This window comes from Thermococcus sp. 21S7 (genome assembly GCF_012027615.1).
In the GTDB taxonomy this organism is placed as follows: domain Archaea; phylum Methanobacteriota_B; class Thermococci; order Thermococcales; family Thermococcaceae; genus Thermococcus.
On record NZ_SNUT01000002.1, the window covers coordinates 217,928 to 425,530 of the forward strand.

General features: G+C 54.9%; 242 protein-coding genes, 2 pseudogenes and 1 riboswitch (1 of these 245 running past the window's edge). Of the genes and pseudogenes, 127 read left to right on the forward strand and 117 right to left on the reverse strand.

Features of this window, described 5'->3' with window-relative positions:
• The 4 genes in view from hydA to hydB are tightly spaced (at most 10 nt apart) and all read right to left on the reverse strand, a layout consistent with a single transcriptional unit that may run on beyond the window.
• Positions 1–408, reverse strand: the 5' portion of a protein-coding gene (gene hydA, locus E3E51_RS04465) for an NADPH-dependent hydrogenase/sulfhydrogenase 1 subunit alpha (protein ID WP_167911905.1). The gene continues 882 nt to the left of window position 1, outside the view; only the first 408 of its 1,290 coding nucleotides appear in the window; it begins with the start codon at positions 406–408; its stop codon lies off the left edge, out of view.
• Positions 405–1,196, reverse strand: a complete 792-nt coding sequence (gene hydD / locus E3E51_RS04470; RefSeq protein WP_167912143.1) for an NADPH-dependent hydrogenase/sulfhydrogenase 1 subunit delta — start codon at positions 1,194–1,196, stop codon at positions 405–407. The genes hydA and hydD overlap by 4 nt, the downstream gene beginning before the upstream one ends.
• A 10-nt stretch (positions 1,197–1,206) precedes the next feature.
• Positions 1,207–2,091: an NADPH-dependent hydrogenase/sulfhydrogenase 1 subunit gamma gene (gene hydG, locus E3E51_RS04475; protein ID WP_088180257.1), complete on the reverse strand. Its 885-nt coding sequence runs from the start codon at positions 2,089–2,091 to the stop codon at positions 1,207–1,209.
• The gene (gene hydB / locus E3E51_RS04480) at positions 2,088–3,194 is read right to left on the reverse strand and encodes an NADPH-dependent hydrogenase/sulfhydrogenase 1 subunit beta (protein WP_167911906.1); all 1,107 of its coding nucleotides are present in this window, start codon (positions 3,192–3,194) and stop codon (positions 2,088–2,090) included. Before hydB ends, hydG begins: the two co-directional genes overlap by 4 nt.
• Positions 3,195–3,676: 482 nt before the next feature.
• On the opposite strand from hydB, the gene E3E51_RS04485 reads away from it, so the two are divergent.
• From E3E51_RS04485 to E3E51_RS04600, 24 genes are all read left to right on the forward strand, one after another.
• Positions 3,677–5,401, forward strand: coding sequence for a molybdopterin-dependent oxidoreductase (locus E3E51_RS04485; RefSeq protein ID WP_277346758.1), 1,725 nt, complete (start codon positions 3,677–3,679; stop codon positions 5,399–5,401).
• Positions 5,398–5,892 (forward strand): 4Fe-4S dicluster domain-containing protein, encoded by a 495-nt coding sequence (locus E3E51_RS04490; RefSeq protein WP_167911908.1) that lies wholly within the window; start codon positions 5,398–5,400, stop codon positions 5,890–5,892. The genes E3E51_RS04485 and E3E51_RS04490 overlap by 4 nt, the downstream gene beginning before the upstream one ends.
• Positions 5,889–7,313, forward strand: a complete 1,425-nt coding sequence (locus tag E3E51_RS04495; RefSeq protein WP_167911909.1) for a hydrogenase 4 subunit D — start codon at positions 5,889–5,891, stop codon at positions 7,311–7,313. The genes E3E51_RS04490 and E3E51_RS04495 overlap by 4 nt, the downstream gene beginning before the upstream one ends.
• Positions 7,310–9,094 (forward strand): proton-conducting transporter membrane subunit, encoded by a 1,785-nt coding sequence (locus E3E51_RS04500; protein ID WP_167911910.1) that lies wholly within the window; start codon positions 7,310–7,312, stop codon positions 9,092–9,094. The genes E3E51_RS04495 and E3E51_RS04500 overlap by 4 nt, the downstream gene beginning before the upstream one ends.
• A complete protein-coding gene (locus tag E3E51_RS04505) occupies positions 9,091–9,969 on the forward strand; it encodes an NADH-quinone oxidoreductase subunit H (protein WP_167911911.1) in 879 nt (292 codons plus the stop codon). The genes E3E51_RS04500 and E3E51_RS04505 overlap by 4 nt, the downstream gene beginning before the upstream one ends.
• A gap of 1 nt (position 9,970) precedes the next feature.
• Entirely contained in the window at positions 9,971–11,605 is a 1,635-nt protein-coding gene (locus tag E3E51_RS04510) for an NADH-quinone oxidoreductase subunit C (protein ID WP_167911912.1), read from the forward strand.
• The gene (locus E3E51_RS04515) at positions 11,596–12,093 is read left to right on the forward strand and encodes a 4Fe-4S dicluster domain-containing protein (protein WP_167911913.1); all 498 of its coding nucleotides are present in this window, start codon (positions 11,596–11,598) and stop codon (positions 12,091–12,093) included. Before E3E51_RS04510 ends, E3E51_RS04515 begins: the two co-directional genes overlap by 10 nt.
• Positions 12,090–12,851 carry an NADH-quinone oxidoreductase subunit B family protein gene (locus tag E3E51_RS04520; protein WP_167911914.1) on the forward strand — a complete coding sequence of 254 codons (762 nt, stop codon included), beginning with the start codon at positions 12,090–12,092 and terminating at the stop codon, positions 12,849–12,851. The genes E3E51_RS04515 and E3E51_RS04520 overlap by 4 nt, the downstream gene beginning before the upstream one ends.
• A 1-nt stretch (position 12,852) precedes the next feature.
• Positions 12,853–13,056 carry a hypothetical protein gene (locus tag E3E51_RS04525; RefSeq protein WP_346765940.1) on the forward strand — a complete coding sequence of 68 codons (204 nt, stop codon included), beginning with the start codon at positions 12,853–12,855 and terminating at the stop codon, positions 13,054–13,056.
• Positions 13,049–13,318, forward strand: a complete 270-nt coding sequence (locus tag E3E51_RS04530; RefSeq protein ID WP_167911916.1) for a monovalent cation/H+ antiporter complex subunit F — start codon at positions 13,049–13,051, stop codon at positions 13,316–13,318. Before E3E51_RS04525 ends, E3E51_RS04530 begins: the two co-directional genes overlap by 8 nt.
• Positions 13,315–13,647 carry a monovalent cation/H(+) antiporter subunit G gene (gene mnhG / locus E3E51_RS04535; protein WP_167911917.1) on the forward strand — a complete coding sequence of 111 codons (333 nt, stop codon included), beginning with the start codon at positions 13,315–13,317 and terminating at the stop codon, positions 13,645–13,647. Before E3E51_RS04530 ends, mnhG begins: the two co-directional genes overlap by 4 nt.
• The gene (locus tag E3E51_RS04540) at positions 13,610–13,882 is read left to right on the forward strand and encodes a hydrogenase subunit MbhD domain-containing protein (protein ID WP_240924247.1); all 273 of its coding nucleotides are present in this window, start codon (positions 13,610–13,612) and stop codon (positions 13,880–13,882) included. The genes mnhG and E3E51_RS04540 overlap by 38 nt, the downstream gene beginning before the upstream one ends.
• Positions 13,883–14,599, forward strand: coding sequence for an MnhB domain-containing protein (locus tag E3E51_RS04545; protein WP_167911918.1), 717 nt, complete (start codon positions 13,883–13,885; stop codon positions 14,597–14,599).
• On the forward strand, positions 14,590–14,973 hold the full coding sequence (locus E3E51_RS04550) for a sodium:proton antiporter (protein ID WP_240924248.1): 384 nt from the start codon (positions 14,590–14,592) through the stop codon (positions 14,971–14,973). Before E3E51_RS04545 ends, E3E51_RS04550 begins: the two co-directional genes overlap by 10 nt.
• Entirely contained in the window at positions 14,970–15,464 is a 495-nt protein-coding gene (locus tag E3E51_RS04555; protein ID WP_167911919.1) for a Na+/H+ antiporter subunit E, read from the forward strand. Before E3E51_RS04550 ends, E3E51_RS04555 begins: the two co-directional genes overlap by 4 nt.
• The gene (locus tag E3E51_RS04560) at positions 15,461–16,993 is read left to right on the forward strand and encodes a proton-conducting transporter membrane subunit (protein ID WP_167911920.1); all 1,533 of its coding nucleotides are present in this window, start codon (positions 15,461–15,463) and stop codon (positions 16,991–16,993) included. The genes E3E51_RS04555 and E3E51_RS04560 overlap by 4 nt, the downstream gene beginning before the upstream one ends.
• Positions 16,994–17,317 carry a hypothetical protein gene (locus E3E51_RS04565; protein ID WP_167911921.1) on the forward strand — a complete coding sequence of 108 codons (324 nt, stop codon included), beginning with the start codon at positions 16,994–16,996 and terminating at the stop codon, positions 17,315–17,317.
• Positions 17,314–18,372 (forward strand): FAD-dependent oxidoreductase, encoded by a 1,059-nt coding sequence (locus E3E51_RS04570; RefSeq protein WP_167911922.1) that lies wholly within the window; start codon positions 17,314–17,316, stop codon positions 18,370–18,372. The genes E3E51_RS04565 and E3E51_RS04570 overlap by 4 nt, the downstream gene beginning before the upstream one ends.
• Before the next feature lies 1 nt (position 18,373).
• Positions 18,374–18,880, forward strand: coding sequence for a 4Fe-4S dicluster domain-containing protein (locus E3E51_RS04575; RefSeq protein ID WP_048056508.1), 507 nt, complete (start codon positions 18,374–18,376; stop codon positions 18,878–18,880).
• Between the two features lie 227 nt (positions 18,881–19,107).
• The gene (locus E3E51_RS04580) at positions 19,108–20,352 is read left to right on the forward strand and encodes an iron-containing alcohol dehydrogenase (protein ID WP_240924249.1); all 1,245 of its coding nucleotides are present in this window, start codon (positions 19,108–19,110) and stop codon (positions 20,350–20,352) included.
• A 204-nt stretch (positions 20,353–20,556) separates the two neighbouring features.
• Positions 20,557–21,678: a nickel-dependent hydrogenase large subunit gene (locus E3E51_RS04585; protein ID WP_240924250.1), complete on the forward strand. Its 1,122-nt coding sequence runs from the start codon at positions 20,557–20,559 to the stop codon at positions 21,676–21,678.
• Between the two features lie 4 nt (positions 21,679–21,682).
• Complete coding sequence (locus E3E51_RS04590) at positions 21,683–22,375, forward strand: 4Fe-4S binding protein (RefSeq protein ID WP_167911923.1); 693 nt, start codon at positions 21,683–21,685, stop codon at positions 22,373–22,375.
• Entirely contained in the window at positions 22,359–23,189 is an 831-nt protein-coding gene (locus tag E3E51_RS04595; RefSeq protein WP_167911924.1) for a Coenzyme F420 hydrogenase/dehydrogenase, beta subunit C-terminal domain, read from the forward strand. The genes E3E51_RS04590 and E3E51_RS04595 overlap by 17 nt, the downstream gene beginning before the upstream one ends.
• 126 nt (positions 23,190–23,315) lie before the next feature.
• The gene (locus E3E51_RS04600; protein WP_167911925.1) at positions 23,316–23,489 is read left to right on the forward strand and encodes a hypothetical protein; all 174 of its coding nucleotides are present in this window, start codon (positions 23,316–23,318) and stop codon (positions 23,487–23,489) included.
• Between the two features lie 107 nt (positions 23,490–23,596).
• Here E3E51_RS04600 and E3E51_RS04605 read toward each other — a convergent pair whose 3' ends face one another.
• From E3E51_RS04605 to E3E51_RS04625, 5 genes are all read right to left on the reverse strand, one after another.
• Positions 23,597–24,622, reverse strand: a complete 1,026-nt coding sequence (locus E3E51_RS04605) for a hypothetical protein (protein ID WP_167911926.1) — start codon at positions 24,620–24,622, stop codon at positions 23,597–23,599.
• A 93-nt stretch (positions 24,623–24,715) separates the two neighbouring features.
• Positions 24,716–26,578 carry a helical backbone metal receptor gene (locus E3E51_RS04610; protein WP_346765941.1) on the reverse strand — a complete coding sequence of 621 codons (1,863 nt, stop codon included), beginning with the start codon at positions 26,576–26,578 and terminating at the stop codon, positions 24,716–24,718.
• Positions 26,579–26,692: 114 nt separating this feature from the next.
• The gene (locus tag E3E51_RS04615) at positions 26,693–27,265 is read right to left on the reverse strand and encodes a CBS domain-containing protein (protein ID WP_167911927.1); all 573 of its coding nucleotides are present in this window, start codon (positions 27,263–27,265) and stop codon (positions 26,693–26,695) included.
• A gap of 263 nt (positions 27,266–27,528) precedes the next feature.
• Positions 27,529–28,398 (reverse strand): DMT family transporter, encoded by an 870-nt coding sequence (locus E3E51_RS04620; RefSeq protein WP_167911928.1) that lies wholly within the window; start codon positions 28,396–28,398, stop codon positions 27,529–27,531.
• A 160-nt stretch (positions 28,399–28,558) separates the two neighbouring features.
• Complete coding sequence (locus E3E51_RS04625) at positions 28,559–30,328, reverse strand: hypothetical protein (protein WP_346765942.1); 1,770 nt, start codon at positions 30,326–30,328, stop codon at positions 28,559–28,561.
• 102 nt (positions 30,329–30,430) lie between these two features.
• On the opposite strand from E3E51_RS04625, the gene E3E51_RS04630 reads away from it, so the two are divergent.
• The gene (locus E3E51_RS04630) at positions 30,431–31,894 is read left to right on the forward strand and encodes a DHH family phosphoesterase (protein ID WP_167911929.1); all 1,464 of its coding nucleotides are present in this window, start codon (positions 30,431–30,433) and stop codon (positions 31,892–31,894) included.
• Here the strand turns inward: E3E51_RS04630 and E3E51_RS04635 are convergent, their stop codons facing one another.
• Genes E3E51_RS04635 through E3E51_RS04655 form a run of 5 tightly spaced genes read right to left on the reverse strand, consistent with a single transcriptional unit; the run spans position 31,895 to position 34,520 of the window.
• Positions 31,895–32,104 (reverse strand): PRC-barrel domain-containing protein, encoded by a 210-nt coding sequence (locus E3E51_RS04635; RefSeq protein WP_167912150.1) that lies wholly within the window; start codon positions 32,102–32,104, stop codon positions 31,895–31,897.
• 41 nt (positions 32,105–32,145) lie between these two features.
• Positions 32,146–32,664, reverse strand: a complete 519-nt coding sequence (locus E3E51_RS04640; RefSeq protein WP_167911930.1) for a hypothetical protein — start codon at positions 32,662–32,664, stop codon at positions 32,146–32,148.
• Positions 32,661–33,299 carry a DUF120 domain-containing protein gene (locus tag E3E51_RS04645; RefSeq protein ID WP_167911931.1) on the reverse strand — a complete coding sequence of 213 codons (639 nt, stop codon included), beginning with the start codon at positions 33,297–33,299 and terminating at the stop codon, positions 32,661–32,663. The genes E3E51_RS04640 and E3E51_RS04645 overlap by 4 nt, the downstream gene beginning before the upstream one ends.
• Complete coding sequence (locus E3E51_RS04650) at positions 33,296–33,871, reverse strand: endonuclease V (protein ID WP_167911932.1); 576 nt, start codon at positions 33,869–33,871, stop codon at positions 33,296–33,298. The genes E3E51_RS04645 and E3E51_RS04650 overlap by 4 nt, the downstream gene beginning before the upstream one ends.
• 28 nt (positions 33,872–33,899) lie before the next feature.
• Positions 33,900–34,520 carry a haloacid dehalogenase gene (locus tag E3E51_RS04655; protein ID WP_167911933.1) on the reverse strand — a complete coding sequence of 207 codons (621 nt, stop codon included), beginning with the start codon at positions 34,518–34,520 and terminating at the stop codon, positions 33,900–33,902.
• Between the two features lie 325 nt (positions 34,521–34,845).
• Here E3E51_RS04655 and E3E51_RS04660 point away from each other — a divergent pair, with 325 nt between their 5' ends.
• On the forward strand, positions 34,846–36,063 hold the full coding sequence (locus tag E3E51_RS04660; RefSeq protein WP_167911934.1) for a methionine adenosyltransferase: 1,218 nt from the start codon (positions 34,846–34,848) through the stop codon (positions 36,061–36,063).
• 33 nt (positions 36,064–36,096) lie between these two features.
• On the opposite strand, the gene E3E51_RS04665 is transcribed toward E3E51_RS04660, so the two are convergent.
• Positions 36,097–36,312 (reverse strand): hypothetical protein, encoded by a 216-nt coding sequence (locus E3E51_RS04665; RefSeq protein WP_167911935.1) that lies wholly within the window; start codon positions 36,310–36,312, stop codon positions 36,097–36,099.
• A gap of 129 nt (positions 36,313–36,441) precedes the next feature.
• On the opposite strand from E3E51_RS04665, the gene E3E51_RS04670 reads away from it, so the two are divergent.
• Both E3E51_RS04670 and E3E51_RS04675 read left to right on the forward strand, forming a co-directional pair.
• Positions 36,442–37,005 carry an adenylate kinase family protein gene (locus tag E3E51_RS04670; RefSeq protein ID WP_167912151.1) on the forward strand — a complete coding sequence of 188 codons (564 nt, stop codon included), beginning with the start codon at positions 36,442–36,444 and terminating at the stop codon, positions 37,003–37,005.
• Positions 36,987–37,643, forward strand: coding sequence for a metallophosphoesterase (locus E3E51_RS04675; protein WP_167911936.1), 657 nt, complete (start codon positions 36,987–36,989; stop codon positions 37,641–37,643). Before E3E51_RS04670 ends, E3E51_RS04675 begins: the two co-directional genes overlap by 19 nt.
• On the opposite strand, the gene E3E51_RS04680 is transcribed toward E3E51_RS04675, so the two are convergent.
• Together E3E51_RS04680 and E3E51_RS04685 are read right to left on the reverse strand one after the other, a co-directional pair.
• Positions 37,640–38,809, reverse strand: coding sequence for a pyridoxal phosphate-dependent aminotransferase (locus E3E51_RS04680; RefSeq protein WP_167912152.1), 1,170 nt, complete (start codon positions 38,807–38,809; stop codon positions 37,640–37,642). The two genes, E3E51_RS04675 and E3E51_RS04680, sit on opposite strands and share 4 nt — an antisense overlap.
• 79 nt (positions 38,810–38,888) lie before the next feature.
• On the reverse strand, positions 38,889–40,499 hold the full coding sequence (locus tag E3E51_RS04685) for a carbamoyltransferase (RefSeq protein WP_206204478.1): 1,611 nt from the start codon (positions 40,497–40,499) through the stop codon (positions 38,889–38,891).
• An 87-nt stretch (positions 40,500–40,586) separates the two neighbouring features.
• Between E3E51_RS04685 and E3E51_RS04690 the strand changes: the two genes are divergently transcribed.
• On the forward strand, positions 40,587–40,976 hold the full coding sequence (locus E3E51_RS04690) for a pyrolysin (RefSeq protein WP_167911937.1): 390 nt from the start codon (positions 40,587–40,589) through the stop codon (positions 40,974–40,976).
• A 50-nt stretch (positions 40,977–41,026) separates the two neighbouring features.
• Here E3E51_RS04690 and proS read toward each other — a convergent pair whose 3' ends face one another.
• The gene (gene proS, locus E3E51_RS04695; RefSeq protein WP_167911938.1) at positions 41,027–42,475 is read right to left on the reverse strand and encodes a proline--tRNA ligase; all 1,449 of its coding nucleotides are present in this window, start codon (positions 42,473–42,475) and stop codon (positions 41,027–41,029) included.
• A gap of 125 nt (positions 42,476–42,600) precedes the next feature.
• On the opposite strand from proS, the gene E3E51_RS04700 reads away from it, so the two are divergent.
• From E3E51_RS04700 to E3E51_RS04710, 3 genes are read left to right on the forward strand one after another with little or no spacing between them, the layout of a single operon-like run.
• Positions 42,601–43,602 carry a 2-hydroxyacid dehydrogenase gene (locus E3E51_RS04700; RefSeq protein ID WP_167911939.1) on the forward strand — a complete coding sequence of 334 codons (1,002 nt, stop codon included), beginning with the start codon at positions 42,601–42,603 and terminating at the stop codon, positions 43,600–43,602.
• Positions 43,603–43,612: 10 nt separating this feature from the next.
• Positions 43,613–44,608, forward strand: coding sequence for a M42 family metallopeptidase (locus tag E3E51_RS04705; protein ID WP_167911940.1), 996 nt, complete (start codon positions 43,613–43,615; stop codon positions 44,606–44,608).
• A gap of 28 nt (positions 44,609–44,636) precedes the next feature.
• A complete protein-coding gene (locus E3E51_RS04710; protein WP_167911941.1) occupies positions 44,637–45,401 on the forward strand; it encodes a sulfite exporter TauE/SafE family protein in 765 nt (254 codons plus the stop codon).
• Here E3E51_RS04710 and E3E51_RS04715 read toward each other — a convergent pair.
• A complete protein-coding gene (locus E3E51_RS04715) occupies positions 45,343–45,897 on the reverse strand; it encodes a hypothetical protein (protein WP_167912154.1) in 555 nt (184 codons plus the stop codon). The genes E3E51_RS04710 and E3E51_RS04715 overlap by 59 nt on opposite strands.
• Before the next feature lie 107 nt (positions 45,898–46,004).
• Here E3E51_RS04715 and E3E51_RS04720 point away from each other — a divergent pair, with 107 nt between their 5' ends.
• The 4 genes from E3E51_RS04720 (at position 46,005) to E3E51_RS04735 (ending at position 49,217) form a co-directional block, all read left to right on the forward strand.
• The gene (locus tag E3E51_RS04720) at positions 46,005–46,757 is read left to right on the forward strand and encodes a sulfite exporter TauE/SafE family protein (protein ID WP_167911942.1); all 753 of its coding nucleotides are present in this window, start codon (positions 46,005–46,007) and stop codon (positions 46,755–46,757) included.
• Positions 46,758–46,787: 30 nt separating this feature from the next.
• Positions 46,788–47,069, forward strand: a complete 282-nt coding sequence (locus E3E51_RS04725) for a hypothetical protein (RefSeq protein WP_167911943.1) — start codon at positions 46,788–46,790, stop codon at positions 47,067–47,069.
• A 61-nt stretch (positions 47,070–47,130) separates the two neighbouring features.
• Positions 47,131–48,339, forward strand: a complete 1,209-nt coding sequence (locus E3E51_RS04730) for a hypothetical protein (protein WP_167911944.1) — start codon at positions 47,131–47,133, stop codon at positions 48,337–48,339.
• 32 nt (positions 48,340–48,371) lie between these two features.
• Positions 48,372–49,217, forward strand: a complete 846-nt coding sequence (locus tag E3E51_RS04735) for a helix-turn-helix domain-containing protein (protein ID WP_167911945.1) — start codon at positions 48,372–48,374, stop codon at positions 49,215–49,217.
• 11 nt (positions 49,218–49,228) lie between these two features.
• On the opposite strand, the gene metG is transcribed toward E3E51_RS04735, so the two are convergent.
• Positions 49,229–51,463, reverse strand: coding sequence for a methionine--tRNA ligase (gene metG, locus E3E51_RS04740; RefSeq protein WP_167912155.1), 2,235 nt, complete (start codon positions 51,461–51,463; stop codon positions 49,229–49,231).
• A 160-nt stretch (positions 51,464–51,623) separates the two neighbouring features.
• On the opposite strand from metG, the gene E3E51_RS04745 reads away from it, so the two are divergent.
• Positions 51,624–51,971, forward strand: coding sequence for a 6-carboxytetrahydropterin synthase (locus E3E51_RS04745; RefSeq protein WP_167911946.1), 348 nt, complete (start codon positions 51,624–51,626; stop codon positions 51,969–51,971).
• Positions 51,972–52,007: 36 nt separating this feature from the next.
• On the forward strand, positions 52,008–52,199 hold the full coding sequence (locus E3E51_RS04750) for a hypothetical protein (RefSeq protein WP_167911947.1): 192 nt from the start codon (positions 52,008–52,010) through the stop codon (positions 52,197–52,199).
• Between the two features lie 84 nt (positions 52,200–52,283).
• Here the strand turns inward: E3E51_RS04750 and E3E51_RS04755 are convergent, their stop codons facing one another.
• From E3E51_RS04755 to E3E51_RS04805, 11 genes are all read right to left on the reverse strand, one after another.
• Positions 52,284–52,757: a DUF192 domain-containing protein gene (locus E3E51_RS04755; RefSeq protein ID WP_167911948.1), complete on the reverse strand. Its 474-nt coding sequence runs from the start codon at positions 52,755–52,757 to the stop codon at positions 52,284–52,286.
• Positions 52,758–52,808: 51 nt separating this feature from the next.
• Complete coding sequence (locus tag E3E51_RS04760; protein WP_167911949.1) at positions 52,809–53,369, reverse strand: 2-oxoacid:ferredoxin oxidoreductase subunit gamma; 561 nt, start codon at positions 53,367–53,369, stop codon at positions 52,809–52,811.
• A complete protein-coding gene (locus tag E3E51_RS04765; RefSeq protein ID WP_167911950.1) occupies positions 53,366–54,211 on the reverse strand; it encodes a 2-oxoacid:ferredoxin oxidoreductase subunit beta in 846 nt (281 codons plus the stop codon). The genes E3E51_RS04760 and E3E51_RS04765 overlap by 4 nt, the downstream gene beginning before the upstream one ends.
• A complete protein-coding gene (locus E3E51_RS04770; RefSeq protein ID WP_167911951.1) occupies positions 54,212–55,360 on the reverse strand; it encodes a 2-oxoacid:acceptor oxidoreductase subunit alpha in 1,149 nt (382 codons plus the stop codon).
• Positions 55,357–55,869 (reverse strand): 2-oxoacid:ferredoxin oxidoreductase subunit gamma, encoded by a 513-nt coding sequence (locus E3E51_RS04775; RefSeq protein ID WP_058939779.1) that lies wholly within the window; start codon positions 55,867–55,869, stop codon positions 55,357–55,359. The genes E3E51_RS04770 and E3E51_RS04775 overlap by 4 nt, the downstream gene beginning before the upstream one ends.
• Positions 55,859–56,251 carry a HEPN domain-containing protein gene (locus tag E3E51_RS04780; RefSeq protein ID WP_167911952.1) on the reverse strand — a complete coding sequence of 131 codons (393 nt, stop codon included), beginning with the start codon at positions 56,249–56,251 and terminating at the stop codon, positions 55,859–55,861. Before E3E51_RS04780 ends, E3E51_RS04775 begins: the two co-directional genes overlap by 11 nt.
• On the reverse strand, positions 56,248–56,523 hold the full coding sequence (locus tag E3E51_RS04785) for a nucleotidyltransferase domain-containing protein (protein ID WP_167911953.1): 276 nt from the start codon (positions 56,521–56,523) through the stop codon (positions 56,248–56,250). Before E3E51_RS04785 ends, E3E51_RS04780 begins: the two co-directional genes overlap by 4 nt.
• Positions 56,516–57,379: a 2-oxoacid:ferredoxin oxidoreductase subunit beta gene (locus tag E3E51_RS04790; RefSeq protein WP_167911954.1), complete on the reverse strand. Its 864-nt coding sequence runs from the start codon at positions 57,377–57,379 to the stop codon at positions 56,516–56,518. The genes E3E51_RS04785 and E3E51_RS04790 overlap by 8 nt, the downstream gene beginning before the upstream one ends.
• A complete protein-coding gene (locus E3E51_RS04795; protein WP_167911955.1) occupies positions 57,379–58,569 on the reverse strand; it encodes a 2-oxoacid:acceptor oxidoreductase subunit alpha in 1,191 nt (396 codons plus the stop codon). Before E3E51_RS04795 ends, E3E51_RS04790 begins: the two co-directional genes overlap by 1 nt.
• Before the next feature lie 2 nt (positions 58,570–58,571).
• Positions 58,572–58,844: a 2-oxoglutarate ferredoxin oxidoreductase subunit delta gene (locus E3E51_RS04800; protein ID WP_167911956.1), complete on the reverse strand. Its 273-nt coding sequence runs from the start codon at positions 58,842–58,844 to the stop codon at positions 58,572–58,574.
• Positions 58,845–58,994: 150 nt separating this feature from the next.
• A complete protein-coding gene (locus E3E51_RS04805) occupies positions 58,995–59,969 on the reverse strand; it encodes an archaeosine biosynthesis radical SAM protein RaSEA (RefSeq protein WP_167911957.1) in 975 nt (324 codons plus the stop codon).
• 62 nt (positions 59,970–60,031) lie between these two features.
• Here E3E51_RS04805 and E3E51_RS04810 point away from each other — a divergent pair, with 62 nt between their 5' ends.
• From E3E51_RS04810 to E3E51_RS04855, 10 genes are all read left to right on the forward strand, one after another.
• On the forward strand, positions 60,032–60,253 hold the full coding sequence (locus tag E3E51_RS04810; RefSeq protein WP_240924251.1) for a hypothetical protein: 222 nt from the start codon (positions 60,032–60,034) through the stop codon (positions 60,251–60,253).
• On the forward strand, positions 60,237–60,704 hold the full coding sequence (locus E3E51_RS04815) for a type II toxin-antitoxin system VapC family toxin (RefSeq protein ID WP_240924252.1): 468 nt from the start codon (positions 60,237–60,239) through the stop codon (positions 60,702–60,704). The genes E3E51_RS04810 and E3E51_RS04815 overlap by 17 nt, the downstream gene beginning before the upstream one ends.
• A complete protein-coding gene (gene surE / locus E3E51_RS04820) occupies positions 60,701–61,480 on the forward strand; it encodes a 5'/3'-nucleotidase SurE (RefSeq protein ID WP_167911960.1) in 780 nt (259 codons plus the stop codon). The genes E3E51_RS04815 and surE overlap by 4 nt, the downstream gene beginning before the upstream one ends.
• Before the next feature lie 105 nt (positions 61,481–61,585).
• Positions 61,586–61,948 (forward strand): hypothetical protein, encoded by a 363-nt coding sequence (locus tag E3E51_RS04825; RefSeq protein WP_167911961.1) that lies wholly within the window; start codon positions 61,586–61,588, stop codon positions 61,946–61,948.
• 266 nt (positions 61,949–62,214) lie between these two features.
• Positions 62,215–63,543 (forward strand): hypothetical protein, encoded by a 1,329-nt coding sequence (locus tag E3E51_RS04830; RefSeq protein WP_167911962.1) that lies wholly within the window; start codon positions 62,215–62,217, stop codon positions 63,541–63,543.
• A 4-nt stretch (positions 63,544–63,547) separates the two neighbouring features.
• On the forward strand, positions 63,548–64,009 hold the full coding sequence (locus E3E51_RS04835) for a hypothetical protein (RefSeq protein WP_167911963.1): 462 nt from the start codon (positions 63,548–63,550) through the stop codon (positions 64,007–64,009).
• A gap of 20 nt (positions 64,010–64,029) precedes the next feature.
• Positions 64,030–64,521: a hypothetical protein gene (locus tag E3E51_RS04840; RefSeq protein WP_167911964.1), complete on the forward strand. Its 492-nt coding sequence runs from the start codon at positions 64,030–64,032 to the stop codon at positions 64,519–64,521.
• Between the two features lie 18 nt (positions 64,522–64,539).
• The gene (locus E3E51_RS04845; RefSeq protein ID WP_167911965.1) at positions 64,540–65,010 is read left to right on the forward strand and encodes a hypothetical protein; all 471 of its coding nucleotides are present in this window, start codon (positions 64,540–64,542) and stop codon (positions 65,008–65,010) included.
• Positions 65,011–65,060: 50 nt separating this feature from the next.
• On the forward strand, positions 65,061–65,792 hold the full coding sequence (locus E3E51_RS04850) for a hypothetical protein (RefSeq protein ID WP_167911966.1): 732 nt from the start codon (positions 65,061–65,063) through the stop codon (positions 65,790–65,792).
• Positions 65,789–66,256 (forward strand): hypothetical protein, encoded by a 468-nt coding sequence (locus E3E51_RS04855; RefSeq protein ID WP_167911967.1) that lies wholly within the window; start codon positions 65,789–65,791, stop codon positions 66,254–66,256. The genes E3E51_RS04850 and E3E51_RS04855 overlap by 4 nt, the downstream gene beginning before the upstream one ends.
• Before the next feature lie 98 nt (positions 66,257–66,354).
• Here the strand turns inward: E3E51_RS04855 and ftsY are convergent, their stop codons facing one another.
• Together ftsY and E3E51_RS04865 are read right to left on the reverse strand one after the other, a co-directional pair.
• The gene (gene ftsY / locus E3E51_RS04860) at positions 66,355–67,260 is read right to left on the reverse strand and encodes a signal recognition particle-docking protein FtsY (protein ID WP_167911968.1); all 906 of its coding nucleotides are present in this window, start codon (positions 67,258–67,260) and stop codon (positions 66,355–66,357) included.
• A gap of 139 nt (positions 67,261–67,399) precedes the next feature.
• A complete protein-coding gene (locus E3E51_RS04865; RefSeq protein WP_167912156.1) occupies positions 67,400–67,849 on the reverse strand; it encodes a hypothetical protein in 450 nt (149 codons plus the stop codon).
• A gap of 123 nt (positions 67,850–67,972) precedes the next feature.
• Here E3E51_RS04865 and E3E51_RS13300 point away from each other — a divergent pair, with 123 nt between their 5' ends.
• Genes E3E51_RS13300 through E3E51_RS04885 form a run of 4 tightly spaced genes read left to right on the forward strand, consistent with a single transcriptional unit; the run spans position 67,973 to position 72,779 of the window.
• Positions 67,973–69,259, forward strand: a complete 1,287-nt coding sequence (locus E3E51_RS13300; RefSeq protein ID WP_167911969.1) for a BMP family ABC transporter substrate-binding protein — start codon at positions 67,973–67,975, stop codon at positions 69,257–69,259.
• Between the two features lie 46 nt (positions 69,260–69,305).
• Positions 69,306–70,841, forward strand: coding sequence for an ABC transporter ATP-binding protein (locus tag E3E51_RS04875; protein WP_167911970.1), 1,536 nt, complete (start codon positions 69,306–69,308; stop codon positions 70,839–70,841).
• Complete coding sequence (locus E3E51_RS04880) at positions 70,825–71,871, forward strand: ABC transporter permease (RefSeq protein WP_167911971.1); 1,047 nt, start codon at positions 70,825–70,827, stop codon at positions 71,869–71,871. Before E3E51_RS04875 ends, E3E51_RS04880 begins: the two co-directional genes overlap by 17 nt.
• On the forward strand, positions 71,868–72,779 hold the full coding sequence (locus tag E3E51_RS04885) for an ABC transporter permease (protein WP_167911972.1): 912 nt from the start codon (positions 71,868–71,870) through the stop codon (positions 72,777–72,779). The genes E3E51_RS04880 and E3E51_RS04885 overlap by 4 nt, the downstream gene beginning before the upstream one ends.
• Positions 72,780–72,822: 43 nt before the next feature.
• Here the strand turns inward: E3E51_RS04885 and E3E51_RS04890 are convergent, their stop codons facing one another.
• The gene (locus E3E51_RS04890; protein WP_167911973.1) at positions 72,823–73,803 is read right to left on the reverse strand and encodes a zinc ABC transporter substrate-binding protein; all 981 of its coding nucleotides are present in this window, start codon (positions 73,801–73,803) and stop codon (positions 72,823–72,825) included.
• Positions 73,804–73,894: 91 nt separating this feature from the next.
• Between E3E51_RS04890 and E3E51_RS04895 the strand changes: the two genes are divergently transcribed.
• Positions 73,895–75,673 carry a DUF4932 domain-containing protein gene (locus tag E3E51_RS04895; RefSeq protein WP_167911974.1) on the forward strand — a complete coding sequence of 593 codons (1,779 nt, stop codon included), beginning with the start codon at positions 73,895–73,897 and terminating at the stop codon, positions 75,671–75,673.
• Here the strand turns inward: E3E51_RS04895 and E3E51_RS04900 are convergent.
• The 3 genes from E3E51_RS04900 to cysS all read right to left on the reverse strand — a co-directional run bounded on the left by E3E51_RS04900 (position 75,670) and on the right by cysS (position 78,177).
• Positions 75,670–75,987: a hypothetical protein gene (locus E3E51_RS04900; protein WP_167911975.1), complete on the reverse strand. Its 318-nt coding sequence runs from the start codon at positions 75,985–75,987 to the stop codon at positions 75,670–75,672. The two genes, E3E51_RS04895 and E3E51_RS04900, sit on opposite strands and share 4 nt — an antisense overlap.
• Positions 75,988–76,008: 21 nt before the next feature.
• Entirely contained in the window at positions 76,009–76,656 is a 648-nt protein-coding gene (locus E3E51_RS04905) for a phosphoribosyltransferase (RefSeq protein WP_167911976.1), read from the reverse strand.
• A gap of 90 nt (positions 76,657–76,746) precedes the next feature.
• Positions 76,747–78,177: a cysteine--tRNA ligase gene (cysS, locus tag E3E51_RS04910; RefSeq protein ID WP_167911977.1), complete on the reverse strand. Its 1,431-nt coding sequence runs from the start codon at positions 78,175–78,177 to the stop codon at positions 76,747–76,749.
• A 174-nt stretch (positions 78,178–78,351) separates the two neighbouring features.
• Between cysS and E3E51_RS04915 the strand changes: the two genes are divergently transcribed.
• From E3E51_RS04915 to E3E51_RS04930, 4 genes are read left to right on the forward strand one after another with little or no spacing between them, the layout of a single operon-like run.
• Positions 78,352–79,380, forward strand: a complete 1,029-nt coding sequence (locus tag E3E51_RS04915; protein ID WP_167911978.1) for a peptidylprolyl isomerase — start codon at positions 78,352–78,354, stop codon at positions 79,378–79,380.
• 42 nt (positions 79,381–79,422) lie between these two features.
• Positions 79,423–80,331, forward strand: a complete 909-nt coding sequence (locus E3E51_RS04920) for a hypothetical protein (protein WP_167912157.1) — start codon at positions 79,423–79,425, stop codon at positions 80,329–80,331.
• 6 nt (positions 80,332–80,337) lie between these two features.
• A complete protein-coding gene (mrtA, locus tag E3E51_RS04925; RefSeq protein ID WP_167911979.1) occupies positions 80,338–80,940 on the forward strand; it encodes a CPBP family archaeomyxosortase MrtA in 603 nt (200 codons plus the stop codon).
• Positions 80,941–80,977: 37 nt separating this feature from the next.
• Positions 80,978–81,724, forward strand: coding sequence for a heparan-alpha-glucosaminide N-acetyltransferase (locus tag E3E51_RS04930; protein ID WP_167911980.1), 747 nt, complete (start codon positions 80,978–80,980; stop codon positions 81,722–81,724).
• Here E3E51_RS04930 and E3E51_RS04935 read toward each other — a convergent pair.
• The gene (locus tag E3E51_RS04935) at positions 81,690–83,612 is read right to left on the reverse strand and encodes a GNAT family N-acetyltransferase (protein ID WP_167911981.1); all 1,923 of its coding nucleotides are present in this window, start codon (positions 83,610–83,612) and stop codon (positions 81,690–81,692) included. The genes E3E51_RS04930 and E3E51_RS04935 overlap by 35 nt on opposite strands.
• A 61-nt stretch (positions 83,613–83,673) precedes the next feature.
• On the opposite strand from E3E51_RS04935, the gene E3E51_RS04940 reads away from it, so the two are divergent.
• Both E3E51_RS04940 and E3E51_RS04945 read left to right on the forward strand, forming a co-directional pair.
• The gene (locus E3E51_RS04940) at positions 83,674–84,297 is read left to right on the forward strand and encodes a hypothetical protein (protein ID WP_167911982.1); all 624 of its coding nucleotides are present in this window, start codon (positions 83,674–83,676) and stop codon (positions 84,295–84,297) included.
• Positions 84,266–85,399 (forward strand): hypothetical protein, encoded by a 1,134-nt coding sequence (locus tag E3E51_RS04945; protein ID WP_167911983.1) that lies wholly within the window; start codon positions 84,266–84,268, stop codon positions 85,397–85,399. The genes E3E51_RS04940 and E3E51_RS04945 overlap by 32 nt, the downstream gene beginning before the upstream one ends.
• On the opposite strand, the gene thiD is transcribed toward E3E51_RS04945, so the two are convergent.
• Together thiD and E3E51_RS04955 are read right to left on the reverse strand one after the other, a co-directional pair.
• A complete protein-coding gene (gene thiD / locus E3E51_RS04950) occupies positions 85,368–86,663 on the reverse strand; it encodes a bifunctional hydroxymethylpyrimidine kinase/phosphomethylpyrimidine kinase (protein ID WP_167911984.1) in 1,296 nt (431 codons plus the stop codon). The genes E3E51_RS04945 and thiD overlap by 32 nt on opposite strands.
• A gap of 4 nt (positions 86,664–86,667) precedes the next feature.
• On the reverse strand, positions 86,668–87,420 hold the full coding sequence (locus E3E51_RS04955; protein ID WP_167911985.1) for a sulfide-dependent adenosine diphosphate thiazole synthase: 753 nt from the start codon (positions 87,418–87,420) through the stop codon (positions 86,668–86,670).
• A gap of 94 nt (positions 87,421–87,514) precedes the next feature.
• Between E3E51_RS04955 and thiC the strand changes: the two genes are divergently transcribed.
• The 4 genes from thiC to E3E51_RS04975 are packed head-to-tail and all read left to right on the forward strand — an operon-like array spanning position 87,515 to position 90,976.
• On the forward strand, positions 87,515–88,804 hold the full coding sequence (gene thiC / locus E3E51_RS04960; RefSeq protein ID WP_167912158.1) for a phosphomethylpyrimidine synthase ThiC: 1,290 nt from the start codon (positions 87,515–87,517) through the stop codon (positions 88,802–88,804).
• Positions 88,801–89,460 (forward strand): phosphoribosylaminoimidazolesuccinocarboxamide synthase, encoded by a 660-nt coding sequence (locus tag E3E51_RS04965; RefSeq protein WP_167911986.1) that lies wholly within the window; start codon positions 88,801–88,803, stop codon positions 89,458–89,460. Before thiC ends, E3E51_RS04965 begins: the two co-directional genes overlap by 4 nt.
• On the forward strand, positions 89,457–90,389 hold the full coding sequence (locus E3E51_RS04970) for a formate--phosphoribosylaminoimidazolecarboxamide ligase (RefSeq protein WP_167911987.1): 933 nt from the start codon (positions 89,457–89,459) through the stop codon (positions 90,387–90,389). The genes E3E51_RS04965 and E3E51_RS04970 overlap by 4 nt, the downstream gene beginning before the upstream one ends.
• Complete coding sequence (locus E3E51_RS04975) at positions 90,386–90,976, forward strand: IMP cyclohydrolase (protein ID WP_167911988.1); 591 nt, start codon at positions 90,386–90,388, stop codon at positions 90,974–90,976. The genes E3E51_RS04970 and E3E51_RS04975 overlap by 4 nt, the downstream gene beginning before the upstream one ends.
• Here E3E51_RS04975 and ribH read toward each other — a convergent pair.
• From ribH to ribD, 4 genes are read right to left on the reverse strand one after another with little or no spacing between them, the layout of a single operon-like run.
• The gene (ribH, locus tag E3E51_RS04980) at positions 90,966–91,430 is read right to left on the reverse strand and encodes a 6,7-dimethyl-8-ribityllumazine synthase (protein WP_167911989.1); all 465 of its coding nucleotides are present in this window, start codon (positions 91,428–91,430) and stop codon (positions 90,966–90,968) included. The genes E3E51_RS04975 and ribH overlap by 11 nt on opposite strands.
• A 59-nt stretch (positions 91,431–91,489) precedes the next feature.
• Complete coding sequence (locus E3E51_RS04985) at positions 91,490–92,650, reverse strand: bifunctional 3,4-dihydroxy-2-butanone-4-phosphate synthase/GTP cyclohydrolase II (RefSeq protein ID WP_167911990.1); 1,161 nt, start codon at positions 92,648–92,650, stop codon at positions 91,490–91,492.
• Positions 92,647–93,204, reverse strand: coding sequence for a riboflavin synthase (locus tag E3E51_RS04990; protein WP_167911991.1), 558 nt, complete (start codon positions 93,202–93,204; stop codon positions 92,647–92,649). Before E3E51_RS04990 ends, E3E51_RS04985 begins: the two co-directional genes overlap by 4 nt.
• The gene (gene ribD / locus E3E51_RS04995; protein ID WP_167911992.1) at positions 93,185–94,267 is read right to left on the reverse strand and encodes a bifunctional diaminohydroxyphosphoribosylaminopyrimidine deaminase/5-amino-6-(5-phosphoribosylamino)uracil reductase RibD; all 1,083 of its coding nucleotides are present in this window, start codon (positions 94,265–94,267) and stop codon (positions 93,185–93,187) included. The genes E3E51_RS04990 and ribD overlap by 20 nt, the downstream gene beginning before the upstream one ends.
• 98 nt (positions 94,268–94,365) lie before the next feature.
• Between ribD and E3E51_RS05000 the strand changes: the two genes are divergently transcribed.
• Positions 94,366–96,213 carry a prolyl oligopeptidase family serine peptidase gene (locus E3E51_RS05000; RefSeq protein ID WP_167912159.1) on the forward strand — a complete coding sequence of 616 codons (1,848 nt, stop codon included), beginning with the start codon at positions 94,366–94,368 and terminating at the stop codon, positions 96,211–96,213.
• A gap of 121 nt (positions 96,214–96,334) precedes the next feature.
• Positions 96,335–97,354 (forward strand): adenylosuccinate synthetase, encoded by a 1,020-nt coding sequence (locus E3E51_RS05005; RefSeq protein WP_167911993.1) that lies wholly within the window; start codon positions 96,335–96,337, stop codon positions 97,352–97,354.
• Here E3E51_RS05005 and E3E51_RS05010 read toward each other — a convergent pair.
• The 9 genes from E3E51_RS05010 to fba form a co-directional block, all read right to left on the reverse strand.
• Positions 97,351–98,145: a hypothetical protein gene (locus tag E3E51_RS05010; RefSeq protein WP_167911994.1), complete on the reverse strand. Its 795-nt coding sequence runs from the start codon at positions 98,143–98,145 to the stop codon at positions 97,351–97,353. The two genes, E3E51_RS05005 and E3E51_RS05010, sit on opposite strands and share 4 nt — an antisense overlap.
• 12 nt (positions 98,146–98,157) lie before the next feature.
• Complete coding sequence (locus tag E3E51_RS05015) at positions 98,158–98,937, reverse strand: alpha/beta hydrolase (protein WP_167911995.1); 780 nt, start codon at positions 98,935–98,937, stop codon at positions 98,158–98,160.
• 66 nt (positions 98,938–99,003) lie between these two features.
• On the reverse strand, positions 99,004–99,660 hold the full coding sequence (locus tag E3E51_RS05020; protein ID WP_167911996.1) for a hypothetical protein: 657 nt from the start codon (positions 99,658–99,660) through the stop codon (positions 99,004–99,006).
• Positions 99,661–99,662: 2 nt separating this feature from the next.
• Complete coding sequence (locus E3E51_RS05025; protein WP_167911997.1) at positions 99,663–99,956, reverse strand: iron-sulfur cluster assembly protein; 294 nt, start codon at positions 99,954–99,956, stop codon at positions 99,663–99,665.
• Entirely contained in the window at positions 99,946–100,938 is a 993-nt protein-coding gene (locus tag E3E51_RS05030) for an ArsA family ATPase (protein ID WP_167911998.1), read from the reverse strand. The genes E3E51_RS05025 and E3E51_RS05030 overlap by 11 nt, the downstream gene beginning before the upstream one ends.
• A 9-nt stretch (positions 100,939–100,947) precedes the next feature.
• Entirely contained in the window at positions 100,948–101,181 is a 234-nt protein-coding gene (locus E3E51_RS05035) for a hypothetical protein (RefSeq protein WP_167912160.1), read from the reverse strand.
• Between the two features lie 73 nt (positions 101,182–101,254).
• Positions 101,255–102,955, reverse strand: a complete 1,701-nt coding sequence (locus E3E51_RS05040; RefSeq protein WP_167911999.1) for a carbon starvation protein A — start codon at positions 102,953–102,955, stop codon at positions 101,255–101,257.
• Positions 102,956–103,131: 176 nt separating this feature from the next.
• The gene (locus tag E3E51_RS05045) at positions 103,132–104,916 is read right to left on the reverse strand and encodes a pyruvate/oxaloacetate carboxyltransferase (protein ID WP_167912000.1); all 1,785 of its coding nucleotides are present in this window, start codon (positions 104,914–104,916) and stop codon (positions 103,132–103,134) included.
• Positions 104,917–105,032: 116 nt separating this feature from the next.
• Positions 105,033–105,878: a class I fructose-bisphosphate aldolase gene (gene fba / locus E3E51_RS05050; protein ID WP_167912161.1), complete on the reverse strand. Its 846-nt coding sequence runs from the start codon at positions 105,876–105,878 to the stop codon at positions 105,033–105,035.
• Between the two features lie 96 nt (positions 105,879–105,974).
• On the opposite strand from fba, the gene E3E51_RS05055 reads away from it, so the two are divergent.
• The 4 genes from E3E51_RS05055 to E3E51_RS05070 all read left to right on the forward strand — a co-directional run bounded on the left by E3E51_RS05055 (position 105,975) and on the right by E3E51_RS05070 (position 110,386).
• Positions 105,975–106,697, forward strand: coding sequence for a biotin--[acetyl-CoA-carboxylase] ligase (locus E3E51_RS05055; RefSeq protein ID WP_167912001.1), 723 nt, complete (start codon positions 105,975–105,977; stop codon positions 106,695–106,697).
• Between the two features lie 103 nt (positions 106,698–106,800).
• A complete protein-coding gene (locus tag E3E51_RS05060; RefSeq protein WP_167912002.1) occupies positions 106,801–108,075 on the forward strand; it encodes a dicarboxylate/amino acid:cation symporter in 1,275 nt (424 codons plus the stop codon).
• A 124-nt stretch (positions 108,076–108,199) separates the two neighbouring features.
• Positions 108,200–109,672 carry an exodeoxyribonuclease VII small subunit gene (locus E3E51_RS05065; protein ID WP_167912003.1) on the forward strand — a complete coding sequence of 491 codons (1,473 nt, stop codon included), beginning with the start codon at positions 108,200–108,202 and terminating at the stop codon, positions 109,670–109,672.
• A gap of 72 nt (positions 109,673–109,744) precedes the next feature.
• A complete protein-coding gene (locus E3E51_RS05070; protein WP_167912162.1) occupies positions 109,745–110,386 on the forward strand; it encodes an alanyl-tRNA editing protein in 642 nt (213 codons plus the stop codon).
• 3 nt (positions 110,387–110,389) lie between these two features.
• Here E3E51_RS05070 and E3E51_RS05075 read toward each other — a convergent pair whose 3' ends face one another.
• From E3E51_RS05075 to E3E51_RS05130, 12 genes are all read right to left on the reverse strand, one after another.
• Positions 110,390–111,061, reverse strand: coding sequence for a DUF257 family protein (locus E3E51_RS05075; RefSeq protein ID WP_240924253.1), 672 nt, complete (start codon positions 111,059–111,061; stop codon positions 110,390–110,392).
• Between the two features lie 78 nt (positions 111,062–111,139).
• Positions 111,140–112,132 (reverse strand): TIGR01177 family methyltransferase, encoded by a 993-nt coding sequence (locus E3E51_RS05080; RefSeq protein ID WP_167912004.1) that lies wholly within the window; start codon positions 112,130–112,132, stop codon positions 111,140–111,142.
• A gap of 24 nt (positions 112,133–112,156) precedes the next feature.
• On the reverse strand, positions 112,157–112,888 hold the full coding sequence (locus tag E3E51_RS05085) for an HAD family hydrolase (RefSeq protein ID WP_167912005.1): 732 nt from the start codon (positions 112,886–112,888) through the stop codon (positions 112,157–112,159).
• Entirely contained in the window at positions 112,879–113,898 is a 1,020-nt protein-coding gene (gene hisC / locus E3E51_RS05090; RefSeq protein WP_167912006.1) for a histidinol-phosphate transaminase, read from the reverse strand. Before hisC ends, E3E51_RS05085 begins: the two co-directional genes overlap by 10 nt.
• On the reverse strand, positions 113,895–114,518 hold the full coding sequence (gene hisIE, locus E3E51_RS05095; RefSeq protein ID WP_167912007.1) for a bifunctional phosphoribosyl-AMP cyclohydrolase/phosphoribosyl-ATP diphosphatase HisIE: 624 nt from the start codon (positions 114,516–114,518) through the stop codon (positions 113,895–113,897). Before hisIE ends, hisC begins: the two co-directional genes overlap by 4 nt.
• A 9-nt stretch (positions 114,519–114,527) precedes the next feature.
• Positions 114,528–115,286: an imidazole glycerol phosphate synthase subunit HisF gene (hisF, locus tag E3E51_RS05100; protein ID WP_167912008.1), complete on the reverse strand. Its 759-nt coding sequence runs from the start codon at positions 115,284–115,286 to the stop codon at positions 114,528–114,530.
• Positions 115,268–115,966, reverse strand: coding sequence for a 1-(5-phosphoribosyl)-5-((5-phosphoribosylamino)methylideneamino)imidazole-4-carboxamide isomerase (gene hisA, locus E3E51_RS05105; protein WP_167912009.1), 699 nt, complete (start codon positions 115,964–115,966; stop codon positions 115,268–115,270). The genes hisF and hisA overlap by 19 nt, the downstream gene beginning before the upstream one ends.
• A 1-nt stretch (position 115,967) precedes the next feature.
• Positions 115,968–116,564: an imidazole glycerol phosphate synthase subunit HisH gene (gene hisH / locus E3E51_RS05110; protein WP_167912010.1), complete on the reverse strand. Its 597-nt coding sequence runs from the start codon at positions 116,562–116,564 to the stop codon at positions 115,968–115,970.
• Entirely contained in the window at positions 116,561–117,097 is a 537-nt protein-coding gene (gene hisB, locus E3E51_RS05115) for an imidazoleglycerol-phosphate dehydratase HisB (RefSeq protein ID WP_167912011.1), read from the reverse strand. The genes hisH and hisB overlap by 4 nt, the downstream gene beginning before the upstream one ends.
• Complete coding sequence (hisD, locus tag E3E51_RS05120; protein ID WP_167912012.1) at positions 117,094–118,227, reverse strand: histidinol dehydrogenase; 1,134 nt, start codon at positions 118,225–118,227, stop codon at positions 117,094–117,096. The genes hisB and hisD overlap by 4 nt, the downstream gene beginning before the upstream one ends.
• Positions 118,217–118,834, reverse strand: coding sequence for an ATP phosphoribosyltransferase (hisG, locus tag E3E51_RS05125; protein ID WP_167912164.1), 618 nt, complete (start codon positions 118,832–118,834; stop codon positions 118,217–118,219). The genes hisD and hisG overlap by 11 nt, the downstream gene beginning before the upstream one ends.
• 24 nt (positions 118,835–118,858) lie before the next feature.
• Complete coding sequence (locus tag E3E51_RS05130; RefSeq protein WP_167912013.1) at positions 118,859–119,749, reverse strand: ATP phosphoribosyltransferase regulatory subunit; 891 nt, start codon at positions 119,747–119,749, stop codon at positions 118,859–118,861.
• A gap of 378 nt (positions 119,750–120,127) precedes the next feature.
• Here E3E51_RS05130 and E3E51_RS05135 point away from each other — a divergent pair, with 378 nt between their 5' ends.
• From E3E51_RS05135 to E3E51_RS05160, 6 genes are all read left to right on the forward strand, one after another.
• Positions 120,128–120,652: a ferritin family protein gene (locus tag E3E51_RS05135; protein WP_167912014.1), complete on the forward strand. Its 525-nt coding sequence runs from the start codon at positions 120,128–120,130 to the stop codon at positions 120,650–120,652.
• Positions 120,653–120,806: 154 nt separating this feature from the next.
• Positions 120,807–121,220 (forward strand): hypothetical protein, encoded by a 414-nt coding sequence (locus tag E3E51_RS05140; protein ID WP_167912015.1) that lies wholly within the window; start codon positions 120,807–120,809, stop codon positions 121,218–121,220.
• Between the two features lie 25 nt (positions 121,221–121,245).
• Positions 121,246–122,298 carry a hypothetical protein gene (locus E3E51_RS05145; protein ID WP_167912016.1) on the forward strand — a complete coding sequence of 351 codons (1,053 nt, stop codon included), beginning with the start codon at positions 121,246–121,248 and terminating at the stop codon, positions 122,296–122,298.
• The gene (locus tag E3E51_RS05150) at positions 122,295–123,038 is read left to right on the forward strand and encodes an ABC transporter permease (RefSeq protein ID WP_167912017.1); all 744 of its coding nucleotides are present in this window, start codon (positions 122,295–122,297) and stop codon (positions 123,036–123,038) included. The genes E3E51_RS05145 and E3E51_RS05150 overlap by 4 nt, the downstream gene beginning before the upstream one ends.
• Positions 123,035–123,472: a hypothetical protein gene (locus E3E51_RS05155; RefSeq protein WP_167912018.1), complete on the forward strand. Its 438-nt coding sequence runs from the start codon at positions 123,035–123,037 to the stop codon at positions 123,470–123,472. Before E3E51_RS05150 ends, E3E51_RS05155 begins: the two co-directional genes overlap by 4 nt.
• On the forward strand, positions 123,469–124,164 hold the full coding sequence (locus E3E51_RS05160; protein ID WP_167912019.1) for an ABC transporter ATP-binding protein: 696 nt from the start codon (positions 123,469–123,471) through the stop codon (positions 124,162–124,164). The genes E3E51_RS05155 and E3E51_RS05160 overlap by 4 nt, the downstream gene beginning before the upstream one ends.
• A 23-nt stretch (positions 124,165–124,187) precedes the next feature.
• Here the strand turns inward: E3E51_RS05160 and E3E51_RS05165 are convergent, their stop codons facing one another.
• Positions 124,188–124,715 carry a GNAT family N-acetyltransferase gene (locus tag E3E51_RS05165; protein ID WP_167912020.1) on the reverse strand — a complete coding sequence of 176 codons (528 nt, stop codon included), beginning with the start codon at positions 124,713–124,715 and terminating at the stop codon, positions 124,188–124,190.
• A 54-nt stretch (positions 124,716–124,769) separates the two neighbouring features.
• On the opposite strand from E3E51_RS05165, the gene E3E51_RS05170 reads away from it, so the two are divergent.
• Positions 124,770–125,249: a ferritin family protein gene (locus E3E51_RS05170; protein WP_167912021.1), complete on the forward strand. Its 480-nt coding sequence runs from the start codon at positions 124,770–124,772 to the stop codon at positions 125,247–125,249.
• Here E3E51_RS05170 and E3E51_RS05175 read toward each other — a convergent pair.
• The 3 genes from E3E51_RS05175 to E3E51_RS05185 form a co-directional block, all read right to left on the reverse strand.
• Positions 125,230–125,670 (reverse strand): hypothetical protein, encoded by a 441-nt coding sequence (locus E3E51_RS05175; RefSeq protein WP_167912022.1) that lies wholly within the window; start codon positions 125,668–125,670, stop codon positions 125,230–125,232. The two genes, E3E51_RS05170 and E3E51_RS05175, sit on opposite strands and share 20 nt — an antisense overlap.
• Positions 125,671–125,675: 5 nt before the next feature.
• Positions 125,676–125,930, reverse strand: coding sequence for a hypothetical protein (locus E3E51_RS05180; RefSeq protein WP_167912023.1), 255 nt, complete (start codon positions 125,928–125,930; stop codon positions 125,676–125,678).
• 111 nt (positions 125,931–126,041) lie between these two features.
• On the reverse strand, positions 126,042–126,419 hold the full coding sequence (locus tag E3E51_RS05185; RefSeq protein WP_167912024.1) for a Fur family transcriptional regulator: 378 nt from the start codon (positions 126,417–126,419) through the stop codon (positions 126,042–126,044).
• Positions 126,420–126,522: 103 nt separating this feature from the next.
• Between E3E51_RS05185 and dps the strand changes: the two genes are divergently transcribed.
• From dps to E3E51_RS05200, 3 genes are all read left to right on the forward strand, one after another.
• On the forward strand, positions 126,523–127,074 hold the full coding sequence (gene dps, locus E3E51_RS05190) for a DNA protection during starvation protein (RefSeq protein ID WP_167912165.1): 552 nt from the start codon (positions 126,523–126,525) through the stop codon (positions 127,072–127,074).
• Positions 127,075–127,116: 42 nt separating this feature from the next.
• Positions 127,117–127,419, forward strand: a complete 303-nt coding sequence (locus tag E3E51_RS05195) for a ferritin family protein (RefSeq protein WP_013466634.1) — start codon at positions 127,117–127,119, stop codon at positions 127,417–127,419.
• Positions 127,420–127,539: 120 nt separating this feature from the next.
• A complete protein-coding gene (locus E3E51_RS05200) occupies positions 127,540–127,989 on the forward strand; it encodes a ferritin family protein (protein ID WP_240924265.1) in 450 nt (149 codons plus the stop codon).
• Between the two features lie 73 nt (positions 127,990–128,062).
• Here the strand turns inward: E3E51_RS05200 and E3E51_RS05205 are convergent, their stop codons facing one another.
• From E3E51_RS05205 to E3E51_RS05265, 13 genes are all read right to left on the reverse strand, one after another.
• On the reverse strand, positions 128,063–128,587 hold the full coding sequence (locus E3E51_RS05205) for a ferritin family protein (RefSeq protein ID WP_167912025.1): 525 nt from the start codon (positions 128,585–128,587) through the stop codon (positions 128,063–128,065).
• A gap of 3 nt (positions 128,588–128,590) precedes the next feature.
• Positions 128,591–128,941: an iron-sulfur cluster assembly protein gene (locus E3E51_RS05210; protein WP_167912026.1), complete on the reverse strand. Its 351-nt coding sequence runs from the start codon at positions 128,939–128,941 to the stop codon at positions 128,591–128,593.
• Between the two features lie 3 nt (positions 128,942–128,944).
• Positions 128,945–129,304, reverse strand: a complete 360-nt coding sequence (locus E3E51_RS05215; protein WP_167912167.1) for an iron-sulfur cluster assembly protein — start codon at positions 129,302–129,304, stop codon at positions 128,945–128,947.
• A 32-nt stretch (positions 129,305–129,336) separates the two neighbouring features.
• A complete protein-coding gene (locus E3E51_RS05220) occupies positions 129,337–129,984 on the reverse strand; it encodes a hypothetical protein (RefSeq protein WP_167912027.1) in 648 nt (215 codons plus the stop codon).
• A gap of 108 nt (positions 129,985–130,092) precedes the next feature.
• On the reverse strand, positions 130,093–130,440 hold the full coding sequence (locus E3E51_RS05225; protein WP_167912028.1) for a desulfoferrodoxin family protein: 348 nt from the start codon (positions 130,438–130,440) through the stop codon (positions 130,093–130,095).
• A gap of 10 nt (positions 130,441–130,450) precedes the next feature.
• The gene (gene rd, locus E3E51_RS05230) at positions 130,451–130,612 is read right to left on the reverse strand and encodes a rubredoxin (protein WP_167912168.1); all 162 of its coding nucleotides are present in this window, start codon (positions 130,610–130,612) and stop codon (positions 130,451–130,453) included.
• Between the two features lie 81 nt (positions 130,613–130,693).
• On the reverse strand, positions 130,694–131,209 hold the full coding sequence (locus E3E51_RS05235) for a rubrerythrin family protein (protein WP_167912029.1): 516 nt from the start codon (positions 131,207–131,209) through the stop codon (positions 130,694–130,696).
• A 92-nt stretch (positions 131,210–131,301) separates the two neighbouring features.
• Positions 131,302–132,387, reverse strand: coding sequence for an FAD-dependent oxidoreductase (locus tag E3E51_RS05240; RefSeq protein WP_167912030.1), 1,086 nt, complete (start codon positions 132,385–132,387; stop codon positions 131,302–131,304).
• Between the two features lie 10 nt (positions 132,388–132,397).
• Positions 132,398–132,943 (reverse strand): ferritin family protein, encoded by a 546-nt coding sequence (locus E3E51_RS05245; RefSeq protein ID WP_167912169.1) that lies wholly within the window; start codon positions 132,941–132,943, stop codon positions 132,398–132,400.
• A gap of 62 nt (positions 132,944–133,005) precedes the next feature.
• Positions 133,006–134,235: an FprA family A-type flavoprotein gene (locus E3E51_RS05250; RefSeq protein ID WP_167912170.1), complete on the reverse strand. Its 1,230-nt coding sequence runs from the start codon at positions 134,233–134,235 to the stop codon at positions 133,006–133,008.
• A gap of 99 nt (positions 134,236–134,334) precedes the next feature.
• On the reverse strand, positions 134,335–134,787 hold the full coding sequence (locus E3E51_RS05255; protein ID WP_167912031.1) for a peroxiredoxin: 453 nt from the start codon (positions 134,785–134,787) through the stop codon (positions 134,335–134,337).
• Between the two features lie 46 nt (positions 134,788–134,833).
• Positions 134,834–135,709 carry a thiamine pyrophosphate-dependent enzyme gene (locus E3E51_RS05260; RefSeq protein ID WP_167912032.1) on the reverse strand — a complete coding sequence of 292 codons (876 nt, stop codon included), beginning with the start codon at positions 135,707–135,709 and terminating at the stop codon, positions 134,834–134,836.
• The gene (locus tag E3E51_RS05265; RefSeq protein ID WP_167912033.1) at positions 135,706–137,418 is read right to left on the reverse strand and encodes a 2-oxoacid:acceptor oxidoreductase subunit alpha; all 1,713 of its coding nucleotides are present in this window, start codon (positions 137,416–137,418) and stop codon (positions 135,706–135,708) included. The genes E3E51_RS05260 and E3E51_RS05265 overlap by 4 nt, the downstream gene beginning before the upstream one ends.
• 188 nt (positions 137,419–137,606) lie before the next feature.
• Here E3E51_RS05265 and msrA point away from each other — a divergent pair, with 188 nt between their 5' ends.
• The gene (gene msrA / locus E3E51_RS05270) at positions 137,607–138,623 is read left to right on the forward strand and encodes a peptide-methionine (S)-S-oxide reductase MsrA (protein ID WP_167912034.1); all 1,017 of its coding nucleotides are present in this window, start codon (positions 137,607–137,609) and stop codon (positions 138,621–138,623) included.
• Between the two features lie 12 nt (positions 138,624–138,635).
• On the opposite strand, the gene E3E51_RS05275 is transcribed toward msrA, so the two are convergent.
• The 5 genes from E3E51_RS05275 to E3E51_RS05295 form a co-directional block, all read right to left on the reverse strand.
• Positions 138,636–138,989 (reverse strand): DUF302 domain-containing protein, encoded by a 354-nt coding sequence (locus E3E51_RS05275; RefSeq protein ID WP_167912035.1) that lies wholly within the window; start codon positions 138,987–138,989, stop codon positions 138,636–138,638.
• A 12-nt stretch (positions 138,990–139,001) separates the two neighbouring features.
• On the reverse strand, positions 139,002–140,306 hold the full coding sequence (locus E3E51_RS05280; RefSeq protein WP_346765943.1) for a cytochrome c biogenesis protein: 1,305 nt from the start codon (positions 140,304–140,306) through the stop codon (positions 139,002–139,004).
• Positions 140,307–140,359: 53 nt separating this feature from the next.
• Complete coding sequence (locus tag E3E51_RS05285) at positions 140,360–140,686, reverse strand: hypothetical protein (RefSeq protein ID WP_167912036.1); 327 nt, start codon at positions 140,684–140,686, stop codon at positions 140,360–140,362.
• On the reverse strand, positions 140,683–140,904 hold the full coding sequence (locus tag E3E51_RS05290; protein WP_167912037.1) for a hypothetical protein: 222 nt from the start codon (positions 140,902–140,904) through the stop codon (positions 140,683–140,685). Before E3E51_RS05290 ends, E3E51_RS05285 begins: the two co-directional genes overlap by 4 nt.
• Positions 140,905–140,997: 93 nt before the next feature.
• Positions 140,998–141,534 (reverse strand): nitroreductase family protein, encoded by a 537-nt coding sequence (locus E3E51_RS05295; protein ID WP_167912038.1) that lies wholly within the window; start codon positions 141,532–141,534, stop codon positions 140,998–141,000.
• A 130-nt stretch (positions 141,535–141,664) separates the two neighbouring features.
• Here E3E51_RS05295 and E3E51_RS05300 point away from each other — a divergent pair, with 130 nt between their 5' ends.
• From E3E51_RS05300 to E3E51_RS05325, 6 genes are all read left to right on the forward strand, one after another.
• A complete protein-coding gene (locus tag E3E51_RS05300; RefSeq protein ID WP_240924254.1) occupies positions 141,665–142,636 on the forward strand; it encodes a ThiF family adenylyltransferase in 972 nt (323 codons plus the stop codon).
• A gap of 1 nt (position 142,637) precedes the next feature.
• Positions 142,638–143,729, forward strand: a complete 1,092-nt coding sequence (gene thiI, locus E3E51_RS05305) for a tRNA uracil 4-sulfurtransferase ThiI (RefSeq protein ID WP_167912039.1) — start codon at positions 142,638–142,640, stop codon at positions 143,727–143,729.
• A gap of 49 nt (positions 143,730–143,778) precedes the next feature.
• Positions 143,779–144,303: a ferritin gene (locus E3E51_RS05310; RefSeq protein ID WP_167912173.1), complete on the forward strand. Its 525-nt coding sequence runs from the start codon at positions 143,779–143,781 to the stop codon at positions 144,301–144,303.
• Between the two features lie 113 nt (positions 144,304–144,416).
• Positions 144,417–145,160, forward strand: a complete 744-nt coding sequence (sufC, locus tag E3E51_RS05315) for a Fe-S cluster assembly ATPase SufC (RefSeq protein WP_167912174.1) — start codon at positions 144,417–144,419, stop codon at positions 145,158–145,160.
• A complete protein-coding gene (gene sufB, locus E3E51_RS05320) occupies positions 145,138–146,565 on the forward strand; it encodes a Fe-S cluster assembly protein SufB (protein ID WP_167912040.1) in 1,428 nt (475 codons plus the stop codon). Before sufC ends, sufB begins: the two co-directional genes overlap by 23 nt.
• Entirely contained in the window at positions 146,565–147,674 is a 1,110-nt protein-coding gene (locus E3E51_RS05325; protein ID WP_167912041.1) for a SufD family Fe-S cluster assembly protein, read from the forward strand. Before sufB ends, E3E51_RS05325 begins: the two co-directional genes overlap by 1 nt.
• Positions 147,675–147,777: 103 nt before the next feature.
• Here the strand turns inward: E3E51_RS05325 and arsB are convergent, their stop codons facing one another.
• On the reverse strand, positions 147,778–148,875 hold the full coding sequence (gene arsB, locus E3E51_RS05330; protein ID WP_167912042.1) for an ACR3 family arsenite efflux transporter: 1,098 nt from the start codon (positions 148,873–148,875) through the stop codon (positions 147,778–147,780).
• Between the two features lie 242 nt (positions 148,876–149,117).
• Between arsB and E3E51_RS05335 the strand changes: the two genes are divergently transcribed.
• The 12 genes from E3E51_RS05335 (at position 149,118) to E3E51_RS05390 (ending at position 159,800) form a co-directional block, all read left to right on the forward strand.
• Positions 149,118–149,687, forward strand: coding sequence for a peroxiredoxin (locus E3E51_RS05335; RefSeq protein ID WP_167890876.1), 570 nt, complete (start codon positions 149,118–149,120; stop codon positions 149,685–149,687).
• A 265-nt stretch (positions 149,688–149,952) separates the two neighbouring features.
• Entirely contained in the window at positions 149,953–150,810 is an 858-nt protein-coding gene (locus tag E3E51_RS05340; protein WP_167912043.1) for an FTR1 family protein, read from the forward strand.
• 54 nt (positions 150,811–150,864) lie between these two features.
• On the forward strand, positions 150,865–151,257 hold the full coding sequence (locus E3E51_RS05345) for a DUF302 domain-containing protein (RefSeq protein ID WP_346765944.1): 393 nt from the start codon (positions 150,865–150,867) through the stop codon (positions 151,255–151,257).
• A 94-nt stretch (positions 151,258–151,351) separates the two neighbouring features.
• Entirely contained in the window at positions 151,352–151,558 is a 207-nt protein-coding gene (locus E3E51_RS05350) for a heavy-metal-associated domain-containing protein (RefSeq protein WP_167912176.1), read from the forward strand.
• 150 nt (positions 151,559–151,708) lie between these two features.
• The gene (locus E3E51_RS05355; protein WP_167912044.1) at positions 151,709–152,185 is read left to right on the forward strand and encodes a hypothetical protein; all 477 of its coding nucleotides are present in this window, start codon (positions 151,709–151,711) and stop codon (positions 152,183–152,185) included.
• Positions 152,124–153,263, forward strand: a complete 1,140-nt coding sequence (locus E3E51_RS05360; RefSeq protein ID WP_167912045.1) for an SLC13 family permease — start codon at positions 152,124–152,126, stop codon at positions 153,261–153,263. Before E3E51_RS05355 ends, E3E51_RS05360 begins: the two co-directional genes overlap by 62 nt.
• A gap of 74 nt (positions 153,264–153,337) precedes the next feature.
• Positions 153,338–153,694, forward strand: coding sequence for a metalloregulator ArsR/SmtB family transcription factor (locus E3E51_RS05365; RefSeq protein WP_167912046.1), 357 nt, complete (start codon positions 153,338–153,340; stop codon positions 153,692–153,694).
• Positions 153,694–155,775, forward strand: coding sequence for a heavy metal translocating P-type ATPase (locus E3E51_RS05370; RefSeq protein WP_167912177.1), 2,082 nt, complete (start codon positions 153,694–153,696; stop codon positions 155,773–155,775). The genes E3E51_RS05365 and E3E51_RS05370 overlap by 1 nt, the downstream gene beginning before the upstream one ends.
• Before the next feature lie 258 nt (positions 155,776–156,033).
• Entirely contained in the window at positions 156,034–156,744 is a 711-nt protein-coding gene (locus tag E3E51_RS05375; protein WP_167912047.1) for a methyltransferase domain-containing protein, read from the forward strand.
• Positions 156,745–156,885: 141 nt separating this feature from the next.
• Positions 156,886–158,934 carry a heavy metal translocating P-type ATPase gene (locus tag E3E51_RS05380; RefSeq protein WP_346765945.1) on the forward strand — a complete coding sequence of 683 codons (2,049 nt, stop codon included), beginning with the start codon at positions 156,886–156,888 and terminating at the stop codon, positions 158,932–158,934.
• A gap of 107 nt (positions 158,935–159,041) precedes the next feature.
• On the forward strand, positions 159,042–159,335 hold the full coding sequence (locus tag E3E51_RS05385) for an SHOCT domain-containing protein (protein ID WP_167912048.1): 294 nt from the start codon (positions 159,042–159,044) through the stop codon (positions 159,333–159,335).
• Positions 159,336–159,479: 144 nt separating this feature from the next.
• Positions 159,480–159,800, forward strand: coding sequence for a hypothetical protein (locus E3E51_RS05390; protein ID WP_167912049.1), 321 nt, complete (start codon positions 159,480–159,482; stop codon positions 159,798–159,800).
• A 4-nt stretch (positions 159,801–159,804) separates the two neighbouring features.
• On the opposite strand, the gene E3E51_RS05395 is transcribed toward E3E51_RS05390, so the two are convergent.
• Positions 159,805–160,401 carry a TRASH domain-containing protein gene (locus E3E51_RS05395; protein ID WP_167912179.1) on the reverse strand — a complete coding sequence of 199 codons (597 nt, stop codon included), beginning with the start codon at positions 160,399–160,401 and terminating at the stop codon, positions 159,805–159,807.
• A 117-nt stretch (positions 160,402–160,518) separates the two neighbouring features.
• Here E3E51_RS05395 and E3E51_RS05400 point away from each other — a divergent pair, with 117 nt between their 5' ends.
• Positions 160,519–162,918 (forward strand): heavy metal translocating P-type ATPase, encoded by a 2,400-nt coding sequence (locus tag E3E51_RS05400; RefSeq protein ID WP_167912050.1) that lies wholly within the window; start codon positions 160,519–160,521, stop codon positions 162,916–162,918.
• Positions 162,919–162,948: 30 nt separating this feature from the next.
• A complete protein-coding gene (locus E3E51_RS05405) occupies positions 162,949–163,254 on the forward strand; it encodes a thioredoxin family protein (protein WP_167912051.1) in 306 nt (101 codons plus the stop codon).
• Here E3E51_RS05405 and E3E51_RS05410 read toward each other — a convergent pair whose 3' ends face one another.
• Positions 163,255–163,845 carry a SagB/ThcOx family dehydrogenase gene (locus E3E51_RS05410; protein WP_167912180.1) on the reverse strand — a complete coding sequence of 197 codons (591 nt, stop codon included), beginning with the start codon at positions 163,843–163,845 and terminating at the stop codon, positions 163,255–163,257. It lies immediately after the preceding gene.
• A 137-nt stretch (positions 163,846–163,982) separates the two neighbouring features.
• Between E3E51_RS05410 and E3E51_RS05415 the strand changes: the two genes are divergently transcribed.
• From E3E51_RS05415 to E3E51_RS05435, 5 genes are read left to right on the forward strand one after another with little or no spacing between them, the layout of a single operon-like run.
• Entirely contained in the window at positions 163,983–165,641 is a 1,659-nt protein-coding gene (locus E3E51_RS05415) for a DUF4932 domain-containing protein (protein ID WP_240924266.1), read from the forward strand.
• Positions 165,642–165,693: 52 nt separating this feature from the next.
• On the forward strand, positions 165,694–166,344 hold the full coding sequence (locus E3E51_RS05420) for a helix-turn-helix domain-containing protein (RefSeq protein ID WP_167912053.1): 651 nt from the start codon (positions 165,694–165,696) through the stop codon (positions 166,342–166,344).
• A gap of 60 nt (positions 166,345–166,404) precedes the next feature.
• Positions 166,405–167,256 (forward strand): ABC transporter ATP-binding protein, encoded by an 852-nt coding sequence (locus E3E51_RS05425; protein WP_167912054.1) that lies wholly within the window; start codon positions 166,405–166,407, stop codon positions 167,254–167,256.
• Positions 167,253–167,951 (forward strand): ABC transporter permease, encoded by a 699-nt coding sequence (locus E3E51_RS05430; protein ID WP_167912055.1) that lies wholly within the window; start codon positions 167,253–167,255, stop codon positions 167,949–167,951. Before E3E51_RS05425 ends, E3E51_RS05430 begins: the two co-directional genes overlap by 4 nt.
• Positions 167,948–168,652: an ABC transporter permease gene (locus E3E51_RS05435; protein WP_167912056.1), complete on the forward strand. Its 705-nt coding sequence runs from the start codon at positions 167,948–167,950 to the stop codon at positions 168,650–168,652. The genes E3E51_RS05430 and E3E51_RS05435 overlap by 4 nt, the downstream gene beginning before the upstream one ends.
• A gap of 43 nt (positions 168,653–168,695) precedes the next feature.
• Here E3E51_RS05435 and E3E51_RS05440 read toward each other — a convergent pair whose 3' ends face one another.
• The 3 genes from E3E51_RS05440 to E3E51_RS05450 form a co-directional block, all read right to left on the reverse strand.
• Entirely contained in the window at positions 168,696–170,270 is a 1,575-nt protein-coding gene (locus E3E51_RS05440; protein ID WP_167912057.1) for a hypothetical protein, read from the reverse strand.
• Between the two features lie 194 nt (positions 170,271–170,464).
• Positions 170,465–171,115, reverse strand: a complete 651-nt coding sequence (locus E3E51_RS05445) for a peroxiredoxin (protein ID WP_167912058.1) — start codon at positions 171,113–171,115, stop codon at positions 170,465–170,467.
• A gap of 222 nt (positions 171,116–171,337) precedes the next feature.
• Positions 171,338–173,248, reverse strand: a complete 1,911-nt coding sequence (locus tag E3E51_RS05450) for a molybdopterin-dependent oxidoreductase (protein WP_167912059.1) — start codon at positions 173,246–173,248, stop codon at positions 171,338–171,340.
• A gap of 212 nt (positions 173,249–173,460) precedes the next feature.
• On the opposite strand from E3E51_RS05450, the gene E3E51_RS05455 reads away from it, so the two are divergent.
• The 8 genes from E3E51_RS05455 (at position 173,461) to E3E51_RS05485 (ending at position 177,980) form a co-directional block, all read left to right on the forward strand.
• Positions 173,461–174,855 carry a hypothetical protein gene (locus tag E3E51_RS05455; RefSeq protein ID WP_167912060.1) on the forward strand — a complete coding sequence of 465 codons (1,395 nt, stop codon included), beginning with the start codon at positions 173,461–173,463 and terminating at the stop codon, positions 174,853–174,855.
• A 5-nt stretch (positions 174,856–174,860) separates the two neighbouring features.
• Positions 174,861–175,493, forward strand: a complete 633-nt coding sequence (locus tag E3E51_RS05460; RefSeq protein ID WP_167912061.1) for a hypothetical protein — start codon at positions 174,861–174,863, stop codon at positions 175,491–175,493.
• Positions 175,494–175,690: 197 nt separating this feature from the next.
• Complete coding sequence (locus E3E51_RS13260) at positions 175,691–175,822, forward strand: hypothetical protein (protein ID WP_277346760.1); 132 nt, start codon at positions 175,691–175,693, stop codon at positions 175,820–175,822.
• 17 nt (positions 175,823–175,839) lie between these two features.
• Positions 175,840–176,358, forward strand: a complete 519-nt coding sequence (locus E3E51_RS05465; RefSeq protein ID WP_167912062.1) for a hypothetical protein — start codon at positions 175,840–175,842, stop codon at positions 176,356–176,358.
• On the forward strand, positions 176,355–176,777 hold the full coding sequence (locus E3E51_RS05470) for a hypothetical protein (RefSeq protein ID WP_240924255.1): 423 nt from the start codon (positions 176,355–176,357) through the stop codon (positions 176,775–176,777). Before E3E51_RS05465 ends, E3E51_RS05470 begins: the two co-directional genes overlap by 4 nt.
• A gap of 2 nt (positions 176,778–176,779) precedes the next feature.
• A complete protein-coding gene (locus E3E51_RS05475; RefSeq protein ID WP_240924256.1) occupies positions 176,780–177,367 on the forward strand; it encodes a hypothetical protein in 588 nt (195 codons plus the stop codon).
• Positions 177,342–177,695: a hypothetical protein gene (locus E3E51_RS05480; RefSeq protein WP_167912063.1), complete on the forward strand. Its 354-nt coding sequence runs from the start codon at positions 177,342–177,344 to the stop codon at positions 177,693–177,695. The genes E3E51_RS05475 and E3E51_RS05480 overlap by 26 nt, the downstream gene beginning before the upstream one ends.
• A 3-nt stretch (positions 177,696–177,698) precedes the next feature.
• A complete protein-coding gene (locus tag E3E51_RS05485; protein WP_167912064.1) occupies positions 177,699–177,980 on the forward strand; it encodes a hypothetical protein in 282 nt (93 codons plus the stop codon).
• A 79-nt stretch (positions 177,981–178,059) separates the two neighbouring features.
• Here E3E51_RS05485 and E3E51_RS05490 read toward each other — a convergent pair whose 3' ends face one another.
• The 6 genes from E3E51_RS05490 to E3E51_RS05515 all read right to left on the reverse strand — a co-directional run bounded on the left by E3E51_RS05490 (position 178,060) and on the right by E3E51_RS05515 (position 182,849).
• Positions 178,060–178,626 carry a hypothetical protein gene (locus E3E51_RS05490; protein WP_167912065.1) on the reverse strand — a complete coding sequence of 189 codons (567 nt, stop codon included), beginning with the start codon at positions 178,624–178,626 and terminating at the stop codon, positions 178,060–178,062.
• 34 nt (positions 178,627–178,660) lie between these two features.
• Positions 178,661–179,410 (reverse strand): DNA polymerase sliding clamp, encoded by a 750-nt coding sequence (locus E3E51_RS05495; protein WP_167912066.1) that lies wholly within the window; start codon positions 179,408–179,410, stop codon positions 178,661–178,663.
• Between the two features lie 2 nt (positions 179,411–179,412).
• A complete protein-coding gene (locus tag E3E51_RS05500; protein ID WP_167892235.1) occupies positions 179,413–179,577 on the reverse strand; it encodes a hypothetical protein in 165 nt (54 codons plus the stop codon).
• Positions 179,574–179,906 carry a transcription factor S gene (locus tag E3E51_RS05505; RefSeq protein WP_167912067.1) on the reverse strand — a complete coding sequence of 111 codons (333 nt, stop codon included), beginning with the start codon at positions 179,904–179,906 and terminating at the stop codon, positions 179,574–179,576. The genes E3E51_RS05500 and E3E51_RS05505 overlap by 4 nt, the downstream gene beginning before the upstream one ends.
• Positions 179,907–180,293: 387 nt before the next feature.
• On the reverse strand, positions 180,294–181,583 hold the full coding sequence (gene glyA / locus E3E51_RS05510; protein ID WP_167912068.1) for a serine hydroxymethyltransferase: 1,290 nt from the start codon (positions 181,581–181,583) through the stop codon (positions 180,294–180,296).
• Between the two features lie 69 nt (positions 181,584–181,652).
• Complete coding sequence (locus E3E51_RS05515) at positions 181,653–182,849, reverse strand: aromatic amino acid transport family protein (protein ID WP_167912069.1); 1,197 nt, start codon at positions 182,847–182,849, stop codon at positions 181,653–181,655.
• Between the two features lie 151 nt (positions 182,850–183,000).
• Here E3E51_RS05515 and cobB point away from each other — a divergent pair, with 151 nt between their 5' ends.
• Genes cobB through E3E51_RS05535 form a run of 4 tightly spaced genes read left to right on the forward strand, consistent with a single transcriptional unit; the run spans position 183,001 to position 185,485 of the window.
• Positions 183,001–183,756 carry an NAD-dependent protein deacetylase gene (gene cobB / locus E3E51_RS05520; protein ID WP_167912070.1) on the forward strand — a complete coding sequence of 252 codons (756 nt, stop codon included), beginning with the start codon at positions 183,001–183,003 and terminating at the stop codon, positions 183,754–183,756.
• Positions 183,753–184,163: a DUF3783 domain-containing protein gene (locus E3E51_RS05525; protein WP_167912071.1), complete on the forward strand. Its 411-nt coding sequence runs from the start codon at positions 183,753–183,755 to the stop codon at positions 184,161–184,163. The genes cobB and E3E51_RS05525 overlap by 4 nt, the downstream gene beginning before the upstream one ends.
• A 55-nt stretch (positions 184,164–184,218) precedes the next feature.
• Positions 184,219–184,947 carry a TIGR02253 family HAD-type hydrolase gene (locus E3E51_RS05530; protein WP_167912072.1) on the forward strand — a complete coding sequence of 243 codons (729 nt, stop codon included), beginning with the start codon at positions 184,219–184,221 and terminating at the stop codon, positions 184,945–184,947.
• On the forward strand, positions 184,904–185,485 hold the full coding sequence (locus tag E3E51_RS05535) for an ASCH domain-containing protein (RefSeq protein ID WP_167912073.1): 582 nt from the start codon (positions 184,904–184,906) through the stop codon (positions 185,483–185,485). Before E3E51_RS05530 ends, E3E51_RS05535 begins: the two co-directional genes overlap by 44 nt.
• Positions 185,486–185,496: 11 nt before the next feature.
• On the opposite strand, the gene E3E51_RS05540 is transcribed toward E3E51_RS05535, so the two are convergent.
• Together E3E51_RS05540 and E3E51_RS05545 are read right to left on the reverse strand one after the other, a co-directional pair.
• Positions 185,497–186,696, reverse strand: a complete 1,200-nt coding sequence (locus E3E51_RS05540) for a glycosyltransferase family 4 protein (RefSeq protein WP_167912074.1) — start codon at positions 186,694–186,696, stop codon at positions 185,497–185,499.
• A complete protein-coding gene (locus E3E51_RS05545) occupies positions 186,672–187,541 on the reverse strand; it encodes a lysylphosphatidylglycerol synthase transmembrane domain-containing protein (protein WP_167912075.1) in 870 nt (289 codons plus the stop codon). The genes E3E51_RS05540 and E3E51_RS05545 overlap by 25 nt, the downstream gene beginning before the upstream one ends.
• A gap of 302 nt (positions 187,542–187,843) precedes the next feature.
• Between E3E51_RS05545 and E3E51_RS05550 the strand changes: the two genes are divergently transcribed.
• From E3E51_RS05550 to E3E51_RS05565, 4 genes are read left to right on the forward strand one after another with little or no spacing between them, the layout of a single operon-like run.
• Entirely contained in the window at positions 187,844–188,374 is a 531-nt protein-coding gene (locus E3E51_RS05550; RefSeq protein WP_167912076.1) for a winged helix-turn-helix transcriptional regulator, read from the forward strand.
• On the forward strand, positions 188,375–188,677 hold the full coding sequence (locus tag E3E51_RS05555) for a hypothetical protein (protein ID WP_167912077.1): 303 nt from the start codon (positions 188,375–188,377) through the stop codon (positions 188,675–188,677). It abuts the gene before it with no gap.
• Positions 188,658–189,221 carry a phosphatase PAP2 family protein gene (locus tag E3E51_RS05560; RefSeq protein ID WP_167912078.1) on the forward strand — a complete coding sequence of 188 codons (564 nt, stop codon included), beginning with the start codon at positions 188,658–188,660 and terminating at the stop codon, positions 189,219–189,221. Before E3E51_RS05555 ends, E3E51_RS05560 begins: the two co-directional genes overlap by 20 nt.
• Positions 189,218–189,679: a COG2426 family protein gene (locus E3E51_RS05565; protein ID WP_167912079.1), complete on the forward strand. Its 462-nt coding sequence runs from the start codon at positions 189,218–189,220 to the stop codon at positions 189,677–189,679. The genes E3E51_RS05560 and E3E51_RS05565 overlap by 4 nt, the downstream gene beginning before the upstream one ends.
• Positions 189,680–189,690: 11 nt before the next feature.
• Here E3E51_RS05565 and E3E51_RS05570 read toward each other — a convergent pair whose 3' ends face one another.
• On the reverse strand, positions 189,691–190,971 hold the full coding sequence (locus E3E51_RS05570; RefSeq protein WP_167912183.1) for an MFS transporter: 1,281 nt from the start codon (positions 190,969–190,971) through the stop codon (positions 189,691–189,693).
• A 243-nt stretch (positions 190,972–191,214) separates the two neighbouring features.
• Between E3E51_RS05570 and E3E51_RS13305 the strand changes: the two are divergent.
• A pseudogene (locus tag E3E51_RS13305) lies at positions 191,215–191,460 on the forward strand (MFS transporter); the annotation flags it as partial.
• Positions 191,461–191,563: 103 nt separating this feature from the next.
• Complete coding sequence (locus E3E51_RS05575) at positions 191,564–192,376, forward strand: hypothetical protein (RefSeq protein ID WP_346765946.1); 813 nt, start codon at positions 191,564–191,566, stop codon at positions 192,374–192,376.
• A 12-nt stretch (positions 192,377–192,388) separates the two neighbouring features.
• Here the strand turns inward: E3E51_RS05575 and E3E51_RS05580 are convergent, their stop codons facing one another.
• The gene (locus E3E51_RS05580; RefSeq protein WP_167912080.1) at positions 192,389–193,468 is read right to left on the reverse strand and encodes an ATP-binding protein; all 1,080 of its coding nucleotides are present in this window, start codon (positions 193,466–193,468) and stop codon (positions 192,389–192,391) included.
• 330 nt (positions 193,469–193,798) lie between these two features.
• Between E3E51_RS05580 and E3E51_RS05585 the strand changes: the two genes are divergently transcribed.
• From E3E51_RS05585 to E3E51_RS05595, 3 genes are all read left to right on the forward strand, one after another.
• Positions 193,799–195,136, forward strand: a complete 1,338-nt coding sequence (locus tag E3E51_RS05585; protein WP_167912184.1) for a TldD/PmbA family protein — start codon at positions 193,799–193,801, stop codon at positions 195,134–195,136.
• Positions 195,137–195,350: 214 nt separating this feature from the next.
• A complete protein-coding gene (locus tag E3E51_RS05590) occupies positions 195,351–196,637 on the forward strand; it encodes a radical SAM protein (protein ID WP_167912081.1) in 1,287 nt (428 codons plus the stop codon).
• Between the two features lie 19 nt (positions 196,638–196,656).
• Positions 196,657–197,790 carry an MFS transporter gene (locus E3E51_RS05595; RefSeq protein WP_167912082.1) on the forward strand — a complete coding sequence of 378 codons (1,134 nt, stop codon included), beginning with the start codon at positions 196,657–196,659 and terminating at the stop codon, positions 197,788–197,790.
• Positions 197,791–197,818: 28 nt separating this feature from the next.
• On the opposite strand, the pseudogene E3E51_RS05600 reads toward E3E51_RS05595, so the two are convergent.
• Positions 197,819–198,751: pseudogene (locus E3E51_RS05600) on the reverse strand (TldD/PmbA family protein); the annotation flags it as partial.
• Between the two features lie 127 nt (positions 198,752–198,878).
• Here E3E51_RS05600 and E3E51_RS05605 point away from each other — a divergent pair.
• On the forward strand, positions 198,879–199,031 hold the full coding sequence (locus tag E3E51_RS05605) for a hypothetical protein (protein ID WP_167912083.1): 153 nt from the start codon (positions 198,879–198,881) through the stop codon (positions 199,029–199,031).
• Here the strand turns inward: E3E51_RS05605 and E3E51_RS05610 are convergent.
• From E3E51_RS05610 to E3E51_RS05670, 13 genes are all read right to left on the reverse strand, one after another.
• Positions 199,028–199,321 carry a MazG nucleotide pyrophosphohydrolase domain-containing protein gene (locus E3E51_RS05610; protein ID WP_167912084.1) on the reverse strand — a complete coding sequence of 98 codons (294 nt, stop codon included), beginning with the start codon at positions 199,319–199,321 and terminating at the stop codon, positions 199,028–199,030. The two genes, E3E51_RS05605 and E3E51_RS05610, sit on opposite strands and share 4 nt — an antisense overlap.
• Positions 199,322–199,360: 39 nt before the next feature.
• A complete protein-coding gene (locus E3E51_RS05615) occupies positions 199,361–200,041 on the reverse strand; it encodes an aspartate/glutamate racemase family protein (RefSeq protein ID WP_167912185.1) in 681 nt (226 codons plus the stop codon).
• Positions 200,042–200,155: 114 nt separating this feature from the next.
• The gene (locus tag E3E51_RS05620) at positions 200,156–200,962 is read right to left on the reverse strand and encodes a mechanosensitive ion channel family protein (RefSeq protein WP_167912085.1); all 807 of its coding nucleotides are present in this window, start codon (positions 200,960–200,962) and stop codon (positions 200,156–200,158) included.
• Positions 200,963–201,020: 58 nt separating this feature from the next.
• Complete coding sequence (coaBC, locus tag E3E51_RS05625; protein WP_167912086.1) at positions 201,021–202,238, reverse strand: bifunctional phosphopantothenoylcysteine decarboxylase/phosphopantothenate--cysteine ligase CoaBC; 1,218 nt, start codon at positions 202,236–202,238, stop codon at positions 201,021–201,023.
• Between the two features lie 36 nt (positions 202,239–202,274).
• Positions 202,275–202,826, reverse strand: a complete 552-nt coding sequence (locus E3E51_RS05630) for a hypothetical protein (RefSeq protein ID WP_167912087.1) — start codon at positions 202,824–202,826, stop codon at positions 202,275–202,277.
• 83 nt (positions 202,827–202,909) lie between these two features.
• A complete protein-coding gene (locus tag E3E51_RS05635; RefSeq protein WP_167912088.1) occupies positions 202,910–203,293 on the reverse strand; it encodes a DUF190 domain-containing protein in 384 nt (127 codons plus the stop codon).
• Positions 203,294–203,297: 4 nt separating this feature from the next.
• Positions 203,298–203,669: a fluoride efflux transporter CrcB gene (gene crcB / locus E3E51_RS05640; protein ID WP_167912089.1), complete on the reverse strand. Its 372-nt coding sequence runs from the start codon at positions 203,667–203,669 to the stop codon at positions 203,298–203,300.
• Positions 203,670–203,801: 132 nt separating this feature from the next.
• Positions 203,802–204,221: a hypothetical protein gene (locus E3E51_RS05645; RefSeq protein ID WP_167912090.1), complete on the reverse strand. Its 420-nt coding sequence runs from the start codon at positions 204,219–204,221 to the stop codon at positions 203,802–203,804.
• Positions 204,218–204,520: a hypothetical protein gene (locus tag E3E51_RS05650; protein WP_167912091.1), complete on the reverse strand. Its 303-nt coding sequence runs from the start codon at positions 204,518–204,520 to the stop codon at positions 204,218–204,220. The genes E3E51_RS05645 and E3E51_RS05650 overlap by 4 nt, the downstream gene beginning before the upstream one ends.
• Positions 204,511–205,200 (reverse strand): DUF6062 family protein, encoded by a 690-nt coding sequence (locus E3E51_RS05655; protein WP_167912186.1) that lies wholly within the window; start codon positions 205,198–205,200, stop codon positions 204,511–204,513. Before E3E51_RS05655 ends, E3E51_RS05650 begins: the two co-directional genes overlap by 10 nt.
• A gap of 9 nt (positions 205,201–205,209) precedes the next feature.
• On the reverse strand, positions 205,210–206,076 hold the full coding sequence (locus E3E51_RS05660; protein WP_167912092.1) for a hypothetical protein: 867 nt from the start codon (positions 206,074–206,076) through the stop codon (positions 205,210–205,212).
• 24 nt (positions 206,077–206,100) lie between these two features.
• Positions 206,101–206,175: riboswitch (Fluoride riboswitch) on the reverse strand.
• A 63-nt stretch (positions 206,176–206,238) separates the two neighbouring features.
• Positions 206,239–207,420 carry an RNA-guided endonuclease TnpB family protein gene (locus E3E51_RS05665; RefSeq protein WP_167912093.1) on the reverse strand — a complete coding sequence of 394 codons (1,182 nt, stop codon included), beginning with the start codon at positions 207,418–207,420 and terminating at the stop codon, positions 206,239–206,241.
• Positions 207,410–207,574: a hypothetical protein gene (locus tag E3E51_RS05670; protein WP_014011681.1), complete on the reverse strand. Its 165-nt coding sequence runs from the start codon at positions 207,572–207,574 to the stop codon at positions 207,410–207,412. The genes E3E51_RS05665 and E3E51_RS05670 overlap by 11 nt, the downstream gene beginning before the upstream one ends.
• Positions 207,575–207,603 lie beyond the last annotated feature (29 nt).

The window sequence follows — 207,603 nt, forward strand, 5'->3', positions numbered from 1 at the left end:
CTCCTTCTTGTACTCGTCCACCATCTTGAGCGGGTTGGAGTAGCCGAGGTAGTCCGGGAGGACGAGGAGGTACAGGTGGAGTGCGTGGCTCTCTATCATGTCGCCGATGTAGAGGACCTCTCTGAGTGCCTGGATTTCCTCGCGCGGGGTGAAGCCTATCGCCTTTTCGGCGGCCTCCACCGCGGTGAGCTTGTGGGCAGCCGAACAGAATGAGCATATCCTCGGGTAGACGGCTAACGCCTCGTCGAGCTTCTTGCCCACCGTTATGGCCTCGAAGAACCTCGGGCCCTCTATGATGTTGAGCCTGACCTCCTTGACGCCATCGTCGCCGACGACTATCTCAACGCCGCCCTTGCCCTCAACGCGCGCTATGTGATCAACGGTGATGGGAAGGTAGAGGTTCTTCATTCTTCCACCCCCTGGAATATCTTCTCAACCATCTCTTCGAGCTTCGGGTTGTGGGCGTTGAACATCTTCATGCGCTGGAGTATATCCTCCTTGCTGATTCCCTTCTCCTTGAACGTCCTGGCGAGTGAGTCGAACCAGGCAACGTCGTAGCCTATCGCTCCCCTGCAGCCGATGCACGCCACTCCAAAGCCTGGGCACCTCGCGTCGCAGCCGGCCCTCGTTATCGGGCCGAGGCACGGCTCTCCTTTCTCTATGAGTACGCACGGGTGTCCCTTCAGCCTGCACTCGACGCAGACCGGGTAATCTATGTCCTCCGGCCACGATCCGACGAGGAAGGTACCGAGGGCGTAGAGGAAGTCCTTCTTCTCCGGCGGGCAGCCGTAGATGCGGTAGTCAACCTTGATGTAGTTCTCGACCGGCTCGGCCAGCTTCGGCTCGAACTTAACTTTTCCATCGCCGTAGACGGTCTTCCAGAGCTCCTCAAGGCTCTTGTCCTTCTCCCAGCTCTGCACACCGCCGTGGACTGCACAGGAGCCGACGGCAACCACTATCTTCGCGTTCTCGCGTATCTTCTTGACGAGCTCGACCTCCTCCCCGGTGGAGACGCTTCCCTCGATGAAGGCTATGTCCACCGGCTCGTCCTCGTAGCTGTCGCGCTCAAGCATGAACCAGCAGACGATTTCCGCGTGCGGGAGCAGCTGGAGTATCTCGTCCATCATGGCAAGCTGGAGCTGACAGCCGTAGCATGAGGTGAGAGCGTAAAATCCAATTCTGACCTTTCCTTCCATCTCCACCACCTCAGTCCAGTAAGCCAGGCGTTGATACTATGTCGAAGTACGTGAAGACCGGGCCGTCCTTACAGATGTACTTCCAGCTCGTGCTCGTTCCGACGTTACAGTGGCCGCACTTTCCTATTCCGCACTTCATCTTTCTCTCCAGCGTGACGAATATGTTCTCCGGGCGATAGCCATAGTTGATGAGGGACTCGAAGACGGCCTTGTACATCCTCGGCGGACCGCAGATGGCCACTGCCGTGTTCTTCGGGTTGGTGTTGGCCTCGATGATGAAGTTCTGCGGCCTTCCGTGGAGTCCGGGCCACTCGGGGTCGCGCGTAACGCTCTGGATTATCTTGACGTTCTCGGCCTCGGCGAGGTCCTTCATGGCCTCCAGCTCCTTGTAGAACAGGAGGTCCTTTCCGTAGCGGGCCGTGTTGATGAAGGTTATGTTGCCGTACTTCCAGCGGTTGTCCATGGCGTAGAGGAAGACACTCCTGAGCGGGGCGGTTCCAAGACCCGCAGCTATAAGGAGCAGGTCCATGCCCTCCCACTCGTCAACGGGGAATCCGTTTCCATAGGGGCCACGAACGAGGACAGTGTCACCGGGCTGGAGCTTGTGGATGACCGTGGTGACCCTTCCAGCTTTCCTGATGCACAGCTCGAAGAATCCCTTCCTCATCGCGGAGGAGCATATGCTTATCGGAACCTCTCCAACTCCCGGAATCGTCAGCTGAACGAACTGGCCGGGCTTGAACGTCCACTTCTCGGCCAGCTCGGGGTCTTCGAACCTGAAGAGGAACAGCTTCTCCTTTTCGGTGAGTTGATAGACCTTGAGAACCTTAACCTTGTGGAGTGCGTATGGGTTCTCGTCCGGCATCATAATCTCCTTGGGAACTACCTCGCTCATATGTCCTCACCCCTTATCTCCGAAGCGTAGGCGAACCCCCTCTTCGGGATCTCCTCACTTATCTCTGATGGGCAGCTCTTTTCGCCCTCAAGTCCCATGATGGTGCGCAGGTTCTTCACAAAGCTTATACCCGCCGGGCAGAAGTAGGTGCACCTTCCGCAGCCGACGCAGTAGCTTATGCCGAGCTTCTCGTTGTAGGAGTTCTTACAGAGGTACCTGTTGCGGAAGCGGTCCTTCTTGGTGGGCCTGAAGTTGTGGTTTCCTGCAACGAGACCGTGGCTCCTGAGCTGGCAGGAGTCCCAGCGCCTCTCGCGGTAGCCGGTTTCACCGTCGAGGTTGACTATGTCCTGAACCTCGTAGCAGCGGCACGTCGGGCAGGTGGTGTTGCAGTTGCCGCAGGCGAGACAGATGTCGGCCTGCTCGTCCCACATCGGGTGCTCCATCTCAAGCTCAAGGAGGTACCTGAGGTTGCTCCAGTCCTCATGGTACCTGAACGACCTGGAGCGCCTGTTTTCGAACTCGCGGAAGTTGCAGATGTCCTCAGTGGTGACCTCCTCGAAGAGCTTGATGTTCTTGTCGACTATCCTGTGACCGGTTGGCGTTCCAACGCGGACGAGCCATCCGTCGGGCAACTCGTGCAGGAACAGGTCGAAGCCGTCGTCGGCAAAATCCGTCTCGCGCAGGTTGCAGAAGCAGTATTCGTCCGGCATACAGCTGATGCCTATGATGATGCCCTTCTCCCTGCGTACCTTGTAGTACTTGTCTGGAAGTTCGTCGAGGTATATGGTGTCAAGCACCTTGAGGCCGAAGATGTCGCAGGCGTGGAGACCGAAGAGCACGAAGGGCTCGACGTCCTCTATGACCTCCCTGTACTCGGCTTTGGTGAGGTTGAACTCGAAGAGCTTCTCCCTTGGAAGGAAGAAGAACTTCTTCGGCGGCATTATCGTCCTGTTGTAGCTGAACTCTACCTTTTTGACGTCGTCTATTTCCCTGAAGTCGTAGAACTTCTCGGATATCTTAACCGGGGCGTAAAGCTTGCCCCACTCCTTCAACCTTTCAAGGAACGCGTAGGTGTTCTCCTTCGGGAGTTTAACGTATCTCAACCCAACCACCTCCAATGAACATAACTATGCATGTGCTCATCTTTGTCCCCTCAATTGAGGCTTCTCCGCAGATTAAAAAAGCGTTTTTAAACCCGAAAATTCTAAACCAAAGGTTGAAACGGTTTTGTTTTCGTACGACGCATGATATAAAACAAAAGAGTTTATTCTTTTTTCTGGTCACGCCGGAATTTAAGTGTGCATTTCTGATTTTAAGGCTCCAGAACCTTTAGTTTTGGAAATACGGTTTTGGAAAGCCCTTTAAGAGGATGCTCCACACCTCAGGATGAACATAGATGGCAACATGCACTCCTGTGTTCATCATCGGGGGGAGTTGGATGCGTACTATCGTCACGTGCTTTCACTGTGGCATCGGTTGCCGGATGGGGGTGAAGAAAAAACATTCACGCCCTCATGAGATACATTATCTTCGAGATTTGGGCGCCCCGAATGGCTCCGGCAAGCTCTGCTCACGGGGGAATCTGATGTTCGAACCGAGCGCTGGGAGTAACCGAATAAAACGCCCTATGAGGGCTTTGGAGGAAGGAAAGTTTGTGGAGATTAGCTGGGCGGACGCCCTTCGCGAAGTTGGTTTTCAGCTATCCAAATACGCCCGCGATGATCCCGAGATGCTTGGTTTCATAGGTGGGGAGATGGTATCAAACGAATCGGCGTATCTATTTCAGAAGCTTGCCAGGTTGCTCGGCACCAACAACGTCGATACAACCGCCTCCCTTTCCCAGGGGATTTCCACTGGGGCTGTTCTTGAAATGGACGCGTGGGGCCACTGGGCAGCCTTTACGGATATCGACGAGGCAGACCTGATCATAGTCTGGGGGGCAGACCTGGCGGGAAATTACCCGGTACTGCTCGGAAGGATTGCCAGGGCAAGAGAGCGTGGGGCAAGGGTAATCCTCGTGGATCCTGTAACCGGGAGAACATCGAAATTTGCCGATTTCCACCTTCGGCCCCTGCCGGGTACGGACGTCTTCCTCGCGCTCTCCATTATGAACCGGCTGATAAAAACCGACGAACGCTTCGGGGCAGTCCTTCCGGAGGACGTCCTAGGACTCGTATCGAGGTTCCCCCCGTCGTATGGGGAGGAGCTGACTGGAGTTCAGGAGAGGGTTATAGACGCCGTTGCAGGGGAAATCCTCAGATCCTCCCATGGAATCATTCTCTGGGGTTCGGGGGTCACAATGAATGAAAACGGTGCCTCCTGCGTGAGGACTCTGATTACGCTCACCTTCATTTCAGGGATGAAGTTTCTTCCCCTCTCAAGGTACGGGAACTCCCAGGGTGTCCTCGACATGGGGCTCATCCCCAACCTGCTCCCGGGTTATACTCCCCTCTGTGAAAGCGGAGACTTTCAGAAGGCATGGCTTGTTGAGGGCCTGAACCCCCACCCTGGGAAATCGCTCCCTGAAATGCTGGATGGGGGTACTGGTGTGTTCTACATCCTCGGGGCGGATTTAACCCGCCATATCCCGGGTGCCATCGATGCCCTGAGGAACGCGGAATTCGTTGTTCTGCAGGATTCGTTTATGACCGAGACTGCCAAGTTCGCCGATATAATCCTCCCAAGTGCCCTTATCTACGAGGAAGGCGGATCGACGACGAACTTCGAACGGAGGGTTCTGTGGTGCGGAAAAGCCAAAAGGCCTCCCGGTGAAGCACGGGGTGCGGTTTCGATTCTTGGGGAGATTGGAAAGGCCATGGACCTCCCGAGCTTCGGTTATACCTTCCCCGAAGAGGTGCTTAGGGAGATAAGCCTCCTTGTTCCGGGATACCCTGGGCCGAGGAAGCTGGTGGGGATTCCAGGGGGGACTTTACTCGAAAGACCCTCAAGGGCAAAGCGAAAGTTTGCCCCCATAACTCCATCCAGGCCCCCTCAAGGGGAGATGCTTCTCATTCGGGGCCATTCAGGTCGATTTATGCCCGGTTTACTGGCCGGGAGAATGGAGGAGACTGATGCCGCCCTCATAAGCCCCGAGGATGCATCGCGCCTTGGCGTTTCAAGCGGCGACAGGATTGCGATTGAAGTCGGGGACGGCAGGATAGTTGCGAGGGCTAAAATCTCAAACCGCACGCTCACTGGAGTCGTTGTGGTGCACTGGGACCTTGTGAGGGAAGCATTACCGTTAGAGCCCCGGAGGAACTTTTTGGTATCCAAGGCCTGCCCCTGCAGGATTCGGAGGGATGAACCGTGAAAAAGGTGTTCATTGACTTCAGGAGGTGCATAGGTTGCGGCTCCTGCGAGGCGGCCTGCGCGAGGGAGCACAGCGGGAAGCCGAACATATCCATCGTGCAGACGTCCGAACTAATGATGATGTCCTTCAACTGCCGTCACTGTGAGAACGCCCCCTGCATGCTCATCTGTCCTGCGAGGGCGCTTTACAGAGACGAAGACGGGGCCGTTCGCGTTAAATACCATGAATGTATTGGCTGCATGCTGTGTTCTATCGCCTGTCCCTTTGGAACACCGCGTTTTGACGAACGCCTCAAGGTCATGGTGAAGTGCGACCTCTGCGCCCACAGGAGGGCTGAGGGCAAGCTTCCAGCCTGTGTCGAGACCTGCCCGATGGATGCGCTGATTCTGGCCACCGAGGAGGAGATAGTGGGGATGAAGCTGAAGGAGGCCGCCGTCAGGAGGGAGGAGTTCATCAGGAAAGTTGAAGACATGATGGGGTGTGGGCCATGATTGCGCTCGTACTCTCTTCAATAGCGCTCGCCTATCTCGGGGTTGTATGCTTCGTGCTCGATGACAGGAGGGCAGACACGGTAATGCTCCCCCTGCTCTGGCTGTCTTCCCTGATTCAGGTTCTTGTTGCGGCGGTGTTTTACCGCTCCCCAGACCCGATTCACGCTGTGTTCCTTGACATGAATGGATTTGGAGAGGTTTACGGACTCAGGGTAGACGGCACGAGCGTTTTCACGGCGTTCGTCGTTTCCACTGCGGGGGCGGTGTTTCTGACCTATGCCGTCCGCTATATGGATGAAAAGAACGTCGGCCATCCGCACAGGGGGCAGAAGGGCCGGTTCTACGGCTGGATGATGCTGTTCCTTGGTTCAACGCTGGCTTTCATATACTCCTCCACGGTGCTCCAGATGCTGATATTCTTTGAGCTTATGAGCCTCGCGTGCTGGGGCGTTGTGGGGTTCTATGGCAGTAAAAGGGCGGAACGGGCGGCGCTCAAGGCCCTGCTGATTCCCAACTTCGGGGCCATAATCGGCTTCTACACAGCGGTGGCGTATGGAATCAAATACGGGAACCTCGGGCTTGACTTCCTGGGAGCACTCCCCGAGAGGGAGAAGATGATACTGTTCCTGTGCTTTATGGTGGCAGCGTTTACCAAGAGCGCCCAGTTTCCGCTCTACTCGTGGATCCCGGACGCGATGGAGGCCCCGACCCCGGCAAGTGCCTTTCTCCACGGCGCAGCTATGGTAGAGATGGGGGTCTACCTTCTGATAAGGGTCGTCCAGTTCATGGAGCCCCCGGCCACCGTTTTCTACCCCATGGCGCTGATTCTCGTGGCAACCCTCACCGTTGCAATGCTCCAGTATCCGAGGCAGAGGGATGCCAAGAAACTGCTGGCGTATTCCACGATAGCGGAGTGTGCCATAATGTACACCGGTGTCGCCATTGCCGTCCTCGGAAACCCCCTCGGAATTAAAGCCGCGCTCTTTCAGCTGATGAACCACGCTTACCTCAAGGGACTGGCCTTCCTGACGGCTGGATCGTTTACCTACTACTACGGGACGCTGGACATGGGGAGGATAAAGGGCCTGAAGGAAACCCCCCTCCTGGCGTACTCATGGAGCTTTTCCCTACTTGGACTCGCGGGTCTGCCCCCGTTTGGGGTGTTCTTTAGCAAGCTCTACATATACCTCAACGCCGGGAAGATGTACGATGTCCCGCTCGGAATCCTGCTCCTCCTCGTGGTTCTCGCGGATTCGGTAGTTCTTCTGTACTCAGCACTGAGGAATATCAACTCCATGATATTCAGTGAAGGGGAGCCGAGAAGGGTGGACGGAATCGTAAGTGTGGCACTGTGTTCGCTTATCCTCCTTTCCCTCACGTCCGCCTTTATTGGCTACGCCCTTCTGGGGGTGGTAGGATGATATTTGCGCTGATGTTTCTCCTGGCTATCATCGTAGGACTGGTGTTCAGAAACTCGAAGGTAGTGAGCGTTCTTTCGGCGCTCGCGTCCATTTCCCTGGTGGTTGAGGCTACCGGAGGAATCGTCTTCCACACCGCCATCTCAGGAATCACCGTTGCCTTTGCCACCGATGACCTGTCCAGGTTCTTCGCCATACTCGTGGGGGTGGCGGGCTTTGCCGTCTCCGTGTACTCGCTCTCCTATATGGGCAGGAGGCACCTCGTGACCGCGGCGTACCCCCTATTTGTGCTTTCTATGGCCTTGATAGTCCTCGCCAGGGACTTCCTCACTCTCCTGATTTTCTGGGAGCTGATGACGGCCGCTTCCTACGTCCTCATCATGTATAACCACGAGAGGAGGGAAACCCTGAGGGCCAGCGTCGTGTACCTTGTTGCAATGCACGCCCTGAACACTGCACCTCTGATTATGGGGCTGGGCTACATCTACAGTCATGCGGGAACCCTTGACTATTCGGCGCTAAGCGGTGCTGTAGTTCCCTCATGGGTGATCTGGGCATTGACCGTGGGGTTCCTAGCAAAGGCGGGCATTTTCCCCCTGCATTTCTGGCTCCCCGAGGCCCATCCCGTTGCACCGAGTAACGTTTCGGCACTCCTCAGTGGGGTTATGCTCAAAATGGCGGTCTATGGGATGTTAAGAACCTTGGAAACGTTCGGTAGGGCGGGTTCAATAGCAGTCCCGCTTGTGGTGCTCTCAATCGTCACAATCGCCCTCGGTTCGTTGCTGGCACTCAACCAGAAGGACATCAAGAGGATGATGGCCTACTCAAGCATCGACAACATGGGATACATATTCCTAGGAATTGGGGCGTACCTGCTCCTTTCGGGGGAGCTTAGGGAAGTGGCCATAACAGCCGTCCTGCTGCACTCCTTCAACCACATGCTGTTCAAGAACCTCCTTTTCATGCTCTCCGGCAACATCCTCCACGCAACGGGAAGGAAGGACACGGGCATCAGGGGGCTCTCAAGAGAGATGCCCATCACTTTCGGACTGTCAATCGTTGGAATCCTTGCGGTGTCGGGTGTACCCCCTCTGAATGGCTTTGCGAGCAAGTGGCTGATTTACAGGGCGACATTCCTATCGAAGAACCCTCTCCTGGTGGCGGGCGGTGCAGTTGCACTCCTCGGGAGCGCGCTCACCCTGGCGGCCTACCTCAAGCTTTACCGTGTGTTTACCGGTGAGCCAAACGTCGAGGCCGAGGAGGCTCCCTTACCAATGCTCCTTGGCGAGGGGATTCTTGCGTTCCTCTGCGTTGTGGGCGGTGTTGTTCCCGGTGTGCTACTGCGTCCGGTGGGCCTTCCATACCCGACAACGCTTGACCTCCCGCTCTTTACCCTGATAATAGCTGTGCTCATTGCGTCCCTGCTCGTGGCACTGCCTCCCAGGGCAAGGGAGAGCGGAGTCTGGACCAACGGGGAACCCGTAGAGGAGTTTGACATAAAGCCGGAGCACATGTACACCGGCGTTTCGGGGGCAGTGCAGAGGATCTCGGCGGCGGGGGAGGGAATCCAGTCCCTGGCACTATCCGGGAGCAGGTTCTACCGTTCGACTGGAGGGGGCTACATTGACGAGGCGCTGTTCATGCCGCTGATCAGGCTCTCCTGCGGGTTCGGGGCATGCTTCAAGGAGCTGTCGAAGGAGCTGAACGGGATGCTCGCGACAACTTTCCTCGTGCTCGTGGCGATGGTAATCGCGTTCCTGGCCTTCGTGGGGGTGATAGGATGAACGCTCAGGACGCCGCTCCAATCATCGTGCCCCTAATGGTACCTTTCATTGATGGGGTTGCAAGAAAGGTCCGAGCAGTGATTCAGAAGCGTGTCGGCCCATCGATTGTCCAGAGCTGGTACGACCTGCTGAGCTTTTTGAGGGTAGAGTGTAACTCTCCCGTGGATTCCCTGACATTCAGACTGGCCCCCTACATCGCCTTTGCGAGCGCCATAGGGATGCTCCTGTTCCTGCCCTTTGGAGAAAAGGCACCCTTTGGGTTCGAGGGAGACGTCATAGCCTTTATCTACGTCTTCACGATGTTCTCGGCCGCCGTTGTGATGGGAGCCCTGAGCGTTCCCAGCTCCTACACATCTGCCGGTGCCGGCAGGGAGGTCACGATGTCCATAGCTTTCAAACCGCTTTTCGCGGTTGTTATTGGAATATTTGCGATGAAAACCGGTGCTTTAACCATAGAGGACATAGCGCCAGCATTAAAACCCTCAATATCAGTACTCGGCGCATACCTTCTGCTGATTTATCTGACGTACGTTGAGGCCGGTTTCGTGCCGTATGACATAGCCGAAGCGGAAACGGAGCTCCTCGGTGGTCCCCTTGCCGAGTACAGCGGAAGACTGTTTGCAATTATGTTGTGGGCGTTCCAGATAAAGAGGTTCGCCATGATATGGCTGCTGGCGTCAATGCTCGTCCTTCCATTCGTGAGCGGGGGTGCTGTGTTACTGTTCCAGTGCGGTGCGTTTGCACTCCTTTTCCTTGGGATGGTCGTGTATGAGGCGATGAGCGCCCGCTACCGCATTGATCAGGCTGTCAGAAATGGGACCCTGGCATTGACCCTCGGAATTTTCCTCCTGCTCGTTGGATGGATGGGGTGGTAATATGATAGCGGAGTTTGAGACCAGGTTTGGACCGATCCTTGAAAAGAGAGCCCTCGGCGAGAAGAAAGTGCTGTACACGATAATGGCGAGGCCAGAGGACTTTCAGGATATGGTTAGGTTCCTTTTCGCTGGCCAGAATGTAAGGCTCTTTACAATGGTTGGGACTGACGAAAGGACTGTCGAAGATGCGTTCAGCATAACGTACTGGTTCGCGGATACCTCTAAGGGAGAAATCCTGGGCGTGAGGTTATACGTCCCCGAGGACAGGCCGGTGTTTCCGAGCGTGGCTCAGTTCCATAGGGGCGCCCTATGGTTCGAGAGGGAAGTTCAGGACCTCCTCGGCGTTGAGGCGGAGGGTCTGCCTGATCAGAGGAGGCTGATACTGCCCGACGACTGGCCGGAGGGTGTTTATCCCCTCAGGGAGGACTTCAAGTACTCGGAAAGCCCGCCGGGTGAGAAGAGGTATCCCTACGTCCGACCCCCCGAAGGCACGAGTGTTCATGCGATAGGGCCGTACCACATCGCCCTCGACGAGCCGGCGCACTTCAGACTCTTTGTCAGGGGGGAGGAAATCGTAGGCGTCGATTACAGGGGCTTCTACTCCCACAGGGGAATTGAAAAGCTCGCGAGGGGCAGGCTGAACTACAATCAGGTGTGCTTCATAGCCGAGAGAATCTGCGGGATATGTGGTTTCTGTCACTCAACGGCCTACGCCCAGGCAATAGAGGAGGCCGCCGGAATAGAAGTTCCTGAGAGGGCAGAGTACATCAGAACACTGCTTCTTGAACTTGAGCGGCTCCACTCCCACCTCCTGTGGATTGGTGTTGCGGCACATCTTGTGGGCTTTGACACCGCGTTCATGGAGGTCTGGCGTATAAGGGAGAGGATCATGTGGCTGGCTGAGAGGCTAACCGGGAACAGAAAGACCTACGGACTCGTCGTCGTTGGAGGCGTGAGGAGAGACCTCCTTGATTACCGGAGGGAGCTTGTGGAGAGGGAACTCGATGCGATGAAGAGGGAATTCAACGATGTTGTGGAGTTCCTCCTGTCCTCCAGCGGGTTCATCAAAAGATGTGAAGGGGTTGGAGTGCTGTCAAAAGAAAAGGCGCGGGCCTGGGACGCGTGTGGGCCGGTTGCAAGGGCGTCTGGTGTGGACTACGACGTCAGGAGGGACTTTCCCTACGCTGCATATGGGGATTTGAGCTTTGAAGTTCCGGTTGAGAAGGAGGGGGACGTTCTGGCGAGGGCCACTGTTAGGATAGAGGAGGTACGGCAGAGCATCTCATTAATTGAGCAGGTTCTCGACGCGATGCCTGGCGGGGGCATCTTAGCGGACTTTGGGGATATCCCGGAGGGAGCGGAAGGCATCTCAGCCGTGGAGGCCCCCAGGGGTGAGAACGTACACTACATCCTGGCGGGGGACAGAAATACCATCTACCGCTGGCGCGTGAAGGCCGCCACGTACAACAACCTGCAAACTGTGCCGGACATGCTCGTCGGTTACACGATAGCGGACGCACCTTTGATTATAGCCAGCATCGACCCGTGTTACTCCTGCACCGAGAGGGTTCAGGTGGTTGATATCGAGAGTGGAAAGTCGAGGGTGGTGCGGCTGGGGGTGGGAATTTGCCGGTAACCAAGGCGTACCCGTTCGAGCCTGAAGAGGCTCCTCCGGAATACAGGGGCATCCCCCGGATCGACCCCGTGCTCTGTATAGGCTGCGGTGCCTGCGCCAACGCTTGCCCGCCGAACGCGATACTGAGGATAGACGACCCCCAAAACGGGACGAGAAGGATAGTGCTCGACGTGGGCAGGTGCATAAGGTGCGCCCGCTGCGAGGAAGTCTGCCCGACGGGTGCGGTCAGGCTCACCACTGAGTTTGAGGCCGCCACCGATGATAGGGGTGATCACGTGGAGGTCGTTGAGCTGGGACTCGCCAGGTGCAGGGGCTGCGGGAAGTATACCCACTACACTGAACGGCAGGTGGAGAAGGTACTGTCCCTGATTCCGAGGGGAATCCTTGACTTTGACAGGGTGAGGGAAAAACTCCCCCTCTGTTCCGAGTGCAAGCTGAAGCTGACGGTACTCAACGCCACCAAATTCGGGGAGGTGGATGGACTGTGAAATCCCTTTGGGTCTTCCACGTGAATACTGGGGCCTGCAACGGCTGCGACATAGAGATACTGGACGTGCTCACCCCGTACTATGACATAGAGAGGCTCGGAGTAAAGCTCGTCCCAACGCCGAGGCACGCCCACGCCCTCCTGGTCACCGGGCCCTTGACGAGGCAGGCATACCATGCGGCCAAGATGGCCTACGAAGCCATGCCGCCGAAGCCGAGGATTGTCATAGCCGTAGGAACCTGTGCGTGTTCCGGGGGGATATTTCACGACAGCTACGCCCTGAGGCGCGAGTACAGGGAGTCCCTCGAATACCCTCTGAAGGGTGGAACCTCAGAGTTCCTGCCCGTGCACCTCTACATCCCGGGATGCCCTCCGAGACCGGAGGAAATCCTCTACGGCGTTGCGCTCCTCAAAAACATCGTGGAGAAAAAAATTAGGGGAGAACTGTTCCGTGAGGGCACCTTCGTTCTCCCGAGGGAGAGCTTCAACGCGTGGGTGGAGGTCCTTCTCCGCGCAAGGATAAGGAAGGAGCTGGGCTATTTTGATGGTTACTCTCTGCTCAAGCGTTTTATGGAACTCGTTGAAAGCTCAGAAAGCAAAGAAGAGCTGGAAAAACTCGTTGAGAAGGCCATAAATGATGAGGGCGATTCTAGGCTCAGATACGGCCTTGAGAAGCTTTATTCCTACTATCTTGAGGTGGTGAGAACCTATGAGGGCATACTTGCTGCGAAGAGGGCGATCATTGGGCTTCCAAAATGAGGTGGCGAGGGTACTCGACCATTTTGAATCCAGTGCATTGGTTGAGGAGGTAATCTGCGAGATAAGCCCCGAAACCGCGAGTCTGCTGGAGAAAGGTGTCCTTGACATCGAAGCGTTCCCCAGGGAGGACAGGGAGATTATAGAAAAACATCTGGAGGCCCTCAGGAAAGGAGAAATCACGGTGGGGTGGATTCCCAATGTTTGAGCACACAATTCCCGTCCTGATTGCGCTCTACGGGATTGCAGGGGTAGTCTATTTCATAAGGGTGCTACTGGGCCCCACGGTTCTCGATTCAATACTCGCAGGGGATTGTGTAAGCCTTGACGTCGCCTTGATTGCACTCCTCGTAGCGGTGTACTACGAAAACAACCTGCTCGCGGGGGGAGCCTTCTTCCTCGTCCTCTGGGCGTTCGTGCTCGACGTGTTCGCGTCAAAGTACCTCGTTAAGGGGGAGGTGGGGGTATGATACTCTCGTTCATCGGGGTTGTACTGCTCATCGTAGGGGCAGTCTGTGACATATTCGGGGCCATCGGGATGCACCGCTTTGGAAACTTCTACCTGAGGCTCCATGCTGCAACCGTTGGTACGGTGGGGGGGAAGTTCTACCCCTTCCTCGGGGCGGGCCTCATTGCCCTCGACAGGGGACTGCTCCCCGTGGCGGGGGTGGCTTTCCTGAGTGCATTCACCCTGTTGATAACGACATCCGTTGGGAGCCATGCGCTTGCCTACGCCGCTGAGAGGGCAGGGGTGGTGAAGATTGAGCACAACGAGCTTGGAGGGGATTGGGATGATTGAGCTTGCGGCCCTTGCCCTGCTCGGCTGCCTTGGGCTCGCATACCTTGTGGTCACGGAGAGGGATCTGCTGAGGGCCGTCATCTACACCGGGATCTTTGGTGGTCTCGTAATCCTCGTAGCGTACACCCTCATGGCACCTGACATAGTACTCGCCTACGTTGCCATTTCCGTCGCTCTATCCACGGGCCTGATGGTGTTTCTCGTTAGCAAAACAACTCGGGAAGAGGTGGTGTGATTGAGGATTGCTGGAATGCTGGTGATCATGCTGATTACACTCTCCGCCGCATACCTGCTCCAGCCCCACGTCGAAGGCATCGTCGGTGTCGGGGCGCTTGGTGAGTTCTACCTGGGGAACAGCTACCTCGGCGAACGTTCGGCCGGCTCGCCTGAAGTTGTCACGTCAATCCTGTGGGACTACCGCGGCGTTGACACGTACTTCGAGACGGCAGTACTCTTTCTTGCCATAATAAGTGCGGTTTCGGTGTTCCGGGGCTTTAACGGGCCGAAATTCCGGGGAGACGGGTTCACAGAGGTAGTCAAAACTGGGGTCAAGCTCGTGGCCTTCATCACGTTCGTGGCGTCTGCTTCGGTGGCGTTCCACGGGCACCTCACCCCGGGTGGCGGCTTCCAGGGGGGTTCAATGCTCGCCGCTGGTTCCCTGCTCATCATAGTCGGCTTCTCCAAGAAGGCCCTTGAGAGGAACGGGATAACGAAGGTGAGGGCGCTCGCGATAAGAACCGCGGGACTCGTGACCATAGCCTGCGTCGCGGCGTACCCCCTGCTGAGGGGACTCCATTTTATGCAGAACCTGCCCGTTTATCCAGTCAAGGTGGGGGGACTCCTCGTGAGCGGAAGCCTGCTTCTCTATAATCTGGCCGAGTTCTTGGCCGTTGGGGCAGGGTTTACGATAATCTTTCTTCTCCTTGCGAATCCGGAGGAGGGATGGCAATGAGCCTCGCAGCGTCTCTGGTGATAACGGCAACGGTAGCCACCATGCTGGTGGCGCTCTACGGAGTGGCGGTTAGGCCAAACCTCGTTAAGAAGGTGCTCTGCCTGTCCCTGTTTTCAGATATGGTAAACGTCCTTGTCATATTCCTGGGCTACAGGGACGTCAAAAACCCCCTTCCTCCGGTTTTAACTGAGTACTCGGGTGAAGGCGTGACGAAGCTCGTGGAGAGAAGCGTTGACCCGTTCCCTCAGGCGCTGACGATAACTGCCATAGTTATCGGCCTTGCGGTTACCGTCCTCATGGCCTACGGTGTGATACACATCCAGAGAAAATACGGGACGGTGGATGTCCGGAAGCTCGCGGGGTGGGATGAATGAGGTCTGTCCCTGTGATGATTGCGGCGTTCGTAACTTACATCATCATAACGGGCTCGATAACGGCTTACGATATAATCACCGGTGCGATAACCGCCTTTGCGGCAGGACTGCTCTTCGGGAAGCACCTCGTTAGTAACCCAGGCAAGGCCCTGAACCCGGCGAGATGGGTGCGCTTTGCGCTCTACTTTCTCAAGTACATCACGGTAATCGAGGCGAAGGCCCACGCCGACGTCATCAGGAGGATACTCAGTGGGGATGTCAGGCCGGGCATCGTTAAAGTGCCCCTGAACCTGGGAGACGAATACGCCCGTTTCCTCGTTGCCGCTTCAATAACCAATACCCCCGGAACCGTGACAGTCCACATGGACGATGGCTGTGTGTACGTGAACTGGATAAGCGTCTCCACTTCGGACCCTGAAAAACGCAGGGAGGAAATCCTCGGAGAGTTTGAGGAAAACGCAAAGAAAATCTTTGAGGGGGGAGGAGCATGAATCCATTGATACTGCCCGCGATTCCAATGGCCTTCGCTTTCGTACTCCCCATACTCTCCACCATAATTAAGAGCAGGCGCTTTATCTTTGGCTACGCCCTGTTCGTTACCGGAACAGCGCTCGTGATGGGGGCTGAGCTCTTCAGGGAGGTCTATTCCTCTGAGCTCCCGTTAACCTATTCCTTCGGCGGCTGGAAGGCGCCGGTCGGCATAATCTATGAGGTGGACAGGTTCGGGGCGGTTATGGTGCTCGTAACGGCCTCACTGATGTTCCTCACGGCGGTCTACTCGGTCCGCTACCTGGGTCGTGAGGACGGTGTGGAGTGGTTCTACACCCTTTACCTTGGCCTTGAGGCGGGTCTCCTCGGCATATTCATGACGGGGGACGCGTTCAATCTGTTCGTGATGCTCGAAGTGACGGCGATAGCATCATACGGCCTAGTGATGTTCTACACGGAGGACGGCTATCCCGCTTACTCTGGCCTCAGGTACGCGATAATAAGCTCCATAGGAACGACTCTCTACTTCCTTGCCCTAGTGCTGATCTACCGGGGGCTCGGCACGGTGAACTTTGCAGACATCTCCGCGAAGTTGCACGGAATTGGATTCCCAATATCAACACCCCTGAACGGCACTGTTCCCATCCTAGCCATTTCAATGGCGCTGATAACGTGGGCCTTCACGATAAAGGCCGCGATAATGCCGAACCATTTCTGGCTTCCAGGGGCTCATTCCGCGGCTCCAAGTCCGGTCTCAGCCATACTGTCTGGCCTGGTGGTTAACGCTGGAATTTACGGATTCATGAGGTTCCTCAGCCTGACTTATGTCCCGGAAGTCTCTCACATTGGCGACATCATGTGCATGCTACTCCTCATTCTCGGGGCGGTCTCTGCCCTTTTATCATCCATCGCAATGACCGTTCAGGACGATGTCAAGAGAATAGTGGCCTACTCAACAATACTCAACATGGGCTACCTGGCGATGGCCGTGGGAGTGAACAGCGAGGCCGGAACCGCCGGCGCGGTGTTCCACATGGTAAACCACGCGGTAGCGAAAGCCCTCCTCTTCCTCGCGGTGGGAGTCTTCATCCATGCTGCGGGAAGCAGGAAGCTGAACGAGCTAAAGGGGCTTGGAAAAAGTATGCCCTTCACTACGGTGAGCCTGGCGATAGCCACGATGAGCCTTGTGGGACTGCCCCCTACAAACGTTTTCTTCAGCAAACTCCTGCTTTACAGGGCCTACGTGGAGAAAAGCCCAGCTCTCGTTGCAGTACTGCTGATATCGAGCCTATTTGCTCTTGTGAGCTATATGAGGATGCTCTACTGGCTGTGGATTAAAAAGCCGGATGGAGAGAGTGAGGTCCGTGAATCACGTTCGATGGTGGCGGTACTCCTGATGCTTGCCCTTGCGTGCCTGGTTCTCGGGGTACTCTCCCCGATTCTGGTGGATAGACTTGTGAACCCTGCCGTGGTTCAGCTGAATGACGTGGAGGGTTACATACGGGCCGCACTCACCGCGGGGGTGAAGTAGATGATTGGAGAGTTCAGAAAGCACTACGGTGAAAACCTGCTCGGGGTTGCACTCCTGGGCGAGACATGGCTTGTGGTTTTGAAAGAGGGAGACAAGGCGGAGCTACTCGCCGATGCCGCAGAAAAGTGGGAGGGACTGGACGTGATTGTGGTGCCGGCAGACTCTATCCACAACCTCCATCCCGAGCTCTTCGGAGAGGTCAAGATTGTTCATGACCCCACGGGAGTTGTTTCAGAGGTCATGGGGATGGCTCTGGAGATGAAAGGCGCCTACCCGACGGTGTGGAACCTACGGCTTATTGACGTTACGGAGGTGGAAAGATGAGCGGAATGCGGTTTGCATTTCTGTGCAAGTCCCGGCCGGAGCCCACTGGAAAGAAGGTGGCCATAGTGGGGGCCGGTCCTGCCGGCTTAAGCGCTGCAGGTTACCTCGTCTGCCAGGGACACGAGGTGCACGTCTACGACAAGCTCCCCGAGCCCGGGGGTTTGATGCTCTTTGGAATCCCCGAGTTCAGGATTCCGATATACCGCGTTAGGGAGGGCTGCGGTGAGCTCAAGGATCTCTTTGAGGTCAAGTTTTTCCCCAGGACCAAGGTGGTCTGTGGGGAGTGTGGACAGGAGGCAGGAGACGAGTTCGTTGAGAGGACTGTGCACATAGCGGAGCTTAAGGAGAATTACGACGCGGTGCTGATAGCCACGGGGGCATGGGAGCCATGGACGCCCGAACTTGAGGGCGCCGAACTTCAGGGAGTGTATCCCGCGCTGGAATACCTGTTCAGAATAAAGAGCGCTAAGCTCGGACACATGGAGTGGACGGACATAATACATCCTGAGAGCAAGAAAATCCTCGTCGTTGGTGCGGGACACACGGCGGTGGACGCGGCCCTTGAGAGCGTTCTCCTTGGGGCTGATGAAGTATACCTCAGCTATCGGAGAAGCATAAAGGAAGCCCCCGCCGGCCCGTATGAGATAAATCAGCTCATCCAGAGGGGGGTTAAGTGGCTCGAAAAAACCATGCCCGTCAGAATCATAGGAGATGGAAAAGTAAGGGCCGTCGAGATGGTCAGGATGGAGCTTGGTGAGCCCGATGCGAGCGGAAGAAGGAGGCCAGTACCTGTTGAAGGCTCGGAGTTCAGGTTGGAGGTTGACTACGTCATATTTGCCGTGGGGCAGACCCCCACACCACCTGCCGGAGAGGGCGTGGAGATAGCCAGGGACAAAAAGGGCAGAGTGGTCGTGGATGGGAGACACATGACGAGCGTTGAGGGCATATTTGCTGCGGGAGACGTCGTCACGGGCCCGTCGAAAGTAGGACAGGCTGTTAAAGATGGTCTCTACGCCGCGAGAAGCATGCACATGTGGATGATGGGGGGTGAGTGATGTGGCAAAGAAGATACTCCACGTTGATTATAGCCTCTGCATTGGCTGTGAAACCTGCCAGGGTGTGTGTGATTTTATCCACGATGGGAAGCCCAACATAAGGATATACTACACTGTTTCGGGCCTTCCGGTGCCCATAAACTGCCGCCACTGTGAGAGGGCCCCTTGCCTTGAGATATGTCCCGTTGGAGCGATATATAAGGACCACGAGGGGGCGGTGATAATAGACCCCGGGAAGTGCATAGGCTGTCTGATGTGCCTTGCCGTCTGCCCGTTTGGAGTTCCGAGCTTCAACGTCAGAATCCGTGTGGTGACCAAGTGCGACATGTGCGCCGCGAGGAGGGCCGAGGGCATGGAGCCAGCGTGCGGGGAAATGTGCCCCGCCGAGGCAATATTCTTCGGCGAATCTGAGGAGATTGAGGACAGAATAATGAGAAGAACCGCGGAGAAGATAGCAAGAGAAAGGATATCCTCCATGAATCTGGAGGGGGTGGGGAGAATGCTCTAGCGGTCTGTTTTTTAATCTGTTTGATTAAACAATGCAATTTACCAGTCACGGGCCGGGAAAACAAAATATCTTTCTGACAATATTGTCGTAACATTTATAAGTGTTTGTTCCGATTAAACGTTCGAATATTGCGATTATATGTCCAAATATCACACCTTAAGTTACAAACTCATGGTTGTATACATTTGGTCCAAAAAAACCTTTTATTGGGCGTCTACTACATACGAATGAGCACATTTGGAGGGTCCGCGATGGTGTGGGAATCCCACGTTTCGATAAACCAAGTCTTCGAGATGAGGTGCAAAACAACCAACTACTTCGGTCTGTGCGCCATACACAAATTTAACGATATTGTCCGGGAGCTTAAGGGAAAGGGCGTGGACAAGGTTATCCTCGTCACCGGAAGGAGTTCCTACAAGAAGTGCGGCGCATGGGACGTTGTCAGGCCTGCCCTCGAAGAAAATGGCGTTGAGTACGTTCATTACGACAAGGTGGGAGCCAACCCAACGGTCGACATGATCGATGAGGCGGCTGAGATGGGAAGGGAGTTTGGGGCTCAGGCCGTCATAGGCATAGGTGGCGGCAGCCCTATCGATAGCGCCAAGAGCGTTGCGATTCTGCTGGAGTACCCGGACAAGACTGCCAGAGACCTCTACGAGTTCAGGTTTACCCCTGTAAAGGCCAAGCCGATAATAGCGATAAACACGACCCATGGAACCGGAACCGAGGTTGACAGGTTCGCGGTGGCTTCGATTCCTGAGAAGGAGTACAAGCCGGCCATAGCTTACGACTGCATCTACCCCCTTTACGCAATCGATGACCCCGCACTAACGACAAAGCTTCCTCCGGAACAGACCCTGTACGTGACCATCGATGCACTCAATCACATCACCGAAGCCGCCACAACCAAGGTAGCTAATCCATATTCAATACTTCTCGCCAAGGAGGCTGCGAGGCTGATATTTACCTATCTCCCGGAGGCCCTCAATCATCCGGACAACCTTCAGGCCAGGTACGCACTGCTCTACGCCTCCGCCATAGCTGGAATAAGCTTCGACAATGGTCTGCTTCACTTTACGCACGCCCTTGAGCACCCACTGAGCGCAGTCAAACCGGATCTGCCCCACGGCCTTGGTCTTGCAATGCTTCTTCCGGCGGTAATCAGGCAAATCTACCCCGCCACCGCGAAGATACTGGCCGAGGTGTACAGGCCGCTCGTCCCAGAGGCCAAAGGTGTCCCGGGAGAGGTGGAACTCGTCGCCAGGAGAGTGGAGGAGTGGCTCTTCAGCATCGGCATCACTGAAAAGCTCGCGGATGTTGGGTTTACCGAGGGAGATGTTGACAAGCTAACACAGCTGGCCATGACGACCCCGAGCCTTGACCTGCTCCTTTCTATGGCCCCGGTGGAGGCTACCAAGGAGAGAATAGCGGCCATCTACCGTGATTCGCTTTACCCTATCGGCAGAGGCTGAGGAGACGCTTTCTTTTATCCTTTTTGATTTAATCATTTTTAGGTTCTATATGCATCTTGAGTATTTTATTTTTAACCTTTGGTTCAAAAAATCTTTTTATTGGCTTGTTTGCAGGTCGAATTGAGAAGGAAATCGGGGGAGATCATTTTGGGGGAAATTGAACTCGGCAAAGTCTGTCGAGTATCCGGGGATGCAAAACTTATAATGTACGAGGAGGGGGGAGAAGTCCAGGACGCCCTTTTCATATCCACCGCCCCAGTCAGGGGATTTGAAAAAATGGTCGTCGGGAAGAGCCCGTTCTTCGTTGTGGAGGCCGTCATGAGAATATGTGGCCTGTGCCATGCCTCCCATGGCATAGCCGCGGCGGAGGCCATAGAGGATGCAATTGGTGTGAAGCCCCCTAAAAATGGAGTGCTCCTGAGGGAGGCACTTGGGCTTATCAACAGGATTCAGAGTCATCTACTCGAATTCCTCATGGTGGTTCCTGACTTGGTAGTGCCTGAAGAGCGGGAGAATTTGATCCTCAGGCTGATTGATTTCCACGCAAAAATCGGCGATTTTCTGCTAAAACTCGGAGGGGCCATGACCCATCCACCCAATCTCACGGTTGGGGGCATAAATCCCGTCCCCAAGTGGAGCGTGTTCAATAACCTCAAGGCCAGACTACCCAGGATGCTCCGCTCGTGGGATGAGCTGGCACACCTGCTGGTTGACGAGGACATCCAAACCGATGTCGCGATGGAGTTGAGGGAAAGGAAACTCGATAACCGGTATCTATCCAGCGGACTCTTCTACGGCGATAGATTCAACATCGATGTTCGTAAGATAAAGCTGATTCCATACTACGAATTTCGGAAAGATAATCCCGGCTCCAAGGAATCGACTACCATGATAGCGATGTACAAGGGAAAACCCGTTGAAGTTGGCCCCAGGGCCAGGTTGAGTACCTACAGGGAAAAGAGCTATTCAACGCTCTACGGCCTCCACACTGCGAGGGTTGATGACGTCAGCATTGCACTCCATAGATTGAGCAGCATCCTGGATTCCCTTGATATGAAGGAGCCGTTCAGGAACCAGAACATTGTTTTTGGACCGGGTAAGGGTGTCGGTGTCTACGAGGCCCCGAGGGGAACTTTGGTGCATATTGTTGAACTGGGAGATGAGGGAAGAACACTCTATTCGAGGATAGTTGTCCCCACGATGTTCAATATCCCCGTCATGGAAGAATCCGTAAAGGGGTTAAGTGTTGAAGCTGCTGAGACCGTTGTGAGGCTTTATGACCCCTGCATTCCGTGTACAACACACGTTGCCAGGCTGAGGCGGTGAGACCATGGAAAAGATTAATGTTCTCCACAGGGATTTTGGTGGATGTGCCGGATGCAGCGTGAGCATCGTGCGCGCATACCCTGAAATCAGGGATATCGTTGAACTGGACACTCCGTATATGGTGGACAGGTACCCCCAATCGGACGGCTACAACGTTGCTGTCATCACAGGAGGAGTGTGCGTGAACGAAAGGGGAATACTGGATAAACTCAAATATATCAGGGAAATCTCCGATGTTGTCGTTGCCTACGGTTCGTGTGCCGCATTCGGCGGAATCCTGCGCTTCTGTCGCGGTGGCCAAGACCCCCGGCCGGACCACAGGAGCTTTCAGCCAATAAACAGCATTATAAAGGTTGATTACTCCATTCCGGGCTGTCCTCCAGCGCCGCTGATGCTCCAGTCATTTTTCAGATTTTATCTCAACGAGGACGAACGAAGACTGGAGCTTTTCAGAATCTGCGGAAGTATAAAGAAACTAAGCGGTTTTGACCTTTTGGATGATGTGGTACTTACCGGCCTCTGCATCGGCTGCGGGGCATGCGAACTATCCTGTCCCACCCATGCCCTCAAGCTGGTAGATAAACGGCCAAATCTTGTCCAGGAGAGGTGCATACGTTGCGGGACGTGCTATATTCGATGTCCCCGGGCCACTCAGATTTTAACACTTGGGGGTGGTTCTGATGATCAACGTTACTGACTCCTTCGTGGGGCACGTACTCAACATTTACCTCGCCAGGGCCACTGATAGGGAAGTCCTCAACACAAAAGTGGCAAGCGGCGGTGCCGTGACCGCCATTCTGAACTACGCCCTTGACGAGGGCATTATAGACGGTGTTGTTACTGCAAAGAGAACCAACGGACTTGAGGGTAAAGCCGTGGTTGCAAGAAGCCGGAAAGAACTCCTGGCAACGGTGGGCAATAAATGGAGCATTGTACCCTTTGCATCCCGGATAAAGACAAAAATAGAGGAGAATAACCTCAACCAAGTTGCCGTGGTCTGTTTACCCTGCCAGGCACAGTTCTTTGGCCAGATGAGGGACTTTCCAATGCTGGAGACGGACTTCGGCGAGAGGATCAAATACATCATAAGCCTGTTCTGCATGGGCACCTTCGCCTTTGAGACCTTCATAAACTATCTGTACCTGAATCACGGCATAAAGGGACGAGACGTGAGGGATATAGTCCTCAGAGGAGACGTTATAGAGGTCTACCACCCTGAGGGGATTCTGAAGCTCTCGATTGGGGAAATCTACAGGTATCTCCAAGTTGGCTGTTTGGTATGTACTGACTATACAGGCAGCTGGAGCGATATCTCCGCCGGGGTCATTGAGACGAAACCGGGTTGGACGATACTCCTTGCCAGAAATAAAAAGGCGGATGAGCTTATAAAAAATGCCAAAAAACGCGGCTATATCGAAGTTAGGGATGGGTCCCCGTTTATTGGGGAGGTGATCAATGGAGCCAGAGAAAAGCTCGCTCGATCTCAGAAGAATATGATGTGCATGTTCTAACCCCTGTTCTTGGGTTACTTTCCTTTTTTGGGTAAATCTGTACACCGGTCCATGCATTCAATGGGTAGCTTCAGGAAAAAGATAACGTTAAAAGTCTCCCCTTTCGTATCCTCTTCAGGTGGGAGCATGGAGCGAAAGACGTTCTACAGAATCCTGCTCGTCGTGGTTCTTATCCTCACGGTCATCTACACCCTCGGGATAATGGGCCTCATACCCTTCCGGTGGAGCTACTACATCACCATCTTTATGATAGCCCTCTTTTTGGCCCTCAGGATAGAGAGGAGAGCCTCCGGCCATTAGGGATTTAAGCGGATCAGGATGATAAAAAAGAAACCCTAAACCTCTTCGCTGCTGGAGGCGGTTAACTCGCTGGAGCTTAACCATCAAGCGCAGGGAAGAGGTAAGCGCTAGTAAATGTCATCCTCCAGCACTAAGAACGCTGAGGAAACCTTAAACGCCAGTCCCTTGACCCTACCTTCCCTTTCAGCTGCCGCTATGCTTCTTCCAATCATCTCGGCTATTTCGGTGTCGCTCCACGACCTAGACTTCCTGGAGGCCCCGATGATGACCTTAAATTTACCTCCTTCCCCCGTAGGAACCCGGATCCAATTTACTTTGACTTTCTCGACCTCTGAAATCCTTTCCAGGAGGAACGCCTCCAGCATCCTTGCTGAAATCTCCTTTCCACCGCCTTCCTTGAGTTTTTCGGCAAGTCCCCCGATATCTGCCTCGCGGAGTATTTTCTCAACCTCCGCTTCCACCTTCTCCCTGTTTATTGCCGAGGTTTCCTTCCCACCAAGAGGCACCTTGAGAACCCTTCCTCCCCTAACGTGAGCGTGAGTCCATGGTGCCGAAACTTTCAGCACAGGTTTTCTTGAGGTCCTGGTCAGGTTGAACTCTCTGATCACAACCCTTGTGTCAAAGCCTGTCTCCCGGGATATGGCTTCAGACAGAAACCGTGCCAGCTCGGTTTTTTCTGCCTTGTCGGTTGAAAACGCCTCTATGTTGGCCTTAACTAAGAGAATGTACCTGCCGGTTGCGCCGTACCTTCTGGAGGCCTCCAGCTCGGCCTTTCCAACGGCGACACCAAGGGCTCGGTATGCCTTTGACACGGCCCTCGGAAGGGCTTCTTCAAGGCGCAGGTAGATGTCGCTCGGGGCGTCGAGGGAGTATGAAAACTCCACCGCCGTTGGAGCGTCCTTGGGTTCCTCCCCCTGGAGGTAGTCGAGAAACTCAAACTTACCTAGTTCCACTATCTCGACGTTTCTCAGCTCCTCGGGGGGCTCGGTGTATCTCTTCACAACCCTGCCGCCCCCGTGGAGGAGGATGTTCTCACCGGACGCTCTAACGAGAAGAAGCCTGTTCCCCATACCCTTGAGCCTCTCAAGCAGTTCGTCGAATTTAATCGAGTCGAGCGATTCGATCGCCCGCATGGTATCACCGTCAGTGTTATAGAACTGGAATATAAAACGGTTACCTCGGGAATGTGTTGTGCGTTTCCGGGATAAATAATAAAAGTGGGCGATTCAGCCCCCTGCCTCGGCCGTAGCGTTGCAGGCGAGCGGCTGGGGCTGGTAGTTGAAGACGTCCGGATGCAGGTATTCGGCTATCTCCTCAAGGCCGTGGACTATCCTCGGGCCGGGCCTGACCACGAGGTTCTCATCGCTTAGGACGTAAACGTGTCCGTTCTTGACCGCATCAACCTCGGAGAGCGGGCCGGAGCATAGGTCCTCGGGCTTTATTCCTGCGTTCGGTGAGATTATAATGACCTCGGGGTTTCTGGCGATTATCTGCTCCTCACTCGCCGCTCCCCAGCCGCTTACATCGCCGAAGATGTTCTCTCCGCCGGCGAGGTTTATGAGGTCGTCAACGAAGGTTCCCGCCCCAGCCGTCCAGTAGCCGTTGTAGTAGCTGAGGATGAAGAAGGTCTCGACTTTCGGCTTTCCGGCGACCATCGCGGAGACATAGCTTACCTTGGCCTTCATCCCGGCCACGACCGACTTCGCACCCTCCTCGCGGTTGGTTACCCTGCCGAGCAACTCGATGGCGTTGTAGATATCCGTGATGTTCTTGGGGTCGACTATGATAACCGGGGCTATCTTCTCCAGGCTGTCGAGGATGTCCTTGGAAAAGCCGTCCGCCAGTATAAGGTCTGGCTGGAGCGATGCTATGGCTTCCAGGTTGGCGTATTTGCCGTAACCGCCGATTCTAGTGATGTTCTCCACCGCGGGCGGGAAGTCCTCGTAGTCGGTCACGCCAACGACTTTGTCGCCAGCGCCTATGTAGAACAGGCTCTCCGTTATGCTGGGTGCTAGTGAGACTATCCTCTCGGGCTCGCCCTCGATGGTGACCTCCCTTCCGGCGAAGTCCGTGACGGTTAGGGGATAGCTCACCTGGAACGCATCGGGATGAAGGAGTTTTGCGACGGCCTCAAGTCCCTTAACAACGCGGGGGCTGGGATGTATCAGGTCGTTTTCGTTCTCAATCATGTAAACCCTGCCCTCCTTGGCGGCCTTCGTGTTCGCCAGCGGGCCCTTGTAAACGTCCTGAACGCTCATGCCGCAGTGGGGGGTGAGCAGTATTACGTCGGGGTCGCGCTCCAGAACCTGTTCGGGGCTTACCGTCGGCCATCCGGTGGTGTCGTTGAAGATGTTCTCTCCGCCGGCCAGCTCGATGACGTCGCCGATGAAGGTTCCGCCTCCGGCGGTCATGAGCGGGTTGTTCCAGACAACGTAGAAGACTCCAACCCTAGGCTCTCCCGCGACCATCGAGCTTATCGCCTTTACCTCCTCCTGAAACTCGGCAGTGACTCTCTTGGCGCTTTCTTCTGCGTTGAAGACCCTCCCGAGGAGCTCAAGCGCCTTCGGGATGTCGTTCATGCCGTGGGGGTCAACGACCACGACCGGGGCTATCTTTTCAAGGTCGCCAAGAATGGCCGTCGAAAAGCTGTCAACGAGTATCAGGTCGGGGTTCAGCGACGCTATGACCTCAAGGTTCGCGTACTTTCCGTAGCCGCCTATTCTCGTAACGTTCGCAACCTCCGGAGGAAAATCGTCGAAGTCGGTGACTCCGGCAACCCTGTCGAAGAGACCCAGGTAGTAAAGGTCTTCGGTTATGCTTGGGGCTATGGTGACGACGCGCTTGGGTTCTGATTCTATCGTGACGGTTCTATTGGCAAAATCGGTGATGGTGATGGGGTAGTGGCTCTCTACGGAGGATGTCGTCGTTTCCGGCGAAGCGCTTGAAGTCGTCGTGGTAAGCGGCGAGGGGCTCTTGCTGGGAGTTCCGCTGCTCGTGGTTGTGGTTGCATTTCCGCCGATACAGCCAGCGGCCACAACGGCTCCCAGCATGAGAATCATGAGCAAAACGGCGGTCTTCTTCATGCGCATCACCTGGATTATTTGTCCATCACTGATTTGGCCGAGGGTATATAAAGTTGTTGGATATTTTTTCCATCTGGCCCCTCCCAGCCCCTAAGGGCGGAGCCTGTGGGAAGAAAAAAGTCATCCAGCCCCTTTTCCAATTCGGAATATGTCCACACGGGTTATGATGCCCGCTATCTTCCCCTCCTTGTTTTGAACGAGAACCGCAGGGTGCTCCTCAAGCAGGTACTTAACGACCTCAAGGTCTTCGTCCTCGTTGACTATTGGGAAAGGCTCCTCCATTACCTCCATGACCTTCCGGTCGTAGATGTCCTCGTACTCAAGGCTCTGCCTGACCAGTGTCCGCTCCGTCACCGAACCAACGACCTTGTTACCCGTGATAACCGGAATCTGGGAGATGTTGTGCTCGTTCATTATCTTTATGACGTTCTCGACGAGCTCGTAGGGCTTGACCGAAATAACCGGGGAGGACATGACGTCTCTCGCCTTTAGTTGGGCGTTCTTGCATTCCAGCAGAGCCTGAAGAATTCGATTGAAGGTTGAGAGCCTCGGGTCAACCTTCCCCGCCTCAAGTTTGGCGATGTAAGCCTGGGTCACACCGGCTTTCTTCGCGAGTTCCTCCTGGGTTATGTCGAGTTCCTTCCTGATTCGTCTTATCTCCCTCGGGTCTATCGGGCGGGGGATTATCACCATACATAACCACCAGTTATTTACTTCAGTCTTGAAGGTTATAAGCCTTCCTCAGAAGTGCATCGAATTGTGGGCCGGGTACAGAGGCCCGCGTTCATTCGCTCGCGCGGGTGGATGCTCCCGGCCCTGTGGGCTCGGCGTGAGCACGCTCCGCTCACGGAACCCGATACCTCGCGGAGGCGGGTTGACCGAGCCCATGAGGAGACGCATTGTCCCCTCACTGTCGGCGGTTTGTTCTATGGCCGACCACCTTAAAAACCTGAGCCTCATGCCGTCGAGATGAGTATCACTCCGAGAACCGCCAGGACGAGGCCCTCCAGTATCTTCTTGTTCGGCGGCTCCCTCAGGAGGGCTATGGCTAGGGCGGAGGCTATTATCGGGTTCACCGCGGATACAGGGGCGGCTATCTGGGAGCCCACCTGGTTTATTGAGTATACGAAGAGGTACTGGCCGAGCATTAGACCAGTAACTGCCGCGCCGATGAGAAGAAGGGCCTCCTTCAGGGTTATCCTCCTCACCTCTGCCCCGTACTTGGGCAGGAAGAGGGAGACTCCAACCGCCGCGAACATCATCCTTATCCCTGCTAGGGGAAGGACGTCTATGCTACTCGTCAGCCAGTCCATAGTCAGGATTGCAAAGCTCCATGAGAGCGGGGCGAGGAGCGCGAATACGAATCCCTTGGGATCAATCCTCTCTTCCTCCTCCGCCCGTCGGACAACCACTATGGCTGTGACGACGAGAACTGCCCCGATTATCACCTGGGGGCTTATCCTCCTGCCTAGGAAAAGGAACGCCCATAGTATGGCCCAGAGGGGGTACGTGGAGGTTATTGGGACCGTCCTTGAGACGCCCATCATCTTGAGAGCGTTGAGGTAGAAGTAATCACCGATAACGAAGCCAAAGAGACCCGAAACGAAGGCGACCGCCAGGAGGGTCGGGGAGAGCTGGGCTATCTGGGAGAAAGTGCCGTTTATCCAGAACACAACGGCGAACATCACCGCAACGGCATAGAGCCGAAATATGTTGGCAGCGACGGGGCTTTTTTCCCTCATGCCGACTTTTATCAGTATGGTGGAGGCCGCCCATGAAACGGCAGAGCCCAGCGCAGCCAGAACACCGAGGATTACGCCGTCCATGTGAGAACGGGTGGCGTTTAGCTTAAAAACTTAACGTTTCTATAAATGTCGACATGACAATATTTTTATACATCCGCGACTCTAGTTTGGGCAAATGATGACCTCGGCAGAACTGACGTCAGGATGATGACGATCTTGAGTGCTGATTAATAAAAAGAAATCAGCGGATGATAATGTTGAGCCTCCTCAGCTCTATCCTTATGCTGTACTCCTTTGAGACTTCCCGTAGAATGCGCCTTATGGTACTCTCGATGTCCCTCTTAATCTTGCTGTCCGAGACCCCCGAGAACGAACCGAAGAGTCCCCCCGTCTCCTCCCTCAGGAAGCTGGCTTCGATATCGAGCTGAATCGTCGAATCCTTGACCTCGTGGTTCATCTTGAGCCACTTAAAGGTGACTCTCGGAATCAGCTTCATCTCCGCGTGTATCCTGTTCTTCAAGGTCTCAATGGCAGGCTGGATGCGGCCCCTCAGCATGGCTTCCTCGGCTTCCTTCTTCTTTTCCTCAGTGAACGGGGCGAGTTCATCTATTCCTGCCTGCTTTAGAAGTTGCTCGACCTCCTTTTCGAGGAGCTCCTTCTTTGCTAAGACCTCCGCGGCTTTGCTGGACGTCACTACCGCCGTTTCCTTGGCAGTCTTGGAAGTGACGGCTGGCGTGAGAACCTCAACGTCAATGTTGTGCACGGTTATATATCTCTTGAGGGACCTTCCGAGCTCCCTGGCGTGTCTGGTGAGGATATCCCGGAGTATCCTTTCGACCGCCTCCTTGGTCATCCCGGCCTCCGCAACCATCGAGAGGTTTACCTCAAACTCCCTTCTTCCCTTCACGTCGAAGTAGGCCTTCTTGACTTTGATTCCCGTGCTCTCAACTTCCGTGATGACCGTTCTGGCGTACGCGCTGAAGTATGGCCACACGTCCTCCAGAACCGCGAGGCTTATCTTGCCGTCCTTCGTCACGTTGCCGGTCTTCTTTTTGTCCCTGTTAACGATTTCCTGGGGCTTCACTTCCTGGCCGTCTATGACTATGCTGACGTCCTTGACTATCGGTTTAACCTCCGCCTCCCTCAGGAGAACCGGCGCGTACTTGCTGACCGCGTGGAGCATCCTCTTCTCTGCTATCTCTATGTCCCTGGCACCGCCATCGGAGTTTCCGTAGATGTGGACGTTGAGGTAGACCACGCCCTCGCCAACGTTTGCATCGAACTCTATCCTGCTGATGGTTAGCCCCTTGATCCTTTTGGCCTCCTTGAGCAGGTCTTCGGCGTAGACCTGGAACGCCTTCTCCGGAACGCTTCCTCCGTTAAGGTTGACAACAACCTCCGGCTTTCCGGCGGGGGCCGGCTTCTCCTTCACGGGCGCCGGAGCGGTTTTTGGTTCCTCAGGTATTGCCTCCGGTTTCTCCTCAACGGTCTCTTCGACCTTCTCTTCCGCCTTTACCTTTTCGACAACAGGGAGCGTCGCTGGAACCTCGCTCTTGGCCACCGTTGCGGTTGTCGTTGCCTTCATCTCCTCCGTCTTTGCGGGCGGTCCTTCCCCTGTCGTTTCAAGGAGTTCCTTCAGCGGTGTCTTCGGGGTCCGGACGTAAACATCAACGTTATCCGCTATGGAGAGCTTGATTTCCAGCTCATCAAGGTCATAAACGTCAACGACCATGGGTTTACCGATGAGTGACTTCAACACGCTGATGGCTTCTTCCCCGTTAAGGTCCTGCTTCTTGTCCACAATGAGGCACTCAGCGGCCAGAACTTTGGACCTGTCGAGGAGTACGGTAAAGTAGTACTTACCGCCCGAATCCTTGGCGAATATCTTTAGAAACGCCCCGTTGCCCTTCGAGATAATCTCTTCAACGAGAGCCCTCAGCTCCCCCGCCGAGGTCACTACCACGTTCTCCATGAGCGGTTGCTTGTCCGGCAGCTGCATTCTCATCACCATTAGCTATATATATCCTTTTCATCAAAGAAATCCCGAAAGGAATCACCGTCTTAGTATATCGGCGCTTGTATTTAAACATTATTGTGCAAAAGGGTGAGAAACATGCGGGTGCTCATACTCGGAGGTGGCGCAATCGGCCGTTCGGTGGCAGACTCCCTCAGAGGGGAGTTTGAGGTTATAATCATCGAGAAGAATCAACTCCGTGCAAAGGCCCTTGAAGACAGCGGTTTTCAGGTTGTTCAAGGTGATTTTTCCTACACCGCGACCCTGCTGAAGGCGGGTATTGACAAGGCCGAGCTTGTTATAATTGCCACGATGGACGTTGACACCATAAAGAAGACCGTCTACGTTATAAGAACCAACAATAAGGAGGTTCCCATTCTAACGGTTCTCCCCGATGAGGTAAGCCTCGATGACCTCGTCTCGCAGATAAACGAGGAGTTTGAGGCCGATGTCAAGGTTGACTACGCGATTTCTCCGAGGAGCGCCCTTAAGGATGCTATGGTAAAGACCGTTATGATGCTTGGAGAAAAGAAGAACGCCAACCTTCTAGTGAGAAAGCTCAAGGAGCTTAAGTCCAAGAACGACTCCCTCCTCATCGTCATGCACGACAATCCCGACCCAGATGCCATAGCCAGCGCAACTGCCCTCAGCGTCATAGCGCAGGCCCTTGGTTTTAGAACCCAGATCGTCTACGGGGGAGACGTAACCCACCACGAGAACAGGGCCTTCGTCAACCTCCTCGGCGTTGACATAAGGAAGATTTCTCGCGGCTCCTACGAGCTCAAGCGCTACCCGGTGATAGCCCTCGTGGACTGCCAGCCCAACGGGAACCTGACGGTACTGGAAGGCAGCGACTACGAGAAAATAAAAATACTCATTGATCACCACCAGATACTTCAGCACCTGCAGGATCTCCTGCCGAAGGATGCGTTTCTTGACATACGGCCCGAGGTGAATTCTTCATCCGCCATACTGGCCGAATACCTCCGCACCCTCAACATATCAGTCACACCGGTTCTCGGAACGGCCCTCTTCTACGGCATCTACATAGACACCAAGAAGTTCTCCAAGCTGAGCCACGTTGACCTCAAGGCCATCGAGTTCCTGGCGGGCAAGGTTGACTACGAACTCCTTGACAAGATAGAGCACCCCGACATAAGCACTGAGACGGCCGAGATACTGGCCAAGGCCATAATGAACCGCCGCATATACAAGAACGTCGTCGTCAGCAACGTCGGCTTCATCACGAACCGCGACGCCATAGCCGAGTCTGCTGACTTCCTCCTCCGGCTGGAGGGCATAACGACGGTTCTGGTGTTTGGAATCGTTGACGATAGGATAGAGATATCCGCGAGAACCCGTGATGTCAGGGTCAACATCGGAACAGTTCTCAGGGAGGCGTTCGGCGACATAGGCAGCGGCGGAGGACACGCGCAATCCGGCGGCGCCAGAATCCCGCTTGGAATCTTCAAGCTCGCGAAGGACAAGAGCTCGCTGCTGAGACTGGCGGAGGAGGCCATAACAGAAAAGTTCCTTGAGGCTTTAAAAGTTAAAGAGGGTTGATCATTCTTCCCTGGCCTTTACCAGTATTATATCCCCAATAGCGGTGACCCTGTCGTAGGGCACGCCCACCTTCTCCCCGGGAAGTCCCAGGGCGAGTATCTTGGCATGTCCCCTGTCAATCTCGATCAGTATCTCGTCAACGTAGCCGATGTAGTAGCCCTTGGTGTTGTATATCTGCTTTCCGTAGAGCCTTGAGAGGCGCATCACCATTTTAATCACCGGATTAGGTTATTGGTGAACGTATTTAAACGTTACCTCCTTGGAATGTTTCTGGCCGCAGTGAAGGCCCACCTTCCGAAGACCGCGAAGAACGCCAGTATCGCCCCCATGACCCCGAGGGTGAACAGGCCGACGACGGCCCCCTCCGTCCCCTGAAGCGGCTGATAGCCCTTGAATGTCAGCATGGCGACTGCAAAGCCGCCGAAGTACGTCAAGGGTACGAGGAACATGTCGAAGAATCCACCGGCGCCGACGAGTATCATGGCCGCCATCACGACGGCGAGGAACGCGTACACATCGTTGGACGCCACCGGTTTCACCATCCACAGCCCGGCGAGGAGGGACGTGACGGCGAAGCCCAGCGGAAAAGCGTACGCCGATGCTCTGCTCTCGATGGGGTATCTCACCCCGAGAAGGGCGCCTAGGAGCATGCCCGCATATATCAGGTACACGAGGTTTTCGTTTCCCCCGCGGGAGTAGGCAGCAACCGCCATTATGAACCCGAGGAAGGAGCCAACCCCCGCCCAGGTGAGGACTGACTTCCAGTTCATCCTTTCACGACCCTGATAGTTATCCTGTCTCCGTCCCTCAGTCCAAGGGCTTCCCTCAGACAGACCGGGGCAACTATCTCGGCTATCCTGGGGGGGTGGACCGTCCGTGATGGAATTACTATCGCTCCCTCAACGTCACCCATCTGAACACGATAGGCTTTGACGTCACCGAAGGTCCTCCCCTCCTTCACGAAACCCGGAAGGATTACGGGTCTAACGCCGCAGAAAGCATCGAACACGGTCTTTGGAAACAGCACCCTGACGTTGAGCGTTCCGGGGTACGGCTCGAATCCCAGGTACTCCCTTATCAGATGGGCGTACTGCCTAACGTAGTACGCGCCCTCGCCTATTCCAGAGATTACCTCGCCGATTATTATGCCGTTGTAAAGGGCCTCCGAAATGGCATCGCAGAGACTCTCAAGGAAGGTCAGGCCCTCGTGGCTGATCTCCACGTACGTTTTCCTCCCGATTACCTCCTTTTCCACGAGCCCCTCTTCCTCCATTTCCTCCAGGAGCCTGAGAACCGACTGGGGAGAGATTCCCAGCTCGTTGGCAAGTTCCCTAAGGGTGATTTTTATCTTTTTTCCAAGCGCTCCCTTTCTGGCGAGCAGTATGAGCATTTCTATCCTCTTCATAGGCCTCCCCTCTTCGATAGCCTGTCGGCGAGCCTGAGCGGCTTTGGATAGCCTCCCTCAAGCAGGGGCTCGATGAGCCTCACCGCAGATTCTAAATCGAGTAAATGGCCGACGCTTACATAAGCTTTTCCCACCTTTCGGAAGTCTTTCTCCGAGACCCCCAGCAGGGGCCTCTTGGCGACCCCTACCACGGGCTTTCCGATAAGCAGACCGATGTGGCAGGCCAGTCCGTATCCCCTGGGATGCGCCTTTCCGTGCCCTTCCACCAGGAGGAGGTCGAATTCCTCCCCTCTGAGGGCCAGCAGGACGGGTCGGGTCTCGCGCAGGAAAAAGAAGGTGGGTATGTAGGGGAAAGGAACCTCAGTTTCAATGACCCTCGTCCTCAAAACTTCGCAGTCTGGGTAAGAACAGAGAACGAAGGCCGCCCTGGCACCCTCCCCTCGGTAGGCAACATCGACCGCCGCGACGGTTTTTACATCCTCCAGTCTGAGCGGTCTTTCCTCTATCCTCGATGCCAGCTTTTCTTGGACTCGTTCGATTTTCCTGAGTTTTCCCTTGAATTCATTAATCACATAATCACCGAATTATGTAATTGTATCATTATTTGTCGGCAATCGCGGTCTCCAGCTTCTCTTCCAGCTTCCTGCTCAGCTTTGCCCTCGTCAAATCCTCAAGGGTTCTCTCAAGGATGTGCCTGGCCTGATCCTGCTTGCCCCTGATGTTCACGAGCCCCTTTGGATACTCAAGCGTCATGAGTTCCTCGTAGATAGCCTCCATGAAACGGTAGACCTCCTCGGCGCCCTCCATATCTCCCTCCAGGAGCAGTATCAGGAAGCGCCTCCGCAGCTCTCCGATGAAGTCGCCTATCCCCAGAGCGTAGTCCGCATGCGGAACCCCCAGCTCGGAGGGGGAGGGGAACCTCCCGTCCGTAATGTATGCAAAGAACAGGCTGGCCTCAACGAACTCCTGATGGGCGCTCTGGACGTAGCCCGTGAAGTATATGTCTGGATGCTCCATGAGCTTTTTCCTCAGGCTCTTTACCTTCTCGCCGGCAAGTTTGAGGCGATGGGAGGCTTTATCGGCTTCGCCGCGATGGAGGGCCTTTATGGCATCCCCGCTCAGGCGAACTATCTCCCTCGTTAGTCTCAGCGCTTCCTCCCTCAGCGCGTCCTTCTCATCCAGCACTGTTCTTATCTCCTCTATGATGGTCTTCAGCTCCATGCCCTCACCGGGGAATGTTAGGAAGAACCGGTTAAAAATGTGGGCCTGGCCATCCCCCACCATCATCGGCAGCCGACGGCACCCTCCGGTGGTCCGGAGACCAGGCCCTGTCCGCCCGGCATCGTCGCACCCCTTCACCGCCGCCCGAACGCTCCGGGGCCCGGGCCACCGGGCGTCGTCGGATGCCGTATGGAGAATTTTCGGGAAAAATTTTAAGGATTTTGGCGTTGATAACCCACGGGAATATTCGGCTCCCGAATTCATGCCGAAAAATATATAAACTGATGAACAGAGCCGTCCATACAGGCCTTGAGGGGTGACGATCATGGCTGAGAAGGTTAGGAACATAGTTGTTGAGGAACTCATGAGGACTCCGGTTGAGATGCAGAAGGTTGAGCTCGTCGAGAGGAAGGGAATCGGCCACCCGGACAGCATTGCCGACGGCATAGCCGAAGCCGTCAGCAGGGCGCTCAGCAGGGAGTACATCAAGAGGTACGGCATCATACTCCACCACAACACCGACCAGGTCGAGGTCGTCGGTGGAAGGGCCTACCCGAAGTTTGGGGGCGGTGAGGTCATCAAGCCGATATACATCCTCCTCTCCGGAAGGGCCGTCGAGATGGTTGATAGGGAGTTCTTCCCCGTTCACGAGGTTGCCATAACGGCGGCGAAGGACTATCTCAGGAAGGCGGTTAGACACCTCGACATCGAGAACCACGTCGTCATTGACTCCCGCATAGGCCAGGGAAGCGTTGACCTCGTTGGAGTCTTCAACAAGGCCAAGGAGAACCCGATTCCGCTCGCCAACGACACCAGCTTTGGAGTCGGCTACGCCCCCCTCAGCGAGACGGAGAGGATAGTCCTCGAAACCGAGAGGCTCCTCAACAGCGACGAGTTTAAGAGGAAGTACCCGGCGGTCGGTGAGGACATCAAGGTTATGGGTCTCAGGAAGGGCAATGAGATAGACATCACCATCGCGGCCGCCATGGTGGACAGCGAGGTTGCCAACCCGGACGAGTACATGGCAGTGAAGGAGGCCATCTACGAGGCCGCCAAGGGCGTCGCCGAGGCCCACACCGAGAGGAAGGTCAACATCTACGTCAACACCGCCGACGACCCGGAGAAGGGCATCTACTACATAACCGTCACTGGAACCAGTGCGGAAGCTGGAGACGACGGTAGCGTTGGTAGGGGCAACCGCGTCAACGGCCTCATCACCCCGAACAGACACATGAGCATGGAGGCCGCCGCTGGAAAGAACCCGGTCAGCCACGTTGGAAAGATTTACAACCTCCTCTCGATGCTCATCGCCAACGACATCGCCGAGCAGGTTGAGGGCGTCGAGGAGGTCTACGTCAGGATACTCAGCCAGATAGGCAAGCCCATCGACGAGCCGCTCGTCGCGAGCGTTCAGGTTATCCCGAAGAAGGGATACCACCTTGAGACCATTCAGAAGCCGGCCTACGAGATAGCGGATGCATGGCTCGCGGACATAACGAAGATACAGAAGATGATACTGGAGGACAAGCTCAGCGTCTTCTGAGCTTCTCCCCTCTTTTAAAAATCTTTGAAAAACTCAGACTGCAGTGTAGCCGTTCTGCTTGAGAACCCTGACGAGCCTCGCCTCTTCGAGGGCAAGGGCGACCTTTTCCTTCTTGACCTTGGCGAGTTTCTTGGCGGCCTCCTTCTTCTGACGGGTCACCCTTATGAGTTTGGCCTCCTCAAGCATGAGGAGCTCCTTCTGCTTCTTCACAACGTGCAACTTCCTCTGGAGTAATTTTAACCTCTCCATTTCGTGTCACCTGTGTCTATATAGAAACTATAGTCCTTAAAAGGTTTTCGCTGAATGCTACATCAGTATTCGACAATTGACGGAAGACAAGGATATAAGCCCATGCGCGTACCAGTTCCGGTGGATGGAATGATAATCGCGGTGAGCGGTACCCCCGGCGTTGGCAAAACCACGGTCTCCAGAATCCTGAGCGAAAGGCTCGGCTACGAATACGTAAGCATAAAGGACTTCGCCCTAGCGAGGGGCATCGGGGAGAGGGTGGGGGACGAAATCGAGATAGACGTTGATGAGCTCTCCCGCGCCGTTGGGGAGGAGTTCTCCGGGAGGGACGTTGTGATAGACGGTCATCTGAGTCACCTGGTTCCTGCCGACGTTGTCGTCGTTCTCCGCCTGCACCCAAGGATAGTTGCCGAAAGGCTCGAATCCAGAGGCTACCCCCGCAAAAAGCTTGCGGAGAACGTTGAGGCCGAACTTGTTGACGTTATCCTCATCGAGGCCCTCGAAGAGAAAGAAAACGTCATAGAGGTGGACACGACCGGCAAAACTCCTGACGAAGTGGCTGACGAGATTCTGTCCCTCCTGAATGGGGGAGTGAGGAAGAGGGTTGGGATGGTTGACTGGAGCGACGCGTACGATGAAGTTCTCCCATATCTGAATCTGGGCGGTGAGGCGGTATGGAAATACTTGCGGTGACAGATATTCACGGCAACGCGAGAATCGTTAGAAAGCTCGCAGAGCTTATCGCTAAAGAGAAACCCGACGCCCTCTTAATAGCGGGCGACATAACCCACTTTTCGAGCGCTGAAACCGCCAGAAAAGTCCTTGAGCCCCTCCTGAATGCGGGCGTTCCAATCCTGGCCGTCCACGGCAACTGCGACGGGAGGGACGTCCCGGAGCTCCTGACGGAACTGGGCATAAACGCCCACAACAGACGGGCTGAGGTCAGAGGAACCGGCATAGTTGGAATCGGAGGCTCCAACATCACGCCGTTCCACACCATATGGGAACTGACGGAGGATGAGATTCGGGGAATACTTGATCGGAACTATCGGGAGGGCGACGTAATCCTCTCCCACGTTCCACCCCACGGAACCGTCGCCGACAGGGTTCATCTCGGCCATCACGTTGGCAGCGGAGCGCTCAGGGAGTTTATAGAGAAGAGGCAGCCCCCGCTGGTTGTCTGCGGTCACATACACGAGGGGAGGGGAATCGACAGGGTTGGGGAGACCATGGTGGTGAACCCCGGCCCGCTCTTCAGAAAGCACTATGCGGTTATAGATTTCGATGAAAAGAGGGGAAAAGCTGAAAACGTTGAGCTTAACAAGCTTTAAACGAGCTTCTTCTCCTTCAGCACTTTCTCCATCCGGTTCATGGCCTCTTCGAGCTGCTCGTAGGCCGTCGCGTAGCTTATCCTGATGTAGCCCTCCCCGGCGCTTCCAAAGGCGGAACCCGGAACGACCGCGACTTTGGCCTCCAGGAGCATCAGCTCGCTGAACTCCTTGCTGCTCAGGCCGGTGTCTTTCACGCGCGGGAAGATGTAGAACGCCCCTTTGGGCTTGACCGTTGGAAGCCCCATCTCGTTCAGGCGCTTCCAGACGAGGTGCCTTCTCCTGTCGTACTCGTTCCTCATCTCCTCGACGGCCTTCCAGCTGCGCTCGTCCTTCAGGGCCTTCGCCGCGGCGTACTGTGCGAACGTAACCGGACAGGTGGCGTTGTACATCTGGAAGCGGGTCATCTTCTCGATTATCCACTCCGGGGCGGCCACAAAGCCAAGGCGCCAGCCGGTCATGGCAAAGGTCTTGGAGAAACCGTTGATGGTGAGGGTCCTCTCGAACATGCCGTCGAGGGAGGCTATGCTGTGGTTCTTGACGCCGTCGTAGACGAAGTGCTCGTAGACCTCGTCGCTGAAGACGATAAGGTCGTGCTCAACGGCGAAGTCCGCTATCTCCTCGATGTCCTTCTTGGTAAGAACCGCACCGGTCGGGTTGTTCGGGGTGTTTATTATGAGGGCTCTTGTTTTGTCCGTAACGTGCTTCTCAAGGTCGTCAACGCTAAGCCTGAACTCGTTCTCCTCGTAGGTTGGAACCTCGACCGGCTTTCCGCCCGCAAGGAGAACCGTTGGGGCATAGCTGACGAACATCGGGCTCGGGATGAGAACCTCCTCCCCCTCCTTCAAAAAGGCCGCGAATCCCATCAGAAAAGCCTGGTTCGCCCCGACGGTCACCATGACCTGGGTCTTTGGGTCAACTTCGATGCCGTTCTGTTCCTTCAGCTTCCACGCGAGGGCTTCCCTGAGCATCATCAAACCCGCGTTCGGCCCGTAGTGGGTCATTCCCTTGTCGAGGGCTTCCTTCGCATACTCCTTGATATGCTCCGGGGTGTCGAAGTCCGGTTCACCGATTCCGAGTGAGATAAGGCCCTCAACACCCTGAGCAAGGTCGAAGAGCTTCCTAATCTCAGAAGGGTTGACGAGTTCCAGCCTGTCGCTCAGCGCCATAAGCATCACCAAAGGATTTTGGGAACAATGTTTATAACTTTACCTCAACGAAAAGATGTTCATCGAAGTGCTTAACGGTTCATTGGTGAACAGCAAATCGTCCGAGGATCAGCAGGTCAAGCTTTGCCTTTCTGAACGTCCTCAGTGCGTCCTCCGGCGAGCATACTATGGGTTCGCCGTGCATGTTGAAGCTCGTGTTCAGCACCGCGCCCAGGCCCGTCTCCCGCTCGAAGGCTTTGATTACGTCGTAATAAGCCGGATTGACTTCCTTCCTTACGGCCTGAGGTCTGGTCGTCCCATCCACGTGAACGACGGCTGGAGCGGCTTCTCTGAACTCCTCACTCGCCGTGTAGCTCATCGTCATAAACTCGTTGGGCATTCCATTGAGGTCTTCGAGGTACCCTTCGGCTTTCTCCCACAGCAGGGAAGGCGCGAACGGCTGGAAGACGTCGCGCTTCAGGGCAACGTTGAGCCTCTCTTTGATCCCCTCGTTCCTCGGGTCGGCTAAAATCGAGCGGTTGCCCAGGGCCCTCGGTCCGAACTCCATCGCCCCCTGGAAGAATCCGACCAGCCTGCCCTCAGCGAGGGCGTCCGCGACGAGGCCCGGGACGTCATCCACCTCCTCGAACTCAACGCCCTCCCTCTTCAGGAATCCTTCAACTCCTTCCCTTCCGTAGGATGGGCCGAGATAGACGTGCTCAAGTTTGAAGGGCCTCCACTTCCCGTCGAGCCTCTCGAACTGGGCCTTCACAAAAACCGCGGCGCCGAAGGCCAGACCGCCGTCGTCCATCGCCGGAAAAACCCACAGGTTATCGTCCCCGAGGATATGCCTCAGCACAGCGTTGGCCTTTACGTTCTGGGCGACTCCGCCCGCGTAGGCAACGGGGAGTCCCTGCCCGTTAAGCCCGAGACCGAGCTCCTCAATCAGCCTTTCCAGATGCGCCTGGGCGCTGGCGGCTATCTCTATGGCCTTCCTCTGGAGCTTACCCTCAAGCTTTCCGAGCTTCATCTGGAGGGCGATATCCCTGGCGTGTCTGAGAGGATAATCAAAGAGCTCTGCGAGCTTCCTCGTCGCTTCAACCCCGATTACCCCGAGATGGTTGTCGAAGCTCAGTCCGTTCAGTTCTATTATTGAGCTCAGGTCGTAGACTGGTCTCCCATATGCCGCGAGGCTCATGACCTTGCCCTCGTGCCGCATGGGCTTGAATCCCAAAAGCTCGGTAACGGAGGCGTAGAAATCCCCGAGGGAGTCGATGTAGGTGCTCTGGGCTATCCTTACCATCTCCCCGTCTCTCGCCACGTATATCGAAGAGCTCAGTCCGTCCCCCGCGGCATCAATGCTCACGGCGAGGGCATCACGCCACCCGGAGGTGTAGTAGGCCGATGCCGAATGGGCAAGGTGATGCTCGACAAAGAGGACCTTCCTCTTAAACTCGGGGCCGAAGAGCGCACGGAGGTTCTCTTCAAGCTCAAAAAGGCGTTTCTGCTTTCGGAATATACCCGCCACGGCTATGATTTCAACGTCCTCTGGTCCGGCCCCCGCCATCTCTAGGACTTTCCGCACGCTCAGGACCGGGAAGCCCCTGTACTTCTTGATCCTGTTGAGTCTTTCCTCGTTAACGGCGAATACTCTGTCCCCGTCAATGAGTACTGCACCCGCATCGTGACCGTCGTGGATTCCGAGTATCATGATGGCTTGTTGGAGGCCGGTTTTTTAAACGTTGGGAAGGGAAGGATTTAAAAATCCCGGGGGTTAACGTGCATTGGAGGTGATAACATGAGGAAAGTACTGGCGGTGTTAGCGGCCTTAATGGTAGCCCTCCTCCCCCTTGCCGGAACAGTTAGTGCATCGGGAGGGGGCATCACCTCCGCGACTATAGCGTGGTACTACCTGTACCTCCACCAGCAGGACAAGTTCAACGAGCTCTACAACCTCAGCGTTCAGATGAACGTCAGCAACGAGACCCTCCAGGAAGTGTGGAGCCTCTACGAAAACGCAACCGCCGAGTACAGCAATGCCACTGCGTTCGGGCTTGCCCCAGGAAAGTCCGCAGGAGTCAGGTGGCTTTCCGCAATGGTTCACATAAGGAAGGCTTATCTTTACATGAGCCAGGCCGTTGAGCTCCTTGAAGAGGCGCTCGCACCCTTTGAGAACCAGACCGCCTGATTTTCTTTTTTATAATTCTTTGATTTTGATAAAGTGTTAAAGAAAAGGTCTCAGTAGGTTCTGGCGAACCTCGCCACGAATTTTGCCTCCCTGCCGCAGATCGGGCACTTTTTGCCTTCGGGAGCTTTGGCCTTCTCCTCGGGGTATGGCGTTCCAAGCATCTTGGCGTCGAGTATCTCCTCCATCTCAAGTCCACAGCTCTCCTCGCCGCACCATGCTATCTCAACTATTCCGCGCCTGTCCTCGAAGACGGCCTTGGCCTCCTCGATGGTCTCAACGCGCTTTATGTGGCTCTCAAGGAACTCCCTGGCGCGGAGGTACAGGTTCTCATGGATTGCATCGAGGGTTTTTCTGACTTCATCAACGATGGCATCACGCTCAACCGTGATCTTCTCAAGGGTGTCGCGCCTCGCAAGAACTGCCTTCCTGCCGGCAACGTCCCTCGGGCCGACCTCTATGCGGAGGGGAACCCCCTTGAGCTCCCAGTCGTAGAACTTCCTGCCCGGTCTTATGTCGCGCTCGTCAACGTGGACTCTGAGACCTGCAGTCCTCAGTTCCTCCGCTATCTCCCTTGCGTAGGCGAAGACGTCAGCCTCGGCGTCCTTCTTGGGAATCGGCACGACAACGACCTGTATCGGGGCCACCGTTGGGGGCAGAACCATCCCCCTGTCGTCGCCGTGTATGGCTATAACCGCTGCTAGAAGGCGCTCGCTCATTCCGAACGTCGTCTGGTGGGCGTACTCGTGGTCCCCGCTCTCAGTCTCGTACTGGATGTTGTACGCCTTCGCGAAGTTCTGGCGGTAGTTGTGCATGGTTCCTATCTGGAGAGTCCTGCCATCGGGCATCATGACCTCTGCTCCGAGGGAGTAGTAAGCGCCTGGGAACTTGTCCCAGTCGGGCCTCTTGGAAACGATGTATGGAATGGCGAGGAACTTTGCGAGCCTGTCGAATATCTCAAGGTCTTCCCTTATCTGCCTCTCAGCATCCTCAAAGCTGTCATGGGCCGTGTGGGATTCGAAAAAGCGGCTTATCTCCCTGACACGGATTAAGGGCCTCGTGTGCTTGGTCTCGTAGCGATAAACGTTAACTATCTGGTAGATTTTGAAGGGCAAATCTGCGTGTGAGCGGATCCACAGAGAGAACATTGAGTACATAGCGGTTTCGCTCGTCGGGCGAAGGATGAGCCTGACGTCGAGGGGGTCGTGGCCGGCGTGGGTAACCCAGAAAACCTCACCCTCAAAGCCCGCTATGTGCTCGGCCTCCTTCTGGAACTCGGTCTCGGGAATGAGCGCCGGGAAGAGAACCTCCTCGTGTCCGGTTCTCTCCATCTCGGAATGTATGAACCTCTCAATACTCCGCATGATTTTCAGCCCGTACGGGAGCCAGATGTTCATTCCCTTGACCGGATAGCGCTTGTCCTGGATTCCAGCCGTTTCAATCAGCTCGTTGTACCACTCGCTGAACTCCTCGCTCCACTTCTTCCTCTCCACCTTACCCATCTACACCACCTAAAGGGAGAAACCGGAAAAGTTTTTAAGTTTTCCCGGTGCCGGGCTGAAATTTTGACAAATTTCATGCAAAAACCTTATTAGGGTCGTTTCGATAACCATCTTAAGGTGATACCATGAGGCCGAGGGTGGCCGTTCTCTTTAAGATGAAGAGCAAACCGGTTGAGGAGCTAAGAAAATACGCGGACGTCGAATTCATTCTGTATCCCGACGTTGATGAACTGAAGGAACGAATAGGAGAATTCGACGCGGTGATACTCTCTCCCCTGAACCCGTTCCCCTGTGAGGTCATCGAGAGGGCCGATAGGCTGAGGGTGATAAGCTGCCATTCAGCAGGCTACGACCACGTTGACGTTAAAGCGGCAACGGAGAGGGGGATATACGTCACTAAAGTTGCGGGCGTTCTCAGCGAGGCCGTTGCGGAGTTCGCGGTCGGCCTCACGATAGCGCTCCTCCGGAAGATAGCCTACTCCGACAGGTTCATCCGTGCCGGAAAGTGGGACTCCCACAGGACGATATGGGGCGGCTTCAGGGGGATAGAGACAGTCTATGGAAAGAAAGTTGGAGTCCTCGGGATGGGCGCCATCGGGAAGGCCATAGCGCGGAGAATGAAGGCGATGGGCACGGAGATACTCTACTGGTCCCGCTCTCAGAAGCCCGATATCGAAAAAGAAGTTGGGGCCAGATACATGCCGCTCGAAGACGTCCTGAAGGAGAGCGATATCGTGATTTTGGCCCTTCCCGCCCTGCCCGAGACATACCACATCATAAACGCGGAGAGGCTGAGGCTATTGGAGGGCAAATACCTCGTGAATATCGGCCGCGGAACGCTCGTGGACGAAAAGGCCCTCGCGAGGGCCATCGAGGAGGGAAAGCTGAAGGGCTACGCGAGCGACGTCTTCGAGAACGAGCCGGTTCAGGAGCACGAGCTGTTCAAGCACGAGTGGGAGACCGTCCTAACGCCCCACTACGCCGGCCTTTCGAAGGAGGCCATGGAGGACATGGGATTCCAGGCGGTTAAGAATCTCCTCGCGATTCTCCGCGGCGAGGTTCCGGACACCCTGGTGAACCGTGAGGTGGTCGAAATTCGCCCTCCTGAGAGGGTGAGGATGCTCTGAGGTGATTGTGATGCTCGTTGAGGAACTGAGGGAAATAACCGGGATTCCCGGTATTTCCGGCTATGAGGAAAGGATACGGGAAAAGATAGCTGAGTGGCTTGAACCCTACGCCGACTACACGGTTGACACCATTGGAAACCTCGTCGTTGAGCTCGGCGAGGGCGAACTCAAGGGCATCTTCATGGCCCACATGGACGAAATAGGACTTTTGATTACCGGGATAAGGCCGGACGGAAAGCTCACCTTCAGAAAAATCGGTGGAATAGACGATAGACTTCTCTACGGCAGGCACCTCGACGTTATAACCGAGAACGGAAAGCTCGACGGCGTCATCGGGGCACTTCCGGTGCACCTCAACCTTGAAAGGAAGTTCGACACGGTTCCCTGGAGCAAGCTGGTCATCGATATCGGCGCCGGGAGCAGGGGGGAGGCGGAAGCACTTGGAGTCAGGGTGCTGGATTACGCGGTCTTTAAGAAGCACTTTGCCGTTCTCAACAACCGCTACGTTTCAACCCGTTCTCTGGACGACCGCTTCGGTGTCGTCGCACTGGTTGAGGCAATAAAAGACCTCGTTGACCACGACCTCGATGGAAGGTGGATTTTCGCCTTCACAGTGCAGGAGGAAATAGGTCTCAAGGGAGCGAAGTTTCTGGCCGAGCATTACACTCCAAAGTACGCCTTTGCTGTAGACTCCTTTGCCTGCTGCGGTGATATAACCGGAGACGTAAGGCTCGGCGGGGGTGCTGTGATAAGGGCCGTCGATAACTCCGCGATCTATACAAGGAAGCTCGCCAGAAAGGTTGCCGGGATAGCGTCGAGGAACGAGATTCCCCTTCAGGTGGGCGTCACAGGCGGCGGAACGGATGCATCCGTGTTCCAGGGTAAGAGTGAGGTCCTCGCCCTGAGCGTTCCGATAAGGTACCTCCACAGCGAGGTCGAGACCCTCCACCTAGCGGACCTTGAGGCATTGATAAAGCTTATGGAGGCGATAGCCTTCGAACTGTGAGCGTTCAATCAATGACGGAGGTGATCCCTTGCTCAAATACGTTGGCTACTTTGCGGTTGGAGTATTCATCGGCATCCTTGCGGCCCTCTTTGGTCTCGGAGGTGGATTCTTGATAGTCCCAACGCTGAACTTCCTCGGCGTCGAGATACACCACGCCGTCGGAACTTCCAGTGCGGCAGTCGTCTTTACCTCCCTCAGCTCCGCGATAGCGTACTCAAGACAGAAGAGAATACACTACAAGGTCGGCCTCCTGCTGGCCTCAACGGCCGTAGTTGGTGCATACATCGGCGCGTGGATGACTTCCTTTATAAGCGCCGCCCAGCTGAAGGTCATCTTCGGTCTCGCCCTCGTTATAGTTGCCGTCAGGATATACCGCAAGAAAACCGCAGAGCCGAGTGAGGTTAAGCTTGAGGAAGTGAAGGTCAACTACAAGCTTGTGCCGGTTGGTGGCTTCTTCGCCGGAATTGCCAGCGGTCTCCTCGGCGTCGGTGGGGGAATAATCAACGTGCCCTTCCTGACGTACCTCGGCCTGCCCATACACTACGCGGTGGCTACTTCAAGCTTTGCAATAGTCTTCACCGCAACCGCTGGAGCGCTCAAGCACTACGCCATGGGCAACGTGGAGACCCAGTGGCTGGTCCTCCTCGTCCCGGGCCTCATCATCGGTGCCCAGCTCGGTGCGAGGATAGCGAAGAGGACGAGGGCGAGCAGCCTTAAGAAGGCCTTCGCGGTCCTCATGGCCCTCTTGGCTCTGAGGATGATACTGAAAGGTCTCGGTCTTCCGGTTCCGTGAGTTCTCCTCTCCTTCTTTCCTTCAGATAAGCCGCCCCAAGGAGGAGCGTTGCAACCATCATGACCAGCCACGCAATCACCAGAGGCCTATCATAGGGATAATAGAGCTCTCCCGTCAGGATGTGCAGTAGAGAGACTATAAGCAGCATTACGGACAATGTGAACCCAATGAGCCCACCAATAACAAAAAGCACTATGTTCCCGCTTCCGTAGCCCATCTCACCCCCGAGCGCAAGCTCGGCGCGATAACCGATTACGGCCGCTGAGATGAGGACAACCCCAGTCAGAAGAAGGTTCACGGGGCTAAGTTTTCCCCTCCCCCACTCATACAAGCCGTAGGCAAGCACCAGCAGCAATCCTCCAGCGGCGGAGCCGAGCCAGACCGAAAGGTCCTTGTAAAAGCCGTAGGGTGCGTCCCAGTTGGCGAAGGTTATCGAGCCCGGCTGGGTTATCACAAAGACGAGAAGCACCATCAGCCAGTACTTTTTCCACCCCATTTTCATCCATATTCCTACGGCTTCAAAGTTCAAAAATTTTTTGGCTGAAGTTGTAATCGCCCGGCTAAATTATATAAACCTTCCCGGGGATACGGGGCCGATGCGGAATGCTTAACCCAGTGATGGCCGTTTTAATCGGTGTCCTCATAGGAACGATAGCGGGTCTGTTTGGTGTTGGGGGCGGGTTCCTCATCGTTCCCTCGCTGGTGTTCCTTGGACTGCCCGTTCACGTGGCCATTGGAACCAGCCTCGCGTGCATAACGATAAGCTCTCTAGCCTCAGCCTCCGCCCACATCCGAGCAGGCAGGGTTCTCTATCGGGTGGCCTTCCTGAAGGAGGTTTTCTCAATTCCCGCCGCGGTAATGGGCGCGTACCTCTCGGGGATACTGAACTCAAACGTTCTGGAGGCGGTGTTTGGCCTTCTCCTAATCTACGTTGCCTACGTCTTCGTCAGGAGAAGCGATGTACGAAACCGTGGGGAGGCTCTGAGGATAAACTATAGAAAGGTTCCGCTGATCGGTGCCCTCTCCGGCCTGACCTCCGGACTTCTGGGGGTCAGCGGGGGCGTACTGAACGTCCCCCTCTTCCACACCCTCGCGGGCCTCCCAGTAAACTACGCGGTCGGAACGTCCAGCCTCGCCCTGTTCTTCACGGCCCTGGTAGGAACGGCCACCCACCTCACACTGGGCCAGGTGGACCTTCAAACGGCGCTCCTGCTGTCTCCGGGTCTCATAATAGGGGCCGCAGCTGGGGCCAGGTTGGTTCCGAGGCTTCATCCAAGGCGGTTCAAGATACTGTTCTCCGTGCTTCTGATAATGGTCGCGGTGAGGCTCCTCCTCAGGGCACTCAAAGGTTTTTAATCTCCTCGACTAGTTCCTCTGGGGAAGGACATGAAAGAAGTGTTCGAGAAAATCAGGGCCGAGTACGGGGTCGAGATAGAGGATGAAAACGACATGACGAACGCGTGGAAGCTCGTTGAGACCCTCAAGGATAGGGGGTGGGTGGTGTACATCATCACCGCCAGGGGACGCGAGCAGGTCGATGCGTGGCACCCGAACTACGGAAGCCTATACGCCCAGTTCGGTGAGATTCCGCATTTTAGGAACGTGGTGGAGGGGATATGTGCCACAGCCCTCTATATAAGGGAGCTTGAGAAGAATGGAACGCTCTGAAACGTTCGTTCCATCGGAGTCCTCAAATAGGTTGGGCGCCTAGCGTTCATCGGTGATGCCCATGAAGGGGATGAAGGGCTTTGCACTGGCTCTGGCAACCCTGCTCCTTGGCAGCGTAATACCGCTGGGCCTGGCTGAGAGCAACAACACCACCGGATCGTACACCGAAGTGGCAGTGGACAACGGCACCAGGGAGATGGTGATAGCGGGTCAGCTGATTGACCAGCTTCAGAGGCTGAGCAAGTTCGCCGAGGACAAGATAGAACCTATAAAGGACAGGCTGCCCGAGAACTCGACGATACTAACCCACTACGAGCTAGCAGAAGACTACAAGAAAAAGGCGGTGAGTGAATACGAGGCCGGCGACTACTACAACTCGATACTCGACAGCCTCACTGCCATGCACCACTATAAGGTTGCCCTCTCAGCTCTCAAGGAGGGTAAAGAGAAGGTTCAGGATGTAAGGGAACGCATCAAAATGGAAATCGAGCGCATGACGGAGTACTTCAGGTTCGTTGAAAAGACCATACGGCTGGCGGAGAACCAGGGGATAGACGTGAGCAACCTCACCGCACTCTACAACGAGACCAAGGATGCCTACAAAGTTGTGCTAGATGACCTTAAGGCAGGGGACTACGAAAAGGCGAGGGCAGACTATGAAGTCGCCAAAGAGAAGAAAGCCCTCCTCGACGAGGAGCTGAGAAAGGTCCGCGAGGAGCTCGCCTACGCAAACGCTGAGAAGATTGTCAGGGACTTCCTGATCAAGGGTGAGAAGGGAATGGAGATAGCTCAGAAGGCAATCGAAGTCGGGGAGAGGAACGGCTACAATGTGACGGAGCTTCAGGAGAGGCTCGATGCTTTCTCGGAGGTTTACAGCCAGGTCAAGGCTCTCGCCGACGAGGGGGAGTGGGAGGACGCTCTGACCGTCATGAAGGATAACCGGGGAACCATAGCTGAGTTCCACAACGCCGTTGAGTTCATACTCAGGAAGGTTCGCGAGAGGGAGCTCGATGAAAAGCTGAAGGACGTCCGCGCTTTCCTCAGGGAGATGAACGACAGGATTCAGAAGGACGCGAAGGCGCTCCGCGAACTCAAGAGCAGGGGCGTCGACACCACCCGGGCAGAGGTTGGGCTGAAGGTGGCCGCCCGGGAGCTCAGGATAGGCGTCGGGCTTCTCAAGGCAAAGAAGCCCCTCCAAGCCAAGGCCCACTTCGCGATAGCACTGGACATGCTCCACAGGGTGGATGAGTTCATACTCGCCCACTCCTGACCTTTCCTTTTTAGTTATGGAGGGATGCTTAAATGAGACTAAAATGGGCCCCAATCCTCATGCTGATAACGCTCATCCTCCTGCACGGGGTTAGTGCCTATACCGTCTCATCCCTGGTTTTGACGGTTTACAATGACGGCTACGTCAAGGTTGAATACGAAATCCTGCCCGCGGAGTATTCCTCCCAGATTGAACTTCCCCTCCTCGGCGACCATTACGAAAACGTTATCGTTGAAGATGGGAACGGAAACCCCGTAAACTTCCGACTTGAGAACGGAAGCCTCCTCATATATTCCGGGGACGCCGGCATAGTCAAGGTCTCCTACTATACCCCCGACCTGACCGCGAAGGAAGGCATGGTGTGGACGCTTCACATCGCGACCAACGATTCCTTCACTGTAGTACTGCCTGAGAACGCCATAGTGGTCGACCTGAGCGATATACCGCTTGAGATAGCGGGGAACTCGATAACCATGCCCCCCGGAAACCAGAGCGTCTCCTACACGCTCAACGGCAGAGGTAGAGGGGCTGGCAGTGAAGGTGGAACGGAGAGTTCGGCGTATCTGCTAATCCTGGCCGGTCTTGGAGTGCTCGGAGGTTTCGCCTACGCGCTCTGGAGAAGGAAAGGTGGAGGAAAGTCAATGCCGACCCGCGAGGAGTTCCAGGCCAGGCTTGAGAACCTCGACCTCAACGATGAGGAGAAGCGCGCGTTGCTCTACATCTTCGACAAGGGCGGAAAGGCCAGTCAGGCGGAGGTTCGTGAAGCGATAGGCCTGCCCAAAACCACCGCATGGAGGATGTTCAAGCGCCTTGAGAGGAAGGGTCTGGTGAAGGTTCTTAAGGGCAGGAAGGAAAACTGGGTGGAGCTCAGGTTCTGAGCTCCCCTTGGTCACCTTATCCCTGCTCCCAGCTTTATCTCCTTGTCAGGCATCAGCAGAGCCACGTTCTCGCCGTCGTCGGCTGCTAAGAGCATTCCCTGGCTCTCTACTCCCCTGAGCTTCTTGGGTTCAAGGTTCGCTATGATGACCACGTAGTGGTTGAGCAGCTCTTCCGGCTTGTAGTACTTCTTCAGCCCCGCCACGAGCTGCCTGACTTCGTCCCCAAGGTCAACCTTGACCACGTAGAGCCTGTCGGCGTTGGGGTGGTCGCTGACCTCGATTATCTTTCCAACCCTCAGGTCGACCTTCATGAAGTCATCAAAGCTTATGTACCCCATGCTTTCACCACCTTTCTCCTTTTTCTTCGCCTCCTCCTTCTTCGAAGCTTTTCCGGGCTTTTCAGTTTTAGGCCCGATTTCATCCCCGTAGATGCTCTTAAGGATTGCCATCGCCTCTTCCCGCTTGGCATCTCCAAAGCGCTCGAATGCAACCTTCACTACATCGTCCCGCTTGTAGTATTTGTCAAGGAGCAGCTTGGCGCTCTTGGGATTGCCCCGTGCTATGTAGTTCACGATGAAGTAGATGATGTCCTCGTCGGTCACCTTCTTGAACATCGGGCTGGCCTTTCTAACGCGGTGTCCGGCTGGAATCTCGGTGAACTCCCAGCGCTTGAGCTCCTCAAGGTTGAGGAGGTGCCATATCTTCTCGCTCGCGTCCGGCAGGAACGGCTCAAGGAGGATTCCGAGGGCCTTGACTATCTGGAGGGATATGTTCACTGTGGTTGCCGTCCTTACGCGGTCGGTCTTGGCGGTCTTCCACGGCTTCTGGTAGTCGAAATAGCGGTTGCCGAAGATTGCTAACTCCATGACCCGCTTTAACGCGTCCTTGAACTTATACTTGGCTATCAGCTCCCCGGTCTCATCGAAGGCCCTCTCGATTTCCTCTAGGGCCTGCCTGTCGAGGTCGTCCAGCTCGCCTCTCTCCGGCACAATTCCATCGAAGTAGCGGTTGGCGAAGGTCATCGCCCTGTGGACGAAGTTTCCGAGGTTGTTCACCAGCTCCTCGTTTATCTTGCTCTTGAAGTCGGCGAAGCTGAAGTCGCTGTCGCGAGTTTCAGGCATTATGGCGGTGAGGTAGTAGCGCAGATAATCCGCCGGGAAGGCGTCGAGGAACTCGTGGACCCAGATGGCCCAGTTCCTGCTTGTTGAGAACTTCTTGCCCTCAAGGTTCAGGTACTCGTTGGCGGGAATGTCGTAGGGGAGCAGCCACTCCGCCTGGACTTCCTCATCTCTATACTCGCCGTAGGCCATCAGGAAGGCCGGCCAGAATATGGCGTGGAAGGGCACGTTGTCCTTGCCGATGAAGTGAATAATCTTCGTCTCACCGTCGAGGTTGAGCCAGAACTTCTTCCACTCTCCTTCCTTCCCGGCGCGCCTGAGGGCCTCGATGGTTATGGAGATGTAACCGATTGGCGCCTCGAACCAGACGTAGAGCACCTTTCCTTTAACGTCCTCATCGTCGAGGGGGACGGGTATTCCCCAGTTGAGGTCCCTCGTCATGGCCCTCTCTTCAAGGCCCTCGTTAATCCAGCCGAGAACGGTGTTCCTGACGTTCGGCTTCCAGTGTTTCTGACCTTCCACCCACTCCCTCAGCCTTTCCTCGAAGTTCTGCATGCGGATGTAGTAGTGGGCGGAGTCTTTTGTGGTGATGGGATTGCTGCACAGGTTGCAGCGTGGGTTTATGAGTATCTCCGGGGTCAGCGGGTGGCCGCAGACCTCACACTGGTCGCCGCGCTGGTTTTCGGCGCCGCAGTAGGGGCAGGTGCCTATCACAAACCTGTCGGGGAGGAACATTTTATCGTGCTCGCAGTAGGCCTGCTTGGTGACCTTCTTGACGAGGTGGCCGTTCTCAAGTGCCTTGAGGAAGAATTCCTGGCTCAGGCGGTAGTGCACCGGTAGCTCGGTCCTGCCGAAGTAGTCAAAGCTTATCTTGGCCCTCTCGAAGGTTGTCTTTATGTGCTCGTGGAACTCGTCAACTATCTCCCTCGGGCTTCTTCCCTCCTTCAGGGCGCGGAAGGTTATCGGGGTCCCGTGTTCGTCGGTTCCGCAGATGAATAAGACTTCCTCTTCCCTGAGCCTTAGATAGCGCACAAAGATGTCCGCTGGAAGGTACGCTCCTGCCAGGTGTCCCGCGTGAATCGGACCGTTAGCGTAAGGAAGAGCAGACGTTACCATGTACCTGACCATTTTAACCACCGTCCCGGCAATGGGTCTAGAGCCTTATAAGACCTGCGGGTTTTAAACATTACGGTGGGTTATTTTTAAATGGTTGAAATATGTTGAGTTATGCATAAGCACGAACCAAAGGTTTTAGTTTGGAGGGCATCCATGATCAGTGGTGAATATTATGAGATCCAGAATCATCGAGCGCTTCAAATTTGAAGCTGCACATGCCGTTCTGATCAACGGAAAGCCGGAGGAGATACACGGCCATACATTCAGGCTTGAGGTGGCCGTGGAAGGCCCTCTGAAGAACGGCTACGTGATGGACTTCCTTGAACTGAGGAGAATCGTGAATGAAATCATCGGGAAGCTCGACCACAGGAATCTAAACACTCTCTTCGAGAACCCGACGACCGAGAACGTGGCTCTGTGGATTGCAGAAGAGGTGGAGAAAAAACTGCCCGATGGTGTCAGGCTCAGGAGGGTAGCCCTCTGGGAGGGCGAGGAAAACGGGGTGGAGTTTGAGTTCTGAGAAACTTTTTTATTCATGTACCCCTAAGAACCATTGGTGAGGGTAGTGGAGAACGTTGCTGAGAATCCCCCTTCAGCCCTCAAAGAAAGGCTTTTACGCGAATTACTGGCTGAAGAGGAGTTCCTAATGATGGTGGAAGAGGCCAAAAAAACCGCGCATATTGGAATGTTTGGAAAGGGTAAGGCTGAGGACTTTTTTAAGGCGAAGCTTGAGGTGTATGAGGGTTGACTCGACAAAGATTTTGACCCTGTGAGAGGCGTCATTAAGTCTGTCCCAGTGGAGTTCTGGCAGGAGAACCGTTAAAATGCATGGCTAATTTCCCTTCACCTTCACTTCCCGCACACTCTCTGTGAGCGCCATTCCGTTGGTTCCCTTCTCGAAGGAGAGGCCATCGGGCAGCGACACCTTCACCGGCACGGCCCTTTCTTTCTCCTCGCTGGGGGTCCAGTTTATCAAATCGCCCTCCTCAACGTCGAGCGTTTTTATCAGCCCCACCGGTCCCTCTATTATGTACTTGGCCGGCTCCTTCGGAGCGTAGAGCCGCCATTTCCGGGCGGTCTTAAAGTCCACCACCCGTCTCGCGGAGTCCAGCCAGATTACGTCTATGTCGCTCAGCATGAAGAAGGTGTGGATTGAGGCGTTGGCCTTTGTCTCGGCGGGAAGAACGAAGACAAGGGCATAGTTGATATTCCTGAGGAGCATTAATCCCCTAAACCGTTTGAAGAAGCTGTCGGCAAGCTTGACTCTCCCGTGCCATGTTCTGCCTTTGGTCTCGTTGATGAGCATAGTAGAAGATAGAAATGCGGATTGATAAGTTTTTGGGAAAAGAAACGGGGATCAGAGTTCCCCGGCCTTGGCCTTCTCTCCAAGTTCGAAGCCTTTGTGGAGGGCTTTCAGGTTTATCTCCTCCGTTCCCTTCGGCACGGCGTCCAAAACGGCTTTCTCTATGGCCTCCCTGCTCACAACCCCTGTCCATGCCGTCAGGATTCCGAGGGTGAGGATGTTCATGGTGAGGCTGAGGCCGGTTGTTTCCTCGGCTATCTCCGTGAGGGGAAGCGAGAGCACCTCAAGTCCCTTTTCGAACTCAGTGTCCCGATGTGGAACGAGCTCCTCCTCGACTATTATCTTGGCGCCCTCCCTCACCGTGTGGAGGTACTTGTTGTAGGCCTCCTGGGAGAAGAAGACCGCACAGTCCGGCTTGAGGGTCTTGGGGTAGTCTATCGGCTCGTCGCTGATGACTACTTCCGCCTTGCTCGCTCCTCCTCTCGACTCCGGCCCGTAGGCCTGGGTCTGGACGGCGTAGAGGTTCTCGTAAACAGCTGCTGCCCTTCCGAGGATGACGCTCGCTAAAATGACTCCCTGGCCGCCGAAGCCGCTGAAGAGTATCTCCTTCCTCATTCCTCCCACCCCATCATCTTCTTGGCGCGCTTCTTGTAGGCCTCGTATTCCCTCACGAGACCGGGCCTGTCCCTGTCCGCAAACTCCCCGATGACTATCTTGCCCTCAAGCTCCTCTGGAGGCATTTTCTTGGCCTTCGCGAGCGGGACGGTTATCTTCTGATACCAGCGGAGAAGCTCGGGGGCGGTCTTCATCCTGTTCCTCCTTCCGAAGCTTATCGGGCACGGTGAGAGGAACTCCACCAGAGTGAAGCCCTCCTTCTGCAGGGCCTTCTTGATGCTGTTGATTCCCTGGAGGTAGTTGAAGACGCTCCACCTGGCCACGTAGTTGGCCCCTGCCGAGACCGCAAGGTCGGCTATGTCGAAGGGGTTCTCGAACTGGCCGTACGGTGCTGTGGTTCCGCGCAGGCCCTTCAGAGCGGTCGGCGCGACCTGTCCGCCGGTCATTCCGTAGGTGAAGTTGTTTATGAGTATCACAGTCACGTCGAGGTTCCTTCTGATGGCGTGAATGAAGTGGTTCCCACCGATGGCCGCGGCATCTCCGTCGCCCATGAAGGCGATTATCTTGAGGTCAGGATTGGCGAGCTTTATGCCGGTGGCAAAGGCAAGTGCCCTTCCGTGGGTCGTGTGGAGGCCGTCGAAGTTGACAAAGCCCGGAACACGGGAGGAACAGCCGATTCCGCTGACCCAGACTATCTCGTCAGGGTTTAGCTTCAAGTCGTCTATCGCGCGGAGCGTGTACTGGAGCGCCGAGCCTATTCCACAGCCCGGGCAGAATATCGTCGGGAGCATGTCCTTTCTCAGGTACTTGTCACGAATCTCGTAAGCGGATTTCAGGTACATTCAGCCCACCACCCTCTCGGCTATTTCCATCGGAGTGTGAACCTCGCCGCCTATCTTCGCTATCAGCTCGACCTCAGCTTTTCCGTTGGCGCCTTCCTTGACGAGGTGGTAGAGCTGTCCAAGGTTCATCTCCGGGACGTATATCTTTCTCACGCGCTCTGCGAGCTCTTCGATCATCTCGAAGTCAAAGGGCCATATCGTGTTGAGCTTGAGCATGCCTGCCCTAACGCCCCTCTCGCGGAGTATCTTTACGGCCCTGACGGCGGAGCGCGAGACTATGCCCGTGCTTATTATCGCTATCTCGGCGTCGTCGAGCTCGAAGGTTTCGTAGCTAATGATGTCCTTACCGTTGCGTTCGAGCTTCTCAATTATCCTCCTAACGAGCTTTTCGTGAACCTCCGCATCGACAGTCCTGGGTCTTCCGCGCTCGTCGTGGGTGAGGCCTGTGACGTAGGTTCTGTACCCCTTGCCGAATATCGGCATCGGCGGCACTCCGTCGCCGTGTATGTCGCCGAACGGGAACTTCGCCTCCTCCTCGCTGGCCGGGAGCTTGCGGTCGATTATCTCAATTTCTCCCGGCTGGGGAACGTAAACGCGCTCGCGCATGTGGGCTATCTCCGCGTCGGTGAGAAGAACCACCGGCGTCCTGTACTTCTCGGCCAGATTGAAGGCCCTTATTGTGAAGTCAAAGGCTTCCTGGACGGTTGAGGGGCTGAGGACTATGAGCGAATGGTCGCCATGGGTTCCCCAGATGGCCTGCATTATGTCGCCCTGGGCCGCGAGGGTTGGCTGACCGGTTGACGGGCCTCCACGCTGGACGTCGACCAGAACGAGAGGAGTCTCAGTCATTATCGCGTAGCCGAGGTTCTCCATCATGAGGCTGAATCCCGGGCCGCTCGTTGCAGTCATGGCCTTGGCCCCTGCCCACGAGGCACCTATTATCGCCGCCATGCTCGCCAGCTCGTCCTCCATCTGTATGCTCACGCCGTCCACCAGAGGCATGTAGAGGGCCATGGCCTCGAATATCTCGCTGGCCGGTGTGATTGGATAGCCAGCATAGAAGCGGCATCCTGCGAGGATCGCCGCCCTTGCTATCGCCTCATCACCTTGAATGAAATCGCTTCTGCCAACCGGAAACGGATATCTCATCCACATCCCTCCTCGTAACCGACCCTGAAGGCTTTGATGTTTATATCCTCGGTTCCCTTGGGAACCCTCCTCCTTATGGCCTCCTCGACGTTTTCCTTCTTCACAACGCCGGTTTTCGCCACGAGGTAGCCGAGGGCGACCATGTTAACGGTGAGTGCCAGACCGGTGCTCTCCTCAGCCAGGCGCGTGAACGGGGCACCGATGTAGTCCCTGTCGGGCTTAACCAGGTCTGTGTCTATAATCAGCAGCCCGTCCTTCCTCAGCTCGTCCTTTACGGTGTCGTAGCCGAGCTGGGCGAGTGCGACGAGAACGTCCGCCTCGGTGACTATGACGTCGTAAATCGGCTCCTTGGATATTATCACGTCCGCTATGGAGTGGCCGCCCCTGCTTGCGGAGCTGTAGTCCTGGGTCTGGACGACGTTCAGCCCCTCTATGGCGGCGGCCTCGCCGAGTATGACACCGGCCAGGACAACGCCCTGGCCGCCTATGCCTGCGAACCTAACCTGCATCTATCACACCTCCAAGATAATCAGCGGTGAACATCAAAAACTCCTCTGCGCCTTTCAAAACCTCCCGGGCTTCCCTTTCGCTGTATTCAACGAAGACGTCATAGTCCGCGGTATGTCTCATGTTCAGAGCCTTTGAGTAGAGCGTGTAGAGCCTCGCAGGTAATTCTCCGGATTTGACGAGCTCCTTTCCGAGCTGGGCGTGAACACCCGCGTGGCTTTTGGGATTTACGCCCTTTAAGAGGAGCAGTGCTCTTGCGCAGTAAAACATTGAATAGTAGGCGCTGGATATTGCAAAGCCGTAGTAGCCCTTGTTGTAGAGCTCTCTGGATGCTTCGAGCCGCTCCCGCGCCTTTCTTAGTAGGGCGGGGATTTCTTCGTTCATACCGCAATCCCCTCCATCACTGCGGTTCTGTAGAGGCTGTCTTTCTTTGAATGGAGCACTATCATGACGGAAACACCGAGTTCGAGGGTCAGTCCGGCGCTGAGTTCTCCTACCCTGTCCCAGTCTTCTGGTTTTATTTCGTCGAGCATGACGAGGACGTCGAGGTCGCTCTCTTCTTTCCAGTCCCCCCTAACCCGGGAGCCAAAGACTATAACCTCCTCAACCCTGTCTCCGAAGACCTCCCTGACCCGCCTTCCAACGGATTCAAACATCCCCGTCACCCTTAAGGCCGAAATGCTCCTGAACCTCGTCTATGAGCTTGTTAAGCTCCGTGGTGAACTCCGGCCTCTCCCTGTTGACTATCTCTCCTATGACGAACTTGCCCTCAAGCTCCTCCGGGCTCATGTTTCTCGCCCTGCTGACCGGGACCGAGTTCTTGAGGAACCATCTGAGCATTTCGGCCGGCTCCTTCATCCTGTTCCTCCTTCCGAACTGGACAGGGCACTGGGAGATGACCTCAACGAGCGAGAAGCCCTTAACCTGGAGGGCTTTCTTTATGCTCCCGATGAGCTGGTAGACGTGGGCGGTGGTCCACCTGGCAACGTAGCTCGCTCCTGCGGCAGCAACAGTCTCAGAAATCTGGAGCGGGTGCTCTATGTTCCTGTACGGGCTGGTGGTGGTTTTCGCGCCGAAGGGCGTCGTAGGGGCGACCTGCCCACCGGTCATTCCGTAGATGAAGTTGTTCACGAGGATGACCGTTATGTCTATGTTCCTCCTCGCGGCGTGGAGCAGGTGGTTGCCGCCTATGCTCGCCAGATCACCGTCACCGCTTATGACGACGACCTTCTTGTCGGGAAGGCCCACCTTGACGCCGGTGGCGAAGGCTATCGCCCTCCCGTGGGTCGTGTGGAGGGTGTCGGCGAGGAAGTACGGTGAGGCTATCCAGGCGGAGCAGCCTATACCGCTAACGACGACGAGGTCCTTGGGGTCAATCTTGAGACCGTCGATCGCGTTCGCGAAGGCGTTGAGGACCGTTCCACCGCCGCAGCCGGGACAGAGAGCGGTGGGAAGGGCCTCCTTGCGGAGGTACTTAACCATCGGGTAGGTGGAGTATATCTTCTTCGCCATCAGGCAACACCCCTTATCTCGCGGAGGATCTCCTCAACGGTCAGAGGCACTCCGCCGATTTTGTTCACGCCCTTGAGGAGGACGTCGTCGTTAACGTAGCGCTCGACCTCAATTATCATCTGGCCGAGGTTCATCTCGGCGACGAGTATCGTTCTTGCTTTTTTCGCCAGCCCCCTCATCCTCTCAGCTGGGAACGGGTGGACGGTCTTCGGTACGAAGAGGCCGACCTTTATTCCTTCCTCCCTGGCCCTGAGAACCGCTCCGAGGGCAGGCCTGGCCGTTACTCCCCAGCTGACGACGAGTATCTCTGCATCCTCCGTGAAGTGCTCCTCGTACTTCTCGTAAACCTCGCGGTTCTTCTCGATCTTGCGGTGGATTCTCCTCACGAGCCTGTCGTGGACCTCCGGCGTGTAAACGTCCCTCAGTCCGGTTTCCTTGTGAGTCGAACCGGTGACGTGAGTGAAGTAGCCGTGGCCGAAGAGCGGCATCGGCGGAACGCCGTCCCCGTGGGGATCGCCGAAGGGGAGTCTTGCCTCCTCCTCGTTCTCCGGAAGCTTGCGGTAGGTTATTTCAACCTCAGAAACGTCCGGAATCTTTATCTGCTCCCTCGTGTGGGCCAGAACTCCATCGAAGAGCACCACAACGGGGGTTCTCAGCTTTTCGGCGATGTTAAAGGCCCTTATAGTCTCCCAAAAGGCGTCCTGCCCGCTCGTCGGAGAAACGGCAACGATCGGATGGTCTCCATGCGTTCCCCACCTGGCCTGGAAGAAGTCGCCCTGAGCTCCCTTTGTGGCCTGTCCGGTTGATGGGCCGCTCCTCTGGACGTCGACCAGAACGAGCGGGGTCTCAGTCATCACGGCGTAGCCGAGGTTTTCCTGCATGAGGCTGAACCCCGGTCCAGCTGTGGCGGTCATAACCTTGAAGCCAGTCCAGGAGGCACCCACCATCGCGGCTATGCTCCCAATCTCGTCCTCCATCTGGAGGTAGTAGCCGCCGAGCTTCGGCAGTTCGCGAGCCATCGTCTCTGCTATCTCGCTGGATGGGGTTATCGGATAGCCCGCGTAGAAGCGGCATCCGGCGAAGAGGGCGCCATAGGCTACCGCCTCGTTGCCCTGCATGAAGTAGTTGCCCGGTTCGTAGAGCTTTCTGAGGAGCCTGAGCTGTTCAGGCTCGTTTCCACGAATGATCATGGTCACCACCTAACCGCGATGGCGAAGTCCGGGCAGAGAAGCTCGCAGAGCTTGCACTTGACGCACTTCTCGGCGTGAACCGGAACCGGGTAGTGAACGCCCTTTTCACTCAGCTCCTTACTCCACTCAAAGACCTTTCTCGGGCACATTTCGACGCAGATACCGCAGCCCTTGCACAGAAAAGTGTCCACGTCAATTTCAACGACGCCTTCGGCCTTGCCGGTAACGAGGTAGTCCGACCTTTCAACCACGGTTTTCCCTTCGACATCTGCCATAAGCATCACCCGCGATTTGCTAAGCCCTTTTACGTTTGTCAACATTTAAAGCTTTCGTGGACGCTCATAAGTGTCCATCAAAGAATCACGAGTGGCGTTATAAGGAGAACGAAAAGAAGGCATGAAAATTCTTTCAAAAGCGAAATACATTCACCACGTCACCAGCTGCCAGTCGAGGAGGCCGTTCTCAGCTATGTACTCCCACCTCTCGCGGCACTCTGGCTTGAGGTTCTCGATGTGGCTTAGGTCCTGAGTTGCCGAGAACTTCTTTATCGCCCTTCCTATGGTCCGGTCGTAGTCGGTGAGGCAGTTGTGCGGTCCGCGCTTCGAGCCGGCCCCAACCGGGTCGCTCAGGATTCTCTTGTCCGGGAAGCGCTTCTTCGCCCAGACCAGAACCTCAACGGCACTCCAGAGCCACGGAGGACGGTACTCCTTCTTCTCCCAGAGCCTTTCGTAGAGCGTTCCCTTCTGGATGTCCGTGATGTTTATCGAGAAGGTGTCAGTGTAGGGCGCGGCCCTGATTATGCTTTCCTTGGCGTCCTCTATGCCCTCGCGTTCGCTCAGGAAAATGGGCTTCAGCAGGAGGTAAGTCTTGACCTTTGCCCCGGCCTCGTGCGTTATCTCCGCGGCCTTAACAAAGTCCTCGAAGGTGTTGCCTTTGTTGATTGAAACATCGGCTATATCGTCGTTGGCCGTTTCAAGGCCTATGGCAACTTCGAAGTGCTTATCAGGAACTATCTCGGCCAGCTCCTTCACGGCATCGTAGCGAACCAGCTCACTCCGGCTTTCGATGACTATTTCCCTGACCTCATCCAGAGCGGCCAGAATCTCAAAGATTTTTCTCCTCGTCTCCGGTTTGAGCTCTCCGTTGTCCAGGAACGAGCCGGAGGTGAACATTCGCACCGCGAAGGGTCCTTTCTTGCCCTCAATTTTCTTAAGGGCCTCTCTCACGTAGTCTACTATAGCTTCCTGGCTCCACCTGACCTTCGGCGCGGCGGTGGGGTATGCGCACATGTAACAGGCCTGGTTGATCCTGAAGCGGTAGCAGCCTATCGTGGGCAGGATTATGAAAAGTGCCGTTCCGGGCTTTCCAGCGACGTTGTCCTCACTCGTCCAGTATGTCATTCTCTCACCTGAACCCGGCTGGGAGTTAGGGTTTTTAAAGGTGAGGGAAGGTTTAAATCTTCTTGGGCGGAGTACAAGTTGGTGGGATTATGGAAGATGTTACTGAAGTTCACATCGTGATTAGGACTTCCCAGAAAAATGCCGAAAGACTCAAGATTGAGCTGGCAATGCTTCAAGGCAGACTAAACGTTGAGGAGGCACTTAAACGCGCTAAGGGAGTCATGAAGGGAGCAAAGCCGTGGCAGGAGTTGGAGGCAGAGATGTATGATGAGCTTGTTCCTTGACAGCAACGTGTTTATTGAGCACTTCCGGGGAAATCCCAGGGCGAACCAGCTGGTCGAGACGCTGTTCCCAGGGAGTTATTCCCTGTTTATAAATGATGTCGTTTACAATGAGGTTCTTTTTATGTACCTTAAACACAGAACCGGCAAGGGATACTGGGGCTTGAAAAAGCATCCAGAACTTGTTAAAAGGGTAGGTAACGAGTTTGTGGATTCCATACTGCCCCTCCTTGCGTTTCCAAAGTTTCTGGACACGACAAATGAGATAATCGTGGAGACACTCACGTTCGTGACCACTTACGGCCTTCTCCCAAGTGGCGCCCTAATCCTTGCAACCGCGAAATACTACGGTCTTGATGGCATCGTCAGCCTTGACTCCGACCTCCTCCGCGCTGCACCCAAGGAGGGACTGCTCGCCATTTCGAAGGTGGAAGACTTGGAGGGGAAGGAATGAGGATTCTAATCACGAACGACGATGGAATTTATTCAAAGGGCATCCGTGCCGCCGTTGAGGCCGTCCAAGACCTCGGCGAGGTGTATGTGGTTGCCCCGCTCTTCCAGAGGAGTGCCAGCGGCCGCGCTATGACCCTTCACAGGCCCCTTAGGGCAAAGCTCGTTGACGTCCCCGGCGCAAAGATTGCCTACGGTCTCGATGGAATGCCCGTGGACTGTGTAATCTTCGCCCTCGCACGCTTCACCGATTTTGACCTCGCTATAAGCGGAATAAACCTCGGTGAGAACCTCAGCACAGAGATAACCGTTTCCGGAACTGCATCTGCCGCCATTGAGACCGCCACGCACGGCATTCCCAGCATAGCCGTGAGTCTCGAAGTCGACTGGAGAAAGACCCTCAGCGAGGGGGAGGGAATAGACTTCTCCGTTGCGTCGCATTTCCTGAGGAGGATAGCCAAGGCGGTCCTTGAAAGGGGCTTTCCCAAAGGCGTTGACATGCTCAACGTGAACGTGCCGAGCGATGCGACGCCTGAGACTGAGATAGTGGTAACGAGACTCGCCAGGAGGAGATACCGCCCGACCATAGAGGAGCGCATCGACCCGAGGGGACATCCATACTACTGGATAGTCGGAAGGAAGTGTGAGAAGTTCGAGCCCGGAACGGACGCCTACGCCCTGAAGGTGGAGAAAAAGATCAGCGTGACCCCGATAAACATAGATATGACCGCACGGGTGGACTTTGAGAGCCTTCACACCCTTTTTAGTTCCTCTCTCTGATGTGCGGCTGTATTCACTATGTTAAGTTTAAAAGGAAGTAATGAGTCGTTTATAAAATTTGTGTCCACACAAAATTTATAAGAATTCCGGATAATATGTCCAATGGTGACCCCCTTGAAGAAGTGGATGGCTGGGGTATTTGCGGCCGTTTTTGCAGTTTTGGTTTTGAGCAGCCTCACTGGGGCTTTGAGCATAATCCAGCCGAAGGGCAACGCTGGCTCCATGATGCCGGCTGAAGCCATGCTTGTTGCCCAGAGACACCTGCAGTGGGCATCTTCAAACCTGCCAGGATTTGAAGACTGGAAGAACGCAAAGCTCTCCCAGCCTGTAGTGTACTACTTCCCCAACGGGACAAAGAGTGCCTATGAGTTGAAGGTAAGCCCGATGGTTTTGTACTGGCTGCAACGCAGAGGCACGTCTCCCCTACTCTTGAGTTTGGGAAAGGGGAGACGCCGGGCGGGAGGCTGATTGTTTCAGCTGGATAGTGGCAATCTTCGTGTCTTGCCCCCGCATTTTCTCGGGGAAAAGGGGTGGATGTTGATATTTGGGTCTCTTTCGTTAAGTCTCTTTGCGGTTTATCTTGCGGTGAAATGGCTGAGATGATAACGACCTCGCTGCACTGTGCATACCATGACAAAAACGAAATCTGCCTTGTGTCGGATAACTAAATGTTTAACATTCATATTTGCGTAAAAGTTATAACTGACAAGAATAATATATCAATGGTGACCCCCTTGAAGAAGTGGGAAACCGGAGCGTTTGTAGTTTTTTTCGCGGTTTTGATATTGAGTAGTTTCGCAGGAGCTTTAAGTTTGGTTCCCCCGAAGGGCCACGACGGTCCCGTGACGCCAACTGAAGCCATGTCTGTCGCTCAGAGACACCTGCAGTGGGCATCATCAAATATTCCTGGATTCGAGGATTGGAAGAGGGCAAAGCTTTCCCAGCCCGTGGTGTACTACTTCCCTAACGGAACCAAGAGCGCCTACGAGTTTACGGTGCTTGTGAATGGAAAGCCCAACGGATTCATACTTGTGGCGGCTCAGAGATACATGCCTCCGGTTCTTGAGTTCAGCAAAGGCGAGGCACCAAGCGAGAGGCTGGGAAGAATAGGCATGGCTAGATTCAGAGGATTCTCAGTAGAGAAACACAGACTGCTTTATTACGGTGCATTGAGCTATAGCATAGAGCTGGATAATGGAAAGGCCATGAACATTTACGGAAAGGTTTCTTCAGTCCCCAAAACTGTCAAACTCTCATTCTCTCCAGAGCATATGGCAGACATATGGAGAGCCCTTGAGACTTCTTCGGCAGGCGAACCTACGATCGGGATTCTCTCATCAGGAGACATTTATACCAAGATCATACCCAACGTTCCAGTATGGACAGAGGATTCATACTTTGGAGACCCTGGAAATGGATATATTAGCTATCCAAACAATGTCGGGCCAAGCGCTGACCCCTGGGACGCATGGGACGGGTGCACTCCCATTGCCGCGGCCCAGATTATAGCGTATTATGAGCATCCGGAAATCTATGAAAACGGTTATTACACTCAGGAATACAAGGAGTACATGACGTCTTTGGTTGATATCCTTCACCATACCATGGGAACGTTTGATAAGGAGAATGATCCCGGACAGACGTACGTGTGTGGTTGGCCTGGTTCCGACGCATGCGACGGCATTGAAGCCTTTGCAGACGAATATCAGAAACTAAAAGAGAAAGGAATAGTTTCATGGTCTCTCGTCCACAGCTACGATGCACAGCCTACTTGTACATTGGGATTGTGCTGGGTACATGGCTACATAAATACAGGTGATGTAATTAGTGAAGTTGACAACAACCGTCCTATCCTCCTTCAACTTCACAATGGCGGAAGCGCGGTGGGCAGACAACAATCATATAATAACCATAGTGTTGTCATAGTTGGATACGTTGGGAACAGCCGCACCATAGACTATCTGGTGATTCATGATGGATGGGACATGTACGAGCATTATCTGGCGTGGGGGAACTGGGAGTCTGGAACGCACCTCGTGAAGATAGTCCCCAAGAGGAGGTGAGTTTGTGAACCGTAGGGAATTCATTCTCTATGCTCTTTCCATTATTTTTGCAACAGTTTGGGAGCTTGTACTCGCCTATAACGGTCGAGCTATCATTGAATATTATGTTGATTGGGTAGTTGTATCGGAGAGTCCTCCCATTTCTTGGAGCAAATACTCTCCTTCGCTGGAGTTTGTTCTTCTCGTTTTACTCCCTGCGCTTGTCCTATTCGGCTTGTACCTTTGGTTCAGGGAGTCTGCCCTAAAGAAGTCAGCACTCTCAATAAGCTTGCCTATTCTGTCAGTGATTATTGCGTGTTTTAAAACTACGGGACCGGGTGTTTTATTGGTTCTGATTGTTGTCTCGGCTGTGGTTGGTGGGGTAGTTGGGAAAGACAAGTGGGAAAAAGCAATACTTGGCATTGCAGGCTTCCTATCAGGGTTTATGGTGGCGATGATAATAATGGGCGGACTCTCCGCCCGGTGATGTTGAGTGGGGGTGTTTTTATGAATCGTAGGGAATTCATTCTACATGTTCTTTCTATTATTTTTGCAACAGTTTGGGAGCTTGTACTTGCCTATAATAGTCGGGCCATCAGTGAGTATTATGTTGAGAAAGGCACAATTTTTTTTGAGAACTGGACGGGTGGGACAGGGGGACCCTGTGTTTCTTGGAGCAAATACTCCCCCTCCTTGGAGTTTGTTCTTTTAGTCCTTCTCCCTACACTCGTCCTTCTCATCTTATACCTCTGGTTTAAGGAGCCCACCCTAAAGAAATCAGCACTTTCAATAGGGTTGCCTGTTTTGTCAGTGATTGTTATCTATTTTAAAACTACAGGACCGGGTGTTTTATTGGCTCTGATTGTAGTGTCGGCTGTGGTCGGTGGGGTAGTTGGGAAAGACAAGTGGGAAAAAGTGCTACTCAGTATTGCGGGCTTTCTACCAGGCCTTATAATAGGAATGATAATAGCGGCTGAACTCACAGCTGTATGGTGTTAATAAGTGGTGAGTGAACCCATGAAGCTCCGCTCGCTCCTCTATCTTTTCCTCTTCCCTGCATGGGAGTTCCTGCTCATGATTTTACTCCCTTCGGAATACTACGTTGGGGCTTCTTGCCTTCAGACTCATCCCTATCCAATCTGCGGCTTTCACTTTAGCCCATCGGCAACTTTTGTCCTCCTCGTGACGGCACCGTTCTTAATCTCAATTATCCTTGGCCTCTGGAAGGAATGGAGTGAACTCGTAGCATTTGGGATCCCTTCGCTCGCTGTTGTCTTGGTAACGCTTCTTCTCCTGTACCTCTTCGAAAAGTCATGGATTTCTTTTTTCGTGCCTGTAATAGTCTCGGTGGTTCTGTATAGCCTCCCATGTATAAGACTGGACGGCCCTATAAAAAGAGCGGAAAGGCTGGTATGGATAGCCACGTCACTCATAGTCTCGTTTATCCTCTGCATTATGGTGTGGAGTGGCATATCAATAATGGTATGAAAAATTTTATAACAAAGGATGTCGTATTTACTGCAGATGGAGGGGGCTTAATGAGGAAATCCCACATTGTCTTCCTGTTGTTGGTTGTCACATTGGCATTGATTGCCGCGAAAGTCTCTCAACATCCAGAAAAAAGTCAGTGTTTCTCGACGGTGCCGGTGAACGTCAGCGATGTTAAGCCACCAATCGTCAGCGGGCCGGGCTTTCCTCCCCAAGCAGGATTCCAGGGTATAACACTCGACGAGGTTGTAAACGGAAGTCCGAGGCACGTGCTCGTCGGGTTTTTTGGCTTTGAAAACGTGTCATGGTCCCTTGAAAAGCCATCCTGCTATTTTAAATCCCTGGAAGGCGTTTCCGAGAACTGGACTGGTATCGTCCTACCGGGGGCCTTTCTCTCAAACGTAACCCTCTCGGAAAGAGTTTATCTGGCCGTTTATGTGTATCCTTTGGAGGGAACAGCAATAGTATCTGAGGTGGACTACGGAGAAACGCCAGAGAAGTCAAAGATAACCGAAGCATTTCGGCTCAAGTACACGGAGCATCCCAACGAGATTGTGGAAGCCTACGTCTCTAAGCTTGAGCACTCGGGCTATACTGCAATCAGGGAGCTTTCCGGCGGTCTTTTCAAGGGTTGGGTGCTCAGGAAGGGAAATAATTACCTGCTCGTGCTTAAGGTTAGGGACAAGGGCAACCTGTACCTGCTCCTTGCCAGTGGTAATGAGAGGGACATCAAAAAACTCACCGACGTCCTTCCTTTGAGTGGGAGTGGTGAGTCTCAGTGAGATTTCCAAAACATTTTCCCCACTTTCTCACTCTCACCTCGGCAACGGCATGGGAGCTCCTTCTCCTCTACAACATGACTTGGCTAAGGAGCTACTACATCGAAAGCGGGAGGGTTTACGTTCGGGACGGAATTCCCGCCTGCTGGTTCAGGTATTCGCCCTCTCTCCCCTTCGTCCTCCTCGTTCTCCTTCCGGCGATTGTTCTCCCTGCCCTTTACGTTCGCTTCAAAGAACCCCTCCTGAGGAAATCGGGCCTCGCTATTGGATTACCCGTCCTGTCAGTGGTTCTCGTCTCCCTCCGAAATCCCAAGGGTTCCTTCTCGGTCCTGCTCGCCATTTCGGTCGGCGTTGGTGTCATACTGGGAGAGGGCAGAGAAGAAAAGGCATTGCTCTTCCTCGAAGGCTTTTTGCCGGGATTTATCGTGTTTATGATAATACTCGGCGGGCTCGCGGTCAGTTGCTGATGGAAGAGAGGGGATTTTAAAAATGCTGGAATGAGAACGGGCTATATGTAGTGGCTCGCATGGGACTCGCGGTTAGCCTGTAAGAAAAGGGGAAAGACTCAATCCTCCCCGAAAATCCTGTCCACGAACCACTTCTCGTCGAACGGCTTTAAATCGTCGTAGCCCTGGCCGACGCCAACGAAGAGTATCGGCGCGCCGATGGCGTGGCTTATGCTCAGAGCGGCACCGCCCCTCGCATCTGCGTCCAGCTTGGTGAGGATTACGCCGTCGATCTTCACCGCCTCGTTGAACTGCTTCGCCTGCTCGACGACGGAGTTGCCGGCTAAACTGTCGCCAACGAATATCACCAGGTCAGGCTTGGTTACGCGCGCTATCTTCTTCATCTCGTCCATAAGGTTTCTGTTCAGCTCGTTCCTTCCTGCGGTGTCTATGAGGACGACGTCCAGTCCCCTGGCCTTTGCGTGCTGGATCGCGTCGTAGGCGACGGCGGCGGGGTCGGCACCGTAGGAGTGCTTGATGACCTTAACCCCGACGCGCTTTGCGTGCTCCTCGACCTGCTCTATCGCCCCTGCACGGAAGGTATCGCTGGCGGCTATGACAACGCTTAAACCGTTCTTCTTGAGCCAGTGGGCGAGCTTGGCTATAGTCGTTGTTTTCCCGGAGCCGTTGAAGCCCACAAAGGCTATAACGAAGGGCTTCTCCTCCTTAGACCTTATCAGCTCAAGAAGGTCTATCTTTTTCTCCGGTGTCAGGACCTCAAGAACGGCCTCCCTAACGGCCTTCTCGACCAGAGCTTTCTTGTTGGTGCCTATCTTTACTTTCTGACCGACGAGCTTTTTCTTTATCCTCTCTCTGAGCTCCTCGACGGTTTCGAGGGCAACGTCCGCCTCAAGAAGCTCTATCTCCAGGTCCCAGAGTGCATTTTCCACGTCCTTCTCGCTTATTTCAGTCTGCGAGACCCTGTCCACGAATGAGCTTAACTTCTCCTTGAGTTTTCCCAGCATCTTTACCACCCCATGAGCGAGCGACTTATGCCTATATAATTATTATGAAGTGCCCTCGGCGATAGCTGGTGTCATCACACCTCAGACCCGAAACCGCTCGTCATCGGGCGGGTTTAACTCTGCTCTCCCTCTTATAAACTCAGTACCTCCTGACGTAGGTCCTGCTCTCCACCACCTTCCCGTTCTCAAGGCGCATGACGTCCAGTCTTTCAAAGCCGACGGTTTCCCTCTTGTACGCGATTAGATAATCGATGGATTCCCGTATCCCATAGCGGGTTATGGAGTCCTTCACGTACTTGTGCTCGTAGAGCAGAACGAGCTTGTCCCTGTGCTCCCCCAGCCACTCCGTCAGCTTTTCCCTCTCCGCCCTGGAGCGTGAGAGCGGGTTGACTATGAGGTACACGTCGAAGTCGTCGCTCTCGAAGGGGGAGCCTATGTAGACGTCACCGTCGACCTGGAACGGCAGATACTCAGCAAGTATGCGCCTCCCTGCCTTCCCCCATGCGTTCAGGTATATTCTCGCAAGTCTCTTCCCGTCTCCTGTAATTAAAACCGCTCCCGAATTTAATTCGGCTATTTTCTTCAGCATGGTCATCACAAAAAACTTTTACTCTGAGGTTAAAATTCTTTCTCAAATTTTCGGCTTCCTGAGGACCATAAAGTATATATTGCGCTTTACGGGTATACCTTTGAAAACTCGCGGGGTGTTAGCATGAAGAAGCTGTTTAGCTTGTTTTTAATTGGCATCTTGGCTCTCGGTGTAGTGGCCAGCGGCTGCATAAGCGGCGGGGAAGAAAAAACCGGAATAAACATCCTCTACACGTACACCGGTTCATTCGGTGACCCTGCTAAAGGGAAGCAGGCGGCACAGGCTCAGCTCCAGCAGGGCGCTTGGGTCATCTACCAGGTCGCGGGTGGCACTGGTCTTGGTGTCTTCGAGGCCGTGGGGGACTACTTGGACGCCAACGACAAGAAGATGGGACCTCCGTTCGCGATAGGTGTTGACTCCGCCCAGGACTGGATTAAACCGGGTGTTATAATAGCGAGCATGATGAAACGTGTTGACGTTGGTGTTTACAATGCCGTCAAGCAGGCGGAGGAGAACCAGTTCCAGGGCGGCGTCGTTGAGCTCGGCCTCAAGGAGGGCGGTGTCAAGCTCTCAACCATAGAAGACGTCAAGGCCATGTTTGACTCCCTTCCTGCGGACGTCAAGGAGAAGAAGCTCAAGGATCTCGGCTTTGAGAGTGAGGACGAGCTTATACAGTTCCTTGAACAGACCAGGAACCAGGTTCCGGACTGGATTTGGGATGCCGTTGACGACCTTCAGAACCAGATAATCAACGGACAGATAATCGTTCCAAAAGCCACGTCTAAGGACCAGATTGAACTTCTCAGAAAGGCCGACGAGTGGAAGACCATGGAGGACTATGCCAAGAACTGGAGTGCGAACGAACCCAAGCCCGAAACGTACTTCAATGAGAGCCTCAACAGTAGACAGAACACGAAGAAGATAGCCATCGTCTACGACGTCGGCGGCAGGGGCGACCTGAGCTTCAACGACATGGCTTATTTGGGTGCCGAGAAGGCCGCCAAGGAGTTCGGCCTCCAGCTCGATGAGCTCCAGAGCAACAGCGAGAACGACTACCTTCCGAACCTCAGGAGCCTTGCCAAGAGCGGTGAGTACGACATCATCATTGCGGTCGGCTTTATGATGACCAACGCCGTCAAGCAGGTCGCCACGGAGTACCCGAACCAGAGGTTCGTTATCATCGATGGCTACGACCCGGAGATGCCGCACAACGTCCAGATGGTTCTCTTCAAGGAGAACGAGGGTTCAACCCTTGCTGGTGCCCTCGCGGCGCTCATAGCGCTCAACGACAACAAGGACACCATCGGCATCGTCCTCGGTATGGAGATTCCGGTTCTCTACAAGTTCGAAGGTGGCTACCGCTTCGGCGCCTACTGGGCCCTCGACTACTACAAGAACCACAAGCAGTGATTCTTCTTCCCCTTTTGTTTCCGTTTTGAGATTCGGAGGTGGAAGGATGGAAGAGCAAACCCCAGTGCTTGAGATGCGGGAGATTGTCAAGGTTTACCCAGACGGGACAAGGGCCCTCAAGGGGGTTACCCTTAAGGTCTACGAGGGCGAAATCCTCGGCCTCCTTGGTGAGAATGGTGCAGGAAAAACGACGCTGATGAAGGTTCTCTTCGGAATGCTGAAGCCAACAAAGGGCAAAATCTTTCTTCGTGGCAATGAGGTCCGCTTCAAGAGCCCCGCAGATGCCATAGCAAACGGAATCGGAATGGTCCACCAGCACTTCACGCTCGTCGAGGTCTTCAACGCCCTTGAGAACATAATCCTCGGCATGGAGGGCCATGAGCTTCTGTCCAAGATTGACGTCGAGAACGCGAGGAAAAAACTCCAGAGGCTCATGGACGAGCTGAACTTCCAGGTTCCGCTTGACGTCCCCGTGGAGAACCTGCCGGTTGGTGTGCAGCAGAGGATAGAAATCCTCAAGATGCTCTACCGCGACGTTGACATACTCATCCTTGACGAGCCCACTGCGGTTTTAACCCCAATCGAGGTCAAGGAACTCTTTGCGGTTCTCAGGAAGCTCAGGGAGCAGGGGAAGACGATAATCTTCATCAGCCACAAGCTCAACGAGGTCATGGAGCTCACCGACCGCGTCACCGTCATCAGGAAAGGTGAGGTCGTTGGAACCGTTAAGACGAGCGAGGCAACGCCCCAGCTCCTCGCGAGGATGATGGTTGGAAGGGACGTCGTTTTGAGGATTGAGAAGCCCCCGAAGGAGCCCGGCGAGGTTATCTTCCGCGTTGAGGATCTGTGGGTGAAGGGAGACAGGGGAGAGGATGCCGTCAGGGGGCTTACCTTCGAGGTTAGGGCTGGTGAGATATTTGGAATAGCCGGTGTCGAGGGCAACGGTCAGAGCGAGCTCATAGAGGCTATAACCGGCCTCAGAAAGGTCGAGAGGGGCAAAGTTTACCTTAAAGGGGCGGACATCACCGGCAAAAAACCGAGAGAACTCTACGACATGGGAATGGCACACGTCCCGGAGGATAGGACTCACATGGGCTTAATCCTTGAGATGAGCGTGATGGAGAACTCGATACTCGGAATGCACTGGCGGAAGGAGTTCTCGAAGGGTTTTCTGCTCGACTGGGACAAGGTTGAGGCGCACGCTAAGAGGCTGATTGAGGAGTTCGAGGTCAGCGCGCCTGGAACCAAGGCTCCCGTGAAGAGCCTGAGCGGTGGAAACCAGCAGAAGCTGATCGTTGCGAGGGAGGTCAGCAAGAAGCCGGAGTTCATCATAGCGGCCCAGCCGACGCGCGGTGTTGACGTTGCATCGACCGAGTACATCAGGAACTACCTCGTTAAGCTCAGGAACGAGAACAAGGCCGTTCTGCTCGTTTCTGCCGACTTGGACGAGGTTCTCCAGCTCAGTGACAGGATGGCGATAATGTACGAAGGTCAGTTCATGGGAATAGTCAAGCCCGACGAGGTTACCGAGGAGCAGATAGGACTCATGATGGGAGGTGTTAAGGGTGAACCTCAAAAATGAGCTCAGGGGTTACGTTAAACCCGTAGCGGAGAGCGTTCTTGCGATACTCATTGGGGCCTTCATCGGGGCCCTCGTCCTCTGGTTCAGCGGTTACAGCCCCGGCTCAGCCTACTACTGGCTCATCAAGGGCTCCCTCGGCTCAACCGATGGTATAGCCGAAACCCTCAGCAAATCGGCCCCGCTTATCCTAACGGCGATAACCTTCGCGATAGGCGCGAGGACGGGTCTCTTCAACATCGGTGCCGAGGGAACGGTTTACTTCGGCGCGATAGCGGCGATAATCGTCACTCAGTACCTCCAGAATCCCCTGGCGGGCATCCTCGCGGGCCTCTTCATCGGAGCCCTCTGGGCCCTTCCAGCGGCAGTCCTCAAGGTTTACAGAGGGGTGCACGAGGTCATCTCCACAATCATGTTCAACTGGATTGCCTTTTTCCTCGTCAGCTGGCTCGCGGTCAGCGTCTACTACAACCCTAAGGACCCCAACAGCACCCTGCCGATTCCGCCCGGCGCGAGGTTGCCCCTTCTCGTGAAGGGAACCAGCCTGTCCTGGGCGTTCATCATAGCCATCCTCTCGGCGGTGGTCGTTTTCGTGGTGATGTGGCACACCAAGCTCGGATACGAGCTGAGAACCAGCGGTCAGAACCCGCGGGCGGCAGAGTACGGGGGAATAAATCCCAAGCGCTCGGCCATCTGGTCCTTTGTCATCGGTGGAATGACGGCCGGTCTGGCCGGAGCGGGAATCGTCATGGGAACCCCACCGAGCTACGCCATAACCCAGGGATTGGCCAACGTCTACGGCTACGGCTTTGACGGAATAGGAGTCTCGCTCGTTGGCAGGAATCACCCGCTCGGCATAATCTTCTCGGGAATCCTCTTCGGAGCGCTGAGCGCTGGAGCAACGGCAATGCAGCAGCACGCCCACGTTCCGCTTGAGATGATTAAGGTCATCGAGGGAATAATCATCATAGCCGTCGCCGTTCCGGGACTGCTCGACCTCTTCGCCAGGCTCTTCAGGAGGGGTGAGGCATGAATGAGGCGATGGTGATCAGCCTTCTCCTCGGTTCACTCGCGGCGATGGTTCCAATAGCGCTCACGAGCATAGGTGCGGTGATAAGCGAGAGAGCCGGTGTCGTCAACATCGGCTACGAGGGAATACTGATGTTCTCGGCGTTCTTCGGGGCAATGTTCGCGGAGCTTGCCGGAAACGGCTGGGTTGGCATCCTCGGCGGAGCTTTTATAGGCCTGCTCTTCGGCGTCCTTCACGGCATCCTGACGGTGTACCTCAAGGGCGACCACGTTATTCCGGGCATAGGCCTCAACCTCCTCGGCTACGGTGCGGTGGCCTTCGGAATCAGGGCCTACTGGGGAACCGCCGGTCAGCACCAGGTTCCGAGCAACGCCCAGATTAGCCCGCTGTGGATGGACGCCTTTGGAAACTCGCTCAGTCCAATGGTGCCCATAACGATAGCCGTCGCGATAATAGCCTGGTGGGTGCTGTTCAAGACCCCCTTCGGACTGAGGATAAGGGCCGTCGGTGAGAACCCTGAGGCGGCCGATGCGCTCGGAATCAACGTCGAGCTCTACCGCTTCACGGCGGTCTTGATAGCGAGCGCCTTGGCAGGAGTCGCTGGGGCCTACCTAAGCGTCGACTGGCTCGGAACCGTTACCAAGCAGATTGCCGCCGGAAGGGGCTTCATAGCACTGGCCAACATGGTCTTCAGCGGCTGGAACCCAATAATAGCCCTGGGAGGAGCGTTTCTCTTCGGATTCTTCGACAACTTCGCCATCTACATCCAGAACAACCCCTGGCTCGCGGGAACGATACCCTGGCAGTTCATAGCGACCCTTCCGTACGTCGTGACCCTGATAGTGGTCGCGGGCATCATCGGCAAGGCAAGGCCACCGAAGTGGGACGGAAGGCCCTACAAGAGGGAGTGATTCCCTATTCTTTCTTTTTGGATTTCGCAAAAAAAGAAAGGCATCACTTCTTGAGAACGACGCCCAACGCCGTTCCCAGAACGAGTCCAACCATGAGGGAGACCGCAACGTACCGGCTCACGTCGGTCTTCGCCGCCGGCCCCTCCGCGGACGCATTCCCCCCAAGGGCCCGGATTACCGCGGCGCTGTTCTCGATGAGGATTTTGGTGTACGGCTCGTCCTTCCAGAAGACCCTTATCTCCGCGGATGGCTTTCCGCTCTTGGCGGACAGCTCCTCCGCCGCGTCCTTGAGCTGGTCGGGGCTGTCCACGGCGTAGACCACTACATCCGCCTTGGTTGCGGTGGGGACGAGATCATCCACGCCTATGGCGGGCATCTCTTCCTCCGGCTTTATCGAGGCGATTGCCTTGATTCCAAGCCATTCAATGGCGTACTGGTCGGGGGGCATCTGAATCACCGCGGTGCGGTTTTCATCAACGAGGGCGCGGTACGCCTCCATTATCGTCCTTACCCTCACCTCGAAATCCCGGTATTCCGCCCGGTACACCTCGGCGTTGACCGGGTCCGCGCCCTCAAGGGCTTTTTCGGCGGCCCGTGCGATCGCCAGCGCGTTTGTGGGGTCGAGCCAGACCCCGTGGGGGTTGTCCTTGCCGTTGTACCAGTGTTCCGGGAGGTACCTGAAGCCCTCGCGCTTGTAGTCTTCGAGAAAGAGCGTCTCGCCCGTTACCGTGCCTTCATCCTTAAGTTCGGATATTCTCTTCTCCACTGGGAGATGACCGCCGGTGGTTACTATCACGTCGGCTTTCCCCAGGAGTTCAATCTGGCTTGCCGTGAGCTGATACTCGTGTGGGTCAGCGCCCGGCGGGATTAGGTAGACGACGTCCACCGAATCGCCGAATGCATCCTGGATTATTGCCGCCAGGGGGTTTATGCTGGTCACAACTAGGGGTTTCTCACTCGCCGCGCCCACAAAAGGTGCAACCATACCCGCGATGAGCATTACGATTAACAGCAGCCTCTTCATTTTCGGTCACCCTAATTCCTCTTGACGTTAGCCTTTTAAAGCTCTCCGCAAATTTTATAACCCATTCCACTAACTACTACCTGGTGATGTTATGAAGAGCCTCCTAACGTGGGTAACAATCCTCATCCTCCTGCTCGTCCCCCTGACCATCCCCGAAACGTCGGCGGTTAAGATTGACACCAACGTGAGCGTCGAAATAAATCCCAACGCAGAGCTTCTTGGAATCGTTTACTACCTCGCCTTCGGAAAGGATCCCTTCGTCGTCGACAGGGGGAGCTATCTGACGGAGGTCGAGGACCACTTCGGAAAGTTCAGGGACTCCAAGGCCGTGCTCCTCCTGAAATCCTACATTTCCCGGGGGAGGAGCGTGCCGGAGAAGGACTACCTGTTGATGGGCATTGAGTATTATCTGCTCCTCTGTTCGGATCCGCCAGAACTGGAGCCTATGACAACCCTGGGCTATCCTTGGTTCGAGAACGAATTCCTCCCGGCGCTGAGGGAGTTCGCTAGGGAGAGCGACTTTATGGGGTTCTACGATAGCCACATGGATTACTACCGCGAGGACCTGAGAATCTATGAGAACGCCCTCAAAATGCTCCCGCCCGACGAGTTCATGGCCAGAAACGCCGGGGTTCGCAACGTCACCTATGAGTTCCTTCATCCCTACCTCGTCGCGGTTCACGGTCACAGCTTCAGCCCGGCCATCAACGGCACTGAAATCTGGGGGGCCGGTGGAATGCTACCCCTCGTCAGGAGAACTCCTCAGAGAACCCTCTGGAGCTGCAAAACCGCCAGGGACACGATGTTCGGACTTCCGCTGAACAGAGATTATCTCGTGAACGAAGGGCTTAACGAGCTCCTCTACCTGGCTTTCGTTTATCACGAGCTTGGTCACGACGTTACCGTTCCCGCCCTCAACTCTTACAGAAACCTTTCAAGCCTTCCCTACCTCACTGATGTCATAAGACGAGACATGCCCTACCTGGCCGTTTACGACATTCACTTCTGGGACGACTACGGGATGATATACGAGGGCTTTGCGGACGGCTGGGAGGATTTTGCTATGGGGCACGTTGACCCGGAGTACGCGGAGGTTGAGATGTGGATGCAGCGGGGTTGGGGAGAGTTCTGGATCGACGAGATGGTGGAACTCTACGGGAAATACGCGAATAAGTCCGTTCACTACGGCGTTGACATTCAGAGGTATATTCCCAACATGGCCAAAGAACTCAGGGAGAGAGTCCCAGAGGAGAACGCCTCGCTTCTCTATCAGCAACGCGTTCCCGTGACTCCCCTGAGGGCTTTTGATAGAGGCGCGGTTACTGGAAAAGTCGTGGTGGTTTACGGAACGCAAAATCCTGACCCCAAGGGGGCGGAATACGATAGAGAAACCGCCGAACTTATAGCGGACAACCTTAGAACCTTCTACTCTCAGTGGAACGGAAGCGTGGAGATAGTTGTTAAAGCTGATGTGAACGTGACGGAGGATGAGCTTGGAGAGAACCTTGTTCTTGTCGGAGGCCCCGCGGCGAACTCGGTTGTCGCTGAGATGCAGGAGCACTTCCCGCTGCGCTTTGTGAAGGAAGGGAACTACTGGGTGATTGAGCACAGCCCCAACTGGAGCGCTGATTCATTCATAATAACGGAGAACGAGAGCGATCCTGTGGTGAAAGGGCAGCTTAATCTGTCAGATTCCCCCACCGCGACGCTCCTGCTTGCGGTGAGGAACCCCAACAACCCCGAGAATTACATTGTCTGGATAGCCGGGGCGGACCGCTACGGCACCAGGCTCTTCAGAAACCCGACATACTACCTCTCAAGCTACGAGATATTTACAGGAAAAGGGATAGAGATGGGCTTTTATGTTTAGCCGTTGGCCTCTTCTTGAGGGGCCTTCTTCCCTTTTCCGTTCCCGTTGCTCTTGATGTGGGGCTTGCCGATGGCTATCGTGAACCCCTTGAAGCTGTCATCCTTTCTGTTGAACTCTATCGCCAGCGGGAGGCCGTTGTCCTCGTTGAAGACTATGCGCACTATCCTCGCCCGCGAGTGGTCGTTCAGGTAGTCCTCCTTCAGGTCGTCGTAGTCTTCGAGAACCCTGTCTATGCTGTCGCTGTGCATATCGTAGATTTCCCTGGCGTAAACGCTGTGGCTCTTGATCTCCTCGACCTTCTTCTCCTTATTCAAGCTATCACTTCCCGGACTTCATCATGCCCTGCGCCAGGCACCCTCCCGGAATTTAAAAACTTTCCTCCGTTCGGCCATGCGGAGGGCTTCCTCAAGCCTGCCCTTCGGCACTTCCATGCCGTGGAGCTCCTTGAACAGCTCGATGATTTCATCCGTGGTTAAAGCATCCTTCTCCTCGAAGAGGTTGCCAACGAGGTTTATCATATCCTCGACGAAGTTCCACGGGAAGACTATCCAAATCCAGTCGATTTCCTCACCGTAGTAGTCTGGCTTGAAGCGTGAGCCCTTTATGGTGAGGAGCGTCGCAACCCGTACCTCTGCCGGTTTCTGCTCCTCTACGTAGTTCTTTGCGAGCGTTAGGCTCTCGCCGGTGTCGCTGATGTCGTCCACTATGAGAACCTTCTTGCCGCCTAGGTCGTAGTTGCTGCCGTACTTGAGCTTGGCCTTTCCGTCTGGGGTTGCCGTAACGCCCCAGTGCTCGACCTTGAGGCTGACGAGGTCTTTGACCCCCAGGTAGTCGCAGTAAAGCCTTGCCGCAATCCAGCCGCCCCTCGCGAGGCCGACTATAACGTCTGGCCTCCATCCGTCCTCCAGAACCTTCCAGGCGCCTTCCTTTGCCCACCTTTCTATATCGTCCCAAGAAGCGAGATAAGCCGGAAACTTCTTCATCGCATTTCCCTTAACGGAGCAAGGGGAAGGTTATATTTAAGCGTTACGCTCTAGTATTTGACTGGAATGTGGCAAAAGAAGGTGGGAAAATCAGAGCCTGGCCCGCTTCCAAACCGTTCCCTGCGGGGTGTCCTCAAGCTGGATGCCCATCTCCCTGAGCTCGGCCCTTATCTTGTCGGCTAGGGCAAAGTTGCGCTCCTTCCTGAGCTGGGCACGGACGTCTATCAGCAGCTGGATGAGTGCCTCCTCCTCACCGGCCCTCTGTTCCCTGAAGTAGTCCTCAAAGATGCCGAAGACCTCGCTTACGATCCTGAAGAACTCCATTGCCTTGCGGAGGATGCTTTCCTTCGGCTTCTCGACCTTTGTCAGATACTTGTTGACGGCGTTGCTGGCCTCGAAGAGGGCCTTCATGGCCTCAGCCGTGTTGAAGTCGTCGTCCATCGCCTCGTAGAACTTCTCCCTCGCGTTCCTTATCGCCTCGTAGGCCTCGAACTCTTCCTGACCCCACTTGAAGGAAATCTCTGCCCTCTCCATGGCCACGCGGATGTTCTCAAGGGTGTTGTAGAGCCTCTCAAGGTTGTTCTTGGCGTGCTCCATGCCCTCCTCCGTGTAGTCGAGCGGCGAGCGGTAGTGCCTCTGGAGGACGAAGAGCCTTATGACCTCGGGGTCGTAGCGTTCGAGCATCTCCCTTATGGTCACGAAGTTGCCGAGGCTCTTGCTCATCTTCTCCCCGTTCACCATCAGGAAGCCGGTGTGGAGCCAGTAGCGAACCCACTCGTGCCCTGTGCAGGCTTCCGTCTGGGCTATCTCGTTCTCGTGGTGCGGGAAGATGAGGTCGTTGCCGCCGCCGTGGATGTCAAAGCTCTCACCGAGGTACTTGGTGCTCATCGTGGAGCACTCTATGTGCCAGCCGGGCCTTCCCTCGCCCCAGGGGCTTTCCCATTTCGGCTCTCCGGGCTTTGCCTTCTTCCAGAGGGCGAAATCCTCGGGATTTTTCTTGCCCTCGCCCGGCTCGACGCGCGCGCCCTTCACGAGGTCCTCCAGCTTTATCTTGCTCAGCTTTCCGTAGTCCTTAAATCTCCTGACCTCAAAGTAAACACCGTCGCTTCCCTCGTAGGCGTAGCCCCTCTCCTGGAGCTTCCTCACGAAGTCTATGATGTCCTCGATGTGTTCGGTAACGCGCGGATAGATGTCTGCCGGCTTGACCTTGAGAGCTTTCATGTCCTCACGGAAGTAGCGGAGGAACCTCTCGGCCAGCTCCCTCGGATCTTCGCCGGTCTCGTTGGCGCGCCGGATTATCTTGTCATCTATGTCCGTGAAGTTCATCACCAGGAGAACGGTGTAACCGCGGTGCTCCAGGTATCTCCTGATAACGTCGAAGGCTATGTATGTCCTAGCGTGACCTAGGTGAGTGTAATCGTAAACCGTCGGCCCACAGACGTACATCCTGACCTCGCCTTCCCTAAGGGGCCTGAACTCCTCCTTCTGCTTTGTCAGGGTGTTGTACACTCTTATGGCCATCTCCTCACCACCGGGGGAACTTTGCAAAGCCCTTTTATTAGGTTATCGCCTTCGCTCTGGGCAGATTTGGGCATGCTTTCGATTGTTTCGGAACCCTTTGCCGCGCCAGTACCTCGGCAAAAGCTTAAAAACCGACCCCGTCAATCGGGGTTAGAGCAGTGAAAGGAGGTTACGATGATGAAGGTTCAGAAGGGAGACGTCATAAGGCTTCACTACACCGGAAAGGTCGAGGAGACCGGTGAGATATTTGACACCACCTTTGAGGATGTCGCCAAGGCGGCCGGAATATACTCGGAGAAGGGAATCTACGGCCCGGTTCCGATAGCCGTTGGGGCGGGCCACGTTCTCGGAGGCCTCGACGAGCAGCTTGAAGGACTGGAAGTCGGTGAGAAGTACGAGATAACCGTTCCGCCCGAGAAAGGCTTCGGAAAGCGCGACCCCAAGCTCATCAAGACCTTCACCCTCGGCCAGTTCAGGAGGCAGGGCATCTACCCGTTCCCGGGGATGCCCGTTGAGATAGAGACAGAGGGCGGAAGGAAGCTCAAAGGTAAGGTCATGACCGTCAGCGGCGGCCGTGTTAGGGTTGACTTTAACCACCCCTACGCAGGCAAGCACCTCGTCTACGAGGTGGAGATAGTCGAGAAGATTGAAGACCCGATCGAGAAGGTGAAGGCCCTCATAGAGCTCCGCATGCCGCGGGTTAACACCGAAAAGGTCATCATCGAGGTCGGCGAAAAGGACGTCACCGTTGACTTTGGGGGACTCGTTAATGAGGTCGACAAGAACACCCTCGTTCTCGGCGAGATACTCCTTGAGAGCGACCTCAAGTTCATAGGCTACGAAGAGGTCAAGTTCAAACCGAGCGTTGAAGAGCTCCTCAGACCGCCGGAGGAGGTCGAAGAGGCCACCGAAACGGTGGAAGAGCAGGAGGGCGTTGAAACCCCCAAAGAGACCGCAGAAAAAGCTGAGGAGGCCAAGGAAGAAGCCGATACGGAGGAAAAGCCCGAAGAAGCCGCTGAGGAGAAGACCGAGGAGCCGAAGGAGACCGAGAAGGCTGACGAGGCAGAGAAGGAAAAGAAGCCCAAGAGAAAAACCACCAGGAAGAGCACCAAGGGCAGAAAGACCCGGAGGACTACCACCAAGAAGACCACCAGCAAGAAGAAGGTCAAGGCCGCCGAGGAAGCCGGCGAAAAGAAGGAGTGAGTTTTTAACCCCTCTTTTTGATACTTAATTTTGGTGTGGGCTATGGTGAGTGAGGAGAGGCTGAGGATACTCCTTGAGGATCTAGGTTCCAGGTTTACCCGTGAGGATATTCCTCAAATAAGGAACGCCCTTCTGGCCCTTCGGGCCGTTGCGGATATACCGGTATCCAGGATAAACCCTTCGAACGGGTATCATCCCGTAGTGGTGTTTAAGAAGCGCTTTGGGAGGATTCAAAAGGAAGTGCCTGTTTCTATCACTGAACTTAAGATACTCAACAGATACAACATGCCCGGGTGGCGGCGTGAGGTCAATTTTTGGCTTGACAACGATGTCGCAGTTATGGACACCATAAACGGCATTGAAACGCTCATGATAGGGGACCCCAGGGGACTCAACAGACTCGGGGACATTATACGGCGGCTGCTCCAATACATGAGGTTCAGGCCAAGAAAGCTCGTCCTGTTCTACAACACTATATACATGGACTTTGGGGCCAACAGGTACGTTGAACTGCTCATCAAGGGAAGCGATGTTGAGGTGAGACTTATAAACATGAAGGTTGGGGAGGCCGTTAACTACTTTGGAAAGGCAATGGAGCACATTGACTCCGCCTTTGGGAACAAAAACCTGGAATTTTACAGGCTCCTGTTCGCCTATGCCACCGAGACGAGGAGCTCATTCGACTGGTTCTTCCACAGGTACGTGTACCCGGGACTGAACCCGGAGCAGAAGGAGTTCTTTGAGGAGATGCAGGACTACCGGAACTTCCTAACCCTGCTCTACAGCCACGTCAGCCGCCTTAACAAGGACAGGATAGGCAACGAGGTTGGAATCAGGGTGATAAGAAGGGCGAATCCCAAGAGACCCCTGGAAATCGGCATTGTCTTTACGAACCGGGGTATTGAGATTCGCCGCTATGCAAACAACGTTCAGATCAGCTTCATGGTGTGAGCCCCCATGAGGCTCAGAAGAAACCCGTGGGTTCTCTACGTCGCACTGCTTCCCTTTATCCTCCTCGTCCGCTACAGCGGGGGTGGAATTTTCCGATGGGCGGGCTATAACTTTCTCTGCTACTTCGCCGTGCCCCTGCTCCTCGCGAGGTTCCTTGGTTTTAGACCTGAGGATATGGGGATGGGAATTGGAAAGAAGACGGGATACAAATGGGCCCTCATGCTCTTTCTGGCGGCCATACCGCTGAGCCTCTACGGCGTAACCGTGCCCTCGATGAAGGAGTACTACCCGATATTCGAGTACTCCGGCTGGGGCGACTTCTTCCTCAAGGAACTGGCCGTTGGGGTGATAATGTTCTCCCACGAGGCGTTCTACAGGGGAATCCTCCTCTTTCCGCTCGCCAGGAAGAACGAATGGCTAGGCATACTCGCCCAGGACATTCCCTACGCGCTCGCGCACATTGGCAAACCTGGCATAGAGGTTCCTTACTCTTTTGTGGCGGGGATAATCTTCGCCAAGCTCGACCTCAAGGGTGAGAGCTTCCTCCCCAGCTTCCTGCTCCACTGGTTCGGGTCGGTTCTCTTTGACCTGCTCTGCGTCCTCCTCTGAGCGAAAGTTCTATTTAGTAGGAGGTCGAGACACTCCTATGTTTGGCTCCGATGTATACACCGACCGCCGCTACTGGGAGATAGACCTGCTGCGCGGCGTTGGAATAACGATGATGGTGGTCTCTAACTTCATTACAGACCTTCAGCTCTTTCTAGGGTACTCCTCCCACCGGGATTTCTGGATGGTGTTTGCCATCACCACGGCCACGATATTCGTCTTCGCCTCGGGTCTCTCCATGTGGATAAGCTACTCCAGAACACTGGGGAAAAAGCCCGGCCCCCATCTGAAGTACCTCCGGCGCTTTTTCAAGCTCTTTGGCATGGGATTGCTGATTACGGCCACCACGCACTCACTGGGGATGACGGTACATTTTGGAATCCTCCATCTCCTCGCGGTCGCCACCCTCCTTGGAATGTTTTTTCACAGGTTTGGGAGCCTCAATGCACTCTGGGCCGCGTTCTTTATTCTCGGGTATCTCGTCATCAGAAACTTCCACGATGGGCCCTGGCTTCTGCCCGTGGGAATCATGCCTGAGAACTACTTCGCCCCCGATTACTTCCCGGTATTCCCCTGGTTCGGGGTCTTCCTCCTTGGAATGGCCGCCGGGAGCGTTTTCTACCCGGACGGAAGGAGAAAACAGGAGATATTCCTCCCATCGAATCCGCTGGTTCACTTCGCCGCCTTCGCAGGGAGGCACACCCTTCTGATTTACGTGATTCATCAGCCAATACTCGTGGGCCTGCTGAGGCTCATTCACGGCCCCCTCCCAGGCCTTCCGGTTTAGTTTGAAGCCTCGCCGTCCCGTAGCCGACGAAGAGCACCCTGTCAGGGTCAAGGGCCTTTAACACCTCTGGCCGGTGGGTGATTATGAGCGCTGTTATGCCTGCCTCCCTGATTATCTCGGCGACCTTCTTGGCAACGCGCATTGCGGTGAGCGTATCGAGGTGGGCCGCAAATTCATCCATTAGAAGCAGATTCGGCTTCTCAGCCAAAAGTGACGCTATCCTCGCCCTCTCCTTCTGACCCGTGCTCAGCTCACCGTACTTGGCGCGGTAAAGAACGGCATCGCTCAGGCCGGCCCTGTTGAGTATCTCCACCGCGGCATTGAGGTCGCCTATCTTCCTGTAAACGTGCTCCAAGATGGCCTCCGTGCCAAAAGTCGGCTCGAACTCGCCGGGAATCATGACGGAAACCTTGGCATTATCGGGGACCTCGATCCTGCCCTCGGTCGGCCTAAAACGCTCTTCCCACCATCCGTTGGCGGAGCCGAGAATCAGTCTCAGCAGGGTCGTCTTTCCGGAACCGCTCGCGCCTACAACTGCCACAAGCTCGCCCGGCTGGATATCAAAGCTGAGGTTTCTCAGGACGGGCCTCTGGATAACGCGGTGCCTAACCCCGAAGGCCTTCAGCAGTTCCTGAATTTCGTCCGGCAATCCCTTGATGTTAAGCTCGCTCTCGAAGACCTTGGAGACGTTCACGAAGCGTATCGAGCCGTTCAAAGGCTCAACCTTTCCGTAGCTGGGTTTCCAGAGCCTTCCGTCCTCCGGTGCGTGTGGGTCTTCTCTCAGGAACCTCTCGATGTATTCCCGGGCCTCTTCACTCAGCGGATAGAAGAGGACCGGTCTTCCGCTCGCGGTCTCCCAGAGGAACTTGAAGCCAACCTTCTCGAAGAACGGGTTGTAGCGGGCCATCTGCGCTATGGTTTCAACGACCTGCTTTCTCTTCCTCATCTCCGGAACCCTGCGCTCGGCTATCCACTCAAGGGCGGCTTTAACGCTCAGCTGGCCGAGTCCGTCGGAGCGGTAGTCGGGGTGAACGACGACGCGCGCAATCCTCGCTCCGGCGGTGTTCGTCTCGGCCAGGGCCCTCCACTTTGCCCGCTCCCAGAGGTAGGAGCGGGCTATTCTTCTCTTTCCGTACTTCCTCTTCAGCTCCTCGTAGAGTTCCTTCATTATGCGCTCCGGCCAGAAGGCTGGATGGAACCAGTTCTCCGGAAAGACCTTCTCGCGGATGTTTCTCTCAACCTCACCGTTGGGCAGTCTGCGGTGCATCAGCGGTATCGGCGGGTCAACGCGGACGTAGCTCAGAATCCTCGGCTCGTACTCCTCCCTCTCGACGAGCTCCAATATTAGAAAGCGCGACGCCGGGGTTGAGCCTTTGATTTCGAGGATGTGGCTCTCAGCGCCGCAGATTGGGCACTTCTCCTTCGTATTGGCCTCGAAGATGTGCCCGTTCTCGCAGCGCCATAAAGCCACCTTGTCCTTCTGGCTCGCGTAGTGGTACTGCTCAAGCTCCGCTATGGCTTCAAAATCGCTCTCGTACTTTGCTTCCCTCGCCCGGATTTTGTAGGCGTAGAGAAGCCCGCCGGTTAAAGGCGAGTAGCGCTTGGCCTCGACTTCATTCTCGAAGAGGGGCCACACTGGAATCCTGTCACCATCGTGAAACTTCCAGAGCTTGTATCCGTCGAAATCGAGGATCTTGCCATTTTCTTTCTCTCTCGGCTTCTGAAGGATTTCAACCTCGACTTCATCCCCGCTGAGAAACCACTGGGCAACGTTGCCCGTCATGTAGAGCGAATACTTCTCCCCATCTGTCTCGACCTCAAGAACCCCAAACCAGCGGTGCCTGAAGCGAGGGATTTCGCTACCGACAACCCTTCCCCGTATGGGCATGGAATCACCGAGGGAGTATGGGCGTTAGGTTTAATAACCATTGCTTCCAACGGCTGGTGGTATGGAAGTGAGAATCGAGGCGTTTATGGAGCTTCCATCCATTGAGGAGTGCATAAAGCGGGCCGCACTGGAGGCCATCGTGGACGAAATGGTCAGGCGCAAGGGCAGTTTCGTGAGCGAACTCTTCCACCCGGGACCATGGGAGCGGTTTAGGGAGTGCACCCGGCCAAAGGCAAGGGTTGAGCTCTCCGCAGGGGGACTTTTCATCGCGAGGGGAGACGAAGATTACCTGAACTTCGCCGAGGCCATTCTGAGTATTGGAGCCCTCATCAGAGGGGAGTCCAGAAGGGCCGCTAAGCTGGCGGAGCTGACTGGGATGCGCCTCCTAGCAGAGCCCAGAGACGGGGGGATAAGGCTATCGTTTGCCGGCTTCTACGGTGTGGTAAAGCTCTCCAAAGACAGAATAGTGTTCTCAACCGACGGCTCAACTCTGACTGTCCCCATCGGGAGTTTTCTCGAGGCTGAGGGGCACTTCTTGAATTCCCTCGCCTTCGACCTCGAAGAGCTTTTTGAGGCCTGCTCAAGGCACGGGCTTGGGAGGGCTTTCCTTGAGAACACCGGGCCCATAAGGCTCCTCCTCAAGGTGATTGGGTATGAGAACGGGCTGGGACGTTGGGGTGAGTGAAGGGTCGCTCCTTGAACGCCTCGCGGAGCTGGCCAAAACTGGAGACGTTCTTGGATACCTCGGTTTCGAGTGGGACGACTACGGGATTCTGAGCCTCTGGAAGGATGAACTCCTCGTCTTTGGCGCCGATGTATTTCTCGGAAGTGCCCTCGAGGAGCTTGCGTTGCTGAACTTTCACCTTCTCGAAGTCACGCCACCCCTTGACCTCGGCGAGCTGAGGACCGGAAAGCTGATGGACGACCCCTACCGGAGGGCCCTCGCGGGAGAAAATTTTGACGCCTTCATGGAGGAGCACGTTATCGTTAGCCTCGGCTCCTACGACCCATGGATTGACCTCCACATCGCTAAAGAGGGCGAAACTCTGAAGGTCCTCTCCCTCGAATGGTACGGGAGGAGTCAGGAGCTGTACTTTGAAGTTCCCCTCGACGAGTGGCTCGACTCGACTGTGAGACTTTTCGCGATGGTTGTCAGGGACTTCGAGAGAATGAAAGAGACTCTCCTGAGATACGGCTTTTCAGATGCTCCGCGGAGAATCGGAAAGTACCGGGCCCTGCTGCGCCTCCTGCTCGATGCCCACCCGATTGACGTTGACGCACTCCCGCCGGCCTACGCCCCCTGGGAGGTTGAAGGAGTCGCCAGAACGGCCTCGGAGCTGTTGTTCATGGGGGGCGCTGAAGGGGCAAGGTGCGTCCTCGACACGCTCAGGAACCCCAACCACTACAGGCTGACCCTGTTCAGAATTTACGGCAAGCTGGAAGTCCTTGAGGGACTCTACCGCGCCCTTGATGAGCCCTACCGCTCCGAAATGCTCGCCCACCTGAGCTACCTCTACGCCGTCGAGGGAAAGCCCGATGAGGGCCTGAAGATAGCCAGGGAAATCGGGAGCGACAGCGGCTTCCGCGCCCTTGCACTGGGTCTAATCCGGGCGGAGGATTACGAAACCGCCCTGGAAGTCGCCGGAAGAATCAAAAGCCCGTGGCTGAAAGGGGAGGTCCTCATGCGGCTCTACTCCGAGAGGCCGGAGCTCGAAGAAAGGATAAAGGAGATTGCCCCCGAGCATGCGAGGGTCTTCATCGAAGGGCGGAAGAAACGAGCGCTCTAACTCTCTCCACAACCTCTCCCGCGTCCTTCCCAAAGACCAGAACCATCGGCTCCTTGCCCCAGTCGCCGAGGTGATAAATCACGTCGGGCCTTTTTCCGGCCCTCTTTACGGCGGTCTCGATGCCCCACTCCATCGTTCCCCTCTCGGCCCTCTTCACCTCCTCCGGCTCTTCATGCCTGTCGTAGAAAGAAACCACCAGTTCGAGTTCCCGGGCGCGCTTCACGAGTTCCTCGGAATAGCGAAGGTTGAGCACCGCTCTAATCTCGGGGTAGAACTGTCTAATCTTGAGCAGTGCCCTCCTCAGGTGGTCGCTGGCGTTGAGTTCCACCGGACCGACGGGCTTTACCGTTTTTCCGTAGCGGACGATTCTGCCTTTGACTGCGAAGACCTCCCCTAAGGGCGTCACCAGTGCGAAGTTCGTCCCGACCTCGGGAACGTGGGGGTTGAGCTTTTCTCTAAACCCCATGAGTTCATCAATGGCGTTCCTGAGCTCTTCTCTGGCCCCCCAGCGGTAGGCGTCCCTCTGGAGTTCCCAGAGGGGGTTCACTGCCGTTGCCTCGGCCTTCGAGAAGGTTATGGCACCTTCGACGAAGCGCTTCGCTTTCTCAACCGCGTCGGGAAGCTCAAGGCCCTTGGCAAGGAACGTCGCCAAGGCAGAGGAGAAGACACAGCCCGTCCCGTGCGCGAAGCCTTCAACCTTCATCCCCGGAAACTCGTAGAACCTTCCCCTCCAGTAGAGGACGTCTGTAATGGTAAGGTGGCCGCCCGTAACCACGACCGCCGCAGCGCCGAGGTCTTCGGCGATTGCCTTCGCAGATTCCCTCATGTCGTTCACCGAACGGATTTCGAGGCCGCTAAGTGCTTCCGCCTCCGGAACGTTCGGGGTGACTATCGAACCCTCCACGAGGATTTTGATGGATTCGATGGAATCTATGAGTTTGGCGCCGGTGCTTGAGGACATCACGGGGTCGAAGATCCTCGTCAAGCCGTCGGTTTCTTCCCTCACGACCCTGGCGACTCCACCGCTCCCGAGCATTCCCACCTTAACGGTTCTGATTTTGAAGTGCTCCTTAACTGCCCGTATCTGGTTTCTCACGACCTCCGGCGGAATGGGGTGATAGCCCCCGACTCCCAGAGGGTTTTGATATGTGATGGCGGTGAGAATGGGGAGCGGGTGCTCGCCCAGGGCAGAGACCGTCTCAATGTCGGCCTTTAGACCCGCTCCGCCCCCGGTATCAAGGCCGGCAAGAATCAAAACGGCCATTCCATCACCTCAGCTTTTCGAGAATTTCGAAGGCCGCCTTCCTTCCGCTCAGGAACATGCCGCCGAATATCGGGCCCATCCTTGGGGCACCGGCTATTGCGTTCGCGGCCATTCCCGTGACGTAGAGGCCCGGGAAAACCTCCTTCGTGTGCTTAACAGTCAGCTCCTCGCCCTTTTCGGCCCACATCGGCCCCTCTCCGGGAACTTCAAGAAGACCGCGCTTGACGAGGTGCTGACTTATCTGCGCCCCGTGACCCGTCGAATCGATTACAAACTTCGCCTCGATGGTAAGGGGATCCACGTGGAGGCCCGTCATGAGGACCGGCGTCCAGTTGATTACAACCCCGGCAACGCGGTCGTCCTTCAGGACCAAATCCTCAACCTCGACCATGTTGAAGAACTTCACTCCGGCCTTCACAGCTTTGCTTGCTATCGTCGTTGCCGTTTCGATAGAATCGGCGACGTAGAGGCCGTTTTTAAAGGGTCTGTAGCTTATCCCGAACTCGTCAAGGATTTCTTTGGCCGCATCCTGAACGACTATCCTGTTGAAGCCCATCGCACCGCCCCAGATTCCGCCGCCGATTGAGAGCTTCTTCTCGAATATCGCAACCTTTGCCCCGTTCTTGGCGAGGTAGTAGCCGGCGACCATTCCGGAGGGGCCGGCTCCGACTATCGCCACGTCAAGGTTCAGACCCTCAAGAAGTTCGCCCATGTAGGCCTCTATTATCGCCCTGCTTATCTCCGTCTCCCTCAGCATCACAACCACCCAAAACCTTTTAAGTTGCGTTCAAAACTAAGTTTTGAGATTTAAAAACTTTGTTATAAACGGGTTTTAAAACAGGGTGATGGACATGACCCAGCTTGAGGATGCAAGGAACGGAATAATCACCGAGGATATGAAGTTTATAGCCGAGAAAGAGGGCATAAACCCCGAAAAGCTCAGGAGGAGCGTCGCCAAAGGCCACACCGTCATATTCCGCAACGTGAGGCACGACTGGGTTAAGCCCGTTGCGGTTGGTGAAGCCGTCCGCGTCAAGGTCAACGCCAACATAGGCACCTCGCGCGACATAGTGGACGTCGAAGCTGAGATAGAGAAGGCCAAGATCGCGGTCAAATATGGCGCCGATACCATAATGGACCTCTCAACCGGTGGCGACCTCGATGAAATAAGAAAGCGCATAATGAAGGCGGTGGACGTTCCCATTGGCACCGTTCCCATCTACCAGGCCGCCGAGGAGATGCTGGCCAAAGGAAAGGCGATCATCGAGATGACCGAGGACGACATGTGGAAGGCTGTGGAGAAGCACTTCAGGGACGGCGTTGACTACGCGACGATACACGTTGGAGTTACGAAAGAGGTCGTCGAGAAGATGAAGAGAACCAAGAGGATTGTCGGCATGGTCTCCCGCGGTGGAACGTTCCTGGCAGCGTGGATACTCCACTGGGGCGAGGAGAACCCCTTCTACAAGAACTACGACTACCTCCTTGAGCTCGCGCGGGAGTACGACGTCGTCCTAAGCCTTGGCGACGGGTTGAGGCCCGGCGGACTGCCCGATGCCGGCGACGAACTGCAGATAGCCGAGCTTTACACCCTCGGAAGGCTCGTTAGGAGAGCCAGAGAGGCAGGAGTTCAGACCATGGTTGAAGGACCCGGCCACGTTCCGATAGACCAGATAGGGGCCCAGGTGAAGCTGGCCAAGATCGCCACGGATAACGCTCCTTTCTATGTGTTGGGTCCGATAGTTACCGACGTCTTCCCAGGCTACGACCACATCACCTCTGCCATAGGCGGAGCCATAGCCGCCCTAAACGGTGCCGACTTCCTCTGCTACGTGACGCCGGCGGAGCACCTTGGACTGCCGACGGTGGAGCACGTTAGAGAAGGGGTTATAGCCGCCAGGATAGCCGCCCACGCCGTAAACCTGACCCGCTTTGAGGCTGATTTTAAGAAGGACTACCTCATGAGCCTGGCAAGGGGAAGGCTGAACTGGGCGAAGCAGTTCGAGCTCAGCGAGGACAAGGAGATGTTCGTCGAGATAAGGAAGGATAGGCCGACGAAGACCGAGGCATGCTCCATGTGCGGCGATTTATGCGCGATAAAGCTCATCAACGACATGCTGAGAACAGGTGAGGCCGAGTGAGGCTCATCTACCGCGGTAAGACGAAGGACGTTTACGAGGATGGCCCGTATCTAGTCTTTTACTTCAAGGACTCCCTGCTGGGCGAAGACGGAAGGGAAGACACGGGCGGCAACGAGGTGATAGGCGAGAGATTGGGCAAGGGGAGTGCGGTTCTCAAGCAGACGGAGTTCTTCTTCAGCCTGCTGGAAAGGAACGGGATAAGGACCCACTTCATCGAGCGGATTGACGAGAGAAGGGCGCGCTTTCTGAAGGCAGGGAGGATTCCGCTGGAGACTATATACCGCCTCAAGGCTTACGGAAGCTTCCTCAGGAGATACAGCGGATGGGTGGAGTCTCTCCAAGAGCTGGGAATAGTCGAGTTCACCCTCAAGGACGACTCGCTCGGCGACCCCCTCATAACCGAAGAAGCAATATCCCGGCTCGGTATAGCGAGCGAAGGGGAGCTGGAGGAAATGAAGGAGGTAACGAAAAGGGTCGCCGAAATCCTGGCGGGGTTCTTCTCCGCAAAGGGGCTTGAGCTAATAGACTTCAAGCTGGAGTTTGGCAGGCTGAATGGGGAGCTTCTGGTGATAGACGAGCTTAGCGGCGACACGATGCGCGTTATGAAGGATGGGAGGCTTTTGAGCCAGGAAGAGCTCCTGGAGGTGGTAGAATGATAATCTCCACCATAGCTTCCCACTCCTCCCTTCAGATACTCATGGGGGCAAAGAAAGAGGGCTTCGGAACGAGGCTCTACGTTAAACCGGGTAGAAAGGCTTTCTACTCCTCCATCCCGCTCGTCGATGAAATCGTCGTAACGGAAAACATGAGGGAAGTACTCGGTGATGACGGCATCGTCGTACCCCACGGCTCCTTCGTGGCCTACCTTGGCATAGAGGCCATCGAGAAAGCAAAGGCTAAGTTCTTCGGCAACAGACGTTTCCTCAAGTGGGAAACCAGCTTTGAGCTCCAGGATATGGCCCTTAAAAAGGCAGGCATTCCGGCGGTTGAAGTCATCGAGCCCGAAGAGGCTAAGCCAGACGAGCTTTACTTTGTTCGCCTTGAGGGACCGAGGGGTGGAAGCGGGCACTTCTTGGCCTACGGTCATGAACTGGGGGAGAAGATCAAAGGCCTGGGCGAACCCTACAGGATTGAACGCTTCACAGACGGCGTTTACCTCTACGTCCACTTCTTCTATTCGCCGATTTTAAACCGATTGGAGCTCTTTGGCGTTGATGAGCGCCTGGTCATCGCGGACGCAAACAAGAGGCGGCCCTTCAGGACCCTCCCCTACACTATAGCGGGAAACAAGGCCGTGGCGCTGAGGGAGTCGCTCCTGCCGGAGCTGTACGGTTACGGCCTGGCATTCGTCGAGGCCATGGCGGAGCTTGAACCTCCCGGCATCATAGGTCCCTTCGCCCTCCACTTCGCCTACGATGGTGAATTCCGCTGCATAGGCTTCGCCTCGCGCATAGACGGCGGCAGCAATGCCAGACACTGGTACCCGGCCCTCTACTGGGAAAGGCCGATGCTCGTGGGCGAGAGGATAGCGCGCGAGATTAGGCTCGCCCTTGAGAAGGACCGCCTTAAGGAGGTGGTAACTTGAGGTACGTCGGGAGAATGCTCGGCGTGGGCCTAAACGGCGGCAGGCTCTTCGCCTTCTACCGCCTGAACTCCCGCTCGTTCCCCAACAGGCGGGCGGTTATTCTGGGAAACGAAATTTACATAGCCAACCAGACCGAGACCAACAACCCCTACGTGAGCTATCCCGTTGTGAAGCTGCTCGAAAACTACGCGGTCGTGAGCAACGGACTGCAGACGGTCTTTATAGCCCAGGCTCTCGAAGAGGAAAGCCCGAGAAAAGCGTTAATCCATGTCCTGGATGCACTCGATTACGAGCGCGATTCCTACTCAACCCCGAGGATAGCGGGGATAATTGAACGCGGAAACAGCAAAGGCTGGCTCGGCTTCGTTGGCAGAGAAGAGCTCTGGGTTAAAGCCATTAAGCTGGAAGAAGGAAAGGCCTTCTTTACCGCGACGTACAGCGTGGATGGCATTGAAGAGCTGGAGCTGAGCTTTTCAAATGCCGAAGAACTGGCTGAGAAAGTCTTAGGGCTGGAGTTCGCCCATCCGGTGCTGGCCATAGGAGTGGTGGAAAAAGAGAGCGGTTGGGGGCTGGCCATCAGCCCTTGAGCTTTTTCATCAGGTCGGCCATCTCAAGAGCTGCCATCGCGTACTCGAAGCCCTTGTTGCTCTTTATTCCCGCCCTGTTGAGGCCCTGAAGCTCATCCTCAACTGTTATCACGCCAAAAATAACAGGGACGCCCGTCTGGAGCGAAGCGTTTGCAACCCCCTTGGCAACTTCGTTTGCAACGAGATCGAAGTGCTTGGTTTCTCCTCTAACCACAGCGCCGAGGGCCAAAACAGCGTCGTACTTCCCGCTCTCCGCCATCTTCTTCGCCACGAACGGAATCTCGAAGGAGCCAGGTACTTTAACCACGTCAACCTTCTCAACGCCGTGCCTCTCGAAGCAGTCCAAAGCACCGCTCAGGAGCTCGTCCGTGAGGAGGTCGTTGAACCTCGCCACGACTACTCCCATCCTCACGTCCTTACCCGTGAAGTCGCCCTCAACGACGCGAACCTCCATGCCTTCACCCCCGTAATACCTTTTTATCCAATTAGTGAATTAAATAATTCAGTAATTGATTAGACTTCGAAGGGAATCCTGTGGCCGAGCTTCTCGACTTTCACCTTCAGATAAAGCCTGTTGTGCTCGGTAACTTCTCCCGGAGCAGGGACCATCCCGACGACCTCCATTCCAAGCTCCTCCAGAGCCTCTGCCTTCCGCGGGTTGTTGGTGATGAGCCTAATCCTTGAAACGCCGAGGGCGCGGAGCATCTGGACGGCCGCCTCGTAGGTTCTCTCGTCCGTCCCGTATCCCAGGGCCTCGTTTGCCTCAACCGTATCCAATCCCTCCTCTTGAAGCTCGTAGGCCTTTATCTTCTCCTTCAGCCCTATGCCTCGCCCCTCCTGGTCCATGTAGAGGAGTATTCCTCCCTCCTGCGCTATCATCCTGAGGGCGTTGGCCAGCTGGCTCCCGCAGTCGCACTTGAGGGATGCCAATGCGTCTCCTGTGAGGCACTTGGAGTGCACCCTGACGAGCGGAACGTCGCCGTAGGGCTCTTTAACTATGGCAACATGCTCTTTAAAGTCCAGCTCGTTGTCGAAGCTCACTATCCTGAAGTCCCCGTAGCGCGTCGGGAGCCTAGCGCTGGCGTAGACCCTTATCAGCTGCTTCCTCCTCACGAACTCCTTCCAGAGCTCATCCATCGTAACAACGGGCAGGCCGTGCTCCTCGGCGAATGCCAGAGTGAACTCTCTGTCGTGGGAGTCGCCTTCATCGTTCAGTATCTCGATAATGAGGGCGTAGCGCCTGAAGCCCAGCATCTCCATAAGCTCCAGCGAGCCTTCGGTGTGGCCCTTTCTCCTGCTAAAACCAACACCACCTAGCACCTGGAGGTGCCCGGGATAGCGGAAGGCCTCGATGCCCAGCCCCTCGGCGAGCTTTTTAGCTGTTAAAGCCCTCTCCTCTGCCGTTATGCCCGTGAACGTCTCCCCATAATCGACCGGAATCAGGAAGTTGGTCTCACCCTCCTTGCTCGGGAGAGGGAAGAACCCCCTTTCCAGGGCCCGGTCCATGTCCATCGTGAGGCATAGCAGCCCCTTGGCCGAGAGCATGAAGCTGACGACCTCAGACGAGGCAATCTCCGCCGGAAAGACGAGGTCTGCCTCGAACTCCCTCTCATCATCTATCAGGACGATGGGCTTCCCATCGAGCACAGCTTTCCTAATCTCCCCCCAGTTCATATCCCCGCCTCCATGATGCGCTTTACGTATCTGGCCAGAACGTCAATCTCGTAGTTCACCCTCTCCCCCGGACGGAGAATGCCGAGGTTGGTGTTTTTGAGTGTGTACGGAATTACCTGAACCCAAAAGCGGCTGGCTTCTACCCTCGCAACGGTGAGGGAAACTCCGTTTAGGGCTATGGAGCCCTTCTCAGCTATTCCCCACCTCTCGGCAGGCATGTCAAAGACCATCCACGTCGTGTTCCCGCTCCTCCGCGAGGCTATAAAGCGAACCGTCCCGTCAACGTGGCCTGTAACTATGTGGCCGTCCAGACGGTTGCCGAGCTTCAAAGCCCTTTCGAGATTCACCAGTCTGGCCTCGCGCAGGTTGGTTCTCCTCAGCGTCTCCTCGCCGACGTCGAAAACGGCGGTTTTTCCATCGAATTCAACGACCGTTAGACAGGCCCCGTTCACCGCGACGCTGTCGCCCGGTTTGACATCAAAAGGGAGCTCGACGTACAGCTTTCCTGCTGAGTAGTGGGCCCTTCCGGTCCCCTCAACGATTCCACTGAACATCTCTACCACCGGGGTAAGCTGTTACGAGGAAGCTCTCACCAATCCTCTCAATTGATTCAACCCTCAGGGGAGGTGCCTTGTTGGCGTCCTCGACTTTCAGGCATTCAAAGGGCTTTATTCCCCTCCCAAAGAGCTTGGGGCCGTAGAAGAGGTAGAACTTGTCCGCAAAAGCTAGGAATTCACAGGCAATCCTCCCGCCCTCGATGAGGACACTGTCAATTCCGAGCTCCCCAAGCTTCCGGAGTATCCTCCCGGGCTCGATTATCGGGTAGGCCTCACCTACGCCCTCGAAGAGCCCCGGTCTTTCGGTGAAGAAGATGGCCCTTCCATCATTGAACAGGTTGAACCTCCTTCCCCTCCGTACTTCCTCCGCCACCCTGCCCGAGCGGTCGAGGACTACCTTAACCCTCTCCGGACAGTTATCGAGCCGGCAGTTGAGCCTCGGATTGTCCCTGAGAACAGTTCCAGAGCCAACCATAATTGCCATGTGCATCTTTCTAAGCTCCTGAACCCTTGCCCTCGCCGCCTCGCCGGTTATCCACTGGGAGGAACCGGTTTCGGTCGCGATGAAGCCGTCAAGGGTCAGGGCAAGCTTGATGGAAACGAATGGCATTCCGGTGGTCACGTACTTGATGAAAACCTCGTTGAGCTTTCTCGCCTCCTCCTCAAGAACGCCGACCTCAACCTCTATTCCTGCACTCCTCAGCTTCTCAATCCCTCTCCCGGAGACGACCGGGTTTGGGTCTACCATCGCGACGACGACGCGCTCAAGGCCCTCCTTGATAATCCTGTCCGCGCAGGGCGGCTGTTTGCCCCAGTGGGAGCACGGTTCGAGAGTCACGTACATGGTCGCCCCCTTAACGTCGTGTCCCTTTCTCCTGGCGTCCTCGATAGCGTTTACCTCCGCGTGCTTTCCTCCGAACCGTTGATGCCAGCCGACGCCGATTACCTCACCATCTTTGACCACGACCGCCCCAACCATTGGATTAGGGTTCACCAACCCGGCGCCGCGCCTCGCCAGCCCGAGGGCGATTCTCATAAAGCGCACGTCTTCCTCCCTCATGTTGGAAACTTTGTTCCAGGTTTTTTAAGATTTTGTTCCATAATTGAGACAACACAACCTTTTTATTCTTCAACCTCAACGTTTAGACGGTGGTCTTCATGGATGACCCGTACATCTGGATGGAGAACCTGCAGGACGAGCGTGTTCTTGAGATGGTCGAAAGGGAGAACGAGCGCTTTAGGGAGTTCATTGGAGAGCTGAGCGACGAACTGTTTCCGGAGGTCTGGGAGTACTACTCGATGCCAACCCTCTACGGCGCGAAGCTCACCGAAAAGGGCGTAATAGCGATGTTCAAGGAGAAAGACAGACAGATAATCAGATGGCTCGGTGGGGATGTCATAGTTGATTCCAAAGCCCTTGAGGAGGAGCTTGGCGACGAGGTTCTGCTCCAGGGCTTCACCGCCGACGGGAAGGGAAGGTTCCTCGCCTACGGCTTCTCGATAGGCGGCGCCGACGAGGGGATAACCCGAATCATAGACCTCAAAACCGGAAAGCTCATCGACGAGATGAAGCCCTCGGTCTGGAACGTGACCTTCCTTGGGGACGGCTACTACTTCTCCCGCTTCTACCGGCACGGTGAAACGCCCGACGGGGTTAAGGCTCCAGCGGTGAGGCTCTTCTGGAAGGACGGCAGTGGGGAGAGGATGGTCTTCGGCGAGGGGCTCGGCTCCGGCTACTTCATCTCGCTGAGGAAGAGCGCCGACGGGGAAACGGCGATGGTGACCGTCACCTTCGGCTGGAACAGCGCGGAAATCCACGTTGGGCCAATAGCTGAGCCGGAGAGGTGGGAGAAGGCCTATTCGGCAGAAGTGCCAGCCGAGCCGATCGATGTAATCGACGGAAAGCTCTACGTCCTCACGAGGGAAGGGAGGGGCCTCGGAAAGGTCGTGGCAGTTAAAGACGGCGAAGTTACCGAGGTTATCCCAGAAGGCGAATTCCCGCTGGAGTGGGCGGTCATCGTGGACGGAAAAATACTCGCCGGCAGGCTTGTCCACGCGAGCTACCACCTTGAGGTCTACTCCCTGGACGGTGAAAAGCTTGACGAGATGGCCTTCGACCTTCCGGGAAGTGCCCATCCCCTCGACACCGACGGGAAGAAGGCTTTACTCCGCTACGAGAGCTTCACGGTTCCGTACAGGCTCTACGAGTTCGATGGAGAGCTTAATCTCATAGAGGGGCAAGAAGTTGAAGGGAACTTCAAGGTCGAGGAGGACTTCGCGGTCTCGAAGGACGGGACGAGGGTTCACTACTTCCTTGTGAAGGGCGAGAGGAACGAGAAGAAGGCGTGGGTCTTCGGCTACGGCGGCTTCAACATAGCCCTAACCCCGAGGTTCTTCCCGCAGGCGATACCTTTCATAAAGCGCGGCGGAACCTTCGCGATGGCCAACCTCCGCGGCGGTTCCGAGTACGGCGAGGAGTGGCACCGCGCCGGAATGAGGGAGAACAAGCAGAACGTCTTCGACGATTTCATAGCGGTTCTCGGCAAGCTGAAGGCAGAAGGCTATAGAGTTGCCGCGTGGGGCAGGAGTAACGGAGGCCTTTTGGTCTCGACAACGCTCACCCAGAGGCAGGACGTGATGGATGCAGCGCTGATAGGTTATCCCGTCATAGATATGATGCGCTTCCACAAGCTATACATCGGCAGCGTGTGGGTTCCCGAATACGGAAACCCCGACGACCCGAAGGACAGGGAGTTTCTCCTAAGATACAGCCCGTACCACAACGTGAAGCCGGCAAAATATCCGTCGACGCTCATCTATACCGGCCTCCACGACGACCGCGTACATCCTGCACACGCCCTTAAGTTCTTCAAACTGCTGAAGGAAGTAGGTGCCCCCGTCTACCTCCGCGTCGAGACCAAGAGCGGCCACATGGGGGCCTCACCAGAAACGAGGGCTAGGGAACTGACAGACCTGCTCGCGTTCGTGGTGAAAACGCTTTCCTGACTTCTTCACTTCTCCATTTTTCAGTCCAACGTTTTCAGGATGGCGGCTATTTTTGGACATTTTTTTGTTGAATTCGAAACCATTATAAGCCCCCTATTGACTTAAACCTGGGTAAGGAGCCATGCCGAGCTACATCGTTGTTGGCGGTCAATGGGGAGACGAGGGCAAGGGCTCTGTTATCGCCTACCTTGCCCTGAAGGACGAACCTGAAATCATAGCTCGCGGCGGCGTTGGAACGAACGCGGGCCACAGCGTTTTTATCGAAGGCAAGAAGTACGCGGTGAGACAGCTGCCGACGGCGTTCATCCAGACGAAGGCCCGGCTTCTCGTGGGTGCGGGCGTTCTGGTTGACCCGGGGGTGTTCTTCCACGAGCTCCAGCACCTCAGGGACTTCAACGTCGCCGAGAGAGTTGGCATAGACTACCGCTGTTCCATAATCGAGGACGAGCACAAGAAGCTCGACAGGAGCAACAGCCACCTCCACGACAAGATAGGGACCACAGGAAGCGGCTGCGGGCCAGCTAATGCTGACAGGGTCATGAGGAGGGCGAGACTTGCAAGGGACGTTCCCGAGCTTGAGCCATACCTGACGGATGTGGCTCAGGAGGTCAACGATGCCCTGGATGACGGAAAGCTCGTACTCGTCGAGGGGACGCAGGGCTTTGGGCTGAGCCTCTACTACGGAACCTACCCCTACGTCACCTCGAAGGACACGACCGCTTCGGCCATAGCGAGCGACGTGGGAATAGGCCCGACGAGGGTTGACGACGTCATAGTCGTGTTCAAGAGCTTCCCGACGAGGGTTGGGGAAGGGCCGTTCCCGACCGAGATGAGCCAGGAGGAGGCGGAAAAGCTTGGCCTCGTCGAGTACGGAACCGTCACGGGAAGGCGGAGGAGGGTCGGCCGGTTCGACTTCGAGTTCGCCCGCTACTCCGCGAGGCTCAACGGCGCGACGATGATAGCCCTTACGATGCTCGACAAGTATGATAAGGATGCCTTCGGCGTCACCGACTACGACAAACTACCGAGGAAGGCCAGGGAGTTCGTGGAAGAAATAGAAGAGCGCGTCGGCGTCTCGGTCGGGCTCATAAAGACCGGGCCCGAGCTGGAGCACATAATAGACAGAAGGGAAAACATCTAGCCCTCTAGGAACTCCAAAATCATGCCCCTGACCCTTTCTTTCTTCAGTTTTGCTATCTCTTCAAAGGAGAGCGTCTCTTCAAGCCATCTGATGAACCTGTAGCCGAGATAGTAGCCGGTAAACTTCATTCCAAAGAGCTCGTACCACGAGCCAAAGAACGGGTTCAGGGGTTCGTTTTCCCGGATCCTTCTTGAGAACTCCTCCTTAATGCGCCGCTCGTTTCTCGTGCACCATTCGAACCATCCATCGTATTCGAGGTGCCACGGTCTCCCGGTTACAATGTCCTCCACCCTCTGGGCGAATCCCTCAGTATAGAGCCACATCATTCCCTCATCTTCGAACTTCTCTATGTCCTCCCCCCTCAGAACCCAGTGGACCAGGTGTCCAAACTCATGGGCGACCAGTCCTTCGAGCCTGTCGTACCAGTTGAGCTCCGCTATGGCTTCGAGGCCGAAGAGGATTGAAGGCCTCCCCATGAACTCCGTTACCCATCCTGCCCCGTTCTCAAGGCCGACGTAGATTACCACGTTGTAGCCCTCGACTTTAAAAAGCCTCTTAATCCTCTGTTCCACCCCGGGGAGGACTTCCAATAAAGCCCCATGGGCCAGATTGAGCTCTTCAGTTGTTCTCTTGGTGAGGAGCTTTAGGTACTCCCTCCAATCCGTCTCGTACCTTTCGTAGTCCCACTTGATTTTCTCGAAGAGCTCAGGGTACTCCTGAATATACCTCAACCAGCTTTCTTTGCTACCGTTCCAGTGCCTGAGGAAAGTCGAAAACGTGTCGATGAACATTGAAAAACCTCCCTACCCCCTTGCATGCTCCACCATCCACTCGACAATCGTCCCATAAAACTCGTCCGCCCACTCCGGGTCCTCGAATATCTCGTGGTAGGCTCCTTCGAATTCCCTAATTGCCTTGTCCCCCACTGTGAGCTCTTCTAGAAGTCTCCTCGAACCCTCGGGTGGTGTTATCACGTCCGCCGTGCCGACGATTAGCAGCACGGGAACTTTTATCCTTCCCGCCTCCTCATGGGCTAGCTCCATGTTCTCGAAGATGCTCCTCCCGAGTTTTGCGGAAATCCTGTCGTGAACGAGGGGGTCTTCAACGTAGCGCTTCACTGCCTCGGTGTTCCTGGAAAGCAGCTCCGGCTTCAGCCCGTTGGAGAGGACTATCCCAGGGGCAATTTTCCCGAGGAACTTCGCAAGGGCCACCATAAACCCGGACGTTTCTGGGCTCTTGGCGAGCGCCGGCGAGGACGCCGCCACGCCCCGTATCCTCTCGGGTCTCGTCTCGGCGTAGCGTATAACCGTCAGACCGCCGAGACTGTGGCCAAAGAGGAATGGCTTTTCGCTGATCTCATCTATAATGCCGTCGATTATCTCCATAGCTTCTTCAACGCTTGTATGTCCCCTCTTGCCTGGGCTCTTCCCGTGGCCGGGCCAGTCGAAGGTGTAGACGGCAAAACCCGCATCGTTGAGTTCATTAATCAGCCTCCCGTACCTTCCGCTGTGCTCGCCCAGGCCGTGGACGAGAACGACCCAGCCGAGTCTGGGTTCGCCGAAGCTGGCTTTGTGGACTTCCATAACACCCACCGCCCTAGAAAATGGATGAGAAGAGGATTTAACGTTTTCCCCGGATGAAAGAAAGGTTCACGGAGAGAAGGGGCTCTCCTTGAGCCTCTCATTAACGAAGCGCACTGCCCTCTCGATGTCCGAACCGATGGTCTCGGGTTCGGGCTTCATCTGGATGTAGAACACGTTGGTCTTCGGCGTCAGGGAGACGTGTTTAACGTTGTGGGGGTTTGAGAAGCTCTCGATGAGTGCCTTCAGGTTTTCCACGTCACGCCTCTTCTCGTAGAGTGCCTCGTACTGCCTGCCGGCTATCTCAACGACCTCCTTTTTGAGCAGTTCCTCGTTCTCTATCCTTGGCCTCATGCGGTAGTAGCCTTTCTGTATCAGGTGTGCCTCGCGCTTTATCTCCGAGAACGGCCGGACGACAACGTAGAGCTTGTCGTGTCTGCTCGTGATGAGCGCTATCGGGAAGTAGAGGATGCTCTGCCTGGGCAGGAGCGTGAGGGTGTACTCGAACTTCCTGATGTTCTCCCTGTTCACCTTGTAGTAGGCGCGAAAGCCGATGTAGCCGCCGAGCCAGACGTATTCCTTATCCTCCGGCCTGACAACGTCCTCTATCGCTCTGAGGTAGTGCTGCATGAGCTGAAGGTTGAGCTTTCGACCCTTAAAGAACTGGAGCGACGAAACGGCCGCGAGAACCATCACCGCAAGGATAAAGCCGGACGTTACCTCCATGATTAGACCTCCTCAATCGGGTAGTACCGCTGCAACGTCGTGTCATCAACTATCTCAAAGTATCCCAGTTCACTCCCTAAAACGTTTACCATGTCCCTGATTATCCTCGCCTGTAGGGGCCAGTTAACGGCCATTGAAAATGGGGTCGCGGGGGTGCTCCTCGCGAAGGCGACGTATATCGTCGTCGTGTCTTCCTCAACGACCACCCTGGTCACGAGGCCCTCGCTGACTATGTCCATCCCGGTGAAGGGATTTTTCACGTTTCTGAGCAGCTGGAGTACCTCCTCACTCCTCAAGGACTAGACCTCCAAGCCTTTCGAGCCACTTCATGCCCCTCGGCTCCTCTGCGAACATGGGTACCCTGATGACCTCCACACCCTTGAACTTCCTCCCTATCTCCGAGAGAACCTTCTCCTGGGCTTCGAGCTTGACCTTCAGCTCGGGAATCTCCTCCTTCAGCGTTATGACCTTGTTGACGACTATCAGGTTGAACGGCACCTTGAACTTCTTCAGGCTCTCGCGGGCCCTCTCCGTCTCGTAGAGCGGGAGCATCTCCGGATTCATAACCGCTATGACGCTCGTCCTCTCGGGGTCGGTGATGACCTTCTCGACGAACTCAACTTCCTTCCTGTACGCCTTGAGCTCCTTCATAACCGCGTCTTCCTCTTCGTCCTTCGGCAGCGTGAACTCCTCGCCGTCAACGACGAACTTCTGCTCTCCCTGTATCTTCGCTATGGCGCGTCTCCTGTCGAGTATCTTGCGCCTTATCTCGATCAGCTTGTCGGCCCAAATGAGCGAGATTCTCGGCAAAGCCAGGACGCGGAGTGTGAGCCCCGTCGGCGGCGTGTCGAAGACTATAACGTCCCATTCGTCTCCTCTGGCCAGTATCTCCCTTACGGCCTCAAGCGTCGCGTACTCCTCTATGCCGGGCGAGAAGCTGAGCACCTCGAAGTACTTCTCCAGATTTATGACGGTCAGGTAGCGGTACATGTGTTTGAGGTTCTTCTCAAGGTGCTTGAGGTAGTCCCGGATGAGCTTCTCCATGTCCAGCTCACTGGCGTAGAGGTTATCGGCGAGCTTCTTCGGTTTGTCATTGAGCTTGACCATGAAGACGTCGCCGAGGTTGTGCGCCGGGTCGAGTGAGACTATGAGAGTCTTGTAGCCTTTCTTCGATAGTGCCACGGCCAGGGCGGCGCTCGTGGTGGTTTTCCCAACACCGCCTTTGCCTATAACGAACACGGTTCTGAAGCCTTTCTTCGGAAGGAGGAACTCCCTCATGCTCTCACCTCAGTCTATGTCGAACATTCCCGCCACCTCGGCGAAGACGTCGTCCAAATCAACCGCCCTCTGGTGCATCACCCTGATTTCCCTCACCATGTGTGGCATGAGCCTTATGACCAGCGTCGTCGGTGGGGAGGGTATCCCCACGAAGGCCCCCATGAGCACGAGGGCGAAGACGTTCTCAAGCTCCCTCAGCTCGAACTCTATGTACTCCGTGGACTGGTGCTTGAACGACTCCATGAATCCCCTGAGAAAATGCTTCACGGGCTCCAATGTTTTCACCTCCAAAAGCGAAAGGAAAGAAGGAAAGGGTTCATGCAGCCGCGTACTCCTCTGCCGGCCTCTTCCAGGCCCCGTACCAGTCGAAGACCAGGAGCAGGTTGAGGAGCAGGCCGACGACGGTGATGAGGCTGACCCAGAACCCTGGCCTGATGACAACTAGGAACCAGACGAGCGCGGCCGTGACGGTGACCCACAGAAACAGTGCCGGAATAACGACCGCCCACTTCCAGGCTCCCGCTGGCCTCTGCACCTTGGCAACCCACAGCGATGCCGTCATCATTGCGATGCTCGCGAGCATCTGGTTCATGCCGCTGAAGGCCGGCCAGATGATGAGCCAGCTGCCGCCCCAGGCCATGTAGATACCGAAGGCGACGAGGATTATTGAGGCGATCCACTTGTTCTTGAGCACCTCCGGCCCGTGTACCATCTCCATAATCTCCTGCCAGGCGAACCTTCCGAGCCTCGTCGCCGTGTCGAGGGTCGTCAAAGCGAAGGCCGAGACCCAGAGGCTGGCGAAGACCGCTCCCGTCTTGAAGGGTATTCCGAAGGCGTCTTCGAGGCCGTAGGCGTAGCTCTTGGCAAAGATTCCGACCTTTATTCCGTGCTTGACGACCTGGATGGCGTACTGGCTTCCCCAGTTGTTGTAGTCAACGGGGATGTTCATGTTCTGGAAGACTTGGAGACCGTAGATGGCTATCGAGGCTATGACGATGGTTGAAAGGAAGCCTTCGGTGAACATGCCGCCGTAGCCGACCATCAGGCCGTGGAGTTCGTTGTCGAGCTGCTTGCTCGTTGTTCCAGAACCGACGATGGAGTGGAATCCGCTCAGCGCTCCACAGGCGATAACCAGCGGTATCGTCGGCCAGAACGGCGACGGCTGTCCGCCGACGACGTTGGCAGACCATGTGGTGAACGCCGGGGCCGTGAAGGTTCCGCCGCCCTTGATTCCGACGACTATGAAGGCCAGGCCGCCGAGTATGAGGCCGAACCAGAGGATGTAGGCGTTGAGGTAGTCCCTCGGCTGGAGCAGTATCCACACCGGAAGCGAAGAGGCAATTATGATGTAGAGTCCGAGGACTATGTACCAGGTCTGCTTGCTGGCCTCAAGCGGGAACTGGAAGCCAAGCCATATTGCGATGACGAGGAGCACTAGGCCGATTATTGTTCCGAGCTTGAAGTCTATCTGCACCTTGTAGAGCAGCCATCCAAGGATCACGGCTACACCGAGGAAGAGCAGAGAAGCGGTTGCTGCCTCAGGAGTGCCAATGAATATTCCCGCTATAACCGCCGCGAATGCCGCTATGACGAGCACGAGCGCAAACCAGACGTAGAGCTCGAAGGCCATGCTCGTCCTCCTGCTCATGAGCTTTCCTGCGATCCACTGGACGGACTTACCATCGTAGCGAACCGATGACATCAGTGATAGATAGTCGTGGACGGCGCCTATGAAGACGTTGCCGAACCAGACCCACAGGAGTCCGGGCAGCCATCCCCATGCCATCGCCACGGCCGGACCGACTATCGGCCCAGCTCCGGCTATTGAAGCGAAGTGGTGTCCGTAGAGAACCATCGGATGCGCTGGAACGTAGTCAACACCGTCGTAGAGCTTGTGGGCAGGCGTTGGTCTGTTGGGGTCGGCCCTGACGACCTTGCTCTGGAGACTTCTGCCGTAGGTAAGGTACAGTCCAACGTATATCGCCGCTGCTACCAGGATTATTACAGCAGAGTTCATAGTTGCACCCCCGTGTGGGTTTTCGGCCTAATGTAGATTTGTGTTCATATAAATGCTTTTCGGCAAAAAGCTGAAATTTTTTCGTTTTTAAACCGAATGTTTAAAACTCAGTGGCAGTTCCGTGAAAAGACTTTTTGTGCAGGGAGTTGGAAAAAAGAAGGGCGGAGAAGGTGGTTTTACTCCAGCTCCATCAGCGTTTGTCCGGTGTCGACGGTGTCGCCTTCTTTTACGAGGATTCTCTTCACCACTCCATCCTTCGGTGCCGAAACTTCGTTCTCCATCTTCATCGCTTCCAGAACGAGGAGACCCTGGCCGGTCTTGACTTCCTCCCCTTCCTTAACTAGAATCCTTAGAACCCTGCCCGGCATTGGCGCAGTGACGGCCCCCTCTCCGAAGGGAGCGGGAGCCTGAGTCGTCGGGACAACCGGAACAGGGGCAGGAGCGGCTACTGGGACGGGAGCGGCTGCCGTTTTTGGAGTGCTGGACGGAGCTGAAGCCCCTGCTATCTGGGGCAGGTATCTTAGGGCGCTCAGGTCGACGCCCTCAACGCCGACCTCGAACTCGACGCCGTCCACGTAAATCTTGAACTTCTGAACCGCCGGCGGCATCTTGGGCCTCTGCCTGCCCTCCTTTCTCGCCCTGAAGAACTCCAGCGCCACCTGAGGGAAGAGGCAGTAGGTCAGAACATCCTCCTCATTCTTCAGGTAGCCCAGCCCCTCAAGCTCCTTTCTGCATTTCTCCAGTGCTGGTTCGAGCAGCTCCCCGGGTCTTACGGTTACGGGTTCCTCCTCCCCCAGAACCTTTGCCCGTAACTCGGGGTTTATCTCCCCCGGCGGCCTTCCGTAGAGGCCCCTGATGTAGTTCTTGACCTCCTCGGTTATCCTCTCGTACCTTCCAAAGAGAACGTTGAGAACCGCCTGCGTCCCGACTATCTGGCTGGTCGGCGTTACCAGCGGCGGCCATCCGAGGTCTTCCCTGACGCGTGGAATCTCCTCCAGAACCTCCTGGAGCCGGTCGAGGGCTTTCATCTCCTTCAGCTGGGAGATTAGGTTGGAGTACATTCCGCCCGGAACCTGGTACTTCAGAACGTATGGGTTCACCATGAGGGCCTCCCTGTGGAGCATTCCGGAGTACTTCTCGTCGAGGAGCCTCTTCAGGTACCTCGAAACCTCGTGGATAAGCTCCCTGTCGAGGTGGCTCCCAACGGCCTCGGGCAGGGCGTGCCAGATGGTCTGTATGCCCGGCTGGGCCGTTCCGAAGGCGAGCGGGCTTATGGCCGTGTCTATGTAGTCCGCCCCGGCCTCGACGGCTTTGAGGTACGTTGCTACGGCCATTCCCGTTGTGGAGTGGGTGTGGACGTTTACGGGAACACCGTAGCGTTCCTTTATCTCGCTCACCAGTTCGTAAGCCTTCCGCGGCGTCAGCAGGGCCGCCATGTCCTTGATGGTTATCACATCAACATCGAGCGCCAGGAGTTCTTCGACCTTTCCCAGGTAGTACTCCAGGGTGAACACCTTTCCGGTCGTGTACGCTATAACCCCCTGCACCTCCGCCCCGACTTCCTTCGCCTTCTTAATGGCCACCTCCATGTTCCTGACGTCGTTGAGGGCGTCGAATATCCTGAATATGTCTATCCCGTTCCTGTGGGCCAGTTCGACGAACCTTTCAACCACGTCGTCGGGGTAGTGGCGGTAGCCAACGACGTTCTGCCCGCGCAGGAGCATCTGAAGCTTGGTTCTGGTGATGTTCTCCCTCAGGAGCCTCAGGCGCTCCCAGGGATCCTCGCGGAGATAGCGGATGCAGACGTCGAAGGTGGCCCCTCCCCAGACCTCCATTGAGTAGAAGCCGATTTTATCCATCTTCTCAGCCACGGCGAGCATGTCATCCGTGGTGAGGCGGGTCGCTATGAGGGACTGATGAGCGTCGCGGAAGGTCGTGTCAATTATCTCAACGCGCGTCATTCTCTCACCTCCACTCGGGGCTATGCCACGTCACTTAAAAGTCTTACGACGTTCGGTGGATAAGAATTCGACAATTGCCTAAGAAAAGCTGCAAAGATAGGAAAGAAACGTGGGGTTCAAATAAGCCCCTCCGCCTTTGCCGCTTCTTCCGGCTCCTCGTTGCGGTGTATTACCCTTATGAGGGCCTTTATAAGCGGCTCTGGGTCTTCGCGCTGGAAGATGTTCCTTCCCACGACGGCTCCGGCTCCCCCAGCCTCAACGACGTCGTAGACTACCTTCAGGAAGTCAACGGGGTTCTCGGTCTTTGCCCCGCCGCTGAGGAGAACGGGAACGCCGGCGGCGGCGTCAACGACCTTGGCGAAGGTCTCCTTCGAGCCCGTCCAGTAGGTCTTTATCATGTCCGCACCGCTCTCGACCGCAGCCCTGGCGCCGTACATGACGACGCGGTAGTCCTCTTTCTTCCCGTACTTCTCGTTTATGTACGGCCCGCGTGGGTAGGCGAACTGCACAACCGGGAAGCCGAGGTCGTGGGCGTAGCTCGCTATCTCCGCAAACTGGCGCATCATGACGTCTTCCTGAGGCGAACCCCAGTAAACGGTCGCCGCTATCGCATCGGCGCCGAGCTTGACCGCGTCCTCAACGAAGCCCAGCTGGCTCTGGAGGAGCTGGTCGTCCTTCGGGCGGAGGTTCGTCTTGCTGGTGAGCTTTATCATCAGACCCCTGTCGGGCTTCACGTCGCTTCCGGCTATTCTTACCAGGCCGGGAAGCATCATAACGCCGTCGATGCCAGCCCTCATGACCTTCCTTATGATTATCCTCGGGTCGATGTGCTCCCAGTGCTCCTCGAAGTCGGTCGGCCCGTGTTCGAAGCCGTGATCCATGGCGAAGATGAGCGCTCTTCCATCCCTTCTGAAAAACCTTCCAAGGCGCCTTTTAATGCCGACGTTCTGATATGCATCCATACTAATCACCGGGAGTGATATATGATTTGGAAGATTTAAGGTTTTCCTTGACGAAAAAGTGTTTAAGCCCCGGGTCGAATTTCGGTCGGTGGTTGGATGGCAGAGGGCAGGGAAACCACGGTAGGTATTAGGGTCATCAGTCTTGAAGAGGTCGATTCCACGAACGAATACGCGAGGAGAATCGCTTCCGATGTTCCTGAAGGCACGGTCGTCCTTGCAAAGCGGCAGACCGCCGGGAAGGGCCGGAAAGGACGCTCCTGGGCATCCCCGGAGGGCGGCATCTGGATGAGCGTCGTTCTGAAGCCTTCCGGAGTGGACCCCCGGCTCGTCTTCGTTGGCGCTCTGGCAGTCACGGATACGCTCTCTGATTTCGGCATCTCCTCGGGTATAAAATGGCCGAACGACGTCTGGGCTGCGGGCAAGAAAATCGCCGGGATTCTGACGGAGGGGAAGGCGGGTGAATACGTCGTTCTGGGGATCGGTTTAAACGTTAACAACCCAGTTCCCCCCGAGCTTCGATGGGATGCGGTTTCCATGATGGAGCTAACCGGGACTTCGCTGCCCCTGGACAGGGTTCTTGAGAGGCTGCTCTTCCATCTGAACGGCTGGTATCGGGTTTTTAGAGAACGTCCTGAACTCGTGATGGCCAAAGTTCGTGAGAGAACGTTTATCCTCGGGAGGATTGTAAAGGTTGTTGAGGATGACAATGCTCTAATCGGTCGTGCAGTGGACGTTTTAGACGATGGATCACTTCTACTTGACGTTGGCGGACAGTTAAGGAGAATCCTATACGGTGATGTTTCGTTAAGAATTGTCTAGCTTCTTTGTCATATTGCCATAATTCTACCCAGAAGATTAATATAATATCAAATGGTCTATCTATTTGCTGATGTCCAACAACCCGCTGAATGGAGGTATTGGAATGTCAAAGGGTTTGCTCAGAGCGTATTTGGACGTGCCCGTGCTTCAAAAGATTCTGGCCGGCTTGGTCCTCGGTATTATCGCCGGAGTACTGCTGCCGGGCTATGCCGGGACCCTCAAACCTCTCGGCGACCTGTTCATCCGCCTGCTGAAGATGCTAGTGATGCCCATTATACTGTTCTCACTGATAGTCGGTGCCGCCAGCATCAACCCTGCAAGGCTCGGGAGGGTCGGCGTCAAGATAATCCTTTACTACCTGGCCACTTCAGCCTTTGCGGTCTTCTTCGGCCTGCTGATGGGCAACGTCTTCAAGCCTGGAAGCGGCATCGAACTCGGAACCGGAACAGGAAAAGCCATTCAGGCCCAGGCTCCCTCCCTCGTTCAGACGCTCCTAAACATAGTGCCGACCAACCCGTTTGCCGCTTTTTCAAACGGCCAGGTGCTGCCGACGATATTCTTCGCCATAGTCTTTGGAATATCCATCAGCTACCTCATGAACAGCAAAGATGAAAGGCTCAGAACTGCCTCCGAAACCCTTTATAGGGTCGTCGATGCCGCCGCAGAAGCAATGTACAAGATAGTCGCCGGCGTCATGCAGTATGCGCCCATAGGTGTCTTCGCCCTCATCTACTACGTCGTCGGTACATTCGGACCCAACGTAGCCGGACCTCTGGTTAAGGTTGTGGCTGCCGTTTATCTCGGCCTGATTCTTCAGATATTCCTTGTCTACGGCCTCCTCCTGAGGATGTTTGGCATAGACATCATTAAGTTCCTCAAGAAGGCCAAGGATGCGATGATCACCGCTTTCGTTACCAGGAGTTCCAGCGGAACGCTTCCGGTTACCATGCGCGTCGCAGAGGAAGAGATGGGCGTCGACAGGGGAATATTCTCCTTCACGCTGCCCCTCGGCGCAACGATAAACATGGATGGAACTGCACTCTATCAGGGCGTCACGGTTCTTTTCGTGGCCTACGCTATCGGCCAGCCATTGACTATCGGGCAGCAGCTGGTTGTTATACTCACCGCCGTTCTGGCGTCCATAGGCACCGCGGGCGTTCCTGGAGCCGGTGCGATAATGCTCGCCATGGTTCTCCAGAGCGTCGGCCTCGACCTGACCGAGGGGAGCCCCGTTGCCCTCGCCTACGCCATGATACTGGGCATTGACGCCATCCTCGACATGGGCAGGACCATGGTCAACGTCACCGGCGATCTGACGGGAACTACGATAGTGGCCAAGACCGAGGGCGAGTTAGACGAATCCAAGTGGAAGGGCTGATTTTTGGTTTCTTTTACCCTCTTCTTGCCTTTTGCCAGGTTTTTCTTTCCCTACTTCTGGGATAAAGTTAAATACTCCGATGCGGCGCTAGTTACCAGTACAGATGGAATGGAGGTAGTGTGTAATGAAGAGAGTGCTTGCGGTGCTTTTCGCCGCGATTCTGCTGACGCCGCTCATCGGCCCGAACTTCGCGCTTGCCGGGGATACGGCTCCCGTGGTCTACAGGCAGGACTTCACGTTCAAGATAATCGTTCTGCCCAACGGCAGCGCCAACATAACCATGAAGACCGTCTGGCTGGGACCGAAGGAGGAGATAGATAAGCAGATAGAGAAGATTCTCAACGAGACCCAGAACGGCAACATGACGATGGAAGAGGCCATAAAGAAGTTCGAGCAGGAGCAGCTCACCAGGTACATTCAGGGCCTCACCCAGGCAGGAGTAAAGCTGGTGAACGAGAGCATGAAGTCCTACGGCATAGAGGAGGGCAACAACATAACCCTCGTCTTCAACGCGATAGCCCTCGACTACGCCAAATACTACTCCTACGACCACTACTGGGAGCTCCGGATCGACCCGACCAGGGGATACGGCTCCATGATGGTCCCCGATACGGGGTTCCCCTTTGGAATCGAGGCCAACAACACGTTCATAGTTGTCCTTCCACCCAACGCGACGCTCCTGAGCTACCCCAAACCCTTCGTCAAGCAGTACAACCAAAGCCGGTTCGCGGTCGAGTCGAGTGCTGAGGGCGATACCGTCATCGTTCGCTCCCGCATATACCTCGAGCCCTGGCTGACCCCGGACGGTTTTAAGTCCCTCTTCGGGGATTACGGAGACTACTACATCCGCTATAAGACCCCCTACGAGGGAGTCGAGCACTACGAGAAGAGCATAACCAACGAGTACATTACCATTGACGTGTACTCCAACGGCACCGTCAGGCTGCACATGAAGGACGAATACGTGGAGCCCCTCAGGGACGTCATCGCCAGAAAGGCCGAGATAGTGTCGTACGGGGTTCAGAACGTTACTGAGTACATACTCAGGACGTACTCCCTCGCGCTCGGTTACCAGGGGGCCATAGTGGACGGGGGCAAGGTCACCATCCTCGGACTCAACGAGACAACCGCGCCCCTCGTCATCGACGCGGAGTACATGCTCAGAAACTTCACGAAGTACGAGAACGGATCGTACGTCTACACCTTCGACCCAACGATGGGAATGGCCCAGAGCCTCCAGGACAGGAGCGAGTACGAGGTAAACAACACCCTGCACCTCACCCTCAACCTGGCCGACGGCGGGGAGTTCATCGAGGTGCCCGACAACATCAGCACCGAGGTCAAGGGCAACCGCTTCACCATGACCGTTGTCCGCAGGGGGAACACCCTGGAGATTGTCTCCAACGTTTACATCCGCTACGGCGCCCAGCCGGAGGACGTGAAGGCCCTCCTCGCCAACCGCACCAGCGCAACGGTCAGGTACACCCTGCCGGCCGGCGAATCCAGCGGGGGAATGAGCGACACCCAGAAGACGGCCGCGGTCATCGTTGCGGCGCTTCTCGTGGTCCTGGCGGTGGCCTTCTGGAAGAGGCGCTGAGCTTCTTTCTTCCTTTCTTCCACGTTTCGATACCCATTTAAAGGAGCGCTCCAATTTTGGTTGGTGGTCAGGATGACGCGCAAGCTCTACTACGAGGATGCCTACCTGAGGGAAGCGAAGGCAAAGGTTCTTGAGGTAAAGGAGGGTGCCCTTCTTCTCGATCAGACGATATTCTATCCAACCGGCGGCGGTCAGCCCCACGACAGGGGGACGATAAGCGGCGTTGAGGTTCTGGACGTCTACAAGGATGAGGAAGGAAACGTCTGGCATGTGGTAGCCGAGCCCGAGAAGTTCAAGCCCGGCGACGAGGTTGAGCTTAAAATCGACTGGGACTACCGCTACAAGCTCATGAGGATTCACACGGCGATGCACCTCATGGAGCACGTCCTTAACGTCGTCCTGCCCGGTGAGTGGGAGCTATACGGCAGCGGCATGAGCGTCCAGAAGGGCCGCTACGACATAACCTACCCTGAGAACGCGAACCAGTGGAAGGAGCAGATTATAGAGACCTTCAACAGGCTCGTTGACGAGGGCGGCGAGATGAAGATATGGTGGGAAGGGGAGACCCGCTACACCCAGATAAGGGACTTCGAGGTAATTCCCTGCGGCGGAACCCACGTGAGGGACATAAAGGAGATAGGGCACCTGAAGAAGTTCAAGCGCTCCAGCCTCGGAAAAGGAAAGCAGAGGCTGGAGATTTGGCTGGAGGATTGAAGACTAGATGCAGTCTTCAATTTTGGCCTTCATTTCTTTCCCATAATCCTTGATGTTCGGGGACTTGATGACCTTGAGGATAACCGTGTTCTCCCCGAACCTGACATTGAAGACCCTGCTGGCGTGCTCCCGGAATTCTTTTAGGGTTCTCTCGCTGAAAAGTTCGGTGTTTATGAAGTAGACCGTTGTCCTTCTTTCATCACCCAGATACGGCCTTATCATATAGCCGAAGAGGGATTCCAGTTCCCTCCTCTCCCCTTCGTGCATCGCCAGAACCTTATCAAAGCCAAGCACAATCCTGATCGTGTAGTCCGTGTTCACTTTCCTCAGAGCTTCTTCGTAGTGCTTTTTCCGTATCGGGAACTCTTTGCTGAGGTCGACCCTGCCGAGGACGTTTCCGGTCTTGAGCAGACCGCCGATTTTTATGACGTTGGCGGTATCGATGAGCTCCGTATCGACGTCCGCCAGTTTCATATGGGTTCTGAAAACATGGAGCTGGTCAAGTTCATCCACTATGACCACGGGAAGTCCGTTCTTTCGCAGGCACTTCAGAATGAGGTGCAGAAGTATGTGAACCGGCTCTCTGGAGGTGTATTCGATTAGAATATCCTCACCGGGCTTAATGCTCCGGAGGTATTCAACCAGAGACTCATCACCAAGGCTCGTCATGGCCATCCCCTTCTTAAAAAAGGAGGGGTTCAGTGTAAAAAGCTTTTGTTAATTTGCTAATGGAATGTCAGTCAGCCCGTTTTCTTACTCTTTAAACACGTAGAAGTACCTCTCCAGGCTTTTATGAACCCTCTGGTAGTACTTTCCTACCAGTTTGAAGCCCACCTTTTCAGCTTCCACATCTCCATCGAAGTCCGCCGGAAACGCTATCGCCAGCCTGCCGCCCTCCTCAAGGACACCGTAGATGCTTTCCAGCACCTTCCTGTACAGCTCGTCCCTCTTCCTCCCAGCGAGGGTGGCGGAGGTGCCGTAGGGCGGGTCGGTAGCAACGGCTTCAAACCGCTTGTCGAACAGCTCCCCCAGCCTCGTCGCATCGCCTAGCTTTAGCTCGTAGCCCTTTATCCCGTAGTGCCTGAGGTTCATCTCCGCACCTTCGACCATCTCCGGCCTTATGTCCACCCCGTAGACCTTCAGGCCGAGCAGTCCCGCCTCCATGAGAATTCCGCCGGCACCCATCATGGGGTCGAGGAGCTCCCTTTTGGCCTTCGTGAGGTTCACAAGCGCGCGTGAAACCCTCGGGTGGAGGGAAATCGGCCTGAAAAACGGCCTGTGATGGGCTTTTCTGCTCTCGAAGTCCTTGGGGTCGAAGAAGCGGAGCCTTATCCCGGCGTAGACCCTCTCGCCGCAGTAAACCCGGACGAGCGTGTCCGGCCTTGAGAGGTTCACCCTGAAGCCCTGGGCGTGTATGACCGCACCTAGCTTTCTGGGAAGGTCGAGAACGTTAAAGCGGCAGTTGGCCATGGTCTCGGTGTCGACCTTAAAGGTTCCTTTAATCGGCCATTCCACCTCCTCTGCCTTCCGGAGGAGCTCCTCTATGGAGTCCGCCTCCACGATAAGCTCCCCGTACTCGTGGGCCAGGCCGAGGCGGTTTAAGTATGGGAACGCCCTCTCATCGGCGTCTATCTTGAGGAAGAGATAATCTTGACCGGCTATCCTTCCGCCGGCCAGTTCCAGCATGGCCTTTACCTCGTCCCTCGCCATCTCCGGCAGGTTTCCGAGTATCTCAACGTAGAGCATGGTTGGAGCTTTTCGGAGGGGTTTTTAAGTTTGTTCCCCCTCCAGCAGTTCCTTCAGGAACTCGTTAACGTCCCCCACGTCCCGCCCCACCATGACGAAGTCGAACTTCCTCCCGTATCTCTTCCTGTAGTTCTCCACGAAGAGCTCGTCGTTGAGTGTATCTCCGACGTAAACTCCGGACTCTCCCTTCACGAGCTCCCACAGTGCCCTTGGGTCTGGCTTCAGGTAAAGCTCCCTGGTGACTGCGTTTTCGAACTTGAACCCGATTATCCTCTCGGCGAGCTCCATCTCCAGGACACTCCGTCCCGTGATGACCCCCACCTTGAAGCGCTCCGACGCCCTTTTCAGGAGCTCCCTCCTCACGATGGGGCGCTCCTTCCTCCACAGCCCGGAAAAGTCGAATATCCTTTCGGGGTATTCCCTGCCGAGGTAGAAGGTGTTGAAAACCCTCTCGATACTCCCGCCGAAGACCTGAAAGCCGAACTTCTCGCGAACCCACTCTATGGTTCCCCCCTCCGGGAACTCCGCGATGAGCTCCTCCGCCCTTCCCGAGAGTGCGAAGAGTATCAGCGCCTCGCTGACCTTGAAGTCATCTCCAAAGGAGCCTTTCCTTCTGAGCTCCCTGACCCATTCCGGCTTTATCTCCCTCTCCACTCCAAATGACCCTAGAAAGTACTCGGCGGTGAGCTTCGTGGCTTTATCGTAGCTCTCGCTCACGTCTATGAGGACACTGTCAACGTCGAAAACTATCCACATCCTTCCACCTCCAGGTATTCACTGAGGGCCTCCACCAGCTTCCGGTTCTCCCACTTCCTCCCCACGGTGACCCGTATGTGGCCGTCGAGCCTTCCCGAGAGCTTTCTGACCACTATGCCCTTCTCCAGGAGGAACTCGTAGGCGTTCAGCCTCATCAGGAGGAAGTTCGCGTCGCTCGGGTAGGTGAACTCCCGGAAGGCCTTCCTTATCTTCTCCCGCTCCTCGATTATCTTTGCCACGCGCCTCTCCACGAGGTCGTAGTGCCTGAGCACAACCTTCACGGCCGCCATGGTCATTATTCCAACGCTGAACGGCGACTTTACCCGGTAGAGCGCATCGACAACCTCCTCGTTCGCCAGGATGTAGCCCGTTCTGACCCCAGCCAGACTGAAGGCCTTGGAGAAGGTCCTCAGCACTATGAGGTTTGGGTACTCCTCGATGAGCCTCCAGAGGCTCTTCCCTGCGAACTCCGCGTAGGCCTCGTCGAGGACGACGGCCCTTCCAGTATCGAGAACCTTGACTATCTCCTCCTCCGGCTGGAGGTTTCCGGTGGGGTTGTTGGGTGAGGCTATGAAGGTTACCCTCGCGTTTCTGGCCTTCTCCGCTATTGCCCCGCCGTCTATCGTGAAGTCCTCCCTCAGGGGCACCTCAACGACCGGGATACCGTTCAGCTTCGCGTAGAAGTCGTACATGCCGAAGGTCGGCGGCGTCGTGACTATGTAGTCCCCCTCGAAGAGCCAGACGAGGTAGCCTATCAGCTCGTCCCCGCCGTTCCCGACGGCAACGTTCTCCGGGGAGATTCCGTAAAACTCGGCTATTGCCTTCCTCATGGGCATGGAGGTTATGTGGGGATAGCGGTTGAAGCTCAGCTCCCTCAGCTCCTCGAATATCTTCTCCTTTACCCAGCCTGGTAAATCGTAGGGGTTTTCGTTCTTATCGAGCCTTATCGGGTAGTCCCCCTCCATGACGCGGTACGGTTCGAACGACTTAACGAGTTCCCGGATCCTCATCCCCGCCGCCTCCTCAGCTCGGCCATCACCTCGCCGAGGGAAACGTCGTTGTAGGCGAGAAGGACAAGCAGGTGGTAGAGCATGTCGGCGGTTTCGTAGATCAGACGCTCTCTGGTTTCCGCGACGAGAACCTCGACGGCTTCCTCGCCGAACTTCTTGTATATTCTCTCCCTGCCCTCCTGGAACAGCCTTGAGGTGTATGAGCCCTCAACGGGCTTCCCCTTCCTCTTCCTTATCAGCTCCTCAAGCTCCCGCAGGATGGTCAGCGAGTAGTCCATGGGCAGAACCCTCTCCGGCTCGCCCAGCTTCCTGTAGAAGCAGGAGTAGTTCCCCGTGTGGCATGCCGGGCCTTTCTGCTCGACGATTAGGAGAAGTGCATCGTCGTCGCAGTCAACCTTTATCTCCCTAACGCGCTGAACGTTCCCGCTCACCTCGCCCTTCATCCTGACTCTTCCCTGCGAGCGGGAGTAGTAGTGGGCGTAGCCGGTCTGGAGGGTTCTCCTTAACGCTTCCCTGTCCATGTACGCCAGGGTGAGAACCTCTCCCCCTGTGTCCTGAACGACGACCGGAACAATCCCGCCGTTCTTCTCCCAGTTGACCTTTTCGATCAGTTCCTCCATGCTACCACCTCAGTAGTCCAGCCTCACGGGGATTCCCCTCTCGGCAAGGAATCCCTTCAGCTCGCCGACGGTGTATTCTCCGTAGTGGAAGATTGACGCAGCCAAAGCCGCCTCCGCCCCGGCTTTGAAGGCCTCGTAGAAGTGCTCGGGTTTTCCCGCTCCCCCCGAGGCTATCACGGGAATCTCAACTGCCTCTGCAACGGCCCTCGTAAGGGGTATGTCGAAGCCCTCCTTCGTCCCGTCCGTGTCCATGCTCGTGAGCAGTATCTCGCCGGCGCCGAGCTCCTCAACACGCCTAGCCCACTCAACTGCATCAATTCCCCTCGCCTTCCTCCCGCCGTGGGTGTAGACCTCCCAGAAGGAGCCGTTCCACTTGGCGTCTATAGCCACCACGAGGTTTGCACTGCCTATGAGCTCAGCTATCTCCCTCACGAGCTCGGGCCTTTCAACGGCGGCGGTGTTGATGAAGACCTTATCGGCACCGCGCTTGAGTATCTCCCTCGCCTCTTCAACCGTCCTTATGCCCCCTCCCACCGTGAAGGGGACGTATATCTCCCCGGCTATTCTCTCGACGAGTTCCAGCAGGATTCCCCTCTTCTCATAGGACGCCGTTATGTCGAGGAAGACTATCTCGTCTATCCCCTCGCTCTCGTAGCGCTTTGCCAGCTCGACCGGGTCACCCGCATCGCGAATATTCCTGAACTTTATTCCCTTGACGACCCTTCCGTCCTTTATGTCCAGCGCCGCGATTATCCTTTTCGCGAGCATTTCGCCACCTCCAGAAGCTCCTCAAGTGAGACGAGCCCTTCATACAGCGCTTTTCCGACTATGGTCCCTGAAAATCCTATTTCGGCGAGCCTTCTCAGGTCACCGGCGCTCGAAACTCCTCCGGCGTAGATGAACTCCTCGCTTTCCCAAAACATCTCTATCTCCTCTATCCCGGTCAGCGTCCCGTCCCTCTCGACCGAGGTGTAAACGAACCTGTTCACATAGCTCCTCAGCAGTTCGTAGGCCTCTTTGACTTCCATCCCGCTCTCAAGCCAGCCCCTGACGGCAACATTTCCGCCCATTGAGTCCAGGCTGACGGTTATCCCATCGAAGTCGTCGGTTATCCTCCTGAGGAACTCCAGGTCGAACGCCTTCGTGCCTATTATGACGTTCTCCACCCCGGCTTCGTAGGCTTTGGCCACGGCCTCGTAGCTCCTGAGGCCACCTCCGAGCTGGACTCTCAGCCCGGTCTCCCGGATTATCCTTTCGACGACGTGGAGGTTCTTCGGGAAGCCCTCGAAGGCACCGTCGAGGTCAACGATGTGGATTTTGTCAACCAGCTCGGCGAAGCGCTCCGCTATCTCAACGGGATCGCCGTAGACCTTAACGTCCTTTCTCCTCCCCTTGTAGAGCCTCACCGCCTTTCCTCCCATGAGGTCTATGGCCGGATAAACCTCCATCTCAGAGCCCCCTGAAGTTTCTCATCACTGCCAGCCCGTTCCTCCCGCTCTTCTCCGGGTGGAACTGGACGGCGTAGACGTTATCCCTGCAGACCGCTGATGTGAAGACTACCTCCTTCCCCTTCGACCCGTAGTCGGTAACGCCCGCGATTATCTCCTCCTCGCTCGGCCGGGCATAGTAAGAGTGGACGAAGTAGAAGTACGCCCCATTCCTGATTCCCTCGAAGAGCGGGCAGTCCTTCTTCTTCCACAGCTGGTTCCAGCCGATGTGCGGGGTCCTAACTCCCAGGAACCTGACCACATCTCCCCTGAAAACCCCGAGGCCGGGCTTTCCAGGGCTCTCCTCGCTCCCTTCGAAGAGGAGCTGGAGGCCGAGGCATATCCCGAGGAAGGGCTTCCCCTCGTTTATCGCGTCGAGTATGACCCCCCTCAGCGGTTTGAGCCTCTCCATGACCGCCCCGAAGTTGCCGACGCCGGGGAGGACGAGCTTTTCTGCTTTTTCAATCTCGTAGGGGTCGCTCGTGATGACTCCCCCTAAAGCCTTCCTCACGTTGGCGAGGTTTCCTATACCTAAATCCACTATCGCTATCACCCTCACACCTCCAGCAGGCCCTTCGTGCTCTCCAGCTTCTCACTCTCCCCGATGGCCTTGCCGAAGGCCACACCGAGCCCCTTGAAGACCGCCTCGATAACGTGGTGCGCGTTAACCCCGCTCAGCGTTTTCACGTGGATCGTTGCCCTCAGCGAACGCGCCAGCCCCCAGAGGAACTCCCTAACCAGAGCCTTCTCGAAGCCCTCCTCTTCCTCTTGGAACTCCAGTTCGACGCTCACGTAGGGCCTTCCCGATATGTCCACCGCGACCAGGACTAAAGCGTCGTCCATCGGCATTATTGCGCTTCCGAAGCGGGCGAACCTCTCCGGGAGCTTTGAGCGCAGCTCCTCACCGAGGGTTATCCCGACGTCCTCCCACAGGTGGTGTCTGAGGTCGTAGCTGGCCCTAACCTTCGCCTCCCGGCCCATGTAGAAAAAGAGGACCGTGAGGAGGTGGTCGAGCACCTTATCGCCCGTCCTTATCCCTCCGGCCGCATCGAGCTCCACGGTTACGTCGGTTTCCCTCGTTTTCCTGTTCATTTCCTCACCTCCATGCTCCTCCTGTGGAAGGCCATCCCCTCTATCTCCGCCAGCCTCAGTCCAAGCTCCCTCTCGGCGAGGAACTCCTCCCTGCTCACCTGGGCGATGCTTATCGGCTTGAGGAAGTCCCTAACCGTCAGGACACCGCTGAACTTCGCCGCTCCTCCGGTCGGCAGGACGTGGTTGACGCCGAGGAAGTAGTCCGCTGCCGGAACGGGCGTGTATGGGCCGAGATAGATTGCACCGGCGTTCTCGATCAGGTCAACGAGCTCCATGGGCCGGGCGGTGATTATCTCAAGGTGCTCCGGTGCTATCTCGTTGGCCTTCTCGGCGCACTCCTCAAGGCTCTCGCAGAGTACGACCTCTATCCCCTCGCGCGAGCAGTATTCGGCAAGTTCTTTTGAAGTGGTCAGGAGCCACGCCCTGCTGTCCTTCCCGTGCTCAAGCTGACTGAGGAGGTCGGCCAGGACGTAGTCTTTCTCCGCCGTCCCGTCCGCTATCACCGCTATCTCCGACGGCCCGGCGAGGCTGTCTATTCCAACAGCTCCAAAGACCTGCCTCTTGGCCTCGTTGACGAACCTGTTTCCGGGCCCGAATATCTTGTCCACCTTCTTCATGCCGATGCCGTAGGCCATCGCCCCTATGGCCTGAACGCCGCCCAGCTTGTAGACCTCATCGATACCGAGAAGCCTGGCCACGTAGAGCACGTAGGGGTTCACCTTACCGTCTTTCGGCGGAATTGCCACCGCTATCTCCCTGACGCCCGCTATCTTTGCCGGCACCCCCACCATCATCAGCGTCGATGGCAGCGGCTTCCCGCCGGGGACGTAGATTCCTATCCTCCTTATCGGACGGTATATCAGGCCGTATAGGGAGCCGTTCTTGAGGAACAGTCTCTCCCTCTCCATCTGCCTCTCGTGGTACTCCCACAGACGCTCTATTGTGCGGAGGATTATCTCACGGTCTTTTTCTGGTATGCTTTCCACGGCCTCCTCGAATTCCTCTTCGGTTACGCGGAAAGGCCCTTCATAGCCGTCGAACTTCTTCGAGTACTCCCTGACGGCTTCGATACCCCTCTCGCGGATGTCCTTCAGCATTCCGGCGACGTAGCTCTCAAGGTCAAAATCCATTCCTAATCACCTCCTTTATTGCGAAGACAAGCTCGTTTATCTCCTCAAACTTTGTTTTCTGGGCTATCCTGTTCACGAAGAGCAGGGCGGAAACGTCCATTATCTTCTCCACCTCTGCGAGCCCGTTGGCGCGGAGCGTGTTTCCGGTCTCGACGATGTCCACTATCGCGTCGGCTATTCCTATCTTCGGCGCCAGCTCAATGCTCCCGTGGAGCTTCAGGACCTCCACCTCCACGTTAAGGCCCTCAAAGAAGCGCCTCGTTATCCTGGGGTACTTGGTGGCTATCCTGTAACCGTCCATCTCCTCGGGCTCAACGACCCTTTCCGCCGGCATGGCCAGGCTCAGCCGACACTTTCCGAATGGGAGCTCAAGGGGTATGAGGACGTCGCTTCCGCGCTCCTCCACGACATCGCTCCCGGAGATGCCGACATCGATTCCGTACTCAACGTAAACCGGAACGTCAAAAGCTCTCGCAAGGAGAACCTCGTAGTTGCCGACCCTCTCGATGAGCCTCCTCTCAGCCGGAACCCTCAGCTCGATCCCGGCCTTTCTGAGGACTTCCAGAGAACCCTGAAGGAGCCTTCCCTTGGGGAGGACGAACCTTATTGGGGAGCCGTTGGAACGCTTCATTCACTCCACCTCCACCGGAATGCCCATCCTCACGAGCCTCTTGGCTTCTGCAAAGACTTCCTTGGGTTCTCCGCTCAGCTTTTTCCGGTTCCTGTCCCCCTTTTTCTTAAAGAGCTTCGAGAGCGCCCCCATATCGAAGGCAAAGCCAAACGCCGGTTTCCCTTTGAACGTATACTCCCCGCCCCCGCCGAGCGGCTTTCCCAGTTCGGGCGAGTAGACCTCGAAGAGTATGTCGCGGTAGTAGGGGAGCGGCCTGACCGTGCCGAAGTCGATGAAGAGCCTCTCGTCGTTAACTGCCTCAACTATTCTGTCGAGCTTCCCGTAGCCGCTCTCCTTTCCCCAAAAGTTGAAAAGCTTCCACAGCTCCTCCTTTTTCTCTTTGCCTATCTGGAGACGCTCTATTATCTCGAAATTCCTTCTCACAAGTGCCCTGTAGATTTCCCCCCGGAACTCCTTCACGTCCTCGGTGGCCCTCTCCCAGACCTTCAGGCTTCCGATGTCTATGTAGAACTCCTCTATTCCCACGGCTTCGAGGGCAGTTATGACCGCGAGAAGAACCTCGGCGGCCATCTTCGTGACGTCCCCGCCTATGTACTCCACCCCGGCCTGCCACTGCCCCCTTATGCCGCCGTCAAGCACTTCGCTGATGTAGTAGACCTTGAGCTTCTCGGGAGGTTCCTTGGTGTTCTCAAGTATCTGCGACGTTATGTCGGGTTTTATAACGTAGAATTCGTTGTTGTACGCGAATTTTGTTCCTTTCCTCAGATTCTCGCTGTACTCCTCGATGGCGGGGAGGAAAATCTCGCGGTAGCCCCACAGCTCGAATGTTCTTCTCAGGTACTTTCCAATCTCCGACAGCTTCTCTGACTCGGCCAGTAAGCCATTTCTCACACTAACCCCTCCTGTTTTATTGACGGAATCAAGGGTGACAGAACTATTCGAGTCTAACGAAGTCCCAGAAGAGTCAATGATGGCGGTAGCTCACCAGAAGAGCCGGTACGCTAAGGTACCTCTCGTTTGGCTCCTTGAAACACGTTCCAACCGTCGCCGTTTTCCGGAACATCTTCTTTCCCTCCGTTGGTGCCCACCATAGGCTGAGGGTGTTTAAAATATTATCCCCCAACTTGTTGTCATTCAGCCGACTTTTTGCTGAATATATGTCATTATGTCCGCAACGCGATGAGGTGCTCATTTTCACTTGAAATGTTTGACTTGATATACCCAAAAGATTAATAGCCTTTCCCGGCTATAATGTAGCGGTGATTCTTGATGGAGATAACAGATAAGGAAGTTTTTGAGATTGCCATAAACGCGGAGATACGGGCCAAGGAGGCCTACGAGAAGCTGGCTTCGCTCGTCAAGAGCGACATCATACGTGATGAACTCATCTTTCTGGCTGGAGAGGAGAACAAACACCGGGAAATAATAGCCATGATGGCCGAGAAGTTTGAAGGCGACAGGGCTGAGGCAAAGAAGATTGATATCGACATCATGGGCGAGTTCAATGTTATCGCCGAGAAGATGGGCGAGGTCATCAAGAAGCCGGACGTAAACATCGACGAGATATATGAGATAGCCATGAAGGCCGAACTCGTCAGTGAAAGGCTCTACAATGAACTCGCCGGCTACGCCGCCACCGAGAAGACGCGGCTCATACTCCAGATGCTCGCCGACATGGAGCGCAACCACTACAACATCCTCCGCAAGCAGTACGAGTACATAACCCGCTATCCTGACATATACAAGGAAGAGTTCTACGACCAGCTGATGAAGGACATCAACTTCAACTTCTGACACGTTTTTACTTTTTCACGTGTTTGGACTTTCCCAGACTTAAGTGTCCTTTCCTGCTTTCTTTTCATTGTTTAATGCTAACTTTGGAACGCCGAAAGGTTAATAAATAACGTTAATGTAACATTGAGTGCAAAACCCTGTTTGAGGGGGGGCGATGCCAAGAAAGGTGTCGGTCCTATTCCTGATGGGAGTTTTGTTCTTTGCAGGAGTAGCCGTGGCACTGGACGGCAACGAGCCGGAAGCAATAACCCGGGATCCCCTTGTCCACGACGAGAACACCTACGCACCCACCGATGATGGAAGCCTCTACTGCTGGATAAGCGGGTACGCGAGCCAGAGCCAGCCCGGTTACCTCTACAACATCTACGGAGACGCTGGTTCGACTGGAGTTTGTGAGCTATGGAGTACGAAGTTCCGCCCGTCCACCGCAACCCCGCCGGCCGGATACGCTTGGGACTCTGCCCAGATAGCCGCCACCGGCTGGTGCCCCTTCTGGCCCAAGACCATCTACGCCGAGATAACTTGGGTTTCGGGAACTACCTACACAAGTACAACTGAAGAAAGTTGAGTGAATCGTAATCGGAGGGAATCACATGAAGAGGATTTCCAGGTTTTTTGTTCTCTTCTTTTTCGTTCTTTTGATCCTAAGCCCGCTCGTCTCGGCAACGCCCTACTGGTTCAAGGAGGGGATATACGCCAAGTATGTCGCCAGAGGTTGGCTCTCAATCGACCTGAACACCTCCATGGGGAACGTCTCCTATTACTGCCCCCGAGTGGAGTTCACGTGGCGTGTCCTCAGGGTTTCCGGCGATAAAGCCCAGGTGTCTCTTTTGCTCAGGGGGGTCAACTGCACCCGGGAGGCGTATTCCACCCTCAGCCTGGATGAAGCGAGAACCCTTCTCCTGAAATACCAGAAGCGCTACAACTTCACGGGCGGGGGCTGCCTTGATGTCTCCATCACAGGGGGCGACGTTACCGTGTGCGAGAACAGCTACTCTGAACGGACGGCACAGCGGGCCGTTAACCTGATGATCATGGAGGGAGAAGGCAGGCTGGCCAACAAGTCCTACGTGTCGGAGAACTTCAGCAGGGCCGGAGTCGTTGAGATTGACCTGACCACGGGGGAAATCCACGTGAACGGCACCCCCGCTGGAGGGAACTTCCTCTGGGTCGAAAATCCCGCCAACATCACGGGACTTGAAATCCTACCAGGGCTGGAGGTTGAGACGGTCAAGATGATAAACTCGACCGCGATGACATACTACGGCGACTTCAACGCCCCGGTTTACATGGCCCACACGAACATGATGAGCCTCGACAATCGGACTATGGGAAAGGACGTTATCCTCTACGACGGCTCGAGCGGTCTGGCGATAGCCTTCTTCACGCCTTTCAGCCCGCTGTGGAAGGCCCTCGGTGTGAGTAGTACTATGATTCAGGACACGGAGTTCGCGAGGGAGCACGAGAGGGAGATCAAGGAGAACAACAAGATGCCTCCCTTTGGACTGGTCTTGGCCGAGACCAACATAGACTTTACCAAGCCAGCGGAGCTTCCGGAGGAGGGACCGTCGAGGACGGCGGTCGTTGTCGTAGTTGGTATCGTCGTGGCTCTTGGTGCGCTATTCATCTGGAGGTGGAGGAAGTGAAGGAAGTCCTCCGCGGGGAGCTCCGCTCCCCCTTAAACCTGACCCTGGCTTCAGCAGGGGCCGTTCTCGTTGGGACGGTGATGAAGAGGTACTACCTGACCTGGAGCGCCGGTTCCAGTGGTGGACCTCATGGGGTTGAGATGCTTGGTTCGGTTTTCAGGGACGCCTTCACCGGCGACGTTTACCTGCTCCTCGCGATACTGGTTCCCTTCATAATAACCCTGGCCGTGAGGCTGGAAAGGGACGAGGGCGTTGCCCTCTCGGTGTACTCCCTTCCGGTTTCGAGGGTTAAAATACTCCTCGCCAAGTTCTTGGCGGCTTTCCTCACGCTCTTCATCTTCGTCTTCTCGGTGCACCTGCTGCTCTTCTACCTCCACTTCGCAGACACCCCCAAAGCCGTCATCGAGGTGCTGAAGGTCCAGACCGTACCAATGGCGTTCTTCTACCTCTCGGCCCTTCTCTTCATGGTCTCAGTCGCGGCAGTGGTTGCGATAACCTCGCCCAACACCTATGTCTCCATCTTCGGGGGCTTCATAGCTCTCTACCTCCCCGAATTTTTGGGGACGACCTGGTACGGGCCGGTGCCGTGGAGGAGTTTCCTGACAAGGCACTATTTCGCCACCATTTCGATTCGAATGGATCCGCTGTTCTCGTGGGCCTTCGTGAAGATAACCCTCCTTCCGGCGCTGGTGTTACTTGCCCTATACCTGCTCATCGGCAACTGGAGGGACGTGAGATGAGGCTCTTCCGGGCGCTCCTCCTTGTCCTCATGCTGGTCTCGCTTGTAAGCCTCGGTCTGCAGTCCAACCTCAAGCCGAGCGACGTTCACTACAAAACGGCCTTCGTGTCCGGGATGGACGCAACAGCCGTTTACATCTCCTCCATGGCGTCGGTGAAGCTCTACGCCGTCGGCACCGGGGAGTTCTGGATAGAAGACCTGCAGACGGGGGAGACTATATTCACCGGCGAAGTGGAGGGCAACGGGGCCTTCGCGCTCGTCTTTCCCCACCCCGGATACTACGAGTTCGGCGGGAACTCCACTCAGGGCATCACGATAACGATAACGCCCGTTGATGTTGGCTTCCCAGGGAAGCAGAAATCCACCCACCTGTGGGCATCGGCGTTGTTCGGCGGGCTTCTGGCGCTGACGCTCCTAGGGGGTGGCAGGAAATGAGCGCGGTAATCGAGGCAAGGGATTTGCACAAGTACTTTGGGCCGATAAAGGCCCTTAATGGTGTTACCGTTGAGATACCTGAGGGCCTGACGCTCATCCTCGGACCCAACGGTGGTGGGAAGAGCACGTTCATGAAGGTCTCGCTGGGCCTCTACAAGCCGACTAAGGGAACCGTGAAGCTTCTCGGAGAGGACCCCTGGAAGCACCCAGAAACGAGAAAATCCGTTGGCGTGGCCTTCGACCCAGGAAGGTTCCCAAAGCTGACGACGGGGCGGGAGTGGCTGGAGTTCATTGCGCGAACGCGGGGCGCTAATTTGAACGATGTTGAAAAGGCCGCCAAGCTCTTCGGCATCGAAGACGCCCTCGACAGGAGGATAGACGGCTACTCCTCGGGAATGCTGAAGAGGCTGAGCCTCGCGCAGGCTTTCGTGGGAGAGCCTGGCGTGGTGTTTCTTGACGAACCGCTGGCCAACCTTGACTTCGAGAGCGTTTCCGAAATCGTGGGCGTCATCGGGAAGTGGAAAGGCAAAGGTAAGAGCTTCGTTCTCATAAGCCACATATGGGAGCCCTTTGAAGGGCTGGCCGACTACGGAGTGGTCATCAGCGGCGGAAAGGTCTACCTGAAGGGCCAGTTCTCGGAGATACGTGAAAGGATTGAGGGCATGTTCCGGCCGCCCGCGGTAGGGGAATGAGACGTCGGCTTTTGATTTTTGAATTATTCCCTTTTGAGCACGACGAACTCCCGGTAATCCATCATCTTGACGAAGCCTTTTCTCAGGTAGTACGAATAGGCCTCAAGCTCCGGGAAGGTTATCACGTAGGGTACTTTTCCGAGCTCCCTGAGGCGCTGAATGGCAAACTCTAGGAGCTCCGAGCCGTAGCCCCTGCCCCTGTACGAGGGGTCGACCATGAAGAACTCTATGAGTCCGGTTTTCTCTCCCTTTATCTCCTCCGGCACCCACCAGACGTCCTTGCCTTCGAGGTTGTAGACGAGGGCGACCGTTCCGGCTATCCTTCCCCCATCGTCCCTCAGAACGTAGAGCTCGTCGAACTCCTTTCCAAGACGGAACTCAAGGAACGGTTCGTAAACCCTTCTGAAGCCCTCAACGTCGTCCGTTGATGGCTTGTTCTCCACCCACTCCAGGGCAGGGTATGCGCCTCCGGTTCCCTGATAGACCCTGAAGACGAAGTGAACCAGTTCATCCTTGAGTCTCAGCGGCTCATCCACCCTCTCAATCCGCATAACTGTCCACCAAAGGTTATTAGGGCCCGAAACCTAAAACGTTTTGGTGATAGCATGAATGAACTTGAAGCTCTGGCCCTGGCCCTTGAAGTTGAGAAGGCCGAGTTGAAGTTCTACATAAGGCTGGCAAAAAAGGCCGGCGACGAGAGGGCCAGGAAGATGTTTCTGTTCCTGGCAAACGAAGAGGCGGGCCACTGGGAGCTGTTCGAGGAGAAGTTCGTCGAGAAACTCATAGAGGAATGCGAACTTCCCGCCGTTGACAGGGCCGTCCTTGAGAGCCTTCAGGTGGAGGCCGACGAGAGCAAGCTGAGTGAAGTGGATGCAGTGAGGATAGGCATGGAGCAGGAAAAGAAGACCTGGGAGTTTTACGAGAGGGCCGCCAGGGAGGCGGAACACGAGGACGTCCGGCGCGTGTTTGAGGAGCTGGCGAAGGTGGAGAAGAGCCACTACGAGCTGCTCAAGGCCCAGTACGACTCGGTGATGAAGACCGGCATCTGGATGGACTATCAGGATTTCAGCCTTGAGGTGGACTGAATTCCTGCTCCCCACTGCCGGGGCGTGAACCTCGGGGTCCTATGATATCCGGCAGAACTTCGGGGGCTTCCAGTAATTGGACGTCGTGCCTTTTACGAAGCTCCCCGCGCAGCCAGTACGAATGCTCCACTCCAACCAGGACCAGCATTTTGCCGTCCTTCCTCCCCTCATTTGCCTTGAGAATCTGTTCCAGGAAATGCCGGTTCCATTCTTCCCATGCCCTGCCCTCTTTATTCCCGAACAGTGAGTTCTGGTACTTGTGCTTAATCTCAAAATGCCGATCTGTCTCGTAGGAATTGACATCAAGGACTGAACTCCACCACTGGAAAAGCACCTCATACAAAGTCTCCACGTAGAGCTTAAAATGCTCCAGAGCGTCCGGATTGTTTTCCTGTACGTTTTCCGTTGACTCCCTCGCCATCTGTATCAGTTCGGAATACTTCGGCTCGGGCGGTTCGAGTGAGATGACTCGCATTTTAGTTTATCAATCAGGGGATAGACGCTTTTCTGGTACTCCTGCTTTATCTTCTGCGGCACCCTGCCCTCAACGTCTGAAGACCTCAGTTCAACGGCGAGGATATCGGGGGAGAAGCTCCAAATTATATGCGCCAGGTCTTCATAGGTGTAGTAATCCACGTGGCCGTGGAACTGGTGCAATGTGGAGAGAACCAGAACCTTCATAATATCACGTCCTTTATAGTGTTAGAGAAACGGTACTATAAAAGACTTTGCCAGAGAATTATTTCTACGCCTCCAGACAAGGAAAAAGGGGATTAATGCGGCTATTGCACTTCATTCCACCAGAACGTTGACGAGCTTAACATCCCGGCCGATCTTCTTCCTTATCCTTTCGATTATCTCGGGGTCGTTGAAGTCGATGACCTTGCCCCCGCTTATCAGGTTGATGTGCGGCTCCGTGTTGAGCTCCACCCTCGTTTCTCCGTCCAGGGAGAAGAGTTCGAGCAGGCCAAGCTCTTTCAGCGTCAGGACGTTGGAGTAGAGCGTGGAAAAGCTCATGGTTGGGAACTCTGCTTTGATCTCACGCAGAACGTCCGTGAGTGATGGATGTTCGTTCCCGATTCTATCGAGTATCTCCATCAGTTTAAGCCTCTGCGGTGTGAGCTTGTATCCGCTCTCTTTGAGCCGTTTGAGGGCCTTTTCTTTCCACATGATTTAAGCTACACTTCCCGGCTTATAAGTCTTTCTAATTAGAACTAACTTCTAAATAGAAAAGTTTATTAGGTAGAAATGCTAACAGTTTTTGGTGAAAACTATGTCTGAACACAACCGAAGGCTTGTTGAGAAAGCCGGAATAGATGTGGAAAAACTCCTGGACATGTTGCTGAGGGCCGCAGCCGCGGAGTTTACGACCTATTACTACTACACGGTTCTGAGGAACCATGCGGCAGGTATGGAGGGCGAAACGATAAAGGAGATAGTCGAAGACGCCCGCCTTGAGGACAGGAACCACTTCGAGGCCCTCGTTCCGAGGATTTACGAGCTCGGCGGTGAGCTCCCGAGGGACATCGGTGACTTCTCCAAGATGGCCTGGTGCCGCGACGCTTACCTTCCCGGGGAGCCGACCGTTGAGAACATCCTCAAGGTTCTCTTAGAGGCGGAGCGCTGTGCAGTCGGTGTTTACACCGAGATATGCAAGTACACCTTTGGAAAAGACCCGAGAACCTACGACCTGGCTCTGGCGATACTCCACGAGGAGATCGAGCACGAGGCCTGGTTTGAGGAGCTCCTTACCGGCAAGCCGAGCGGCCACTTCAGGAGAACCAAGCCCGGAGAGAGCCCGTTCGTCTCAAAGTTCCTGAGGTGAAAAGATTATTAACCTCCGGACGTATTATGGGGTGGTGATACCATGCTCGCTGAAAAGCCCTACCTCCTCGGGAGGGAGAAGCCCCTCTCAAAGAGGGAAATAGCCCAAGCCCTTCGCTGGGCCATCGAGGCCGAGCTCGACGCCATAAGCTTCTACGAGCAGCTGGCCGAGCTGATAGAGGATGAGAGGATAAAGCACATATTCTACGACGTCGCCAACGAGGAAAAGGAGCACGTTGGGGAGTTTCTGGCGGCGCTCCTTGAGGTCGATGAGGAGCTCGTGAAGTACATGAAGGAAGGCTTTGAAGAGGTTGAGGAAGAGACCGGCATAAAGGTCGAACTGTGACCTTTTCGTTCCTCTTTTCCCTCGCTTCCTTTCGATTCTCGTGCACTAAGCAGTATGTTAATGCACCTTTTTGCTCAATGAAAAACGTTATTAAGGTTCGATGTTCATATAGTTCTGGTGATGTGCATGGTTGAACCACTTGTTAAGAGGGCCTATGAGACCGAAAAGAAGGCCGCCGCGAGCTACACCGATGGTCTCGGCCTCATAAGGGGACAGGGACTGAGGTACACCAAGGTTGAGGAAGTCGTCGGCAGGATAGCCGTGGACACGATAATACACAAGCACCTGATGAAGGCCATTCTGGAAGCCCAGAAGGAGCTGGAGAAGCTCGCGGGAGAGGGGCCAATAGAGGAGGTCAAGGAGGTTGAACTTGTACCCGAGCAGAAAGCCCTGGTCAAGCGCTTTGCCGAGATGCACCTGGACATCGAGAAGGACATGATAGAGACCTACCAGAAGATGGCGGAGAAGATGACCCACCCCCTGTTTAAGAGCCTCGCCGAGGCCCTTGTCGAGAACGAGAAGGAGCACCACAGGATTCTGGCGGAGCTGATAGCAAAGTACAGGGAATGAGCCGGTGCCCCGGCGGTGTCGTGCTCCTTCTTATCCTCTTTGTGTTGGTCCGTTCAAAATAATAAAAACCAGATTAAGGCCCCACGTGCATCATTCCGCTGTACATCTCCCAGTCGAGGAGGAGCTCGTATTCCGCGCGGAGAGTGTAGTAGTGGCCTTTCTCAATGTCGCTGAGGTAGCGCATGAGCCTTTTCCTATCCTCCGTATCGACTATACCCTCAATCTCCTCGTAGAAATGGGCGGCGATTTCCTCCGCCCTCATGGCCCACCGGATGAGGTCTATGATGTCCTGAACGCCCTTGAGTTCACGGGCAACGGGCTTGAGTTCGGGCCCTATGTGCTCCGCGGGATAGATAACCTCCTTTCCTGGGAACATTGACTCGTACATCTTCCTGAGTAGCGCCTCGTGCTTGCCCTCCTCCCCAGCGAGCCACACTATCTTGTCTTTCAGGGCCTGAATCTCTATCCTCTCGGCGAGGCTCTCATAGAACTTTCTCGCTCCGATTTCGGCCTTTATGGCCATTCCGAGAAGCTCCTCAAGGGAGAAATCCTTAACCTTTTCGAGGGGCAACCCCTCGTCCAGTTCGGGCGGAACCATAAATCATCCCTCCGCAAGCAGCAGTCCAAGTTCATTGTAGATTTTTATCCTATTAAACCCTTCCGCCTTCAGGACGTCCGCTATCTCCCTCAGTATTTTGTTTTGGACGTTTATGGCCAGCATCTGGCAGAAATGACACTCCGGCGTTGACCCGGCCATCAGAAGGAAAACTTCAACCTCGTTCCCTTTCACGGTTAGCCCGTAGAGGAGTCCCTCATCGACTATGCTGAGCCCGGTTTCGGGGTCGTGAACGTTCTCCAGAATCCGGACTACCCTGGAAACCTCGGGGGGCAGGTTCTTTTTGGGCCCTTTTTCGGGCCTCTTTTTTGCCCTGAAAATTTCAAAGAGCCCCAAGGCTCAGGCCCTCTCCGCGCTTATATCCTCGATAGTATACCCCTTCTTGTTCTCAAAAACTCCGACGGGGTTGTTCTTGAGGTCGTAGACGTAGACGTTCTGGAACTTCGCCAGGGCAAAGCGCTCGATTATGTCTCCGATTATCTTCGAGTAGGCTATAGCACTCGCTCCGGTTATGTTGTACTCGGCGTGGCTCTCGAAGTTGAGCCAGACCTTGAGCGTGTCCCCGTTTACCTCAAGCCCCGCAACCACTCCCGAGTCGAGTATGTCTCCCCCCGTGACGGGGTCGGTTATTTTGGCAAGCTCGTCCAGAACCGCTCTGTAGTGCTCCGGCCACTCCCTGTCCGGCATGTAAACCTTCATTTTTCTCACCGTGGTGAGTTTGGGGTGTCCGGTTATAAGCCTTCCTGGGCAGTTATGTGTATTCCGGGGTAGTTTGAGGATAGTTTGAAGTACGTCACCGTGAGAACTCCAACCCAGAGGAGCACCGCGGCAACGTAGGGAAGCACTATTATGGCCTTTATCATCCCATAGGTATCGTCCAGAACGTACCTGGTCCAGGAGAACAGGACGATGAGCCACGAAGAGACCACTATCAAATGTTTTTGAATCCCCGATACAATCATTATGTGGGCGTTCATCAGGAGAAGGAGGGCTAGAAATGGGCCGGCGTATGCCACATCAACGGCAACCGTTGAATAGTTCCCCGCCAGGAAGAGGCTCAAGAGTGTCAGGACGCTCTGAATCATGAGCCTCCCGGTTATCCTCTCGACACCAACGTTGGCGAGCGCATACCCGATCATCGCGGGTCCAATCAGAATGAGGGAGAGCACTGCAGCCGTCATCCCGCCGCTACCGAGAATCCCCCACGTGAATCCCAGAGAAGTCAAAAGTCCCCCCAGCAGCATAACGGTTGGGTACAGGCTTTTTTTACCGCCTCGACCCTTTTCAATCTTGCGCAGAATCATCCAGGCAAGGAAAATGCCGAAGAATATCAGCATCCCGGTGGAGCTCATCACGATTTTATACCACAGTTCGGACATCTTTCTCAGCACCTTAAACAGTTCAAACGGAAGAATTTAGTACGTCACCATAAATAAACCTTCCGGCAGGTTTGCGGCGAATCACTAAAAAAGAGGGGGTTGGGGAAATCACTCAAGCGCGACCTCGTTCTCCCAGAGGCCGTGGATGTTGCAGTAGCTGAGCGCGTAGAGCTTGCCCTTCTTCTGGGTCTTGAAGAAGAAGGCCGCCCTCGGCTCGGTGAGCGGGTCGCTGTGGTTGCTGAACTCGGCCCTGCCGACAAGAACCGGGAAGTTCTCCCCCTCGGGGTGGAAGTAAAGTTCGATCCAGGCAATGTGGTGCTCCGGGGTGTTCGGATGCGGTATCTCTTTACCGACGCTGACATCGACCCTAACGAGGTCGCCGTCCTTTTCGTACTCTATAACGGGGACGTGCTTCTCCCCCTTCCAGTCTCCACTCTTTATGGTTCCGCTTATCATCTCAACCACCTCACTCTATCTTTTCAAACATGTCCTTTGGCGCACCGCAGAGCGGGCAGACCCAGTCCTCGGGAAGGTCTTCGAACTTGGTTCCCGGGGCGATTCCAGTGTCTTCATCGCCCTCATCCTCATCGTAGATGTAGCCGCAGACCATACATTTCCATTTGGCCATAGACATCGCCTCACTCTAGTGTTATTAATTCGCCCTTATAAGGTTTGCGCCTCAAACTTGAGAAATGGAAAAGCGAAAGATTTACTCAAAGACCACGAACTTATCTCTGGGGGCACCGCATACCGGGCAGTACTCAGGGGCTTCATCGACGGCGGTGTAGCCGCACACCGGGCAGATGTAGACCTTCTTTATCTCGATGTCCCTTCCGCTCTCGACCTTTTCCTTGGCCTCGGCATAAAGCTCCGCGTGTATCTTCTCGGCCTCCAGGGCGTAGTGGGTCGTCCTTACCGCGTCCCTCTCGCCCTGGAACTCGGCGGTGTTCTTAAAGACCGGGTACATCTCCTCGACCTCGTAAGTCTCGCCGTCTATACCCGCCTGCAGGTTCTCGGGGGTCTTTCCAAGGTGTCCAAGCGCTATGAAGTGGTTCTTGGCATGGACAAACTCAGCGTGGGCGATAGCCCTGAAGAGCTTGGCTATGTTGGGGTATCCCTCCTTCTCTGCCTGTTCGGCAAAAATCAGGTACCTCATGTGTGCCATGCTTTCGCCGGCAAAGGCATCCTCCAGAAACTTCCGGGTCATTTTTCTTTCCACTGCCATACGATATCACCAACAAACGGTGCTGCACTATCATTTTCGGGTTTGGAGTATATAACGATTTTCCAAACCAAAGGTTTGACGAAATCTGCACTTCAGTCAATAGGCAGTCCCTCTTTGATGGCTTTTTCGAGCCTGAACGCTTTCTTTACATTACCGAGGACAACGGCCCCGACGAGGCTTTCCCCTTCGTAGAAGACCTTCGTATCCTTCCCGAGCCAGCTCCCAGGCCCTTTCGTTTTTCCGATAATCGCCACACCGAAGTCGGCGAACTTGAAGAATGCATACCTGAAGGAGAAGTCGTAGCGGTCGTCAGCACCCCTCAGGAGGTTGGCGAGAACCTTTGCCTGCTCCACGGCGGCCTTTGCTGTTCCCCCAACGACGCCGCCGTGCTCGGCGCAGTCGCCTATCGCGTAGACATTCCGCGCGGAGGTTCTGAAGCGGTCGTCTATGAGTATTCCCCTGCCGGTGTGGATGCCGCTTCTCACGGCCAGCTCTTTGTTCGGCACTATCCCGAAGGCGCAGACCTTCAGCCCGCCCTTGATGTAACCTTTATCGGTTTTTAGACCCTCCTCGTCAGCCCCCAGAGCGTTCGTTTCCAGATGGAACTCAACGCCCGCTCCTTCGAGCCTCTCCATTATAATTTCGCTCAGCTCTCCATCGAGGCCGAGCAGGGCCCTCCCTCTGTGAACCACCCTCACGGTGTGGCCGGCTTTGGCAAGGTTTCCAGCGAGTTCGAGCGCTATGAAGCCCCCACCGAGAATAGTTATCTCGCCCTCCTTTTCAAGGCGCTCTTTTATCAGCTTTGCATCGTTGAGGGTTCTAAGCGTTAGGATGTGCTCCTTCCCTTTTATAGAGGGTTCTCTAGCCCTCGCTCCGGTCGCTATGACGAGGACGTCGTAGGGTATCTCGCCCTTGTCCGTCACGAGAGCATTCCGGGGTCTATCGACCAGCTTTGCCTCCGTCCCGAGGAGCAGGTTTATTCCTCTCTCCTCGTACCACTCCCTGGAATATGGGAAGAGCTTCTCCTCGGGAATGAAGCCCGCTATGTAGTGGCTCAGCATGGGCTTGGAGTAGTGGGGCAGGTTTTCCTTTTCCACGAGTGTTACATCAAACTCCCCGGCCAGGCGCTTGGCCAGCTCAACCCCACCCGGCCCGTTCCCAACGATAACGACCCTCACGGTTCAGACCTCACGGCCTAGTGTGTGGGGTAAGGTAAAGCTCCAGCTGGTTCACCACGTAGTCAACGGGGGCGTTGATATATTCTGACTCTCCATGGGTAATCTCCTCAAGATACTCCACGTGACTTTTTATTGCGGCATAGTGCGCCTTCTCTTGGGCTGCCAGAAACTTGAATATGCCTCTCTGTTCGGGGAACATCTCGGCGAGGTGCGAATAGATTCTTTCGGCGTTTCTCTCATTTTCCAGGGCTATCCTTGTAGCCTCTATGAGATTCCCAACGGTGTCTATCTTCACGGTCGTTTCCGCGAGGGGTATGTCCTGTGGGATGGGATAGTCTGTGTTCCCAAAGAGGCCCTCGTACAACTTGAGGAGTATCCTCTTGTGGCTTTCTTCCGCCTTGGCTAGATCTCTAAAGAATTCGCCGAGTAGAGATCCGCTCTTTGAAGCCAAGTGTCCGTAAAGTTCCCTCGCATCGTCTTCTGAGGCGAGGGCATACCCCAGTATCTCCTTGGGGGAGAGCTGGGCAAGTTTGTCAAGAACATCTTCCATCTGCATCACCTTTTTCATGTTCCACATTGAAGTATTTAAACCTGTATGGGTGAAAAAAGAAAAGCCCATCACGAGATCCACGCCACGAGTTTCCTCACGCCCTCCCTTAGACGCTCCTCGTCCTCCGGCCTCGGCATGCCGCGGCTCTCGACGGTGTCCACGTGGTCGAACTTGCTGCGCGTTATGAGGGTCTCTATCTTCTTGCCGGCAACTCCCGCCCAGCCGAAGGCTCCGACGATGAGAACGGGCTTCTCGTAGTTGGCCTTGTCCACTATCTCGTAGAGGGCATACCTTATGCGCGGGTGTATCTCGGCCTCGTAGGTCGAGGCGCCGATGATTATCGCCTCGCTGTCCGGGACTTCACCCAGTATGTCGCTCACCGCAGGGGCTTCCTTGTCCGTGAACCGGTAAACAACTGGGTTCAGTCCGTTCTTCCTCAGCTCGTCGAGGACTATGCCCATCCTCCGCTCAACGAAGCCGTACATGGAGTCGTAGATGACGAGAACCTTACCCTTCGTGACCTCCCCAGCCCCGACTGCCTCGTAGTGCTCGAATATCCTGGCCGGGTTCTTCCTCCATATTAGGCCGTGCCCGGGGAGTATCATCCTCGCCTCTTCGACTATTCCGAGGCTCTTGAGCTTCTTGATGTTCTGGACAATGTACTTGTGGTAGTGGCCTATGACGGTCACTATGTACTTGGTCACGTGGGGGAGGTACCTCTGAACGACCTCCTCGTCGCTGTCGTCTATGGCCGGCGGGATTGAGTAGCCGCCGCCGGCGTCGCAGCTGAATATGAGCCTGTCCTCAACCACGTAGGTTATCATCGTGTCCGGCCAGTGGAGCCAGGGAACGGTTATGAAGCGGAACGTCTTGCCCCCTATGCTCATCTCCTCGCCGTCCTTTATGGTGTAAAAGTTCTCGACCACCTTCTCGCCGTAGAAGCCCTCCAGGAAGCGCTTGGCGAAGCTCGTGCCTATGAGTTTGGCTTTGTAGCCGTTGGCCTCAAGGAAGGCCGGAAGGGCCCCGGTGTGGTCCGGCTCGGTGTGGTGGATTACGACGTGGGTTATCTCCTTTGGGTCGATCAGCTTTCCGAGGGCCTCCATGAAGAGGTCGGTGTATTCGGTTTTGCTCAGGTCGAAGAGAACCGTTGCGCCGTCGAGCTTCATCAGGTAAGCGTTGTAGGTTATCCCCTCGGGGATGTCCCATGTGGCCTCAAAGTATCTTATCCTGTCATCGTCGACCCGGATTATGTACAGCTCCGGGTCATCCAGAATACGCTCAACTTTGACCTCGGGCATTTCTATCACCGAACCTATTTGGTGCGGAAGCATAAAAAGCCTTTCTTAACCAAAAAGTTAAGGACAGAATTGGGTAGAGTTAAAATTCCGAAAGGGAACTCACCCTCCATCCAAAAGCTTGAATATCTCCTCCAGGTCGGGCACCTCCCTTATCGGATAGACCTTGAAAAAGAGAACCTTTCCGTCTTCGTCTATGAGGACGTTTGCCCTCTCTGAAAAGCCCTCCTTTTCGCGGAACAGGCCGTAGAGCTTCGCAACCTCCCCATGCGGCCAGAAATCGCTCAGAATCCTGAGCTTCTTAAGGCCGATATGCTCGGCCCAGGCCTTCTTGCTCGGCACTGGATCGACGCTTATCCCGACGGGGACGACGTTCAGGCTCTCAAAGCGTTCATGGTTTTCCTCAAGCGCCTTCATCTGCTTCTCACATATCCCCGTCCAGGCAAGCGGGTGGAAGGACAGCAGGACCTTCTTTCCCCTGAAATCGCTCAGTCTGAAATCCTCTCCGCTCTGGTCCTTCAGAACGAAATCCGGAGCATATTCTCCAATCTCCATAAGGACACACCTCCAGTGTTCTCAAATTGGAAAAATGAAAGGTTCCTCAGAGCCTCTTACTCTCGAAGAACTTCTCAACGAGGTCAAGCTTCGGCTCGCGCTTCCACAGGGGCCTCTTGTCGGTTCTGTATGCCGGAACGCTCTCCTCAAATGTCGGCCTCTCGTTGACGTAGAAGACCCCCAGCGGGAGCGGGTCGGTTTCGATGGCCCGCTTGAATGCCGCCTCCCTGTCGAAGGGGCCATCATCCATCCAGTAGGTGTGCTCCCTGTACCAGGCGTAGGTGTTCACCTTGTTGAAGCTGACGCACGGGTGGAGGACGTCGACTATGGCCAGGCCCCTGTGCCGGATTGCCTTCTTGATTATCTCGACGCTCTCCCTGAAGTAGCCCATGAAGGTTCTGGCCACAAAAGAGGCGTTCATGGCTACCGCCAGCGCGACGGGGTTGAAGGGCTCCTCAAAGACTCCCCACGGCTGGGTTGGGGTTTTCATTCCAACCATCGTCGTCGGTGACGCCTGGCCCTTCGTGAGGCCGTATATCTGGTTGTCGTGGATGAGAACCGTTATGTCCGGGTTCCTCCTTATCGCGTGGAGAAGGTGGTTGCCGCCTTCAGCGTACATGTCGCCGTCTCCGCCCTCGGCTATAACCGTCAGTTCCGGGTTTGCCGCCTTAACGCCCGTCGCTATGGGTATCGCCCTGCCGTGGAGCGTGTGGTAGCCGTTGGCGTTGATGTAGTGGGGCATCTTCGCGGCCTGGCCTATACCGCTGATTATCGCCACCTCGCTTGGCCTCAGTCCAAGTTCGGCCAGAGCTGAGATGAGTATGTTCCTTATGCCGAAGTTGCCGCAGCCAGGGCACCAGGCGACGTCCTCGCTTCCCGGCCTTCTGGCCTCAAAGGCCTCCCTGCCGGTGGGCAGATTCATTCTATCACCCCCTTCAGGGCATCAAAAACCTCTTCCACCGAAAACGGCCTCCCATCGTACTTCAGAACCCTGTGGTGGACCTCAACGTCCAGCTCCTTTCTCAGAAGGTCGGCGAACTGGCCGGGGATGTTGTTCTCGACGACGATTATCGTTTTGCCCTCGAAGAACCGCTTCGTCTCCGGGTTGAGCGGGTAGACCCAGCTGAAGTGGAGCAGGGCCACGTCATCTCTCCCGAGTTTCTCTATGGCCTCCTCAACGACATGGAGTGTTGAGCCCCACGAAACCACGAGGTATCTCGCTTTTTCACTTCCGAAGAGCCTCGGCAGGGGCGCGTTCTTTCTTATCGTTTCGAGCTTTAGTTTGGCCCTTTTCTCCTGCATCTTTCTCGTAAGCCCGGCGTCTTCCGTTATGTCCCCCCACTCGTCGTGTTCGTTGCCATTCGCTATGACAACCTCCTCGCCGTAGCCCGGAACCGCTCTGGGTGATATCCCATCTTCCGTAAGCTCGTATCTCATATAGCCGGGCTTTGCCTCGACGATGTGCCTCTCGAACCTCACCTTCCCCAGCTCGGGCTTCGGCAGGTTGTAGTAGGTGTCCACGAAGTACTGATCCGTCAGGATTATCACCGGAACCTGATATCTATCCGCTAGGTTGAAGGCCTCGGCGCTGAGGTAGAACACCTCCTCCATACTGCCGGGCGCGAGGATTATCCTCGGAAAGTCGCCGTGGCCGGCGTAGAGGACGAGGTTTAGGTCGCCCTGCATCGTTCTCGTCGGCAGGCCCGTTGCAGGGCCGGGCCTCTGGGCGAGGTGTATCACGATCGGGTTCTCCGCCATTCCGGCAAGGCTTAAAGCCTCGCTCATCAAAGCGAAGCCCCCTCCTGAAGTGCTCACCATCGCCCTCGCTCCCGCGAACCACGCTCCGAGAGCCATGTTTATCGCCGAAATCTCGTCCTCGACCTGCTCGACGATTATCCCGAACTCTTCGGCGTGCTGTGCCGCGAAGGTCGAAACGCCCGTTGAGGGACTCATCGGGTAGAAGCTGAGGAAGTTCATGCCTCCGGCTAAGGTACCTATTCCTACCGCTTCGGTCCCGCTGAGGAGGATTTCCTCCCTGACTTTCTCGTCCCTCTCAATCTCGACCCTTATCGTCCCTTCCTCGCAGAGCTTAACGCCCAGCTCGTAGCCTTTCCTCGCCGCCTCGATGTTCTTGTTCACGACGTTCTCGCCCTTGCTCCCGAAGCGCTTCCTTATGTACTCCTCGATGGCGTTAAAGTCGCCGTGGAAGAGGCCGACTATCAGGCCGGCGGCGGTTGTGTTGAGGTAGAGCTGGCTCCCCGTTTCGAGGGCAAGCTTCGTGAGGGGCACCTCGACGAGGTTCACCCTGTTGAGAAAGCTCTCCTCGACGTTCTCCCTCTCACCGAGGACGACGGTAGTGTCTGAAATCCTGTCCTCCACCCAGCTCAGAACGCCCTGCTTGAAGGGGACGAGGATATCTATCCTCCTCACGAAGGCCCTGACGCGCCTTGAAGAAACGCGTATCTCGGTGGTGTTTATCCCGCCCCTCACGCGGGACATGTACTCCTTGTTGGCATAGACGTGATAGCCCGAGCGCTTCAGCGCGTACGTCAGAATTCCTTCAACGGTCTGAATTCCCTGCCCGGCCGCTCCGCCGAGAACTATGGAAACCTCACCACGGAACTCAGACATGGGACATCACTCCCACAGGCCTTCTGCCGGGAGTCTGTGTCTCCATCAGCCTCATCAGAAGTTCGAGCACAAAACGAAAACCCTTTCGGATAGATTTTGGGACATTTTTGCCCATTTATAATCACCGATAGGTATTAGTGTGCAAAGCTATATAAAGGTTTCCGCCCAACTTTGGTTGGAGATGCGGAATGCCAAGTAGGAACTTCGAATCCCAAGCTGCAATCTTTGCAGGTGGCTGTTTCTGGTGCATGGAGGAGGCCTTCGAGAGACTGCCCGGGGTGGGTGAGGCAATAACAGGTTACACCGGCGGCTGGGTCGAGAACCCGACCTACGAGCTGGTCTCGACTGGAGAGACCGGCCACCGTGAGGCTGTCAAGGTCATCTACGACCCTTCAAAGATTTCCTACGAGAGGCTTTTAGATGTCTTCTGGAAAAACATAGACCCGACCGACCCGTACGGCCAGTTCGCAGATAGGGGCGAGCAGTACAGGACGGCGATTTTCTACCTAAATGATGAGCAGAAAGCCCTTGCTGAGGAGTCCAGGAGGAGGCTTGAGCTTTCGGGAATCTTCGAGGAACCGATAGCGACGGAGATACTGCCGGCCGGGGAGTTCTATCCTGCGGAGGACTACCATCAAGGCTACTACCTCAGCTTTTCTGAACATTACAGGCGCTACAAGACATACTCCGGGAGGCTCGGCTTCATAAAAGCCGTCTGGGAGGAGAACCGGCACTTCCGCCTGTTCCCAGAGAGGGAGCGCTACTGGCTCGGCTGGAGAAAGCCGGCCGATTCAGAGCTTAGGAAACTGCTGACGCCCCTCCAGTACGCGGTCACACAGCTCGGGGCAACCGAACCGCCCTTCCGGAACGAGTACTGGGAGAGCCACGAGGAGGGCATTTACGTCGATATAGTGTCCGGTGAGCCGCTCTTCAGCTCCCTCGACAAGTTCGACTCAGGAACGGGATGGCCGAGCTTCACCAAGCCCCTTGAGGAGTGGGCGATAGTTGAAGCCGAGGAATGCGAGGGCTTCCTCTGCGGGAGGGAGGTTAGAAGCCGCTTCGCGGGCTCTCACCTCGGCCACGTCTTTGAGGAGACAACGGCAACTGGAAAGCGGTACTGCATAAACTCGGCCTCGCTGAGGTTCATACCCGGGGAAGAACTGAGGAGGCACGGCTACATAGCCTACGAGGGACTTTTCAAATAAAAAAGAGGGGGCTCAGAGCTCCTCAATGACTCCCCTGACGACCTCAAGGGGCTCCTTGATGATCTCCAGCACGTCGTCGGCGGTGTTTATGGCGACGTAGGTCTCGCCGTCCTTCCGGTAGAAGAGCACCGGGCACGGGGCGAAGGAGCCTATCTCGTAGTCCTCCTTGGTCATCTCGTAGAATATCTTGGGGTTGCAGACCCAGAGAATTCTGTAAGGCTCCATATCGACGCCGACCTTGGACTTGACGACATCGCTCGGGGTAAACTCAAGAACAACCTTGTAGCCCTTCTCCTCCAGCTTCGCCTTAAACTTCTCCTCGGCCTCCTTGAGGCCCAGGCTGAGTTTCCTCCTGTACCTGTACATCAAACCACCTCCTCAGAGCTGTGAGAGCGATTCAAAGAGGGAACTCCAGAGTTTGAGCGGTGTGAGCTCGGTCAGCATCATCAGGCCGAGCAGGACTAGAATCACTCCGAGGGCTTGCTCCCACCTTGCCTTGCCCTTTCCGCTCAGGGAGAGCCTTCCGGAGAGGAACTTCCTGTTAACCCACTCGCCGAGGTCTTTCGATGCCGTCAGCAGGTAAACTGTGAGGCCCATTCCGAGGCCATAAGTCCCCATGACGATGACCCCGCTCAGCGTATCTCCGCTCAGAGCAGCTGTTATCACCGCGAAGCCGACGTAGGGAGCAATGCACCCCAGCCATGTTGCACCCAACGCCGAACCGAGGGCGAAGTCGTAGGCTATGCCCCTCTTTGAGGCTACCCTGTCCGTGGCCGAGAAGCTCAGCAGCCTTTCCATCCTCGTGCTTACCCTCTCGCTCACGAAGCTCGCACCGATGACCACGAAGCCGACCCCGCCGATGAGGTAGAGCGCCCCCTGTATCTGGGAGGCGTAGCCGCCGAGGCTGCCGACGAGGGCACCGAGAAGGGCAAAGGAAGCCACCATTCCGGCTATTATCGCCTCAACCTTCCTCCTGGCGAAGGTCAGGGAGAGGGTTCCGACTATGACCGGCAACACACAGGGCGAGAAGACGCTGACGATCCCGGCGGAGAATATCGGCAGGAGAACGGCCAGGCTGAGGTTGCTCCTCCCGCTGGGGGACTCTGAAACGTCCTGAGTAGAGGACTTTTGTTCACCGGGCTGGGTGGCGGTTTGGGGTTCCTCCGTGGCCTTTTCCAGGAAGTATGCCAGCCCATCGGGGTTCAGAGCCCCTACGGCCACTCCCTTCAGAACCATAGTTCCGTTAACGGCCTTGAAAACGACCATGGTTGGCGTTCCCGGGACGCCGACGCTTATCTCTTCTCCAGGACTCTTTGGATTGTAGTAGCCGGCGTTCTCCGGCTGTATGACGAGGACGGGGTCGTAGACCCTGTACCTGAGCGTCGTTATCGAGCGGCCTTTGTAAACGTCCACTGAAACGAGCACGAACCCGTTGAGTGCCTTTTCGGCGGCGGCCGTTGGGAAGACGCTCGTTTTCATGTAGTTGCATGCCGGACAGCTCTCGGAGTGGTAGAAGACGAAGAAGTACCTCCCCTCGTTCGAGGAGACCAGTTCCTGGAGTTCCTTATCGGTCGTGACGTCATGAAAAGACAGGTTCCCGTATTTGACGGTTCCCGCGCTGACCAGCGGTATGAGTAGCGATAGAATCACGAGCATCAAAAGCGCCCTGCGCACTCCTTTCACCTGAAAAAAGATTAATAGGGTGGTTAAAAAGTCTTTTTTTGAAGCTTTTTTCATCAAAACGTCATCGGAACGTAGCCTTCTTCAATTAGCTCGGCGATGATTGAGCCGACGTACTCGACTCTGGTGTGCCTTCCGAGCATGTCCACGAAGCCTTTCTCCTCCGCTATTCTCCGGCATGCCGTCGGAAGCTTCCCCAGCTCCCTGAGCCTCTCTATCCACGGGATGAAGCGCTCATCGCCCCTTGCAATCGCATCCTCGATGGGGCCGAAGAGTATCACCTCAACGTCCTCCGCCCATCCGTTCTTTATCGCGTTGACCGCCCACATGAAGCCCGGTATTGCCCTCCCGTCCGCGCTTGATATTATCACCAGCGCCTTCATCCATCCACCTCCGTCGTGCCGAGGTGAGCCCTGAGTTCCTCCATGTCCGAGGCTGAGATCTCAAGCTCTCCAGCGATGATGTTTATCCTTCCGCAGTCGTACTTGGCGCAGAGTCCTATGCAGCCCTCGACGCTTACCTCGTAACCGGCTTTCCTGAGGACGTCAACGACCTCGTCAAGCCTTTCACCGGCACAGAATTTGCACACCTTCGCTTCCATATATCCCACCGAGACTTTCTACTCTGGCCGCTTTATGGCGTTTATTTTTTGCACCTTGGAAAATTAAATGGAAGAACAGTTGACAGTGTGGAATCATTTCCAGGGTTCGCCAAAGCGGTTGAAGCTTACCTTCCCCCACTCGAAAACCTCGTCCCCGTGGGGAGGCTTTTTCTCCGCGGGGTAGCCGACCCCTATGATGCAGAGGACGCGGTAGTTCGACGGTATTCCGAGCAGTTCCCTCACGTAGTCCTCGGCGGTTCTCCTTTCATCGTGCATCCTGTTTCTTATCTGCACCCAGAAGGAGCTCAGCCCGAGATCGAACGCGGCCAGCTGGATGTGCTCGGCCGCTATGCTCGCGTCCTCCACCCAGACGTCGCTCCGGCTCCCTTCAGCGGTCACGACTATCGCCAGAGGAGCCGTTGCCAGACCTGAGGCGCCGAGCTTTGCCTTTGAGAGTGCCAGGAGCTTTTCCATATCATCCACCACGATGAAGTGCCAGGGCCTCCTGTTGAAGGAACTCGGTGAGAGAAATGCCGCCTCAAGGAGTCTCTCCACGAGTTTGCGGGGAACCGGCCTCTCCTGGAAGCGCCTCACGCTCCTCCTCTTCCTGAGGACTTCGAAGAACTCCATGCCACCACCGGGAAGGATTTCTTGAAACCGTTTAATACCTTTCCCACGGTGGTGTTTCCCAGAACTGTCCAGAACTTTTGGTTTTCAAAAGCCTTTTTTGAGGGCTTTAAAACTTCTCAATGGTGAGAGTATGGTAGGGGTGAAGATGGACTTTTCGAGGCACTTCCCAATCATAGGAATAGAGGGACAGAGAAAGCTGAGCGAGAGCACCGTGGCTGTGGTCGGGGCCGGCGCGCTGGGGAGCTGGGAGGTTTACTTCCTGCACAAGCTCGGCGTTGGAAGAATAATCGTTATCGACAGGGACTTTGTGGACGAGAGCGACCTTCCCAGGACGATATACACCAAGGAAGACGTCGGAAAGCCTAAGGTCGAGGTTCTGAAGGAGCGGTTTGGAGTCATCGGGCACTTCGAGGACCTCAACCCCGGGACGGTGAGCCTTCTCGACGAGGCGGACCTCATAATCGACGGAACGGACAACATCTACACGAGGCAGGTTGTGAACGACTACGCGATAAAGACCGGAAAGCCCTGGATTTACGTGGGTGTTCTGGCAACCTACGGCAACATAATGCCGATAATCCCCGGCAAAACCGCCTGCTTCCGCTGCCTGATGCCCAGGCTCCCGGAGAGACCCCTGCCGACCTGTGCGATAGCGGGAATAATGAGCTACGTTCCGAGCTTCGCGGCATCTCTGGCCGTTGCCCTGGCGGCAAAGATTCTGCTCGGCGAAGAAGTCGAGAATGAGCTGTTCTTTTTCGACCTCAAGAGCATGGACTTCGAGAAGGTCAAGATACCGAGGAGGGAAGACTGTCCCGCCTGTGTGAGGAAGGAACTCACGTTTCTCGAAAAGCGGATAAAGGTCGAGCGCATGTGCGACGGCTCGATACAGGTGACCCCGCCCATGCCCATGAGCATAAACCTCGACGAGTTCGTGGAGAGGCTTGAGAAGCTTGGCATCGAGTACCTGAAGACGAGCCAGTTCATCCAGTTCGAGGACGACTACGCCGAGATACTGGTGTTCAAGACGGGCAGGATGGTAATCCGCGGTGCCGAAGACGAGAAGGAAGCCAAGAACTTCTTCGCCCGCTATCTGGGTGGTTGAAGTGATAATCGTGCGCTACGGCGAGGTCGGCATCAAGGGCGGCAAAAGGAGGGAGTTCGAGAGGAAGCTCAGGGACAACGTACTCGCCGCGCTGAGGAGGAAGGGGATAAAGGGGAGGGCGAAGATAATCAGGGGGCGGATACTGGTCGATGCCCCGGACGAGGCGGCCCAAATAATCGCCAAAGTGCCAGGTGTGGTTTCGGTCTCCCCCGCGAGGGAAATGGACTACGAGGATATTCCGGCATACCTGAAGGACGTCCTGAAGGGGCTGAATCCAAAAAGCTTCAAGGTCGAAACCCAGAGGCTCGATAAAACCTTTCTCAAGACATCGATGGAGATAAACCGCGAGATCGGAGCCTTTATCGTCGAGAACTTCGGCTGGAAGGTGGACCTCAAGAACCCCGAGCTCGTCGTTGGAATAGAGATAATAGCCGGGAAGGCCTACGTATTCCTCGAAAAGCTCAGGGGCGTTGGAGGTCTGCCCGTTGGCACCCAGGGAAAGGTCGTCGTTCTGCTGAGCGGGGGCATAGACTCTCCCGTTGCCGCTTTCCTCATGCTCAAGAGGGGGGCAGAGGTCATTGCGGTGCACTTTGACCAGGGGCTGAACGCGAGAAACGTCGTCGAGAGGGTCGTTGACATACTGGAGGACTACTCCCCCGAGCCGATAGAGCTGATAGTGGAGAACCACTTTGAGATTTTGAAGCCCTACGTGAGTGCCCTCATCAAGGCTAGAAAGCAGGAGTGGACGTGCGTGGTCTGCAAAGTGGCGATGCTGAGAAGGGCCGCTGAGATAGCGAGGGAGAAGGGTGCGCTCGGGATAGTGACCGGCGACAGCCTCGGACAGGTGGCCTCGCAAACCCTCTCGAACCTGTATTTCGAGACGATGAGCGTGCGCTTCCCGGTTCACAGGCCCCTCCTCGGCATAGACAAGGAGGAGATAGTGGCGATAGCGAGAAGGATAGGTACCTACGAGGCGTTCCTTGAGTATCCCTACTGCGACTGCCCGTTCCGGCCGGAGAGGGTCGTCACGAGCGGGAAGCTTGAGGAGTTTCAGCGCGTGCTTGAGGTGCTGGAGCGGGAAGGGGTGGTATGAGGAAAGCTTTTAAAGTAACCGGGTGTAACTATATCTGGAGGTGGTTGAGATGCTGAGCGAAAAGATGCTCGAAGCCCTCAACGAGCAGCTGAACAGGGAGCTTTACTCGGCCTACCTGTACTTCTCGATGGCAGCCTATTTTGAGGACATGAACCTTGAGGGCTTCGCCAACTGGATGAAGGCCCAAGCCGAGGAGGAGCTTGGCCATGCCCTGAGGTTCTACAACTACATCTACGACAGGAACGGCAGGGTCGAGCTGAAGGAGGTCCAGAAGCCTCCGAAGGAGTGGGAGTCACCGCTCGCTGCCTTTGAGGCCGCCTACGAGCACGAGCAGTTCATAAGCAAGTGCATAAACGAGCTTGCCGCACTGGCGGAGGAGGAGAAGGACTACTCCACGAGGGCATTCCTTGAGTGGTTCATAAACGAGCAGGTCGAGGAGGAGGCGAACGTCAAAAAGATAGTCGATAAGCTCAAGTTCGCGAAGGACAGCCCGCAGGTTCTCTTCATGCTCGATCAGGAGCTCGGCCAGAGGGCGCCGAAGCTTCCGGGGCTTCTCCTTCAGGCGGGAGGCTGATTTTCTTCCTCTCTCGTTCTACTTTTGCCCCTTTGATTACCCATATTTGTGGAGAAAGGTTTTAAAAGTGTGCTTTTCTACCCAAACACGGGTAAAGAGAAACGGTGATGCTCATGCTGAAAGTGGAAAATCTCCATGTTAAGGTTGCGGGTAGGGAAATTCTGAAGGGGGCGGATTTTGAACTTAAAGGGGGCGAGCTTCACGTCGTCATGGGACCAAACGGAAGCGGAAAATCCACGCTGGCTTTAACAATAGCCGGACACCCGAGGTACAGCGTTACCGAGGGAAGGATACTCTTCGACGGCGAAGACATCACGGGGGCAAAGCCCGAAGAGAGGGCCAGGAAGGGCATCTTCCTCAGCTTCCAGCATCCGGTTGAGGTCGAGGGCGTCAAGGTTATCAACTTCCTCCAGAGGACGCTGAAGAACCTGCGGGGGATAGACGAGGTTGAAGCCTACGACAGGATTTTCCAGGCGGTGGAGGAGCTGGGCCTCGACAGTTCAATGCTCTCCAGGGAGCTCAACGTCGGCTTCTCCGGCGGCGAGAGGAAGAAGCTGGAGATGCTTCAGGCTTACCTCGTGAAGCCCAAGCTACTCATTCTGGACGAACCGGACAGCGGTGTGGACGTTGATTCCCTCAAGGTCATCGCAGGAGTTATAGCCAAGCTACACAGCGAGGGGACGGCGATACTTCTCATCACCCACTACGGAAGAATACTGGAGTACCTGAACCCGCAGAGGGTGCACGTGCTGAAGGACGGAAAGCTGGCCGTTTCCGGCGGAATGGAGCTTGTAAAGCTCATAGAGGAGAAGGGCTTCGCGGCGGTGGAGGACAATGGGGCAGCAGTCAAGGCTTGAAGAGATACTCAAGGCGGGCTCCCTTGAGGAAATCCTCGGTACCGCCGTCCCGTACCCCAAGGAGATAGAGCTCAAGGGGGAACTCACAAGGGACATGGTCGAGGAGCTTTCAAGGATAAAGAACGAGCCGGATTGGATGCTCAGGCACCGCCTTAAGGCCCTTGAGCTGTTCCGGAAACTGCCGATGCCCAAGTGGGTGGTGGGAATAGAGGAGCTAGACCTTGAGAGCCTCACCCTGTATTCCAAGCCTGAGATAGGCAATGAAGTTAAAGACTGGGACGACCTGCCCGAGAACATCAGGAGAACCTTCGAGCGCCTGAACATCCCGGAGATAGAGAAGAAGTTTCTCTCTGGCCTGACGGCAGTCTTCGACAGCGAGAGCGTCTACTCCAACCTCAAGGCCGAGTTCGAGAAGATGGGAATCATAATGCTTCCCATGGAGGAGGCGGTTCAGAAGTACCCCGACCTTGTGAAGAAGTACTTCGGCAGGGTCTTTCCGGCGGGAGAGCACAAGTTTTCCGCCTTACACCACGCCCTCTGGAGCGGTGGGGTCTTCGTTTACGTGCCGAAGGGCGTCAGAATCCCCTTCCCGGTCGAGGCGTTCTTCGTCATAGGCTCGGCCCTGGAGGGACAGTTCGAGCACACGCTTCTTGTCGCCGACGAGGGAAGCTACATCCACTTCATAGAGGGCTGCAGCGCGCCGATGTACAAGGGCTTTTCCTTCCACGACGGTATGGTCGAGATATACGCCCACAAAAACGCCACCGTTAAGTTCACCACCATACAGAACTGGAGCAGGAACGTCATCAACTTCAACAACAAGCGCGCCATCATAGAGGAGAACGCCTACGTCGAGTGGATAGAGGGCAGCATCGGCAGTCAGATAACCTACACCTACCCGTCGAGCGTCCTGAAGGGTGAGGGAGCGAGGACGGCACAGTACGTAGTCTCGCTGAGCAACGGCCCCTTCATGAAGGACACCGGGGCAAAAACCTGGCATCTGGCCCCAAACACCAGCTCGAAGATAGTCTCCAAGAGCATAAGCGCCAACGGTGGAATAAACATCTACCGCGGGCTGGTGAGGATTCTTAAAGGTGCGAGGAACTCTACAGCCACCGTTTCCTGTGACTCGCTCATCCTCGACGAGGAGAGCAAGGCCTACACATACCCGCACAACCAGAGCGACGAGCCGAGCGCGAGCATAATCCACGAGGCGACGACCGGAAAGCTCGGCGAGGACAAGCTCTTCTACATGAACCAGAGGGGCATAAGCGAGGAGGAGGCGAAGAGCCTCATAGTCCTTGGATTCATCAGCGAAATCCTCGAAGGCCTGCCATTCGAGTACGTGGAGGTTCTCAAGAAGGTCATAGAGCTTGAGTTCAGCGAGGTTGGGGGTGTTGGCTGATGGTGCTACCTTCAATCACCCGCGAGGCCCTTGAGAGGCTCACCTACCAGAAATACGGCGACAGCCCAACGATTAAGAGCTACACCAAGTGGAAGCTCTTCGAGGAAAACTCCCCGCTCAGGCTTCCAACCGAGGCGGAAGCCAAGGACGTTCCGATAAAGGGGCACGTCGTTTTATCGGGAAGCGGGGCGGACTTCAACCTTCCTGCCAACGTCCAGCTGAGCGAAGGGACCCTGGGTCTCTCCCAGCCGGAGGAATCGAGAATCCTGGGCTTCCACTTCTACGCCCTCAGGAAAGCGTACAGGCTGAGGATTACCGGGGATCTGGCGGAGCCCCTCGTTATAGTCTCCCACCTCTCCGCCAAGGCCTTTATCAGCCACCACATCAGCATCGAGGCCGAGAACGTTAAGGCCCCGATAATAATCTACGACATGGCCGAGGAAGGGACTAAGTCCCTCGTGGTCGAGCTTAAAGCCAAGAACTCCGAGCTTGAGGTTCTGACCGTTGGGAGGCACTCCTCGCTGTCCCACTACCTCCTCAGGGCGAGCCTCGGGGAAGGCACCAGGGTCAGGGCCTTCACGGTCATAAGCGCCGGGGAGATGAGCCACCACCGTGAAGACTACTCCCTTGAAGGGGCAAAAAGCGAGCTGATACTCAGGGGCATGCCGATAGCCATCGGTAAATCCGTGGACTACCTCACCAACGTCCTCCAGTACGGAGAAAAAACGGTGAGCGAGACGAGGGTTCACGGGTTCTCCTACGAGAACGGCTGGACGGTTCACAGGGGGGTTGCCAAGGTCTTTGAGAGCGCCAGGAACTCATCGAGCGGCGTCGCCTCCCAGATAACCATAATGGACGAGGGTTCACTCGGCGTCAGCGTGCCGATGCTTGAGGTCGATACGGGAGAAATCGAGTCGGCCTTCCACTCCTCGGCGGTGAGGCAGTTCGACGAGGATGCCCTCTTCTACCTCCGGTCGAGGGGCCTCGACAGTGACGAGGCGATGAGCCTCTTCGTCCACGGCATTGGGGAAGCTCTCAGCAGTCACCTCGAAAGGCTCCGCGGCAAGGCCAGGGGAAACGTCGGGGAGCTCATAGAGGGGCTACTCTGACCATTTAACGCTTTCATTTTTCATCCCAGGATTGTTTAACACTGCCGTTTTCTATTCGGGATAAAGAACTGAGATGGACTGCAGCGAACATGAGCTACAATCATCACTCGTCTGTGGGAATCGGTATGGAGCTTCCCATCTCCAGCTCTGCCTTAAAGAGGTGCCTTGTTCTGTTGGCAATCCATACAAGGCTCAGCATTATGGGTACCTCTTCGAGGACTCCAACAACGGTGGCCAGCGCTGCACCGCTCTCAAGACCGAAGAGGGCTATCGCAACGGCCACCGCCAGCTCGAAAAAGTTGCTTGCCCCTATAAACGATGCCGGAGCGGCCACTTTGTGGGGGAGTTTCCAGAACCATGACCACCCGTAGGCAATGGCGAAGATGAGGTAGGTCTGGATCGTCAGCGGGACTGCTATAAGGGCTATGTGGATGGGGTTCTCAAGGATTATACTGCCCTGGAAGGAGAATAAAAGTATCAGCGTCAGCAGGAGGCCCAGTATTGAGACGGTACCGAGCTTGGGAAGGAAATTACTCTCAAACCACTCAGGACCTTTTGTTCTAAGAATGTGCTTTCTTGATATGTAACCTGCGGTAAGGGGCACGACCACAAAGAGCACCACCGAGAGGATGAGCGTATCGTAGGGTACGGGGACCCTGTTCAGGCCCATGAGAAAGCCCACTATTGGAGCGAACGCAAAGAGAATTATAATGTCGTTCGTTGCCACCTGTACGAGCGTGTAAAGAGGGTCTCCGTCCGCGAGGTAGCTCCACACAAAGACCATTGCTGTGCATGGGGCTGCCCCGAGAAGGATTGCCCCGGCAATGTATTCCTTCGCCAGGGCAGGCTCGATAAGACCGAATTTCGATGAGAACAGCATTCCGATAAAGAACGAGCTTATAAGGAACATACTGAATGGCTTTATCAACCAGTTGGTCGTCCAGGTAACGATGAGTCCTTTAAGCATCTGTCCCTTATGCACCTTTCTTACCGCCGAGAAGTCCACCTTGACCATCATTGGATATATCATAGCCCATATCAGAATGGCTATCGGTATGTTGACGTTGGCGATTGTGAACTTTGAAAGGGTCTCTGGAAGGCTGGGGAGGAACTTTCCAATGGCTATGCCAAGCAATATGCACAAAATGACCCACAGGGAAAGGTATTTTTCGAAGAATTTCAGCCCCTGTTTACTTCCCATTGCTCTCCCCGTGTGGTATGAAGAATTATTCATATAAAAGGGTTTCCCAAAACTCTATGCGGGAATCCTCCCTTGCCGTTCCGAGAATTATCTTGATCTTCATCCTATCACCATAATTGGTTTGCTTTTAAGATATCTAAATTTGTTCTTCAGAATTGAATATCTTCGATTTTTGAACTTCTCATTTTGTTAAAGCAACCTTTTTAAATTAGGGATGCCTAATAGAAGACGGTGATGCAGAAATGGTGAAGGTTGGAGAAATCGTTCCGGACTTTGAGGCCGATGCGTACCTTCCGGAGAAGGACGACATCGGAAAGGTCAAGCTTTCGGACTACAGGGGCAAGTGGGTTGTTCTTGCCTTTTACCCGGCTGATTTCACCTTCGTCTGCCCGACGGAGCTTGAAGAGCTGGCCGACTATTACGAGGAGTTCAAGAAAGAAGGGGCTGAAATCCTCAGCGTTTCCACCGATACCGCCTACGTCCACAAGGCCTGGCACGACACTTCTCCCGCGATCAAGAAGATAAAGTACCCGATGCTCGCCGACCCTGCTGGAAAGATATGCCGCCTTTTTGGCACCTACATCGAGGACGAGGGCGTTTCATGGAGGGCGACCTTCATAATAGACCCTGACGGAAAGGTCGTCCACATGGAGATGCACGACCTCAGCATAGGAAGGAGCGCGAAGGAGATCCTCAGGAGGCTCAAGGCTTCCAAGTACGTCCGCGAGCACCCCGGTCAGGTCTGCCCGGCCAGCTGGGAGCCAGGTAAGGAGGCCCTTGAGGTCAGCCTCGACCTGGTAGGAAAGATATGATGGGTCTTTCCATTCTGTAAATTTTTCTCCCCTATTTTTGCCAAGATGGAGTCAAGCTTTCGCCCCTTTTCACAGATTTGGGAAATTCGGCAGGTTTTCATATCGGGAGATGCTCCCTTCGAACCCTGTTGGTTTGACACGTGGCATATTCCATTGGGGATATAGCATGCCTCCGTCCCTTTTACGAAACTTCGATTTGGCAAAAATAAAACCCATAAGCTGCCTGAGGAATTTTAGACTGACCTAAAAAATTGGAGGTGAACCCATGAGCGTTGGTGCTTTCCTCATAACCTTCAGGGAGGCCCTTGAGGCGGCCATAATAGTGGCGATAATAATAGCATACCTGAGAAGAACCAACCGGGCGAACCAGATAAAGGACGTCTGGATAGGCACCGCCCTGTCGGTTGGCGTCAGCGTCCTCCTTGGAATCGGCATACTGAAGTTCTACGGGGGCTTGGCCGAGAAGGAGCTCTTCGAGGGAATAGCCTCGTATCTGGCCGTGATAGTCCTGACGACCATGATATACTGGATGGCAACCAAGGGAAGGAACATCAGGGCGGAGATAGAGAGCAAGGTGAGCAGATCAATAGCCCCTCTAGCGTTAATAGGCTTCACCTTCATCGTGGCCTTCAGGGAGGGGCTTGAGACGGTTCTCTTCCTCACGCCCTTCATGACCCAGAACCTAACTGAAACGCTCCTAGGCCTCGTCGCTGGATTGGCGGGAGCGCTCGTGCTGGCCTACCTGATATACGGGGTTGGAATGCGCATAGACCTGAGGAGGTTCTTTTACTACAGCTCCATCCTGCTGGTGTTTGTGGCGGCCGGCCTTGCGGGCTACGGCACGCACGAGCTGATAGAATGGGCTGAGGAGGAGGGCTATTCCCTCGGAGTGCTCGCGGTTACCGCCTACGACCTCGGGATTCCGAGCGAGAGCATCTGGCACCACAAGGGCGCCATAGGCTCGGTCTTTGCCGTCATCTTCGGATACTCCGTGAGCATGGAGTGGGGCAGGGTATTGGTGCAGTTTGGATACCTCATAACGGCCCTCTACCTCGTGCTCAGGGCATACGGTAAGGAACCGGTGCTGAACCGCGAGAAAAAGGCCGCGGAGAGCCTCTCTTAATTACCCATTTTTGACCCGCAATGAATAAAAAGGGTGAAACAAACCTCAATCGAGGTGAGAAACGTGGAGGATGAGTTCTACTACGTCAGGCGCTTTGAGGAAGATCTGGACTTCGTATGGGAGCGCTTTAAGAAAAGGCTTGAGGAGGCGGGCTTTCTGCTCATCGGTGAGCGCATTCCGGTGGCTATAACCGAGACTGAGGAGGGAATAATAGCGGACTACCACCTTCTCTTCATCTGCCACAGCGAGCTCGTTGAGGAGCTGGTCAAGATAGACCCCAACATCGGGGCACTGCTTCCGTGCACCGGCTTCGGCTACCGCACGGAGGACGGAAACTACCTCGGTGTTACCCTGCCGAGCGTTGCCTGGAAGATCGCCGGCGAGAGGGTCGTCGAGCTGATGCGCCCAATGGAGGAACAGGTGAAGGAGATCATTGATTCGTTATAGTTTTCAATGATTGAACTTCAGTCCCCATCTTCTTTCCACATTGCCAAGAATAAGCCCCATAAGCTTTTCTTCTAAGCCCCTATTGGTGATGCGAATGACCGAAGTCGTGTTGAAGATACCGAACATGAGCTGCAAGCACTGCGTTATGAGGATAACCAAGGCTATAGAGAGCGTTGGTGCGAAGGGTGAAGTCAGCCTTGAGGAAAAGAAGGCCGTCGTCCAGTTCGACCCTGGAAGGGTCCGCCTGGAGGAGATAATCAGGGCCATAGAAAGGTACGGCTACGAAGTGGAGGCGCCGTGAGAATTATTAAAGACCGGCCTGGATGGGTATTCAAACGATTACCGCTTCTTTTATTCATCTCGTATTTGAGTGGTGGTGGAGTCCCTAAAAGGTTATACGGCCTTTTTTCCACACAGTAAATAGGCATGTGTTCATTAAGGAGGTCTCGCCATGTCCCCTGTGCCGCCACCGATAATGAGAAGACCAGACCGCTGGAGAGAACTCACTCCGGAACTTGCCGAGAGGGCGGTAGAGACAGTGAAAAACGCCCTTCCCTTCTTCACGGCTGGAACGCCGATCGTCCATCACACACCACACGGCATTCACGTTGATGTCCCCGTGATGTACCTGAGCTTTGCCGTGGACAGGGTTCACTACAACCCTGAGACGAAAACCCCCGCTCCAAAGGGCCTGCCGCCGGAGTCCGAGGCGGTCGAAGTCAACCTGGAGGAGGTTAGGGAGCGGGTTCAGGCACTCCTGGGAGAACTCAGCGTTCTCAGCGGGGCCGAGTTCCATGCAGAGGATTTCTGGGTCGTACCGGTGGCGTGGAAAAGCTTTATAATCCTGCACGTCCGCGTCTCGGCTGATGGCAAGGAGATCGTTCCGGATTACGGCCTTACAGAGGAGGTTAGGAGACACGGTAGCTGAGAGGCTGAAGGGCTTCGCAAGGCGTGAATGGTTCCTCACGGCACTCCTGGTGCTTTACCTAGCCCTGATTCTCAACGACCGTTCCCTACCACGCAGAACCCCCGACCTGGTTGACTGGGGAAGCCTCGCCCTGATAACGTCGCTCATACTCGTCTCAAAGGGCCTTGAGCTGTCGGGAATCTTCACCCGTCTTTCCATCAGACTCATATCTCTCTCCGGCGGCTCCGAGCGGAAACTGATGCTCCTACTCATACCCACCATCGCCTTCTCCTCCGCGGTGATAATGAACGACACTGCGATGCTCGTCTTCATCCCGCTGGTCATCATCACCTCCCGGCTCGCCGGGATAAACACCGCCCGTGCCGTTACGCTTTCAGCCATAGCGGCGAACGTCGGCTCGGCGCTGACGCCGATCGGCAACCCTCAGAACATCATAATCTGGAACACCTACGGGCCCTCCTTCGTGGAGTTCACGGGGGCGATGCTCCCCTTTGTCGTCCTCTGGCTCGTTATCCTCCTGCTCTTCACGGCCACCATCGGCGACCGGAGGCCCTCGGTTGAGAAGCTGCCGCCCATTGCGATTAGGAAGAGACTGCTCCTCGCTTCACTCTCACTGCTGATAGCCGATGTCGCCTTGGCGGAAATCGGGAAGTCGCTCTGGACGCTTCCCCTAACACTGGCAGTTCTTCTCGCCCTCGGAAGGGAAGCTCTGCTGGGCTTTGACTGGGCGCTGGTTCTAACTTTCGCCTTCATCTTCGCCGATTTTGGCGAGGTTGCACGTTTGATCTCAGGGCATTCAGTCCCCTCGGAGGGACTGACGCTGTTCCTTGCCTCAGCCGGATTGAGTCAGCTCATCAGCAACGTTCCGGCAACGGTGGTCTTCCTCTCATCCGGAAGGCCGGAGTGGCTCCCCCTTGCCCTCGGTGTGAACCTTGGGGGCACCGGGATAATAACCGGCTCCCTCGCGAACCTCATAGCCCTCCGCATCTCCGGAATTGGCATGAGGGACTTCCACAGGTTTTCCATTCCTTACTTTTTGGTGGCATTGGGGATTTCGATTCTGGTACTTCTAATCTGATTTTTCGACCGGTTTCGAAATGGGAAGGTTTATAAAACATTTGCACAACTGCTCAAATGTAGAGGTGATTCGTGATGACGGAAGTGTGTAAGGTGTATGAGGAACATCTGGATAAAATCCTGGAAGCCCAGGCAAAGCTGCCCGAGGAGGAGGGCATACTCGAAGCGGCCGACTTCTTCGATGCCCTTGGAAATCCTACCAGGCTTAAAATCCTGCTCGCGCTCATGGAAGCCGGAGAGCTCTGCACCTGCGACCTCTCGGCGATAACCAAACTCTCCGTTTCGGCAATCTCCCACCAGCTCCGCATTCTTAAGGATCGGAAAATCGTGACCTACCGCAAAGACGGCAAGAACGTCTTCTACCGTCTCGACGACGAACACATCATGAGGATATTGAAGACCGCTCTCGAACACCTTTCGGAGGCAAGATGATGGCAAAGAAGCTCAAACTTGAGGGTCTCGACTGCGCGAGCTGTGCCTACGAGATAGAGGAGGCCCTCAAAAAGGAGGGCTTTGAGTTCGCGCTGGTCAACTTCGCCACCAAGGAGGCGGTTATAGAGGGCGACGTTGAGAAGGCCAAGGAGATAATCAAGAGGGTCGAACCGGACGTTGAAGTCACAGAAGCGGACGAGCACGACCACGGTCACGGGCACCACCACGAGCACGGTGAAGAGGACCCCAAAAAGGCTCTCTACTTCATAATCCCGTCGCTCATGCTCTTTGGCATCGGAGTGGTACTCCGCTATTACTACGGCATGGACAACACCTTCGTCTTCGGGGTCTTCGTTGCGAGCTACCTCCTCGTTGGCTGGAAGGTGCTGAGGAGCGCCGTCGTCAACTCCATACACGGCAACGTCTTCGACGAGAACTTTCTCATTGCTGTGGCTACGCTTGGAGCCTTCGCCATCAGGGAATATCCAGAAGGAGTTGCCGTCATGCTGTTCTACGTCGTCGGCGAGTTCTTCCAGGACCTTGCTGTGGACAGGTCACGGCGCTCCATAAAGGCCCTTCTGGCCCTCAAGGCGGAGTACGCTAACCTGCTCCGGAACGGAGAGGTAGTCAGGGTGAAGCCGGAGGAGCTGAAGGTCGGCGATGCGATCCTTGTAAAGCCTGGCGAGAAGGTTCCCGTCGATGGCGTCATTATAGAGGGTGAATCCACCGTAGACACGTCCGCCCTGACGGGTGAGAGCGTTCCCAGGACGGTGAGGGAAGGGGAGGAAATCCTATCCGGCATGGTCAACCTCTCCGGCCTCCTCAAGGTTCGAGTGACAAAGGAGCTTAGCGAGTCAACGATATCGAGAATTCTGGAACTCGTCGAAAACGCGGGCGCCAGAAAGGCCAGGACCGAGAAGTTCATAACGCGCTTCGCCCGCTACTACACTCCCGCCGTCGTCGGGCTCGCGGTTCTCGTGGCCACTCTTCCGCCGCTGATTACGGGGGATCCGTTTTCAACGTGGGTTTACAGGGCGCTGGTTCTGCTCGTAATCTCGTGCCCCTGTGCGCTCGTCCTCTCAATCCCGCTCGGCTACTTCGGCGGCATCGGAAGGGCAGCGAGAGATGGAATACTCGTCAAGGGCTCCAACTACCTCGATGCACTCAGGGACGCAAGCATCGTCGCCTTCGACAAGACCGGCACGCTGACAAAGGGCGTCTTTAAGGTCACAAAGGTGGAAACCCGGAACGGATTCAGCGAGGATGAGATAATAAGGTTCGCGGCTTTGGCGGAGGCCCACTCGAACCACCCGATAGCAAAGGCCATACGCGAGGCTTACGGCGGAGAAATCAACGAGGCCGAGATAGTTGAGTACGAGGAGATAGCCGGCCACGGCGTCAGGGCGAGGATTGACGGCGTTGAGGTCATGGTCGGAAACGACAGACTGCTCCACCGGTTCAAGGTCGAGCACGACACGTGCAGGGTCAAGGGGACGGTTGCCCACGTGGTCATCAACGGAAAATATGCGGGCTACATAATAATCTCCGACGAGATAAAGGACGACGCCCCGCTCGCTGTGAAGGAGCTCAAGCGCCTCGGGGTTCAGAAGGTTGTTATGGTAACCGGTGACGGCAGGGACGTTGCCGAAGAGATAGCGGGACAGCTTGGCCTCGACGGGTTCTACGCGGAGCTGCTGCCTGAGGACAAGGTGAAAGTCATAGAGGAGCTTGAAGCAGAAACCACGGGAAAGGTCGTCTTCGTGGGAGACGGCATAAACGACGCGCCGGTGCTGGCGAGGGCCGATGTTGGTGTTGCAATGGGAGCGCTCGGAAGCGACGCAGCAATAGAGACGGCCGACGTCGTCATAATGGACGATAGGCCCTCAAAGGTGCCGCTGGGAATCAGGATAGCGAGGAAGACCCAGAGGATAGTGTGGCAGAACATAGTATTCGCCCTGGGAGTTAAGTTGGCCTTCATAAGCCTCGGAATCCTCGGGGAGGCGACCATGTGGGAGGCGGTCTTTGCCGACGTGGGCGTCGCCCTGATAGCGGTCTTCAACGCGATGAGGATTCTGAGGTGAAGGCGCTGCTACACTCTCGGCGTCCTTTTACATTTTGCCCCGTTGCCCGCGAACTGGAATGATCATGGAACGGAAAGACGTCGGGCACTTGCTCCTCGCACTTCTGCCTCCAGTAGCGTTCATCATCGGTTGCCCGTCCAACGTCCGACCTGGACTGTGCCTCGGGCGCGTCTTCGATGATCGAGTCACTTGGGATTTCCGAGAAGGGGGAACAACCCATAAATAATTCTTTGGAATAAACTTTCACCGGGGAGCCCCATGGATTCAGAAGTATCGCGGGTGTGCCGAACCCAGGAGGAAGCAAGGAGACTTTACGACAGAATCAGCGGATTCTACGATCTGTTTGCTTTTCCGGAGGGAAAATACAGAGATAGGGCGCTGGAGCTCCTCAATATCATGGAAGGGGAAACAGTTCTGGAGATCGGCTTTGGAACCGGTCATGCTCTGGTGAAGATGGCCGAGCTTGTTGGTGAAGAGGGGAAGGTTTACGGCATTGACATTTCTTCCGGGATGTTAGAGGTCAGCAAAAGAAGACTCCAAAAAGCTGGTCTGCTGGATAGAGTCGAACTGCACCTCGGGGATGCAGCAGACCTGCCCTATGAGGATGAAAAGTTCGATGCCGTCTTCATGAGCTTTACCCTTGAGCTCTTTGATACGCCCCAAATTCCGAAGGTCCTGGCCGAGGTTGAGCGGGTTCTGAAGCCCGGCGGAAGGCTCGGTGTGGTCAGCATGTCGAAGGGTGAAGGGCTGGCGGTGAGGGTCTATGAATGGCTCCACGAGAGGTTTCCCAGGTGCCTGGACTGCCGGCCGATTTATCTTTCTGATACCGTGAGGAACGCGGGTTTTGTGGTGGTGCACGAGGAGAAGGGGAGGATTTTCGGGCTCCCCCTTGAAATTGTCATCGCATTGAAGCCCCGGAGGAAGAAACCCCGGTTTGATGCCGATGTTCAGGTGGTGCTGGCCACATAGACACCGCTTTGGGCCCTTCTCAGGAGCAGTTGTTGACCTCAAGGGGCTGCAGTTTCTAAACTCGCTCGGATGTTTGCTTTACATTCTGACAACGACAAGCCTATTAGAGTTTTAATTCGATACTAAGAATGGGTGAATGCGGTGAAGAAAGAAACCGGTTGGCGCGATGGTCATGAGATGAACGGGAAGGAACACGCAGGTCACGAAAGCATGAAGCGCGAGAAGCACCAACACGAAGGAGGTTCCCACGCAAAGCACCACGAGATGATGATGGAGGACTACAAGAAGAGGTTCATCGTTTCCCTGATACTGACGATTCCAATCCTGATTCTGTCCCCTCTGATACAGAACTTCTTCGGGTTTGAGCTGACTTTTCCCGGTGATCACTACGTTCTCTTCGGACTTTCCGCGGTGGTGTACTTCTACGGCGGCTGGCCCTTCCTGAAGGGCATGAGAGACGAGCTGAAGAAAAAGCTGCCGGGAATGATGACGCTGATAGCGCTGGCAATAACGGTTGCCTTCTTCTACAGCGTTGCGGTGACCTTTGGCCTGCCGGGTAAGACCTTCTACTGGGAGCTGGCGACGCTTATCGACATCATGCTCATAGGTCACTACATCGAGATGCGCTCCGTCCTCGGTGCTTCAAGGGCGCTTGAGGAGCTGATAAAGCTCATGCCCACAGAGGCCCACCTCGTAACGCCAGAGGGAATAAAGGACGTCCAGGTCAGCGAGCTGAAGAAGGGCGACGTGGTTCTTGTCAAACCGGGCGAGAAGATACCCTCCGACGGGGTCATAGTCGAGGGGGAAACGAGTGTAAACGAGGCCATGCTGACGGGTGAGTCAAAGCCCGTCTACAAGAAGCCCGGGGATACCGTTATCGGCGGCTCCATAAACCTTGAGGGTGCGATAAAGGTCAGGATAGAGAAGACAGGAAAGGACACCTACCTGATGCAGGTCGTCGAACTCGTCAGACAGGCGCAGGAGACCCGCTCAAGGACGCAGGACTTAGCTAACAGGGCTGCCTTCTACCTCACGCTCATAGCCATAACCGCCGGAACGATAACCCTGGGGACGTGGCTCTACCTCGGCAAGCCCTTCGTCTTCGCCCTGGAGAGAATGGTGACCGTCATGGTCATCACGTGTCCCCACGCCCTGGGATTGGCAGTTCCGCTGGTCGTTTCGGTCTCGACCTCAATCTCGGCCAAGAAGGGAATCCTCATCAGAAACAGGGAGGCCTTTGAGAGGGCCAAGGATGTGGGGGTGGTCGTCTTCGATAAGACCGGAACGCTGACCGGAGGCAAGTTCGAAGTAACCGACGTAATAGCGCTGGACGAGCTCGGCGAGGAGGAGATCCTGAAATACGCTGCCGCCCTAGAGTCCCGTTCAAGCCACCCGATAGCCCAGGGAATAGTCGAGAAGGCCAAGGAGCTCGGCCTTGAGTCCTATGAGGTCAGTGAGTCTAAGGTTCTTCCGGGCAAGGGTGTCCAGGGAGTTATCAACGGCAAAGAAGTCCTCGTTGTGAGCCCCGGCTTCCTGAAGGAAAACGGCCTGTGGAAGGAGGACGAGCGCGTCAATAAGGTCCTGGAGCAGGGCAAGACCGTTGTATTTTTGGTCATCGATGGAAAGCTCGTTGGTGCTCTGGCGCTGGCGGACAAGATAAGGCCCGAATCGAGGGAGGCCGTTGAAAAGCTCCATGAGATGGGCATAAAGGCCTACATGCTCACCGGCGACAACGCCAAGGTTGCAAAGTGGGTGGCTGAGGAGCTCGGCCTCGACGGCTTCTTCGCCGAGGTTCTGCCGCACCAGAAGTCGGAGAAGGTCAAGGAGCTCCAGGAGAACTATGTCGTGGCAATGGTCGGCGACGGCATAAACGACGCCCCGGCTTTGATTCAGGCCGATGTTGGAATAGCCATTGGAGCAGGAACGGACGTGGCGATAGAGAGTGCCGACATAATCCTCGTCAAGAACGACCCGAGGGACGTCATAACGGGGATACACCTGGCCAAGGCAACCTACAGGAAGATGGTGCAGAATCTCGCCTGGGCGACCGGATACAACACCTTCGCCATCCCCCTAGCGGCGGGCGTGCTCTACAGCTACGGAATCCTTCTCAGCCCCGCCCTCGGTGCCCTGCTGATGAGCATGAGCACGGTGATAGTGGCCATAAACGCGAGGTTCCTGAAGGTTTGACCGCCTCTTTACTTTATCTTTTGTCAAGATTTGGCACTACCCCTTTCTCTTTTGCCAATAATAAGCCCTATAGTCTTTACCACTGAGTAGTATTCGAGGAGATCAAAATGATGTTTGAAAGTTTAGGAGGAGAGTTCCTGACCCACGTTGGAGAAGGAGAATGGGGGTGGCACGACATGATGGGATTCGGCTGGTTTGGCTGGTTCGGGGCAGTCTTCATGCTCCTGTTCTGGGTGCTGATAATAGTCGGAATAGTCTGGTTCATTAAATGGCTGGTTGAGCAGAGCTCAAACGGCACGTCAAAGAAGAGCGCTCTGGAGATACTCGATGAGACGTACGCGCGGGGCGAGATAGACGACGAGGAGTATGAGAGGAGAAGGAGAACCCTGCTCGGGCAATGATGTCTTCAATGTTTAATCCTTCCGCCCGGCCAAGGTTTCTTTTTTGAAAATTTCCGGCGGGTGGGTTTCCAGAATGCCAACAATAAGCCCTATATCCCTTCGGACAAATGAATACATGGAGACAAAACCGAGAGGTGATGCGGAATGGAGTGGAAGTCCCTGCTTGCAGGACTCCTCATAGGAGCGCTCATGGCTCTCCCACTCGGAATGGCCACAGGAGTATTCAAGACAACTTGGACGGGAGGCCCCCACTGGGGCTTTGGTCCCGGAAGGATGGCCCATGGCTACGCGGACGGAGACATGTACGCGGAGATGGAGGAGCACATGGTGGGGGACAACTTCACCCAGATGCACGAGGAGATGGGGCAGGTCATGGAGGGCTACATGGCCAAGTACATGGGCGCTGGCTGGGAGGAGAGGCACGAGTACTGCGAGAGGCTCATGGGGATTGAGGAGGACGAGTGAGCCCTCAGCTTTCTCCCTTTTCTCCCTTCAGATCCTCTTTTAGTCGGAACTTCTCTATATTTTCCCGGGTCTTCTTGAACTCCCTAAGGCACGTTGGGCAGCAGAGGAAGTAAACCCTATTGTGGTACTTATAGACTATCGGCTCCCCAACTATCTCTTTGCCGCAGTAGTCGCACTTGAACGGCACCTTGACCTTGGGTGGGCTGGTGCGCTCGACGCTTTCAAGAATGGGCATTATCTCTATGACCTCAAAGCCGGCACCCTCTATAACTTTCTGGAGTTCCTCCATACTCTCGACGGCTATCTTTATCAGGTACTTCCTGCTCGTGAAGCGGTTTATCTCGATTATCTCCTCGAACGCCTTTATCCCCTCGGGCTCGTCGGTTTTGACTATGAGGGCAACGACGTTGTGGGCCCTCATGAACTCGGGGTTGAGCTTTATGGTGTATCCCTGGATAACACCCTCCCTCTCAAGCTTCTCCAGCCGCGACTTGACCGTCGGCCTGCTGACGCCAAGCCTTTCTGCAAGCTCCGAGATGCTCAGGCGTGAATTGTCCATGAGGAGGTATATAAGCTTCAAATCCAGTTCATCAAGCCTCATTTCTTTCACCACCCCAGTTTGGCCTCCAAAGTATAAAAATTCTCTGGTCGAGCTTTTCAAATTGTAAAAAATAATGCCCATAAGCTGGCCCGTATAGTAAGTAACAGGTGAGTAAAAATGGAGCTTGTGCTCAAGGTCAACGGCATGACGTGCGCAATGTGCGTTAAAACCATAGAGACCGCCCTGATGGACCTTCCCGGGGTGAAGGAGGCGACTGCAAACCTGAATTCGGAAAGCGTCCACGTTAAATTCGACGAGTCCGAGGTCGGGCTTAACAGGATCATAGCCACCATCGAGGAGCTGGGCTATGAGGTCGTTAGAGAAAGGAGGGATGCGGTGGTTAAGATAGAGGGAATGACGTGCGCGATGTGCGTCAGGACCATAGAAGAGGCGCTGGAAAACCTCCCCGGGGTTTTGGAGGCGAGCGTAAACCTCGGCACCGAGACTGCGAGGGTGAGCTACGATCCCAATCTAGTGACCCTCGAAGACATCAGGGAGACCATCGAGGGGGTCGGCTACAGGTTCATAGGAGTCGAGGGAGAGGAGACCCACGATCTGGAGAGGGAAATCCGGGAGAAGCACCTCCGCGACATGAAGAGAAAGCTCGCCGTTGCGTGGAGTATCGGAACAGCCCTTTTCGCCGCGATGCAGGTTGGGCGCTTCGGCGTCGAGGTTCCCTACCTCATGTCCGTTCAGTTCATTCTGGCCACCGTTGCGATAGTCTACGCTGGTAGGGGGATATTCGGCAAGGCCTGGGGTTCCCTCAGGCACGGGGCCCTCAGCATGGAGGTCATGTACTCCCTCGGCATAGGCTCGGCATATCTGGCGAGCGTCCTCGCGACGGTGGGAATCATTCCCGAAGACTTCAACTTCTACGAGGCCAGCGTTCTGCTGATGGCGTTCCTGCTCCTCGGTAGGTACCTTGAAACAAGGGCCAAGGGGAGGACCAGCGAGGCCATCAAGAAGCTCATGGGGCTCCAGGCGAAGAAGGCTACCGTTGTAAGGGGTGGAACGGAGATTGAGGTGCCGATAAGCGACGTTAAAGCTGGGGACGTCGTCATAGTTAAGCCCGGAGAGAGGATTCCCGTGGATGGGATTGTGCTCGATGGCGAGAGCTACGTGGACGAGTCCATGATAACCGGCGAACCCGTCCCCAACCTCAAGAAATCCGGGGATGAGGTTATCGGCGGTACCATAAACAAGAACTCAGTGCTCAGAATAGAGGCAAAGCGCGTCGGAAGGGACACCGTTTTAGCACAGATTATAAGGCTCGTTGAGGAGGCCCAGAACACGAAGCCGCCGATACAGAAGCTGGCGGACACGATAGTTACCTACTTCATACCCGCCGTCCTAACGATAGCGCTCCTGTCCTTCGCCTACTGGTACTTTGTGGCAGGGGAGCCTTTGCTCTTCGCCTTTACGACCCTTCTCAGCGTTCTGGTGATAGCCTGTCCCTGCGCCTTCGGCCTCGCAACTCCCACCGCCCTGACCGTGGGAATGGGAAAGGGCGCGGAGATGGGAATACTCATCAAGAACGGTGAAGTGCTGGAGATAGCGAGAAAGGCGACGGTTGTGCTCTTCGACAAGACGGGAACTCTCACAAAGGGTAAGCCCGAGGTGACGGACGTAATAACCTTCGGAATGGACGAGAAGGAACTGCTGAGGCTCGTTGCCTCAGCCGAGAAGCGCTCCGAGCACCCGCTTGGAGATGCCATCGTGAGGAAGGCCCAGGAGATGGGTCTTGAGCTTGAGGAGCCGGAGGAGTTCGAGGCCATAACCGGTAAAGGTGTCAGAGCCGTCGTTGGGGGGAGGGAGATTCTAGCGGGCAACAGGAAGCTCATGACGGAGAACGGCTATTCGGTGGGGAGCCTTGAGGAGACGCTCCAGGAGCTTGAAGACGAGGCGAAGACCGCCGTAATCGCCGCCGTAGACGGCAGGATAGCCGGAGTGATAGCCATAGCCGACACGATAAAGGAAGGGGCAGCGGAGGCCATCGGGGAGCTCCACAGAATGGGGAAGAAGGTCGGCATTATCACCGGCGACAACGGGAGAACGGCCAATGCCATAGCAAGGCAGCTCAAGGTAGATTACGTCCTCGCGGAAGTTCTGCCGGGAGATAAAGCGAGCGAGGTCAAAAAACTCCAGGAGAACGGTGAGATAGTAATCTTTGTCGGAGATGGCATAAACGACGCCCCGGCACTGGCACAGGCGGACATAGGTGTAGCCGTTGGCAACGCGACGGACATAGCGATGGAGAGCGGCGACGTTGTCCTCATAAGGAACGACCCGCGGGACGTGGTCAGGGCGATAAAGCTGAGCCAGAAGACGCTGGCGAAGATAAAGCAGAACATCTTCTGGGCGATGTTCTACAACACGATGCTGATACCCTTCGCGGCTGGACTGGCCTTCGTGCTCTTCGGTGTGGAGTTCCAGCCAGAGTGGGCCGCTGGGGCAATGAGCATAAGCAGCGTGAGCGTCGTCACAAACTCGCTCCTGCTGAAGAGGGCCAGAATCTGACCACCATTTTTATTTCCAGGAGGTGCGAATGTGATAGTCGAATACGACGGAAAGTTTGAGTTTGAGTCTGGAAAAACCGTCCTGTGGTTTTCCATCCCGGGCTGTCCCCCGTGCAGGATAGTTGAGAACTTCATGGAGGAGCTCAGCAGGGAGTTCCCGGAGATAAAGGTCGTTCACATCAACGCCGAGGAATGGAACGACCTCGTGAACCGCTTTGACGTCCTCAACGTCCCGACGCTGGTTTATCTCAAGGACGGAAAAGAGGTCGAAAGGCAGAACCTCATAAGGAGAAAGGAGGAGGTTCTCATAAGGTTCGAAAACCTCAGAAGGCTCTGACTACCCCTCCGGAACACCCAGCGGAAAGACATAGAGCGGTTCGCCCGGCACTTCCAGCACCTTTTTTACCTCCTCGTCCCTGAATGCCCCAACCGCAACGGTGCCGATGCCGAGGGCCGTTGCCTGCAGGTAAATGTTCTGACCCATGTGGCCGGCGTCGATGTGGACGTACCTTATTCCCCTCTCGCCGTACCGCCTTGTGGTTCTCTCGTAGTGGGCGACGATGACGATGTTGACGGGAGCCGTGGCGACGCACCGCTGGTTCAGGCATGCCTCGGCGAGGGCCTTTCCAAAGTGCCCCTCCCCCACCCTTTCCAGCGCGTGGGCCTTTCCGTCGTAGCGGTAGATTCCCGGGGAGAGGCCCTCAACGTTCTCGGCCACGATGTAAACCTCGAAGGGATAGCATGCCCCGGCGCTCGGTGAGGTTCTCTTCCCCCATCTGTTGGTTCCATAGGCCGCCCACAGGACTTGAGAAACCTTTTCCAGGGTTAAGGGCTCGTCCTTATACCTCCTTATGCTCTTTCTCCTGTCTATTGCCTCTTCCAGGCTCATCCTCCCCTCGCGCTTGGGGACAGGCAGGTCAATTTTCATATTCGCCACCACAACCCATGATGTGTTTTTCATACATTAGCCTTTTGGTATCAGAACAACAGACGCCGGGAATAATTGCGATGTACTTTAGGAAATGTTTAAATACTATCCCACTGGTCAATGGTACGGTGAGCTGGATGAAAAAGCTCGCATCCGTCGTTCTGATATTCCTCGTGGTGCTGGCGAGCGGATGCGTGGGGACTGCGGACGAAAAGGTCCAAACGGGCGAAACGAAGAGCCCAACGACCACCGCTGTGCAGGAACACGAACTCGTGCCGGCCTCAATCTCGCTTTCGGACCGCATCTACGTGGAGATAGACCCCCGGATAGAGCTGGTGACAATAATCTACAGGCTCTCGAACCCGGAGTGGTACAGAGAAAACGTCGACCCCACACGGGTGGGCGCAGATTCGAGGAATTACGGATACCTGCGCGACGTGGACGAGTACTTCGGCCCCTACAGGGACATGAAGGCCGTCAAAATGGTGCCCGAGATGATAAGAGAGGGCATCGAATACGACGCGATTCCGGAGTTCGCCATTCACCTGAGTCTGACGAACTTCTCAAAGGCTGCCCCCTGGGATGATATGCTGGAGCTACGGCCCGACCTGGACACGGAAAAGCTTGATGAGTTCGCAGAGGCTGTTGCTGAGTTCGCGGAGAAGACGAATTTCTGGAGGTTCTACCGCGAGCACGGGGAGTTCTACAACCGGACGCTTGAGGAGTTCGCAAAGGACAACCCTGGACTGGTCGATCTGGTTGGGTTCGAGGAGAATTTCTTCGGGAAGAACGCATCGTCGTGGCGCGTCGTGCCGATGCCCCTCTTCTGCTGCCACGGCTTTGGGTACCATACGGAGAACGGGGAGAACGTTACGGTTTACGCGTTCCTGGGCTTCGGGAAAGTCGACGGTGGGGTGCCACACCTCTACGCAACCGCCGGCGGCTCAACTTTCCTGGCCCACGAGTTCGCCCACAGCTTCGTCAATCCCGCGGTCGACAGGCACTATGAGCTGTTTAAGCCCTACGAGGCGCTCTTCAATCCAGTCGCGGAGAAGCTGAAGGAGATGGCGTACCCCAACTTCAGGATTATGCTCTACGAGACTCTTGTGAGGGCTTTCGAGGCCTACTACCTCAACGCCACGGGCAACCCGGATATGGCCATGCTGTCCCTGAGCCGCAACAAGGTCTTCTACTTCGTAGACGATGTTTATCGGGCCTATGGGTATTATGCGGCCCACAGGGACAGGTACAGAACCTTCGACGACTTCATGCCTGAACTCGCCAGGGTCATTGAGAGGGTTTACAATGAAACAGACGGAGGAAAGAACGTTGTTATCAATCCGACGGTAGACGATTTCTTAAAGGCCGCGAAGACCGGCGGTGCCGTTGTGGCCTACGGGGGAAGTCGCTCCGCCGAGACGCTTGCCCGGTTCGTGTACAGCTCGTTCAAAAGGGCAGGCATCGACGCGGAGCTGAAGCCCGTATCGGACTTAACCGCTCAGGACAGGGAGGGGAACCTCGCCTTGATACTGTTATCAAACAGCACACTCCTCCAGGAGCTTCAGAAAAAGGCCCCCGTCCTCATCAACGGCACGACGGTCTACAGCAGAGAAAGCGGGAAAACTTATTCCGGGTCGCTGCGGGTTTTGGAGGTCATCGAGAATCCCTGGAACCCCGGGGCACTGGTGTTCATCGTCGTCGGCACCGATGAACGGGCGCTGAACAGAATACACGCCTACCGGCACTTAACGTACAGCATCAGGGACTCCTTCGACAACCTGCTTGAGAGCGGCTGATTCCATTTCATTTTTCCGAAATTCCCATAAGGTTCGAGGTCAAGTCTTTGTCATGAAGCGCCTGAAGATTGCAATACCCTACACCAAAGAACTTTCTGGGAGCTTTGAGTGGCTCATCGAAGCGATGGAATGGGCCTACGGGGACACGTACTTCACCATAGGCACCGACGTCGTTAAGCTGGTGGAGGTCAAGTTCAAAGATGGCGTAAACCCCGGGGAGATACTTGAGCGGCTGAAATCGCTTCCGCAAACGAAGGACGTCAAGGCATTCCCTCGCAACGAGCACTACCTCATATACCTGCGGGCCTCCTTCGAACCCCAGAAGGAGCAGGCGGAAAGGCTTTTTGAACTCCAGAAGAAAGGGCTGGTTGTTTTTGAGAGCGGAACCTTTGTCGGGGGCGAGAGCGTTCTCTCTGTTCTCTGCGAGGAGGGACTCGTAGGAGAGGTCGTGAGGACCTTCCGGGAAACCTACGGCGCGAGGGTAATCAGCGTTGAGGATGCCGAACCGGAGAAGAGCCCCATTTCAAAGCTCACGAAGAGGCAGGCGGAAGTTCTTCTCCTCGCCTACAAGAGCGGCTACTTCGACGAGCCCCGGAAGGTCACTTTGCGGGAGCTGGCGGAGATGCTGAACCTCAGCCCCTCGACCGTGAAGGAGCACCTGAGGAAGGGACTGAAGAGGCTCCTCGATGAAACCCTCAAATAACCGCACATGTGCGGGGTTACCTATAACTATCCCAAACGCCTATCTTTAGCAGGTGAAACCATGCCCGTCATAGAGGTTGAGAACGTTAGGAAGTACTACGGCGAAGTCAGGGGCGTTGATGGACTGAGCTTCTCCGTGGAGAAGGGCGAGATCTACGGCTTTCTCGGACCGAACGGGGCAGGAAAGACGACAACCGTTAAAATCCTGGTGAAAATCCTGAGGGACTATGAAGGAGCCGTAAAAATCCTAGGAAAAGACCTCAGGGAATGGGGGAAGGATTATTACAACAAAATCGGTGTTTCCTTCGAGTTTCCGGCAGTCTATTCAAAGCTCACCGCCCTGGAAAACCTTGAGTTCTTTGCGAGCTTTTACAGAAAGCACCTTGATCCTCTAGAAGTCCTCAAGGTTGTCGGGCTTGAAAGCGATGCCCATAAGCTCGTCTCCGGCTTTTCCAAGGGAATGAAGAAGAAGCTCGATCTGGCGAGGGCTCTGCTCCCGGATCCGGAAATCCTCTTCCTTGACGAGCCCCTCGAAGGCCTCGACCCGGCGAGCGCGAGGAGGATAAAGGACCTGCTCCTTGAGATGCGTGAAAGCGGGAAGACCGTCTTCTTAACCACCCACAACATGTACGTCGCCGACGAGCTCTGCGACAGGGTTGCCTTCATTGTGGACGGAAAAATAGTCCTCGTCGGAAACCCGGGCGAGCTGAAGGTGAGGATGGGTAAGCGGGTCATAAAAGTCGAGTACGTGGCCAGCGGCGATGTGAGGGCCGCCGAGTTCCCGCTCGAAGGAATAGGCCGGAACGAGGAGTTCCTCGACATTCTAAGAAACTACGAGGTCGTGAGGATAAACACCGAGGAACCGACTCTGGAGGAGATATTCCTCAAGGTGACAGGGAGGAGGCTAGTATGATAGGCGAACTGGTACGGCTCGACTTAAAGGTCGGAACGAGGGGCTACGTCTACCCGATATACCTGCTGGTGGCTTTGGCCTACGGCCTCATGGTCATGGCGTTTCCCGAGGAGTATCGTTCAGTGGTGGTTCCAATATTCCTTCTCCTGGAACCGGGTTTGGTTGGCACCTTCGTCGGCACGATCATCTTCGCGGAGAAGAAGGACGGGACAATAGGTGCTCTGGCCGTTACTCCTCTCGACTGGAGGGCCTACATCCTTGCCAAAACGCTCCTCATGGCGCTGGTTTCCCTCCTCGCGGGGGCCATTATATTCCTCATCGGCACCCGCTCCCTTGACGGGCTGCCCTACGTTCTGGCAGGCACGTTGCTGGTTTCGACCGTTTATACCCTCCTGGGGATCGCGATTTCAGCCAAATACCGCGACCTGGATGATTACTTCGTCCCCCTGCTAGGGGTCATGGTGGTATCCCTTCTTCCCTTCGCCCACTACCACGGCTATCTGACGGGTGGGATATGGAAGGTTCTCTACGCCGTCCCCAGTTATCCATCCATCTACTTCTTCAGCGCCCCCTTCGAGAGTGTTTCGGCGGGAGCCCTGCTCCGGTCGGCGTTGGGGCTGGTGATATGGGGGGTTCTGGCGTATTACTTCGCCAAAGTTCGCTTTTACAGATATGCTGTGGAGGGGTTGAGATGAGCTTTGTAAGAAAATTTGCCGCCATTTACAAGACGGACCTCAAGCTACTCCGCAGGGACCCGATGCTCCTCTACAGTGCTGCCATGACGCTAATCCTGCTCTTCGTCGTCCGCTACTTCAAAGACCGCATGGGGGAGCTTTACTATGCCGTTGCCCTCTTCGTCCTGATATTCATCCCGATGATATTCGGCATGATTCCAGGCTTCATGATGGCCGACGAGAAGGAGGAGAAGACGATTCAGGCTCTGCAGGTCATACCGATTTCCAGCGAGGCGTTTCTGGTTTACCGCCTTACTTGGGCTTCGCTGGTGACGATGCTCTTCACGGTAATAGCGCCGGGCATCCTTGGCTTGGAGATTCCCCGGAGGGGAGTTCTGGCTCTGGCCGTTCTCTTCCTGCTGGAGGTCTGGATTTATGGACTGCTCATTACCGTCTTCGCCGAATCGAGAATGCAGGCACTTACGGCATCCAAGGTTATCGGCTGGTTCCTGATTCTGCCGGTGGCGATAAAGCTCGTCGTCCTCTGGAGGAACCTCCCAACGGACTGGAGCAGGCTTACCGCCTTCCTGCCGACGTACTGGACGTACAGGGTCTTCGAGGCCATAGCAGTCAACGATTACGGCGACTTTCCGGCCGCTGTGGTCGTGCATCTGGTTTGGCTCGTTCCGCTGGTGGTGCTCTTCAGGAGAAGGGTGCTTTGATATTTTCTTTTTGTTTGTTATGGTCAAAAAAGAATAGAGGAGTTCATGAACCCGGGTTAGTGGAATCCGGGCATATCCCCGTTCTTGGGTCGCATGGAGGGTTTCCTCCGCCGTCGCCGGGGATGAAAATGTCGCCGTAGATTCCCGAAAGATGGTATCTCTTCCCCTTGTAGTAAAACTTGACCTTGCTGGTGTAGAACTTGCCGGTGACCGAATACGACTCATCCTTGAGGTTGACATCGATGATGACTATGGAATGGCCGTACTTGTTTTCAGTAAGTCCAACGCCTATTGCCACCACAAAGGGTGCAAATTCCCACTGCCCCGTTCCCAGGGTTGCAAGTGCCGCCATTGATGCGGAAAACAGGGAGATTGTATTGTGCCGTCTTACAAACTCAAAATCTTCGACCAGTATTCCAAAGTTTTTAGAGACGGTCAGTGAGGGTTCCCAGTACCTGTGAATAAATGACATGGTTCTCTGGAAGGTACCGCCGTACATGCTGCTTGGCCCCGGTTCGACGACCAGCCTGGGCTTCATGTCAGTCTCGTCGGGCTTTCCCACTATAACATATGCCACGTCATCAAGTTTTTTGTCAATGAATGAGTTTCTGGAATAGTACAGGTAGTGCAGCCTGTACTTTGCCAGGGCAACGTTTCCCTTCACGCCTGCTCCTACCACAGAGGGGCTGGGTACCTTATCCCCCGCGAGTCTAAGTTCCGGATACGAGAGAGTTAGTTCCCTTGTGTCGATTGTGTATGAGAAACCAAGTATCTGCGCGTCCTTCGATATGCTCCCCCCGCTTTTTTTCTCGACGACCCCTGCCGCTGAAAATGCAAGTTCAACTGCACTTATGTCTAGATAACCATAGCTCACTTTAATGACAACGGAATGAAGCCTTTCTGTATCCCCAGTAATCTCAAGGGCGGCAAGTGGTATGAGAGTACCGGATTTTGAAGCTATGACTTCTTCGAGCTTCCAGTAATAGCAGGCGTAACCATCCCTGGATACTGGAACACAGTCCTCAGGTCTGAAGTCCTGGTCGGGTACCCAGGAGTTTTGTGCAGAGACCGGGGTACTTGATGCATGTTTCGTGACTTCAAAAAACAGTTCCTTGGATTCGGAGGTTGTATGTAGGGATTTCACATTTTCTTTAGGAATCCTTGTTTTGACAGTCTTCTTTTCAAGGATCCTTTTTACGTTCAGCGGGATTGACTGCATGAAGTAGTCCACATCACCATCATTCGTATGTACGGTGCCAACGAGTATCACTGCAGGGTTCACGCCCGCGGGATCCAAGCTGGCACCCCTTAGATATGACATCCACTCTTTCATACCGGCCAGCACTCGTCCGTAGTTAATTTTAACCCTGTCCTTTCCTGAGAATGTCCCCAGCTTCACAAGCGAGCCGTTTGGAAGAAGGAGGGACGCCGTAACTATTCCGTATCCCTTCTCTGGAAGCTCGACCTCAAGGCTTGGGCCGAAGAGAAAGCTCCGCTTGTACTCAATTTTGGTCCCAAGGTACTCCTTGGACTCTACGGGGATGCTGTACACTGCTGCCCCCGAGACTACACTCCCCAGAAACAAAACTACTGTCAGCACAACAATGATTTTTTTCATCGCATCACCTCAGTTTTATGAGTAAATATAGTCATTATAAGCCTTTTGGATAGTGGAAAACGAAGGTGCTTAATACGAAAGCAATAACTTCCAACTCTAGTACTGTGAATACCATACCAACAAACCGGAAAAGCGTGAAGGATACGGTGAGAATAGTACAAGAACCGCAACGTCAAGGAAAAGGGGAAAGAAGCTCAGTCAAGCTTCTTGTGGCAGAACCACCAGTCGTAGCACTCGATCTCTCCGCGGGCCTTGGCCTCCTCGCGCTCCTTGATGGCGTCGACTGTCCCCGCCGGCGGAACGATGGCGCGGTCGCCGATGAGCTCGTTGTTGGGCCACTTGTGCGGCAGGGCAACACCCTTCTCGGTGCTGGTCTTAAGGGCCTTGACGAGCCTGAGTATCTCGTCCCAGTCCCTGCCGACCTCGGCCGGGTAGTAGACTATCGCGCGAATGACGCCCTTGTCGTCGACGATGAAGACCGCCCTGGCGGTTATCGTTGCACCGCTCGGGATCATGCCGAGGGTCTCAGCGAGGTCGCCGCGGTCGTCGGCGATGACCGGGAAGGTTATCTCCTCACCGAGGTTCTCCTTTATCCACTCCATCCACTTCAGGTGGCTGAAGACCTGGTCAACGCTAAGCCCGATCGGCTCAACGCCGAGCTTCCTGAACTCCTCGGCGCGCTTCTGCATCGCGTAGAACTCGGTCGTACAAACCGGGGTGAAGTCAGCCGGGTGGCTGAAGAGAACGAACCACTTGCCCTTCTCAGTGAAGTAGTCGGGCAGCTTTATCCTGCCGTGGGTGGTGTTGACCTCAACCTCTGGGAACTTTTCTCCTATCACTACCATCTCCCATCACCTCATTTTTCTATGTTTTCTTCACTATAAACCTGTTTGGTTCGGATATATAAACCTTTCGGTTCGTCTTACGGCACTAACTTTGTCGAATATCCAATAATCTTAAGGGGTCGGGGGATATGTGTGCAAAGAATGCCCCTCGTTCGTTGTCATAGTGGGGGACAGAACAGAAATGCATTGTCAAAAAGCTTGAAGAAAAAGTTCATTTTTGCCTTAAACCTTCCTGACATCAACCCATGTTGAATGGTACGCCGAAGCGTTCCCGTACTTTTCGACGGTTTCATCAGCCGCCAGGAAGTTGGCGTTCCATCCGAGAATCCTGGCCCAGAAGGCCTTGTAGAGCATCACAACTCCCCGCGGGACGTCTTCCGTGAGCCTAGCCTCCGTTCTGATGCTTCCATTGCCGTTGAAGACCTCGACGGTGTCCCCATCTTCAATGCCCCTCCATCCGGCGTCGGCAGGATTGATGTAGAGGTTCGGGTCGATCATCCAGTATGTGTTGTGGTACTGGCTCGTTATCGTCATTCTGTAAGTCGGCGTGAGGAGCCGGAGTGGGTACTTTCCTTTAAACTTCCGGTACTCGGGAAACGGGCTTAGACCCCTCTCCACTGCCCTCTGGGAGTAGAACTCGATCCTTCCGCTCGGCGTTTCCCAGGTTCTCGGTTTCTCCGGAACCCTGACGAAACCCCCAGCCTTCAGCTCTTCCCAGCTTATGCCGTTGCTCTCCAGGACCTTTCTGATAACCTCCTCGTCGCTCTCATAGAGGTGTGGGTTATCGATGCCGAGGGCCTTCGCCAAAAGTCTCGTTACCTCGCTGTTGCTCTTTCCGTGAAGCCCTGCGACCGGCTCGTTTAGAGCTATGTAACGGTGGTAATAGCTATCCGCTATATCCAGCCTCTCGAAAAAGGTGTTCGCAGGCAGGACGACGTCGGAGTAGAGCGCGGTATCCGTCAGGAATATATCATGCGTGACCACGAAAACGTCGTTTTCGAGCAAAGCTTTCCTCAGCCGGTTCTGGTTCGGCAGGCTCGCGAGGGGGTTGGAGTTGTAGACGTAGAGGAACTTTATCTCTCCCCTCTCGATGTACTCGGCAAGCTTCATCTGGGGGATTCTCTTGGCAGGCTTCGTTCTCAGGAATGCGCCCTCTGCATAGGACTTGTCTATCGTCTTCATGTCGTAGATGAAGCCGAAGCGATGGCCCACCAATGCCGGAAGGATTGCTATCGCCCTGACCGCCTCTCCGCCGGCCAGGGAGCGCTGGAAGCCGTAGCCTATGTGGATTACTCCCCTCTTTTCGGCGAACTCCCTCGCGAAGGTCCTTATCTCATCAGTCCCTATCCCCGTCTCCCTGCTCACATAGTCAAGTGATAATGTTTTTACATAATTCGTGAATTCTTCAAAACCATAAACGTTCCCGCGGACGAAGGCTTCCTCGTAGAGCCCTTCCTCGATTATAACCTTCGCAACTCCGAGGGCAAAGAGGACGTCGGTATCGGGTCTTATCCTGAAGAACCTATCTGAGCGCTTGGCCGTTTCCGTTCTGATGACGTCAACCGTCCAGATTTCGAGACCGTATTTCCTCGCCAGCGTGAAGCCGTGCAGGTTCGTCCAGGAGGCGTTTATTCCCCAATATACAAGCAGTTTCTGGTTCTTCAGCCCCTCGGGGTCCATCCCGACTGCCGTTCCGTAAACGTCCCTCAGGGCCTCCTGCCCGGCCCTGTCGCAGATGCCGTAGTCGAGCATAGCCGTGTTGAGGTAGTGGAAGAGCCTCAGCGGGAAGGCATAGTTGACCACGCCTCTATCGCCGGCGTACTGGTAGACTAAGACGCTTTCGCTCCCATGCCCTTCAATGGTCTCCCTAAGCTTTTTGGCAACCAGCCCAATCGCCTCATCCCAGTCCGTTTCCCTGAACTTGCCGCTTCCCCTCTCGCCCGTTCTAACGAGCGGTTTTTTGAGCCTGTCCTCCGCGTGGAACCATTTTGGGAGAAGCGCGCCCTTCGGGCAGAGGAAGCCGGCCGTTATTGGGTGTTCAGGGTTGCCCTTAACCCTGAGCCGGCCGTCCCTGAACTCACTCAGGATCGAGCATGTGTCGTAGCAGTCACGGGTGCAGACTGAGAAGGGCATTATAACCCCCTAAAGATGGGCGATGTGAAATATAAAAAACCTTTGTTTCGCTTGGAAGGATTATGTTGGCAAACTATTGTCCATCACACTACCCATGATGCGAAACGCTGAACCGATAGATATTTTATACTTCTATTTATAACTTTGAGTTTACGAAATTTTTTTAAGTCTGGATTATTCATCCTAATTGAAACCTTCCGGGAGTGGTAAGATTGAACCGCCGGTGGGTTGGAGCGTTAATTCTCCTGCTCGTGTTGACGTTGCCCGGAGCCGCGGCTCTCCCCCTGCCGTGGTCCGGGCTTCCTGTAATGGGAACAAATTCGGGAGCGTATCCAATCCGCCTCGACGGCGTTGAGCAGAGCGGCAACATCGCAGTCGTTACCTGGGACGTCCCACCGAACTGCATCTCCGGCTATGGGACTGTCCTTATAAGTAAAGACGGCAGGAGCGTCACCGAGCGCGTCAGCCTTGGCCGGCTGAAGCCCTGGGGCAAGAAGGTAGCGGTTTTCCTGAACGTCAGGGATCCGGTTTACGTTAAACTGCGCATCACCTCCGGAAACGGCATCTTCATGAGTTCATGGGTAAGGCTAACACCACAATCCACACCGAGGTTCTTCCCAACCGACTACACGGTAACCTATCCAGCACAGAAAGGAGAGATAAGACCACAGTTCATTCAAATCCCGATCCTTATCGGAGCAATAATCTCAGTAGGTTTTGCGCTCTGGGACGCGTACGACGCGTACAACGTGTGCTCCGACTACGGTGGTGACTCCATAAAGTGTACCGTTGCCGCGGGTTCCGTGTTTGTTTTCAGCCTGGCAATAGAAGGCGATGAGATTGTTAGCATATTCAGGCACGGTGATGAGCTTGTCGAAGTTCCTGGAAGAGTGTACTCCATATTGAAGCGCCTCGACATTGTTGAGGAGATTGACCAGGGGCTTCAAAAGGCCAGGTTCGTAAATGAGAGGTTCGCCCACATCTTTGACGACATAGCTAAGCACGGTGATGACGCCGCAAAGGCTCTTGATAATCTCGTTAGCAAAGGGGTTTCAACGGAGGCAGTTGAAGAGGCCGTCAAGCACGGAGCAACGATAAAAGGAGTCAAGGAAGGGGTTGAGAGGTTTGCAGAGAAGTCTTCATCCTTCATAGTCAAGAACAGCGGAAAGGAGTATACAGTCGTCCTTGAGAGGGGAACCGAGAGGAGCGGACTGCTTCATGCATTCCTCAGGCACGTTTGGGGGTACGAGATGGAGGGCGCAGGGATAACAACCTTCTGGCCAATGGGTCAGAAGATTGTCGTGAACGGTCAGGCGAAGCAGTTGCCTAAGGTATTCAGGAACGAGCGCGAGCTCAGAGAGTTCCTTGATGAAGTACTGGAGAGAGCACTCCAGAAGGAGAAGTATGTGAAGAAGTTCAAGAAGGGTAGTGTTACCTTAACTGTCGAACTCTCGGACGTTGGTATTTACAAGGAAGGAATAACATCAATAGAGTTCGCATTCGAATACAAAAACGGTGTCCACTACCTGAAGACTGCTTATCCAAAAACAGGATACAATGTTTGGGCTTACAAACCGTGGAAAAGAGCTATAGAGCCTGTGGGGTGAAGGACATGAAAGAAGTAATCCTCCAAGGAAAGCACATTTCACTGAAGATATACCTTAAAAAAGCCCTTGATTTAGTCTTTCCTTTTCCAGTTCTTCTTTTCATTGACGGTAATCTAATCGCCGGAACCTGCTGGATTAGAGATGATGGAAATAAAAAGCTGTATCCAATTCAAGGAGACCCTACAGGAATTATTCAGGAGTTTCTCTACTGCTGCGATTTCCTTATTAACAGTGAAGAACTTGAGGGAGGAGGTTTTATAGGCAACCTCAGGGAGTATGCGGGAAAACTCGGCTTTCCTATAAAGAAAAATACAAAGCTGTACTTTACAAGCTTAGTGATATACATGGGCGAGTACATCTTTGAACTTGATGGAAATACCGTAAATGTTCATTACAACAACATTCCGCTAAAGGATACAAACTGCACAGAATTTATAGGACACTGGAAGGGAACAGTATCTATTCCCCTAAATGATCTCGTGGAAGATGTACTAAGCCTCTCCAAAAAGTATATCGAAGAGATAGCCCCAATAGAGACTAAAATGTTGGTAGAGTTGGGAGAAAAAGAAGAGGATATTGCCGCCAAATTGGCTCTCCTTAGGAAGTTAAGAAGAAGAGTAGAATTCAGCACGATATAACGAGTTTTGGGGAGACAATGGGCGAAGCCAAAGTGAACATATTTACCGAAGACGTGCTTGGGATTTCGGGAAGTATCTTAGGTTCAAGTTTGAACTCGTGGGAAACGAGTACAGGCTAGTGAGCGCATATCCGGCAAGGGGGAGCAAGGTATGGGCGTATAACAAGAAGAAGGGCTTCTTTATACAGGGGTGATTTAATGACGGTAAAACTTGAGGGACAGAAGGTAACCATAGAAGGCAAGTTGATAAGGCTGGAGTCTGACCTTAGGAAGGTTATTGGAGATGTAGTCCAGCCTTTTCCCCTTTCTTTATCAAAGATAACCCTCTAACAGTTACATGCTGGCTTGTGGACGGTAAACCTTCCGTGGATTACACTCTTGAGGGGTCTCCCTATGGTGTCTTTCAGGAGTTGTTGGAGTGCTGTTTGTTCCTTCTGGGTTTGGATGAGTACACTGAGGAGGAGGTTAGAAAGATTAGTTCCTTTGCCAAGGAAGACGCCCAGTATTGGGGGGTCAGCGTTAAAGAGGATACTATAGTGTTTTACACAAACCTTCTCATATCATGGATGCACTTCTTTTTTGAACTCGACGGAGATATCTTAAAAATCCATTATTACAATGACATCTTAGCGCACACCGACTGCCCAGAATTCAAGGGCAGGCACAGGGGTGTTGTTGAAGTTCCTCTCAAGGAGTTCATTGAGGATGCTGTGAGTTTGGCCGAGGAGTATTTGGAGAAAGTATTCCCCCTCGAGACAGAGATTGTGATTACCAAACTCAAGCCAGAATCTGACTTCCCTAACTGGAAAGAAAAATTGAAACACAAACTTAATTTGATTAAAGAGGCCTTGTACCGGCCGGAATGAAGGAGAATAAGGGTAAGGGTCTTATTCACATGCTCCTGAGGCACGTTTGGGGTTACAAGATGGAGAAGGTGGGGAGGACGGACTTCTGGCCTTTGGGTCAGAAAATCGTTGATCCCAAAACTGGAAGGGTTGTCCAGCTTCCAAAAGTCTTCAGGAACGAGCGCGAGCTCAGAGAGTTCCTTGATGACGTGGTGAAGAGGGCGCTTAAAGACCCCGACTATGTTAAAAAGTTCAATGGTGGTGGCAAGGTTATACTGACGATCAATCTTAAAAAGCTCGGCATAAGAAAAGAGGGGATAGACGTCGTGGAATTCGTGTTTCTGAGAGAAGGGAACAGTTACTGCCTAAAAACTGTTTATCCCAAGGCAGGTTCAGCAGTTGCAAAGTATGTCTCAACAATTGGCAGGTGGGTGGGTTAAGCATGAGAACCATGGCTAGTCCTATAACTCTTCGAGGAGACTGTGTTGAGATACACATAGATCTCTCAACTTTTAACACAGCTGAGCCAGCCTTCCCCTTTCCAATTATTTTGAGAGTAAATGGACAAATTTTGGCCGGATTATGCTGGAGCACGGAAGGTGGGAAACTAACCGGACAGCCGGGAGATCCTTACGGGGTACTTCAAGAACTCCTAAACGTGTCGAAGGCAATGTTACAAAAACAAACTGAGTATGATACGACATTGTTTATATACTTTGGTAATTATGTGTTTAAATGCAAAAACAGCAATAGTTTATTAATATATTATGAGAATGAGCTCCTATCTTATACTGACTGTCCTGAATTCAAGGGTAGGCATAGGGGTGTTGTCGAACTTCCCCGTAAAGAGTTCGTTGAGGATGTTTTGAAAATCAGCAGGGAGTACCTAGAAAAGTACGCTTCAGTTATCGAAAAAATCAGGCTTGAGCACGGGGAAGAGCCGGACGATTATGACTTCCTCTGGGGGCTTTACCGGGAAGTTAAAGAACTGTACGGGAAGAAGTTTGGATCAAAAAATCGTCGAGCCTAAAACCGGGAGAGTTGTTCAGCTTCCAAAAGTCTTCAGGAACGAGAAAGAGCTCAGAGAGTTCCGTGATGACGTGGTGAAGAAGGCGCTTGAAAATCCCGAGTACAGGGAGGAGTTCCTCACTCATATAGGAGAGGGTAAGAGCTTTGGAATCTTAGTGGACCTTAAGAAGCTTGGAATGCATGTTGATGGGATTGATGTGGTTAGGCTGGAGTTCAAGTTCGAGGATGGGGAGTTTGTGCTTAAGACGGCGTATCCAGAGAAGGGTAGTGCTGTGTGGTCGTACAGGTATGTTAACAGGTATGAACGTGGATGGGTCAGGGAGGGTTAAACAGTGTGGGTCACACTGAAGGGGAAGCACTTAACAGTGAATATAGACCTTGAGAGGTATATCAGCACTCCCTACCCTTTCTTTTTGATTTTTATGATAGACGAGCATTTACTCTTGGGAGCCTGCTGGGAGGGAGAATTCGAAGGAGCCAACGCGGACGTTTACGGGTTTTTTGAGAGTTTGTTAACTGCCTGCTATTACTTTTTACAGCCAGAACACCCGCACGTTCAGGAGATAACCAAATACGACCAGGGAGAAGCAACTCCCGGCAGGGTTCAAAATTAACCACTAGCAATTACCTTTTCCACAACAGGGAAGACATGCGTGTTCTATAAAGCTCCCCAATAAAGATCCTTCAAAAAACTTATGGTGAGATTCTTATCCTCTCGGCCGCGTCCCTCTCGACGAGAACCTTTCCAAGGCTCCTGGGAATGATGACGAGGTCGCCCGCCCTGAAGGGTCCGTATTCCCTCAGCTCGGGGTCGAGTATCTTCGGCAGGCCAACCTTGATTATGTATGCCTCCCTGGGAGCCCTCCTCTGTGGAACCTCCCTCTCCGGAGCCTTCTCGCTCGCCTCGACGGTCTCCTCGGGAACTTCCGGCAGCTCTTCGCGTTCTATGAACGCCCTGAGTATCGTGAAAATCCGCCTCTCCTCGGAGGTCAACCCGTATGGGACGCCCTCAACGGCGAGGTCAACGATTTTATGGAGCCTGATTTTGATTATCTCACGCATGAGCCTCTCCGCTATCCCCAGCTGGGCAAGGTAAAGCCTCTCCTCGATGTCCTCACCCCTCTCGCGGGAGCTCTCCGCGCTGAGCTTTAGGGCCTTAATCAGGCTGTCGAATTCCTCGTAGAACTCCCCGTCCAGCTCCGCCAGCTCCGGCGATGAAAGCTCCGCCTCAAGCAGTTCCCTGAGCCTGACTATGTCCACGCTCCCACCAGCCTAGAAATTAGAGAAAAAGAAATCAGTCCTCGACGCGCGGGGCGAGGAGGAATATCAGCTTGCCTTCATCCCTTATTGGGTACTCCATCTGGAGGGGCATCTCGTTGCCGAACCGGATTATGACCTCGTCGGCCTTGCCGATGCCCTTTATCATGTCGGCGAGGTAGCTGATTCCGTAGGCGCTCCTAGTTTCCTCCTCAACCTCAAGGTCGAGAAGTCCCTCATCCTCAAGGGTGAGCTTTATCTCAACTTCGTTGGTCTCCCCCTCGGCGCGCATTATGAACTCGTTTTCGCTGGCGATGAACTTGAGAGCGTCGCTGACGAGGGAGGCATCCTTAACGGCCTCCTTGAGGACCTCGCCGAGGACGACGACCTTGGCCGTGAACGGAAGCTCCGGAAGGTCGAGTTCGAGCTCCTCCACCTCGATGAGCGGGAGTTTGAAGGTTCTCTTGGCGGTGCCTTCAAAGATGACTTCGAGGAAGTTCTCGTCGCCCTTTCTGAGGATGAGCGTGTCCTTGTTCTTGCCGCGCTTGAGTATCTTCTTGAAGTGGTCCATGTTGATTCCTATAGTTTCTTCTTCCTCCACCTCGTACTTGGAGAAGATGCTATTCGGGAGGTTGAGGTCAATGAGAACGACCCTGCTCGGATCCATCGCGCGCATCCCAATCCCTTTTCCGGTTATCTTGAAGGCAGCCTCATCGATGAGGTTGCTTGCGGTGGCTATTAGATCCGCGAAATCCTTGGCACCATCAAAAACTATCTCGAACGGCATATTTACCCCTCCTTTAATATATCGAGCATCAGCCTAACCCTTTCTTTGCCGCGGAATAAATAAGCTTTTCCGTTGTCGGTGTCGGGTATCCTCCTGTAGGCCTCCTCAAGCTCCTTCAGCGCTTTCTCAGCTAGCTTTCTGAGGGTTTCGCGTTCCAGTTCGTTCACTCGTACGACCTCCAGACGTGGCCGCACTTGGTGCACCTGTAGAATATGGTGCTCGGCTCATCGCCGGCCCTCGTCTGCATCTCCCACCAGTAGGCGGTATCGTTGCCGCACTTCGGGCAGGTGACCTTCGTCGTCGGCAGGGTCTTGACGTCCTGTTCAACGACGATTATTCCCTCGTCCGGCTTGTGCTCGACCTTCTGCTTTATAACGGTCTTCTCCCTGTCCTTCTGCTCGTCAAAGGGCTCCTCGTAACCACATGAGCGGCAGACCCAGATCTTCCGTTTCCTGTCCGGAAGCATGAGGTTACCGCACTTTGGACAGAACTTCATCTTTCTCACCCCTTTAGCCGAGGGTTCGGTATGTGGAAGGAGAATAAAAAGTTTTGCCAAAGCTAACCCACCACCTCGAACCTGGCCGAAAGGGTTATTTCATCACTCCGACTCCCGCAGCGCCCCCCGTCGATGATAACGGTTTTCTCTATGTGGTATCTGCCGGGTGGAAGGGGTTCAAGCTTCCCGTTCCTCCCACCATCAGTGGAATCGTCTGGGTCCAGCTCTGACCGCCCTATCCGGTATCCTATGGCTGTGAAGCTGAAGCCGATGGGTATTTCGTGCCATCTTCCATCATCAAAGCGGTAGAGCCTATGACCTCCTCCCCGCCCTGAAGGGCGGGGCTTGAAGAAGAGAAAAATGTCAGATGAAAGAGAAAAGAAGGCATCACTCCCTGAGCGGGAGTCCGTAGTCGAAGGAGTAGTAGACCTTCTGGAAGTTCTGCCTGAAGTAGAAGACGTCGCGCTCGACCTTCTTCGGATCCTCCTTGTCGATGAGGACGCGCTTGATGAAGTGTGCTATCTCCTTCATGTCGTCTTCGAGCATACCGACGCGGGTCATCTCCTGGACGCCTATGCGCAGGCCGCTCGGCTCGTTGACCTTTTCAAGCGGGTCCCAGGGCAGGAGGTTCTTGTTGAGGATTATGCCGGCCTCTTCGAGGAGCGGGGCCGCCCAGCCGCCAGCGGCCTCGTGGAGGTCGCTGACATCGACGATGACCTGATGGCTCTCGGTGTAGCCCTTGTCCTCGCCGATGACCTTAAAGCCCTCCTCGGCCATAGCCTCCGCGAGTGCCTTCGCGTTCTTGACGACCTGCTCCGCGTACTTCTGGCCGTACTCAAGCATCTCCGCGGCGGTGACCACCTTTCCGGCCATGTGGTGGAGGTGGTGGTTGCTGAGAACTCCCGGGAAGATGGCCCACTGGAACCTGGCTATCTCCTCGGTTTCTCCGAAGCGCTTGTAGAGGATTATTCCGCCCTGCGGTCCCGGGAACGTCTTGTGGGTTGAGGCGGTAATCAGGTCGGCGCCCTCGCGGAGCGGGTCCTGGAACTGCTTCCCGGCGATGAGACCGAGAACGTGGGCGGCGTCGTACATGACGTACGCTCCAACCTCCTTGGCGACCGGGGCAAGCTCCTTGACCGGGTGCGGGAACGGGAAGAGCGAGCCGCCGAAGACGACTATCTTTGGCTCAAGCTCGCGGATGAGCTTCTCCGCCTTGTCAACGTCGATGTTGAACTCCTCGTTGTCAAAGGGCCAGGTGTGAACTTCCAGACCGCGCATTCCGGCGGCACCGAAGGGCATGTGGCTTATGTGGCCGCCGTGGCTGGTGTGGAGAACGATGGCCTTGTCGCCAGCGTTGGTGAGCCCAAAGAAAGCGGCCTGGTTGGCGTTGGTTCCGGAAATCGGTCTGAGGTCAGCAAAATCGCTCCCGAAGAGCTTGGTGAACAGCTCGACACCGATGAGCTCAACCTCGTCAACGTACTTGCAGCCCTGGTAGTAGCGCTGCCTCGGCCAGCCCTCGGCGTACTTGTGCATGAACCCGCTCGCAACGGCGCGGGTGACACTTGGGGAAGTTATGTTCTCACTTGCGATGAGGTTTATGGTGTGGCTCCTCCACTTCTCATGCTCCTCAACAAAATTCAGAACCCTGTCACGGTAGTCCTTGTATCCTTCAGCCATGGGAAACACCTCGATGGGGATTTGAACGCGGGAAATATAAACCTTACCGAGGAAGGAAAAATTGAAGGGTCAGCGGCGGAGCTTCGCCGCGAGCCACATCAGGATTGGGAGCACTATGAAGGCCAGCATATCTCCCGTGTCGCCCGCGAACGCCAGCACATCGGCGAAGTTCCTGACGCCCGCGAAGTACAGAACCGCCGGCGGAACCACCGTGAGCGCCCAGGAGGCCTTCCTGTCAAGCTTCACGAACTCCTCGTTGTTGCTCTGCTGTGCAAGCGCGAGGCCTATGTAGCTCGTGGTTATCGCAAGGAGCGGGATGAGGTTGCCAACGATTCTGCCGAGGTGGCCGTAGAGCAGCTCAAGCCCCTGCGTGGCTATCTCGGGGGTCTCCTTTCCGAAGACCAGCAGGAACGCGGCCATGAAGACCGCGTAGATGACCGTCGGGATGAGGAAGGCAAGCACGATGACCTTCTTGGTCTCCTCGTAGCTTCCGAGCCCCTTGTAGACGTCGGGGATTATCGTGTGGCAGCCGAGGGCGAAGATGGCGACGCCGGTTATACTGAGCAGTCCCGAGAGGTCGGTGTAGAGGCCGTTGCTGAGTTCTGCGTGGGGTGCGAGCATGACCGTCACAGCTATGAACAGCGCGAGCATCAGGTAGCTCATCGCAAGTTCGGTCTTTCCGCTTGCCTCAAGCCCGCGGTAGACGACGAAGGATGCCAGCACCCAGAATATCGCCGCTCCCAATGTGTCGCTGACCCCAAAGAGGCTCGCGAAGACGCTTCCCATTCCGGCAATGTACGCCAGTATGGCACCGAAGCTCATTATGAAGATGCTGAGGTACATCAGCCAGCCGCCGGCCTTTCCAAGGGTCCTGTTGGCGATGGTGCTCATCTGGGCCCCGCCCATCTCTGCCGAGAACTTGAGGATTATGAACGCCGTCGCGAGCATCAGGAGCATAACACCCGTGAGAACCCCCAGCGCGGGGATGAGGCCGACCTTGCTCGCCGCGTAGGGCAGGCCGAGAACACCCGCCCCTATCTGGGTTCCAACCAGTATTGCTAGCGCCTCGTTTTTCGAGATGTGGGCCTTTTCAACCCGTATCGTGCTCGTCCTTATTGCAGCGACCCCTTTCCGCTTCCTCATGAGCTGTATCAGCGCCGCCTTCCTTCTCAGCTTCTTCCGTCTCGCCAGTGCCTGCCGCTCAGCGTAGTACCTTCCGTGTGATGTGGTGACCTTTTTCCTGGGGGTTCCATCAGTTATGGGCATCATCTCACCTCCTTGTTCCTGCAGATGTGTTCATGAACACAATTTAAATCCTCCCCCGGAAACATGAAGTGTATTTCAAAAATTATTCGGACGGAGGAGGGGAGTACCAAACAGTGGGAGAATTTTTAAGGATACCAAAGTAGATAAGAACATGATAGAGGAGGCAGCCAAACTGCTGGCCCGCTCAAGGTTTGCGATTGCTTTTACTGGTGCCGGAATAAGTGCAGAGAGCGGTGTTCCCACGTTCAGGGGATTCAACGGGCTGTGGAAGAGGCACCGGCCGGAGGAGCTTGCGACGCCCGAAGCCTTCAGGAGGGATCCCAACCTCGTCTGGGAGTTCTACAGGTGGCGCATGGGGTTGATACGAAAGGCCAGGCCCAACAGGGCGCACTACGCGCTGACGGAGCTTGAAGGACGTGGGATTCTGAAGGCGGTTATCACTCAGAACGTTGATGACCTCCACAGGGAGGCTGGAACGAAGAACCTCATCGAACTTCACGGCAACATCTTCCGGGTGAAGTGCACCTCCTGCGGTTACGGCGAGTACCTCAAGGAGAGCGGAAGGCTGGGGGAGTTTCTCCGGGAGAAGGGCCTTCCCAAGTGCCCGGACTGCGGCTCCCTCCTGCGGCCCGACGTCGTTTGGTTTGGAGAACCCCTTCCGAGGGGGGCCCTCGACGAGGCCTTCAGGCTCGCTGAGAGGGCAGACGTCGTCCTGGTCATAGGGACGAGCGGCGTCGTCTATCCGGCTGCGTACGTTCCGCAGATAGTCAAGGAAACCGGTGGAAAGGTTATCGAAATCAACCCGGAGGAGAGCGGGATAACACCCATAGCGGATGTTTTCCTCCGCTGCCCGGCGGGAGAGGCCATGGAGAAGCTGATGGCAAGGGTTAAGGGGCTGATAGGATGAGCGGAAAGGTTCTGCTGGTCGGATTCCTGCCCGATGAAGTCGAGAGACTGCGAAAAGCCCTTCCGGTTCCGGTTTTTGAGGTTCCCGAGTACTGCAGGGATTGGGTCGTGAGCGAGGTGGTCGATAAGGCGGAGGAGCTGAGCGGCTCGGGGTACTGGCACCTAAGGAAGTTCGTGATCATGCATGGCGTTGATAACGAAACGCTGAAGAACGTCATGCGCTCGGTCAAATCCCTCAACATGGGCAGGGTCATCTTCGCCACAACCACCGAGACCTCCCTCACCTGGAGGCTTGAAGACCTGCTCAGCGAGCTGATGGCCGAGGACGAATACTTCAAGGCCGCGCGCTGGGCGCGTGAGGAAGCGGAAAAAAGGAAGGGCCTTTTCCTCGACATTGGGAAGGGATGAACCGCCGCCCGAAAGGTTAAATATCCAGAACGAGTAGACTGCGGTGGGTGAAGGGATGATAAAGGTCGTGTTCTTTGACCTGGATGACACGCTCGTGGACACGAGCAGACTGGCGGAGATGGCGCGAAAGAACGCGATAGAGAACATGATACGACATGGTCTTCCCGTTGATTTTGATACCGCCTATCACGAGCTCCTTGAGCTGATAAACGAGTACGGGAGCAACTTCGGCAGGCACTTCGACTACCTGCTCAGACGCCTCGACCTGCCCAGCAACCCGAAATGGGTGGCCGCCGGTGTCATAGCGTACCACAACACCAAGTTCGCATACCTGAAGAGCGTCCGCGGTGCCAGGCGGCTCCTGCTTGAGCTGAAGAAGTCGGGCTATAAGCTCGGCATAATCACCGACGGCGACCCGATAAAGCAGTGGGAGAAGATAATCCGTCTCGAACTGGACGACTACTTCGACGGAGTCTTCATATCCGACTACCTGGGCGTCAAGAAGCCCCACCCCAAGATATTCCAGAAGGCCCTCAGGAAGATGGGGGTCGAGCCCGGGGAGGCGCTGATGGTGGGCGACAGGCTGTACTCCGACATCTACGGGGCAAAACAGGTCGGCATGAAGACCGCATGGTTCAAATACGGCAAGTACGCTGGCAGAGAGCTCGAATACCTGGAGTACGCCGACTTTACAGTGGGATCTCTGGAAGATGTTCTGGAGATAGTCAGGGGGCTGAGCCTTGAGGAGGAAGAGCGTCCAGATAAGGAAGTTCATGCTGATTGACTCCGCCTACAAGTCGAGGATACTCAGGGGCGACAAGGTCACCACGATTCGCTACGGGGACTACGAAGCGAAGCCGGGGAGCGAGGTCTACCTTGTAATAACGCCGAGCGACACGGCTATAGCAAAGGTTAGGATAACCCGCGTTGAAAAGAAAAAGGTCAGGGAGCTCACCAACGAGGATGCAAAACTCGACGGCTTCTCCGACGTTAGGGAGCTCCTTCGGGAGCTGAACAGAATCTACGGCGAGCTGTACGGCGACGACGAGGTTACGGTAATAGGCTTCGAGGTTCTCAAAAGATTTGACGACGGGATTCCCCTCAAGTGGCTCAAGGGCCTGAACTACCGCGAGCCGACGGAGATAGCGCGCCTCTATCTCGAAAACCGGGAAAAGCTGAACCTCAACCGCGAGACGGACTTCATAATGCGCAGGATTTACAACGAGGGGCTTGGGAGAGCCGTGAGAACCTTCGGGCCGAAGAAGGTCCAGGGAGCGCTCCTTAAGACCTACCACGCCCTCTACGCGGCGGGGATTATTTGAAGCCTCAAAGTCTACGCCCCGATTCCCCTTTTCACTGCCTGGTGGAGCCTATAGAGGACGAACGGTTCGCCGGGTCCCCTCTCGATGGTCAGTCTGTATACCCTGAGGATGTTCTTAACGACCACCTCCCAGCTGAACTCCTCCTCAACGCTTTTTCTGGCCCTCCGTCCCATGGCCCTCCTCACCTCAGGATTTTCCAGGAGGAATTCCAGGTTCCTCAGCAGTTCGGCATCGTCCTGTGAGACGAGTCCCGTTTCTCCGTGCCTGACGACCTCGCTGATGCCCCCGTGGTTGTTGGCAACAACTGGGACGCCGCATGCCAGGGCCTCAAGGGCCGCTATTCCAAAGGCCTCGTAAATGGTGGGGGAAAAGTACACGTCGGTGGCCTGCAGGTAGTCCCTCACGTTTTCCCTCGGCAGCTTTCCAACCAGTCTGACCCTGTCATCAACGCCGTACCTGCGTATCAGCCTCTCGATGTTCCCCCTTTCCGGGCCATCACCAATGATAACGAAGTTCACATCCTCCCGCGTTTCCAATCTCGCCGCTATCAATGGGATCACGTGTATCCTCTTTCTTTTGGTCAGCCGGGACGTCGTCGTTATTACGAGTCCATTCAGGCCCAGTTCTTCCTTCTTTTCCTCTCTGTTCCCGGCAGGTCTCCAGAAGCCCGTATCTATGCCGTTGGGGATGGTGTGTATCTCCCTGTCCCCGAGGCTCCTTCCCAGGATGGAACGCAGGTCGTTCTCAACGGCCCTGCTCACCGCTATGAAGCCGTCCACCTTCTGAAGGGAGAGTCTCAGGAGGGCGATGTTGATGGGGTTCATGGGGGAATCGCCGAGGAAGGAGTGGTCTGTGATGAGGCTAGGAACGCCCCTTATTCCGCTTGAGAGATTTGAAACACCCACCGCGATCGGGGAGTACACGCTGTGACCGTGGGTAATATCAAAGTTCTCCCTTTTGTAAAGCTCGTTCACCTCCTTCAGCATCCCGGTGCCGATGCTGACGTGGACGTTTTCGAGGGTCAGCCTCCCCCTGAACCTGTGAACAAAGTACGGAAGCTCATGGTCGGGAAAGTCACCCGGTCCGGTTATCACGTGGACTTCGTGACCCATCTCCACCAGACGGGTTGCCAGGTCGTGAATGTGGTACTCCACGCCTCCGACGCTCGGAAAGAACCAGTCAGAGGCTAGTGCGATTTTGAGGCTCTCCATACCTTCATCCCTCCGGAAGTTACAAGCGTCACGAACCCAACAATCGTGCTCGATACGTAGGATATGAAGCGTTCGAGCAGTGCAACTGAAACCGCGAGGGGGCCGTCTATCCCGAAGTACTTCATGGAACCGACGAGGCCTCCTTCGACGATGCCTATCCCCCCGGGAGTGAACGCCAGCAAACCGAAGAGCAGGTTTGCGAGCGAAATTACCGCCAGGAGCTCCAGCGGCGGGTTCCATTTGAAAGCCATCGTTATCAGCTTCAGCCTCGTTATGTCAAGCGCCCACACGAGGGAACTCAGTCCGACGACGGTGAGGTTGAAAGGTACGTTCTTCTTAAGTGCGACAAGTCTATCAACGTCCTCCTCGCTTATGTGGGTTTTGAAAATCCTCAGTGAAAACCTAACCGTACTCTCCCACTTCAGCCACAGCCCCACCACGAGTGCCGTTATCAGGAGGGTCGAGGCCACGAGGTGACCTGAAAAGTGGGAGAGCCCAATCGCCAGCAACAGCATTAACGGGACTACCTCGGAGATTCTTTCATAGATTATACTCCCCATTGACAGCGTTACGGGCACATCGTGCACCTTCGATATCCACGCCACCCTGAGAACCTCTCCCCCACCGCGGCTCATGGGGGTGATGTTGTTGATGAATATTGAGGAGAGGGTAACCTTAAGCAGCTCCAGGAGCGGTATCTCGCGTCCCATCTCGCTCAGAACTATCTTCCAGCGAAGGGCGTAGATTACGGTGCTCACATAGTACGTGCCCATGGCTCCAACGAAGAACCATAATGCCCTTGGATCCATCGAGCCTATGAGCGAAGTGTAGTTTCCAAAGTCCATGGTACTCACCTGTGTTTTCTGAGGATTTGAGCCTGTGATTTAACGTCGGGTGGTGGTTGATAGCGGGCAGACGGTGCCGCGGAATTCTGGCTTTCTCTGAGTTAAAAGGTCCTGTCGGCCGGCTACTCGTGTTTACCTTCACAGGAGTATATAAAGCTCTTCTGGCTCAAAATTTGAAGTGTTGGTTCAATTTTTGAAATGATGTGTTTGTCGGGTCTGGATGCTCAAAACAGGTGAGGTACTTTAAAAACCGGACCACAAAACCTTAATTAACCTATGATAACAACCCGCCAGAGATAGGCATGAAGGGCAGAGAACTCAACGAGCGAACCAAGAGAGTTCTAGAGTTCGTTAGGGAAAATCCCGGCCTGAGCTTCAACGAGATATCCCGAAGACTCGGCATTGCAAAGGGAGATTTGCAGTATCACCTCAGAAAGCTTGAAAAGCTCGAACTGGTAGTGTCGAAGAGGAGCGGCCTTAGGAGGCACTATTTCCCCTCAGGAATGTTCAGCGAGAGGGAGAAGGACGTGCTTTCAATACTCGCAAGTGAAAACATGAGGGAGATAATAATGTACCTGATCGCCAACCCCGACCCCACACAGAGTGAACTGTGCGAGGAACTCGGCCTCTCCCCCTCGTCGGCGAACTACTACATTGGGAAGCTCGGGGAGCTGGGACTGGTGAAGAGTGTGAGGGACGGGAAGTTCGTGAGGTACCACTTCACGGGGGATGTGGACCTGTTCATCAAGATGATACGGAACTATCATCCCAGCCTTCTGGACAGGTGGACCGACAGGATGCTGGACATATTCTTGGAGCTGGAGGGAAAATGAATGGTGGAGGCCGTTTGCGTTAGTATCGGAATAGAAATCATCACAATGTTCTTTGCGTTAATCCTCTCGCTGGTCTCGTTTAGGGCCTATCGGAGGAGCGGGAAACGGAGACTCCTCTTAGTATCCTTCGGATTCCTGCTGTACTTCCTCAAGGAGATTGTGCTCTGGGCATGGGCGCTGATTTTCCCCGGGTTCGAGTTCCTGGACGTCATCTCGGCCATTCTTGAGTTTGCAATGATAGCCACGTTCTTTGTGGCCATCGCAACAAAGGAGGGGAAATCCGTTGAATCACAGATGGAGTAATCGGCTCACTGTACTGACCGTCCTCGTCTTCGCCGCACTGGCTCTTCAGGGGACGGGGGCATTCTCGGGAATAAACGAGTGGGTTAACTCAAATCTCCCCCTCGTTGACACTCCCGTTATGAACTTCCTCACGATGCTCGGGGGCGACGTGTTCCTCGTCCTGTTTGGAATCTTCGCATTTCTCACAGAGAGGCGCGAAAAGGGCGGAATCTCGGCAGGTACCGCGGCCTTCCTCCTTACGGTGGCCTTCGGTCTCGCCGCCGTCGGTGTCCTCAAGTTTATCTTTGCCGAACCGAGGCCGAGGCCGGACTACGGAACCTACGCCTTCCCCTCGGGCCACGCCTTCAGGGCGGCGGTGATAGCAGCCTACGGCGCGGACAGGTGGAGGAAGTACGCTCCAGCCTTCTGGGCGTACGCCGTTGGAATAGCCCTCACGAGGCTCTTCCTCCACGTTCACTGGCTGGGCGACGTGCTATTCAGCCTGCTCTTTGCCCCCTGGCTCTACCTCCTGCTCAAATCACTCCTCGGAGGGAAGTTTGAATGAACGGCTTCCTTGAAGTCTTCCTCCTCTCGCTGATTCCAACCTTTGAGGGGCGCTATGCCATAGTCTACGGCATAGGTACGGGCTATCCCCTGTGGGAGACGCTTTTGGCCGCTTCCCTCGGCGTTCTGCTCCTCTCGCTGGTCCTTCCCGCTCTGCTCCCATACATAGACAGGCTGATGCTCTGGCTTGAGGGAACCTTCCTCAGGAAGATAGCCCATCTCTACCTCTACTACGTCGAGAGGGTCAGGAAAAAGGCCCACCCCTACGTTGAGAAGTGGGGCTTCATCGGGCTGACGATATTCGTGGCGATACCGCTCCCCGGGACGGGCGTCTGGACCGGTGCTCTGGCGGCATACATACTCGCCATAGAGAAGAGGCAGACGGTTCCGGCTTTAATCCTCGGCGGGCTTTTGAGCATGGCGATAACGCTGCTGCCCGCTTTGGGACTGTTCGGATAAAAAGGGGAAGCTCAGGTAAGGCTCTTCCCCCTCGTCTCTTCTCCTAACGCTAAGACGTCCAGCGCACCGATTATCGCCACCACCGCAATCACAAGTACCGCCAAGGCGCTCCCGCTCAGCTCCATTATCTTGCCGGCGAGAATTGGCGCTATTCCTCCGCCTATCCTCGCCATCGCCCCCGCCCAGCCGGTTCCCGTGCCCCGGACGGCCGTTGGGTAGAGCTCCGGCGTGTAGGCGTATATCGCTCCCCAGGCACCGAGGTTGAAGAAGCTGAAGGCTATCGCACTCGCGATTATCGCCGCTTCGTTCCCCGAGCTGGCCGCGAAGTAGAAGCCGACTCCGGCTATTCCCGAGAGCAGGAGGTAGCAGGAGAGGGTCTTCTTCCGGCCGATTTTCTCAAGCAGATAAGCGGCGCTCCAGTAGCCGGGCAGCTGGGCTATGGCGGTGATGATGAAGTACTGGAAGCTCCTGAAGACGGTGATTCCCAGCGTTGCCGAGAGGAACTTCGGAAGCCAGATAAAGAAGCCGTAGTAGGCGAAGGCTATGCTGAACCAGGCTATCGTGAGCATGAGGGTGGTTCTGCCGTAGCGCCTCCAGAGATCCGCGACCGAGGCTTTCTTGGCCTCCTTTTGAACCTCAAGCTTAACGCTCACGCCGAGGGTCTTCCTGATGGTCTCCTCGGCCTCCCTAACGCGTCCCTTGATGAGCAGGTAGCGGGGCGATTCGGGGAGTGTAAGGAGCAAGGGCAGAATCAGTATCACCGCGCCGCCGAAGAGCAGTATGCCCCTCCAGTCGGCCTTTACGAGGATAGCAACTACTCCTATGATTATCGTTCCTATCGCCCAGAAGCTCTCAAGGATTGAAATCATCGCACCCCTTATCGACCTTGGCATGAACTCGGCGAAGTAGGAGCTTGCAACCGGCAGCGAGCCGCCGAGGCCGAGGCCGACGATGAAGCGCAGGGCTATGAGGGCGTCCAGGCTACCCGCGAAGGAGCTGACTATCGAGCCGATGGAGAATGTTGCAACCGCGAGGGTGAGGGTTTTCTTCCGCCCAATCCTGTCGGCTAGATAGCCGAAGAGCCACGCGCCGAAGAGCATGCCGAAGAGCGCCGCCGAGCCGAGGGAGCCTAGCTTTGTGAGGCTGCCCTGGAAGGCGGGGTCGTTCTTGAGCAGGGCCATGACGAATCCGGCCGAGATTGTGTTCACGGCTATGAACGCCCACACCGTCCCCAGAATGGCCAGGAGCGTGTAGTGGAACTTATTCAACCGGGAGTTTTCGATGGCCTCCACAGCCCTCACCGGATTCCATTTGCATGAAGAAGTTTTTAAGCGTTTTCTCGGTCGTTCCGTCTTGTTACACAGGTTTGGGAAGTTATCCGGGAGTCTCGGAGAATAATGTGACTCACAGTTCTTTAATCTCCGGGATTCTTTCACCCATGCCGCTCAAAAACCTTAAATCATCCGGAGACTCAACTTCCCATCCAGGGTGGTGAGATGAACCTGCTGGGTAGGTACAGGCTCCTCTTCGTCCTCATGAACACGGGCTTCATCGGGAACCTCACGGTCATCTACTACCTCTCGAAGGGCATCACCTACGGCCAGATCGGTCTCGTGAGCGCAATTTCGGCGCTGGGCTTCTTTCTCTTTGAGGTTCCAACTGGTGTCGTGGCCGACAAGGTGAGCAGAAAGACCAGCGTGCTGATTGGAATGGCGCTCTTCGCCCTTGGCACGATCATTCTCATCATCCTCCGGAGCTTCCCCATGCTAATAGCCCACGCCGTCGTCTCTTCTTTCGGGGCGACCTTCGTGAGCGGCAGCCTGCAGGCGTGGCTCTTCGACAACTTAAGGCATCTCGGCAATGGAAAAACGGTACCGCGAGGTAATGAAGGACATCAAAACCCTGACCTTGATTTCCTCCGCGTTCTCGATTCTCATCGGTGCATTTCTGGCCCAGTTCTACGGATTCACCCTGCCCCTCACCATAACACTACTGATGGAGTTCGGCGCCCTGCTGACGGCGCTCTCGATACCCGAGTACGAGTTCAAGAAGCCCGAGGTCTCATACCACCTTCACGTTCTCCACTCGGCTAGGGAACTGTTAAGGCCCGACATTCTCCCGCTGATTCTCATTTCAATTGCAGTGACGATATCCATAAACCAGTTCCGGCAGTTCTTCGAGCCTTACCTCGGCGAGATACTGGCGACGGACCTTGGGACGGCCCTCATGGGCACCCTCGGACTGCTGGGCATCGCCGAGGTTCTGATTAAAACCCTCCCCCGGTTGGTGGGCATCAGGCTCGGTAAGAAATGGAGCACGAGGGCGTATGAACTTGCGCCCCTCGCGATTCCCGTTTTCACAGCCCTCTCGGTGCTCTTCCAGAACCCGCTCTTCATCGTCCTGCTCGGGGTTCTCGCGACGGTCGTGAATACGGCCTTCGGCTTCAACGTCTCCGTAGAGTTCCAGCACAGGATACCGAGCGAAAAGAGGGCGACGGTTCTGTCCCTCAATATGATATTCTCCGCGGTGGTGATGGCCGTCTTCTACGCCCTCTACGGGTTCGCCGTCGATAACCTCGGGCTGAATGAGGCCAGACTGCTGTTCGCGGTGGTCCTTTTCGGCATCGGTGCGGCCTTCAAGCTGGCCAGCCTCGGCCCGCTGAGGGAACCCCTGGAGCTGAGGCATCTGGCGGAGTGACATTTTTGTTTTTTACCTCTGAAAGACCCTCTTAACGACTGGATCGGGAATGTAGTACTCGCCGTAACCCGTGTGCTCAAGAAAGCCGTAATCGATGAGATTCCTTAGGTACTTCCGTATCTCCTTGCCGTCTATGTCTTTACCTTCCCTGAGCTTGAGGGCGTTGAGTATATCTTTTCTTCTCGCCCTCTCCTCCACGCCAGTTATGGTCGCCACAACTTCCATAACAGCACGATATCTTGGACTCAGTTCATCCAGCTCTTTGAATTCTGCTTCGATGTAACCTTTGGCCTCCTCCAGAACGGCCTCTATGGCGTCCCAGTGAGAGCTACCATCAACCCTGTAGGCCCCGTAATGGGTCAGCCAGCCAGGGACGCCGTCGAGGGTTTTCACCGCAGATAGGAGCTCCCTTGGAGAAACGTCCATCCCATACTCAGCAAATCCCCGCTCAAGAAACTCCAGGCTTTCTGAAGGATTGAAGCGGTTGAGCTTAATCCTGACATGGTAACGCCCGTAGAGGGGCGCGTTGTAGTCACCGAAACGGAGAAACTTCTCAAGCACTCCAACCTGTGAACCTGTCAGTATGAGGTGTATGTGTCTGAGGTTGTCATAAATCCATGCGAGAAGTATTGTGAAATCCACCTGAGCAAAGCGCAGATACTGGGCTTCGTCAAAGGCTATTATTAGTCTTTCATAGCGTTCATCCAGCTCCTTAAGGGTCTCCGGAAGATTTTTTTCAGAGGGCCTGACCTTAACACCGTAACCTTTAATGCTCACTCCCTCAAACTTGGAGATTATCCTCGACAGTTTTCCCTCAGAGAGTTTGAGGAGTTCCCGAGCGATGACTTTCTGGGGATTTCTCGTATTAACTGAGGCCACTTCCCTCGCATCAATTACGATGTATGGAACACCCTCCATGCGGTTCAATTCGTTAAGGGCAGCATAAAGAAAGGTTGTCTTCCCTATCCTCCTTGGCCCGGTGATTATGAAAAGTCTTCTTCCCTTTTCGAGCCTATCCAGAAATTCCAAGAACTCAGCTTTCCTGCCAAATACTTCATCAATAGACGTTTTGGGTTCTATACTGAACAACATAGTTCATACCCCCAAAGGGGGTAGGAACTTCAAATATAAAAAGCTTGCCTCACCACAAGAATCATCAAAAGGATATAGAGGTCCCCCCAAAGAGGGTATGAACTAAAATGTGCACCATGTATCCAACAAAAAGAAAAGGGGAAATCACTTCGTCGCCCTCGTTATCCCAACGTCCTCCACGAAGTTAATATAAATTCCACAGTAAAGACGTCGAGTTCTACCCCGGAACCTGTGGCAAGGGCGAGCCTGGACAGGGCGTCCCCGTCTGGATGGGTGGAGCACACGCGAGGCTTCGCGACATACCGCTGAGGAGGCCGTGAGGTGGTGGCGATGTTCGAGCTTAACGAGTTCATACTCAAGAAGGCCGAAGAGCTGGGCTTCGGCGACGTCGTCGTTCTGAGCTACGAAACGAACAGGAGGCAGGTGCGCTTTGCCAACAACGAGATAACCGTCGCCAAGAACTGGCACGAGAGGAAGGTGGAGCTGTTCGCCGAGCTTGAGAAGCGCGTCGCCGGAACGAGCATCACCGAGCTGAGCGAGGAGAACATCGAGAGAACCCTCAAGACCCTCCTGAGCAACATGAAGGGCATGGCGCCGAAGGAGGACTACTACGGAATCGCTGAAGGGCCGTTCCAGTATAAAGACATCCCGGAGACCTTCGATAAGGCCATAGTCGAACTCGACGAGCCGAACGAGTACGTGGAGAGGGCCATCAACGCCGCCCTTGAGGAGGGAGCGAAGAGGGTAGCGGGTGTCCTCTACACCGACCACAGCAGGCTTTACCTGACCACGAGCAACGGCGTTGAGGCCTTCGATGAGGGCACCGGGATAGAGATAAGCGTTAGGGCCTTCATCGGAGACCTTGAGAGCGGCCACGGAACGAACTCCGTGAGGGTTCTCAAGAAGTTCGACCCAGAATTGGCCGGAAGAAAGGCCGGCGAGATTGCAAAGCTCGCCCAGAACCCGGAGCAGGGCCCAGAAGGAAAGTTCGACGTCATCTTCGACCCGTTAGCGTTTGCGAACCTGCTGAGCTACATGAGCTTCATGACCTCGGCTTACGCCGCCGAGGCCGGTTTCAGCTTCCTGGTGAACAAGCTCGGCCAGAAAGTCGCCAACGACATCGTCACGATAAAGGATATAGGAAACCTCCCGAACGGCTACGGAACGAGGAAGTTCGACGACGAGGGAGTGCCCACGAGGGAAACGACGATAATCGAGAACGGGACCTTCAAGACCTTCCTGCTCAACACGAGCATGGCGAAGAAGTACGGAACAGAGACGACGGCCAACGCCGGCTTAACAATGCCCCACGCGTGGAACATCGTCCTCGAACCTGGCGACTACAGCAGGGAGGAGCTGTTCAGCGAGGTCAATAGGGGAATCTACATCACCAACGTCTGGTACACCCGCTTCCAGAACTACGTCGCCGGCGACTTCTCGACCATCCCGAGGGATGGAATATTCCTCGTCGAGAACGGCGAGCTGAGGCCGATAAAGAACATCCGCGTGAGCGACAACTTCCAGAGGATCCTTGAGGGAATCAAGGCCCTTGGAAAGGAGAGCTACCACATCCACTGGTGGGAGGTTGACACGCCGGTTTCAACGCCCTACGTTCGAAAGTTAATAACCTTTTGTTTTAAAAAAATTTATAAATTCATGGTTTTGTAATTGTACTTGAAAAACACTTGGAGGGGTGAATTGTGAAAATAGAAACACTTTACACCACAAAGGAGGAGATAACCAGCGGATGTCAGGTACCTCCGAATTTTTACGGATGTCCAAATTTGTGCATAACAATAGATGACGAGGAGTCTGAGTGAGATTTTAGATTAGAATTTTATTTTTTATATTTGATTTGAGGTAATATACAAGGTGATATACAATGAGATTAAATAAACTTGTGCACTTTATTAAAAACGATGATGGATACATTGTCATAAATCCCCTTATCGGAGAGATCGATGTCATTGACTCTGAACTATACAATATGCTAATATCAGCAAATTTCAATTTGATTCCCCAAAAAATATTTGAGATGTTAAAAGATAAATTAATTATAGTCCAAGATAATTACAATGAATTTTATGCTTATGAAAATCTTTTGAAAAAATTGAAATTTGATGTATCCTTTCAAACATTCACAATACTTGTCACTAGATCGTGTAACTTTGAATGTGTATATTGTTATGAACATACTAATCAAATTTTACTCCAAGAAAGACACATGAACAGGCGCATTGCAGATGAAGTCATTGAGTTTATCAATAGGATGTCATATAACTCAAAAAAGATAAAGGTGATATTCTATGGTGGCGAGCCACTCCTAAATATTAATGTACTCACATATCTTATGGACGAACTAGAAAGTCATCAGGGTCAAAAAATTACGTTTGAGCTGATAACTAATGGTTATCTTGTAAAGGATCTGTGGGAGAAGTATAAAAAATACTTCAAGAAATTTAAACAAATTCAAATAACGTTGGATGGTCCTCCAGAAATTCATAACAAGCTCCGCCCATTAAGAGGAGGGCTCCCTACATTTGAGACGATAATTACGGGAATCAAATTGCTGACAGATAATGGAGTTCATGTTGCTTTAAGATCTAACTTGTACCTAAAGTACATTAAGGAATATCCAAAACTGCTTGATGAGTTAGATAGATACGGGATAAACAAAAAGTATCTTCATATAGGAATAGGATTTGTTCACCCAGATGAAATTAAAAATTATCCTCTGATTTCAAAAAAATTTCTTAATTTATATTTGCAAATTAAGAGAAGAGGTTTTAGTATAACTCTCCCGTTCTATGTACAGAGAATACCCTGTGGAGCAATAACAAACAATTCATTTGTTATTGATTATAATGGAGATATTTATAAATGTTGGGCTTTAGTGGGATTAAAACAATTTAAAGTTGGGACTGTACAAAAGGGCATCTCAGAAAAAACCCACAGAAAGTTCCTTAGTCTTAATCCGCTTAATAATTTAAAATGCAGGGATTGTCCAATGTTAATGTTTTGTGGTGGTGGATGTATATACAATAACTACTTGCATTCTGGCAAATTGGATCTTGGTTTTTGTCCCTTTCAAAAATACAGTTTCAGGGAGTACCTACAACTATTCATTAAGGAGTTAGGAGACAAATATGCAAGTAGGAAACAAATTTAGCGAGTTAGGAGGCGAGACCATGAACTACGTTAATCGTTTCTACATTTCGAGTCTTCTTCATATAGTTTTCTATTCTGGTTTCTACTTAATTTATCTTCAGAGTCTTGGCCTTTCTAAAACCCAGATGGGATTTTTAATGAGTTTATCTCTAATTCTAGTTGCTTTACTTGAAGTCCCTACAGGAATCGTTGCTGACAAGATTTCAAAGAAGGTAAGTGTCTTACTTTCAAAGATCCTCACGATACCGAGCGTGCTTGCATTGTACCTTGCGCATTCCTTTCCAGGGGTTCTCCTTGCGACACTCTTCGGCGCGCTTTCAGTTGCTCTCATGACCGGGGCAGAAACTGGGTGGATTTACGAACTTCTCAGCAAGAGTGGTAGAGCCAAGGATTATCCAAAGGTTTATGGTAGGCTTAGATCTTTCGAGATGATAGGAGGTTTCGTTGGAACCATGATGGGCGGATTCCTCGCTGATTTTGTCGGCATGAGATTAACGATACTCTTAACTATACCCTTCGTCGTCGCATCCTTTCTTGTTCTCGCCACGATTCCTGGAGATGAAGCAAAGAGTGGGCTTTCTTATAGTCTCCACCTTCTTGAAAGCTTGAAATTCATAAAAAAATCTCCAGAAGTCATTTGGCTCTTCCTATATGCTAACATCATTGGACTTCCAGTTACAGCCTTCACAGCTTTTATGCAACTCTACTTTTATGGGTTCCTGGCATCCCTTATAGCAGTTTCGGCAATCTCTGCATTCCATACGGTCATCAACAGCGTCTCATGGTACCTTGACGTTGGTAAGTACAGAGATGTTTTCTACCGTCATGCGGGAATAATACTACCCCTCCTTCTTCTCCTTGCAGGGCTTAATAAATGGCTCGGTTTTGTTACCCTAATCCTTGGCACTTTCACATTTGCCCAGGCCTTCAAGGAGTGGCAAGGGAAGTTCCAAGGTGCGATTCCTGACGAAAAGAGGGCAACATTAGGGTCTCTTTACTCACTCACTGCGGCGATAACCAATGGCATCCTAAACGCTCTCCTAGGATGGCTCTTTGACTGTATCGGTATAATGCACGGGCTTATTATTATAGCCTCATTCTTCCTTGGGATAGGCTTTTTATTCTCAATTATTAGTAGGAAGCACGGCTATTAAGGTCTTTTTGGCTTTATCCTTCGAAATGGGCTTTAACGCCCTCGTCGTCGTAGAGGTAGAAGCCCCAGCTGTTTGGAATCGTTGGGTCCTCTATGACGGTGACGACCTCGCTTCCAATCCTCTCGCCGAGCATGTCCGGCTTGACGAAGCTCTCTCCGGCCTGCGCCGCCTCCCTGCCGAAAATCCTGTCCGACTCGTAGGGGTGCCCGACGCTCTCGTGAACGGCTATGCCTGCCACCTCGGGGCTTATAACCAGATCAACCTTGCCTTCGGGCGCCTTCTGGCCTTCGTAGATGAGCTTTTTGAGGGCCTGGACGTCCTTCACCGCCCAATTCCATGGCTCGTCCTTCTCGATGAGCTCCAATCCGCCGGAGAAAGCCCTCTGGACGAACGGTGCCTGCTCCATCTGGCCGTTCTCGAAGACGACGAGGTTGTACACCACAGAAACGCGCGGGATTTTGCTCTTCACGTAAGCGCCCTCGCTGTTGACGAAGACCTTCTTCCATAGTTGGTCTGAGTATGCCAAATAGCGCATCGGCACGTTCACGCCTGTTGCCTTAACCTCCTCCTCGATTTTCCTGAGGATTTCGAGCTTCTCCTCAGGTGAAATGTCGCGGAAGTCCTTTTTCATCTTGACCTTGTAGGAAACGCGGTGGAAGTCCTCATCGCTGAATCTTATGGGCTCGTTTCTAACGCGGGAGGCAGCTCTGGCCAGCTTGACGGCCTTCTTGACGGCCTCGCTCACGCTCTCCTTCGTGAGGACGTTGGTGCTTGCGAAGCCCATTCCTCCATCGACCAGAACCCTTACGCCCATTCCCCTGTCGGCGAGTATCTCAAGGCCTTCGGGATTGCCGTTCTTCATAGCCAGAGAAGTGCCGTTCTTCTCCTCAAAGCGAGCCTCGGCATAGCTTGCCCCCAGTTCGAGGGCCTTCTCAACCGCGAACTCTACGAGTTCATGCATGCACATCACCTCGATTTACTGCATAGAATAGTGCGTCCGGAAGTATAAAAGTCTTTCCGTTAAGATGATGGTCGAAAGGAGAGGAAGGTTTAAGCCTATCTGAAATTAAAAGGGAGAGGGTGAGACAATGGACGAGGCTGTGAGTCTGAAAACAAAGAAGCTCGGTGAAGAGGAGGTTAGTGAAGAAGAGCTTAGAGAACTTGAAAGACTCTCGAAGGAAACGCTGGAAAACGGAATACCCTGGAGAGAGGCTAAGAAAGCGCTGGGACTAAAAGATTAAAACTTCTCTTCACATTCGCACGGCTTCTTTCCGCAGTAGGGGCAGGCTCCGGGATATTTCTTCCTCGCCGCTTCCTCAATATCGATATCGAGTAGGTTGGCCAAACTCGCGAGCCACGCCAGAACGTCGGCGAACTCCTCCTCCATCGCCTCGCGATCCTTCTTCCTTATCGCCTCGCTCAGCTCTCCGACTTCCTCTACGAACCAGAGGAAGGTTCTCTCAACTCCCCTCTTCGAGTCCTTGTGGAAGTAGATCTCCCTAATCATCTCCTGAAACTCACGTATCTCCATGTTCTCACCTGAGGAGAGGGGAAGAAAAGGGCTTAAAAATCACTCGCTAGCTACCTCGATGAGCTTCCTCATGTGGATCTCGACGGTGTCAAAGACCTCGGCCTCAACGTCCCCCTGCTTCACTATCAGCGGGAGCTCGGTGCAGCCGAGGATGACGCCTTCGATTCCTTCCTTATCTATGTAGCGGCTGATGAGGTTGAGCACCCAGTCCCTGCCGGCGAAGTTCTCGAACATAAGCTCCTCGGTGATGATCCTGTTCAGCTCGTCCATCTCCCCTTCGCTCGGCGTGACCACCTCAAAACCGGCCTCGCGGAGGGCGTTCTTGTAAAAGTCCGCCGTCATCGTCGTCTTCGTCCCGAGGAGAAGAATCCTCTTAACGCCTCTCCTCTTCATCTCCTCGATGAGCGCGTCGATTATGCTCACCATCGGGACGTTCACCGCCGCCTGAACGTCCGGAAAGACTATGTGCGGTGTGTTGGCGGAGAGCGATATTATCTCCGCCCCGGCGCTCTCAAGGGCCCTGGCGGCCTTTATGAGTATCTCCTTCCTCCCTTCCCAGCCGTTCGGGTTGTGGATGAACTCCTTGAAGTTTATCGAGTAGATTATCAGCTCCGGGAAGACGTACGGCTCGAACTTTTCGCGGCTTATCTCCAGGTATTTCTTGTAGTAATAACACGTCGCCTCCGGGCTGGTTCCGCCTATTATTCCTATCCTCCTCATGAGAACCACCTGAGAGCATAGCACCGGAGAGGATATGAACCTTTTGGTTTAAAACGAAAGGTTAAAAGAAGCCGGAGTTTACAAAAATTTGAAAATCTCCGGCGATATCGAAAATCATTCGTTCTTCAGGTGGACGTCGAGCTGCGGGAAGGGAATCTCTATACCCTCCCTGTTGTAGAGGTCGTAGATTCCCTTTGTCAGGTCTCCCTTAACGGCCCAGTAGTCCTCCGTCCGGGCCCAAGCACGGAGCTGGAGGTTTATCGAGGAATCCGCGAGGGCGGTTATGACGACGCTCGGCTCCGGATCGTGGAGAACCTTGGGATGGCTCTTCATAAGGTCCATCGCCAGCTTTATCGCTCTGTCGAGATCCGTGCCGTAGGCAACGCCGATGTCAACGTCTACCCTTCTCGTCGGCAGCCGGGTGTAGTTGACTATTATGCTCCCCCAGACGAGTTTGTTGGGTATCGTGATGACCTTGTTATCGGGGGTCAGGAGTTCCGTGGACATTAGGCCGATTCCGTTCACCTTCCCAACCTGTCCGGAAACCTCGACGACCTCCCCCAAGTCTATCGGCCTGAGGGCGGCTATCCAGACGCCCGCGGCAAGGTTCGTGAGGGTGTCCTGAAGGCCAAAGCCCAAAATCAAACCGACAACTGCCGAGAGGCCCAGAATCAGCGGAGATACGGAAATGCCGACTGCCCCCAGGGCCACTATTATGACGACCATGTAGAGCAGTATTGCCAGGAATCTGCCGAGGAAATCAACGACGAGTGGTGGGAGCTTCGTTTTTCTCATACTCTTCTTGAAGGTTGAGATTAGGATTTTTGCCGCAATGTAGCCCACTATCAGGATTATCAGTGCCGATACCAGCTGGAACGGAGTGACCCCTATGTAGGGCAGGGGCTCATCAAAGGCCACCATACTATCACCTCGAATGGTTTTAGGATAATTGGTTAAGAGGGTAAAAAAGGTTTTTCATTTATCCGCTGAGAATCGAAGTTATTTCGTCCCAGAGCTTTTCCGCCAGCTCCCGTTTGTTCATCCTCGGCAGTTTCTTCATGGAATCCCTGCCCACGAGGATGACTTCATTCTCCTCGCTTCCGAATGCTTTGAGCGTGTTGGCCACGACGAGGTCGCTTCCGGCTCTCTCTATCTGCTTTCTGGCGGCGTTGATGAGCTCTCCCTCACTGAGGCCAGTTTCGGCCTTAAAACCCACGAGGAAAGTTCCTGGCTGAAGCTCCTTAACGCGGTCTATTATCTTCGGAGTAGGTTCGAGTTCGAGGGTCAGCCCTTTTCCGCTCTTTATCTTGGTGCTCGCCGTTTCCTTGACGCGGAAGTCGCTTACCGCGGCGGCGAGAATGACGACATCGTAATCCTTGGTCTTTAGCTCTTTCTCTATCGCCTGGAGCATCTCTTCGACGGTCTCAACCTCAATCTGGTTCTCGACGAAGCTGGGAACGCTTCCCCTCGTCCTGATGAGCGTGACCTCAGCCCCCCGGAGTTCCGCTTCCTCCGCTATGGCGACGCCCATTCTGCCACTGCTGGCGTTGGTTATGTAGCGAATCGGGTCTATGTACTCGCGCGTCGCCCCCGCCGTTACGAGAACGCGCTTTCCTTCCAGCGTTTTCGGATGGAGCTTTTTGATAACGCGGTATACTATCTCCTCTATCGAAGCAACCTTCGCCTTGCCTTCTTCGAATCTTGGGCCTATGAACTCGATGCCGAGCCTCTTGAGCTTCTCTATGTTCTCGACCACTATCGGGTGTTCGTACATGCTGGAGTGCATCGCGGGGGCGATCATTATCGGCGTGTGGGCGAAGGCTGTGGTTACAACCGTGGTGACGGGCGTATCGTCTATCCCGCAGGCGATTTTTCCTATCGTGTTGGCCGTTGCCGGGCAGACGAGGATGAGGTCGGCCTTGTTCTCGTGGTCTCCAGCGAGTTCGACGTGCTCTATGAAGCCGGTGATCTCCGTCACGACCGGGTTCCCTGTGGCGAACTCCATCGCGTATGGGTGGATTATCTTGGTGGCACTCTCGCTCATGACGGCGTGTACCTCGGCGCCGTGGCGTATCAGCTCCCTGGCAAGCTTGACGCACTCTACCGCGGCTATGCTTCCGGGGATTGCCAGAACGATTTTCTTCCCAACGAGCTTTCTGCTCTTGGTGGCGTGGATAAGCTTAACGTGATGAAGCATCGTATATCCCCCACAAAGGTGTCAACCCCAGTGTTATTAAGGATTTCTGGCGACTTCGTACTCGGTTCGGGGCTTATCCTTAGCGTTCGTTTTCAGATAGAGAAACTTAGCGTTATTTTTAGTGATAGTCTTGACTACCTCAGCATCCGCTATTGAAACCCTGCCTATACTTAAGTTGAGTACGGCATCGACGAGCTCCTTGGGGGATTTAGAGTGCAGTCCTATCGTTATCTTGGAGGGGTAGTATCTGCTCTCGTAGTACTCAAACAGAATAAAGACGGGATAATCCCCCGAGGGGTGTGAAACCGTTATCAGAAAAGCCTCGTGAATCATCCTGCTCCCATCTTCGGACTCTACGATACTGACTTCCGTTGGAATCCTAAGGACAGATGCAAGTTCGAGAAGGTACCTCATGAGCATGTGGCAGGGGACAAACACCTTCATTACAAAGCTTCCCCTCATATCGTCGAGGTATACCCATAACAACGACAAATTATTATTAACTATTGTGTCCATCACATCGTTGAACTTTATGCGGGGTGATTCAAATTCAATGGTCGGCACAGCTACCACCCCGTCACTCTTCAACACTCAACTAACACACTATGTGTTTATATAGTTTTTGAATATGCTCAAAACAGGTACAAGGGTTGGGACAACTGTGTGTACTTTTAGGAATGCTGATGCACTGCATCCTCCTCGAACTTGCTCACCTCTTCCCTCGTGCCCACCCAGACGACTATAGTCGGCTCGACCGTTATCATCCCATCCCGTATCATGGGTTTTACCTCGTTTATGGCCCGTTCAATCTTGTATCCCCTGTCAACGACTTCGATTACAATGGGCAGGTCCGTTGATAGCCTCATAACGTCCGCGGAGTGAACGCGGCTCTTCTTTCCAAAGCCGTAGATGCCGCGGTAAACGGTAGCACCCGCTATGCCCATCCCACGGAGCTTCTCCACTATCGCCTTATAGAGGGGTTTTCCCTCAAAGCGGTCGTTCTCGCCTATATAGATGCGAAGGCGAAGCGTGTTCCAGTGTTCCACTTCAACCACAAAATCACCTCCTTGCAAGGACGAACCCGAGGAATACTAGGCCTATCGTGATTATAACGTTTGCCGAGACGTTCAGGGCAGCTATGAGGTATTCCCTTTCACGGAGAAGCGAGAACGTCTCGTACGAGAACGTCGAGAACGTGCTTAACGCCCCGCAGAAGCCAGTTCCAAAGAAGAGCCTCCACTCGGTTGAAACCCCAATACCCCAGAAGAGCAGGCCGTAGAGGTATCCGAGGATGAAGCTGGCTATGCTGTTCACGAGGAGAGTTCCAACCGGGAAGTCCCTATAAACCGGCAGTATTCCGGAGATGTAGAACCTCGCAAGCGCACCGATGGCGCCGCCGAGCATTATTGCGGTCAGTATCCTGAAGTTCATTATCCCACCCCTGGACTTCCTGATTTCTGCCCTTCTCCAGCATGCATCCAGCGAACACTACTTAAGATTTTGGATACATCTGGACTGGTATCTCCCCACCGTGAACGGCTAGGCTTTCAAAAGAAGATGTAATCATCCCTTAAAGTTCAGATAGTAGTGTATTTTCTCCTCGACTTCGCTGTAGTCCCCCTTCGGAAGCCCCAGCCGCTCCCGGAGCCTCTTGTTCTCGGCTATCATTGCCGAGAGCTGTATCGCGAGGTTCTGGTTGTCCATGGCGATGTAGTAGGAGCGGAACTTCAGGGGAGACCATTTACCCTCCAGCTCGTATAGTTCCTTTTCAAGCCGGGATATCTCTTCCTTGAGCCTTTCGAACGTTTCCTCGTTGGCGCTGGAGTCGTCTTCGAGGTAGCCGTGCAGGAGTACTATCCTAACCGCCTCCTCGACCCTGAAGTCGTAGCGTTCGCAGAGCTCCCCAATCCTCTCCATGGTTTCATCCGGAATCTTGAACGTTACCCTCCGCCAGCCCCTCTTTGGTCTCACGGTAAGTTTCATCTTCTCCTGGCCTCCAGCTCCGCCCTGAGCCTCTTGTTTTCCTCGCTGAGCTTTTTCCGGAATGCCATCAGGAACTCTTTGTCGTGCTTTGCGGTCTCCTCGAACTCGGTCAGTTCGATATAGTTCGTTCTCATCTCGACGAGCCTCGTCTCAATCCTCTCCCTCTGCTCGATGAGAAAACGCAGCTTTAGAACCCTCAAAGTTCTCTCAAGCCCCTCCAAATCCCTGAATCTCTCTTCTATCTCGCGTTTGTTCCTTCGTATCCTGGCCAGCTCGTCGTTCGTGACCTCTATTTCCACGGAAAGGCCCTCCTGCCTTTTCTGTTCCGGGTTTTCCTCACCGTTACCCCCGTTTCGAGACCCTTCAGGGCTTCTATCGCCAGGGGCAGTGACGATATTTCATCCTTCGTTGGCTTCTCCTCGGCACGGTAGTCGAACTTGTCGATGAACGAGCCGAGCCGCTCCCCGAGAACCCGCAGCTTTTCCAGCTGAATGGCTTCAAGCATCTCCGCAGCATCCGGATTCGTCCGCCGGAGGATCGACAGCAGCATCCCGTAGTGTCTCCTGCAGAGCACTGATTCCGAGTTCTCATACTCAGGAAGGAGTTCCCCAATCCTCTCCGCAAGCGCCTCCACCGTGTTGGTTTCCTTCTCTTCCATCAGCTGACAGAGGAAGCATTCCCCCTCCTCCGGAATCCGGCCCCTTTCCAGCGATGCCACGTAGAACGAAAGCATGTGCTCGTAGATAATCGCCACCCCCAGCGGCCCGAGGAGGGGGTCGGAGTAGGCCTCCCCGAGGGTCTTCCACGCGTGGTAGGTGCAGAGCCCCAGGCTCTCCCTGAACTTCTCCCGTACTCCAGGGTCGTTCACGTGCTCGTAGAGGATCGTCTTTATCTCGGACTCCTCGTATCTGCGGAGTATCCTGCAGACGGGGCAACCCTCCCCCACCGCATCCCTAAGGTATACCCCTATCAGGTCCATTCGCACCACTCAGAGGAAGCGCTCCATGAAATTCAGCACGGCCAGGGCCCTGTACGTGTTCTGGAAGTTTGAGATGCCCATCTCCAGAGAGCGCCTGAAGCCGCCGTTGGGATTCTGCAGCTGGCGTATGAACCAGGCGTGCCTCCTTGGACAGCTGGGGACCTCACCCTGAAGTTCCAGACCCCTTGCCGCGTAGAAGGTCGGCTCAAGGTACGGGGGCAGACTGTAGGGAACCTCGGTGAAGCCGCCCCAGTCGCCGCAGAGTTCGCAGTTCTTGAAGTGCGGACTCCTAGGCGGCCTGTAGCCCAGGCTATAGAGCGCGTAGAGCGCCTGGTAGGTCATCGTCGTCGTGGGGCCCTTGACGCCGTAACCGTTCCCGTTTCTGAACCTCATGATGAAGGCCCTTATAGTCTCCTTTTCGTCGGTGCTGAACTCATAACCTATGGCTTTGAACGCCTTGACAACCCAGTAGGTTGCCTCCAGCGGCGTCGCCGTCCCGAACTCCTCGCTCCCACCGAGACCGACGGCAAATTTGCCCTCTGATGGGTTGTACTTGGTAAAAACGATGTCAAGGTGCTCCCTCGCAACGTCCCCTGCCCCCAGTATGGCCAGGCCTTCGAGTGCCATCGCTATCGCCACCACCGCGGTCTGAGGCTGTATCGCCTTCTCCAGGAACTCGATGGTCTTTTCCTTCTCAGGAAATTCGAGGTCGAGCAGGTTGTAAATCTTGACCGCGTAGTAGGTATCGTTGACGTTGGTGTCATCGAGGACGCTGACAAAGCAGTAGCCGCCGTCCTCGTGGCGTCTTTCCTCTATGTACCTGATGAGCGAATCAGCGTTAATGAATCGTCCAATTCTATAAAGCTTCGAGCCCATTCTACCGCCTCCTCAATGTTTCGACGGAGAACAGGCGTCATCAGCCCTTGGCGGGCGGTTCGGCTCGAAGCCCGGGCGGACGCCATCGCCCAAGGAACCATCTGAAAGACGTTTAAAAACGTTTGTGGTACAATAGCTTTTCTTTTGAACCTCCCGTTCTGGTTAGCCGTAACTTGTGTAAAGTTCGTAAGCGTCGTTACGGCTAACCTTCCCTCCTCCCATCTTCATTGGAGGGCTTTCGGGGGAAACGGAGACTCCCCACATCTTCAAGGCTTTCAAACGAACATTCCAAGAGCCAACCACATCACGGTCGGCTTCAAAACCACAATTCGAACACTTCAAAACCCTGCCCCCATTCGGGCTTAACTTACCCCCACACACCGGGCACAGGGAGGAAGTATGAGCAGGATTCACGAAAACAACCCTAACACCCTTTAATTTCGCCTTGTATTCGATAATGCTCTGAAGCTTCCGAAAACTCCACCTGTGGAGTCTCCCATTCATCTCAGCCGAATACCTGATTGAGTCCCTGATTTTCGTTAAATCTTCAAGGGCGATTCCACCATATTTTTCCGCCAACTCAACGATTTTATTAGCCAGTTTATGGTAAAGGTCGTTAAGCCTGTTCCTCTCCCTCTGTCCGTATTTTTCAAGGAGTTCTTTCCTCTTCTTTCCAGTCCTAATCTTCCGCTGGATTTTTCGTCTCTTCACGAAGTAACTCGTCCTAATCTCCCGCTCGTGAGTAATGATTTGGAGAAACTCCCCATTAGGGAGGGAAAGGGTAACGTTGTTCTCGTTCAAATCAACTCCAACAAAGGCTTTCGGCTCTTTAACCTCGACTTCTTTAGAGAAGACAATGTTGAGAAATGTCCCTTTCGGCGTTCTAACTAACCACGCTTGGCCAACCTTCCAGTCCCTGAACTTCTCGTGATACTTTGCAGGATAAAATTCCAGTTGAATCCTCCCGTTCGGAGTGGAGAGTTTTACTGTTCCCTTCTCCAAGTCGGGTTTGAACAGGTGGTCGTCCAGCATTATGACTTCCTTCTTAAAAACAGGCTTTCCCTTGGCCTTTCCCTTCTTCCTCCGCTTTCTAAAGCTTTTGAAGATTGCAGTCGCCATTTGACAACCCGTGTAAAGGTAATGGCTTGGCAGTTCTGGATATCCCCTCCGAAGGCTTTTGTAAGTCTCCTTTTTCAGCCGGTAAAAGCTGGTGATGTTGTTTTCAAAAGCATAAGTGATGAGAAAGTTCACGATTTCACGATAAGTTTCGAAAAGCTCATCTAACCCTTCGGGTGTTCCCTTGAGTTTGAATTTGGCGGTGAGTTTGATGGTTTCACTCGGCATTTTCCAGCTCCTTTTTTGTTTTCTTAATCCAATCCTTGATTGCTTCTTCAATTGCAACGCTTAGGACTCCTCTTTTGTCTCCATAACGTTTTTTGGCGAGTTTTTTGAACTCTTGGAGGGTTTCTTCGCTGATAACGAAAGTAGCCTTAGGCATTACTAACCACCACTAAAGAAATACTAAGT

Coding starts and splice junctions, on each gene's coding strand:
- hydD (WP_167912143.1), bottom strand. CDS start 1,196: ATGGAAGGAAAGGTCAGAATTGGATTTTACGCTCTCACCTCATGCTAC.
- hydG (WP_088180257.1), bottom strand. CDS start 2,091: ATGAGCGAGGTAGTTCCCAAGGAGATTATGATGCCGGACGAGAACCCA.
- E3E51_RS04485 (WP_277346758.1), top strand. CDS start 3,677: ATGTTCGAACCGAGCGCTGGGAGTAACCGAATAAAACGCCCTATGAGG.
- E3E51_RS04495 (WP_167911909.1), top strand. CDS start 5,889: ATGATTGCGCTCGTACTCTCTTCAATAGCGCTCGCCTATCTCGGGGTT.
- E3E51_RS04500 (WP_167911910.1), top strand. CDS start 7,310: ATGATATTTGCGCTGATGTTTCTCCTGGCTATCATCGTAGGACTGGTG.
- E3E51_RS04505 (WP_167911911.1), top strand. CDS start 9,091: ATGAACGCTCAGGACGCCGCTCCAATCATCGTGCCCCTAATGGTACCT.
- E3E51_RS04510 (WP_167911912.1), top strand. CDS start 9,971: ATGATAGCGGAGTTTGAGACCAGGTTTGGACCGATCCTTGAAAAGAGA.
- E3E51_RS04530 (WP_167911916.1), top strand. CDS start 13,049: ATGTTTGAGCACACAATTCCCGTCCTGATTGCGCTCTACGGGATTGCA.
- mnhG (WP_167911917.1), top strand. CDS start 13,315: ATGATACTCTCGTTCATCGGGGTTGTACTGCTCATCGTAGGGGCAGTC.
- E3E51_RS04550 (WP_240924248.1), top strand. CDS start 14,590: ATGGCAATGAGCCTCGCAGCGTCTCTGGTGATAACGGCAACGGTAGCC.
- E3E51_RS04555 (WP_167911919.1), top strand. CDS start 14,970: ATGAGGTCTGTCCCTGTGATGATTGCGGCGTTCGTAACTTACATCATC.
- E3E51_RS04560 (WP_167911920.1), top strand. CDS start 15,461: ATGAATCCATTGATACTGCCCGCGATTCCAATGGCCTTCGCTTTCGTA.
- E3E51_RS04565 (WP_167911921.1), top strand. CDS start 16,994: ATGATTGGAGAGTTCAGAAAGCACTACGGTGAAAACCTGCTCGGGGTT.
- E3E51_RS04570 (WP_167911922.1), top strand. CDS start 17,314: ATGAGCGGAATGCGGTTTGCATTTCTGTGCAAGTCCCGGCCGGAGCCC.
- E3E51_RS04580 (WP_240924249.1), top strand. CDS start 19,108: ATGAGCACATTTGGAGGGTCCGCGATGGTGTGGGAATCCCACGTTTCG.
- E3E51_RS04585 (WP_240924250.1), top strand. CDS start 20,557: ATGTACGAGGAGGGGGGAGAAGTCCAGGACGCCCTTTTCATATCCACC.
- E3E51_RS04590 (WP_167911923.1), top strand. CDS start 21,683: ATGGAAAAGATTAATGTTCTCCACAGGGATTTTGGTGGATGTGCCGGA.
- E3E51_RS04595 (WP_167911924.1), top strand. CDS start 22,359: ATGATCAACGTTACTGACTCCTTCGTGGGGCACGTACTCAACATTTAC.
- E3E51_RS04600 (WP_167911925.1), top strand. CDS start 23,316: ATGGAGCGAAAGACGTTCTACAGAATCCTGCTCGTCGTGGTTCTTATC.
- E3E51_RS04605 (WP_167911926.1), bottom strand. CDS start 24,622: ATGCGGGCGATCGAATCGCTCGACTCGATTAAATTCGACGAACTGCTT.
- E3E51_RS04610 (WP_346765941.1), bottom strand. CDS start 26,578: ATGCGCATGAAGAAGACCGCCGTTTTGCTCATGATTCTCATGCTGGGA.
- E3E51_RS04615 (WP_167911927.1), bottom strand. CDS start 27,265: ATGGTGATAATCCCCCGCCCGATAGACCCGAGGGAGATAAGACGAATC.
- E3E51_RS04620 (WP_167911928.1), bottom strand. CDS start 28,398: ATGGACGGCGTAATCCTCGGTGTTCTGGCTGCGCTGGGCTCTGCCGTT.
- E3E51_RS04625 (WP_346765942.1), bottom strand. CDS start 30,328: ATGGTGATGAGAATGCAGCTGCCGGACAAGCAACCGCTCATGGAGAAC.
- E3E51_RS04630 (WP_167911929.1), top strand. CDS start 30,431: ATGCGGGTGCTCATACTCGGAGGTGGCGCAATCGGCCGTTCGGTGGCA.
- E3E51_RS04635 (WP_167912150.1), bottom strand. CDS start 32,104: ATGGTGATGCGCCTCTCAAGGCTCTACGGAAAGCAGATATACAACACC.
- E3E51_RS04640 (WP_167911930.1), bottom strand. CDS start 32,664: ATGAACTGGAAGTCAGTCCTCACCTGGGCGGGGGTTGGCTCCTTCCTC.
- E3E51_RS04645 (WP_167911931.1), bottom strand. CDS start 33,299: ATGAAGAGGATAGAAATGCTCATACTGCTCGCCAGAAAGGGAGCGCTT.
- E3E51_RS04655 (WP_167911933.1), bottom strand. CDS start 34,520: ATGGAGCTGAAGACCATCATAGAGGAGATAAGAACAGTGCTGGATGAG.
- E3E51_RS04660 (WP_167911934.1), top strand. CDS start 34,846: ATGGCTGAGAAGGTTAGGAACATAGTTGTTGAGGAACTCATGAGGACT.
- E3E51_RS04665 (WP_167911935.1), bottom strand. CDS start 36,312: ATGGAGAGGTTAAAATTACTCCAGAGGAAGTTGCACGTTGTGAAGAAG.
- E3E51_RS04670 (WP_167912151.1), top strand. CDS start 36,442: ATGATAATCGCGGTGAGCGGTACCCCCGGCGTTGGCAAAACCACGGTC.
- E3E51_RS04675 (WP_167911936.1), top strand. CDS start 36,987: ATGGAAATACTTGCGGTGACAGATATTCACGGCAACGCGAGAATCGTT.
- E3E51_RS04680 (WP_167912152.1), bottom strand. CDS start 38,809: ATGGCGCTGAGCGACAGGCTGGAACTCGTCAACCCTTCTGAGATTAGG.
- E3E51_RS04685 (WP_206204478.1), bottom strand. CDS start 40,499: ATGATACTCGGAATCCACGACGGTCACGATGCGGGTGCAGTACTCATT.
- E3E51_RS04690 (WP_167911937.1), top strand. CDS start 40,587: ATGAGGAAAGTACTGGCGGTGTTAGCGGCCTTAATGGTAGCCCTCCTC.
- proS (WP_167911938.1), bottom strand. CDS start 42,475: ATGGGTAAGGTGGAGAGGAAGAAGTGGAGCGAGGAGTTCAGCGAGTGG.
- E3E51_RS04700 (WP_167911939.1), top strand. CDS start 42,601: ATGAGGCCGAGGGTGGCCGTTCTCTTTAAGATGAAGAGCAAACCGGTT.
- E3E51_RS04705 (WP_167911940.1), top strand. CDS start 43,613: ATGCTCGTTGAGGAACTGAGGGAAATAACCGGGATTCCCGGTATTTCC.
- E3E51_RS04715 (WP_167912154.1), bottom strand. CDS start 45,897: ATGGGGTGGAAAAAGTACTGGCTGATGGTGCTTCTCGTCTTTGTGATA.
- E3E51_RS04720 (WP_167911942.1), top strand. CDS start 46,005: ATGCTTAACCCAGTGATGGCCGTTTTAATCGGTGTCCTCATAGGAACG.
- E3E51_RS04725 (WP_167911943.1), top strand. CDS start 46,788: ATGAAAGAAGTGTTCGAGAAAATCAGGGCCGAGTACGGGGTCGAGATA.
- E3E51_RS04730 (WP_167911944.1), top strand. CDS start 47,131: ATGAAGGGGATGAAGGGCTTTGCACTGGCTCTGGCAACCCTGCTCCTT.
- E3E51_RS04735 (WP_167911945.1), top strand. CDS start 48,372: ATGAGACTAAAATGGGCCCCAATCCTCATGCTGATAACGCTCATCCTC.
- metG (WP_167912155.1), bottom strand. CDS start 51,463: ATGGTCAGGTACATGGTAACGTCTGCTCTTCCTTACGCTAACGGTCCG.
- E3E51_RS04745 (WP_167911946.1), top strand. CDS start 51,624: ATGAGATCCAGAATCATCGAGCGCTTCAAATTTGAAGCTGCACATGCC.
- E3E51_RS04755 (WP_167911948.1), bottom strand. CDS start 52,757: ATGCTCATCAACGAGACCAAAGGCAGAACATGGCACGGGAGAGTCAAG.
- E3E51_RS04760 (WP_167911949.1), bottom strand. CDS start 53,369: ATGAGGAAGGAGATACTCTTCAGCGGCTTCGGCGGCCAGGGAGTCATT.
- E3E51_RS04765 (WP_167911950.1), bottom strand. CDS start 54,211: ATGTACCTGAAATCCGCTTACGAGATTCGTGACAAGTACCTGAGAAAG.
- E3E51_RS04770 (WP_167911951.1), bottom strand. CDS start 55,360: ATGAGATATCCGTTTCCGGTTGGCAGAAGCGATTTCATTCAAGGTGAT.
- E3E51_RS04775 (WP_058939779.1), bottom strand. CDS start 55,869: ATGCAGGTTAGGTTCGCAGGCATAGGCGGCCAGGGCGTTGTCCTGGCC.
- E3E51_RS04780 (WP_167911952.1), bottom strand. CDS start 56,251: ATGAACGAAGAAATCCCCGCCCTACTAAGAAAGGCGCGGGAGCGGCTC.
- E3E51_RS04785 (WP_167911953.1), bottom strand. CDS start 56,523: ATGTTTGAATCCGTTGGAAGGCGGGTCAGGGAGGTCTTCGGAGACAGG.
- E3E51_RS04790 (WP_167911954.1), bottom strand. CDS start 57,379: ATGGCGAAGAAGATATACTCCACCTACCCGATGGTTAAGTACCTCCGC.
- E3E51_RS04795 (WP_167911955.1), bottom strand. CDS start 58,569: ATGATCATTCGTGGAAACGAGCCTGAACAGCTCAGGCTCCTCAGAAAG.
- E3E51_RS04800 (WP_167911956.1), bottom strand. CDS start 58,844: ATGGCAGATGTCGAAGGGAAAACCGTGGTTGAAAGGTCGGACTACCTC.
- E3E51_RS04805 (WP_167911957.1), bottom strand. CDS start 59,969: ATGACATACTGGACGAGTGAGGACAACGTCGCTGGAAAGCCCGGAACG.
- E3E51_RS04815 (WP_240924252.1), top strand. CDS start 60,237: ATGAGCTTGTTCCTTGACAGCAACGTGTTTATTGAGCACTTCCGGGGA.
- surE (WP_167911960.1), top strand. CDS start 60,701: ATGAGGATTCTAATCACGAACGACGATGGAATTTATTCAAAGGGCATC.
- E3E51_RS04840 (WP_167911964.1), top strand. CDS start 64,030: ATGAATCGTAGGGAATTCATTCTACATGTTCTTTCTATTATTTTTGCA.
- E3E51_RS04845 (WP_167911965.1), top strand. CDS start 64,540: ATGAAGCTCCGCTCGCTCCTCTATCTTTTCCTCTTCCCTGCATGGGAG.
- E3E51_RS04850 (WP_167911966.1), top strand. CDS start 65,061: ATGAGGAAATCCCACATTGTCTTCCTGTTGTTGGTTGTCACATTGGCA.
- ftsY (WP_167911968.1), bottom strand. CDS start 67,260: ATGCTGGGAAAACTCAAGGAGAAGTTAAGCTCATTCGTGGACAGGGTC.
- E3E51_RS04865 (WP_167912156.1), bottom strand. CDS start 67,849: ATGCTGAAGAAAATAGCCGAATTAAATTCGGGAGCGGTTTTAATTACA.
- E3E51_RS13300 (WP_167911969.1), top strand. CDS start 67,973: ATGAAGAAGCTGTTTAGCTTGTTTTTAATTGGCATCTTGGCTCTCGGT.
- E3E51_RS04875 (WP_167911970.1), top strand. CDS start 69,306: ATGGAAGAGCAAACCCCAGTGCTTGAGATGCGGGAGATTGTCAAGGTT.
- E3E51_RS04885 (WP_167911972.1), top strand. CDS start 71,868: ATGAATGAGGCGATGGTGATCAGCCTTCTCCTCGGTTCACTCGCGGCG.
- E3E51_RS04890 (WP_167911973.1), bottom strand. CDS start 73,803: ATGAAGAGGCTGCTGTTAATCGTAATGCTCATCGCGGGTATGGTTGCA.
- E3E51_RS04895 (WP_167911974.1), top strand. CDS start 73,895: ATGAAGAGCCTCCTAACGTGGGTAACAATCCTCATCCTCCTGCTCGTC.
- E3E51_RS04905 (WP_167911976.1), bottom strand. CDS start 76,656: ATGAAGAAGTTTCCGGCTTATCTCGCTTCTTGGGACGATATAGAAAGG.
- cysS (WP_167911977.1), bottom strand. CDS start 78,177: ATGGCCATAAGAGTGTACAACACCCTGACAAAGCAGAAGGAGGAGTTC.
- E3E51_RS04915 (WP_167911978.1), top strand. CDS start 78,352: ATGATGAAGGTTCAGAAGGGAGACGTCATAAGGCTTCACTACACCGGA.
- E3E51_RS04920 (WP_167912157.1), top strand. CDS start 79,423: ATGGTGAGTGAGGAGAGGCTGAGGATACTCCTTGAGGATCTAGGTTCC.
- mrtA (WP_167911979.1), top strand. CDS start 80,338: ATGAGGCTCAGAAGAAACCCGTGGGTTCTCTACGTCGCACTGCTTCCC.
- E3E51_RS04930 (WP_167911980.1), top strand. CDS start 80,978: ATGTTTGGCTCCGATGTATACACCGACCGCCGCTACTGGGAGATAGAC.
- E3E51_RS04935 (WP_167911981.1), bottom strand. CDS start 83,612: ATGCCCATACGGGGAAGGGTTGTCGGTAGCGAAATCCCTCGCTTCAGG.
- E3E51_RS04940 (WP_167911982.1), top strand. CDS start 83,674: ATGGAAGTGAGAATCGAGGCGTTTATGGAGCTTCCATCCATTGAGGAG.
- E3E51_RS04945 (WP_167911983.1), top strand. CDS start 84,266: ATGAGAACGGGCTGGGACGTTGGGGTGAGTGAAGGGTCGCTCCTTGAA.
- thiD (WP_167911984.1), bottom strand. CDS start 86,663: ATGGCCGTTTTGATTCTTGCCGGCCTTGATACCGGGGGCGGAGCGGGT.
- E3E51_RS04955 (WP_167911985.1), bottom strand. CDS start 87,420: ATGCTGAGGGAGACGGAGATAAGCAGGGCGATAATAGAGGCCTACATG.
- thiC (WP_167912158.1), top strand. CDS start 87,515: ATGACCCAGCTTGAGGATGCAAGGAACGGAATAATCACCGAGGATATG.
- E3E51_RS04970 (WP_167911987.1), top strand. CDS start 89,457: ATGATAATCTCCACCATAGCTTCCCACTCCTCCCTTCAGATACTCATG.
- ribH (WP_167911989.1), bottom strand. CDS start 91,430: ATGGAGGTTCGCGTCGTTGAGGGCGACTTCACGGGTAAGGACGTGAGG.
- E3E51_RS04985 (WP_167911990.1), bottom strand. CDS start 92,650: ATGAACTGGGGGGAGATTAGGAAAGCTGTGCTCGATGGGAAGCCCATC.
- E3E51_RS04990 (WP_167911991.1), bottom strand. CDS start 93,204: ATGTTCAGTGGAATCGTTGAGGGGACCGGAAGGGCCCACTACTCAGCA.
- ribD (WP_167911992.1), bottom strand. CDS start 94,267: ATGAGGGAGGAAGACGTGCGCTTTATGAGAATCGCCCTCGGGCTGGCG.
- E3E51_RS05000 (WP_167912159.1), top strand. CDS start 94,366: ATGGATGACCCGTACATCTGGATGGAGAACCTGCAGGACGAGCGTGTT.
- E3E51_RS05005 (WP_167911993.1), top strand. CDS start 96,335: ATGCCGAGCTACATCGTTGTTGGCGGTCAATGGGGAGACGAGGGCAAG.
- E3E51_RS05010 (WP_167911994.1), bottom strand. CDS start 98,145: ATGTTCATCGACACGTTTTCGACTTTCCTCAGGCACTGGAACGGTAGC.
- E3E51_RS05015 (WP_167911995.1), bottom strand. CDS start 98,937: ATGGAAGTCCACAAAGCCAGCTTCGGCGAACCCAGACTCGGCTGGGTC.
- E3E51_RS05020 (WP_167911996.1), bottom strand. CDS start 99,660: ATGGAGGTAACGTCCGGCTTTATCCTTGCGGTGATGGTTCTCGCGGCC.
- E3E51_RS05030 (WP_167911998.1), bottom strand. CDS start 100,938: ATGAGGGAGTTCCTCCTTCCGAAGAAAGGCTTCAGAACCGTGTTCGTT.
- E3E51_RS05035 (WP_167912160.1), bottom strand. CDS start 101,181: ATGGAGTCGTTCAAGCACCAGTCCACGGAGTACATAGAGTTCGAGCTG.
- E3E51_RS05040 (WP_167911999.1), bottom strand. CDS start 102,955: ATGAACTCTGCTGTAATAATCCTGGTAGCAGCGGCGATATACGTTGGA.
- E3E51_RS05045 (WP_167912000.1), bottom strand. CDS start 104,916: ATGACGCGCGTTGAGATAATTGACACGACCTTCCGCGACGCTCATCAG.
- fba (WP_167912161.1), bottom strand. CDS start 105,878: ATGGATGCATATCAGAACGTCGGCATTAAAAGGCGCCTTGGAAGGTTT.
- E3E51_RS05055 (WP_167912001.1), top strand. CDS start 105,975: ATGGCAGAGGGCAGGGAAACCACGGTAGGTATTAGGGTCATCAGTCTT.
- E3E51_RS05060 (WP_167912002.1), top strand. CDS start 106,801: ATGTCAAAGGGTTTGCTCAGAGCGTATTTGGACGTGCCCGTGCTTCAA.
- E3E51_RS05065 (WP_167912003.1), top strand. CDS start 108,200: ATGAAGAGAGTGCTTGCGGTGCTTTTCGCCGCGATTCTGCTGACGCCG.
- E3E51_RS05070 (WP_167912162.1), top strand. CDS start 109,745: ATGACGCGCAAGCTCTACTACGAGGATGCCTACCTGAGGGAAGCGAAG.
- E3E51_RS05075 (WP_240924253.1), bottom strand. CDS start 111,061: ATGGCCATGACGAGCCTTGGTGATGAGTCTCTGGTTGAATACCTCCGG.
- E3E51_RS05080 (WP_167912004.1), bottom strand. CDS start 112,132: ATGCTCTACGTTGAGATACTCGGAAACCTGCCGGAGATGGCGAGGGAC.
- E3E51_RS05085 (WP_167912005.1), bottom strand. CDS start 112,888: ATGTGGATAGTTTTCGACGTTGACAGTGTCCTCATAGACGTGAGCGAG.
- hisC (WP_167912006.1), bottom strand. CDS start 113,898: ATGAGGATCCGGGAACTCGTTAAGTCGTTCGAACCGTACCGCGTCATG.
- hisIE (WP_167912007.1), bottom strand. CDS start 114,518: ATGGAGGAACTGATCGAAAAGGTCAACTGGGAGAAGAACGGCGGGATT.
- hisF (WP_167912008.1), bottom strand. CDS start 115,286: ATGCTCGCGAAAAGGATAATCGCGGCGCTGGACATAAAGGACGGAAGG.
- hisA (WP_167912009.1), bottom strand. CDS start 115,966: ATGGAGGTTTATCCGGCCATAGACCTCATGGGAGGAAAGGCGGTGAGG.
- hisB (WP_167912011.1), bottom strand. CDS start 117,097: ATGAACAGGAAAACGAGGGAAACCGACGTAACCGTGGAGCTCGATGCG.
- hisD (WP_167912012.1), bottom strand. CDS start 118,227: ATGGATTTTGACCTTGAGAGCTACGTCGCCGGAATGCTGAAGGACATC.
- E3E51_RS05135 (WP_167912014.1), top strand. CDS start 120,128: ATGGAGATAACAGATAAGGAAGTTTTTGAGATTGCCATAAACGCGGAG.
- E3E51_RS05140 (WP_167912015.1), top strand. CDS start 120,807: ATGCCAAGAAAGGTGTCGGTCCTATTCCTGATGGGAGTTTTGTTCTTT.
- E3E51_RS05145 (WP_167912016.1), top strand. CDS start 121,246: ATGAAGAGGATTTCCAGGTTTTTTGTTCTCTTCTTTTTCGTTCTTTTG.
- E3E51_RS05155 (WP_167912018.1), top strand. CDS start 123,035: ATGAGGCTCTTCCGGGCGCTCCTCCTTGTCCTCATGCTGGTCTCGCTT.
- E3E51_RS05160 (WP_167912019.1), top strand. CDS start 123,469: ATGAGCGCGGTAATCGAGGCAAGGGATTTGCACAAGTACTTTGGGCCG.
- E3E51_RS05165 (WP_167912020.1), bottom strand. CDS start 124,715: ATGCGGATTGAGAGGGTGGATGAGCCGCTGAGACTCAAGGATGAACTG.
- E3E51_RS05170 (WP_167912021.1), top strand. CDS start 124,770: ATGAATGAACTTGAAGCTCTGGCCCTGGCCCTTGAAGTTGAGAAGGCC.
- E3E51_RS05175 (WP_167912022.1), bottom strand. CDS start 125,670: ATGGCGAGGGAGTCAACGGAAAACGTACAGGAAAACAATCCGGACGCT.
- E3E51_RS05180 (WP_167912023.1), bottom strand. CDS start 125,930: ATGAAGGTTCTGGTTCTCTCCACATTGCACCAGTTCCACGGCCACGTG.
- E3E51_RS05185 (WP_167912024.1), bottom strand. CDS start 126,419: ATGTGGAAAGAAAAGGCCCTCAAACGGCTCAAAGAGAGCGGATACAAG.
- dps (WP_167912165.1), top strand. CDS start 126,523: ATGTCTGAACACAACCGAAGGCTTGTTGAGAAAGCCGGAATAGATGTG.
- E3E51_RS05195 (WP_013466634.1), top strand. CDS start 127,117: ATGCTCGCTGAAAAGCCCTACCTCCTCGGGAGGGAGAAGCCCCTCTCA.
- E3E51_RS05200 (WP_240924265.1), top strand. CDS start 127,540: ATGTGCATGGTTGAACCACTTGTTAAGAGGGCCTATGAGACCGAAAAG.
- E3E51_RS05205 (WP_167912025.1), bottom strand. CDS start 128,587: ATGGTTCCGCCCGAACTGGACGAGGGGTTGCCCCTCGAAAAGGTTAAG.
- E3E51_RS05215 (WP_167912167.1), bottom strand. CDS start 129,304: ATGAAGGTTTACATGCCGGACAGGGAGTGGCCGGAGCACTACAGAGCG.
- E3E51_RS05220 (WP_167912027.1), bottom strand. CDS start 129,984: ATGTCCGAACTGTGGTATAAAATCGTGATGAGCTCCACCGGGATGCTG.
- E3E51_RS05225 (WP_167912028.1), bottom strand. CDS start 130,440: ATGATAAGCGGAACCATAAAGAGTGGAGACTGGAAGGGGGAGAAGCAC.
- rd (WP_167912168.1), bottom strand. CDS start 130,612: ATGGCCAAATGGAAATGTATGGTCTGCGGCTACATCTACGATGAGGAT.
- E3E51_RS05235 (WP_167912029.1), bottom strand. CDS start 131,209: ATGGCAGTGGAAAGAAAAATGACCCGGAAGTTTCTGGAGGATGCCTTT.
- E3E51_RS05245 (WP_167912169.1), bottom strand. CDS start 132,943: ATGCAGATGGAAGATGTTCTTGACAAACTTGCCCAGCTCTCCCCCAAG.
- E3E51_RS05250 (WP_167912170.1), bottom strand. CDS start 134,235: ATGCCCGAGGTCAAAGTTGAGCGTATTCTGGATGACCCGGAGCTGTAC.
- E3E51_RS05255 (WP_167912031.1), bottom strand. CDS start 134,787: ATGGAGATTGGAGAATATGCTCCGGATTTCGTTCTGAAGGACCAGAGC.
- E3E51_RS05260 (WP_167912032.1), bottom strand. CDS start 135,709: ATGAATCTGCCCACCGGCAGGGAGGCCTTTGAGGCCAGAAGGCCGGGA.
- E3E51_RS05265 (WP_167912033.1), bottom strand. CDS start 137,418: ATGTCTGAGTTCCGTGGTGAGGTTTCCATAGTTCTCGGCGGAGCGGCC.
- msrA (WP_167912034.1), top strand. CDS start 137,607: ATGCCAAGTAGGAACTTCGAATCCCAAGCTGCAATCTTTGCAGGTGGC.
- E3E51_RS05275 (WP_167912035.1), bottom strand. CDS start 138,989: ATGTACAGGTACAGGAGGAAACTCAGCCTGGGCCTCAAGGAGGCCGAG.
- E3E51_RS05285 (WP_167912036.1), bottom strand. CDS start 140,686: ATGAAGGCGCTGGTGATAATATCAAGCGCGGACGGGAGGGCAATACCG.
- E3E51_RS05290 (WP_167912037.1), bottom strand. CDS start 140,904: ATGGAAGCGAAGGTGTGCAAATTCTGTGCCGGTGAAAGGCTTGACGAG.
- E3E51_RS05295 (WP_167912038.1), bottom strand. CDS start 141,534: ATGGAGTTCTTCGAAGTCCTCAGGAAGAGGAGGAGCGTGAGGCGCTTC.
- E3E51_RS05300 (WP_240924254.1), top strand. CDS start 141,665: ATGGTAGGGGTGAAGATGGACTTTTCGAGGCACTTCCCAATCATAGGA.
- E3E51_RS05310 (WP_167912173.1), top strand. CDS start 143,779: ATGCTGAGCGAAAAGATGCTCGAAGCCCTCAACGAGCAGCTGAACAGG.
- sufC (WP_167912174.1), top strand. CDS start 144,417: ATGCTGAAAGTGGAAAATCTCCATGTTAAGGTTGCGGGTAGGGAAATT.
- sufB (WP_167912040.1), top strand. CDS start 145,138: ATGGGGCAGCAGTCAAGGCTTGAAGAGATACTCAAGGCGGGCTCCCTT.
- E3E51_RS05325 (WP_167912041.1), top strand. CDS start 146,565: ATGGTGCTACCTTCAATCACCCGCGAGGCCCTTGAGAGGCTCACCTAC.
- arsB (WP_167912042.1), bottom strand. CDS start 148,875: ATGGGAAGTAAACAGGGGCTGAAATTCTTCGAAAAATACCTTTCCCTG.
- E3E51_RS05335 (WP_167890876.1), top strand. CDS start 149,118: ATGGTGAAGGTTGGAGAAATCGTTCCGGACTTTGAGGCCGATGCGTAC.
- E3E51_RS05340 (WP_167912043.1), top strand. CDS start 149,953: ATGAGCGTTGGTGCTTTCCTCATAACCTTCAGGGAGGCCCTTGAGGCG.
- E3E51_RS05350 (WP_167912176.1), top strand. CDS start 151,352: ATGACCGAAGTCGTGTTGAAGATACCGAACATGAGCTGCAAGCACTGC.
- E3E51_RS05355 (WP_167912044.1), top strand. CDS start 151,709: ATGTCCCCTGTGCCGCCACCGATAATGAGAAGACCAGACCGCTGGAGA.
- E3E51_RS05360 (WP_167912045.1), top strand. CDS start 152,124: ATGGCAAGGAGATCGTTCCGGATTACGGCCTTACAGAGGAGGTTAGGA.
- E3E51_RS05365 (WP_167912046.1), top strand. CDS start 153,338: ATGACGGAAGTGTGTAAGGTGTATGAGGAACATCTGGATAAAATCCTG.
- E3E51_RS05370 (WP_167912177.1), top strand. CDS start 153,694: ATGGCAAAGAAGCTCAAACTTGAGGGTCTCGACTGCGCGAGCTGTGCC.
- E3E51_RS05375 (WP_167912047.1), top strand. CDS start 156,034: ATGGATTCAGAAGTATCGCGGGTGTGCCGAACCCAGGAGGAAGCAAGG.
- E3E51_RS05385 (WP_167912048.1), top strand. CDS start 159,042: ATGATGTTTGAAAGTTTAGGAGGAGAGTTCCTGACCCACGTTGGAGAA.
- E3E51_RS05390 (WP_167912049.1), top strand. CDS start 159,480: ATGGAGTGGAAGTCCCTGCTTGCAGGACTCCTCATAGGAGCGCTCATG.
- E3E51_RS05395 (WP_167912179.1), bottom strand. CDS start 160,401: ATGAGGCTTGATGAACTGGATTTGAAGCTTATATACCTCCTCATGGAC.
- E3E51_RS05400 (WP_167912050.1), top strand. CDS start 160,519: ATGGAGCTTGTGCTCAAGGTCAACGGCATGACGTGCGCAATGTGCGTT.
- E3E51_RS05410 (WP_167912180.1), bottom strand. CDS start 163,845: ATGAAAATTGACCTGCCTGTCCCCAAGCGCGAGGGGAGGATGAGCCTG.
- E3E51_RS05415 (WP_240924266.1), top strand. CDS start 163,983: ATGAAAAAGCTCGCATCCGTCGTTCTGATATTCCTCGTGGTGCTGGCG.
- E3E51_RS05420 (WP_167912053.1), top strand. CDS start 165,694: ATGAAGCGCCTGAAGATTGCAATACCCTACACCAAAGAACTTTCTGGG.
- E3E51_RS05425 (WP_167912054.1), top strand. CDS start 166,405: ATGCCCGTCATAGAGGTTGAGAACGTTAGGAAGTACTACGGCGAAGTC.
- E3E51_RS05430 (WP_167912055.1), top strand. CDS start 167,253: ATGATAGGCGAACTGGTACGGCTCGACTTAAAGGTCGGAACGAGGGGC.
- E3E51_RS05435 (WP_167912056.1), top strand. CDS start 167,948: ATGAGCTTTGTAAGAAAATTTGCCGCCATTTACAAGACGGACCTCAAG.
- E3E51_RS05440 (WP_167912057.1), bottom strand. CDS start 170,270: ATGAAAAAAATCATTGTTGTGCTGACAGTAGTTTTGTTTCTGGGGAGT.
- E3E51_RS05445 (WP_167912058.1), bottom strand. CDS start 171,115: ATGGTAGTGATAGGAGAAAAGTTCCCAGAGGTTGAGGTCAACACCACC.
- E3E51_RS05450 (WP_167912059.1), bottom strand. CDS start 173,248: ATGCCCTTCTCAGTCTGCACCCGTGACTGCTACGACACATGCTCGATC.
- E3E51_RS05460 (WP_167912061.1), top strand. CDS start 174,861: ATGAAAGAAGTAATCCTCCAAGGAAAGCACATTTCACTGAAGATATAC.
- E3E51_RS13260 (WP_277346760.1), top strand. CDS start 175,691: ATGACGGTAAAACTTGAGGGACAGAAGGTAACCATAGAAGGCAAGTTG.
- E3E51_RS05470 (WP_240924255.1), top strand. CDS start 176,355: ATGAAGGAGAATAAGGGTAAGGGTCTTATTCACATGCTCCTGAGGCAC.
- E3E51_RS05475 (WP_240924256.1), top strand. CDS start 176,780: ATGAGAACCATGGCTAGTCCTATAACTCTTCGAGGAGACTGTGTTGAG.
- E3E51_RS05495 (WP_167912066.1), bottom strand. CDS start 179,410: ATGCCGTTCGAGATAGTTTTTGATGGTGCCAAGGATTTCGCGGATCTA.
- E3E51_RS05505 (WP_167912067.1), bottom strand. CDS start 179,906: ATGAAGTTCTGTCCAAAGTGCGGTAACCTCATGCTTCCGGACAGGAAA.
- glyA (WP_167912068.1), bottom strand. CDS start 181,583: ATGGCTGAAGGATACAAGGACTACCGTGACAGGGTTCTGAATTTTGTT.
- E3E51_RS05515 (WP_167912069.1), bottom strand. CDS start 182,849: ATGCCCATAACTGATGGAACCCCCAGGAAAAAGGTCACCACATCACAC.
- cobB (WP_167912070.1), top strand. CDS start 183,001: ATGATAGAGGAGGCAGCCAAACTGCTGGCCCGCTCAAGGTTTGCGATT.
- E3E51_RS05525 (WP_167912071.1), top strand. CDS start 183,753: ATGAGCGGAAAGGTTCTGCTGGTCGGATTCCTGCCCGATGAAGTCGAG.
- E3E51_RS05530 (WP_167912072.1), top strand. CDS start 184,219: ATGATAAAGGTCGTGTTCTTTGACCTGGATGACACGCTCGTGGACACG.
- E3E51_RS05540 (WP_167912074.1), bottom strand. CDS start 186,696: ATGGAGAGCCTCAAAATCGCACTAGCCTCTGACTGGTTCTTTCCGAGC.
- E3E51_RS05545 (WP_167912075.1), bottom strand. CDS start 187,541: ATGGACTTTGGAAACTACACTTCGCTCATAGGCTCGATGGATCCAAGG.
- E3E51_RS05550 (WP_167912076.1), top strand. CDS start 187,844: ATGAAGGGCAGAGAACTCAACGAGCGAACCAAGAGAGTTCTAGAGTTC.
- E3E51_RS05555 (WP_167912077.1), top strand. CDS start 188,375: ATGGTGGAGGCCGTTTGCGTTAGTATCGGAATAGAAATCATCACAATG.
- E3E51_RS05565 (WP_167912079.1), top strand. CDS start 189,218: ATGAACGGCTTCCTTGAAGTCTTCCTCCTCTCGCTGATTCCAACCTTT.
- E3E51_RS05575 (WP_346765946.1), top strand. CDS start 191,564: ATGAAGGACATCAAAACCCTGACCTTGATTTCCTCCGCGTTCTCGATT.
- E3E51_RS05580 (WP_167912080.1), bottom strand. CDS start 193,468: ATGTTGTTCAGTATAGAACCCAAAACGTCTATTGATGAAGTATTTGGC.
- E3E51_RS05585 (WP_167912184.1), top strand. CDS start 193,799: ATGTTCGAGCTTAACGAGTTCATACTCAAGAAGGCCGAAGAGCTGGGC.
- E3E51_RS05590 (WP_167912081.1), top strand. CDS start 195,351: ATGAGATTAAATAAACTTGTGCACTTTATTAAAAACGATGATGGATAC.
- E3E51_RS05595 (WP_167912082.1), top strand. CDS start 196,657: ATGAACTACGTTAATCGTTTCTACATTTCGAGTCTTCTTCATATAGTT.
- E3E51_RS05605 (WP_167912083.1), top strand. CDS start 198,879: ATGGACGAGGCTGTGAGTCTGAAAACAAAGAAGCTCGGTGAAGAGGAG.
- E3E51_RS05610 (WP_167912084.1), bottom strand. CDS start 199,321: ATGGAGATACGTGAGTTTCAGGAGATGATTAGGGAGATCTACTTCCAC.
- E3E51_RS05615 (WP_167912185.1), bottom strand. CDS start 200,041: ATGAGGAGGATAGGAATAATAGGCGGAACCAGCCCGGAGGCGACGTGT.
- E3E51_RS05620 (WP_167912085.1), bottom strand. CDS start 200,962: ATGGTGGCCTTTGATGAGCCCCTGCCCTACATAGGGGTCACTCCGTTC.
- coaBC (WP_167912086.1), bottom strand. CDS start 202,238: ATGCTTCATCACGTTAAGCTTATCCACGCCACCAAGAGCAGAAAGCTC.
- crcB (WP_167912089.1), bottom strand. CDS start 203,669: ATGAACTTCAGGATACTGACCGCAATAATGCTCGGCGGCGCCATCGGT.
- E3E51_RS05645 (WP_167912090.1), bottom strand. CDS start 204,221: ATGAAACTTACCGTGAGACCAAAGAGGGGCTGGCGGAGGGTAACGTTC.
- E3E51_RS05655 (WP_167912186.1), bottom strand. CDS start 205,200: ATGGACCTGATAGGGGTATACCTTAGGGATGCGGTGGGGGAGGGTTGC.
- E3E51_RS05660 (WP_167912092.1), bottom strand. CDS start 206,076: ATGGGCTCGAAGCTTTATAGAATTGGACGATTCATTAACGCTGATTCG.
- E3E51_RS05665 (WP_167912093.1), bottom strand. CDS start 207,420: ATGCCGAGTGAAACCATCAAACTCACCGCCAAATTCAAACTCAAGGGA.
- E3E51_RS05670 (WP_014011681.1), bottom strand. CDS start 207,574: ATGCCTAAGGCTACTTTCGTTATCAGCGAAGAAACCCTCCAAGAGTTC.